This is a genomic window from Rhizobium sp. WW_1 (assembly GCF_003610155.1).
Lineage (GTDB): Bacteria > Pseudomonadota > Alphaproteobacteria > Rhizobiales > Rhizobiaceae > Rhizobium > Rhizobium tropici_A.
The window spans coordinates 1-221464 of sequence record NZ_RAIN01000007.1; the positions used below are offsets into that span (position 1 = coordinate 1).

The 221464-nt window shown below is 61.5% G+C and carries 239 protein-coding genes, 2 tRNA genes and 5 pseudogenes (1 of these 246 cut by a window edge); 107 read left to right on the forward strand and 139 right to left on the reverse strand.

Going from position 1 to position 221464, the window contains the following annotated elements; translation table 11 throughout:
- Window positions 1–749: 749 nt before the first annotated feature.
- Window positions 750–2690, forward strand: a complete 1941-nt coding sequence (locus tag BJ928_RS20575) for a M23 family metallopeptidase (protein ID WP_047630977.1) — start codon at window positions 750–752, stop codon at window positions 2688–2690.
- 45 nt (window positions 2691–2735) lie between these two features.
- Here BJ928_RS20575 and BJ928_RS20580 read toward each other — a convergent pair whose 3' ends face one another.
- From BJ928_RS20580 to BJ928_RS20620, 9 genes are all read right to left on the reverse strand, one after another.
- Window positions 2736–3242, reverse strand: a complete 507-nt coding sequence (locus BJ928_RS20580; RefSeq protein WP_047630975.1) for an AAA family ATPase — start codon at window positions 3240–3242, stop codon at window positions 2736–2738.
- Between the two features lie 123 nt (window positions 3243–3365).
- Window positions 3366–5966: an ATP-dependent chaperone ClpB gene (gene clpB, locus BJ928_RS20585; protein ID WP_047630973.1), complete on the reverse strand. Its 2601-nt coding sequence runs from the start codon at window positions 5964–5966 to the stop codon at window positions 3366–3368.
- Between the two features lie 233 nt (window positions 5967–6199).
- Window positions 6200–6577, reverse strand: a complete 378-nt coding sequence (locus BJ928_RS20590) for an HIT domain-containing protein (protein ID WP_052227633.1) — start codon at window positions 6575–6577, stop codon at window positions 6200–6202.
- Between the two features lie 187 nt (window positions 6578–6764).
- Window positions 6765–7472 (reverse strand): DUF4167 domain-containing protein, encoded by a 708-nt coding sequence (locus BJ928_RS20595; protein WP_047630971.1) that lies wholly within the window; start codon window positions 7470–7472, stop codon window positions 6765–6767.
- Between the two features lie 348 nt (window positions 7473–7820).
- Window positions 7821–8696 carry a peptide chain release factor N(5)-glutamine methyltransferase gene (gene prmC / locus BJ928_RS20600; RefSeq protein WP_047630970.1) on the reverse strand — a complete coding sequence of 292 codons (876 nt, stop codon included), beginning with the start codon at window positions 8694–8696 and terminating at the stop codon, window positions 7821–7823.
- Complete coding sequence (prfA, locus tag BJ928_RS20605) at window positions 8693–9772, reverse strand: peptide chain release factor 1 (RefSeq protein WP_047630968.1); 1080 nt, start codon at window positions 9770–9772, stop codon at window positions 8693–8695. Before prfA ends, prmC begins: the two co-directional genes overlap by 4 nt.
- A 90-nt stretch (window positions 9773–9862) precedes the next feature.
- On the reverse strand, window positions 9863–12130 hold the full coding sequence (gene ptsP / locus BJ928_RS20610; protein ID WP_047630966.1) for a phosphoenolpyruvate--protein phosphotransferase: 2268 nt from the start codon (window positions 12128–12130) through the stop codon (window positions 9863–9865).
- 100 nt (window positions 12131–12230) lie between these two features.
- Window positions 12231–13505 (reverse strand): aspartate kinase, encoded by a 1275-nt coding sequence (locus BJ928_RS20615; protein ID WP_047630965.1) that lies wholly within the window; start codon window positions 13503–13505, stop codon window positions 12231–12233.
- A gap of 172 nt (window positions 13506–13677) precedes the next feature.
- Window positions 13678–14304: a hypothetical protein gene (locus tag BJ928_RS20620; protein ID WP_047630964.1), complete on the reverse strand. Its 627-nt coding sequence runs from the start codon at window positions 14302–14304 to the stop codon at window positions 13678–13680.
- 260 nt (window positions 14305–14564) lie between these two features.
- Here BJ928_RS20620 and ubiG point away from each other — a divergent pair, with 260 nt between their 5' ends.
- Window positions 14565–15317 carry a bifunctional 2-polyprenyl-6-hydroxyphenol methylase/3-demethylubiquinol 3-O-methyltransferase UbiG gene (gene ubiG, locus BJ928_RS20625; protein WP_047630962.1) on the forward strand — a complete coding sequence of 251 codons (753 nt, stop codon included), beginning with the start codon at window positions 14565–14567 and terminating at the stop codon, window positions 15315–15317.
- A gap of 21 nt (window positions 15318–15338) precedes the next feature.
- Here the strand turns inward: ubiG and BJ928_RS20630 are convergent, their stop codons facing one another.
- The 5 genes from BJ928_RS20630 to BJ928_RS20650 are packed head-to-tail and all read right to left on the reverse strand — an operon-like array spanning window position 15339 to window position 18298.
- The gene (locus tag BJ928_RS20630) at window positions 15339–15926 is read right to left on the reverse strand and encodes a DUF3291 domain-containing protein (RefSeq protein ID WP_047630960.1); all 588 of its coding nucleotides are present in this window, start codon (window positions 15924–15926) and stop codon (window positions 15339–15341) included.
- Entirely contained in the window at window positions 15926–16354 is a 429-nt protein-coding gene (locus BJ928_RS20635) for a DUF1178 family protein (RefSeq protein WP_047630958.1), read from the reverse strand. The genes BJ928_RS20630 and BJ928_RS20635 overlap by 1 nt, the downstream gene beginning before the upstream one ends.
- The gene (locus BJ928_RS20640) at window positions 16351–17208 is read right to left on the reverse strand and encodes a carbon-nitrogen hydrolase family protein (RefSeq protein WP_047630956.1); all 858 of its coding nucleotides are present in this window, start codon (window positions 17206–17208) and stop codon (window positions 16351–16353) included. The genes BJ928_RS20635 and BJ928_RS20640 overlap by 4 nt, the downstream gene beginning before the upstream one ends.
- A 25-nt stretch (window positions 17209–17233) precedes the next feature.
- Entirely contained in the window at window positions 17234–17491 is a 258-nt protein-coding gene (gene grxC, locus BJ928_RS20645; RefSeq protein ID WP_047630954.1) for a glutaredoxin 3, read from the reverse strand.
- A 30-nt stretch (window positions 17492–17521) separates the two neighbouring features.
- Complete coding sequence (locus BJ928_RS20650; RefSeq protein WP_047630953.1) at window positions 17522–18298, reverse strand: ComF family protein; 777 nt, start codon at window positions 18296–18298, stop codon at window positions 17522–17524.
- A 119-nt stretch (window positions 18299–18417) separates the two neighbouring features.
- Between BJ928_RS20650 and BJ928_RS20655 the strand changes: the two genes are divergently transcribed.
- Window positions 18418–19302 carry a methyltransferase domain-containing protein gene (locus BJ928_RS20655; RefSeq protein WP_047630952.1) on the forward strand — a complete coding sequence of 295 codons (885 nt, stop codon included), beginning with the start codon at window positions 18418–18420 and terminating at the stop codon, window positions 19300–19302.
- Between the two features lie 36 nt (window positions 19303–19338).
- Here BJ928_RS20655 and BJ928_RS20660 read toward each other — a convergent pair whose 3' ends face one another.
- The 6 genes from BJ928_RS20660 to BJ928_RS20690 all read right to left on the reverse strand — a co-directional run bounded on the left by BJ928_RS20660 (window position 19339) and on the right by BJ928_RS20690 (window position 24173).
- Entirely contained in the window at window positions 19339–19521 is a 183-nt protein-coding gene (locus BJ928_RS20660) for a Flp family type IVb pilin (RefSeq protein WP_047630950.1), read from the reverse strand.
- 76 nt (window positions 19522–19597) lie between these two features.
- Complete coding sequence (locus BJ928_RS20665; RefSeq protein ID WP_047630948.1) at window positions 19598–19915, reverse strand: hypothetical protein; 318 nt, start codon at window positions 19913–19915, stop codon at window positions 19598–19600.
- Window positions 19916–20630: 715 nt separating this feature from the next.
- On the reverse strand, window positions 20631–21044 hold the full coding sequence (gene mutT / locus BJ928_RS20675) for an 8-oxo-dGTP diphosphatase MutT (RefSeq protein ID WP_047630944.1): 414 nt from the start codon (window positions 21042–21044) through the stop codon (window positions 20631–20633).
- Complete coding sequence (locus BJ928_RS20680; RefSeq protein WP_047630942.1) at window positions 21041–21850, reverse strand: GNAT family N-acetyltransferase; 810 nt, start codon at window positions 21848–21850, stop codon at window positions 21041–21043. The genes mutT and BJ928_RS20680 overlap by 4 nt, the downstream gene beginning before the upstream one ends.
- Window positions 21831–23072 carry a bifunctional glutamate N-acetyltransferase/amino-acid acetyltransferase ArgJ gene (gene argJ, locus BJ928_RS20685; RefSeq protein ID WP_047631134.1) on the reverse strand — a complete coding sequence of 414 codons (1242 nt, stop codon included), beginning with the start codon at window positions 23070–23072 and terminating at the stop codon, window positions 21831–21833. Before argJ ends, BJ928_RS20680 begins: the two co-directional genes overlap by 20 nt.
- Before the next feature lie 174 nt (window positions 23073–23246).
- Window positions 23247–24173, reverse strand: a complete 927-nt coding sequence (locus BJ928_RS20690) for a peptidylprolyl isomerase (RefSeq protein ID WP_047630940.1) — start codon at window positions 24171–24173, stop codon at window positions 23247–23249.
- A 244-nt stretch (window positions 24174–24417) separates the two neighbouring features.
- On the opposite strand from BJ928_RS20690, the gene secA reads away from it, so the two are divergent.
- Window positions 24418–27138: a preprotein translocase subunit SecA gene (gene secA, locus BJ928_RS20695; protein ID WP_047630939.1), complete on the forward strand. Its 2721-nt coding sequence runs from the start codon at window positions 24418–24420 to the stop codon at window positions 27136–27138.
- Between the two features lie 108 nt (window positions 27139–27246).
- Here the strand turns inward: secA and BJ928_RS20700 are convergent, their stop codons facing one another.
- Entirely contained in the window at window positions 27247–27876 is a 630-nt protein-coding gene (locus BJ928_RS20700; RefSeq protein ID WP_047630937.1) for a glutathione S-transferase family protein, read from the reverse strand.
- A gap of 250 nt (window positions 27877–28126) precedes the next feature.
- On the opposite strand from BJ928_RS20700, the gene BJ928_RS20705 reads away from it, so the two are divergent.
- Both BJ928_RS20705 and BJ928_RS20710 read left to right on the forward strand, forming a co-directional pair.
- Entirely contained in the window at window positions 28127–29542 is a 1416-nt protein-coding gene (locus BJ928_RS20705; RefSeq protein WP_047630936.1) for a polysaccharide biosynthesis C-terminal domain-containing protein, read from the forward strand.
- A gap of 2 nt (window positions 29543–29544) precedes the next feature.
- Window positions 29545–30806: pseudogene (locus BJ928_RS20710) on the forward strand (GNAT family N-acetyltransferase).
- An 82-nt stretch (window positions 30807–30888) separates the two neighbouring features.
- Here the strand turns inward: BJ928_RS20710 and BJ928_RS20715 are convergent.
- A complete protein-coding gene (locus BJ928_RS20715; protein WP_047630934.1) occupies window positions 30889–32535 on the reverse strand; it encodes an AMP-binding protein in 1647 nt (548 codons plus the stop codon).
- A 254-nt stretch (window positions 32536–32789) separates the two neighbouring features.
- On the opposite strand from BJ928_RS20715, the gene BJ928_RS20720 reads away from it, so the two are divergent.
- Together BJ928_RS20720 and BJ928_RS20725 are read left to right on the forward strand one after the other, a co-directional pair.
- Window positions 32790–33770 (forward strand): aldo/keto reductase, encoded by a 981-nt coding sequence (locus tag BJ928_RS20720; protein ID WP_047630932.1) that lies wholly within the window; start codon window positions 32790–32792, stop codon window positions 33768–33770.
- Window positions 33771–33993: 223 nt separating this feature from the next.
- Window positions 33994–34788, forward strand: a complete 795-nt coding sequence (locus tag BJ928_RS20725) for a class I SAM-dependent methyltransferase (RefSeq protein WP_047630929.1) — start codon at window positions 33994–33996, stop codon at window positions 34786–34788.
- A gap of 68 nt (window positions 34789–34856) precedes the next feature.
- Here the strand turns inward: BJ928_RS20725 and BJ928_RS20730 are convergent, their stop codons facing one another.
- Complete coding sequence (locus BJ928_RS20730; RefSeq protein ID WP_047630927.1) at window positions 34857–35444, reverse strand: TetR/AcrR family transcriptional regulator; 588 nt, start codon at window positions 35442–35444, stop codon at window positions 34857–34859.
- A 230-nt stretch (window positions 35445–35674) separates the two neighbouring features.
- Between BJ928_RS20730 and BJ928_RS20735 the strand changes: the two genes are divergently transcribed.
- Window positions 35675–36973, forward strand: coding sequence for an MFS transporter (locus tag BJ928_RS20735; protein WP_047630924.1), 1299 nt, complete (start codon window positions 35675–35677; stop codon window positions 36971–36973).
- Window positions 36974–37314: 341 nt separating this feature from the next.
- Window positions 37315–37399 (forward strand) — tRNA-Leu (locus BJ928_RS20740).
- 180 nt (window positions 37400–37579) lie between these two features.
- Here BJ928_RS20740 and BJ928_RS20745 read toward each other — a convergent pair.
- Window positions 37580–37804, reverse strand: a pseudogene (locus BJ928_RS20745) (hypothetical protein); the annotation flags it as partial.
- A 146-nt stretch (window positions 37805–37950) separates the two neighbouring features.
- Between BJ928_RS20745 and BJ928_RS20750 the strand changes: the two are divergent.
- Entirely contained in the window at window positions 37951–38670 is a 720-nt protein-coding gene (locus tag BJ928_RS20750) for a L,D-transpeptidase (RefSeq protein ID WP_047630922.1), read from the forward strand.
- A gap of 167 nt (window positions 38671–38837) precedes the next feature.
- Here the strand turns inward: BJ928_RS20750 and BJ928_RS20755 are convergent, their stop codons facing one another.
- From BJ928_RS20755 to BJ928_RS20770, 4 genes are all read right to left on the reverse strand, one after another.
- The gene (locus BJ928_RS20755; RefSeq protein ID WP_047630920.1) at window positions 38838–39497 is read right to left on the reverse strand and encodes a L,D-transpeptidase; all 660 of its coding nucleotides are present in this window, start codon (window positions 39495–39497) and stop codon (window positions 38838–38840) included.
- A 109-nt stretch (window positions 39498–39606) separates the two neighbouring features.
- Window positions 39607–40410, reverse strand: coding sequence for a TlpA disulfide reductase family protein (locus BJ928_RS20760; protein WP_047630919.1), 804 nt, complete (start codon window positions 40408–40410; stop codon window positions 39607–39609).
- A complete protein-coding gene (dsbD, locus tag BJ928_RS20765) occupies window positions 40407–42221 on the reverse strand; it encodes a protein-disulfide reductase DsbD (protein WP_047630918.1) in 1815 nt (604 codons plus the stop codon). Before dsbD ends, BJ928_RS20760 begins: the two co-directional genes overlap by 4 nt.
- A 155-nt stretch (window positions 42222–42376) precedes the next feature.
- Window positions 42377–42913, reverse strand: coding sequence for a DsbA family protein (locus BJ928_RS20770; RefSeq protein WP_348628238.1), 537 nt, complete (start codon window positions 42911–42913; stop codon window positions 42377–42379).
- 790 nt (window positions 42914–43703) lie between these two features.
- On the opposite strand from BJ928_RS20770, the gene BJ928_RS20775 reads away from it, so the two are divergent.
- The 7 genes from BJ928_RS20775 to BJ928_RS20805 all read left to right on the forward strand — a co-directional run bounded on the left by BJ928_RS20775 (window position 43704) and on the right by BJ928_RS20805 (window position 50680).
- Complete coding sequence (locus BJ928_RS20775) at window positions 43704–45740, forward strand: FUSC family protein (RefSeq protein WP_047630917.1); 2037 nt, start codon at window positions 43704–43706, stop codon at window positions 45738–45740.
- Entirely contained in the window at window positions 45737–45964 is a 228-nt protein-coding gene (locus BJ928_RS20780) for a DUF1656 domain-containing protein (protein ID WP_047630916.1), read from the forward strand. Before BJ928_RS20775 ends, BJ928_RS20780 begins: the two co-directional genes overlap by 4 nt.
- Window positions 45961–46965 (forward strand): HlyD family secretion protein, encoded by a 1005-nt coding sequence (locus BJ928_RS20785; protein WP_082011836.1) that lies wholly within the window; start codon window positions 45961–45963, stop codon window positions 46963–46965. Before BJ928_RS20780 ends, BJ928_RS20785 begins: the two co-directional genes overlap by 4 nt.
- Window positions 46962–48443, forward strand: a complete 1482-nt coding sequence (locus BJ928_RS20790; RefSeq protein WP_047630915.1) for an efflux transporter outer membrane subunit — start codon at window positions 46962–46964, stop codon at window positions 48441–48443. Before BJ928_RS20785 ends, BJ928_RS20790 begins: the two co-directional genes overlap by 4 nt.
- Before the next feature lie 34 nt (window positions 48444–48477).
- Window positions 48478–49116, forward strand: coding sequence for a carboxymuconolactone decarboxylase family protein (locus BJ928_RS20795; protein ID WP_047630913.1), 639 nt, complete (start codon window positions 48478–48480; stop codon window positions 49114–49116).
- Window positions 49117–49186: 70 nt separating this feature from the next.
- Window positions 49187–50140: a LysR family transcriptional regulator gene (locus BJ928_RS20800; protein WP_147413924.1), complete on the forward strand. Its 954-nt coding sequence runs from the start codon at window positions 49187–49189 to the stop codon at window positions 50138–50140.
- A gap of 48 nt (window positions 50141–50188) precedes the next feature.
- Window positions 50189–50680, forward strand: coding sequence for a DUF2938 domain-containing protein (locus BJ928_RS20805; RefSeq protein WP_047630909.1), 492 nt, complete (start codon window positions 50189–50191; stop codon window positions 50678–50680).
- A gap of 87 nt (window positions 50681–50767) precedes the next feature.
- Here BJ928_RS20805 and BJ928_RS20810 read toward each other — a convergent pair whose 3' ends face one another.
- From BJ928_RS20810 to BJ928_RS20855, 10 genes and pseudogenes are all read right to left on the reverse strand, one after another.
- Window positions 50768–51229, reverse strand: coding sequence for a DsrE family protein (locus BJ928_RS20810; protein ID WP_047630907.1), 462 nt, complete (start codon window positions 51227–51229; stop codon window positions 50768–50770).
- 26 nt (window positions 51230–51255) lie between these two features.
- Window positions 51256–52350 (reverse strand): c-type cytochrome, encoded by a 1095-nt coding sequence (locus tag BJ928_RS20815; RefSeq protein WP_052227631.1) that lies wholly within the window; start codon window positions 52348–52350, stop codon window positions 51256–51258.
- Window positions 52351–52393: 43 nt separating this feature from the next.
- The gene (locus BJ928_RS20820) at window positions 52394–53845 is read right to left on the reverse strand and encodes a bifunctional metallophosphatase/5'-nucleotidase (protein ID WP_245432442.1); all 1452 of its coding nucleotides are present in this window, start codon (window positions 53843–53845) and stop codon (window positions 52394–52396) included.
- A 108-nt stretch (window positions 53846–53953) separates the two neighbouring features.
- A complete protein-coding gene (locus tag BJ928_RS20825) occupies window positions 53954–54733 on the reverse strand; it encodes a sulfite exporter TauE/SafE family protein (protein ID WP_047630905.1) in 780 nt (259 codons plus the stop codon).
- Window positions 54730–55173 (reverse strand): YeeE/YedE family protein, encoded by a 444-nt coding sequence (locus BJ928_RS20830; RefSeq protein WP_047630903.1) that lies wholly within the window; start codon window positions 55171–55173, stop codon window positions 54730–54732. The genes BJ928_RS20825 and BJ928_RS20830 overlap by 4 nt, the downstream gene beginning before the upstream one ends.
- Window positions 55170–55616: a YeeE/YedE family protein gene (locus BJ928_RS20835; RefSeq protein WP_047630902.1), complete on the reverse strand. Its 447-nt coding sequence runs from the start codon at window positions 55614–55616 to the stop codon at window positions 55170–55172. Before BJ928_RS20835 ends, BJ928_RS20830 begins: the two co-directional genes overlap by 4 nt.
- Window positions 55617–55620: 4 nt before the next feature.
- Window positions 55621–56079 (reverse strand): metalloregulator ArsR/SmtB family transcription factor, encoded by a 459-nt coding sequence (locus tag BJ928_RS20840; RefSeq protein ID WP_047630900.1) that lies wholly within the window; start codon window positions 56077–56079, stop codon window positions 55621–55623.
- A gap of 5 nt (window positions 56080–56084) precedes the next feature.
- Window positions 56085–56984 (reverse strand): annotated as a pseudogene (locus BJ928_RS20845) (MBL fold metallo-hydrolase); the annotation flags it as partial.
- Window positions 56984–57652, reverse strand: coding sequence for a peroxiredoxin (locus BJ928_RS20850; protein WP_047630897.1), 669 nt, complete (start codon window positions 57650–57652; stop codon window positions 56984–56986). The pseudogene BJ928_RS20845 and the gene BJ928_RS20850, both read right to left, overlap by 1 nt.
- The gene (locus tag BJ928_RS20855; RefSeq protein WP_052227630.1) at window positions 57649–58095 is read right to left on the reverse strand and encodes a TIGR01244 family sulfur transferase; all 447 of its coding nucleotides are present in this window, start codon (window positions 58093–58095) and stop codon (window positions 57649–57651) included. Before BJ928_RS20855 ends, BJ928_RS20850 begins: the two co-directional genes overlap by 4 nt.
- Before the next feature lie 170 nt (window positions 58096–58265).
- On the opposite strand from BJ928_RS20855, the gene BJ928_RS20860 reads away from it, so the two are divergent.
- Window positions 58266–59531: an FAD/NAD(P)-binding oxidoreductase gene (locus BJ928_RS20860; RefSeq protein ID WP_052227640.1), complete on the forward strand. Its 1266-nt coding sequence runs from the start codon at window positions 58266–58268 to the stop codon at window positions 59529–59531.
- Window positions 59532–59598: 67 nt separating this feature from the next.
- Here the strand turns inward: BJ928_RS20860 and BJ928_RS20865 are convergent, their stop codons facing one another.
- Complete coding sequence (locus BJ928_RS20865; RefSeq protein WP_047631121.1) at window positions 59599–60246, reverse strand: DsbA family protein; 648 nt, start codon at window positions 60244–60246, stop codon at window positions 59599–59601.
- Window positions 60247–60380: 134 nt separating this feature from the next.
- On the opposite strand from BJ928_RS20865, the gene BJ928_RS20870 reads away from it, so the two are divergent.
- The 3 genes from BJ928_RS20870 to BJ928_RS20880 are packed head-to-tail and all read left to right on the forward strand — an operon-like array spanning window position 60381 to window position 63422.
- Window positions 60381–61046, forward strand: a complete 666-nt coding sequence (locus BJ928_RS20870; RefSeq protein ID WP_047630895.1) for a winged helix-turn-helix domain-containing protein — start codon at window positions 60381–60383, stop codon at window positions 61044–61046.
- A 56-nt stretch (window positions 61047–61102) separates the two neighbouring features.
- On the forward strand, window positions 61103–62431 hold the full coding sequence (locus tag BJ928_RS20875) for an ATP-binding protein (RefSeq protein WP_348628244.1): 1329 nt from the start codon (window positions 61103–61105) through the stop codon (window positions 62429–62431).
- Window positions 62376–63422: a LysR family transcriptional regulator gene (locus tag BJ928_RS20880; protein ID WP_082011835.1), complete on the forward strand. Its 1047-nt coding sequence runs from the start codon at window positions 62376–62378 to the stop codon at window positions 63420–63422. The genes BJ928_RS20875 and BJ928_RS20880 overlap by 56 nt, the downstream gene beginning before the upstream one ends.
- Before the next feature lie 180 nt (window positions 63423–63602).
- Here BJ928_RS20880 and BJ928_RS20885 read toward each other — a convergent pair whose 3' ends face one another.
- From BJ928_RS20885 to BJ928_RS20940, 12 genes are all read right to left on the reverse strand, one after another.
- Entirely contained in the window at window positions 63603–63833 is a 231-nt protein-coding gene (locus tag BJ928_RS20885) for a DUF2274 domain-containing protein (protein WP_047630892.1), read from the reverse strand.
- Window position 63834: 1 nt separating this feature from the next.
- Complete coding sequence (locus BJ928_RS20890) at window positions 63835–65061, reverse strand: TrbI/VirB10 family protein (RefSeq protein ID WP_047630890.1); 1227 nt, start codon at window positions 65059–65061, stop codon at window positions 63835–63837.
- The gene (trbG, locus tag BJ928_RS20895; protein WP_047630888.1) at window positions 65058–66107 is read right to left on the reverse strand and encodes a P-type conjugative transfer protein TrbG; all 1050 of its coding nucleotides are present in this window, start codon (window positions 66105–66107) and stop codon (window positions 65058–65060) included. The genes BJ928_RS20890 and trbG overlap by 4 nt, the downstream gene beginning before the upstream one ends.
- Window positions 66104–66787 (reverse strand): conjugal transfer protein TrbF, encoded by a 684-nt coding sequence (gene trbF / locus BJ928_RS20900; RefSeq protein ID WP_047630886.1) that lies wholly within the window; start codon window positions 66785–66787, stop codon window positions 66104–66106. The genes trbG and trbF overlap by 4 nt, the downstream gene beginning before the upstream one ends.
- Entirely contained in the window at window positions 66787–68151 is a 1365-nt protein-coding gene (gene trbL, locus BJ928_RS20905; RefSeq protein ID WP_047630884.1) for a P-type conjugative transfer protein TrbL, read from the reverse strand. Before trbL ends, trbF begins: the two co-directional genes overlap by 1 nt.
- A gap of 4 nt (window positions 68152–68155) precedes the next feature.
- On the reverse strand, window positions 68156–68518 hold the full coding sequence (gene trbK-alt, locus BJ928_RS20910) for a putative entry exclusion protein TrbK-alt (protein ID WP_047630883.1): 363 nt from the start codon (window positions 68516–68518) through the stop codon (window positions 68156–68158).
- A gap of 10 nt (window positions 68519–68528) precedes the next feature.
- Entirely contained in the window at window positions 68529–69290 is a 762-nt protein-coding gene (gene trbJ / locus BJ928_RS20915) for a P-type conjugative transfer protein TrbJ (RefSeq protein ID WP_047630881.1), read from the reverse strand.
- Entirely contained in the window at window positions 69287–71725 is a 2439-nt protein-coding gene (gene trbE, locus BJ928_RS20920; protein ID WP_047630880.1) for a conjugal transfer protein TrbE, read from the reverse strand. The genes trbJ and trbE overlap by 4 nt, the downstream gene beginning before the upstream one ends.
- Window positions 71726–71737: 12 nt before the next feature.
- The gene (locus BJ928_RS20925; RefSeq protein WP_047630878.1) at window positions 71738–72019 is read right to left on the reverse strand and encodes a VirB3 family type IV secretion system protein; all 282 of its coding nucleotides are present in this window, start codon (window positions 72017–72019) and stop codon (window positions 71738–71740) included.
- The gene (locus BJ928_RS20930) at window positions 72019–72351 is read right to left on the reverse strand and encodes a TrbC/VirB2 family protein (RefSeq protein ID WP_047630877.1); all 333 of its coding nucleotides are present in this window, start codon (window positions 72349–72351) and stop codon (window positions 72019–72021) included. Before BJ928_RS20930 ends, BJ928_RS20925 begins: the two co-directional genes overlap by 1 nt.
- Window positions 72348–73331, reverse strand: a complete 984-nt coding sequence (gene trbB, locus BJ928_RS20935) for a P-type conjugative transfer ATPase TrbB (RefSeq protein ID WP_047630876.1) — start codon at window positions 73329–73331, stop codon at window positions 72348–72350. Before trbB ends, BJ928_RS20930 begins: the two co-directional genes overlap by 4 nt.
- 278 nt (window positions 73332–73609) lie before the next feature.
- The gene (locus BJ928_RS20940) at window positions 73610–74515 is read right to left on the reverse strand and encodes a LysR family transcriptional regulator (protein WP_047630875.1); all 906 of its coding nucleotides are present in this window, start codon (window positions 74513–74515) and stop codon (window positions 73610–73612) included.
- A 112-nt stretch (window positions 74516–74627) separates the two neighbouring features.
- On the opposite strand from BJ928_RS20940, the gene BJ928_RS20945 reads away from it, so the two are divergent.
- A complete protein-coding gene (locus BJ928_RS20945) occupies window positions 74628–76016 on the forward strand; it encodes an MFS transporter (RefSeq protein WP_047630874.1) in 1389 nt (462 codons plus the stop codon).
- Between the two features lie 190 nt (window positions 76017–76206).
- On the opposite strand, the gene BJ928_RS20950 is transcribed toward BJ928_RS20945, so the two are convergent.
- Entirely contained in the window at window positions 76207–76887 is a 681-nt protein-coding gene (locus BJ928_RS20950) for a TetR family transcriptional regulator (RefSeq protein WP_047630872.1), read from the reverse strand.
- Between the two features lie 80 nt (window positions 76888–76967).
- Between BJ928_RS20950 and BJ928_RS20955 the strand changes: the two genes are divergently transcribed.
- Window positions 76968–78107, forward strand: coding sequence for an NAD(P)/FAD-dependent oxidoreductase (locus tag BJ928_RS20955; RefSeq protein ID WP_047630870.1), 1140 nt, complete (start codon window positions 76968–76970; stop codon window positions 78105–78107).
- Window positions 78108–78263: 156 nt separating this feature from the next.
- Here BJ928_RS20955 and BJ928_RS20960 read toward each other — a convergent pair whose 3' ends face one another.
- The 21 genes from BJ928_RS20960 to BJ928_RS21050 form a co-directional block, all read right to left on the reverse strand.
- Window positions 78264–78662 (reverse strand): hypothetical protein, encoded by a 399-nt coding sequence (locus tag BJ928_RS20960; protein WP_245432443.1) that lies wholly within the window; start codon window positions 78660–78662, stop codon window positions 78264–78266.
- Window positions 78663–78785: 123 nt separating this feature from the next.
- Window positions 78786–79220 (reverse strand): hypothetical protein, encoded by a 435-nt coding sequence (locus BJ928_RS20965; protein WP_047630866.1) that lies wholly within the window; start codon window positions 79218–79220, stop codon window positions 78786–78788.
- 9 nt (window positions 79221–79229) lie between these two features.
- On the reverse strand, window positions 79230–81215 hold the full coding sequence (locus BJ928_RS20970; RefSeq protein WP_047630864.1) for a conjugal transfer protein TraG: 1986 nt from the start codon (window positions 81213–81215) through the stop codon (window positions 79230–79232).
- A 24-nt stretch (window positions 81216–81239) separates the two neighbouring features.
- A complete protein-coding gene (locus BJ928_RS20975; protein WP_047630863.1) occupies window positions 81240–82979 on the reverse strand; it encodes a VirD2 family relaxase/mobilization nuclease in 1740 nt (579 codons plus the stop codon).
- A 244-nt stretch (window positions 82980–83223) separates the two neighbouring features.
- Window positions 83224–83988, reverse strand: a complete 765-nt coding sequence (locus BJ928_RS20980; RefSeq protein WP_047630862.1) for a lytic transglycosylase domain-containing protein — start codon at window positions 83986–83988, stop codon at window positions 83224–83226.
- 3 nt (window positions 83989–83991) lie between these two features.
- Complete coding sequence (locus BJ928_RS20985; RefSeq protein WP_047630860.1) at window positions 83992–84339, reverse strand: DUF736 domain-containing protein; 348 nt, start codon at window positions 84337–84339, stop codon at window positions 83992–83994.
- Window positions 84340–84384: 45 nt separating this feature from the next.
- Window positions 84385–84930, reverse strand: a complete 546-nt coding sequence (locus tag BJ928_RS20990) for a S26 family signal peptidase (RefSeq protein ID WP_047630858.1) — start codon at window positions 84928–84930, stop codon at window positions 84385–84387.
- Window positions 84927–85445, reverse strand: a complete 519-nt coding sequence (locus tag BJ928_RS20995) for a DUF2840 domain-containing protein (RefSeq protein ID WP_047630856.1) — start codon at window positions 85443–85445, stop codon at window positions 84927–84929. The genes BJ928_RS20990 and BJ928_RS20995 overlap by 4 nt, the downstream gene beginning before the upstream one ends.
- Window positions 85442–85696 (reverse strand): hypothetical protein, encoded by a 255-nt coding sequence (locus BJ928_RS21000; protein WP_047630855.1) that lies wholly within the window; start codon window positions 85694–85696, stop codon window positions 85442–85444. Before BJ928_RS21000 ends, BJ928_RS20995 begins: the two co-directional genes overlap by 4 nt.
- Window positions 85693–86331, reverse strand: a complete 639-nt coding sequence (parA, locus tag BJ928_RS21005) for a ParA family partition ATPase (protein ID WP_047630854.1) — start codon at window positions 86329–86331, stop codon at window positions 85693–85695. Before parA ends, BJ928_RS21000 begins: the two co-directional genes overlap by 4 nt.
- Window positions 86332–86542: 211 nt before the next feature.
- Window positions 86543–87430 carry a replication initiator protein A gene (locus BJ928_RS21010; protein ID WP_047630853.1) on the reverse strand — a complete coding sequence of 296 codons (888 nt, stop codon included), beginning with the start codon at window positions 87428–87430 and terminating at the stop codon, window positions 86543–86545.
- 11 nt (window positions 87431–87441) lie between these two features.
- Window positions 87442–87723 carry a helix-turn-helix domain-containing protein gene (locus tag BJ928_RS21015; RefSeq protein WP_047630852.1) on the reverse strand — a complete coding sequence of 94 codons (282 nt, stop codon included), beginning with the start codon at window positions 87721–87723 and terminating at the stop codon, window positions 87442–87444.
- Between the two features lie 127 nt (window positions 87724–87850).
- On the reverse strand, window positions 87851–88177 hold the full coding sequence (locus tag BJ928_RS39385; RefSeq protein ID WP_245432445.1) for a DUF2285 domain-containing protein: 327 nt from the start codon (window positions 88175–88177) through the stop codon (window positions 87851–87853).
- A 124-nt stretch (window positions 88178–88301) separates the two neighbouring features.
- Complete coding sequence (locus BJ928_RS21025) at window positions 88302–88616, reverse strand: DUF6499 domain-containing protein (protein WP_052227628.1); 315 nt, start codon at window positions 88614–88616, stop codon at window positions 88302–88304.
- A gap of 122 nt (window positions 88617–88738) precedes the next feature.
- The gene (locus BJ928_RS21030) at window positions 88739–89002 is read right to left on the reverse strand and encodes a DUF2285 domain-containing protein (protein ID WP_047630850.1); all 264 of its coding nucleotides are present in this window, start codon (window positions 89000–89002) and stop codon (window positions 88739–88741) included.
- Window positions 89003–89122: 120 nt separating this feature from the next.
- On the reverse strand, window positions 89123–89365 hold the full coding sequence (locus BJ928_RS21035) for a helix-turn-helix transcriptional regulator (RefSeq protein ID WP_047630849.1): 243 nt from the start codon (window positions 89363–89365) through the stop codon (window positions 89123–89125).
- Window positions 89366–89550: 185 nt separating this feature from the next.
- Window positions 89551–89877: a DUF736 domain-containing protein gene (locus BJ928_RS21040; protein ID WP_047630848.1), complete on the reverse strand. Its 327-nt coding sequence runs from the start codon at window positions 89875–89877 to the stop codon at window positions 89551–89553.
- A gap of 347 nt (window positions 89878–90224) precedes the next feature.
- Complete coding sequence (locus tag BJ928_RS38560) at window positions 90225–90449, reverse strand: hypothetical protein (protein ID WP_147413925.1); 225 nt, start codon at window positions 90447–90449, stop codon at window positions 90225–90227.
- Window positions 90449–90889, reverse strand: coding sequence for a hypothetical protein (locus tag BJ928_RS21045; RefSeq protein WP_047630847.1), 441 nt, complete (start codon window positions 90887–90889; stop codon window positions 90449–90451). The genes BJ928_RS38560 and BJ928_RS21045 overlap by 1 nt, the downstream gene beginning before the upstream one ends.
- Before the next feature lie 142 nt (window positions 90890–91031).
- Window positions 91032–91199 (reverse strand): hypothetical protein, encoded by a 168-nt coding sequence (locus BJ928_RS38850; protein WP_183079439.1) that lies wholly within the window; start codon window positions 91197–91199, stop codon window positions 91032–91034.
- A 165-nt stretch (window positions 91200–91364) separates the two neighbouring features.
- Entirely contained in the window at window positions 91365–91853 is a 489-nt protein-coding gene (locus BJ928_RS21050; RefSeq protein WP_047630846.1) for a hypothetical protein, read from the reverse strand.
- 175 nt (window positions 91854–92028) lie between these two features.
- Here BJ928_RS21050 and BJ928_RS21055 point away from each other — a divergent pair, with 175 nt between their 5' ends.
- Window positions 92029–92526 carry a MarR family winged helix-turn-helix transcriptional regulator gene (locus tag BJ928_RS21055; protein ID WP_047630845.1) on the forward strand — a complete coding sequence of 166 codons (498 nt, stop codon included), beginning with the start codon at window positions 92029–92031 and terminating at the stop codon, window positions 92524–92526.
- Between the two features lie 136 nt (window positions 92527–92662).
- Here the strand turns inward: BJ928_RS21055 and BJ928_RS21060 are convergent, their stop codons facing one another.
- From BJ928_RS21060 to BJ928_RS21070, 3 genes are all read right to left on the reverse strand, one after another.
- On the reverse strand, window positions 92663–93586 hold the full coding sequence (locus BJ928_RS21060; protein WP_047631114.1) for a DUF2493 domain-containing protein: 924 nt from the start codon (window positions 93584–93586) through the stop codon (window positions 92663–92665).
- A 312-nt stretch (window positions 93587–93898) separates the two neighbouring features.
- Window positions 93899–94936, reverse strand: coding sequence for a toprim domain-containing protein (locus BJ928_RS21065; protein ID WP_047630844.1), 1038 nt, complete (start codon window positions 94934–94936; stop codon window positions 93899–93901).
- Window positions 94936–99204, reverse strand: coding sequence for a strawberry notch family protein (locus BJ928_RS21070; RefSeq protein WP_245432447.1), 4269 nt, complete (start codon window positions 99202–99204; stop codon window positions 94936–94938). The genes BJ928_RS21065 and BJ928_RS21070 overlap by 1 nt, the downstream gene beginning before the upstream one ends.
- A gap of 172 nt (window positions 99205–99376) precedes the next feature.
- Between BJ928_RS21070 and BJ928_RS39390 the strand changes: the two genes are divergently transcribed.
- Window positions 99377–99841: a hypothetical protein gene (locus tag BJ928_RS39390; RefSeq protein ID WP_245432448.1), complete on the forward strand. Its 465-nt coding sequence runs from the start codon at window positions 99377–99379 to the stop codon at window positions 99839–99841.
- A complete protein-coding gene (locus BJ928_RS21080; RefSeq protein ID WP_047630842.1) occupies window positions 99820–100272 on the forward strand; it encodes a hypothetical protein in 453 nt (150 codons plus the stop codon). The genes BJ928_RS39390 and BJ928_RS21080 overlap by 22 nt, the downstream gene beginning before the upstream one ends.
- On the opposite strand, the gene BJ928_RS21085 is transcribed toward BJ928_RS21080, so the two are convergent.
- From BJ928_RS21085 to BJ928_RS21110, 6 genes and pseudogenes are all read right to left on the reverse strand, one after another.
- Window positions 100245–100466: a DUF6117 family protein gene (locus BJ928_RS21085; protein WP_047630841.1), complete on the reverse strand. Its 222-nt coding sequence runs from the start codon at window positions 100464–100466 to the stop codon at window positions 100245–100247. The two genes, BJ928_RS21080 and BJ928_RS21085, sit on opposite strands and share 28 nt — an antisense overlap.
- Entirely contained in the window at window positions 100463–100864 is a 402-nt protein-coding gene (locus tag BJ928_RS21090) for a hypothetical protein (RefSeq protein ID WP_047630840.1), read from the reverse strand. Before BJ928_RS21090 ends, BJ928_RS21085 begins: the two co-directional genes overlap by 4 nt.
- A 72-nt stretch (window positions 100865–100936) precedes the next feature.
- Window positions 100937–101158 (reverse strand): hypothetical protein, encoded by a 222-nt coding sequence (locus tag BJ928_RS21095; protein ID WP_047630839.1) that lies wholly within the window; start codon window positions 101156–101158, stop codon window positions 100937–100939.
- Between the two features lie 59 nt (window positions 101159–101217).
- A complete protein-coding gene (locus tag BJ928_RS21100; RefSeq protein WP_047630838.1) occupies window positions 101218–103347 on the reverse strand; it encodes a ParB/RepB/Spo0J family partition protein in 2130 nt (709 codons plus the stop codon).
- A gap of 280 nt (window positions 103348–103627) precedes the next feature.
- Window positions 103628–103997 (reverse strand): annotated as a pseudogene (locus BJ928_RS21105) (DUF2958 domain-containing protein).
- Window positions 103994–104956, reverse strand: coding sequence for a zincin-like metallopeptidase domain-containing protein (locus BJ928_RS21110; RefSeq protein WP_047630837.1), 963 nt, complete (start codon window positions 104954–104956; stop codon window positions 103994–103996). The pseudogene BJ928_RS21105 and the gene BJ928_RS21110 overlap by 4 nt, the downstream one beginning before the upstream one ends.
- Before the next feature lie 322 nt (window positions 104957–105278).
- On the opposite strand from BJ928_RS21110, the gene BJ928_RS21115 reads away from it, so the two are divergent.
- The gene (locus BJ928_RS21115; protein ID WP_245432449.1) at window positions 105279–107111 is read left to right on the forward strand and encodes an EAL domain-containing protein; all 1833 of its coding nucleotides are present in this window, start codon (window positions 105279–105281) and stop codon (window positions 107109–107111) included.
- Window positions 107112–107243: 132 nt separating this feature from the next.
- On the opposite strand, the gene BJ928_RS21120 is transcribed toward BJ928_RS21115, so the two are convergent.
- From BJ928_RS21120 to BJ928_RS21150, 7 genes are all read right to left on the reverse strand, one after another.
- Window positions 107244–107819 carry a helix-turn-helix domain-containing protein gene (locus BJ928_RS21120; RefSeq protein WP_281024148.1) on the reverse strand — a complete coding sequence of 192 codons (576 nt, stop codon included), beginning with the start codon at window positions 107817–107819 and terminating at the stop codon, window positions 107244–107246.
- Between the two features lie 134 nt (window positions 107820–107953).
- Complete coding sequence (locus BJ928_RS21125) at window positions 107954–108907, reverse strand: LysR family transcriptional regulator (RefSeq protein ID WP_063769452.1); 954 nt, start codon at window positions 108905–108907, stop codon at window positions 107954–107956.
- A complete protein-coding gene (locus BJ928_RS21130) occupies window positions 108888–110162 on the reverse strand; it encodes an MFS transporter (RefSeq protein ID WP_082011833.1) in 1275 nt (424 codons plus the stop codon). The genes BJ928_RS21125 and BJ928_RS21130 overlap by 20 nt, the downstream gene beginning before the upstream one ends.
- Window positions 110159–110794: a DsbA family protein gene (locus tag BJ928_RS21135; protein WP_052227627.1), complete on the reverse strand. Its 636-nt coding sequence runs from the start codon at window positions 110792–110794 to the stop codon at window positions 110159–110161. The genes BJ928_RS21130 and BJ928_RS21135 overlap by 4 nt, the downstream gene beginning before the upstream one ends.
- A gap of 76 nt (window positions 110795–110870) precedes the next feature.
- The gene (locus BJ928_RS21140; RefSeq protein ID WP_052227626.1) at window positions 110871–111785 is read right to left on the reverse strand and encodes an SDR family oxidoreductase; all 915 of its coding nucleotides are present in this window, start codon (window positions 111783–111785) and stop codon (window positions 110871–110873) included.
- A gap of 26 nt (window positions 111786–111811) precedes the next feature.
- Window positions 111812–112429, reverse strand: coding sequence for a DsbA family oxidoreductase (locus BJ928_RS21145; RefSeq protein WP_047630836.1), 618 nt, complete (start codon window positions 112427–112429; stop codon window positions 111812–111814).
- 21 nt (window positions 112430–112450) lie between these two features.
- Window positions 112451–113086, reverse strand: coding sequence for an NAD(P)H-dependent oxidoreductase (locus BJ928_RS21150; protein ID WP_348628239.1), 636 nt, complete (start codon window positions 113084–113086; stop codon window positions 112451–112453).
- 122 nt (window positions 113087–113208) lie between these two features.
- Here BJ928_RS21150 and BJ928_RS21155 point away from each other — a divergent pair, with 122 nt between their 5' ends.
- Both BJ928_RS21155 and BJ928_RS21160 read left to right on the forward strand, forming a co-directional pair.
- Window positions 113209–113595 (forward strand): helix-turn-helix domain-containing protein, encoded by a 387-nt coding sequence (locus BJ928_RS21155; protein WP_052227625.1) that lies wholly within the window; start codon window positions 113209–113211, stop codon window positions 113593–113595.
- Between the two features lie 143 nt (window positions 113596–113738).
- Entirely contained in the window at window positions 113739–114194 is a 456-nt protein-coding gene (locus tag BJ928_RS21160) for a VOC family protein (protein WP_047630834.1), read from the forward strand.
- A gap of 63 nt (window positions 114195–114257) precedes the next feature.
- Here the strand turns inward: BJ928_RS21160 and BJ928_RS21165 are convergent, their stop codons facing one another.
- The 10 genes and pseudogenes from BJ928_RS21165 to BJ928_RS21210 all read right to left on the reverse strand — a co-directional run bounded on the left by BJ928_RS21165 (window position 114258) and on the right by BJ928_RS21210 (window position 119628).
- Window positions 114258–114617: an XRE family transcriptional regulator gene (locus BJ928_RS21165; protein WP_082011832.1), complete on the reverse strand. Its 360-nt coding sequence runs from the start codon at window positions 114615–114617 to the stop codon at window positions 114258–114260.
- A 1-nt stretch (window position 114618) separates the two neighbouring features.
- Window positions 114619–114987, reverse strand: a complete 369-nt coding sequence (locus tag BJ928_RS21170) for a type II toxin-antitoxin system RelE/ParE family toxin (protein WP_047630833.1) — start codon at window positions 114985–114987, stop codon at window positions 114619–114621.
- 12 nt (window positions 114988–114999) lie between these two features.
- The gene (locus BJ928_RS21175; protein ID WP_052227624.1) at window positions 115000–115302 is read right to left on the reverse strand and encodes a helix-turn-helix domain-containing protein; all 303 of its coding nucleotides are present in this window, start codon (window positions 115300–115302) and stop codon (window positions 115000–115002) included.
- A gap of 277 nt (window positions 115303–115579) precedes the next feature.
- Window positions 115580–116716 (reverse strand): annotated as a pseudogene (locus BJ928_RS21180) (tyrosine-type recombinase/integrase); the annotation flags it as partial.
- A gap of 338 nt (window positions 116717–117054) precedes the next feature.
- Window positions 117055–118146 carry a tyrosine-type recombinase/integrase gene (locus BJ928_RS21185; protein ID WP_047630831.1) on the reverse strand — a complete coding sequence of 364 codons (1092 nt, stop codon included), beginning with the start codon at window positions 118144–118146 and terminating at the stop codon, window positions 117055–117057.
- Complete coding sequence (locus tag BJ928_RS21190; RefSeq protein WP_047630830.1) at window positions 118124–118411, reverse strand: hypothetical protein; 288 nt, start codon at window positions 118409–118411, stop codon at window positions 118124–118126. Before BJ928_RS21190 ends, BJ928_RS21185 begins: the two co-directional genes overlap by 23 nt.
- Window positions 118408–118911, reverse strand: a complete 504-nt coding sequence (locus tag BJ928_RS21195) for a hypothetical protein (RefSeq protein ID WP_047630829.1) — start codon at window positions 118909–118911, stop codon at window positions 118408–118410. Before BJ928_RS21195 ends, BJ928_RS21190 begins: the two co-directional genes overlap by 4 nt.
- Entirely contained in the window at window positions 118905–119255 is a 351-nt protein-coding gene (locus BJ928_RS21200; RefSeq protein ID WP_047630828.1) for a hypothetical protein, read from the reverse strand. The genes BJ928_RS21195 and BJ928_RS21200 overlap by 7 nt, the downstream gene beginning before the upstream one ends.
- Window position 119256: 1 nt before the next feature.
- A complete protein-coding gene (locus BJ928_RS21205; protein ID WP_047630827.1) occupies window positions 119257–119436 on the reverse strand; it encodes a hypothetical protein in 180 nt (59 codons plus the stop codon).
- 3 nt (window positions 119437–119439) lie between these two features.
- Window positions 119440–119628, reverse strand: coding sequence for a hypothetical protein (locus tag BJ928_RS21210; RefSeq protein ID WP_047630826.1), 189 nt, complete (start codon window positions 119626–119628; stop codon window positions 119440–119442).
- 93 nt (window positions 119629–119721) lie between these two features.
- Between BJ928_RS21210 and BJ928_RS21215 the strand changes: the two genes are divergently transcribed.
- Window positions 119722–120060, forward strand: coding sequence for a hypothetical protein (locus tag BJ928_RS21215; RefSeq protein WP_047630825.1), 339 nt, complete (start codon window positions 119722–119724; stop codon window positions 120058–120060).
- A 237-nt stretch (window positions 120061–120297) separates the two neighbouring features.
- Here BJ928_RS21215 and BJ928_RS21220 read toward each other — a convergent pair whose 3' ends face one another.
- Entirely contained in the window at window positions 120298–120912 is a 615-nt protein-coding gene (locus BJ928_RS21220; RefSeq protein ID WP_052227623.1) for a S24 family peptidase, read from the reverse strand.
- A gap of 493 nt (window positions 120913–121405) precedes the next feature.
- On the opposite strand from BJ928_RS21220, the gene BJ928_RS21230 reads away from it, so the two are divergent.
- The 26 genes from BJ928_RS21230 (at window position 121406) to BJ928_RS21350 (ending at window position 141903) form a co-directional block, all read left to right on the forward strand.
- On the forward strand, window positions 121406–121903 hold the full coding sequence (locus BJ928_RS21230; RefSeq protein WP_047630824.1) for a hypothetical protein: 498 nt from the start codon (window positions 121406–121408) through the stop codon (window positions 121901–121903).
- Window positions 121900–122133 (forward strand): hypothetical protein, encoded by a 234-nt coding sequence (locus BJ928_RS21235; protein ID WP_047630823.1) that lies wholly within the window; start codon window positions 121900–121902, stop codon window positions 122131–122133. Before BJ928_RS21230 ends, BJ928_RS21235 begins: the two co-directional genes overlap by 4 nt.
- Window positions 122133–123680, forward strand: coding sequence for an MT-A70 family methyltransferase (locus BJ928_RS21240; RefSeq protein WP_082011830.1), 1548 nt, complete (start codon window positions 122133–122135; stop codon window positions 123678–123680). Before BJ928_RS21235 ends, BJ928_RS21240 begins: the two co-directional genes overlap by 1 nt.
- Window positions 123677–124231 carry a hypothetical protein gene (locus BJ928_RS21245; RefSeq protein WP_047630821.1) on the forward strand — a complete coding sequence of 185 codons (555 nt, stop codon included), beginning with the start codon at window positions 123677–123679 and terminating at the stop codon, window positions 124229–124231. Before BJ928_RS21240 ends, BJ928_RS21245 begins: the two co-directional genes overlap by 4 nt.
- A complete protein-coding gene (locus BJ928_RS21250; protein ID WP_052227622.1) occupies window positions 124228–124605 on the forward strand; it encodes a hypothetical protein in 378 nt (125 codons plus the stop codon). The genes BJ928_RS21245 and BJ928_RS21250 overlap by 4 nt, the downstream gene beginning before the upstream one ends.
- Before the next feature lies 1 nt (window position 124606).
- The gene (locus BJ928_RS21255; protein ID WP_047630820.1) at window positions 124607–124879 is read left to right on the forward strand and encodes a hypothetical protein; all 273 of its coding nucleotides are present in this window, start codon (window positions 124607–124609) and stop codon (window positions 124877–124879) included.
- Window positions 124876–126657: a DNA cytosine methyltransferase gene (locus BJ928_RS21260; protein ID WP_052227621.1), complete on the forward strand. Its 1782-nt coding sequence runs from the start codon at window positions 124876–124878 to the stop codon at window positions 126655–126657. The genes BJ928_RS21255 and BJ928_RS21260 overlap by 4 nt, the downstream gene beginning before the upstream one ends.
- A complete protein-coding gene (locus BJ928_RS21265; RefSeq protein WP_052227620.1) occupies window positions 126654–127862 on the forward strand; it encodes a helix-turn-helix domain-containing protein in 1209 nt (402 codons plus the stop codon). The genes BJ928_RS21260 and BJ928_RS21265 overlap by 4 nt, the downstream gene beginning before the upstream one ends.
- Window positions 127849–128505 carry a transcription termination/antitermination NusG family protein gene (locus BJ928_RS21270; RefSeq protein WP_047630819.1) on the forward strand — a complete coding sequence of 219 codons (657 nt, stop codon included), beginning with the start codon at window positions 127849–127851 and terminating at the stop codon, window positions 128503–128505. Before BJ928_RS21265 ends, BJ928_RS21270 begins: the two co-directional genes overlap by 14 nt.
- A gap of 286 nt (window positions 128506–128791) precedes the next feature.
- Complete coding sequence (locus BJ928_RS21275) at window positions 128792–129010, forward strand: hypothetical protein (RefSeq protein WP_147413926.1); 219 nt, start codon at window positions 128792–128794, stop codon at window positions 129008–129010.
- A gap of 122 nt (window positions 129011–129132) precedes the next feature.
- Window positions 129133–129606 carry a P27 family phage terminase small subunit gene (locus BJ928_RS21280; protein WP_047630817.1) on the forward strand — a complete coding sequence of 158 codons (474 nt, stop codon included), beginning with the start codon at window positions 129133–129135 and terminating at the stop codon, window positions 129604–129606.
- Window positions 129578–131428: a terminase large subunit gene (locus BJ928_RS21285; protein WP_082011828.1), complete on the forward strand. Its 1851-nt coding sequence runs from the start codon at window positions 129578–129580 to the stop codon at window positions 131426–131428. The genes BJ928_RS21280 and BJ928_RS21285 overlap by 29 nt, the downstream gene beginning before the upstream one ends.
- Complete coding sequence (locus BJ928_RS21290) at window positions 131425–132693, forward strand: phage portal protein (RefSeq protein WP_052227619.1); 1269 nt, start codon at window positions 131425–131427, stop codon at window positions 132691–132693. The genes BJ928_RS21285 and BJ928_RS21290 overlap by 4 nt, the downstream gene beginning before the upstream one ends.
- Window positions 132674–133270 carry an HK97 family phage prohead protease gene (locus BJ928_RS21295; protein ID WP_047630816.1) on the forward strand — a complete coding sequence of 199 codons (597 nt, stop codon included), beginning with the start codon at window positions 132674–132676 and terminating at the stop codon, window positions 133268–133270. Before BJ928_RS21290 ends, BJ928_RS21295 begins: the two co-directional genes overlap by 20 nt.
- A 51-nt stretch (window positions 133271–133321) precedes the next feature.
- A complete protein-coding gene (locus BJ928_RS21300) occupies window positions 133322–134587 on the forward strand; it encodes a phage major capsid protein (RefSeq protein ID WP_047630815.1) in 1266 nt (421 codons plus the stop codon).
- 60 nt (window positions 134588–134647) lie between these two features.
- Window positions 134648–134851 carry a hypothetical protein gene (locus tag BJ928_RS21305; RefSeq protein WP_047630814.1) on the forward strand — a complete coding sequence of 68 codons (204 nt, stop codon included), beginning with the start codon at window positions 134648–134650 and terminating at the stop codon, window positions 134849–134851.
- Window positions 134851–135402 carry a phage gp6-like head-tail connector protein gene (locus BJ928_RS21310; RefSeq protein ID WP_047630813.1) on the forward strand — a complete coding sequence of 184 codons (552 nt, stop codon included), beginning with the start codon at window positions 134851–134853 and terminating at the stop codon, window positions 135400–135402. The genes BJ928_RS21305 and BJ928_RS21310 overlap by 1 nt, the downstream gene beginning before the upstream one ends.
- Entirely contained in the window at window positions 135402–135590 is a 189-nt protein-coding gene (locus tag BJ928_RS21315) for a hypothetical protein (RefSeq protein ID WP_047630812.1), read from the forward strand. The genes BJ928_RS21310 and BJ928_RS21315 overlap by 1 nt, the downstream gene beginning before the upstream one ends.
- Complete coding sequence (locus tag BJ928_RS21320; protein WP_047630811.1) at window positions 135565–135915, forward strand: head-tail adaptor protein; 351 nt, start codon at window positions 135565–135567, stop codon at window positions 135913–135915. Before BJ928_RS21315 ends, BJ928_RS21320 begins: the two co-directional genes overlap by 26 nt.
- Complete coding sequence (locus BJ928_RS21325) at window positions 135912–136358, forward strand: HK97-gp10 family putative phage morphogenesis protein (RefSeq protein WP_047630810.1); 447 nt, start codon at window positions 135912–135914, stop codon at window positions 136356–136358. The genes BJ928_RS21320 and BJ928_RS21325 overlap by 4 nt, the downstream gene beginning before the upstream one ends.
- A complete protein-coding gene (locus tag BJ928_RS21330) occupies window positions 136355–136783 on the forward strand; it encodes a DUF3168 domain-containing protein (RefSeq protein WP_047630809.1) in 429 nt (142 codons plus the stop codon). The genes BJ928_RS21325 and BJ928_RS21330 overlap by 4 nt, the downstream gene beginning before the upstream one ends.
- An 80-nt stretch (window positions 136784–136863) precedes the next feature.
- Window positions 136864–137313, forward strand: a complete 450-nt coding sequence (locus BJ928_RS21335) for a phage tail tube protein (protein ID WP_047630808.1) — start codon at window positions 136864–136866, stop codon at window positions 137311–137313.
- A gap of 2 nt (window positions 137314–137315) precedes the next feature.
- Window positions 137316–137699, forward strand: coding sequence for a gene transfer agent family protein (locus BJ928_RS21340; RefSeq protein ID WP_047630807.1), 384 nt, complete (start codon window positions 137316–137318; stop codon window positions 137697–137699).
- A 32-nt stretch (window positions 137700–137731) separates the two neighbouring features.
- Window positions 137732–137878: a hypothetical protein gene (locus BJ928_RS38855; protein WP_156151438.1), complete on the forward strand. Its 147-nt coding sequence runs from the start codon at window positions 137732–137734 to the stop codon at window positions 137876–137878.
- Window positions 137879–137931: 53 nt separating this feature from the next.
- Complete coding sequence (locus BJ928_RS21345) at window positions 137932–141273, forward strand: tape measure protein (protein WP_052227617.1); 3342 nt, start codon at window positions 137932–137934, stop codon at window positions 141271–141273.
- A 3-nt stretch (window positions 141274–141276) separates the two neighbouring features.
- Window positions 141277–141903 carry a hypothetical protein gene (locus tag BJ928_RS21350; RefSeq protein ID WP_047630806.1) on the forward strand — a complete coding sequence of 209 codons (627 nt, stop codon included), beginning with the start codon at window positions 141277–141279 and terminating at the stop codon, window positions 141901–141903.
- Here BJ928_RS21350 and BJ928_RS21355 read toward each other — a convergent pair.
- Window positions 141900–142232: a hypothetical protein gene (locus BJ928_RS21355; protein WP_147413927.1), complete on the reverse strand. Its 333-nt coding sequence runs from the start codon at window positions 142230–142232 to the stop codon at window positions 141900–141902. The two genes, BJ928_RS21350 and BJ928_RS21355, sit on opposite strands and share 4 nt — an antisense overlap.
- Before the next feature lie 44 nt (window positions 142233–142276).
- Between BJ928_RS21355 and BJ928_RS21360 the strand changes: the two genes are divergently transcribed.
- From BJ928_RS21360 to BJ928_RS21385, 6 genes are read left to right on the forward strand one after another with little or no spacing between them, the layout of a single operon-like run.
- Window positions 142277–142954, forward strand: coding sequence for a hypothetical protein (locus BJ928_RS21360; protein ID WP_047630804.1), 678 nt, complete (start codon window positions 142277–142279; stop codon window positions 142952–142954).
- Window positions 142951–143400, forward strand: a complete 450-nt coding sequence (locus BJ928_RS21365) for a GNAT family N-acetyltransferase (RefSeq protein WP_047630803.1) — start codon at window positions 142951–142953, stop codon at window positions 143398–143400. The genes BJ928_RS21360 and BJ928_RS21365 overlap by 4 nt, the downstream gene beginning before the upstream one ends.
- 28 nt (window positions 143401–143428) lie before the next feature.
- Window positions 143429–147787, forward strand: a complete 4359-nt coding sequence (locus BJ928_RS21370) for a phage tail protein (RefSeq protein ID WP_052227616.1) — start codon at window positions 143429–143431, stop codon at window positions 147785–147787.
- A gap of 8 nt (window positions 147788–147795) precedes the next feature.
- A complete protein-coding gene (locus tag BJ928_RS21375) occupies window positions 147796–147990 on the forward strand; it encodes a hypothetical protein (RefSeq protein ID WP_047630802.1) in 195 nt (64 codons plus the stop codon).
- Window positions 147990–149336: a hypothetical protein gene (locus BJ928_RS21380; protein WP_052227615.1), complete on the forward strand. Its 1347-nt coding sequence runs from the start codon at window positions 147990–147992 to the stop codon at window positions 149334–149336. The genes BJ928_RS21375 and BJ928_RS21380 overlap by 1 nt, the downstream gene beginning before the upstream one ends.
- A gap of 24 nt (window positions 149337–149360) precedes the next feature.
- A complete protein-coding gene (locus BJ928_RS21385; protein ID WP_047630801.1) occupies window positions 149361–149858 on the forward strand; it encodes a hypothetical protein in 498 nt (165 codons plus the stop codon).
- Between the two features lie 99 nt (window positions 149859–149957).
- Here the strand turns inward: BJ928_RS21385 and BJ928_RS21390 are convergent, their stop codons facing one another.
- Window positions 149958–150398, reverse strand: a complete 441-nt coding sequence (locus BJ928_RS21390) for a hypothetical protein (RefSeq protein ID WP_047630800.1) — start codon at window positions 150396–150398, stop codon at window positions 149958–149960.
- Window positions 150399–150480: 82 nt separating this feature from the next.
- On the opposite strand from BJ928_RS21390, the gene BJ928_RS21395 reads away from it, so the two are divergent.
- From BJ928_RS21395 to BJ928_RS21410, 4 genes are all read left to right on the forward strand, one after another.
- The gene (locus BJ928_RS21395; protein WP_047630799.1) at window positions 150481–151113 is read left to right on the forward strand and encodes a hypothetical protein; all 633 of its coding nucleotides are present in this window, start codon (window positions 150481–150483) and stop codon (window positions 151111–151113) included.
- Window positions 151114–151168: 55 nt separating this feature from the next.
- Complete coding sequence (locus BJ928_RS21400; protein WP_047630798.1) at window positions 151169–151486, forward strand: hypothetical protein; 318 nt, start codon at window positions 151169–151171, stop codon at window positions 151484–151486.
- Between the two features lie 29 nt (window positions 151487–151515).
- Complete coding sequence (locus BJ928_RS21405; RefSeq protein WP_047630797.1) at window positions 151516–151776, forward strand: hypothetical protein; 261 nt, start codon at window positions 151516–151518, stop codon at window positions 151774–151776.
- A 74-nt stretch (window positions 151777–151850) separates the two neighbouring features.
- The gene (locus BJ928_RS21410; protein WP_047630796.1) at window positions 151851–152177 is read left to right on the forward strand and encodes a hypothetical protein; all 327 of its coding nucleotides are present in this window, start codon (window positions 151851–151853) and stop codon (window positions 152175–152177) included.
- A gap of 214 nt (window positions 152178–152391) precedes the next feature.
- Here the strand turns inward: BJ928_RS21410 and BJ928_RS21420 are convergent, their stop codons facing one another.
- From BJ928_RS21420 to BJ928_RS21450, 7 genes are all read right to left on the reverse strand, one after another.
- Window positions 152392–152691 carry a hypothetical protein gene (locus tag BJ928_RS21420; protein WP_047630794.1) on the reverse strand — a complete coding sequence of 100 codons (300 nt, stop codon included), beginning with the start codon at window positions 152689–152691 and terminating at the stop codon, window positions 152392–152394.
- Between the two features lie 8 nt (window positions 152692–152699).
- Window positions 152700–153425, reverse strand: a complete 726-nt coding sequence (locus BJ928_RS21425; RefSeq protein WP_047630793.1) for an SOS response-associated peptidase — start codon at window positions 153423–153425, stop codon at window positions 152700–152702.
- Window positions 153426–153436: 11 nt separating this feature from the next.
- Window positions 153437–153919 (reverse strand): hypothetical protein, encoded by a 483-nt coding sequence (locus BJ928_RS21430; RefSeq protein ID WP_047630792.1) that lies wholly within the window; start codon window positions 153917–153919, stop codon window positions 153437–153439.
- A 4-nt stretch (window positions 153920–153923) separates the two neighbouring features.
- Entirely contained in the window at window positions 153924–154127 is a 204-nt protein-coding gene (locus BJ928_RS21435) for a hypothetical protein (protein WP_047630791.1), read from the reverse strand.
- A 63-nt stretch (window positions 154128–154190) separates the two neighbouring features.
- A complete protein-coding gene (locus tag BJ928_RS21440) occupies window positions 154191–154430 on the reverse strand; it encodes a hypothetical protein (protein WP_047630790.1) in 240 nt (79 codons plus the stop codon).
- Between the two features lie 129 nt (window positions 154431–154559).
- Window positions 154560–155204: a hypothetical protein gene (locus BJ928_RS21445; RefSeq protein WP_147413928.1), complete on the reverse strand. Its 645-nt coding sequence runs from the start codon at window positions 155202–155204 to the stop codon at window positions 154560–154562.
- 55 nt (window positions 155205–155259) lie between these two features.
- Window positions 155260–156252, reverse strand: coding sequence for a hypothetical protein (locus BJ928_RS21450; protein WP_047630788.1), 993 nt, complete (start codon window positions 156250–156252; stop codon window positions 155260–155262).
- A gap of 298 nt (window positions 156253–156550) precedes the next feature.
- Between BJ928_RS21450 and BJ928_RS21455 the strand changes: the two genes are divergently transcribed.
- The 6 genes from BJ928_RS21455 to BJ928_RS21485 all read left to right on the forward strand — a co-directional run bounded on the left by BJ928_RS21455 (window position 156551) and on the right by BJ928_RS21485 (window position 161757).
- On the forward strand, window positions 156551–156799 hold the full coding sequence (locus tag BJ928_RS21455; RefSeq protein ID WP_245432453.1) for a hypothetical protein: 249 nt from the start codon (window positions 156551–156553) through the stop codon (window positions 156797–156799).
- A 1359-nt stretch (window positions 156800–158158) separates the two neighbouring features.
- Window positions 158159–158515, forward strand: a complete 357-nt coding sequence (locus BJ928_RS21465; RefSeq protein ID WP_197070121.1) for a DUF6693 family protein — start codon at window positions 158159–158161, stop codon at window positions 158513–158515.
- 237 nt (window positions 158516–158752) lie between these two features.
- Window positions 158753–159748: an OmpA family protein gene (locus tag BJ928_RS21470; RefSeq protein WP_047630785.1), complete on the forward strand. Its 996-nt coding sequence runs from the start codon at window positions 158753–158755 to the stop codon at window positions 159746–159748.
- 288 nt (window positions 159749–160036) lie between these two features.
- Window positions 160037–160447, forward strand: coding sequence for a hypothetical protein (locus BJ928_RS21475; protein WP_052227614.1), 411 nt, complete (start codon window positions 160037–160039; stop codon window positions 160445–160447).
- A gap of 187 nt (window positions 160448–160634) precedes the next feature.
- Entirely contained in the window at window positions 160635–161228 is a 594-nt protein-coding gene (locus BJ928_RS21480; RefSeq protein ID WP_047630783.1) for a YqaA family protein, read from the forward strand.
- Window positions 161229–161244: 16 nt separating this feature from the next.
- Window positions 161245–161757: a disulfide bond formation protein B gene (locus BJ928_RS21485; RefSeq protein WP_047630782.1), complete on the forward strand. Its 513-nt coding sequence runs from the start codon at window positions 161245–161247 to the stop codon at window positions 161755–161757.
- A gap of 115 nt (window positions 161758–161872) precedes the next feature.
- On the opposite strand, the gene BJ928_RS21490 is transcribed toward BJ928_RS21485, so the two are convergent.
- From BJ928_RS21490 to BJ928_RS21500, 3 genes are all read right to left on the reverse strand, one after another.
- Entirely contained in the window at window positions 161873–163654 is a 1782-nt protein-coding gene (locus BJ928_RS21490; protein ID WP_052227613.1) for a PAS domain-containing methyl-accepting chemotaxis protein, read from the reverse strand.
- Window positions 163655–164008: 354 nt separating this feature from the next.
- Window positions 164009–164566 (reverse strand): HNH endonuclease, encoded by a 558-nt coding sequence (locus BJ928_RS21495; RefSeq protein WP_047630781.1) that lies wholly within the window; start codon window positions 164564–164566, stop codon window positions 164009–164011.
- Between the two features lie 111 nt (window positions 164567–164677).
- Window positions 164678–165322: a DNA-3-methyladenine glycosylase gene (locus tag BJ928_RS21500; protein ID WP_047630780.1), complete on the reverse strand. Its 645-nt coding sequence runs from the start codon at window positions 165320–165322 to the stop codon at window positions 164678–164680.
- Between the two features lie 43 nt (window positions 165323–165365).
- Between BJ928_RS21500 and gluQRS the strand changes: the two genes are divergently transcribed.
- Window positions 165366–166247 carry a tRNA glutamyl-Q(34) synthetase GluQRS gene (gene gluQRS / locus BJ928_RS21505; RefSeq protein ID WP_047630779.1) on the forward strand — a complete coding sequence of 294 codons (882 nt, stop codon included), beginning with the start codon at window positions 165366–165368 and terminating at the stop codon, window positions 166245–166247.
- Here the strand turns inward: gluQRS and BJ928_RS21510 are convergent.
- On the reverse strand, window positions 166212–167150 hold the full coding sequence (locus BJ928_RS21510; protein ID WP_047630778.1) for a YihY/virulence factor BrkB family protein: 939 nt from the start codon (window positions 167148–167150) through the stop codon (window positions 166212–166214). The genes gluQRS and BJ928_RS21510 overlap by 36 nt on opposite strands.
- Before the next feature lie 111 nt (window positions 167151–167261).
- On the opposite strand from BJ928_RS21510, the gene BJ928_RS21515 reads away from it, so the two are divergent.
- From BJ928_RS21515 to BJ928_RS21540, 6 genes are all read left to right on the forward strand, one after another.
- Complete coding sequence (locus BJ928_RS21515; RefSeq protein WP_047630777.1) at window positions 167262–168095, forward strand: SDR family oxidoreductase; 834 nt, start codon at window positions 167262–167264, stop codon at window positions 168093–168095.
- Window positions 168096–168215: 120 nt separating this feature from the next.
- Window positions 168216–168419: a twin transmembrane helix small protein gene (locus tag BJ928_RS21520; protein ID WP_047630776.1), complete on the forward strand. Its 204-nt coding sequence runs from the start codon at window positions 168216–168218 to the stop codon at window positions 168417–168419.
- Between the two features lie 226 nt (window positions 168420–168645).
- On the forward strand, window positions 168646–169224 hold the full coding sequence (locus tag BJ928_RS21525; protein WP_047630775.1) for a cob(I)yrinic acid a,c-diamide adenosyltransferase: 579 nt from the start codon (window positions 168646–168648) through the stop codon (window positions 169222–169224).
- A gap of 195 nt (window positions 169225–169419) precedes the next feature.
- Window positions 169420–170169: an electron transfer flavoprotein subunit beta/FixA family protein gene (locus BJ928_RS21530; protein WP_047630774.1), complete on the forward strand. Its 750-nt coding sequence runs from the start codon at window positions 169420–169422 to the stop codon at window positions 170167–170169.
- Between the two features lie 24 nt (window positions 170170–170193).
- A complete protein-coding gene (locus BJ928_RS21535) occupies window positions 170194–171123 on the forward strand; it encodes an electron transfer flavoprotein subunit alpha/FixB family protein (protein ID WP_047630773.1) in 930 nt (309 codons plus the stop codon).
- A gap of 145 nt (window positions 171124–171268) precedes the next feature.
- On the forward strand, window positions 171269–172147 hold the full coding sequence (locus tag BJ928_RS21540) for a 3-hydroxybutyryl-CoA dehydrogenase (RefSeq protein ID WP_047630772.1): 879 nt from the start codon (window positions 171269–171271) through the stop codon (window positions 172145–172147).
- Between the two features lie 46 nt (window positions 172148–172193).
- Here BJ928_RS21540 and BJ928_RS21545 read toward each other — a convergent pair whose 3' ends face one another.
- Window positions 172194–174011 carry a tetratricopeptide repeat protein gene (locus BJ928_RS21545; protein ID WP_183079440.1) on the reverse strand — a complete coding sequence of 606 codons (1818 nt, stop codon included), beginning with the start codon at window positions 174009–174011 and terminating at the stop codon, window positions 172194–172196.
- Between the two features lie 267 nt (window positions 174012–174278).
- Between BJ928_RS21545 and BJ928_RS21550 the strand changes: the two genes are divergently transcribed.
- Complete coding sequence (locus BJ928_RS21550) at window positions 174279–174878, forward strand: urea carboxylase-associated family protein (RefSeq protein WP_047630770.1); 600 nt, start codon at window positions 174279–174281, stop codon at window positions 174876–174878.
- Between the two features lie 54 nt (window positions 174879–174932).
- Here the strand turns inward: BJ928_RS21550 and BJ928_RS21555 are convergent, their stop codons facing one another.
- Window positions 174933–175598, reverse strand: a complete 666-nt coding sequence (locus tag BJ928_RS21555; RefSeq protein WP_047630769.1) for a TlpA disulfide reductase family protein — start codon at window positions 175596–175598, stop codon at window positions 174933–174935.
- 23 nt (window positions 175599–175621) lie between these two features.
- Here BJ928_RS21555 and argH point away from each other — a divergent pair, with 23 nt between their 5' ends.
- The 5 genes from argH to BJ928_RS21580 all read left to right on the forward strand — a co-directional run bounded on the left by argH (window position 175622) and on the right by BJ928_RS21580 (window position 182180).
- Entirely contained in the window at window positions 175622–177022 is a 1401-nt protein-coding gene (argH, locus tag BJ928_RS21560; RefSeq protein WP_047630768.1) for an argininosuccinate lyase, read from the forward strand.
- Between the two features lie 211 nt (window positions 177023–177233).
- Entirely contained in the window at window positions 177234–177428 is a 195-nt protein-coding gene (locus tag BJ928_RS21565) for a lipoprotein (RefSeq protein ID WP_015341316.1), read from the forward strand.
- Between the two features lie 13 nt (window positions 177429–177441).
- Window positions 177442–178713, forward strand: a complete 1272-nt coding sequence (gene lysA, locus BJ928_RS21570; protein ID WP_047630767.1) for a diaminopimelate decarboxylase — start codon at window positions 177442–177444, stop codon at window positions 178711–178713.
- Between the two features lie 245 nt (window positions 178714–178958).
- Window positions 178959–181700 (forward strand): TIGR02302 family protein, encoded by a 2742-nt coding sequence (locus BJ928_RS21575; RefSeq protein WP_047630766.1) that lies wholly within the window; start codon window positions 178959–178961, stop codon window positions 181698–181700.
- Between the two features lie 54 nt (window positions 181701–181754).
- Window positions 181755–182180: a cupin domain-containing protein gene (locus tag BJ928_RS21580; protein WP_052227612.1), complete on the forward strand. Its 426-nt coding sequence runs from the start codon at window positions 181755–181757 to the stop codon at window positions 182178–182180.
- A 45-nt stretch (window positions 182181–182225) separates the two neighbouring features.
- Here BJ928_RS21580 and BJ928_RS21585 read toward each other — a convergent pair whose 3' ends face one another.
- From BJ928_RS21585 to BJ928_RS21595, 3 genes are all read right to left on the reverse strand, one after another.
- The gene (locus BJ928_RS21585; protein WP_047630765.1) at window positions 182226–182585 is read right to left on the reverse strand and encodes a response regulator; all 360 of its coding nucleotides are present in this window, start codon (window positions 182583–182585) and stop codon (window positions 182226–182228) included.
- A gap of 159 nt (window positions 182586–182744) precedes the next feature.
- Complete coding sequence (gene hpt, locus BJ928_RS21590) at window positions 182745–183293, reverse strand: hypoxanthine phosphoribosyltransferase (RefSeq protein WP_047630764.1); 549 nt, start codon at window positions 183291–183293, stop codon at window positions 182745–182747.
- A 197-nt stretch (window positions 183294–183490) separates the two neighbouring features.
- Window positions 183491–184156, reverse strand: coding sequence for a hypothetical protein (locus BJ928_RS21595; RefSeq protein WP_047630763.1), 666 nt, complete (start codon window positions 184154–184156; stop codon window positions 183491–183493).
- Between the two features lie 210 nt (window positions 184157–184366).
- Here BJ928_RS21595 and ftsE point away from each other — a divergent pair, with 210 nt between their 5' ends.
- The 4 genes from ftsE (at window position 184367) to BJ928_RS21615 (ending at window position 187806) form a co-directional block, all read left to right on the forward strand.
- Window positions 184367–185026 (forward strand): cell division ATP-binding protein FtsE, encoded by a 660-nt coding sequence (ftsE, locus tag BJ928_RS21600; RefSeq protein ID WP_047630762.1) that lies wholly within the window; start codon window positions 184367–184369, stop codon window positions 185024–185026.
- A gap of 88 nt (window positions 185027–185114) precedes the next feature.
- The gene (locus BJ928_RS21605; RefSeq protein WP_047630761.1) at window positions 185115–186062 is read left to right on the forward strand and encodes an ABC transporter permease; all 948 of its coding nucleotides are present in this window, start codon (window positions 185115–185117) and stop codon (window positions 186060–186062) included.
- Window positions 186063–186130: 68 nt separating this feature from the next.
- Entirely contained in the window at window positions 186131–186853 is a 723-nt protein-coding gene (locus BJ928_RS21610; protein ID WP_047630760.1) for a YdcF family protein, read from the forward strand.
- Between the two features lie 149 nt (window positions 186854–187002).
- Window positions 187003–187806 carry a 1-acyl-sn-glycerol-3-phosphate acyltransferase gene (locus tag BJ928_RS21615; protein ID WP_047630759.1) on the forward strand — a complete coding sequence of 268 codons (804 nt, stop codon included), beginning with the start codon at window positions 187003–187005 and terminating at the stop codon, window positions 187804–187806.
- A 35-nt stretch (window positions 187807–187841) separates the two neighbouring features.
- Here the strand turns inward: BJ928_RS21615 and BJ928_RS21620 are convergent, their stop codons facing one another.
- Window positions 187842–188375 (reverse strand): gamma-glutamylcyclotransferase, encoded by a 534-nt coding sequence (locus BJ928_RS21620; protein ID WP_183079441.1) that lies wholly within the window; start codon window positions 188373–188375, stop codon window positions 187842–187844.
- 50 nt (window positions 188376–188425) lie between these two features.
- On the opposite strand from BJ928_RS21620, the gene BJ928_RS21625 reads away from it, so the two are divergent.
- Entirely contained in the window at window positions 188426–189439 is a 1014-nt protein-coding gene (locus tag BJ928_RS21625) for a DUF2125 domain-containing protein (RefSeq protein ID WP_047630757.1), read from the forward strand.
- Between the two features lie 5 nt (window positions 189440–189444).
- On the opposite strand, the gene BJ928_RS21630 is transcribed toward BJ928_RS21625, so the two are convergent.
- From BJ928_RS21630 to BJ928_RS21645, 4 genes are all read right to left on the reverse strand, one after another.
- Entirely contained in the window at window positions 189445–189873 is a 429-nt protein-coding gene (locus tag BJ928_RS21630; RefSeq protein ID WP_047630756.1) for a GNAT family N-acetyltransferase, read from the reverse strand.
- 27 nt (window positions 189874–189900) lie between these two features.
- A complete protein-coding gene (locus BJ928_RS21635) occupies window positions 189901–190830 on the reverse strand; it encodes a prephenate/arogenate dehydrogenase family protein (RefSeq protein WP_047630755.1) in 930 nt (309 codons plus the stop codon).
- Entirely contained in the window at window positions 190827–191936 is a 1110-nt protein-coding gene (gene hisC / locus BJ928_RS21640; protein ID WP_047631064.1) for a histidinol-phosphate transaminase, read from the reverse strand. Before hisC ends, BJ928_RS21635 begins: the two co-directional genes overlap by 4 nt.
- Before the next feature lie 102 nt (window positions 191937–192038).
- Complete coding sequence (locus BJ928_RS21645; RefSeq protein WP_047631061.1) at window positions 192039–192818, reverse strand: class I SAM-dependent methyltransferase; 780 nt, start codon at window positions 192816–192818, stop codon at window positions 192039–192041.
- 53 nt (window positions 192819–192871) lie between these two features.
- On the opposite strand from BJ928_RS21645, the gene gloB reads away from it, so the two are divergent.
- The 3 genes from gloB (at window position 192872) to BJ928_RS21660 (ending at window position 195359) form a co-directional block, all read left to right on the forward strand.
- Window positions 192872–193642, forward strand: coding sequence for a hydroxyacylglutathione hydrolase (gloB, locus tag BJ928_RS21650; RefSeq protein ID WP_047630754.1), 771 nt, complete (start codon window positions 192872–192874; stop codon window positions 193640–193642).
- Complete coding sequence (locus BJ928_RS21655; RefSeq protein ID WP_047630753.1) at window positions 193642–194067, forward strand: cupin domain-containing protein; 426 nt, start codon at window positions 193642–193644, stop codon at window positions 194065–194067. Before gloB ends, BJ928_RS21655 begins: the two co-directional genes overlap by 1 nt.
- A 134-nt stretch (window positions 194068–194201) precedes the next feature.
- The gene (locus BJ928_RS21660; protein ID WP_047630752.1) at window positions 194202–195359 is read left to right on the forward strand and encodes an alpha/beta hydrolase-fold protein; all 1158 of its coding nucleotides are present in this window, start codon (window positions 194202–194204) and stop codon (window positions 195357–195359) included.
- Between the two features lie 20 nt (window positions 195360–195379).
- Here the strand turns inward: BJ928_RS21660 and BJ928_RS21665 are convergent, their stop codons facing one another.
- Together BJ928_RS21665 and BJ928_RS21670 are read right to left on the reverse strand one after the other, a co-directional pair.
- Window positions 195380–196279 carry an EamA family transporter gene (locus BJ928_RS21665; RefSeq protein ID WP_047630751.1) on the reverse strand — a complete coding sequence of 300 codons (900 nt, stop codon included), beginning with the start codon at window positions 196277–196279 and terminating at the stop codon, window positions 195380–195382.
- 103 nt (window positions 196280–196382) lie between these two features.
- Entirely contained in the window at window positions 196383–197159 is a 777-nt protein-coding gene (locus BJ928_RS21670) for a DUF3108 domain-containing protein (protein WP_047630750.1), read from the reverse strand.
- 237 nt (window positions 197160–197396) lie between these two features.
- Between BJ928_RS21670 and rpmB the strand changes: the two genes are divergently transcribed.
- Window positions 197397–197696: a 50S ribosomal protein L28 gene (gene rpmB, locus BJ928_RS21675; RefSeq protein WP_004107717.1), complete on the forward strand. Its 300-nt coding sequence runs from the start codon at window positions 197397–197399 to the stop codon at window positions 197694–197696.
- A 116-nt stretch (window positions 197697–197812) separates the two neighbouring features.
- Window positions 197813–198448, forward strand: coding sequence for a queuosine precursor transporter (locus tag BJ928_RS21680; protein ID WP_047630749.1), 636 nt, complete (start codon window positions 197813–197815; stop codon window positions 198446–198448).
- 49 nt (window positions 198449–198497) lie between these two features.
- Here the strand turns inward: BJ928_RS21680 and BJ928_RS21685 are convergent, their stop codons facing one another.
- The 5 genes from BJ928_RS21685 to BJ928_RS21705 form a co-directional block, all read right to left on the reverse strand.
- Window positions 198498–199250 carry an alpha/beta hydrolase gene (locus tag BJ928_RS21685; protein WP_047630748.1) on the reverse strand — a complete coding sequence of 251 codons (753 nt, stop codon included), beginning with the start codon at window positions 199248–199250 and terminating at the stop codon, window positions 198498–198500.
- A gap of 95 nt (window positions 199251–199345) precedes the next feature.
- Window positions 199346–200332: an esterase-like activity of phytase family protein gene (locus tag BJ928_RS21690; RefSeq protein WP_052227611.1), complete on the reverse strand. Its 987-nt coding sequence runs from the start codon at window positions 200330–200332 to the stop codon at window positions 199346–199348.
- 122 nt (window positions 200333–200454) lie between these two features.
- Entirely contained in the window at window positions 200455–202356 is a 1902-nt protein-coding gene (gene cobT, locus BJ928_RS21695; RefSeq protein WP_047630747.1) for a cobaltochelatase subunit CobT, read from the reverse strand.
- Between the two features lie 17 nt (window positions 202357–202373).
- On the reverse strand, window positions 202374–203363 hold the full coding sequence (gene cobS / locus BJ928_RS21700) for a cobaltochelatase subunit CobS (RefSeq protein ID WP_047630746.1): 990 nt from the start codon (window positions 203361–203363) through the stop codon (window positions 202374–202376).
- Between the two features lie 310 nt (window positions 203364–203673).
- Window positions 203674–204294 carry a J domain-containing protein gene (locus BJ928_RS21705; RefSeq protein ID WP_047630745.1) on the reverse strand — a complete coding sequence of 207 codons (621 nt, stop codon included), beginning with the start codon at window positions 204292–204294 and terminating at the stop codon, window positions 203674–203676.
- A gap of 106 nt (window positions 204295–204400) precedes the next feature.
- Between BJ928_RS21705 and BJ928_RS21710 the strand changes: the two genes are divergently transcribed.
- Window positions 204401–204688 (forward strand): BolA family protein, encoded by a 288-nt coding sequence (locus BJ928_RS21710; protein ID WP_047630744.1) that lies wholly within the window; start codon window positions 204401–204403, stop codon window positions 204686–204688.
- A gap of 16 nt (window positions 204689–204704) precedes the next feature.
- Here the strand turns inward: BJ928_RS21710 and BJ928_RS21715 are convergent, their stop codons facing one another.
- Genes BJ928_RS21715 through BJ928_RS21725 form a run of 3 tightly spaced genes read right to left on the reverse strand, consistent with a single transcriptional unit; the run spans window position 204705 to window position 207735 of the window.
- Complete coding sequence (locus BJ928_RS21715) at window positions 204705–206015, reverse strand: HlyC/CorC family transporter (RefSeq protein ID WP_047630743.1); 1311 nt, start codon at window positions 206013–206015, stop codon at window positions 204705–204707.
- Window positions 206015–207145 carry a 3-dehydroquinate synthase gene (aroB, locus tag BJ928_RS21720; protein ID WP_047630742.1) on the reverse strand — a complete coding sequence of 377 codons (1131 nt, stop codon included), beginning with the start codon at window positions 207143–207145 and terminating at the stop codon, window positions 206015–206017. The genes BJ928_RS21715 and aroB overlap by 1 nt, the downstream gene beginning before the upstream one ends.
- Window positions 207142–207735: a shikimate kinase gene (locus BJ928_RS21725; protein WP_047630741.1), complete on the reverse strand. Its 594-nt coding sequence runs from the start codon at window positions 207733–207735 to the stop codon at window positions 207142–207144. The genes aroB and BJ928_RS21725 overlap by 4 nt, the downstream gene beginning before the upstream one ends.
- Window positions 207736–207896: 161 nt before the next feature.
- On the opposite strand from BJ928_RS21725, the gene BJ928_RS38860 reads away from it, so the two are divergent.
- The 5 genes from BJ928_RS38860 to BJ928_RS21745 all read left to right on the forward strand — a co-directional run bounded on the left by BJ928_RS38860 (window position 207897) and on the right by BJ928_RS21745 (window position 211836).
- The gene (locus BJ928_RS38860) at window positions 207897–208064 is read left to right on the forward strand and encodes a hypothetical protein (RefSeq protein WP_047630740.1); all 168 of its coding nucleotides are present in this window, start codon (window positions 207897–207899) and stop codon (window positions 208062–208064) included.
- Entirely contained in the window at window positions 208061–209050 is a 990-nt protein-coding gene (gene xerD / locus BJ928_RS21730; RefSeq protein WP_052227610.1) for a site-specific tyrosine recombinase XerD, read from the forward strand. The genes BJ928_RS38860 and xerD overlap by 4 nt, the downstream gene beginning before the upstream one ends.
- Before the next feature lie 63 nt (window positions 209051–209113).
- Window positions 209114–210067: an acetyl-CoA carboxylase carboxyltransferase subunit alpha gene (locus tag BJ928_RS21735; protein WP_047630739.1), complete on the forward strand. Its 954-nt coding sequence runs from the start codon at window positions 209114–209116 to the stop codon at window positions 210065–210067.
- Window positions 210068–210296: 229 nt separating this feature from the next.
- Window positions 210297–211610, forward strand: coding sequence for a L,D-transpeptidase family protein (locus tag BJ928_RS21740; RefSeq protein WP_047630738.1), 1314 nt, complete (start codon window positions 210297–210299; stop codon window positions 211608–211610).
- A complete protein-coding gene (locus tag BJ928_RS21745) occupies window positions 211603–211836 on the forward strand; it encodes a sulfurtransferase TusA family protein (RefSeq protein WP_047630737.1) in 234 nt (77 codons plus the stop codon). Before BJ928_RS21740 ends, BJ928_RS21745 begins: the two co-directional genes overlap by 8 nt.
- 230 nt (window positions 211837–212066) lie before the next feature.
- Here the strand turns inward: BJ928_RS21745 and BJ928_RS21750 are convergent, their stop codons facing one another.
- Together BJ928_RS21750 and BJ928_RS21755 are read right to left on the reverse strand one after the other, a co-directional pair.
- Window positions 212067–213266 (reverse strand): GTP-binding protein, encoded by a 1200-nt coding sequence (locus tag BJ928_RS21750; protein WP_047630736.1) that lies wholly within the window; start codon window positions 213264–213266, stop codon window positions 212067–212069.
- A gap of 15 nt (window positions 213267–213281) precedes the next feature.
- On the reverse strand, window positions 213282–214400 hold the full coding sequence (locus BJ928_RS21755) for a D-alanyl-D-alanine carboxypeptidase family protein (protein ID WP_183079445.1): 1119 nt from the start codon (window positions 214398–214400) through the stop codon (window positions 213282–213284).
- A gap of 240 nt (window positions 214401–214640) precedes the next feature.
- Here BJ928_RS21755 and BJ928_RS21760 point away from each other — a divergent pair, with 240 nt between their 5' ends.
- The 5 genes from BJ928_RS21760 to BJ928_RS21780 all read left to right on the forward strand — a co-directional run bounded on the left by BJ928_RS21760 (window position 214641) and on the right by BJ928_RS21780 (window position 219625).
- The gene (locus tag BJ928_RS21760; RefSeq protein WP_047630734.1) at window positions 214641–215801 is read left to right on the forward strand and encodes a M20 aminoacylase family protein; all 1161 of its coding nucleotides are present in this window, start codon (window positions 214641–214643) and stop codon (window positions 215799–215801) included.
- Window positions 215802–215926: 125 nt separating this feature from the next.
- Window positions 215927–216003: transfer RNA gene (locus tag BJ928_RS21765), tRNA-Arg, on the forward strand.
- A 420-nt stretch (window positions 216004–216423) separates the two neighbouring features.
- The gene (locus BJ928_RS21770; RefSeq protein ID WP_245432455.1) at window positions 216424–217848 is read left to right on the forward strand and encodes an AAA family ATPase; all 1425 of its coding nucleotides are present in this window, start codon (window positions 216424–216426) and stop codon (window positions 217846–217848) included.
- Complete coding sequence (locus tag BJ928_RS38565) at window positions 217845–218885, forward strand: hypothetical protein (RefSeq protein WP_047630732.1); 1041 nt, start codon at window positions 217845–217847, stop codon at window positions 218883–218885. Before BJ928_RS21770 ends, BJ928_RS38565 begins: the two co-directional genes overlap by 4 nt.
- A 341-nt stretch (window positions 218886–219226) precedes the next feature.
- Window positions 219227–219625 (forward strand): hypothetical protein, encoded by a 399-nt coding sequence (locus BJ928_RS21780; protein WP_047630731.1) that lies wholly within the window; start codon window positions 219227–219229, stop codon window positions 219623–219625.
- A 257-nt stretch (window positions 219626–219882) separates the two neighbouring features.
- Here BJ928_RS21780 and BJ928_RS21790 read toward each other — a convergent pair whose 3' ends face one another.
- From BJ928_RS21790 to BJ928_RS21805, 4 genes are all read right to left on the reverse strand, one after another.
- Window positions 219883–220212: a hypothetical protein gene (locus BJ928_RS21790; RefSeq protein WP_047630730.1), complete on the reverse strand. Its 330-nt coding sequence runs from the start codon at window positions 220210–220212 to the stop codon at window positions 219883–219885.
- A gap of 74 nt (window positions 220213–220286) precedes the next feature.
- The gene (locus BJ928_RS21795) at window positions 220287–220547 is read right to left on the reverse strand and encodes a hypothetical protein (RefSeq protein ID WP_047630729.1); all 261 of its coding nucleotides are present in this window, start codon (window positions 220545–220547) and stop codon (window positions 220287–220289) included.
- A 39-nt stretch (window positions 220548–220586) separates the two neighbouring features.
- Window positions 220587–220907 (reverse strand): hypothetical protein, encoded by a 321-nt coding sequence (locus tag BJ928_RS21800; protein ID WP_047630728.1) that lies wholly within the window; start codon window positions 220905–220907, stop codon window positions 220587–220589.
- A gap of 57 nt (window positions 220908–220964) precedes the next feature.
- A protein-coding gene (locus BJ928_RS21805) for a hypothetical protein (RefSeq protein ID WP_047630727.1) crosses the window boundary here: on the reverse strand, window positions 220965–221464 show its 3' portion. The gene runs 133 nt beyond the window's last position; the window shows 500 of its 633 coding nt (coding positions 134–633); its start codon lies beyond the right edge, outside the window — the gene reads right to left on this strand; it ends in the stop codon at window positions 220965–220967.

The following is a 221464-nucleotide window of genomic DNA, read 5'->3' on the forward strand; positions in this document are numbered from 1 at the left end:
CGCCAGCGTTCGTTCTGAGCCAGGATCAAACTCTCATGTTGAGAATTCAATCTCGACTAAATCACGTCATTCTGAATCGACGAGAACTCACACCCGCTTCAAAACGCATCACTGCGTCAAAACGAGGTGTATTCTCTTGTTCAAAACGTAACCGTCGAAGTCTATTCCAAGGATCCAAATCTCTTCAGATCCCACAAGCTTCGCCGCCCACGTTTCTCTTTCTTCTCATCTTCAATTGTCAAATAACAGACCGGTCAAACCAGTCAAAAACAGCGTCCCCTCAATCCCAAGCCTAAAGCCCAGAACCACCAATCAGCATCGCAGCCAATCAAGGAAACACCAGAGCGAAGGACTTCGTCGCCAGCAGCGCCGCCGCCCTCGTCAGTGATCGGGCTTATAGACCCCCCAACCCGACATAGTCAACAGGCGATTTTGAAAAAGTTCAAAAAACAAATAACTAATTGATTCTCATGTGGGTTTTGTGAAAAGCCTGCGAGTGCGGCAAATGGGCAGCAAGATCACCCACAGATATCCGCGAGAGAGCGCGACAGCGGGCCGCAAAGTAGCCCCATGGCCCATAAAGCCTGCATCTTTGCATACGAACCCCGGCCACCGCCCCCTGGTATTTATGGGAAACGACACGCGAAACGCGGCAAAAAACGGCCGGTTGATTTGACACCCCTGTCATAAATATGCACATCTTCGCCCCCAGCCTGCGGCTCGCATGAAGGAAGCGGATCACGATCGGCATGATGACGGACAAGATGACGCTTCGATCGCTCGGCAACGAGCCGCCTATCCTGGCCGATGGCCGGCGGGCGCCGGATCGACGCGAAGTTTCTCTCCGTTGGCTTTCCGGCACCTTCCTGACCGGCCTAACCTCGAGCATCCTGATGGGCGTGGCGCTATTTGCCGCCCTCGACGGCCGCCAGCAGCTGGCGATCCCGGCCGAAGCCTATGCGACGATCGATAGCCATAACACCACTGACGACCAGGTCACCCGCGGCGGCCGGCTGATTTCCACTGCGATCGCTTCGAAACCATCGGACCGCAATATTCTTGAGGTTTCCACTGTGATGCGCGATGGCGACAAGGAAGTGGTGCGCCGCCAGCCTTTCGCGCATGTGAAGATCGCGCTCGCCACCAACCGCATCGCCAATGAGAGCTATCCGCCGTTCGATCCGCTGGCGATCTTTTCCGCCGACGAAAACATACCGCAGCCGGCCAACAAGACCGGGGCCATCTACGGATCGGACGTGGAATCCGAAGTCAGCTTGAAAACCATTCCCTTTCCCGCCAAGGACATCCCCTTCCAGATTGCCGGCTCCATGTCGCTCGATGAGGTCGAGGAGAATGTCCGCTCCAACGGTTCGGTACTCGCCGACGGCAATACCCAGCTCTCGGCACTCTATTATGTCGACCCCCGCCGCTTCGCCAATGATGATTCCGATGTCGACCTGACGGCAGGTCTTGCCGCCCGTATCGTCGAGGAGAACATGTCCGTCTCTGCGCCGGAAGCCGTAACGGCGCAGACCGAAGAATTTGCCGACGACATCATTCCCGTCCGCCAGAACACGCCGATTGCCACGGCGCTGACCGGGTCCGGTTACCTCAAGGCGGATGCGGACGATATATCTGCGAAAATCCAGCCGCTTTTCGGCTCCTCCGACGTCTCCGCCGGCGACGTGCTGCGCATCGGCATCCTGCAGAAGGGCGAACAGGCCAAGATCATCCGCGCCAGCATCTATCGCGGCACGAAGCATCTGCTGACCGTCGCGCAGAACGATCATGGCGAATTCGTCGCCGGTAGCGCGCCGCCGATGCTCGACGCCATTTCGACGGCTTTCGACAACGACGCACCTGCCATCGCGGCCGGGCGCGATTTGCCGAGCGTCTATGACGGCATCTATCGCGCCGCCCTCTCCTACGGCATGACCAAGGAAATGGTGGCGCAGATCGTCAAGCTGCTCGCGAGCAACGTCGATTTCCAGGCGCAGCTGAAACCGACGGATTCGCTGGAAGCCTTCTTCTCTGTTACCGACGACAAGGGACAGGCGACGGCCGATTCCGAGCTGCTCTACGTCAATGCCAGGTTCGGCGATAACGTGACGCGGTTCTACCGTTTCGAGGACCCGACCGATCATTCGATCGATTATTTCGACGAGAACGGCAAGAGCATCCGGCAATTCCTGCTGCGCAATCCCGTTCCCACAGGCATTTTCAAATCCGGCTTCGGCATGCGGCGCCACCCCATCCTCGGCTTTGCCCGCATGCACACCGGCGTCGATTGGGCCGCTCCCCGCGGCACGCCGATTATTGCGGCCGGCAACGGCGTCGTCGAAAAGGCCGGCTGGGATTCCGGCGGCTTCGGCAACCAGACGCTGATCCGCCATGCCAACGGTTACGTTTCCTCCTACAATCACCAAAGCGCCATCGCCAAGGGAATCGTTCCGGGCGCGAAGGTCGTGCAGGGACAGGTCATCGGCTTTATCGGCTCGACGGGTCTCGCGACGGGCCCGCATCTTCATTACGAGTTGATCGTCAACGGCACCAAGGTCGACCCGCTGAGAATCCGCCTTCCCGGCGGCAAATCGCTGGAAGGCGATGCACTCGCAAAGTTCCAGGAAGAGCGCAAGCGCATCGATACGCTGCTGACCGACGACAAGTCGAAGCAGATCGCCAGCAAATAATCGCGGCTCCGAGCCTCGCCTTGCTCTTCGATCACAGGAGCGATCTCACGAAAGCGATTTTAACCGCTCGGCCAGTTTCGTAACAATCTCGTCCGTCTCCGCCCCGGCCGTATCGACGACGATGACGCTCGTATCCCAGGCGTCATAGGTCTGGGTGATGACCTCCTCCCATGTCGGGTTCGTTAGGCCTTCTATATCAGGCTGTCGCGTTTCCAAACGGCGGCGATGTTCGGCCTTGTCCGAGCAGAGGATCCCGACTTCGACCGCCAGGACACCTGCCCGCTCGGCGACATCACGCCAAGCCTCGCGCGTGATCTGGATAGGATTGACCGTATCGGCAATCACGATCCTGCCGAGCCGGAGATTATCCCCGGCGACTCCATAGGCGACGATGTAGCCGGCAGGCCCGACCTCGGACTTCAGCATGCCGGAATTGCGCAGGGCCTGCTCGATCGTATCGACGCGGACATGCACACCGTCCAGACGCCGCGCCAAAGCGCGTGCGATCGTGGTCTTTCCGCTGCCCGGCCGGCCACCCAGGATAATCAGCATGTTTCCTCCTCAAAGCTTCGTTCGGGCTCAATGAACTCGCCTGTCATCGACGAGACATGGCTTCAGCCGATAGCAAAATGGCGGCCCGAAGACCGCCATTTGTGTTTGTTCACTCAGTACCGCTTAGGCCGCTTCGTTCACCGCCTGCCGCGCGCGGAACAACAGCCGGTCGGAACCACTGGTGACCTTGACCACGGAGCCATCCGGAATCTGCCCCGAAAGAATCTGCTCGGCGAGCGGGTCCTGGACATATTTCTGGATCACCCGCTTCAGGGGTCTAGCGCCATAGACCGGATCGTAACCCTTGTTGGCCAGCCAATGGCGGGCGTCCTCGTCGAGCTCGAGCGTGATCTTGCGCTCCGACAGCAGCTTCAGCAGACGTTCCAGCTGGATATCGACGATCGCGCCCATCTCATCGCGCTTCAGGCGATGGAACAGGATGATCTCGTCGACACGGTTCAGGAACTCCGGCCGGAAATGCGCCCGGACCACGTCCATCACCTGCTCGCGCACCAGATCACTGTCATCGCCATCCTTCAGCTGGGTCAGATATTCGGCACCCAGGTTGGAGGTCATGATGATCATCGTGTTGCGGAAGTCGACCGTGCGGCCCTGTCCGTCCGTCAAGCGTCCGTCATCCAGAACCTGGAGGAGGATGTTGAAGACATCGGGATGCGCCTTTTCGATCTCGTCGAACAGCACGACCTGATAGGGCCGGCGGCGGACGGCTTCCGTCAGCGCACCGCCTTCCTCATAGCCGACATAGCCGGGAGGAGCACCGATCAGCCGGGCCACGGAATGCTTCTCCATGTATTCGGACATATCGATGCGCACCATCGCGGTATCGTCGTCGAAGAGGAAGCGGGCAAGCGCCTTCGTCAGCTCCGTCTTGCCGACACCGGTCGGGCCGAGGAAGATGAACGAGCCGATCGGGCGGTTCGGGTCCTGCAAGCCTGCGCGCGAACGGCGGACCGCACGGGAGACAGCCTGGACGGCATCACCCTGGCCGACGACCCACTTTGCCAGTTCGTCTTCCATCCGGAGCAGCTTGTCGCGCTCGCCTTCCAGCATCTTGTCCACGGGAATCCCGGTCCAGCGGGAAACGACCTGGGCGATATTGTCGGCGGTCACAACTTCCTGCACCATGGAATCGCGGGCACTGTCCTGCTCTTCCGCGCTATGAAGCTCTTTCTCCAGATTGGGGATCACGCCATAGGCAAGTTCGCCGGCACGCTGGAATTCACCCTTGCGCTGGGCAATGGCGAGTTCGTTGCGGGCATCATCGAGCTGCTTTTTCAGATCGGCGGCAAGACCGAGCTTCTGCTTTTCGGCCTGCCAGCGCGCGGTCAGCGCATCGGCTTCCTCTTCCAGAGACGTAAGATCGGTTTCCAGCCGCTTCAGCCGGTCGGCCGAGGCCTGGTCGGTTTCCTTCTTCAATGCTTCGCGCTCGATCTTCAGCTGAATGATGCGGCGATCGAGTTCGTCGAGCTCTTCCGGCTTGGAGTCCACCTGCATGCGCAGTCGCGCTGCGGCTTCGTCCATCAGGTCGATGGCCTTGTCCGGCAGGAAGCGGTCGGTGATGTAGCGGTTCGAAAGGGTCGCCGCAGCCACCAGCGCGGCATCGGCGATGCGCACCTTATGATGCTGTTCGTACTTTTCCTTCAGGCCGCGCAGGATCGAGATCGTGTCTTCGACCGTCGGCTCCTCGACCATGACAGGCTGGAAACGACGGGCAAGGGCCGGATCTTTCTCGACATGCTTGCGATATTCATCGAGCGTGGTCGCGCCGACGCAATGCAGCTCGCCGCGGGCAAGAGCCGGCTTCAGAAGGTTCGACGCATCCATGGCGCCATCGGCCTTGCCGGCGCCGACCAGCGTGTGCATCTCGTCGATGAACAGGATGATCTCGCCGTTTTCCGACTGCACTTCGTTCAGAACCGCCTTAAGACGTTCTTCGAACTCGCCGCGGAACTTTGCACCGGCAATCAGCGCGCCCATGTCGAGCGCCATCAGCTTCTTGTCCTTCAGCGATTCCGGCACGTCGCCATTGACGATGCGCAGCGCCAGGCCTTCGACGATCGCCGTCTTGCCGACGCCGGGCTCGCCGATCAGCACCGGATTGTTCTTGGTGCGGCGGGACAGGACCTGGATCGTACGACGGATTTCGTCGTCGCGACCGATCACCGGATCGAGCTTGCCTTCGCGAGCCTCGGCGGTGAGGTCACGCGCATATTTCTTCAAGGAATCGAAGCCCTGCTCCGCGTTGGCGGAGTCGGCCGTGCGGCCCTTGCGGATGTCGTTGATGACCTGATTGAGGGCAACGGGCGTGACGCCGGCCTTCTTCAAGCTCGCCGAAGTCGAAGCCGTGGGCTCGATCGCCAGCGCCTGCAGGAGACGTTCGACGGTTACAAAGCTGTCGCCGGCCTTCTTCGCGGCTTCTTCGGCGGCGGCAAAGACCTTGGCAAGCGGCTGTGAGAGATAGACCTGGCCGTCACCGCCGGAAACCTTCGGCAGCTTGGCGAGCGCGGCATCATTGGCGATGCGGGCGGCCTTGGCATCGCCACCGGCGCGCTCGATCAGCGAAGCAGCCATGCCCTGATCGTCGTCCAGCAGCACTTTCAGCACATGTTCGGGAGCAAATTGCTGGTTACCCTGCGCAAGCGCATAGGTTTGGGCGGATTGCAGGAAACCACGCACCCGCTCGGAGTATTTTTCAATATTCATGTAAGACCTCCATGAATCGCCCTGCCCAGAAAGGCGCAGACCGATGATTGAGATTGAGCCCCCTCAAGAGGCAGGCCCGCCTTTCCGCGATTGAGATTGCGGCAAGGCAACTGAGGAGAATATGGGAGGGTATTTGGAGAGTTTAAAGGGTGCAAAACGCGAAAAAAGCGCGAGATTTTGCCCGACAGGCCACATCGGCCGGATGAGCGAAAACCTGAAAGCCGCCACAACCATCAGCTCCGAATGACGGCCCGGATTCCCTTGCCTGCATTCCGCTCGCCGGCAAAGCGCGCGACCACATGCAGATGGACGTGGAACACGTGTTGTCCGGCGACCGCTCCGACGTTCCAACCGAGGGTAAATCCGTCGGGATTGCAGGATGCAAGATGAGCCTTGGCCTTGAGAAGCATCTCGCCAAGCTCCGCCCATTCCTCGGGCCATATGTCGAAAGGGTCTTCCGCGTGCCGGCGGAGGATGATCATCACGGCGTGCGGCATCTCCGGATCAATGCTTCCAAGCATGTAGAATGCACGATTCCCGCCCAGGGGCGCATCGGTGAGCAGATCATTCCCCTGGCAGAAACGGCAGCCGGCTTCACCCGTCGACGACATCGAATATTTCCCTCCCGGCAGCCCAATGACCTACGGATCGCCATCGGGAACACGAGCATGCGATCATCCCGCCCTTTACGAGGCGCCGCTTTACCACGCGCCCATGTCAAAACGGCAACGGCAGCGCATGTCGCGCTGCCGTTGCCGTTTTGATTTTCCGACACCTGCGCCCGAAGGCGCAACGGATTTATTCCGAAGCTGCGTCCGCCATGGCGGGAGCTTCGCTCGAACCGGCCTCGCCCTGGTCTTCGCCATCGGCTGCAGCAGCGCTGCGGCGCGGCTGGCGACGCGGGCGATTACCGCCAGTGCTGCGGCGGCGCGGCTGACGCTCGGCGGCGGCAACCGCCGGAGTTTCCTCCTCGATCGCCACTTCGGCCGGGATGCCTTCGATGACCGGCTGCGGACCGGTGCCGTTAATGACTTCGGGCTCGGGAGCGGGCGCCACGGCAACGGCCGGAGCGGCATGCTGCGGGCGAGCCGAGGGCTGCGCCACCTGCGGCTGATCGTCGATCTCCTGCGCATCCATATCGTCGATATCGCGCTCGGATGAATCGCGGTCGTTGTAATTGTGATGATCGTCGCGCTGGTAGCGCTCCTGCATCTGCGCCTGGGCGCTGGCGATGATCCGATTATAGTGCTCGGCATGCTGCAGGTAGTTTTCAGCCATGACGCGGTCGCCGGAGCTTTGAGCATCACGAGCCAAGGCCGAGTATTTCTCGGCGATATGCTGTGCGGTTCCGCGGATCTTCACGTCGGGACCGGAGCTGTCATAGGTCCTGGTCAGCGGGTTCGAGCCCTTGCGGTTGAAATTGTTGTTGTTATTTCCGCCGCCGCCACCGCCGTTGTTGTTATTACCACGCCCCCGACCGCGCTTGTTCTGCTGTCCTGGCCTCATAGATCCTTCACCTGAATTCTCTTCGTTGGGATAAAAATCATACACGACACCTGCCGCCGCGGTTCGGACAGTTCCGAACCAGGGCCTGCGTGCCGCAAGCAAACTGCGCTTTGGCGCCGGTCTGCCGCTCGACTACGTCAGATTAAACTGATCACGCATTGGGTTATCTTCAACCTTTGACACTCTTACCAAAGAGCGGTTCCCCGAGGCTGTCCAAGATAAGCGAATCGTCTCGCTCATTCCCAGCCGCCCAACGCGTGAGCGCAACCTATATTGCTTCCTCAGGAAATCCAAGCTTTTTCTTCGCGATAACAACAGGGTCCCACAAACCCGCTGCAAAACGTTGCGTTAATGTTGAAATTCAAACACAAGAACCCGGTCGTTCTGGCCGTAGTCACGAACCGCCTCGACAAGGGAAAATCCTGCTCCTTCAAAAATCGAAGTCACCGTTTCACGCTGATCGTAACCGATCTCCACACCGATCATACCTTGCGGATGTAGAAATCGAACCGCATCCTTTGCGATCGCTCTATATGCATCCAGCCCATCAAGGCCCCCGTCAAGGGCCGCGGGAGGATCGAAATCCTTTACTTCTGGAGCGAGAGTAGAAATGACACTAGACGCAATATAGGGCGGATTTGAGACAATCACATGAAAACATTCGTGGATGGCGTCAAACCAGCTTCCTTGCGCAGTATCAAATCGCGCCGCTAAGCCGTTTCGCTCCGCATTTCTGCGGGCAGTATCCAGCGCCTCGCCGGAAATGTCGGAACCGACGCCCGTCGCTTGCGGGCTTTCATGGAGCAGGGCCAAACAGATCGCCCCCGTTCCCGTTCCTAGATCCAGTATGTGGATATTACCGAGCTTCGATTCAAGGCGCCGCAGGTGCGGCAGCATCGTATCGACGAGAATTTCGGTATCGGGCCGCGGTTCGAGCGTTGCCGCCGACAGCTGGAGGGAGAGGCCATAGAATTCCCGTTCCCCCAGAATCCGATGAACCGGCTCATGATTGAGCCGACGGACAATCGCCGCGCGCACTGCCGCCGCATCGTCTGGAGAGACGGGCTCGGAGCCTCGCGTCACAAGCTCAGTGGACACAAGATGCAGAAGGCCGCCGAGAAGAATGCGCGCCTCCGTGGCGGGGTCGTCCAGATCGGCCTCGGCAAAGCGGACGCGGACCTCCTGCAGGAGCCCGGATATGGTCGGCTCCTGCCCGCCGGTCATGCCTGTTCGCCGAGCTGGGCGAGCTGGCTCGCCTGGTAATCCGCGAGCAGCGCATCCACCACTTCGTCGATCTCGCCGACCATCATCCGGTCGAGCTTGTAGAGCGTCAGGTTGATGCGGTGATCGGTAACGCGCCCCTGCGGAAAATTATAGGTACGGATGCGCTCAGAGCGGTCGCCCGAGCCGACCTGGCTCTTGCGGTCGGCAGAGCGCTCGCTGTCGGCGCGCTGGCGCTCCATGTCGAACAGGCGCGAGCGCAGCACCTGCATGGCCTTGGCGCGGTTCTGGTGCTGCGACTTTTCCGAACTGGTGACGACGATGCCCGAGGGAAGATGCGTGATACGAACGGCCGAGTCGGTCGTGTTGACGTGCTGGCCGCCGGCGCCGGACGAACGCATCGTGTCGATGCGGATATCCTCGGGCCGGATTTCTATATCGATTTCCTCGGCCTCAGGCAGCACGGCCACAGTCGCCGCCGACGTATGGATGCGGCCACTCGCCTCCGTTTCCGGCACGCGCTGGACACGGTGCACACCGGATTCGAACTTCAGGCGCGAGAACACGCCCTTGCCGCTGATGGTGGCGATGATTTCCTTGAAGCCGCCGGCTTCGCCGTCGCTGGCGGAAAGCACTTCCACCTTCCAGCCGTTGCTGGCCGCGAAACGCTCGTACATGCGGAAAAGGTCGCCGGCGAAGAGAGCCGCTTCGGAGCCGCCGGTGCCGGCGCGGATTTCCAGGATCGCGCTCTTCTCGTCGGCCGCATCCTTCGGGAGAAGCTCGATCTGGATATCCTTTTCCAGCGTCTCGATGCGCTCCTTGACCTCGGGCAATTCCATTTCGGCGAGATCGCGCATCTCGCGATCGACCGACTTGTCGGAGAGCATGGTCTCAAGATCGGCGGCCTCGGCAAGAACCCGTTCATAGTCGCGGATCTTGGTCACAACAGGCTGCAGCTCGGAATACTCGGAAGCAAGCTTCACATAGACGTCCGCGGCCGGGCCGGCGGACATGCGCGCCTCAATCTCGCCGAAACGGCGTTCCAACTCGCGCATTTTTTCAACGGGGAGCTTCGCCACCCTCTACTCCAATTCTTCTTATTATCTCTGCTTTGATGTTATGCGCATGATCCTGCCTGCAAACCGCTTCGTGTTTTTCAGGATCACGCGCTAAAGCGGAATATTGTGGCTCTCGGCGAAGCCCACAAGGATGTCCCGCATCGAAGCCGTCGGATGTCTGTCGTCCAACGCCTCCTCCATGACCGTTGACAGCGCCGCAAGATCGAGGCCGAGCAGCATCGCCTTCACCGGACCGATCGAGGCCGGCGACATGGAGACCGAGCGGAAGCCGATGCCGAGCAGCGCCATGGCCGAGATCGTCTTACCGGCCAGCTCGCCGCAAAGGGTCACAGGGGTCTTGTTACGCACGCCGGCGCGCACGATGTCGCGCAGGATGCGCAGGAACGGCCTCTCGAGCGGATCGAAGCGATCCGACACGCGAGCATTGCCGCGATCGACGGCCATCGAGAACTGGAACAGATCGTTGGAGCCTACCGAGACGAAATCGACCGCCGCCATCAGTTCGTCCAGCTGCCACAAGAGCGCCGGCACCTCCAGCATGGCGCCAAACTGCAGCTTGCGCGGCAATCCGTGCCCGAAGCGCGAGAGATGCTGAACTTCCTTCTGCAGCAGCTCGCGCACCGCCTTGATCTCGGAGACTTCGGTGACCATCGGCACCATCATCTTCAATTCGTTGTCGGCAGCGGCCTTCAGCATGGCCCGAAGCTGCGTGCGTAGCAGGCCCGGACGATCGAGCGACAGCCGGATCGCGCGCCAGCCGAGCGCTGGGTTCTCCTCTTCATGCGCGCGGAAATAGGGAACGACCTTGTCGCCGCCGATGTCGAGCGTCCGGAAGGTCACGACATGGCCGCCTGCCTGCTTCAGCACATTGCGATAGAAGGCCTCTTGTTCCTCGGCCTTCGGCATGGTCGAGGCGATCATGAACTGCAGCTCGGTGCGGAAAAGGCCGATACCCTCAGCACCGGATTCGGCAAGCTGCGGCAGGTCGACCAGCAGACCGGCATTCATCATCAGCGAGATGCGCTGGCCATCCTTGGTGACCGGCTCGACCGCCCGCAACGCGCGGAACTGCTCCTGCCGGCGAGCACGGAACCGCACCTTCTCTTCATAGGAGCGCTGGTGATCGGCCATTGGCCGCAGATGCACATGGCCGCCGTCGCCGTCGATGATGACCGGATCGCCATTTTCCGCCAGCGCCACGACGCCGACCGCCTGCCCGACCACCGGAATGCCCATGGCGCGCGCAACGATGACGACGTGGCTCGTGACCGCGCCTTCTTCGAGCACCAGGCCGCGAATGTTGGCGCGCGGATAATCGAGCAGTTCGGCCGCACCCATGGCACGCGCGAAGATGATCGCATCGCTCGGGAAACCTTCGGCGCTGGTGCGGCCGGAATAGCCGATGAGCTGCCGGAGCAGCCGGTTCGCCAGGTCCTCGAAATCGTGCATCCGCTCACGCAGATAGGGATCGGTCAGGCGCATCATGCGCGCCTTCGTGTCGCTCTGCACCTTTTCGACCGCGGCTTCGGCGGTCAGGCCGTTGCGGACGGCTTCCTCGAGCTTGCGCACCCAGCCCTGATCGTGCGCGAACATACGGTAGGTTTCGAGCACCTCGCGATGCTCGCCTTCCATGGAGACGTCGCGACGCGACAGCATGTCGTCGATCGAGATGCGCAGCGAGCCGAGCGCTTCGGCAAGACGGCCGATTTCCTTGTCGGCATCCTCGTTCAGGAGATTGGTGACGACGATACGCGGCTCATGCAGCACGACATAGCCGAGGCCGATGCCTTCATTATAAGTATCGCCATCGATGGTGACCGAGCGCGTGAGATCGAGTTCCAGGCCCGGCTTGGTGATCTTCTTGAGCTCGCCCGTGGCGATCATCTCGGCCAGCACCATGGCCGTCGTTTCGAGCGCCTCGAGTTCTTCCTCGCGATAGTTGCGGCTCGCCTTGTTCTGAACCACGAGAACGCCGAGCGATCGACCGGTGCGCAGGATCGGCACGCCGAGGAAGGAGTGATAAATTTCCTCGCCAGTTTCCGGCAGGTAGCGGAAAGCCGGATGCGATTGCGCATCGGAGAGGTTGAGGGGTTGGGCAGACGCCGCGATCGTGCCGACGAGGCCCTGGCCCATCTTCAATTGCGAGAGATGGACGGCCTCTTTTTTCAGGCCTTCGGTGGCGTAAAGTTCAAGGACGCCATCGGCGCGCAGCACATAGACCGAGCAAACCTCGGCAACCATGTTGCCGGCAATCTGGCGGACAATCCGGTCAAGGCGCTCCTGCGGCTCCAGCGGCTCCGCCATCAACTCGCGTAGCCGCTTGAGCAGAACGCGTGGACCGCCGGATAGGTCTCTCATTGCGCCACTAGCTCCCGAATCAAGATCTCATGCCTGTCTTGCCCACGTCAGGGCCGGCCGAAACTCACCTCCGTCACGGTCCGTCGTCAGCAGTCGTGAATCAACTCTTATCCAGACCGTAGCAGGAATGCAAAGTCCTGACTGCGAGTTCTGCGTAAGGACCGTCGATCAGGATGGAAATCTTGATTTCTGACGTCGTAATGGCCTTGATGTTGATGCCTTTTTCGGCAAGTGCCCGGAAAGCGGTCGCGGCCACGCCGGCATGCGAGCGCATGCCGATGCCGATGACCGATACCTTGACGAGACCTGATTCGCTCTGGACGACGTCGTAACCGATCTTTTCCTTGTTTTCGCCGAGAACGCGCAGCGCCTTGTCGACATCGCCGGAGGGGACCGTGAAGGTCATGTCGGTCTTGGAGCCGTCCTCGGAAATATTCTGGACGATCATGTCGACATTGATGTGGTTTTCGGCCAGCGGCCCGAAGATCGCCGCGGACACGCCCGGCCGGTCGGCAAGACGGCGCAGCGAGATCTGGGCCTCATCCTTGGCATAGGCAATGCCGGTGACTACTTCCTGTTCCACGATTTCATCCTCGTCACAAATCAGCGTTCCGGGCGGGTTAAGCAGATCGCCCATGCCCGGAGCATCGGGATCTTCGAAAGAAGAGCGCACAAAGGTGCGAACCTTAAAGACCATGGCCAGCTCGACCGAGCGCACCTGCAGCACCTTGGCGCCGAGAGATGCCATTTCGAGCATTTCCTCGAAGGCGATCTTTTTCAGGCGGCGCGCCTTCGGCACGATGCGCGGATCGGTGGTGTAAACACCGTCGACGTCGGTATAGATGTCGCAGCGATCGGCCTTCACGGCTGCAGCGATCGCCACCGCCGAGGTGTCGGAGCCGCCACGCCCAAGTGTCGCCAAACGATTGTCCGGGCCGAGACCCTGGAAGCCGGCCACGACCGCGACCTGACCTTCCTTCATGCGGCGGATCATGTCTTCGCCGTCGATATCGAGAATGCGGGCGGCACCATGCGCATTGTCGGTGCGGATCGGAATCTGCCAACCCTGCCAGGAGCGGGCGTTGATGCCCATGGCCTGCAGCGCGATCGCCAGCAGGCCCGACGTGACCTGCTCGCCCGAGGCGACGACGGCGTCATATTCGCGCGCATCATAGATCGAGTGATCGGCGCCGGCGACCTTGGGCATGTTCTGGACCCAGCCGACCAGCTCGTTGGTCTTGCCGGACATGGCGGAAACGACAACTGCCACCTCGTGACCGGCATCGACCTCGCGTTTCACATGGCGTGCGACGTTCTTGATACGGTCCAGATCCGCGACGGAGGTTCCGCCGAATTTCATCACGATGCGTGCCATTTGCCTCTACCAGTACCCTGCGCCGGGCGGCCGAAATGCGGAAAGCCCGACATGCAAAATCGCCCTCCCGGTTCGGTAGCCGGAAAAGCGTGATCTCAATGGGGCCGTCTCTTAGCGACTTTGTCGGGCGGGTGCAATAGCATCGAGCGCCGGATACGGTCAAAAGTTTACTTTAAAAGTCCACTTTTAAGGTCGACCAGAGCTTGTCGAGAATCACGCCTTCCTTGGGGATGTTTTCCTTGTTGAGGAAGGTCGCGATGAGCACGCCGCCTTCCGGCCGCCCGGTCGCAACGATCTCGTATTCCATGACGTCGTCGTCGGTAATCGTCTCGGCCTTCACGCCCTTCAGCACGCTGCCGCTCGGCAATGTGCGCTCGGTTGCGTGTTTGCTGATCTTCGCGCCGCCGGTGATGCTCTCCTGCACCATCTGCTGCAGCATGACATCGGTATTGCTGGAGGGATTGAGGCCCTTGTAGACCTGTATGATGATGCCGGTGCCCATCGGCGTCATCAAAGCATATTGCTGCACGCCGTCGCCGAGATCCGTCTTTGCGACCGTGAACTTGCCGTCATGATCGAAGGAAAACTTGGCCCCGGTAAACGTCACCGTATCGCTGCGCTGCAGCTCCACCTGAACCTTACGGCCGTCCTTCGTGGTGACTTCCAGCGTATCGCCAGGATTGATGCCGACCTGAACCCCATCGATTGTCAGGCGAAACCCCTTGCCGTCCCCAGCATTGGCATGGCTGGCCGCAAGCCAGCCGATGGCGATAGCCGTCGCGAGACGGAGTAGTCGCATGGGGAGCCCCTCTATAAGCCGGTCGATTGCAATCGATCCCGGTTCTGAAAGTCCATTTCACAGCCCGGCGATAGATCGGTCATAAGATACCTCCATGTCAACCTCCCTGCCGCGGTTCGAACGTCGCAATCGAGATGCCCCTCAGCTGATCGGAGGTCACGGCCCTTGACATCGCGCATCGATCGTCCGACTTCACACGGAGACATATTGTTGCCCGCGCCCACCCGAACCAGGGCACGGCCGAGATCACGGAGTGAACCATGAGCGAAACGGCAAAGAGCACGATCGACCAGAGCGAAGTGGACCGTTTCTCCGCCATGGCGGCCGAGTGGTGGAGCCCGACCGGCAAGTTCAAGCCGTTGCACAAATTCAATCCGGTTCGCCTTGCCTATATTCGCGACCGCGCCTGCGAAAATTTCGATCGCGATCCGAGGAGCAGCCGACCGCTTGAGGGACTGCGTGTGCTCGATATCGGCTGCGGCGGCGGCCTGCTATCCGAGCCGGTGGCGCGCATGGGCGCCAGCGTCGTCGGCGCCGATCCTTCCGAAAAGAACATCGGCATCGCCTCGACACATGCGAGCGCTTCCGGCGTTCCGGTCGACTATCGCGCGGTTACGGCCGAACAGCTGGCCGAAGCGGGCGAAACCTTCGATATCGTGCTGAACATGGAAGTCGTCGAGCATGTCGCCGACGTGGAATTCTTCCTGTCGACCTGCGCGAAAATGGTTCGCCCCGGCGGCCTGATGTTCGTTGCGACCATCAACCGCACCATGAAGGCGGCGGCACTTGCGATCTTCGCCGCCGAGAACGTGCTCCGCTGGCTGCCGCGCGGCACCCATCAATATGAAAAGCTGGTGCGTCCAGAGGAAATCGAAAAGCCGCTTGCGGGAAGCGGCCTCGACATCATCGCCCGCACCGGCGTCTTCTATTCGCCGTTGCAGGACCGTTGGAACCTCTCGAAGGATATGGACGTCAACTACATGCTCTTGGCGAAGCGAGCGAATTTGAGCTGATCGCCGCGAGGCGAATCGGCTTCAAACCTTCAGCGTCATGACATGCGCCAGCAACTCGCCTTGCGTGGCGGCGTTGAGTGCAACGATGTCCTTGATACGAGGGCGGTCGATCTCAAGTGGCTGGCCATCGGGTCCATAGGGCTGCTTGAAAGAAAATGCTCTCGGGCTAGCTCCATAGTCATTAAGGTGTTCGAGGCGCTCGACACCGTCCCTCCATATCGGAACAGCTCCAGCCTCCACCCACCACAAAACCAGCGGCGGCCAGCTCTGCCTGACATTCCAGTATCGCCCATATTTCAGGGCGTCGGCATGCACACCGCTATAGGTGAATGCCATCAGCGATTCGATATCGGCCCAGAGGGAGAGCGATGACGGCGCCGTCTGAAAGCCACTACCCTCGATGAAACGCGGAAAGACCTGTTCGCCCCAGCAGGCAGTGTCCGGTTCGCCGGCGTAGCCGGATCGGCCGACAAAGCCATGCGCGCGAGCAGCCGCCTCGAAATTCGCCGCTTCGCGCAGCCGAAAGCCCTCCACTTCAGGGCTTTCATAGGCTGCAACATGCAGCCCGAAATTGTACATGGCGAGATGCTTGCGGGCGTCCGCCGGCATCAGTTGATATCGTCGGGCAGTACGGGGATGGCGGCGATCTCGATGCCTTCCTCGACCAGAGCCTGTGCTTCGTCGGGCGTCGCCTTGCCGATGATCCCGCGCGCATCCGCCTCGCCGTAATGGATCTTGCGGGCCTCTTCGGGAAATTTTGCGCCGACGTCCTCGGCACTGGCCTTGATGGCGTCGACCGCTTCCTTGAGCTTGGCCATGGCTTCCTTGCGGGCCGCATCCATGGCGACTGTCTGCATCGCATCCTTCTTGCGCGCCGTGGAAACCGAAGGCGCCATCAGCAGCTTGGAAATCGCAGACGAATTGCAGACCGGGCACGTCAGGAAGCCGCTCGCGACCTGTCGGTCGAAATCGGCACTTTCGGAAAACCAGCCCTCGAACTCATGGGCATTGTCACAGCTAAGCGAATAACGGATCAAGCAGCGACGCCTCCAGCCGCCGGCGTCGCAATCTTCTCCAGCGAGAATTCACGCGCATTCTTCAGGTTCGGTATCTTGTCATGGGCGGATTTGACCGCGGCGACATCGATTTCGGCGATGATGACAGCTTCGCCCGTGCCGCCGGCCGACGCCAGCACCTTGCCCCAGGGATCGATAATCATCGAGTGACCGAAGGTTTCGCGGCCATCCTCGTGCTTGCCGGCCTGTGCGGCAGCGATGACGAACATGCCGTTTTCGATGGCGCGTGCGCGCAGCAGGATTTCCCAATGCGCCTCGCCCGTCTGCTTGGTGAAGGCGGCCGGCACCGTCATCACCTCGGCACCGGCGACAGCCTGGGCGCGGAAGAGCTGCGGAAAGCGCACGTCGTAGCAGATCGAAAAGCCGAGTTCGGCAAAGGGCAGCGAGGCGATGCGCGCTTCCGATCCGGGTCGGTAAACGGCGCTCTCGCGCCAGCTCTCGCCATTGTCGAGATCGACGTCGAACATGTGGATCTTGTCGTAGCGGTTGATGAGCTTGCCATCGGGACCAAAGAGAAAGCCGCGATTGGCGATCTTGTTGTCATCGAGCGCAATGGCGGTCGAGCCGATATGCAGATGGATGCCGAGCTCCTTCGCAAGCTCGGACGCCGTCTTGACGATGATGTCGTTCGGCTCGTCGCGCAGCACGGCGCGCATGGCTGGCCGATCCTTCTGCACCGCGCCGGTCATCTCCGGCGTCTGCACATAGATCGCACCCCTGGAGGCGGCATCGCGCACCAGGCGCGCCATGTCAGCCGCGTTCTTCACCGGATCGACGCCGGAACACATCTGGATGGCGGCAGCCTTGAAGCTCATCGGTTTCTCCCTCGTCAAGAACAGGTCAGGCGGCCAGCATTGGGTCGAGCTTGCCGGCCCGATCGAGCGCATGGATATCATCGCAGCCGCCGACATGCTGACCATTGATGAAGATCTGCGGGAAGGTCGAGGCGCCGTTTGCCTTGGCGATCATCTCCTGGCGCATTTCGGGCGAATAGGTCGCATTGTGCTCGACATACTCGACGCCCTTGGATTCGAGCAGGGATTTCGCCCGGGCGCAATAGCCGCAGAATTCACGCGTATAGATAACCACGGATGCCATGATCCACTCCGGAAAAACCTAGATTGACTGTCATATAAGATGGCCGACGACCCTTGCAAAGGTCAAAACAGTGACATCGGCGGCTCCAGCTTTCTTCAGGGCGCGCGTCGCTGCGGCGACCGTCGCGCCCGTGGTATAGACGTCGTCGACCAGAACGACACGGCGGCCGAAAACCTCGGCAGCTCGATGCTCGGAAACGGCGAAGGCGCCACGCACATTGTCCTGCCGCGCCTTGGCCCCCAGACCGACCTGCTGGCTCGTGCGCTTGACGCGCAGGAGCGTCGTGGCGAGCAGCGGCTTGCCCGAAAGACGGGCAATGTGGCGCGCAAGCTCGGCAGCCTGATTGTATTTGCGGGCAAACAGCCGCGCCCGATGCAGCGGCACCGGAATGATCGCATCGCAAGCCGCGACCGTGTCGTCGCTGGCACGCAGCATCCAGCCGGCCATCATCGGCGCCAGATCGGTGCGATCGCGATATTTCAGGCTGAGAACGAGATCGCGCACGATACCGTCATGCACGACGGCCGAGCGCAAGCGGTCGAAGACAGGCGGATCGGTGATCGCTTCGGCGCTCAGAATGCCGCCTCCCAGATCATGCGAGAACGGGCTGCCCATAACCTCGCAATAGGGACGCTCGATAAAGCGAACGCCAGACCAGCACGCCGGACAAAGACCTCGATGGGCCCCGACCGATACGCCGCAGCCCGGGCAGGCTGGCGGGTAGACGAGATCGGCAAGCGCCACCCAGGGCCTCTTCAGCCCGGCGCCCAGCATGGACAACGTGATTTCGCGCGCCATCATCCCCATATGATTGAGACTAGCAATTCCAGGAAAAGTGTATAGCGGTTTTCCGTCCGGAATTGCGCGAAGTAAAACCCGAGTGCCCGGAACGCCCCGCCGAATTGATGATATCGCAGGAAACCACCATGGAAATCGTGTTCGATCAATCGTTGCTCGCGGCCCGCAAGCGCCGGGCGTTGAGGCAAGGCGATCATAAAGCGGCCTTCCTGCTCGATATTGCCGCCGGTGAGCTGGCGGAACGGCTTGGCGTCACCGAGCGCCATTTCGACGAGGCCATTGAACTGCACGGCGCCACAGGCGTCGCCGCCCGCCTTGCATTGGCGACTGGCAAGATCGGCCATCTGAAGAGGATCGAAAACGAACGCGGCTTTGCCGCCGCCGGGGAAATTCTTATCGAAGCGCCTCTGGAAGAACTGCCGCTGGAACCGGAATCGGTCAATCTCGTGCTTTCGCCGCTCAGCCTGCATGTCACCAACGACACGCCCGGCGTCTTCATTCAGGTCCGCCGCGCGCTGAAAGCCGACGGCCTTTTCCTGGCGGCGATACCCGGCTCCGGCACCCTGCAGGAACTGCGCGACGTGCTGCTTGCAACCGAAATCGAGCTGACCGGCGGCGCCAGCCCCCGCGTTATCCCTTTTGCCGATGTCCGCGACGTCGGCGGCCTCCTTCAGCGCGCCGGCTTTACCCTGCCCGTCATCGACGCCGAGACCTATACGGTACGCTACGACAACCTGTTTGCCCTGATGCGTGACCTGCGCGCCATGGGCATGACCAACCCGCTCGTCGACCGCAGCCGCAAGCCGCTGACACGCGCCTTCTTCCTGCGCGCGGCCGAACTTTATGCCGAACGTTATGCCGATCCCGATGGGCGTATCAGGGCGACATTCTCGATCATCTACGTATCCGGCTGGACGCCGCACGAAAGCCAGCAAAAGCCATTGCAGCCGGGTTCGGCCAAGGCGCGATTGGCCGATGCGCTCAAGGTCGAAGAGCATAAGCTGAAGCAATAGACGAACGGATCAAGCCGAGCCTGATCGCCGGCCGCGTCAGTTCTGGGATGCGGCCGAATTCTGAACCGTATTGGACAGAATGTTGAACGTGCTTGAAAGGCTGCCGCCGAAGGCGCCGATGCCGCTAATGATCGCCGCCGACATCAGCGCGGCGATCAGGCCATATTCGATGACCGTGGCACCGGTCTTGTCAGTGAAGATACGTCTTACGGACCGCATAAGCTCAAAGCTCCCAGCATTGGACAACTGATGTTTCCGATGCTCGTCATGGCATCCGGCAGACTATGCTCATGCACTATTGGCAGCCGCTGTCGGTGCCATATCCCTGAACGATGCAGACCGAGCCCGGCTCTTGCTGCAACACGCTGCGGCGGATCGTATAACGCTTGCCGTTTTCGGTTTGCGGGATCGAACCGGTGGTAATATTGTCGATGTCCGGTGCGCTTGCAAGCACGCGCGACTTCGACTTGTCGGAGAGCATTGGCGTGAGAATAAGCGAAAGCGCAACCGCCGCCGTACCGAACAGCAAGGCGATATTCAACGCGCCCGTCCTGCGCGACGTGGAATAGGACTGCTCTTTCTCTTGAACAGCTTTCCAGAAATCGTCGTCCATTATGTCAAGCCTTCTTTAACGCACCCAACAACCCGCTTGATTGAGTGCATTGAATGCCAGAAGGTCATAAACGATCCCTTAATATCCACATGCAAATTAATGAGACGTAAAATTCTGGGACAGTAGTCGATTCGAGCTACAGACTTGATATCAAATGGCTAATTTTCGTTAACCATATTTGCCATGCACCGCCCTGTTACGCGCTGAGCGTACACTCGACAGATCTAAAAGAGATCCTGCGCATCGGCGGACGACAAATATCTTCAGCAATAGCACGCACCGGTATATGCAAATAAAAAAGCACCAATAGATTGATATTGGCGATTGCTCGTAGCAATGCGACGCATAAGGTAAATATTACCATTTAAAGTTGCGAAAGCTAATACGTGGCGGGACTGTTTAAAGCCGTCGGCGGCGTCGTAATAGCCCTCGCGATCCTGGCAGGCATCTCGGTGCTTGTTGCTGGAGGCATTGGCGGCTTTGTCCCAGGGCTGATCATAGCCCTCTCATACGCATTTTGCGGCGCCGGAATTTTTGCCTTTGGATTGATGCTCGAGCATCTGGAAGCAATTCGCCGGAATTCAGCCAGACAATCGGAAATGCTGACGGAGTTGCTGCGGAGAGCATCGAAAGCGGACCCAAACGGCAGAGATCCGACAGCAAACAGCCTCGATCAACTTGAGAAGTCGAAATTCCGCTTTAAGGATGTCTGACCTTAAAGCAAATCCTGCAGGAACGGGATCAGCGGCTCATCGGCCGGCGGCATCGGATAGTCGCGCAGGACCTGCGGCCGCACCCATTTGATCGCCTGCCCTTCCCGGCCATGCGGGATTCCTTCATAACGCCGGCAGATATAGAGCGGCATCAGCAGATGGAAGGTTTCGTAGGTGTGGCTGGCGAAAGTTAGCGGCGCCAGACAGGCAATTTTCGTCTGAATGCCGAGTTCTTCCTGAAGTTCGCGCACCAGCGTCTCCTCCGGCGTCTCGCCGGCCTCCACCTTGCCGCCGGGAAATTCCCAGAGACCGGCGAGCGATTTCCCCTCGGGACGCTGCGCCAGCAGAATACGACCATCCGTATCGATCAGGGCACAGGCGGCGACGAGTACGATCTTGCGGCCAGTGTCGCTCATGCAGCCCCCGATGGTTGCCAATAACAATAACGATAGGCCTCGCGGAAACCGAAACGAGCATAGAGCGTCAGAGCCGGCGCGTTGTCGGCACTCACCTGAAGCCAGGCGGTCTTGGCGCTACGCATCCGGGCCCAGCGCAAGGCGGAAGTCAGGATTTCAGCACCCAAGCCCTTGCGCCGATGCTGCGGCGAGACGGCGACCGACATGATGCCGGCAAGATCGTTGTCCTGCACGCAAAGCGTCGTTGCCAGGGGACCGGCTTCCATGTCCTCGATGACGAAGAGACCCGATGGCGGCTTGATGCCGCTCACCACCTCGGCCAGCGCCGGCTTCAGCGCCGGATCAGCCTCGTCGACGACGAGGCTGGCGTCGACAAACCGGCCGACATCGTGGCTCGGCAGATGATCCAGCATATCGGGCAATTCGAGATCGACGAGATCGGCAGTCATGACGATGGTTTCGTCGAAGCACCTCCAGCCGCGCTCTCGCAGCAGATCGATAAGCTTCGGCGAGGCGAGCGGCGTCTCGCGCACCACCATCGGCCTGCCATAGGCCTCGAACTTACGCTGCGCCTTCGTCAGCCGTATCTCGAGATCGCGATGATCGGAAGGATCAAGTGGCACGACGGAATTCAGCCGCTTCGACGGATGGCCCGCCGTCAGCCGGATCTGCCAGCTGCCATCATACTGCACGGACGACGCAGGCCATGCCCGAAAGCCAACGGCCTCGAGCCTGCGCACCAGGGGCAGCTTGTTTATCGTGGACTGCGCATGCATCAGTTGGATATCAGCTCCGGTAGTCGCCATTGATGGCAACATATTCCTTGGTGAGGTCGCAGGTCCAGACCGTTGCACGACCATTGCCGAGGCCGAGATCGACCTTCACGGGAATATCCTGCTGCTTCATGACATTCGAGGCGGCTTCCTCCGAATAGGAAGCGTCGCGCTCGCCGTTGACGGCAACGCGGACATCGCCGAACCAGATGGCGAGCTTGTCGCGATCCGCCATCTCGCCGGCCTTTCCGACAGCCATGACGACACGACCCCAATTGGCGTCTTCGCCGGCAGCGGCGGTCTTGACCAGCGGCGAATTGGCGATCGACAACGCGATGCGCTTGGCGGCGGCATCGCTTTCGGCGCCGGTCACGGTGATTTCGAGCATCTTAGTCGCGCCTTCGCCGTCGCGAACGACTTGAATGGCGAGATCCTTCAACAGCTCGTTGAGTGCTGCGCGGAAGCCGGCCAGCTTCGGATCGTCGGCGCGGTCGATATGCGCCTGCCCATCAGCCGCGGCGGCGCCCGTGGCAAACAGCATCAGCGTGTCCGAGGTCGAGGTATCGCTGTCGACGGTCATGGAATTGAAGCTCGGGCCGACGCCGTCGGACAGAAGCGACTGCAGCGCTGCAGATGAGATATCGGCATCCGTGACGACGAAGGAAAGCATCGTCGCCATGTCGGGCGCGATCATGCCGGCACCCTTGGCGATACCGTTGATGGTCACCTTGACGCCACCGATCTCGGCGGTACGGGTCGCGACCTTCGGATAGGTATCCGTAGTCATGATGGCCTTGGCGGCCTCGAACCAGAAATCGCTGACCGCATCCTTGGCCATCGTGTCGAGCACGCCGGCAAACTTGGTGGCGTCGAGCGGCTCGCCGATGACACCGGTGGAGGCGAGATAAACCTCGTTTTCACCGCAACCGACAGCGGCAGCGGCGGACTTGGCGGTGAGTTCCGTCGCCTGCCGGCCCTTCAGACCGGTGAAGGCATTGGCATTACCGGAATTGACGACGACGGCGCGGGCGCTGCCATGCGCCAGATTCTGCCGGCAGAAATCCACGGGAGCCGAGGGGCACTTCGAACGGGTGAACACGCCGGCCACAGCTGCGGGCTTGTCGAAAACCATCAACAGGACGTCGGTGCGGTTCTTGTACTTGATGCCGGCGGACGCCGTGGTCATGCGCACGCCGCGAAGGGCGGGCATGGCAGTAAAGGTTTTGGGAGCGAGCGGAGAAACGGAACCGGACATGAGACCCACCTAGACGCGCATGGTGCCGAAAAGTGTAGGCGGTTTTCGGATCACATCATGCTCTGCTTCTAATTCTGGAGCGGATTCAGATTTTAGGTCGTGTCGACCTAAAATCATCCGGCTCCAGTAAAGGGCCCGGAAAACCCGGGCCCTGATTTGCTTGACTGCTTTCAATTACTGCTGCGGCTGCGCGTCGGGCGCTGTCGCACCATCGGCAGGAGCAACGGCGTCATCGGCCGGTGCCGCGTCCTGCTGCTTCTGTGCATCGTCATAGGCCTTGCTGAGCGCCGGATCGTTGATGACGACCTTGGTGTCCGTCTTGGCCTTGTTCAGGAGTTCAAGATACTTGTCGCGCATGACGAGCTGACGAACCTGATCCTTGACCTGGTCGAACGGCGGAGGAGGTGCGTTGCGCTTGTCTTCGACCTTGATGACGTGCCAGCCGAAATCGGTCTTGACCGGGGTCTTCGTGTAGGTTCCCACAGGAAGAGCGAAAGCTGCGTCTTCGAATTCCTTGACCATACGGCCATGGCCGAAATAGCCGAGATCGCCGCCGTCAGCCTTGTTCGGGTCGGTGGACTTTTCCTTGGCGAGTTCGGCGAAATCCTTGCCGGCGTCGAGTTCCTTGATGATCGCCTTGGCTTCATCCTCGGTCTTTACGAGGATGTGGCGAGCATGAACTTCTTCCTGCTTCGGCAGTGCTGCGACTTCCTTGTCGTAGCGAGCCTTGACTTCATCATCCTTGATGGAGTCGGCGACGTGAGCCTTGAAGTAGGCATTGTGCAGCTCGCGGTCACGCAGATAGGCCATGTGGGCCTGGAAGTCCGGCGTCTGGTCGAGCTTCTCGGCAGCAGCCTTCTGCGACAGCAGCTTAACGTCGATCGAAGCGGAAAGCGCTGCGACCTTCTTCTGGTCGTCCGGAAGCTGGCCGAGTTGCGGATCGAGATTGGCAATTGCCAGATCGAGTTCGGACTGATGGATTTCGACATCGCCGACCTTGGCGACTACGGGGTCCTTGGCATCGGCCGCGAAGACCGGAGCCTGGAAGGTAACGATTGTTGCGAAAGCAACCGCAGCAGCAAGTTTGTTGTACTTCAACATAAAATAACCCTTCGGTGGTCTCGACCGGCTCGAAGACGTGAATCCGGCGTGAAAAAGCCTTCAGCAGGAGAATGTGGCCTTTCTGTATCGGCCAAATCCCGTTGACATCAATCGACCCCCCTCTTATCTGTCACGCAACCTCGCGTCCAGAACAGTTTCCGGCCGTTTTGTGCTATACTCCCGTTTTTTTGGGATTGGATAAAGCAGGAAACGGCAGGATGAAATCTCAGAAAGGACCAGTCACATGGTCAGCCTAGGTGGAATTGCCCGCAAGTTGTTCGGCTCGTCCAACGACCGCCGGGTCAAATCGTTCCAGCCGCAAGTAGCCGCAATCAATGCGCTCGAGCAGCAGATGCGCGCGCTGTCCGATGAAGCTCTGGCCGCCAAGACGGTTGAGTTCCGCCAGCAGCTCGCGGATGGCAAGACGCTCGACGATCTCCTTGTACCGGCCTTCGCCGTCGCCCGCGAAGCCTCGCGGCGCGTTCTCGGCATGCGACCTTTTGACGTGCAGCTCATCGGCGGCATGATCCTTCATTCCAACGCCATCGCCGAAATGAAGACCGGTGAAGGTAAGACCCTCGTCGCGACGTTGCCGGTCTACCTCAACGCGCTCGCCGGCAAGGGCGTGCATGTCGTCACCGTCAACGATTACCTGGCGCAGCGCGACAGCGGCACCATGGGCCGCCTGTACAGCTTCCTCGGTTTGACGACGGGCGTCATCGTCCACGGCCTGTCGGATGAGCAGCGGCATGACGCTTATGCCTGCGACATCACCTACGCCACCAACAACGAGCTCGGCTTCGACTATCTGCGCGACAATATGAAGTACGAGCGCGCCCAGATGGTTCAGCGCGGCCATAGCTTCGCGATCGTCGACGAAGTGGACTCGATCCTGGTCGACGAAGCCCGCACGCCGCTGATCATCTCCGGTCCGCTCGACGACCGCTCCGATCTCTACATCACCATCGACGCCTTCATTCCCCGACTGGCGAAGGAAGACTACGAAATCGATGAAAAGCAGCGCTCGGCCAACTTCTCCGAAGAAGGCACCGAGAAGCTGGAAAACATGCTGAACGAAGCCGGATTGTTGAAGGGTGAATCGCTCTACGACGTCGAAAACGTCGCGATTGTTCATCACATCAACAACGCGCTGAAGGCCCACAAGCTCTTCCAGCGCGACAAGGACTATATCGTCCGCAACGACGAAGTCGTCATCATCGACGAATTCACCGGCCGCATGATGCCGGGCCGCCGCTATTCGGATGGTCAGCACCAGGCGCTGGAAGCCAAGGAACGGGTACAGATCCAGCCGGAAAACCAGACGCTGGCGCAGATCACCTTCCAGAACTATTTCCGCATGTACGAGAAGCTGGCCGGCATGACCGGTACGGCTTCGACGGAAGCGGAGGAATTCGGCAACATCTACGGCCTCGACGTGATCGAGGTGCCGACCAACCTGCCGATCCAGCGTGTCGACGAGGACGACGAGGTCTATCGTACGCATGCCGAGAAGTATAACGCCATCATCAGCGAGATCCTCGACGCGCACAAGCGCGGCCAGCCTGTGCTGGTCGGCACGACGTCGATCGAGAAGTCGGAACTTCTCGCCGATCTCATGCGCAAGCGGGGCTTCACCAATTTCCAGGTTCTGAACGCCCGTTACCATGAACAGGAAGCCTATATCGTCGCTCAGGCCGGCGTGCCCGGCGCGGTAACGATCGCCACCAACATGGCCGGCCGCGGCACCGACATCCAGCTCGGCGGCAATCTGGAAATGCGGGTCGAGCGTGACCTGCACGAAATGGAGCCCGGTCCGGAGCGCGACGCGGCCATTGCCCGCATCGCCGAGGAGATCAAGGAACTCAAGCAGCAATCGATCGCGGCCGGCGGTCTCTACGTCATCGCCTCCGAGCGCCATGAAAGCCGCCGTATCGATAACCAGCTGCGTGGCCGTTCCGGCCGCCAGGGCGACCCGGGCCGCTCTAAATTCTACCTGTCGCTCCAGGACGACCTGATGCGCATCTTCGGCTCCGACCGCATGGACGGCATGCTGCAGAAGCTGGGTCTCAAGGAGGGCGAAGCCATCGTCCATCCCTGGATCAACAAGGCAGTCGAGCGCGCCCAGAAGAAGGTCGAGGCTCGCAACTTCGACATCCGCAAGAACGTTCTGAAATATGACGACGTGCTGAACGATCAGCGCAAGGTCATTTTCGACCAGCGCGTCGAGCTGATGGAATCGAAGGACCTTTCCGAATTCGTCGGCGACATGCGCCACGACGTCATCGAAGACCTCGTCGCCAGACATATTCCCGAGCGGGCCTATGCCGAGCAATGGGATGCCGATGGCCTGAAGACCGGTGTCGCCAACTTCTTCGATCTCGACATGCCCGTGCATGACTGGGTCAAGGAAGAAGGCATCGCTGAAGACGACATCCGCGCCCGCCTGATGGAAGCGGCCGAAAAGGCCGCAGCCGAGAAGGCCGAGCGCTTCGGCCCCGAGATCATGACCTATGTCGAGCGCTCTATCGTCCTGCAGACGCTGGACAATCTTTGGCGCGAGCACATCGTCAACCTCGACCACCTGCGCTCGGTTATCGGCTTCCGCGGCTACGCGCAGCGCGATCCGCTGCAGGAATACAAGGCCGAGGCTTTCGAGCTGTTCCAGTCGCTGCTGAACAATCTTCGCCAGGCCGTGACAGCCCAGCTTTCGCGTGTCGAACTCGTGCAGCAGCCGGCCGAGCCGGAAACGCCGCCGATGCAGGCTCGCCATATCGACGCAACAACGGGCGAAGACGAATTTGCGCCGCTCGCGATCGCGAACGAAAGCTTCGTATCGCCCGAGAATCGCGACCCGCGCAACCCGGCTACCTGGGGCCGCATCGGCCGCAATGAGGCCTGCCCCTGCGGCTCCGGCAAGAAGTACAAGCACTGCCACGGCGCCTTCGAAAGCAGCGAAGTCGTCTAAGCCTAGCAACCGATCGCACTGAACAGAATGCCGCCCTCGGGCGGCATTTTTTATGGAAAATCCTGGAATGGTGCCTGCCGCGGGCAAACATGCAAACTCCGGACACGCTCAAACGGCGGTATGCGGATCTTCGCTGTAGAGATGGATCGGATGGCCCGGCCCGATGATATCGAGCGCCCGATCGAACCAGGCGGTGAGCGCCGGGTAATCGGCAAGCGCAAAGCCGCAATCCGCCGCTCTGTGGGCATAGGCGTAAACGGCTATATCCGCGATCGAAAACTCCCCGCCGACCAGAAACGGCATGTCCTTCAGCCCACGCTCCATCGCGGCAAGCGCTCGAAGTCCGGCCGTGCGCTTGGCTTCGGTCATGGCGGCATTGAGCTCAAGCCGCCCCGTCAGCGTCCAGAAGCGCAGCGTGCCGATAACCGGCTCGACATGATACTGCTCGAAGAAGAGCCATTGCATGACCTTGGCGTGCAGATAGCGATCTCCCGGAAGGAACCGCGTGCCTTCAGCGATATAGGTGAGGATCGCGTTGGATTCAGCGATCGTTCGCCCATCCTCAAGCTCGAGCACGGGGATGCCGCCTGCCGGATTGAGCTCGAGGAAGGCATCCGTGCGCCCCTCGCCTTCGAAGATCGACACCAGGCGGGTCTGGTAGGGAATATCAAGCAACCCGAACAGAACCCGGGCCTTCCAGCCGTTCTGCGACGGCAAATAGTCGTAAAGCGTGAGCATGGAACCCTCCTCCGGCAGTTCACCTAATCTGCATCGTGGCTGCAGGCCCCGCCACCCGTTTCCTGCGCCGATTTCGTCCCTGGAGCAGCCATCGACTTATCGCACCCAACGGTTGCTTATACCCAAGTCGATAGACAACCTGCCGCATCTCAAATGTGACTTTTATGTATTGAAAGAACCGATTCTTAACTCTCCTCTGCCAAGACTATCGTGAGTTTGGGATCATACTTAAAAGTATTGCGTATCGATCATGGCGGTCTTTCAAACAGCGGAAAGAATGTTGCCGTCCGCATTGCGGGCCGCTCTATCGCCGTATCTGCGCAAGGTCGCCACCCTTCTTACCGGTCAGGATGAAAAAGCCGCCTCGCAGCGCATGGCACTTACGGCCTTCACGATCCGTGTCGCAGGCGCTGCTCTCGCCTTTCTCTCGCAGATCATCCTCGCCCGCCTGATGGGCCGGTTCGAATACGGCGTCTTCGTCTTCGTCTGGGTGCTGATGATCCTGTTCGGCAATCTCGCCTGCCTTGGCTTCCCGACCGCCATCATCCGCTTTCTGCCGCAGTACGACGCCAGCGGCAATCATGATGCCATTCGCGGCTTGAACGCCACCGCGCGCCTGTTCGTGGTTGCCGTCTCGGGCACGCTGGCGCTGATCGGGGCGCTGCTGCTTTTCGCATTGCGCGGCATGGTCGAGCACTATTATGTCGTGCCGATTTTCCTCGGCCTGATTGCCGTGCCGATGATCGCCCTTGGCGACGTTCTCGACGGGACGGCTCGTGCCAAGCACTGGCCGATCATGGCCTTGAGCCCGACCTTCCTCATCCGCCCGACGTTGATACTGCTCTTCATGGTGGCTGCGATCTTCGCTGGCGCGCCACGTGATGCCGTCACCGCCATGGCCGCGGCGCTCGCCGGCGCCTTCACCAGTGTCCTGCTGCAATATCTCGCGGTGACGCTCCGCCTGCGCCGCCATTATCCAAGCGGCCCGAAGGCCATGGAATTCAGCGCCTGGACGGCTGTCGCCCTGCCGATCTTCCTGGTGGAAGGCGTCGGTTACCTGCTCACCAACTCGGACGTCATCGTCGTCGGCCTTTTCCTTGATCCCGATGAGGTCGCCGTCTATTTCGCCGCCGCCAAGACGATGGCCTTGGTGCTCTTCGTTTCCTTCGCCGTGAGGGCAGCGATCGGGCCGCGCTTTGCCGCCATCCTCGCCGAAGGCGATCGCAGTAAGCTCGCGGCCTTTGCAACCGAAGCAACGCGCTGGTCCTTCTTTCCGGCGCTTGCCGTCGGCCTCCTGGTGCTGGCGGCCGGGCAACTCCTGCTCTCGCTCTTCGGCGCCGCCTTCACTGAAGGCCAGATCGTAATGGCGATCCTGCTTGCCGGCATTCTCGCAAGAGCGCTGGTCGGCCCCGCCGAAGTGCTCCTGACCATGGCCGACAAACAGATGCTCTGCGTTTATCTCTATGCTGCGGCCCTCGTCGCCAATGTCGGCCTGAACATCGTCCTCATTCCGCATCTCGGCATCGAAGGGGCAGCCATTGCCGGCGCGACCGCCATGATGATCGAGGCTCTGCTCCTGCACATCGCCGTCCGCCGCTCGCTCGGCATTACCCTATTCGCCCTTATGCGCCGCCCGACGGCGCCATCGGTAACGAGGGCTCTCTGATCATGGCACGTCCCCCCTACACCGAAACCACCGACAGCCAGGTGAACGCCCTGACCCATACGCTCGCGGCGCTGCACTTCGAAACGCCCAAAGCCGAAGCAAGGGTCGAGGTCGGTCGCGCCGGCCGCGAATTCTGCCTCTATCCCGGCAAGCTCGGCTACGAGCTGCAGGACGAGCTGGACTTCTTGTCCAATCGCGCCATGGAGCCGAACGTCTTCTTCTCCGGCCGCTTCCTGGCGCCCGCCATGCCTCGCCTCGAAGATCGGCAGGTGCGTCTGGCGCTGATGCGCGACATCAGCAGCACGCGCAGCCGTATCCGCCTGTTGATGCCCTTCACCGTCGACAAGCCGGGCTTCGCAATTGGTCCCTCGATCATCCGCGTCTGGTCGAATTCCTTCGGCCCGCTCGGTACGCCCCTGCTCGACGCCGAGGATGCCGGCGAAACGCTCGACAACCTCTTCGACGCCCTTTCTCGGCCGGAGCTGCGCCTGCCGACGACGCTCGTGCTGCCGGACGTGCGCCTCAACGGACGCTTCGTTCAGATGGCCAAGGTCATCGCCATCGGCCGGAACCTGCCGATCGCCGTCGCCAACCCGTTCCAGCGTCCGATGCTTCAGAGCAATGATGATGCGCTCGCCTATCTGAAGCGGACGATCTCCAACAGCCATTTGCGCGAAATGCGCCGGCAATGGCGCCTGCTGGAAAGCCAGGGCGAAGTCACCTACAGCGTCGCGCGTCAGCCTCGCGACATTCATATGCGCATGGAAGAATTCCTGGCGCTTGAAGCAAGCGGCTGGAAGGGCAAGAAGCGCTCGGCGACCGTCACCATGCCGCCTTCGCCCGCGAGGCGATTTCCAACCTTGCGGCCATCGACGCCGTGCGCATCCATTCCATCGATATCAACGGCAAGGCCATCGCCTCGATGATCGTGCTGATCATGGGCGGCGAAGCCTATACGTGGAAGACCGCCTATGACGAGGCCTATGCCCGCTATTCGCCGGGCAAGCTGCTGATGGGCGAATTGACGGAGTGGCATCTCGACGACGCCAACGTCGTCCGCTCCGATTCATGCGCGGTGCCGGATCATCCGATCATGAGCCGCTTCTGGCATGAGCGCGAGGATATGGGCACGCTCATCATCGGCCTGACGCCGAACGGCGACCGCGACGTGCGTCAGGTGACCACGCAGCTGCACATGTATCGCAGCACCCGCAACATGGCGAAGCTGCTGCGTGAAAAGATCCTGTCGCTCACGAAGCGCTAAAGCAAATCCAGCAGAGGTGCGCAGCGGTTCTGCGTCCGGAATTGCGTGAAAACAAAGAGATAGAGCATTTTCGTGACTTCGTTTAGGATGGAAATGCTCTATCTTCGGCGATGGCCCGCTCGCGCAGCAGGCGGCGGATCACCTTGCCCGAGGTGGTCAGCGGCAGGGCGTCGACGAATTCGATCTCGCGCGGGTATTCGTGCATGGAAAGCCGGGTCTTCACCCATTCGCGGATTTCCGCCGCAAGCGCCTCGCTCGGCTCACGGCCGGGCACGAGCACGACATAGGCCTTGACGATTTCCGTCCGCACCGAATCCGGTTTCCCCACTGCTGCGGCCAACTGCACGGCGGGATGGCCGCCAAGGCAATCCTCGATTTCGCTTGGGCCGATGCGATAGCCGGACGAGGTGATGACATCGTCGTCGCGGCCGACGAAGGAAATATAGCCATCGGCATCCTGCCGGCCGATATCCCCGGTCAGCAGCCAGTCATTGGCGAATTTGGCTTCCGTCGCCTTCTCGTTTTGCCAGTAGCCGAGAAACATCACCGGATCGGGCCGCTTGATCGCGATCTGCCCGCTCTCCCCGATCGGAACTTCGACGCCCTCGGCATCGACGATGGCGACACGATGGCCGGGTGCTGCCTTGCCGGTCGCCCCGCCATGGCTGACGCCGAAGGCCTCGCTGGAGGAAAGAACGAAATTGCACTCCGTCTGGCCGAAGAACTCGTTGACGCTGACGCCGAGCGCCGAGCGCGCCCATTCGAAGGTTTCGCGGCCGAGCGCCTCGCCGGCCGAACCGATGGTGCGCAGCTTGAGATCGTATTGGGCGCGCGGATTGTCCACGGCCTTCAGCAATCGCAGCGCCGTCGGCGGGATGAAGGCATTGCGCACCCCCATCTCGGCCATAATGCGGAAAGCCATGTGCGGATCGAATTTCTGCGCGGGAGAAGAGACGACGGGAACGCCAAGCATCAGGCTCGGTAGAAGCGCATTCAACAGGCCGCCGGCCCAGGCCCAGTCCGATGGCGTCCAGAGCCGGTCGCCGGCCTTCGGAAAGCCCTCATGGGCGAACTGCATGCCCGGAATATGCCCCGGCAGGACGCGATGACCATGCAGCGCCCCCTTCGGCGGCCCGGTCGTGCCCGACGTGAAGATCATCAGGGCCGGATCGTCCGGACCGGTATCGGCTACTTCGAACAGTGACGGGTATCTCGCTATGAGATCGGCAAAGCCGGCAACCCCGTCTTCCGCGCCATCGATGCTGATCACCTGCGCCAGCTCGGGCAACTGGTCCCGGATCGGATGCAGGCGCTCCAGGCCGAAGCGATTCGTCACGATTGCCGATGCACCTGAAGCCTTCAGCCGATATTCCAAAGCCTCGGCACCGAAAAGCAATGCCAGCGGCAGGGCGATCGCCCCCATCTTGTAGATCGCCACATGCGCCACGACGGTTTCAAAACTTTGTGGCAGGAGCAGCGCCACGCGATCTCCAGCCCGCACCCCAAGCGCAACGAGCGCATTGGCGAAGGAGGCGGAACGATCCCGCAACTCGCCATAGGTCATGAAAAAGTGATTGCCGTCAGGATTGAAATGCTGGAGGCAGATCCGATCCGGCTCGCGCTCGGCCCAGGCATCGCAGACAGCATGTCCCATGTTGAATTTCGCCGGAATCTCCCAGCGAAAGTCGCGATAGAGGGCTTCATAAGTATCATGCGGGGGCAATTTCATGCAGAATTCCAAAAATGGTGCGGTGCAGCTAACACCTGTCGCCCTTGAGGTTCAAGGAAACATTTGAAATTGCCGTCTTCCCCCGCGCGCAAATTGCCTTATTTATTGAAGAATACTTCGAAGCTCTACCCGAATTGATGCGTCGACCGGCTGCAACCTTGCTCGCCGATCTGCTTTTCGCGACGCACCCATCTCACTGCTCTTCCGGCGGCGGGCCTCCTTGTGCCGAATAATCGAATGGACGGAGAATCTCGATGGAATACGTAAAGCTCGGCAGGACCGGTCTTGAAGTCTCACGCATCTGCCTGGGCTGCATGACCTATGGTGATCCCAACAGGGGCACGCACGCCTGGTCTGTCAACGAAGAGGGCGCCCGCCCGCTGCTGCGGCAGGCGATCGAGGCCGGCATCAATTTCCTCGATACCGCCAACACCTATTCCAACGGCTCATCGGAGGAAATCGTCGGCCGCGCCATCAAGGATTTCGCCCGCCGCGACGATATCGTGCTCGCCACCAAGGTCTTCAACCGCATGCGCCCCGGCCCGAACGGCGCCGGCCTCTCGCGCAAGGCGATCTTCGACGAGATCGACAACAGCCTGCGCCGCCTCGGCACCGACTATGTCGATCTCTACCAGATCCATCGCTGGGACTATACGACGCCGATCGAGGAGACGCTGGAAGCGCTGCATGATGTCGTCAAGGCCGGCAAGGCCCGCTATATCGGCGCCTCTTCCATGTACGCCTGGCAATTCGCCAAGGCGATCTACACCTCCCGCCTCAATGTCTGGACCGAATTCGTCAGCATGCAGGATCACCTGAACCTGCTCTACCGCGAAGAAGAGCGCGAGATGCTGCCTTTCTGCGAGGATCAGAAGATCGCCGTCATCCCGTGGAGCCCGCTCGCCCGCGGTCGCCTGACCCGCGACTGGGACGAGACCACGGCCCGTTCGCAGTCCGACGAATTCGGCAAGACCCTCTATACCCAAGCGCTTGAGGCCGACCGCAAGATCGTCGATGCCGTCGGCGCCATCGCCAAGAAGCGCGGCATTGCGCGTGCGCAGGTGGCGACCGCCTGGATTCTGCAGAAGAGCGCCGTCACCGCGCCGATCGTCGGCGCCTCCAAGCCCGGCCACATCGCCGACGCCGTCGCATCGCTGGAGGTCAAGCTGACACCAGAGGAAATCACGGCGCTGGAGAGCCCCTATGTCCCGCATGGGATTGCCGGGTTCAAGTGACCGAGGATTTTCGGGCTGGTCAGGCAAGGCTGATGACGCTGCGCTTGCCTGCCTGGCCCCTCACCCCAGCCCTCTCCCCGCTTGCGGGAAGAGGGAGTTACCGAATTCCATAGCCCGTTGTAGGTGAATGGCAGAGCCGCAAATCGCGCAAAAGTGACTTCACGAACCGGTCACAGTTGAGGCTTAACAGGTCATGGTTCCTTACTCTCGAGGATGACACTCCATGATCACAGTTCCCTTCGAAGCGCGGCGCTTTCAATCGACCGCGGCCTATTACCTGCGCTATCGCATCCCCTACCCGGACAGGCTGATTGCCCGTGTGGCCGAACGCAGCGGTTTGAAATCAGGCGTTCATGTGCTTGATCTCGGCTGCGGCCCCGGCCAGCTCGGCATCGCCTTCGCGCGGCTGCAAGGTGCGGCCGTCACCGCCATGGACCCGGAGCCAGAAATGCTTGCCGAGGTCGAGGCCGGTGCGAAAGCGGCAGGTGTCAGCATCAATATTCGCCAGGGCTCCTCCTACGATCTCGGACCTGATCTCGGCAAGCTGCACCTCTGCATCATGGGTCGCTCCTTCCACTGGATGGACAGGCCGGCAACGCTCGAAGCGCTTGATAGACTGATCGAGCCTGGCGGCGCCGTCGTCCTCTTCCACGATAAAGGCGTTCTGGCCGAGCCGAATTGGCGCGGCATTCTGGAGCCGCTGATGGAAACCTATTCGCCCGAGCGCAGCGCGGAACGGCAGATGCGCAGGAGCAAGGAATGGGCACCGCACGAGGCCATGCTGCTTGCCTCTCCCTTCCGCAACCTGGAACGGATCGGCATCGTCTCGGAATATGAAAGGGATATCGAGGAGATCGTCGGTCGCATCTTCTCGATGTCGTCGACCTCGCCGCAGGCGCTGGGGGATAGGGCAGCCGATTTCGAAGCGGCTCTGCGCGCCGAGCTGCTGGCGGTTGCACCCGACGGCAAGTTCAGGGAAATCGTCGAGGCGAACGGACTGCTCGCCTTCCGCGATTGAGAGGCCACGGCTTAAGCGACGGGAACGGAGCGGTCGGGCGAATACCCGGCCGCGCTGCCCGCTTGGAGCTAGGCTTCGTCACTTTCCGGTCGGGGCGAAAGCTCCTGTCGGGTCGCAGACAGGAATTCCTGTGACAGTTCGGCATTGTCCATCGCTCGCGCCAGGATGACAGCCCCGACCATGGCCGAGAGGCTGGCAAAAGCCCTGCGCCGGCGGTCCTCCGACGTGTCGCCGGGAACGATCTCCTCAAGCACCTCGACCAGCCCCATCAGGCCGCCGGTGAAGGTGGACTGCATCTCCGGTCCGTGGCGGCTGACTTCCTGCGTCAGCGCCGCGAAGACGCAACCGGTCGCATGCTCCACAACATTGCGATGCGAGAGATAATGGGCAAGCAGAGCTTCCAGCGGCTGATCGGGCGAGCTTGACGCCACATGCTTCCAGCGCTCCAGCGAGCGCGCCACCAGTGCCTTGCTCGCCTCGCAGGCAAGTTCGTCCTTCGAATCGAAGTGACCGTAGAAGCCGCCATGCGTCAGCCCGGCCGCCTTCATGATATCGGCGACGCCGATGCCGTCGAAACCTTTCTCGCGGAAGAGCTCTCCTGCGACCGCAAGGATCTTCTCGCGATTCTCGGCGAATTTTTCGCGGCTCACTCTCATCAAAAAACTCCATAAGAGCTTCAATAAATCTGTATTGACAATTTATATGATGACCATCATCAATACGCAACAAATATGATAGCAATCATCTAAATACCTTTACACAAACGTTCAAGCCGGAAGAGCGGCGGAGCGCTAGAAGCGGAGCCCACATCCCGTCCGCGATCGAGCGTCTTTGCAAGCCACACGGTCCGAACGTGAAGACACGCAACCCTATCGGAACGCAGCTCATGGTTTCCACTGCTCTTGCTACGACGCTTGCCCGCCGCAACATCCATTACGGGTGGGTCGTCGTCGGCGCCACCTTCCTCACCATGCTGGTCACGGCCGGCGCCATGGGCGCGCCCGGCGTGCTCATCAAGCCGCTGGAGGATGAATTCGGCTGGAGCACCTCCTCCATCTCTTCGGCACTTGCCGTGCGCCTGATCCTGTTCGGCCTGATGGGGCCGTTTGCCGCCGCCTTCATGAACCATTTCGGCGTGCGCAAGGTCATCGTCTTTGCGCTCGGCACCATTGGCGTCGGCTTCATCGGCTCCCTCTTCATGACCAAGGTCTGGCAGCTGCTTTTGTGCTGGGGCATCATCGTCGGCTTCGGCACCGGCCTCACCGCCATGGTGCTGGCGGCGACCGTTTCGACGCGCTGGTTCACCAAGCATCGCGGCCTTGTCATCGGCATGCTGTCCGCCAGCTCCGCGACCGGCCAGCTCGTCTTCCTGCCGCTGATGGCGGAGCTGACGACCCGCTATGGCTGGCGCTCGACCGTCATCTTCGTCTGCGGCATGATCGTCGTTGCCGCCTTCGTCGTACTGCTCCTGATGCGCGACCGTCCCTCGGACGTCAATCTGCCACTGGTCGGCGAGATCCACATCACTCCGCCGCCGGCCGCCACCAAGAACCTGAAGGCCGCGCTCGCCTCGCCGATCGCGATCCTGCGCGAGGTATCCACGACCTCGACCTTCTGGATCCTGTTTGCCACCTTCTTCATCTGCGGCCTGTCGACCAACGGCCTCATCCAGACGCACTTCGTCACGCTTTGCGGCGATTTCGGCATCGTGCCTGTCGCAGCCGCCAGCGTGCTCGCCGTCATGGGCATCTTCGATTTCTTCGGCACGATCGGCTCCGGCTGGCTTTCCGACCGCTTCGACAATCGCTGGCTGCTCTTCTGGTATTACGGCCTGCGCGGCCTTTCGCTGGTCTACCTGCCCTTCAGCGATTTCACCTTCTACGGCCTGTCGATCTTCGCCGTCTTCTACGGCCTCGACTGGATCGCCACCGTGCCGCCGACGGTCAAGATCGCCGCCGATCGCTTCGGCCGCGAAAAGGCCGGCCTGGTCTTCGGCTGGGTCTTTGCCGGCCACCAGCTGGGTGCTGCCACCGCCGCCTATGGCGCCGGCCTCACCCGCACGGAACTCAACACCTACCTGCCCGCCTTCTTCGTCGCCGGCGCCTTCTGCCTGCTCGCCGCGATCCTGGCGCTCACGCTGCAGAAATCCGGCTCCGCGACCAAGGGGCCGGCGATGGCGCACTAAGCTCTTCGCGTCAAAAAGCCCATGGCGTCCGATCCACGCCATGGGCCAAACCGCAACCCTGCGGAAACACTCGCAATATCTGCCGCCCCCGGCTTGCGCCATCAGCCGATCACATGCTAGACAGCCGCCTCGTCAGTACCCCGTTGCCCCATTGGCGGAATTGGTAGACGCGCTCGACTCAAAAAGTGGTTTGTCTACCAATCCACAGGAAAACACGACGAGTTGAAAACGGCGTGATTTCAGGGGTTTATGAAGGAAGGAAAAAGGGCTGACGATCTTTGGTTTTCGCTCTAGGTGCAGTATAGGTGCAGAGAGCGTCGGCTAGAATCGGCGGCAAATGTGCGGGTGTGGTGGAACTGGTAGACGCGCCGGATTCAAAATCCGGTTCCGAAAGGAGTGTCGGTTCGATTCCGACCACCCGCACCAAATTTTCCTTCAATGACTTTGCGTCGGCCTTTCTGGCCCCGGGGAAGTCTCGGCTTAGCTAAAGATGCAAGCCAGCGATGATGTCGGTGCCAAACAGTCGCGCCATGATCGCGTGCGTAGTGGCGATTGGAAGCGGATAAATCTATCGTCCGCGCCGCGAACAGGACCTTCGTCACGTATTCAGGCTCGGACCTCGCGCTCGATCTCGGCCGCAAGCCCCCTATCGGGCGTGATCGGCAGCTCGCGGACCCGCTTTCCAGTCGCGTTGAAGACTGCATTGGCGATAGCCGCCGCAACGCCGGTGATACCGATTTCGCCGACGTCCTTGCCGCCCATAGGCGCAAGCGGATCCGGAATGTCGAGCCAAACAACGTCGATGTTCGGGATATCGGCGTGAAGCGGCAGCTGGGATCACCACCTTCATCGGAAGGGATGAGCGGGGCGTTCTGTTGCCTGGCCGCAACGGCGAGATTTGGCCTTTAAGCCAGGCTTAAGGTGGGAATGAATTTTCGGCCTTCTGAACCGAAGTCAATCAGAAGGCAGAGAGACAATTGTATAGAACGACGTTTCCCAAGCCGCTCGCCAGGCGTGCGTTTCTATTCGGCGCGAGCGCCTTTACACTAGCGGGCTGTGTTTCGACGCAGCGGCCTGTCCGGATGGGGACGGCCGTCCTGGCGGCTGAACCGCAGCCCGTGGTTCCGCTGATGTACGCCGCCATGCCGGACGAGCAGTTCCCAGTTCCAGCAGTGAATATCTCCCAGGTCGACCAGCGCTTCTGGCGAACGGAAGTCAATTATCCCACCGACGAGAAACCGGGAACGCTGATCGTCCATACGCCTGCAAAGTATCTCTACCACGTGAAGCCGCAGGGCCGTGCGACGCGTTATGGCATCGGCGTCGGCCGCGAAGGTTTCGCCTGGTCGGGACGGGCGATAGTCGCCTACAAGCGCAAATGGCCGCGTTGGACGCCGCCGGACAGCATGGTGGCGCGTCAACCCGAGTTGGAACCATACAGCATCGCGAATGGCGGAATGGCCCCGGGACTGAACAACCCGCTGGGCTCACGCGCGCTCTATATCCATGAAGGCGGGCGCGACACGCTCTATCGATTGCACGGTACGCCGGAGGCCTTCTCGATCGGCAAGGCCGTCTCGTCGGGCTGCATACGGCTGCTCAATCAGGACGTCATCCACCTCTATGAGGAGGTCGCCGATGGCAGCCCGATTGTCGTTATCCCGGATCCAACCATGTCGCATCTCGCGGTTGGATAGTCCATTGGCATGAAAGAGACGCCGTTCGTCGCGACCAGCGCCTACTACGTTGCATGCGAATTACTTCGGCCCTCGCCATAGTACAGCATTGCGAGGATATGAACGTGGCAATATGTGCTTGATCAGCCGCGCGGGAGCACGCGGTTTCCTGCATTGACTTCTCGTGGTTACAACACGACCACCTTGGTGCCAGGCGGCACGCGGCGATAAAGATCGATGACGTCCTGGTTCATCATTCGAATGCAGCCCGACGAGACGGCGTGACCAATGCTCTGCGGCTCATTGGTGCCGTGGATGCGGAACAGCGTGTCCTTGCCATTTTTGAACAGATAGAGCGCCCGCGCACCCAGGGGATTCTGCGGCCCGCCCTCCATTCCATCGGCCCAGCGCGCGTATCTCTGCGGGTCCCGCCTGATCATGTCCGGTGTCGGTGTCCACCGAGGCCACGCCTGTTTCCAGGCGATATTGGCGGTGCCGGTGAATTCGAGCCCTTCACGACCAACCCCGACGCCATACCTGATCGCCTTCCCGCCCTCCTGTACGAGGTAGACGAAGCGGTTCTTCGTATCGACGACGATCGTGCCCGGCGGATAGGGCGTGCGATAATTCACCTGTTTGCGCAGGTTTCTGGGATTGATCTCTGAGGCGTCGATCTCTGGAACGGGAAACTTCTCGTCCGTTTCTGCCGTGTAGCTCGCGCTTGCCGCCTGCGGCTGCTCGAGAGGCCGGGTAACGGCGGTAGACGGCATCGTGGTGGTGGTGCAGCCGGCAAGAGCGAGGCTGATCAGAAACGTGGAAGCCAGGCTGTTTTTGTTCGTAGATGTCATCGAAAGCTCATGCGGCGTTAGTCCGCGCTGCCGGTTGAGCAGAGCGGATGGTTCAGATTCGCGGTGAAGGAAAGCGGGAAGACCGCGCTTCGCGCGGGCGGTGCCCGCGTCATGTCGGACCCGCCAGTTTTTCGATATTGGCGTTGAGGGCTTCGCGCGAGATTTCGCCGATGTGCATGGCGGCGAGTGTTCCGTCGGCTCTCAGGAAGAGTGTGACAGGAAGCCCCATCGTCCCGTAATGCCGGGGGATCTGCATTGATTGGTCGAGCAGCACGCGATCGAGCTTGAGATTCTGCGAAGAGAGATAAGAGCGGATATTCTCCGATCCCTCGCCCTGGTTGACGAAGAGAAAGGTGACGTCGTGTCGGCTTGCGGCGACCTCGGCGAGCAGCGGCATCTCCCTCCGGCAGGGCGGGCACCAACTTGCCCAAAGATTGATGACGGCGGGCTTGCCGGCGACGTCGCTCACCGCCATCGCGGGGCCGTCCATTTGCTGAAGCGCGACGGTCGGCGCGGGCTGGCCAAGAGTAGCCTGGGTAAGCTGCGTGACACCGATCCAGATGACCAGTCCGAGGCCAAGCGCGCCGGCAGCCGCAAGGCCGCTCACGAGAGAGCGGATGAAGAAAATGCTGACGATCACGACACCGATGAGACCAGCAACCGGCTGAAAGCCGCCCTGCCAGATTGCGAGCACCCTCCACGGTTCGCCGGCGAAGCTCTCCCAGTGCAGCGCGACGTGGCCGAGGCGGGCCGCGATCAGTCCACCGGCGAGTGTCCAGGTCGACCATCTGCCGATCGCAGGCTCGACGCGACGAGCGAGGATCGTGGTGACGAGCAGGAAAGCAAGGATGCCGAGCACGGCGGCGAACCGGTCAGAGGCAAAGACCAGTGGTCCGATACTGACCGCGTTCATCGGGGCGCGCCCATCCGGTCGACCGAGGCCTGCAGGCTGGCCTTGGTCACGTCACCGACGAGGCGTGTGCCCGTGGTCTCGCGACCACTGGCATCGACAAAGATCATGGTTGGCGGGCCGACAACCTGAAGGCTTTCCATGATCTGCCGCTGTTCGGGTGTGTTGCTGCTGACGTCGAGCTTGATCAGGTTGAAGCGCGCCATGATGGATTGGATGGCAGGGTCTGGAAGGACGGTGCGATCGATGACCGCGCAGGTGACGCACCAATCGGCCGTGACATAGAGAAGGCTGGGTTTGCCGTTGCGGTCTGCGGTCGCCGTGCGAAACGCAGCCGCCGTACCGGCGGTCCGGAAGGCCGACGCCGACGACTGCATCGGCCCGGCGCCGCCGCCGGCTTGCGCGAGAAGGTTGCCGAGAGGCCGAAAGGGATCACCGCTGCCGCTCGCGGCGCCGACGGCCAGGATGACGCCATAGAGTGCTGCTGCAATTCCGGCGGCCTTGGCGGTTCGGCGTCGCCCTGGGGCATCTGCACTGAGCGAATCGAACGCCCCGAGCCAGACCGCCAGACCGATGGCGAACAGAGCCCAGAGCGCGAGACCGGCCTCGCCAGGAATGAGGCGCGAGATCATCCAGATGGCAGTCGCCACGAACACGAAGCCGAAGCCCTGCCGCACCGCAATCATCCACGCTCCGGCCTTGGGCAAAGCCTTTGGGCCGAGCGTGCCGAAGGCGATCAGCGGAATACCCTTGCCGAGGCCAAGTGCGAAAAGTGATGCCGCGCCGAGCGCGACGTTGCCGGTCTGGGCGATATAGATGAGTGCACCGGCAAGCGGCGCGGTGACGCACGGGCCAACGATCAGCGCGGAGGTGAAGCCGAGCAGTCCGGCCGAGGCCAGCGAACCGCGATTTCCCTGTCCGAGCCGGCCGATCACAGCGACCCAGCTCGATGGCAGTTGCAGCTCGAACAGGCCGAACATGGACAGGGCCAGTACGACAAACAGAACCGAGACGGCGCCGATCGCGAGAGGAGACTGAAGAGCCATCTGCAGGTTCTGGCCGGACCAGGCAGCAACGACGCCAAGCAGACCGAATGCGGTGGCCATGGCGACCACATAGGCAAGCGACAGGGTGAAGCCTTTGAGTGCGGTGACGGAATCACCCTGACGGGCGATTGCCCCCGCGAGGATCGGGTACATGGGAAAGACGCAAGGGGTGAAGGCCAGCAACACACCGAACAGCAGGAAGCTCGCCAGCACCATCGCGACGCCGCCGTCCTTCAACAGCGAGCCGATCATGCCACCATCGTCCGCAGCGATGGTGATGCCGTTCACCGGTGCTGCGGAGCTCGGCGCTGTCCATTCATTCGCTAGGGCTGTCGGGGTTCGCTCTTCAGGGGCGGCGACAGTCAGCGTCGCCGCATCGATGTGCCGGACAATTGGCGGATAGCAGATGCCGTTTTCCTGGCATCCCTGATAGCGAACCTCGAGGGGGCCGGGAGCGGAAGCGTCGAGGGGAAGCACGGCGGTGACGTGATCGTGGAAGACCGTGGAAGGGCCGAATGTCGGGTCGTCCTTGCTCTGCGCATTCCCCAGCAGCTCGCGAACCGCAAGGTCGGCCGCACCGCGCCTGACACCGAATTGGTCCCGATAAAGGTAGTAGCCTGGCGCGATCGTCCACTGGAGTCTGACATTTCCGTCGGCCTGCCGTGAAGCGGAAAGCTGAAACGCCTGATCGACAGGAAGCGGCATGGCTCCCGTCGATGTCACCTGGGCAGATGCCGGCATCGCGGAGACCGCTGCGAGTGCGGTCATTAAGGCAGCAATAAGGACAGACCAGACAGTTCTCGCAGACAATGGCACGCTCCCGCTCAATGAGATGACGGCGGGAGAGGTCTGATCGGCAGCTTAAGGCAGGCTTAAGGGGTGCTCGTCGGATCCATGTCGGAAGGTGATACCCGACGGCGGATTCATTTCGCCGCGGCCTGCTTTGCGCGTGCGTCGGCGACGACCTGTTTGAAGCCCTGATAGTCGAGGGTCGATGCCATGAACGAACCGATGAGATAGGTCGGCGTGCCCGACAGGCCCAGAGAATCTGCCTGTGCCATGTTGCGTTTGATCAGCGTCTCGATCTCCGCGGATTTCGATTGCACGTCCGCGTCCAGCCGCGGCATGTCGATGCCGGCAGTCTGCAGGCCTTCCCGCATTCTTTCTTTCGTGATTCCTATCTTGGGGACCGCGGGAATAGCCATCAGGGCGTGATGGGCAATGTCGTACTTGCCCTGGTACTTCGCCGCGAGAGCCATGATTGCGCCGTCGATCGACGTTGGTTTGATGACGGGCCAATCCTTGTAGACGAGGCGGATCTTGCCGTCCTCCTTGACGACGCGGTCGAGGTCGGGCGCCGCCTTTTTGCAGTAAGGGCAGTTGTAATCAGTGAAGTTGACGATCGTAAGGTCGCCCCGCGGATTTCCCGAAACTGGCGCCGCCGGATCGTTGAGGATCATTTCCTTGGACACGTCGGCGTATTGTCCAAGGGCTACGCTTTGCAAGGCAGGCACGGAAACGACCGCACTCCCGATAGCGATCATAGCGCCGCGACGTGTCAGAACTTGCATCCAGGACCTCCTTCGGTTGTACGGGAGGCAGGATGGCGTCTCCCCGCAAGCGAGACCCACGACGGCTACCTTAAGGCTGGCTTAAGGTGGATATCCGACTGCGATCACCTCGGCGGGAGAGAGTGAAGTTGGCACGGATACATGGGCATGGCCGGCCGGTGACAGCATGTGGCCGCGCGAGACCCACAGAACGATACCTTAAAAGTACCGCGCGCGACCAATTCGGTCTTAGACCTCTTGATAGGTCGAGGTTACCGTTAGCCCGCAGGTTATTTTCCGAAGTGCATCGAGGATTGCTGGGGCCCTTAGCTTCCGTGTCTCGCATGGTCGCTGTGCTCGAGCGGGAGTGCCTGCATTTTTTTGAAACTGAACTGCGGAAGTTCATGAGAACGCAGTGCAACCGGTTCGCGCCCGAAATTCGAAGATGGGGTGCCGAGCTGGCGCGCTGCCTGGCTCTCGCATCTGGAGCATCCGTTCACCCGTTGAGCCGCTAATCTATGTCCTACACTGCCAACTCGCTGCCGTGCTCGCCGAACGGCTCTTCAATGCGCCTCGTGCTTGCACTGTGGCATTGCGTCTCCGGACAATTCAATCTGATTAACGGGCTCCGGTGGCCGAACGGCCATTCGACGCAGGTCCGTCGAACCATGGATTGGCTCGAAACTGTCGGTCGAGTCAGATGATCGCGCGGCCTTCGCCTCGCGCGCTCCTGTTCGCAATCAGCGGTTACCTCGCGGTCATTCTCGCTCTCTATGTCGCCTTGGCGCTGGACCTGCCCAATCCGTGGTGGGCAATGGCGACGGTTTTCATCGTTCAGCCGACGAGGCCGCTCGTCGGCGCGATCTGGGCGAAAGCTTTTTACCGCGCGGCAGGCACGATTGTCGGCGCCATCGTTGCCGTAATCCTTGTGCCCAATCTGGTCAATTCGCCTGAACTGATGATTTTGGCGATCGCAGTCTGGATCGCGCTATGCGTGTTCTTCGGCCTGCTTGATCGTTCACCACGCTCGTATCTGTTTATGCTGCCGGGATATACCGCAGCGCTTGTCGGTCTTTCGACTGCGACCCACCCCGAAGCGATCTTCGATATCGCCGTCGCGCGGTCGGAGGAGATTATCATTGGCGTGCTTGCTCCAGCGGTCGTGCAGAGCATCCTCTTTCCGCGCAGCGTCTCGGTTGCAATTTTCGAGCGGCTCGACGGGATCATTGCCGACGCTCGCATCTGGATAGCTGAGGGTCTTCGCACATTGACGCCCGTGCCGGCGCCCAGCCAGGTCGCCGGCCGCCTGACCGAGATGAACCTCATGGCGGCCGACTGGCGGTTCGAAGGCACTTTTTCGCTCATACGGCGGCGTGCCCTGTGGGCGCTCGAAGAACGGCTGATAGTCCTGCTTCCGCAAGTCACCGCGGTGGAGGACACGCTCGAAGCAATGCGTCATTCCGAATCCTACACCGATGAATTGGCGGCTGCGGCGCGTCAGGTCGCGGACTGGGTAGCCACAGCCGGTGCGGAAAAGGACAAGGCTAGCGCCGCCGCTGAAAACAATATTGCAGCGAGTATTCCGACACTCAATCCCAGATCCGGCTGGGAAGATATGCTGGTCGTCAGCCTCGCCGATCGACTGACCGAACTGATGGGGACCTGGAAGGAATGTCTGGTGCTGGCAACGGCCGTCAAGGCATCGGTGCTCCAGCCAGACTCGGACATCACCCGTTTGCTTGGCAGCGCGAGACCGCGCGGGCTTCACACCGACAAAGGCATCGCACTTCTCTCGGCCGCTGTTGCCGGACTGACGGTCATCGGCATCGCGGCGTTCGCGACCGCAATCCAGTGGGAGGGCTCACCCTTCACCATCACTGTCGCCGCCATGTGCTGCTCGCTGTTCGCGGTGGCCGACGATCCCACGCCGCCTGTTCGAGCGTTTCTGACAGGCGCCGTTCTCATCCTTCCCGTAACGCTGTTTTATCAGTTTGCCATTCTTCCGGCGATCGATGGCTTCGTCATGCTGGCGGTCGTGCTGTTTCCGGTCGTGGGCATGCTCGGGCTGCTCTCCACCTATCCGAAGATCATGGTGAGCGCGTTGGGCGCGATCGTCGCCTTTTCCGCCATGCTCGCCCTGGGATCGACCTATGTCTCGGACATGCCAGGGGTATTGAATAACTATTTTTCCTTCCTCCTGGGGCCGGTCTTCGCGCTCGTGGGCCTGGGGCTGGCTCGCGTCGTCCCGACCCAGCGTGCCGTTCGTCGCATCCTGCGCGCAGGCTGGAGGGAATTGGCTGCGCTGACGAAGACGCGGTCGGTGCCCAGCGCCAATCTTTGGGCAGGCCGGATGCTTGATCGCGTCGGCCTCCTCCTGCCGCGCCTGTCGGCCATTCAGACGGGAGAAGAACCCGAACTGCGCGAGGTTCTGCGTGGTCTGAGGCTGGGAACCGGCATCGTCGAACTCCGCCGGCTCCACGATCTCGTCAGCGCCGGCGCCGAGCGGGAGATCGATACTGTCCTGACCGAGCTCGCAGCGCATTTCGACGCGCTCGCCGCCGGTCAGACTGCCCTAGTCCCTTCGGATATCGTCGATCACCTCGACGCGGCCATCAGAGGAATGCTGCAACTTCCCGATGCCGGCGATCGGCACGCCGGAGTCAGTGCCGCTATGCGGCTTCGCCTCACGCTGTCGCCCCATGCGTCAGCATATCGGCAGGAAGGCGCAACAGCATGATTGGCGAGGTCAATCTGGATGGCGTGTACGTCAGCAGCGCGCTCGTCGCCGCCTGCTTTGCGGGTCTGTTTCTGCTCGTTCTCAGGCGGGCTTTCCTGTGGTCGGGCTTTTATCGGCTTGTGTGGCACCACCGCCTGGTCGACCTGGCCATTTTTACGATTCTTTGGGCCGCGGCAGCACGAGTCCTGCCGGTGTTGGCCGATATCGTTGGGAGATATTTGTGAAATCGACCGCCGCGCTGCTGGCGCCGATCGGCCGTGTTGTGTTGACGCTCGCCCTCATTGTGGTGGCGGTCGTCGCAGCCCGCTGGCTCTGGAGCTATTACCAAGTCGACCCGTGGACAAGGGACGGTCGGATACGGATCGACGTGGCAAGCGTTGCACCGGACGTTTCAGGCATGGTCACGCAGGTTTTCGTCGTCGACAACATGTCGGTGCACAAGGGGCAGCCCCTGTTCGTCATCGACCGCGAGCGATACGAGGAATCTCTCCAGCAAGCCCAGGCGTCTCTCCAGGTTGCTGAGGCCGGATTGGAAAAGGCGCAAGCCGACGTTGTGGCGCAGACGACACTTCTTGCCCAGGCGCGTCGCGAGGACGCTCGCAACCGCAAGCTCGGCGGTCTGGTGCCGACCGAGACGGTCGAGCAAGGCACCGCGCGGGTCAGGCAACTTGAAGCGGCGTTGGCTCAGGCCAATGCGTCGGTGAGCCAAGCCCGAGCCGCGATCGCCCAGGCCACCGCCGCCCGCAACACGGACCGGCTCAACCTCGAGCGCACGACGGTCGTTGCGCCCGTCGATGGGATTGCAGCCAATGTCAGTCTCCGGCCTGGGGACTATCTGACGGCCGGTCATGCGGCTTTTGGTATAGCCGATGCTAGTTCGTTGCACATCGACGGCTATTTCGAGGAAACCAAGCTCGAGAAGATCCATGTCGGCGACCGCGTGAGCGTTCAGCTCATGGGAAGCGAGCGCCGCCTTGAAGGACATGTCCAGAGCATCTCTCCTGGTATCGACGATCGGGAGCGAAGCCAAAGCAGCAATCTGCTGGCGAATATCAATCCGACGTTCAACTGGGTGCGTCTCGCTCAGCGTATCCCTGTTCGCGTCCATATCGATCACGCGCCGCCTGACATGCGTCTGATCGCCGGACGCACTGCCACCGTCATCATCCATCCCAACTCCGGCGCCGTCGACGGGAGCGCGGGGCCGGGAGGGCAGCACCCATGAAGGCGCAACTCTCTCGCGCCGGCAGAATAGCGCCGCTTCTGGCGGCCGCTGTTTTGGCAGGATGCACCGTCGGTCCCGATTATCATCTACCCGCCAGAGCGACCTTCAACACCCCTGGCGCGCAAGTGCCGTTCGTCGGCACAAGCGGGGCGGCCGTGACAGGAGACGAACTGCCTTTCCAATGGTGGCATCTGTATCGCAGTTCCGATCTCGACCGGCTCGTTACCGCGGCGCTGGCCGAGAACACTGATCTGAGGGTGGCCGAAGCCAATCTGGAGCGCAGTCGCGCGATGGTGGACCTAGCGCGATATCAAGGCCAGCCGAAACTCGGGCTCGACGTTGGGTATAGCCGTTCGCAGACTTCGGCGGAGCAATATGTCTCCAGCGCTTATCTGACACCGTCTGACGTTTATAACCTCAAGCTGTCGGCATCCTATGAACTCGACCTTTTTGGGCGCATCAGGCGCGGGATCGAGGCAGCGAAGGCTGATGACGAAGCGGTCGAGGCGGCGCGTGACTGGGTCCGCGTCAGCGTCGCAGCCGATGTCACAGCCGCCTTTCTCGATGTCTGCTCCGCCGGCAACGAACTGTCGGCGGCCAATCGATCCCTCAACCTTCAACAGCAAAGCCTCGCGCTCACGCGGCAGCTTAAGGACGGAGGGCGCGCGACCCGGCTTGATCTGGCACGGTCGCAGACGCTGGTCGACCAGATTCAGTCCAACATTCCGGCCATCGAAGCCCGCCGGCGCAATGCGCTGTTCCGGCTGGCAACGCTCACCGGGAGGCCGCCCTCCGAATTCGAAGCAGACTTGACCCGATGCGTCGCTGCCCCGTTACTTGGTCACCCGATCCCGGTTGGTGATGGTGCAGCGCTCCTGAGGCGGCGGCCGGATATCCGCGTTGCTGAACGCCAACTGGCGGCGAGAACCGCCGAGATCGGCGTCGCGACGGCGGAGCTTTATCCGCGCATCGTGCTGGGCGCTTCGATCGGCTCGGTGGGTCTGGTCGATGATATGTTGAGCCACGCGACCAACTTCTGGAGCGTCGGTCCCGGCATTTCCTGGGAGTTCAACCAAAACGGACCGCGTGCGAGGATCGCTGCGGCCACGGCCACACAGAAGGGCCAGCTTGCCCGCTTCGACGGTATCGTCCTCGGCGCTCTGCGGGAGGTGGAGACCGCTCTCAACAATTACACACACGATCTTGATCGACAGAAGAGCCTGGTGGCCGCCCGCGACGAGGCCGCACGAGCCGTCGCCGACGCGCGGGCGTTGCAGGCTGGCGGCCGGAGCGGAGCCCTGGCGACGCTCGATGCCGAGCGCACCCTTGTCAGCGCCGAGGCTGTTCTCGCCAGCATGAGGACGCAGATTGCTCACGATCAGGTCGTCCTCTTTCTTGCGCTTGGCGGTGGTTGGGAAACCACGGCGAAGCCGGTCAAGGATGCATCACCGCGGTCCAATGTGAGTGCCCGGCAATGATCGATTTCCACGTCACAACCAAAGGAGAAGTGCCATGACCCCCAATCCCGACGATTTTCTGCAGACGCAATGCCCCGAAATCGTTGATGCGGTGAACCGCTACGCAACCGACATCCAACGCACTGCTGCGGAAAGCCTAACGCCCCGGCTGACTGCATTGGTCCGCCTCGCCATCGCCCTGTCGATCCCGAACCGTGATATGGCGAAGGAGGCCGTCGAGCACGCCCGGGCTGTCGCGTCCGACGGCGAGATCGCCGAGGCCGTGTTCGTGGCATGCGAACTCAAAGCCGGCGCGGCTACGGCCTATGGCCGGCTCGTTTTCAAATTCACCGACCCCAACGGATGCGATTCCGGCAGCCATGATCCGGCTGAGGACCGCGCCTATATGGACCATTTCAGGAAGGCTGACCCTGAGGCCTATAAAAGCCTGATCCACCGCATCGCCACGGCCCACGGTTCCGGTTCACGCCTGAGCACCCGGGATTATGAGCTGATCGCCGTCGCCTGCGCCACGATCTCGCGCTGTATCTACTGCATCGAAAAGCACAGCCGCGATGCCAAGCAGGCAGGCGCAAGCGATCGCGATCTGGCCGATGTCGTCCACCTCGCGATTGCCTCGCGAATAGGCGGCACCCTCGCGGAGTGGAACGCGCTCCAGATCGCCCACGTCTGAAGCTTAGAAACCTTCTCCCTTGCATATCGGGAGACCAATGTACGGTCTAAACGCTATGATAGATCTTTAATTGATCCCCGACACAATAAAGGAGGGCCGGACTGGCACATCCCCTATGGAACTCAGGCAGCTTCGCTATTTCCTCGCCTTCGCCAGAACCTTGAACTTCACCCGCGCCGCCGCGGAGGTGAATATCGCGCAGCCGCCGTTCAGCCGCCAGCTCCGGCAATTGGAAACGGAGATCGGGACGCCCCTGATCGACCGTCAGGCCCGGCCACCGGCCCTGACTCCTGCCGGGGAATTGTTCCGGCAGCGGGCGGAAGAGATCCTCGCCCGTGTTGAGTTGCTGGCGCGGGACACGCTGTCGCTCGGCAAGACGGGGCAGCCGCCGGTTCGGATTGGTGTGGAGACCACCGTTCTCTATAGCCGCTTTCCGGAGCTTCTGCGCGAGCTTCGCGCAGCCAATCCTCGGCTGCATATCGATCTCCTTGAGTTGGCTCCGGATGGTCTGATCGCCAGCCTCAGGGAGGGCAGGATCGATATAGCATTCGGCCGGATGCGAGTGGTTGAGCCGGACGTCGCTCAAATGCTCGTGCGGGAGGAATCGCTCTTTGTGGCGCTTCCGATCGGGCACGCGTTGGCCGGGGCCGCGCCCGCACCGCTTCAGCTGCAAGATCTTCTGGAGCAAACGTTCATCCAATATCCCGCCGGTGAACCGCCTCATTTGCCCAGCTCGCTGCAGGCGCTTTTCGCGACGCGCGGTTTTCGCCCCAAGGACGTGATCGAGGCGAGCGAGCTGCAGGTGGCGCTCGGTCTTGTGGCGGCCGAGTATGGCATCTGCATCGTGCCTGCCGTGGTTCAGCGGATGCGAAGCGATGTCTGTTATCGGCAACTGGGCGAACCCGGTTCAACTTCGCCGTTTCTCATAAGCTGGCGCAAGGATGACCGGCCCGAACTCGTCACGTCCATCATCGGCCTGCTCGGCAAGATTCTCGAGAAAGCGCCTCAACTCCTATCAACTTGATTTCGTCGGCCGGACAGGCGCGAGAAAAACCCGAGGACTTCTGAACTCATGAAAGAATATATTTATCGAAGCATTGTGATCGGCGTCGGCGCGACGGCGGTGTACGACATATGGGGACGCCTGTTGGTCGGGCTTTTCGGGCTGCCTGGATCGAACTGGACCATGGCCGGCCGCTGGTTCAGCCACATGATGATTGGGCAGTTCACGCATGACAACATCGCCGCGGCACAGGCGATGCCCTATGAGACGGTTGTCGGATGGACCGTCCATTATCTGATCGGCATCGTCTACGCTGGCGTGCTGCTTGCTATCTGGGGCTTGAATTGGGCGCGCCGCCCCACTCTGCTTCCGGCGCTCATCGTCGGTGTGGTCGCAATCGGCGCCGGATGGTTCATCATGGCGCCGGCAATGGGGTTCGGCATCGCCAGCGCGAAGGCGCCAAACGTGAATACCATCCGGATCGTGCAGCTTGTCGGCCATTGCATGTTCGGCTTTGGTTTGTACCTATCCGCCCGCTTGACGTCGAAAGTCTCATCATAAGTGGTTTCGCCGGGCTCGTTCGCCGCCAGCGACTCTTTGCGCGCGTGGCATATTTTGTCGAACGGCTCGGTCGGCTGCCGCCACCGTTCAAAGATGGATATAGACAAAGCCCATTTGCTCGAGGCGTGCCAGTTCGGCCACGCCGCTCGGAACGATATCGTCTTGCGAGACGCCGTAGAGCTGATGCCAATCGATTTTACGCTCCCTCAAGGTGTTGGCACAGATGAGGAAGCGTACGCCTTCGCCCCGTAGCACATCGACCTGTCTGGCGAGATCCTTGTCGTCATTGGCCAGCTGGAAGAGATCAAGACCACTGCCGTGATTGACCACGCGGATCTCGATATGATCCCGTCCAACTGCCGCGACATGGTTATTTATGCTGTTCAGCATCCGCTTGAAATAAGTGGCGTTGTCAGGTGCACCTCCATCGTTGTGATAGACAACCTTCTGGTCGGTATAATAGCCGGCCGGGGCAGCGTTCGCATTGAATGAGCTCCATGTCAGCAAGAGCATTCCTGCGATGAGCAGTGTCTTTAATGATCGATTCATCGGATTTCTCCCTAATACTGAAGTATCTACGGCTTTGACTTCTCGCCAGCAGGGGCGGGTTTCATGGCCTTCAGCTTGTCACGGATCGGTTGGAACGGACCGTATTTGTGTTGGTCCTGCGGCAGTCCGTCCGCATACGGGCCATACCCGGCATCGACGGCCTTCTCTGTGCGGACTGGATAATCCTTGTCGACATCCTTCTTTTGCGGCCGGTCCATCGATTCAACGTAAGCGGCGACATCCCAGGCTTGCTCCGGCGTCAGGAGCGGCTGGTCGTGCGTCGTGCCGTTCGGCATGTTTGAGCGGATAAAGTTCGCCGCCGAGATCAGACGGCCCATGCCGGCGCCATTGTTGAAGCTTCCTGATCCCCACAGCGGTGGGAACTCGTAGCCCTTGGCATCGCCGACAACGCCGATCCGCTTGCCCTGGCCATCAGCGCCGTGGCAGGCGGCGCAATTGTCGGCGAATACCTGCGCGCCGGCCTTCGGGTCGGCCGCGCGCGACAGTTCGGCCATCTCGCCCGAGCCGCGTCCCGGGGTCTTGCCGCCGATCGGACGGCCGGTCGAGAGAAACTTGATATAGGCGACGAAGGCTTTCATCTCGTCGGATTCAACCGGCAAGGGTCGACCGTTCAGACTGCGGGTCATGCAGCCATTGATGCGATCTTCAAGCGTGCCGACTTCGCCTTCGCGCGCACGATATTGTGGGAAATCGGCGAACACACCGACGAAAGGCAACGCATACGGCTTGGTTCCGGCCTCCAGGTGACAGCTCTGACAGGACATGTTGCTGCCGGCATACCGCTTCTGGGGATCGGCGGCCTCCGGGCCGATATGTTTGTAAGTTTCGACGGTGAGGTCTCGGCCCATCCGCACGGTACGGCCCCAAGGATCGTCGGGAAGCTTGTCGATGTCGGGAACGGACCAACTGTCAGAATTGGAGGCGGCCACTGTGGTCGTGCTTTGCGAAACGGCGGTCTTGGCGGTTTGTGAGGTGGTAGTTTGAGCTGCGGTCGGCCCCACTGCGCCGAAGCCATGTTTGCCTAAATAGCTCAAAGTCATCACGAATATGATCCCGGCCGCTGTCCCGGCGACGATCTTTGTTGCGTTTCGCCAGTTCATGGCACTTTCCTCCGTTTCTCGTTGTCTGCATCGGTGTACGAGGTCAAACGCAGATCACCCGCCCGGCGACAAAGTCAGGCTTGGGGCCTGTCGCGAGATGGGTTCGAAGCGCCTCGATCGCGGTCATCGGCAGCTGTTGGCGATTGCGGCCGTAGCGCGCGGGCACGCCCTGCGCCGTCACGAAGGCCGCCCGATACGTTGCCGTTGGATCGATTTTATTGTCCCCCACGAACAGGTGTTCGATACGCTGCCCCTTGGGGTTCTCGATTTTGGCAAAGACCGTCATGCCGCTGAAGCGCTTCACATAGCCGCTCATCTGTCCATACGGATCGGCGGAGAAGGTGCGTTCGAGGTTTTCCTCCATCATCGCGACGATCTCCGCACCGGTGAGATCGACGGTCGATACCGGAGGATTGACGGGTATGATGTTCCACAAATCGTTCTCGCGGATCGGGCCAGCCGGAATGGGGGCGCCGTAGCGCCAGCCGTTCGAGAAGCCGATGTCGAGACCCGCTGCTCGCGTGATTGCTGCCTGGAGAAGATCGTCCATCGGACAATCGAAAATGGTGTTGCGGTGAAGGTCGTCTGTGGAATGACCGACGCGCGCATTCAGCGTAGCGCGATACGGCGCCATCACCTCATCGACCATTTGCTGCATGTCCGGGTCGGCCACGATGCCATCGTCTACCGGAATAAGCTGGTGACTTTCGACTGTGACCTCGCCTTTCAACACCGAGAGATCGAGCCGCCCAATGAATGCGCCATGGCAGCCCGACTGGATAATCACTGTGCCGTTGACCGTGATCGGGGTTTCAAGCCGATCATGCGTATGCCCGCTGAGGAGGACATCGATGCCTCCGACTGTTCCGGCAAGCTTGATATCCTGCGGCAATCCAAGATGGGATAGGACGACGATCAGATCGACGCTGAGGTGATGGCGTAACCGATGGATTTCGGCTGGCAGCTCCTCATCTCCGATGGTGAACCTCAGGCCCGTGCTGAATTGCGGCGGCATGGTTTTGTCGAGGATCGTCGCCGCGATTCCGATCACCCCGATCCGCAATCCCCCATGTTCCACGATATGGGAGGAGGGAAAGGGACGCTTGCCGGTGTCCACCTGGTAACAATTGATCGCCAGCATCGGATAGTTCAGTCGGGTGACCAGATCCTGGAAATGAGCTGGTCCCCACGCGAATTCCCAGTGCGCGGTCATCGCATCGAGGCCAAGAGCGTTGGCGAGCGGCACGAGCGCCTCGCCTTTCGAGGAAACGGCGGGATATGTCCCGTGAAACGTATCGCCATTGTCGAGGACCAGCACGGCGTTGGGGCGATCGAGGCGAACGGCCTTGAAGAGGGAAGCAATGCGGGCGTAACCGCCGAGCGTGGGGAAGGACGGAGTACGGCCGTGCCAGACCAATTCCGGGTGCGGCTCGAGGTAGCCGTGCGTATCGTTGATCTGCAGGATCGTTAACCTGCGCGTCCTGTGAGACATCATACCCGCTCCTCCGGCCATACTCGGCAATGACCTGTCCGTTTACCGGGAAGCTTGGCCCGTGAGCTTAAGGCAGTCTTAAGGTACGGCGTAGGCTCGGGCCTGCCCGTATCACCCGATCAGCGTCATTCCGCTGCGATAGAGAACGTAGAGAGCGACGATGAAGATCAGGACGGCAAGGATGCGGTTCAACGTGTTCTTCTGCGTGGACAGGCGATTGGCGAGCGTCATGCCGATGAAACCGCCGATGATGCCTCCGCCGATAAATTCAGCAGCGACCGGCCAATCGACGAGACCCGAAAGCGAATAGTTGATGGCCGTCGCGAGTCCGAAGCAGGCTACGGCGAGCAGAGAGGACCCGACCGCCTTGATCATCGGCATACGGGTAGCGAGGAGCAGGCCAGGAACGATCAGAAAGCCGCCCCCGATGCCGAAAAAGCCAGACGCCAGACCGGCCGAGAACGACACCGCGGCTGTGATGAGGCAGGTCCTGAGATCGGCGGGGCGCTCGGGAGCCGCATTCTCCCGGCGTCGCCTCAACATCATCCCGGCGACCGACAACATAAGGAGCCCGAACACGAAGAGCAGGTGATCGCCATCGACGAGCTTGCCGAGAGTGGAGCCTGCGAGCGCACCTACGGTGCCGATCACGGCGAAGACAATTGCGCAGCGCCAGCGGACATTGCCGGCACGCGCATGCCCGGCGAAATTGGCGAACGCGTTGACCGAGACGGCGAGCGCGCCCGTGCCGATCGCGATATGCGGCTGCGAGACCCCAACGACATAGAGCAGCAACGGCGTCGCCAGGATCGATCCGCCGCCACCAACAAGACCGAGCGAGAAGCCCACAGCTGCGCCGGACGCAAGCGCGGCGCCCATATTGCCGATCATGAGTTGGCCTTCCCCACCCACTGGGCGATGAGACGATCGTGAAGGATCATTCCGATCAGCATGGCGATGACAAACAGGCCGGCCGGCACTAGCCCAAGCGCCAGCGAGGCGACCGCCGGTCCGGGGCAGAAGCCGGCAATACCCCAGCCGATCCCGAAAATCGCCGAGCCCAGGATTAGACGCCGGTCGATCGTGGTCTTCCGAGGCAGATGAAAACGATCGTCGAGGAGTGGGCGAACGACGAACTGGGAAACCTGGTAGGCGATGGCGGCGACGATCACCGCACCGCCGAGCACGAAGACGAGGCTCGGATCCCATTTCCCGGTGATATCCAGGAATCCGCGCACCCGGGCGGGATCGAGCATGCCCGAGAGCGACAATCCGAATCCGAAGATCGACCCGGAGAGAAGAGCGGTCAGTGCGCGCAACAGCGATGTCATGCGACACCGCCGATCCGCATCAGGAATACCGTCAACATTGCCATCGCGAGAAATGTCGCGACCGCGGCCATGGATCGCGGCGACAGGCGGGCGAGACCGACGACACCATGACCCGAAGTGCAGCCGGACCCCATGCGCGTCCCGAAGCCAACGAGCAGGCCTGCGAGGATGAGCAGCGCCGTCGATGTCTCGATTCGGACAGTCGGCCAGGCGCCGAACATGATGAGATATCCGATGGGTCCGAGAACCAGTCCGGCGACAAAGGCCAAATTGGTGAAGAACCGTGCATCGGGTTTCTGGAAGAGCGCGCCGACGATGCCGCTGATGCCCGCGATGCGGCCGTTGAGCAAAAGCAAAACGGCAGCGGACGCGCCTATCAGCGCGCCGCCAAGCAGTGAGGAAGAATAGGGGAACGAGATCGCGGAAAACACTGCGTCATCCATCCTCTTAGCCTGCTTTGGGCGAGGAGACGCGGGCGAAACGTGCGGCTTCCGGCGAGCGACGGAGTGAGGGTGCCGCCACCAACGGCGCCAGGTTCGCGGACTGCTTCGCAAGCGATGCGGCAGCTTTCGTCACGGACGACAAATCCAGTTCTTCCCCGCAGAAAATCTGATGCAGGGTCGCAATCAGCGCGACGGCGCGCGGATCTGCCAAGCGGTAGAAGACCTGCTTCACCTCGCGCCGGCTCTCGACGATGCCGGCATCGCGCAGCTCGGCGAGCTGCTGCGACAGCGCGGGCTGCTTGAGGCCAAGTGCCGTTTCCAGATCACCCACCGAGCGCTCTCCCTCGACGAGTGCGCAGGCGATCATCAGCCGCGTTGGATTGGCTAGCCGCTTCATGAACTCGGATGCAGCGGTTGCCTTCTCGCGTGTTACGTTTGTGGCGCAGTCATTAGGGGGCTTCATCGCCGTTACTCCCAGGCCGAGCCGGTCAGCGCATTGAGTGGAAATTTAAGGTAGCGGGTGCCGTTGGCTTCCGGCTCCGGGAGCCGCCCGCCGGCAATGTTCACCTGCAGAGCGTGCAGGATCAGCTTGGGCATTGGGAGCGTCCGGTCGCGCGCCCGGCGCAGCGCCACGAATTCTGCCTCTGTCTTGCCCGCCAGATGCGGATTGAGCCGTTTTTGCTCCCTGACCGTGCTTTCCCAGCGTGCTTCGCGTCCGTCCGGCTGATAATCATGGCCGGTAAAGAGGCGGGTTTCATCGGACAGCGACAGAATGGCCTGGATGGTCCGCCACAGAACAGCAGCGTCCCCGCCGGGGAAGTCTGCCCGCGCCGTGCCGCCATCCGGCATGAACATGGTGTCGTGGACGAAGGCCGCGTCACCGATCACGTAAGTGATCGAGGCCAATGTATGGCCTGGCGAGAACAGCACGCGGGCTTGCAGATGGCCGATGCTGAAGGTCTCGCCGTCCTTGAAGAGACGGTCCCATTGCGAGCCGTCAACCGGAAGGGACGGCAAGTTATAGATGTCTCTCCATAGCGCCTGAACGTCGGTGACATGTTCGCCGATTGCAGTCGGAGCGCCGGTCTTGTCCTTCAGATACTGAGCCGCGGAGAAATGATCGGCATGGGGATGCGTGTCGAGGATCCATGCGACGGTCAGGCCGGTGCCGCGGATGTACTCAAGGATCGCATCCGCGCTCCGTGTCGAGGTCGAGCCCGACTTCTCGTCGAAATCGAGCACAGGATCGATGATGGCGCATTGGCGCGTCACTGGATCGGAGACGACATACTGGATGCTGGAGGTCAGGTGCTCGTAGAATGCCTTGACGTCCGGTTTGATGAGGGCCTGTTGTTTCATAAAGTGGCTCACGATTTTCTCACGCGGTAATACCAGTCGGGCGCGTCCGCGCTTGGCGACGGCTCCTCCGCGCCTTCTATGGTCAGCGGTGCGGGTTCGATGAGGTCGTCGCCGGGGTGCCAACCTTCCGGCGTTGACGCGGCCTCCTTATCGGAGGTCTGGAGCGCCTGGACGAGGCGAAATATCTCCGCGACTGATCGGCCAATGGACATCGGATACCAGACCATGGCCCGGATGATGCCGTCCGGATCGATAACGAAGGTGGCGCGGACGGTTGACGCATCATGAGCGTCGGGATGGATCATCCCGTAGGCAGCCGCGATTGCCATTGATGGATCCTCGGTGATCGGAAACGGCACGGCGACGCCAAACCGCTCCTTGATCGAGCGCACCCAAGCGATGTGCGAGAATAGGCTGTCGACCGACAGCGCCAGCAGATCGCAGTCGAGTGCTCTGAACTCCGGATAGAGCTTGGAAAACGCGATGAACTCGCTCGTGCAGACTGGGGTGAAGTCGGCGGGGTGGGAGAAGAACACCAGCCAGCGGCCGCGATAATCATCGAGCGAGCGATCGCCCATGGTCGTGCGGGTCGAAAAGCGCGGCGCGGGGCTGCCGATCAGCAACGGCCCTGGATTCGAGACAGGCGCTGCAGGCCGGTCGAGGGTATCGTCGATCATGTATGTTCTCCGGCGGAAAGATGCCTGCGGGCTGCGATCTTTGCCGCGACAGCGTTGGGGTCGAGATGGAGCTCGTTGGCGAGCGCCAGCACTTCGTCGTCGCGCTTGCCTTCCAGTTCGCCCGTCATGATCCAGAGAAAGAAGGAGCGCGCACCCGAGCGGCAATGCGCGATGACCGGGCCTGGCGCGGCGTCAATTGCTTCTTGAAAGCGGCGGGCATCCGTTTGCGTCATGCCGGTGCTAGTGACCGGGAGATGCACATAACCGAGGCCGGCCTCATGAGCCGCGCGCTCTTCGGCCTCGGAGCCTGGCTGGGCCACATCTTCGCCGTCAGGCCTGTTGTTGATGACCGTCGTGAAGCCCCGGCCGGCAAGGTCGGCAAACTCCCACACGTCTGGCTGGCGCATGACCCAGAGCTTCCGGGTGACGGCGATGACGATCATAGACGCGCTCCTTGAAGCGAAGCTGGCTCTCACTTACATATTTAGACGATTCAAGATATATGTCATATGGTATTTTATGCAAGTGAACAGATTCAGTTCAGCCCTGGCTGCAACCCATGTCCGATCCGTCCGCCACGCGGGATGCCTCGGGCGCCTCGGAGGAAGCATCAATGAACGATCCCAGACAAAAGACAGCAGGCATCGAGCCAGCTGAACTCGCTCACTCTATTCTGATCGTTGGCGGCGGCGCGGCCGGCATTACCGTGGCGGCCGAATTGAAGCGGCTTCAGCCACAACTCGACATTGCGATCGTCGAGCCTTCCGAGTCGCATTCCTATCAGCCGGGCTGGACCCTGGTCGGCGCAGGCACCTTCACAAGAAAGCAAACCGAACGCCGCGAGGAGACACTGATCCCGAAGGGCGTCGCCTGGATCAAGGCAGCGGTGGCGCAGTTTCTGCCTGACGAGAACCATGTGCGCCTGAGCGATGGGCGAACGGTGCGCTATGCCTGGCTCCTCGCTTGCCCTGGGCTCAAGCTTGATTGGGCGAGAATTGAAGGACTGAACGATACGCTGGGCAAGAACGGCGTTTGCAGCAACTATCGGGCCGATACGGCCGAATACTCCTGGCGGCTCATTCAGGACTTCCGTGGCGGGACAGCGCTGTTCACTCAGCCGGCGATGCCGATCAAATGCGCAGGAGCCCCGCAGAAGATCCTCTATCTGATGGCCGACCACCTGCGCAGCAAAGGCAGGCTTTCCGAGTCGAAGTTAGAGTTTTGCCTTGCCGGCGAGGCGCTGTTCGGAGTGCCTTTTTTCGTGCCGCCGTTGCAGCGGGCGGTGGATGGCTACGGAATCAAGGTAAACTACCGTCACAATCTCAAGGCGATCGACGGACCGGCTAAGATCGCGATCTTCACCGCGACCGACGAACACGGGACTACAAGCGAAGTGACCAAGCGCTTCGATCTCATCCATGTCGTGCCGCCGCAGACCGGTCTCGACGTGGTGCGGGAAAGCCCGCTTGCCAATGCCGACGGATGGATTGATGTCGACCAGGCGACGTTGCGCCATGTCCGCTACGAGAATGTCTTCGCGCTTGGTGACGCGGCCTCGACAAGCAACGCCAAGACGGCCGCGGCCGTCCGGATCCAGGCGCCGATCGTCGTTCACAATCTGATCGCGGCGATGAAAGGGGAAGCGCTGACGCACGCCTATGATGGCTATGGATCATGCCCGCTGACCATCGCATATGGCAAGATCGTGCTCGCCGAGTTCGCCTACGGCGGTAAGGTCACGCCGAGCTTCCCGCTCGATCCGCGCGTGCCTCGGCGCAGCATGTGGTACCTGAAAACGAAGCTGCTGCCCTGGCTCTATTGGAGTCACATGTTCAAGGGGCGCACCTTCGACATCAAACATCGCGAGCGTGGCTGGTGAGGCCATGTCGAGCCTCCCGACGCTCCACCGCCAGACCAATGGCTCAAAGCCGCCGCCCCTCGACCCCTCATTTCTTGCCGGATTGCCGCGCTCGCGCGTCGGCAACGACTTGTTTGAACCCTTTGTAGTCAAGAGTGGATGTCTGAAACGGGCCGACCAGAAATGTCGGCGTGCCCGAGAATCCCATCGCATCCCCCTGCGCCATGTTACGCTTGATCAGCGCCTCGATATCGGCAGCGTGGGCCTTCATGTCCGCTTGAAGCCGTGTCATGTCGATGCCAGCCGCTTTGATTGCGGCCAGCATCGCCGTCTCGCTGATGCCGTGACCGGGAATACCCATCAAGGCATGGTGGGCGACCTCGTATTTTCCTTGATATTTGGCGGCGAGCGCAAGCTGCGCGCCGTAGATCGACGTCGGGAAGAGGATCGGCCAGTCCTTGTAGACCAGTCGAATCTTTCCATCCTCCTTGACGATGCGGTCCAGGTCGGGCGTCGACTTTTTGCAGAAGGGGCAATTGTAGTCGAGATAGGCGACGATGGTGACATCGCCCTTCGGATTGCCGCCGATCGGCGCATCGGGATCGTTGAGGATCATTTCCCTGGTGATACTCGCGGCACCGGCATCCTGGCCGATTGCAAGTCGCGCCGAAATGGGGACGAGGACTGCCGCTACTCCGAGCGCAGAAATCACGGTGCGGCGGTTAAGCAAAGGCATCATCAGGCTCCTGTTACGTCTTGGCGAGCATCGGGCCGCGCCCGGCGCATAACCGGCATCTTTGGTGCGCACCTTAAGGCTGCCTTAAGTCTGGAGCTCGACCCCTTCGTTCGGCCACCGTCGGAGGAGAGCCGATGAGAATATTGGTTGTCGAGGACGACGCCGTCTTGATGAACGGACTACAGGTCGGCCTCTCGCTCGCCGGCTTTACGGTCGACGCCGTGGCCGCCTGTGGTGATGCGGATGCAGCGCTTCGTTCAACGACGTTCGACGCGGTGGTTCTCGATCTCATGCTGCCGGACGGCTCCGGCCTCGACGTGCTCATGTCGTTGCGCAGACGAAACCAGATGACGCCAGTTCTTCTCCTAACGGCGCGCGACGCTGTCCACGATCGTATCACTGGCCTCGATGCTGGCGCCGATGACTATCTCGGGAAACCTTTCGATCTCGATGAAGTCGCAGCGAGGGTGCGTGCCCTGATCCGGCGTGCTGCGGGCCGGGCCTGCCCGATCCTGACCTGGCGCGGCATCACGCTCGAGCCTGGAACCATGATCGTGACACGTGCCGGCGAGCCGGTACGCCTCTCCCGGCGAGAGTTCACCATCCTTCACGCTCTCATGGACCGGCCAGGACAAATCCTTTCGAAAGCACAGCTCGAGGAGAAGCTGTACGGCTGGCAGGAGGATGTCGAGAGCAATACGGTCGAGGTTCACGTTCATCATCTACGGGCCAAACTTGGCAGCGCCACGATCCAGACGGTGCGCGGCATCGGATACCGGCTGGGCGAGGACAGCGCATGACGTCGATCCGCGCTCGCTTGTTCTTCATCCTGATGATCACGACGGGCGTTGTCTGGATGTCTGCGATCGTCTGGATCTATCTCAGCACGCGTGCGGAGGTGGAGCGCGTGCTTGACGCACGCCTGATCGAAGCGGCGCGCATGGTGAGTTCGCTCATCACGAGCCAGGAGATCGACCCAAGGCGTGCGGCGCAGATGCCGGCGCTCGGAACGACGACACACGCTTCATATGAACGCCAACTTTCGTGTCAGATTTGGGCGCTGGACGGCACGCTCGTCGGCCGATCCGATGCGGCACCCGCAGCACCGCTCACAGACAGCAGAGACGGTTTCTCCGAGACCGTGGTTGGAGGCGAGACCTGGCGCGTCTATGCTGTGATCAACCGCGATCTCGGCATGCGTGTGTTGGTCGGTGATAACATGCGCGTCCGCGATCAGCTGGTCGCAGATGTCATCCGTGGTCTTGCGCTTCCGGCGCTTCTCGTCTTACCGATCTTGGCCGGTCTGCTCTGGTTGAGCGTTAGGAAAGGCCTCGCGCCCTTGAACGCCATGGCAAGGGCGTTGGCGACACGGCCGGCATCGGATCTCAGCGCCTTGCCCGACGCGGACGCGCCTTCGGAAATCAAGCCGGTCATCCGTTCGCTTAATGGGCTCTTCGATCGGGTCAGCGCCGTTCGCGCGCATGAGCGCGACTTCACGGCGTTTGCCGCGCACGAATTGCGCACGCCGATCGCTGGGCTGAAAACCCAGGCACAGGTGGCGCTTGGCAGCGACGACAAAGCAATCCGCGAGAATGCTCTTCGGCAGATTGTTCTCGGCGTGGATCGGACTGCCCGATTGGTGCGACAACTCACGGACCTCACCAATGCAGAAAGCGGTGAACTCCGGCACGAGGAAGGCGGAGTGAGTATTGGCGGCGCGTTGCAGATTCTAGCTGATGATATCGAGCAGCATTATCCGAGAACTTCGCGTGTTCTGATCTGTGCGGAGCTAGAGCCTGTGAGGCTTAGCGTTAATCCTTCGCTATTCATGATGAGCGCACGCAATTTGCTCGAGAACGCGGTTTTGCATTCTCCACGCGATCTACCTGTTCGGTGCAGCCTGCAAAAAGACAAGAGATCTATCGTCATCATGATCGACGATTGCGGCCCAGGCATTCCGGAAGACGAGTTGCCAAGGGTACGCGATCGCTTTTTCCGCGGTCGCAACAAGGCGCTGATGGGAAGCGGTTTGGGTCTGGCGATCGCCGACCTGGCATTAGAACGGATTGGGGCCGAACTGAATCTGGAAAATCGCATTGAGGGAGGATTGCGGGCCGAACTGCGGTTTGATGAGAGCCTTCTCGCTGGAAGTGGGCGAATTTTCAACATGCAACAGCATCCATAATCGGACGATGCAAGTGTCGGATCTCTCTCTAGACCTGAGATATCTCAGGTACGCGATGCTTGTAGCGGAGCACGGCAGCCTGCGGCGGGCGGCAGATTATCTCGGTGTGCATCAGTCTGTTGTCGGACGCCGCATCGCGCTTTTAGAAAGCCGCCTAGGCATTCTACTCTTCGAGCGCGATCATTTCGGCAGCAAGCTCACAGATGTGGGCCGAAAGTTCTTGCTGGATGCCAGAGAAGGTACTGACCGAATCCTCCAGGCCGTCGAGCAGGTTACGGCGGTTCGTGAGGCACGAAATGGAAAGTTGCGGATTGGCACGACGACGCCGTTTGCATCCGCTTTTTATCAGGGCCTGCTGACCGTGTTCCGAGCGCGCTATCCCAGCCTCTGTGTGGGATTCGTGTGCCGGCCGCCTGAGCAATTGTTGATGGATATTCAGTCTGCGCAAATCGATGTCGCCATCATGGCGGGCGAGCCGATGCACCCTGGACTGGCGACCCTGAAACTATGGTCCGAGACAATTTCGCTGCTGTTGCCGAAGTCGCATACATTGTCTGCAGCGGACTCGATCTCGTGGTCGGTGCTGCGTGATGAGCGGTTTATCCTCTCCGCTGGAGGCACTGGTTCTGAGATGCGGGACCGTCTGCTTTGCCGCTTCTCTGAGCTGGGATGTCTCCCACGGCTTGATATTCAGGAGATCTGCCAGGAGGACGTTTTGCAGTTGGTCGCGTCTAACTACGGCGTTTCATTAGGACGGACGTCCGTGGCGGACAATAGCAATGCCGGGATTGCGGTTCGCGCCCTGGATACCGGCGATACTTTGCTGACCAGCGCGGTCTGGCTAAAGCGAAACTCCAATCCTGCCTTAAAGAAATTCTTGGCGATCGCGCGCACCAAGTTGGCTCTGACGGTGGCCTGCTCAACGGCCGGGTGTCCAATCGGGGAAGCCCGTGCTGCGAGAAGCGTGAACGCTAAATTATCGAAGGGCTGACATAGGCCTGCGGAGCGAGTGCCTCATTTTTCGACGGATCGCGCTACGCGGGCTTGGTCGGATCGCTGTCGAGATCGACCATGTTGCCGGCCTCGCGCGCCGCCTGCGTGCCGGTGTTCATCGCCACGCCGACATCGGCCATCACGGATCGGCGACGTCCCTCGCGTGGCGGCTTGTGCTCTAGCTGAGTCCTGAATGCGCCCGACGCGCGCGGGCGAAACCGCGATCGGTGGCGATGAAGCGCTGAACCATCGGTGCGATCAGCTTCGCCGGATCGGTAACCGGCTGCCCCGTTTCGCGGGCCAGAATCTCAGCATAGGCAACGAGATCCCGATGCACAGGCGCAGGCAGTTCCACTGTTACCTTGATGGGCTTGTCATCCACAATCGCCCCGAGCTTCAGCTTGGTCATGTTACCCTCCGTAAGGCTCGAGGACGAGGTCGCGGGTGACGATCACACGCACCGGAAAACCAGGCCGGATCGTCAGCGTCGGCGCGATGTTGAGCTGGCGACGGACGATCTGCTGACCAGCGTCATTGATCGTGTCCTGACCGCCGTTACGGATCGCCTCGATCAACCGGTCGTCGTCATTGGTGGCGAGCTCGGCGCCGACGCTGAGGAGCGTCGACAGGCCGGCGGCCTTGGCCAGATCCCACCAGTGATAGTCGACGCCATCTTGCAGGCCGGCATAGCCCTCGGCATCGGCACCGGGTTGGCGCTCCAGCACGATTGAACGACCGTTTGGGAAGATCAGCCGATTCCAGACGAGCAGCACGCGGCTCTGCCCAAACTGCACATTATTGTCGTATTGGCCGATGACGCGCGTGCCCTGCGGCACGAGCAGGATGCGGCCGGTCGGACTGTCATAGATGTTCTCCGTCACCTGCGCGGTGATCTGGCCAGGAAGATCGGACCGGATACCGGTGATCAGCGCGGCTGGGATGACGGCGCCAGCTTGAAGGATATTGGGCGATGCCGGCGCGGCGACGCGATCGGGCGCGACGGTGCGGCGATCAGCGGCCGCGTTGAGGAAAGCGTTCTGACGATCCTGGGCCGTGGGCGTCGCTGGCGCCGGTGCGAGCCCGAGGGTGGTGAGGTCCGGGATGGGCGACGGCGCCGTACCGGCTGGCGCCGCTGGCGCCACGTTGGCCGTATGGGTCTCGGTCGCGGCGAACAGACGCGCGGTTCGTGCCGATTCCAACTCCTGAAGCCTGCGCTGCTCCTCGGCACTGAGGCCGGGATTGGCGGCGGCGACGCCAGGCGCCGGCACGGGTTGACCGCGGTTTTGGGCGTCGAGCATCGGCCGGCCGAGATCGCCGGGCAGCGGCGGCCCGAGCTGGGGCACGCCGGAATAGTCACGCGGCAGGCCGGCGATGCCGTCCGCAGTCGGACGGTTCTCGGTCGAATAGAGTTCCTCGTTCGGCCGGCCGCCATCGCGGGTCTGAAGCGCGTAGACGAGGGCGCCGCCGATCCCGACGCTGGCGACCAGGCCGAGGCCTGCGAGAACCTTTCGCGACAGCCGCGTCACGCGCGGCGGCTCCGCGCGCAGCCGCATCGCCGCGGGGCTGACCGGCTCGCCGGTCAGCGGCCGGGCATCGTCATCCGGCTCTTCCTCTTTCCGAGGATCCGTCTCGCTCACGACGCCGGCCTCCCGTCGGTTCGCACGATGCGGACGCGCTTCTGGTGGTCACCGGAGCCGAAGCGCAGTTCGGCGGCGGCGAAGAGCCGGTCGACGACCATGTAGTTGCCGCGGACGCGGTAGTTGACGAGCTCCGAGGTGTTGCCCTCGGGCCCGACCACGAACAGCGGCGGCATCTCGCCTTGTGCGATCCCGCGCGGGAATTCGATGAACACCTGACGGCCGTCATCATAGGCGCGCAGTGGACGCCAGGGCGCGCGGTCGCCGGTCACCTCGTAGCGGAAGTTGATGTTGGCGAGATCAATCCCGGTGGCGACCGGTTGTGCGGCCTGGGCCTCCTGGTTTTGCCTGCGCAGCGCGATGAGCTGGTCCTGCGGATATTGCCAGGATACCGAAGCCATGTAGGTGCGCTCGGTCGAGCGCAGCTCCATGTGATAGGTGCGAAGATTGGTGTTGATGACGAGGTTGGTCATCAGCTCCGGGCGCGTCGGCTTGACCAGGATATGGACCTGTTGGGTGGCTCCCGCGCCGCTCTGCGTGTCGCCGATGATCCAGCGTACCGTGTCGCCGGCAGCAACCGGTCCGGAGCCGACAAGCTGCTCGCCCGGCTGCAGCGCGATGTCGGTGATCTGACCGACAGCGGTGTAGACCTGATAGAGCGCGCCTTGGACGAACGGATAGACCTGCATCGAGTTGATGAAGCCGTTGCGCACTGGCTGCATGCGGGCGGCGGCGTTGGCCTGGTTGATACGCGCGGTCGGATCGGTCGGCTCGGGTGTCGATCGGGAGCGCTCGACGCGCTGCATCTGTCCGGGTAGCGGCAGGGGTCGCGGCACCTCGACGACGGTGACCGGCGCCGGCGGGTCGACCGTCTGCACGGCAGGCGCGGCGTTGTCATAGGAGATTTCCGGCGGCGGATTGGTGGTGGCGCAGCCGGCGAGCGCCGTGGTCGCCAGCATCAGAATCGGCAACGCGCCTCTGCGCAATGTCGGGACGGCGGAATTGTGCGAAGCCGGATTTCCGGCTTTACGGAAAGACGGCTTCATTGCCCAAGCTCCCGTGACCAGTTGATGGCGTTGACGTAGATGCCGAGCGGATTCTTCCGCAGGGTGTCGGCATTGCGCGGCGTCAGGATCACGATCGTCAGGATCGCGGTCCAGCGCTCGGTGGTGGAGAGCTGGCCGTTCTCGTAACGGCGCTCAATCCAGGCGACGCGAAAGCTGTCCGGGGAGGCGCGGATGACGCTGGAGACCTCGACGGCGACCTGCTGGCGGCCGACTTTGGTGAAGGGATCGTTGGCGCGTGCATAGTCGTTGAGTGCCGCCGCCCCGCGGTCGGTGGTGAAGTCGTAGGCGCGCAGCCAGTTTTGCCGCACGATGATGGCATCGGCCGGGATCGAGCGGACCTGCTCAATGAAGCGCGCGAGATGGAAGGCGATTTGCGGATCGGTAGGGCGGTAGTCGGCGACAGCCGGAGCGATCGCCTGCGCCTGGCCGAGCCGGTCGACCTGCACCACCCAGGGCACGATCGTGCCGCGCGCCGATTGCCAGACCAGAGCGGCGGCGAAGCCCGCCGACAGGATCAGCGAGCCGAAGGCCATCAGCCGCCAGTTCTTCGCCTGGACGCGGGAGGCGCCGATACGCTCGTCCCAGACCTGTGCGGCGCGTTGATAGGGCGTCTCGGGTTCGGGGGCTTTGCCATAGTGGGTGGAGGGTCGTTTGAACATCAGCGGTCGCCTTCGGAGAGATTGACGGAGGAGCCGCCGCCGTGAGCGTCACCGGACCGGACAGCGTGCGCGGTGGCCTGGACGGCGTGGGTCATGCGTTGCGTGCGGCGCATGCGCTTCGCCCATTCGGGCGGTCCGCCGGCCGGCGCGGGATTGGGTGCGCCGGCGTCGTCTGCGGCCGCCTCGCCGCCGGCCGAGGCCATCGTCGAAGAGCCGCCCGTCGCTTCGAACGCGGCCTTGCCGCCGGCTTCGAAGCTCGATTGCATGCTCTCGGCAGCGCGCGAGGCGGCGCGACGGAGCGGCGAGATAGCAGCGCTACCGCCCGCGCGGGCGACGCCTCCAAGGCCCGACGCGACGCCAGCCGCGCCCGACTGCCCGGCTGCGCCGAGGCTGTATGCGGTGGAGGCTCCGCCCGCCATCGCCGCACCGCCGCGGGCAGCAGCGGCAGCGCCACCGGCAAGTGCGGCGCCGCCGGACGCGACCGCGCCAACGGCTCCGACGCCGGCGGCGACCATGCCGCCTGCCGCCATCCCCGTGCCGACGGCCGCGCCGGCGCTGAGCTGCGGGCCACCGGAGACGATGCCGTTGGCAATGCCGGGGCCGAAGATGCCGAGGCCGAGGAGGGAGAGAGCGGCGAGGACGATCGCCATGGCTTCATCGATCGACGGCGTCGCGCCACCGAAGCCGGCGGTGAATTCGGAGAACAGCGTCGAGCCGATGCCGATGATGACGGCGAGCACGAGCACCTTGATGCCGGACGAGATGACGTTGCCGAGTACGCGCTCGGCCATGAAGGCGGATTTGCCGAACAGCCCGAACGGGATCAGCACGAAGCCGGCGAGCGTCGTCAGCTTGAATTCGATGAGCGTGACGAAGAGCTGGATGGCGAGGATGAAGAAGGCGAGCAGCACCAGCGCCCAGGCGAAGAACATGCAGGCGATCTGGATGAAGTTCTCGAAGAACGACCAGTAGCCCATCAGGCCGGAGATCGAGTCCAGGAGCGGGCGGCCAGCGTCGAGGCCGGTCTGCGCCACCTTGCCGGGGCGAAGCAGGTCAGCCGTCGAGAAGCCGGTGCCGCTGGCCTTTAGACCGAGGCCGGCAAAGCTTTCGAAGACGATGCGGGCGAGATTGTTCCAGTTGCCGATGATGTAGGCGAACACCCCGACGAACAGCGTCTTCTTCACCAGCCGCGCGATGATGTCGTCGTCCGCGCCCCAAGACCAGAACAGCGCGGCCAGCGTCACATCGATCACGATCAGCGTTGTGGCGATGAACGCGACTTCGCCGCTCAGCAGGCCGAAGCCGGAATCGATGTAGCGGGTGAAGACCTCGAGGAAATGGTCGATGACGCCGGTGTTGCCCATGATGCTATCGCGTCCCGGTCGGTGGCGATACCGGAGCTGACTCCGCGGGGACCGCTGCTTCCGCTGGCGGATGCGGAGCCGGCGCGGGGTCCGGCAGGCGTTCGGCGGGGCGAGCGTCGGGGGCGAGGAAGCGGCGGCGGTTCTCCGCCCAAGCGCGCAGGCAGGCTGGATCGCGCGGTCCGGCCTCGCCGAGTGCCTGGCAGCGGAAGAGTTCATCGCGCAGCGGGTCGGGCGGGGTCGTGTTCGGCCGAGAGCTCGCCCAGCTTTCCGCAGGCTCCTCTTTCCGGGTCATCTCGATCGCGGTCGCGGTGATTGCAACCGCGACGAACACGACGGCCCCGAGACGGGCGAACATCTTGCCGTCCATCGCCGCGCCCTCAATTGCCGCTGTTCTGGAACATGCGGGCGTTGCCGGGCTGATAGCCGGAGCCCGGCGTTAGGAAGCGACGGCGCTGCTCACGCCCCTGTTCGGCGGCGGCGGAGCGTTCGGCGTCGGCGAGCGCCTGCGCGCGGCCGTTGGCGGCGACGACGGCGGTCAGATCGGCGAGCTGCTGTGCCTGCAGCGCGAGGAGTTGATTGCCAGCCTGTGTCGCCTGCAGCGCGCCGGTCGCGCCCTGGCTCTGGCCGACCAGCGCCGACATTTGGGCGCGATTGGTGTCGATGTTGCCAACGACGCCGGCCTGGACGCGCATCGCATCCTGAAGCCCGCCAACCGTGTTCTGCCAGCGCTCGCGCGCCTGCGAGACGAGCTGTTGTTCGGAGGCAGTCATCGAGGCGTTTCCGTAGGTCGTACGGAACGCCTGATCGATGTTCTGGACGTTGTAGGCGATGCCTTGCGCCTGGCTCAGAAGCTGCTGGGTGCGCTGTACCGATTGCTGGAGCTGCTGAAGCGAGGAGTAGGGCAGGCTTGCGAGGTTGCGCGCCTGGTTGATCAGCATCGTCGCCTGGTTCTGCAACGAGGTGATCTGGTTATTGATCTGCTGCAGCGCGCGGGCGGCCTGGAGGACGTTTTGCGCATAGTTCGTGGGGTCGTAGACGATGATCGCGTGAGCCGGTGTGGCCAGCATCGGAGCGAGCGCGATCGATGGAAGAAGAAGCGCGGCGGCGAGCCGCACGGCGCGTGAACGGGACCGATTCATAGTGTCTTCTCCAGATTGGTGAGGTTTGGAATGAGCTCGGCGGCCCAATCGACGCCGCGATGGCGCAGCCAGGCTGCCAGGAAATCCTCGCGCCCGTGCGCTGCAATTGTCTGCGCGATCGCAGCCTGATCGGTCTTTGAGGATGTTGCGCAGAGGGCGAGCGCCACATCCGACAGGCCGAGCTCGAACAAGCGATTGCCGCGGCGCGACTGGCAGTAATAGTCGCGCTTGGGCATCGCCCGGGCGAGGATCTCGATCTGGCGGTCGTTGAGGCCGAAGCGCCGATAGATCGCCGTGATCTGCGGCTCGATCGCGCGCTCGTTCGGCAACAGGATGCGCGTGAGGCAGCTCTCGATGATCGCCGGCGCGATCGCCGAGCCGTCGATGTCGGAGAGCGATTGAGTGGCGAAGATGACGCTGGCGTTCTTCTTGCGCAGCGTCTTCAGCCATTCGCGGAGCTGCCCCGCAAAGCCTTCATCGTCAAGGGCGAGCCACCCTTCATCGACGATCAGCAGCGTGGGCCGGCCGTCGAGCCGGTCCTCGATGCGGTGGAAGAGATAGGCGAGCACGGCCGCGGCGGCGCCGGTCCCGATCAGCCCCTCGGTCTCGAACGCCAGGACGGAGGCTGCGCCGAGATGCTCGGATTCGGCGTCGAGCAGGCGCCCATAGGGCCCGCCGACGCAATAGGGCCGCAGCGCCTGCTTCAGGTCGTTGGACTGGAGCAGGACCGATAGGCCCGTCAGCGTGCGCTCGCCGATCGGCGCGGACGCCAGTGAGGACAGTGTCGACCAGACATGCTCCTTCACTTCAGGGGTGATGGTGACGCTTTCACGCGCAAGCATCGCGGTCAGCCAGTCCGCTGCCCAGGCACGCTCGGCGACGTCGTCGATCCGGGCGAGCGGCTGGAGCGACACGCTGTCGTCGGCGCCTTCGGTTAGTCCGCCGCCGAGATCATGCCAGTCGCCGCGCATGGCGAGGGCCGCGGCCCGGATCGAGCCACCGAAATCGAAGGCGAACACTTGCGATCGTTCGTATCGGCGGAACTGCAGCGCCATCAGCGCCAGCAGCACCGACTTGCCCGCACCGGTCGGGCCGACGACCAGCGTGTGGCCGACGTCGCCGACATGGATGGAAAGCCGGAACGGGGTCGAGCCCTCGGTTTTACCGAAGAGCAGTGGGGGCCCTGCCAAATGCTCGTCCCGTTCCGGTCCCGCCCATACCGCCGACAGCGGGATCATGTGGGCGAGATTGAGCGTGTTGATGGGTGGTTGCCGTACATTGGCGTAGGCGTGGCCCGGTAGACTGCCGAGCCAGGCGTCCACGGCGTTGATGGTCTCCGGCATCGCGGTGAAGTCGCGACCCTGAATGACCTTTTCGACGAGGCGCAGCTTCTCGGCGGCAATGCGCGGATCGTCGTCCCAGACAGTGATCGTCGCCGTCACATAGGCCTGACCGGCATAGTCCGCGCCGAGCTCCTGCAGGGCCATGTCGGCGTCCGCGGCCTTATTGGCGGCGTCGGTATCGACCAGCACGCTGGCCTCGTTGGTCATCACCTCCTTCAGGATGGCGGCGATCGACTTGCGCTTGGCGAACCATTGCCGCCGGATCTTGGTCAGCAGCTTGGTGGCGTCGGTCTTATCGAGCAGAACGGCCCTGGTCGACCAGCGATAGGGAAAGGGGAGGCGATTGAGTTCGTCGAGAATGCCGGGCGTGGTCGCGGTCGGAAAGCCAACGACGCTGAGGATGCGTAGGTGCGTGTCGCCGAGGCGTGGCTCGAGGCCGCCGGTCAGCGGCTGGTCGGCGAGCAGCGCGTCGAGATAGATCGGCGTCTCGGGCACGCGGACGCGATGGCGTTTCGTCGAGACTGTCGAGTGCAGGAAGGTCAGCGTCTCGGCGTCATCGAGCCAGGCGCATTCCGGCATGAAGGCCTCGATAAGCTGGAGGATGCGATCGGTGCGATCGGTGAAGCCGCGCAGGATCTCGTGCGCATCGACGCCGGCGTGATCGCGGCCCTCGTAGAGCCAGGTCTCGGCGCGTGCGGCGTCCTCGGCCGGCGGCAGATAGAGGAAGGTCAGGAAGTAGCTGGACTCGAAATGAGCGCCGGCTTCCTCGAAATCCGCTTTGCGTTCGGCGTCGACAAGCGCGGAGGCGCTGTCGGCGAACATGCTGGCGGGATAGGTGGCGGCGCCGTGCCGCTGCGCCTCGACGAAGATCGCCCAGCCGGAGCCGAGACGGCGGAAGGCGTTGTTGAGCCGTCCGGCGACCGCGATCAACTCGGCCGGCACGGCGCTGTCGAGGTCCGGGCCGCGGAAGCGGGCGGTGCGCTGCAGGCTACCGTCCTTGTTGAGGACGACGCCTTCACCGACCAGCGCGACCCAAGGTAGGAAGTCGGCGAGCCGGGTGTTGCGGTTGCGATATTCGGCGAGGTTCATCATGGCCGCGCGCCCTCAGACCGAGAGATGGCCGGGAATGCGCAGATGCCTGCGTACGACGTCGACGAACTGCGGATCGCGCTTGGCGGCCCAGACGGCGGCGAAGTGCCCGATGGCCCAGAGCCCGAGGCCGACCAGCCAGAGGCGCAGGCCGAGGCCGAGAGCCGCCGCCAGCGTCCCGTTCAGGATGGCGATCGAGCGCGGCGCACCGCCGAGCAGGATGTGCTCGGTCAGTGCGCGATGGACCGGGACCGAGAAGCCCGGCACGTCGACTGCGGTCTCGGCCGACGTCGTCATCAGACCAGCGCTCCGCCGCCGAAGGAGAAGAACGACAGGAAGAAACTGGACGCGGCGAAGGCGATCGACAGACCGAAGACGATCTGAATGAGGCGCCGGAAGCCGCCCGACGTGTCGCCGAAGGCGAGCGTCAGGCCGGTGACGATGATTATGATCACGGCAATGATCTTGGCGACCGGCCCTTCGATGGACTGAAGGATCTGCTGCAGCGGCTGCTCCCAGGGCATCGACGAACCGGAAGCGTGGGCCGCCGGCGCTAGCGCCAGGCTGAGTAAGGTGATGGATGCCGCCGTCGCGATATGACGGCGGATAGGCATGGGGCGGTGGATCATGACGGATCTCCTGTGGGGGGCGGACAAGCGGGGATGACGCGGTAGTCGCCGTCGGGGCCGAGCCCCTCGACACGGGCGAGTTCGGCGAGTCGGCGCGAGGCGCCGCGGCCTGAGAGCACGGCAACGAGGTCGATCGTCTCGGCGATCAGGGCGCGCGGGACGGTGACGACGGCTTCCTGGATCAGCTGCTCGAGGCGGCGCAGCGCGCCGATGGCGGTGCCCGCATGAATGGTGCCGATGCCACCGGGGTGACCCGTGCCCCAGGCCTTGAGCAGATCGAGCGCTTCAGCGCCGCGTACCTCGCCGATTGGGATGCGATCAGGGCGCAGGCGCAGCGAGGACCGGACGAGATCAGAGAGCGAGACGACGCCGTCTTTCGTCCGCATGGCAACGAGGTTCGGCGCCGTGCATTGCAGCTCGCGGGTGTCCTCGATCAGCACCACGCGGTCGGCGGTTTTCGACACCTCGGCGAGCAGCGCGTTGGTGAGGGTGGTCTTGCCGGTCGAGGTGCCGCCGGCGACGAGGATGTTGCGACGGTCGGCAACGGCGATCTTCAGCGCCTCTGCCTGTTCGGCGGTCATGACGCCGGTCCACACGTAGTCGTCGAGCGTGAAGACGGCGACGGCCGGCTTTCGGATCGCGAAGGCCGGCGCGGCGACGACAGGAGGCAACAGCCCTTCGAACCGCTCTCCCGTTTCGGGCAGCTCGGCCGACACCCGTGGCGCGCCGGGATGAACCTCGGCGCCGACATGGTGAGCGACCAGGCGCACGATGCGCTCGCCGTCGGCCGGCGAGAGACGCTCACCGGTATCGGACAGTCCTTCCGAGAGTCGGTCGATCCAGAGCCGCCCATCCGGGTTGAGCATCACCTCGACGATCGCTGGGTCTTCCAGAAACTGGGCGATCGCAGGCCCGAGGGCGGTGCGCAGCATGCGCGCGCCGCGAAGGATCGCCTCCGATTTCTGGTGAGTGGCCGCCACGTCGTCCCCGTTCTCGTGCGGGCCCGCGAAGTGCGGCCCTGGATCGGGGTTGAGTAGAAGAGGCAGAAATCATGGCCTGACAACAACCAGAATGCGGTCGTCGTACTGTGGCGTACAAAGACAGGGAAACGGCGAAGTTTGCAATTACTTGCGTGGGCTCCAAGAGAGCATTCCACGTTGAGGGCGACCAGTGGGGAGATTAGCCGTCTCTGTCTGGCTGCAAGAGGGTGGCCGTTGATGCGCGACCGCGACAAGCTGCATTTGCTGGAGGCAAGTAATCAGCGGCGCGGAAGTCGGGTTTTCGCCATATCGATAAAGGCACGGAGTTTGGGCTGCGTCGCGCTGTGTTCCGGAAAATAGAGATAGAGCCTGTCGGGTGGCGGCGCGAAATTCTCCAAACATGGCGCGAGTTGCCCAGATTCGAGTTCCGCGGCCGCAGCCCGATCGGATGTATAGATCAGCCCCATTCCTTGAGCAGCGAGAGATCGGAGTAGGCTGCTGTCGTTTACAATTGTACCGCCTGATGGGCGAATGGAGACCGGCCGACCACTGCAGACGAACTCCCAGTCGTATAGCGATCGAGATCTGGGAAAGCGGAAGCGAATGCATTCGTGCCTTGTCAGATCGTCCGGCGTTTCCGGGCTGCCGTGGGTAGCAAAATAGGAAGGGGCGCCCAGGACCAACCAACGGAACGGTGGCGACACGCTGACCGCAATCATGTCCTTCTCGATATACTCGGCGATGCGGATTCCGGCGTCGAAGCCGCCCGAGATCACATCGATATCGGCGTCCTCCACGCCAATCTCGACATGCACTTCCGGATAGGTCCGGCGAAATGCCGGAAGAAGTGGCTCAATGACGAACGGCAAGGCGAGCCGATGAACGCATAGGCGAAGCAGGCCCGATGGCTGCGCGCGCAATCGGTCAAGGTCGGCAAGCGTTCGTTCGATCTCGCTGGCGGCCGGCCGCAGCTTGGCGAGCAGCATAGCGCCGGCCTCGGTCAGGCTCACCTTTCGCGTCGTGCGATGAAACAGGGGTAGCCCGAGACGGCGTTCCAGGGCCTGGATCGCCTGGCCGACCGCTGCGGGAGTCACGCCGAGTACTTCCGAGGCCGCGCGGAAATTACCTCGCTCGGCGACAGCGAGAAAAACGGATAGGCCATCGAAGGTGTCGCGACGTGGCATCGGGTCCGATTACAAAGTAAGGCTTTATAGGGCATATATGGATAACGGCGTTTAACTATTCAATCCTTTTTCCCATCTTCAAGCGATCTGGAGTTCGTTCGAAGGAAACAGAATGACTGGCCTTGCCCCTGAGACGGCGAGCCGGGGAGGTCGCCTCAAGGGACCGGTCGGCTGGACACTCATCACCACCAGCATTGGCTTCGTGATCGTACAACTCGACATCACCGTGGCCAATGTCGCATTGCCTCAGATCGCGCGGGAGTTTTCCGCGGGAACGTCGGCGCTACAGTGGATCATCGACGCCTATTCCCTCGCATTTGCGACGCTTCTGCTCACGGCCGGCGTGGCGGGAGATCGGTTTGGCAGCCGGCGGATATTCCTGATTGGTCTCGCGCTATTTGGGGGTGCGTCTCTCGCCTGCGGTCTCGCGTCTTCGGCAGCGATGCTGATCACCGCACGTGCGGTTCAGGGGATTGGTGCCGCGTTCATTCTGCCGAGCTCGCTCGCTCTTATCGCGCATGCGAGCGAGAATGACGAAAAGACGCGGATCAGCCTGATCGGGTGGTGGAGCGCATCCGGAGCGCTGGCGGTCGCAGCCGGACCAGTCATCGGAGGATTTCTCATTTCGTCGTTCGGTTGGCGTCCGATCTTCCTGTTGAACCTGCCACTATGTGCTCTCGGCCTTCTCTGGACCTACGCCAAGGTTTCGGAAACGAGCGCCGAGAATGATGGCCGGTTCGATTTCGTCGGGCTTCTCCTGGCCGCCATTTGCTTGTTCATCCTGACGGGCTCGGTCATCGAGGCGGGCAGGTTCGGGTGGACAGAGCCCTATGTGCTAGCCGGATTCGGTCTCGCCATCGCTGTTGGAGTGGCCTTCTTTAAATTCGAGGCGACGGTTTGCGAGCCAATGCTGCAACTCGACCTGTTCAGTGTCCCCGGCTTCGCATCCGCCGCCTATGTTGGGACGGTCATCAGCCTGACCTTCTTCGGGCTGGTGTTCGTGCTGAGCCTCTATTTCCAGGAAAGCCGGGGTTATTCCCCGGCCATGACGGGCCTGGCTTTCATGCCGCTGACCGCCGTCATCATGTTCGCGAATCTTGCAGGAGGCAAAATCGGGACGAGGTTCGGATTTCGCCCTCCAATGGTCGTGGGCATGACGGTCGCCGCCGCGGGCAACATCGTGTTGCTTGTAGCTGGTCTTGGGCCAGTCGCGTCGTTTCCGATCCTGGCCGTCGGACTCTGTCTGATTTCGATCGGGACGGGCATGGCCGCGCCAGCCATGATGTCGGCAGCACTGGCCAAGGTCGAGAGACGCCAATCCGGCACCGCTTCGGGGGTATTGACCACAGCGCGGCAGGTCGGCGGGGCTGTTGGCATTGCTCTTTTTGGTTCCCTTGTTGCTGGAGGCCCAGCAAATATCCAGGCCGGGGGCGTGGTCATCTTCGCGTTGTCTGCAGGCGTCCTATTGGTTGGTGCCGTTTTGATTCACGCGAGGGCTTGAAGAAGCGAACAAAGGGGCCATTGCGGGCGATAGAGGCATTATCTGCTGGTAAGGCGCGAGCGGCTCATTGCCATGTCACAGATCTCGCTGGGCAGAGTAGCGAAAAGCGAACAATGAAGACGGGCTCATTGTCGCCGCTACAGGCGACTGAAGCACTCAAGACATTCTGATCGCTGCTTGCCGGAGAAGCCTATCGGATGCTTTCCATGCCGGCCAGAATAAGATCGATGCCGGCAAGAAATTGCTCGCGGTCATCGTGCTCGGGCAGCACCTCGGCGACCTGTCGCACGAAAGGATGTGCTGCCGGATCGAGTTCCATCCATTTCGCTGCGACAGTTTGAAGGACCGCCTTGCGGACCTCCACTCTGTCTGTGCCGTGCGGAAAGCGGCGGGCGCCTGCAGCGTACTGGCCGGCAAGGCCGAGGACGAAACTCAGGAGGGCGGTGACGGAATTGAATTGCGCTTGCTCGGGGACGCCGAGCGCCTGAACCTGACCGCCGATGCCCTCCATCATTCTCAGGACCGCATGTTGCCACGGATTGCGGGAAAGCTGCCCCCCCACCCAGGGATGAGCGTGGATGGTGTCGAACACGCCGAGCGCCATCGTGCGGATCACGTCCTGCGGCGTCGATCCTCCCACCGCATCGGCCATGACGCGCGCGATCACATGGTCCGTGGCGGCCGCGAGCAGATCGTTCTTGTCGGTGACATGCCAGTAGATCGCTCCGCTGCCGGTGGCCAGATGCGCCGCGAGCGCGCGAAACGTGAGGCCGTCCTCACCCACGCGGTCGAGGATATCGATTGCGGCCTCAACGACCCGTGCCTTCGAGAGCGCGTCCCTACGCCGTTCGGTTCGAATCCTGCTCGCCATGACGCTGAGCTTGACACAATTGGAACAATGTTCCAATGGATAGGAATGGAACGTTGTTCCATTCGATTCAAGGGAGCCTCATGATAACCCCGGTGACTATTGTCGGTGCGGGCCTTGGCGGCCTTGTCCTCGCGCGTGTCCTGCATCTCCAAGGCATCCCCGCGACGATTTACGAGGCCGAACCCTCGGCGGAAGCGCGTACGCAAGGCGGCCAACTCGATATCCACGAACACGACGGGCAGGCCGCGCTCGCAGCGGCCGGGCTCATGGACGAGTTCCGCGCAATCATCCACGAGGGCGGTGAGGCTTCGCGTGTGCTGGACCGCCATGGCAGAGTTCTGCTTGAGGAGCCCGATGATGGAACGGGCGGGCGACCAGAGGTCCTTCGGGGCGACCTTCGGCGCATCCTCGTCGACTCCTTGCCGCCGGGTACGATCCGCTGGGGAAAGAAGCTCAACAGCGTCGCAGCACTGGGCGACGGCCAGCACGCACTGACCTTCACTGACGATTCGACCGTCACCAGCGATCTTCTGGTTGGTGCCGACGGGGCCTGGTCGAAGGTCAGGCCTCTGCTGTCCCGGGAAGAGCCCGAATATGTCGGCACGGCGTTCGTCGAGACCTATTTGTACGATGCCAACGTGCGTCACGCTGCGGCGGCCGAAGCGGTCGGCGCCGGCGGGATGTTCGCGCCTGCGCCAGGACAGGGGATTTTCGCCCACCGCGAGGCCGGAGACATTCTTCACGCGTACATCGCGCTGAGCCGCCCAGCCGCGTGGTTTTCTGCGATCGACTTTGGCGATGCTGCCGCCGCAACGACGAAGATCGCGGCCGAGTTCGAAGAATGGGCGCCGGCGCTCACCGCGCTCATCACCGACGGCGACACCCCGCCGGTCTTGCGCATGCTCCACATCCTCCCGCCCGAACATCAATGGGACCGCATACCGGGGGTGACGCTTCTCGGGGACGCTGCGCACCTTGCGCCGCCCGCCGGCGAAGGCGCCAATCTGGCGATGCTCGACGGCGCCGAATTAGCAGCAGCAATCGCGGCGCATCCTGATAATAGCGAGGCGGCGCTCGCCGCCTACGAAACGCCGATGTTCCCGCGCAGCCAATCGGCCGCGGCGGACGCGCACCAGATGCTTACACTCTTGCTTGGTGAGCGGGCACCTTTCGGCCTCGTCGACTTCTTCACCAGTGCGCTTCAAGGCAATCGCGAATGAGCTGTGCGACACTAACCGATTTCGCCGAGCGTGTCTGGGTGTCTCCCTCCGCTACGATCTCGGCGGCGGCCATCCGCTCGTTTGGGCCGCAGCGTTCCGGGTTCGAACGATCGGCCGGGCGGAGTGCTTGTTAAAACAAGCCGAACGATACCGGTCCTAACCGCAGGCGATCTCGGCGATTGTTCTGGTTTTCTCGTCGTACGTGACGTTCATCCGCGTCCAGCCCAGATCGGAGGTTGCCGCGCAGGTCGAACAGGTCAGCCGCCATGTCGCATCTGCTGGTTTCGCTGGAAGTCGATCGAGGGGCTTTCCGACGAAGCGTTGAAATTCCGACGCACGGCATTGGTCGCCGAAATAGTACTTGCGCCCGCCGCCGGGAGATTCCGCAATCCAGATACCGGGCTGCCGGGGGTGGTTGCGGATTGTCGAGTTCTCAGGCGCCCAATAGGTGAACGGCGGCGGCGGATCCGCCGCCATGACCACGTTCGGTCGGGCGAGCGCTGCCGCGCCGGTGGTAGCGTTCTCTGCTGACGCGCAACTGATCAGGCCCGGCATGAATGCAACTGCGAGGGCAAGGCCGTGGAGCAAAGACGGGGGGCGCATAAGATCCTCAGCAGCAGCTACTCGTCACGTGGTAGATCCTCAAGGCGGCAGCAACAAGGCTGGGGCTGCTAAGCTCTATTCCACGTCGCGAGAAGGGTCCACGTCCTCGGAAATCTCCTGCCGCAGCTTCGGCCCGTTTGCGAGCCGGCGGCCAAGCGCAGTGACGAACGCCTCGTAGCGTTCTGCAGCCTTCGCCCGAGCCGCTTGAGCCGCAGGCTCCGGCAAGGCCGGCGTCGTTTGAAGCCAAAAGCGCACGAAGATCGCTAGCGTTTCAACGGCGATGCCGACGTCGCGCTCCATGCGGGTCATGCGCCGATCGATCTGGTCGAGCCGCTTGGTGATGGCCGCCTCCTGACGCTCGGCCGCGTCGGGCGAGAGGAAGGAGGCGATGCCGGCTTCGGCAACCAGCGACAGCGAATGGCCGCGCCGCACGGCATGTGCCGAAAGGGCCTTCATGATCTCGGGCTCGAGATAGACGGAGAGCCGCTGCTTCTTCGGTGATTTCGTCATGACCGCCTCTTACAGCTCGATGCCGTCGCCGGGATCGAGCGAGGCCTGACGCGCGACCTGCCGCATGGTCTGGTTCATGCGGCTGAGGCGTGCGGCGTCGTCATCGGCATCGTCCGCCGGGTCGATCTCGAACTCGTTCTCGATAGGCGCCTTCTTCTCGATCGGCTGCACCCGGTTCAGCTCGGGCTGGCGGCGGCGCTCGGATTCGGTGGTGTCCTCATCATCGGGGCTGGCTGCCGGCGGCACGGTCAGAATCTCGGGCGTGGGCGGCAGGGCCAGATTGCTCCAGTCGTCGGTCGACGCTTGCTTCGGTTTGGCATGCGCAGGGGGCGGCAGGATCCGCTCCTGGAAACGGCGATCCTCATAGTAGCGCGCCTTCTTCGCGCGGATCGGCGGCGTGCCCGCGACCATGACGATCTCGTCGGACGGCGGAAGCTGCATGATCTCGCCGGGGGTGAGCAGCTGGCGGGCCGTCTCGGACCGCGACACCATCATGTGGCCGAGCCAGGGCGAGAGCCGGTGCCCGGCATAGTTCTTCATCGCCCGCATCTCGGTCGCGGTGCCCAGCGCGTCCGACACGCGCTTGGCCGTCCGCTCATCATTGGTGGCGAAGCTGACGCGGACATGGCAGTTGTCGAGGATCGAATTGTTGGGCCCATAGGCCTTCTCGATCTGGTTCAGCGACTGGGCGATCAGGAAGCTCTTGAGGCCATAGCCGGCCATGAACGCCAGGGCGCTCTCGAAGAAGTCGAGCCGGCCGAGCGCCGGGAACTCGTCGAGCATGAGCAGCAGCCGGTGCCGGCCGCCCTTCGCCTGCAGATCCTCGGTGAGGCGCCGGCCGATCTGGTTGAGGATCAGGCGGATCAGCGGCTTGGTGCGGTTGATGTCGGAGGGCGGCACGACGAGGTAGAGGGTCGTCGGATGCTTGGCGCCGACGATGTCGGCGATGCGCCAGTCGCAGCGCCGCGTCACTTCGGCTACGACGGGATCGCGATAGAGGCCGAGGAACGACATCGCAGTCGAGAGCACGCCGCTGCGCTCGTTGTCCGATTTGTTCAACAGCTCGCGCGCGGCGCTGGCGATGACGGGATGCGGCCCGGCTTCGCCGAGGTGCGCGGTCTTCATCATCGCCGCCAGCGTCGACTCGATCGGGCGCTTCGGATCAGAGAGGAAGGCGGCGACGCCGGCGAGCGTCTTGTCGGCCTCGGCATAAAGAACGTGCAGAATGGCGCCGACCAGCAGTGCGTGGCTCGTTTTCTCCCAGTGATTGCGTTTCTCGAGCGAGCCTTCCGGGTCGACCAGGATGTCGGCGATGTTTTGCACGTCGCGGACCTCCCATTCCCCTTTCCGGACCTCCAGCAGCGGATTGTAGGCGGCGGACTTCGGATTGGTCGGATCGAACAGCAGGACACGGCCATGCCGCGAGCGGAAGCCTGCCGTCAGCGTCCAGTTCTCGCCCTTGATGTCGTGGACGATTGCCGAGCCCGGCCAGGTCAGGAGCGAGGGCACGACGAGCCCCACGCCCTTGCCGGAGCGGGTCGGCGCGAAGCACAGCACATGCTCCGGACCGTCGTGGCGAAGATAGTCGCGATCGAGCTTGCCGAGCACGACGCCGTCGTCGCCGAGCAGGCCGGCGGCCTGCACTTCGTCAGGTCGCGCCCAGCGCGCCGAGCCATAGGTCTCGACGTTCTTCGCCTCGCGGGCCCGCCAGACCGACATGCCGATCGCGACTGCGATGGAGATGAAGCCGCCAGACGCGGCGATATAGGCGCCCTCAACGAAGATCGGCGGGGCATAGGCGTCGTAGAAGTACCACCACGGGAAGAAGGACCATGGATAGTAGATTGGCCAGCCAGCCAGATCGAACCATGGCGGCCCGAGCTGCGCCTGGAAGCCGAGACGCCACGCGGTCCATTGCGTCGCTGACCAGGTCGTCATCAGCACGATCATGAAGACGGTAAGGATTTGCCCCCAGAGGATTTTGGTCGCCGACATGGCGGTTCCTTTCTTGATTGCGGGCTACAGGCCGAGGCCGCGCTTGCGGCCAAAACTCCAGTCGACCCCGCCATCGCCGCGAGCGACGCCGGAGACATGCTGTCCAAGATGCTTTTCGAGAGACGGCGACCACGGCACGAGCTGGAAGCCGAGCCCGTCGTCGATCATGGCGAAGCGGCCCGAAGCGAGGGCGATGCGCTGCCGATAGGCGCCGGCCACATATTCGCCGGTGGCCGCCTTGGTGAAGGGACGCCCGGTCTCGGCTGCAAGCTTTTCGCCCAGCGCCTCGACCTCACGCTGCCGCAGCGTGTCGATGAGGTTGCGAGAGAAGATCACGCTGCGGCCGTGACGTTCGGCCAGGCGCTGTTCGATCAGATGCTCGGCGCGCCGGTCGATCGCGTCGCGCACCTCGGCGCCGAAGCCGCCGCCGCCAAGCGCCACAGGCTCGCGGGCGATCGCCTGCCGGTCGAGCCAAGTCGCGCCGGTGGCGGTGACCTGGGCAGAGATGTCGAGATCTGAGCGGACGGCAAGCGCGACGCGCCGCTGCCCGCGCGCATCGTCGAACCTGCGCAGCTCGACGATCGAACCGGGCGCGCTGTCACCGGCGGCATCGAGATCGGGCAGCTTGATGTGATGGGTGCGGCCGTCCACACCATCGACCACGGCGAAGGCCGTGCCCTTGAGTTCGTCGTCGAGGCCTCGTGTCACCAGCCGGCCGACGACGGGGTCGTTCAGGCTTTCGCTGGCGAGCACATAGCTCGCCGCGCCGCGCTCGATCCCGCGATCGGTCAGCGCGCGATGCATGCGCTTGATGATGTCGCCGCGCTCGCCGAGCTCGCGCAGCGTCGCCTCGGCCTTCTCGGAGATCTTCCATTGGCCGGGGCCGACCTGGTCGGCGAGTCCCATCGTTTCCAGCTTGCGCAGGCGCCCGACCTTCAGGGCGTGGAATTCGTCGGGCTGCCGATCGGGATGCGGCGCGAGGTCAACGACGCCGGTTCGGTAGGCATCGCGCGCGAGCTGGCGATCGAGATTGGTCCAGCGTTCGGATTCGACCTGGCGTTCGAGGGTGCGGCGGATCTCCTGATCGGTGCGCGGTCCCAGCTCCTGGGTGATGAGATGGCGTGCCCGGTCGCGCATGCCCTCCTTGATGTAGTCGCGGGAGATAACGAGGTTCTCGCCATCGTCGCGGGCGCCGCGCACGATCAGGTGGACGTGGGGATGCTCGGTGTTCCAGTGATCGACCGCGACCCAGTCGAGCCGGGTCCCGAGATCCTTCTCCATCTGCCCGACTAATTCGCGGGCGAATCCCTTGAGGTCGGACATCTCGACCGCGTCGTCGGGGGACACGATGAAGCGGAAATGGTGGCGGTCGTCCTCGCAACGCTCCGCGAACGCCTTGGGATCAACATCATCGCCGCCGGGGCCGAACAGCCGGGCCTTCTCTCCATCCCGGGTCACGCCCTCGCGCCGGAGATAATTGAGGTGCGTGCCGAGCGGCGCGTTGCGTCCGCCGTGGCGCACGACGCGCGCCTTGATCACCGCGCCACGCGAGCGGGCGGTCAGCAGCCGGTTGGCCTGCACCGCCGCGCGCTGCCCGCGACCAAAGCGTGAGCGGTTGCCGGGGCCGATCCTGCCTTGCCGGGAAACGGCGCCGCCGGCCTTCTGCGCGGCGGCGAGCGCCTGCGCAATGAAGGGCCTGACTTGCTGGGCGCGGGTCGAACGGATGCGCCCTGGTCGGATGCGGAAATCGTCCTCGGCGCTCATGGGGATGGCCTCGCACATCGCGCAAAGTCGAGGAAATTGTTGGGAAAGCGCCGCGGGCGCAGGCTGCGCCGATCAGGCGCACATCGCGCAAACGCGCCGTAACCCCTTGAAAAACCACAACCGAACAAGGCGGCACATCGCGGCCCTTTATCCTGCCATCGTGCGGTTGTGGTGCCTGCGCTTCTCCGCTCCCAGGCCAATCCTACGCCAGAGCCCGATATCACCGCATAAAGTGCGAAAGTCGTCATCGCGGCCCCGCACTCGCAGTTCGAGTGGCAAACAGGCCGCCGGTCTGGGGATCGGCGGGCGCAAAATCGCGCTCGGAAGGTCGCGAAGGCGGTGCCGTCGGCGCGTCGTCACTCGGCCGTCGATCTGCGCCCGCGCTGCTATCCGCCTGCGCGATGAACAGCGGCGCACGGACCCAGGCGAGCGGATTGGCGACCGCCACCGTGACGGGGGCAGCGAGATCGCCGCCGCCGATGATCGGCGCGAGAACGGCGACATAGGCGCGCGTTTCCGCCGGCAAGGGGCGGCCGGTCGCGCGGTTTTCTTCATAGCGGCCGGGACCGGCATTGTAGGCCGCCAGAAAGCCCGGCGAGCCATAGCGATCGTGCATCTCGCGCAGATAGGCGGCGCCCGCGAAGATGTTGTCGCGCGGGTCGTAGGGATCATTGCCGAGACTGTGTCGGGCGCGCAGGTTCGCCCAGGTCGCGGGCATGATCTGCATCAGGCCCATCGCGCCGGCCGACGAAATCGCGTGCACATTGCCGCGGCTCTCGACGCGCATGACGGCGCGTATCCAGGCTTCTGGAACGCCGAACCGCCGCGCGGCCTCGGCGATATAGCCGGCATAGGGATCAGCGGGAGATGCCCGCTCGGCCGGCGCGTCCTGCGCCTGGGCGAAGACCGCGACCGGCATCGCGAGAGTCAGGCCGGTAAGGAGGAAGAGGGCTGCATGCCGGACGGTGGTGAACCGTCCGGCGGCAGCACGATGGTGACGGGTCGGCATCGCTCAGTCCCGCTCGCCGCGCTTGGGCGGGCGGTTCCAGTGCAGGCCCCAGGTGGACTTGTCGTCGGCCGATTGGAACAGGTTGGCGCGGATCGGATGCGGAAAGCATGGGTCGTCGAGCTGCAGAGAGACGTAGTCGCCGGCCTTCTCGCCGGTGCGCTTCCAACCCGCGCCGATTTCGGCGCGGGGTTCGTTGTTCATACCGTCGAAGACGTGGACGCGGAAATCCGGCGCATTCTCGGCGTCGGACGGCTCGGCCGGAATGATGATGATATCCTGGTGCAGCAGAAGTGTTTCTAGATGGCCGATGAAGCCGCCATCGTCGCGGGTGAATTGACCGATCAGGGACATGATTTCCTCCTTGGGATTGCGGTGAGGGTAGGCACGGGCGCGTCGTCACCGCGTCGGCGCGCGCCAAACGAAGCGGCCATCGCCGTCCTCGTCGGTGTAGAGAGGGATGGCCCGGCCGATCACTGCGGAGGCCGGAAGCGGGCCGAAGTAGCGGCCGTCAAGGCTGTCGCGGACCTGCCAGTTCATCAGGAACAGCTCGCCCTCGGCGACGACGCGGCAGCCCTGCCAGATCGGCAGTGGATTGCCGCGGCGATCGCGATCGAGCGCCTCGCCCATTGGCACTGCGTCGACGGTGATCGCGAGGCCCGTCCGGCAAACCCGCTGGCCGGGAAGCGCCACGATGCGCTTCATCAGCGGTACGCCGCGCGGCAGGTAGCCGCCCTCGGCGAGGAAGCTCGCCAGCGGCTCGGGCGCGCGTACGGCGACCAGATCGGTGACCTCCGGGGACCGCTGGGGCTCGATCGCATAGAGGCCGATCGGCGTGCTGGCCGACGCATTCCAGATCAGCTTCGGCGTGAAGGAAGCGAGCGACAGAACGCCGAGCAGCGACACGGCGGCGGTCGTCGTGATGGCGTAGCCGAGCCGGGTCATGCGTCGATCTCGCGGCGCAGGAGGAAGGCGCGATGGCGCTGCATTGTGTAGGCGCGCGGCGTCTCGCCGGCGGCCAGGCGATTGTGGACGTGGCGCCAGTGATCGGGCGATACCTTCGCTGGATCGATGCCGATCGCCTCGATCGCATCGATGAGCTGGAGCGCGCGCTCCACCTTCGGCCAGCCGTCGACACGCAGCAGGATGTCGCCGCCGGGCGTCACCGTCGGGACCGTCTGGCATGGCGTGCCACGTTCGACGGCGCGCAGGATGTCGAGACGCGAGAGCACGGTGCCGTGCTCGTTCGCGGCCCAGCGCACCAGCGCGAAGACGCTGCCGGCAGGGAAGAAGAGGATGCGGCGGCGGCGGTCCAGCACCTGTTCGCGGACCTCGCGGCCAAAGCGGATCCAGTGCTCGATCTGCTTCTCGATCCAGACGAGCTCGACTTGGGTGAGATCGTCTGGCGGCGCGGCGGCGGCGCGGCCGACGCGCGCGGATGCGGCGGCAAGACCGGTCATGATCCTTCTCCTGACGGTGGTGGGAATTCGCGTTCGAACAGCGCGCGCAGCATGTCGGCGACGGTCTGGCCGCGCCGGAAGGCCGCGATCTTGATGCGGCCGCGCATGTCGGCGGTGACATCGATCGTCAGCCGAGCCGAGAATTCCTCGGCAGGCTGCACGCGCTGCGTCTGGTGATCTGGCGCCTTGATCCAGCTCTCCGGATCGGCAGGCCGGGATGCGAAGCTGCGCCTGGGGGACCGTTCGCTCATGCGCCGACCCTCGCCACTTCGGCCGCCAGCGCGACGATCTCGCGCGCGGCCGGACACTCCGCGTCCTGCTCGGCGGCGAGCCGGCCGGTCTGCACGACTTCAGCAAAGACGATGCGTTGGCCGATCGTGGTGGCGAGCAATGGCGGGTCGTGATCCGCCAGCGTCTCGGCGGTTTCGCGCGCGAGCACCGTGCGCGCGGCGCAGCGGTTCAGCACGAAGCGGGCGGCGAGCTGCGGCCGGTAGATGCGCGCCTCGCCCAGCAACGCGAGCATCTCGGCCGAGGCCCAGCCATCAAGGGGCGATGGCTGGACGGGGATCAGCACGAGATCGGCGGCGAGCAGCGCCGAACGCATCAGCCCGGCGACGCGCGGCGGCCCGTCGATGACGACGTGATCGGCGTCCCGGGCCAGCTCCGGCGCCTCGCGATGCAGCGTGTCGCGCGCCAGGCCGACGACACCGAACAGCCGCTCCAACCCCTCCCGGCTGCGCTGCTGGGACCAGTCGAGCGCCGAGCCTTGCGGGTCGGCGTCGATCAGCGTGACGCGTTGCCCGTGCCGAGCCCATTCACCGGCGAGATGCAGCGCCAGCGTCGTCTTGCCGACGCCGCCCTTTTGATTGAGCAGCGCGACGATCACGGCGCGCTCCTGTCGGCCAGCGGAGGGTTATCCGCAGGCGCTGAAAAGCGTACTTCCGTTAGAAAGATTCCGAAGGAATCTAAGTTAGATAAGTTAGTGGGCTCGCAAGCTGCTGATTCAGCGCGAGGAATCGGCGATTCCGGTCCCCGATAGCACGAGGGTTCGGTCCCCGATGGCACGATAGTGCCGGTCCCTGATAGCACGAGGCGATTCACAGCTTATCCACAGGCCGAGTTGCCGGACGGCGACGGCGGCGTGGGATGCCGAGCGCGTCCGGATCAGTGGGTGCGAAGGAAAGGATTTCCGGGCCGCCAAGGCATTGCTCGACGGTCAGCCGGTAGCCTGGCAGCGGCTGGCGGCGCACGATGTCGCGCAGGTCGTAGGCGAAGTGCTTGAGCGGCGAGAGGCTGCCCGACTTGGCGTGAAGGTGCGGAAAGTCGAAGCTCCAGCCGAACTCCTGTTTGCCGCCATGCTTGCGGACAAGGCGGTAGAGCCAGCGCTCCAGCCCGCCGGTGAGATCGAAATATTTGCGGTCGATCGTCAGCACGAGCGCGTCTTCGAGCACAGCGCCGTAGAACCAGTCGGGGACGATCAGTTCGAGGCCGAGCGGCCGGCCACGATGATCGGCGCGCTCCTTCCATTCGTTGATCCAGGAGAAGCGATGCATTCGCCGCTCGGTCGGCTGGCGGATCGAGGTCGCGACCGTGGTCGATTGCAACCGGTCGAGTGCCGCCTTCAGGCGGTCGTAGTCGCGCAGCGATACGCCTCGGCCGATGAAGTTCAAGATTTCATAGGGGGTGGTCGCCATCAGGCGTGATGGGCGCAGGCCGACGTCGCGGGCCTCGACGATCTGCGAGGCGGCCCAGATCAGGACGTCTGCATCCCAGATCGTGGCCATGCCATGCTCGGGCACGGCCTCGACGCGGATCTTCACCGAGCCCGCCTTGAAGTCGATCGGTGCCAGGCGCTTCGACTTGGCAAGCGAGAAGAACGGATAGGCCATGAGGTCCTGCGCATCGCGGGGCGCGAGATCGCCGGGCAGCGCCCGGAACAGATCGAGCTGCGCGCGCTCATCGTGATGATCGTGGCGAGACAACACGGCCGGCCACCTCAGCGCGGGAAGCGGCCGCCAGCGGCGGGCGAAGCTGTATGGCGCTTGGCTGGCAAAACGGTGCCGCCGCGCGGATCGGAGGTGGAGGTGACGAGGCCGCGATCCGCCCAGCTCTGCAGGTCATCGACGGAATAGACGACGCGGCCGCCGAGCTTGCGGTAGATCGGACCGGTCCCGTAGGTCCGGTGCTTCTCAAGGGTGCGTTCGGAAAGGCCGAGGAAGCGCGCCGCCTCCTGCGTTCTCAGGTAGCGTGGCGGTAAATTGGCGGCTTTTTCGGCCATGATCGAACCTCCGTGGTCTCGCGGGAGGCCGCTGCGAACGAGCGGCGGGTTGCGAGTACGGTGGCGCGAAGACGGCGCCTCGGACGATGTCGAAGTAAGGCGGTTAAGATCGACACGCCTGCGGGTGTCAGCGTTCGCGCCTTGGACGGCGCAACAGCGTTCGGTAGCCGCCGCGCACGAGCTTCATGCCGTCGCGGGCGAGACGGATGGTGATTTCCCGGATCGGGTCGCCGACCCAGGATGCTGCGTCGATTTTGTGCTGGGGAAAGAGGTGCTCGGCGACGACGCGGTATATGGCGCCACTTTCGCGCGCGTCGACAGTGCGCAGCATCTGGCGGGTGCGCTCACGTCTCTGCGGTGTCAGGCGCGGATCGGGCGGCACGCGTTTGCCGAACATCGCCTGCCAGAGACGCTCGACCGCGGTAAGTCGGTCGAGCGTCAACTCGTCGAACATGACGAACGCGCCGAGGGGAAGAGCATCATCGACGTTGGTCAGGGCGACATCGTAAGGCTCGCCGCGTAGGGCGAGCCGGATCAGATCGGGGTGATGCTGGAAGACGGCACGGGCGCGTAGATCGTCAGCGTTGACGCTGATATCGCCAGCCGGGCGTGGACCGTCGGTGAACGGGAGCGTCGCCGGATCGGTTTGCGGGGTCCAGAAGATCGGCTGGATCAGCGCGGACTTGCCAGGGTCGGCGACGAAATCGCAACCCCCATTGTTCGGCGAATGCGCGCGCGATGTCCTCGGTCAGCCGCCCGTGGGCCACCAATTCCTTATAGGATCGTCTGTATTCGGGGTTACGACGCAGGAACTCCCAGGCAAGATCACCGGGCGTCAACTTGTCGATATAGTCATAGGCGGCTTCAGACCGCCAATTTTCGTCCTCGGACATCCTCCGCCGCCCTCCGCGCAGATATGTTACGCAACGCGAGTTATGCGGTCGTCACGATTCCAAGTTGAATATGTCTTGGGAAGAACGAAGTCGGATCAACGTGATGCGGTTTCTGCATCACCTCAATGAAGACGGGGACCGAGGAGCTCGCGATAGCCGCTTGTCGTCATCCATTTTGCGCGGGCGAGATGAGCAGTGTGGACGCGGGCGGCTCGCTCTGGTTCTGTTTTGGCACAGATCCCGAACAGGACTTCGACCACCTCTTTCCAGTCCGCACCTTCAGCGTCCGCGTCGAGTAGGCGCAAATATAGCCTCAGGTGCGCCTGATCGTAGGCTGTGAGCACTGCGCCGCCAGGCGGCTGGTCGAGAAAGTCTTCTTTGGTCACCGCAACCCCCGGCGCCAGATGTATCCATTTTGAAGGAATTTGTTAACGCTGTTTTGAAGGCGTTGGCCATCTGCGATGTCGTCGCAGGACGCCCAGGCGGTGTGAGCCCGCGCTGAAGCGTCAGTTTTTCTTCTTCCTGTCGACAAGCATCACTCCCACGCCTTGGTCGGAGTTCAGGAAGACGATCCCGCCGCGCTCGAAGGCGCGCCGGACCTCATCGCGCGTGCTCTCAAACACCTCGAGACCGCTTGCGGATTCGAGGCGCTTGAGCGCGGTCAAGGATACCCGGGCCTTGTCAGCGAGCGTCTCCTGCGTCCAACCCAGCAACGCGCGTGCGGCCCGCGATTGTCGGGCGGTGATCATGCATGATCACCTCCCACTTGGACCTACGCGCACGCTAGAACTACGGCTATTATAGTCGTTCTTGAGTGCTGAAGCCAGCGCTAAGGCCCTTTCGGAGCTTCACTTCGTCGCTCACCACGGCGGCTGATTCGGTCGCCCGACGGAAGAAGGCCCCGGCCTGTTCGGCCGGGGCCTTGCGCGGGGCGTTAGTCGCCGCGCCGCCCGTTGGGGCGGGACCAGATGAGCGAGAAGGTCTCGCCTTCCTCGTCGTCGAAGAGGTTAGCGTAGATCGGGGCGTTGAAGCTCGGATCGTCGAGCTTGAGGCCCAGATAGTCGCGGCCTTCGTTGGAGCGCTTGGACCAGGCGGCGCCGATCTCGGCGCGGCCGACCAGGACCCGGTGGCTGGGGGCGTTCTCGCCGGTGGCGCGCTGGTCGGGGACGATGCGCACGTTCTTGGCCTGGACGCTGAGGGTGACGATTTCGCCGGTGAATTCGTTCGAGCCGGTCTTCTTGAAGGTACCGATGGTCGCCATTGTGAGTCTCCGTTTTCCGTTCCCGAGCCCGCACCATTGCGGCCTCGATGGCGATCGGCAGGCCGGAGGCGATCGACGGCGCACCCCGAAGGGGCCTGACAGCAAAGGAGGACTTTCTTGTCTCGCGAGGAATGGCGGCGCAGCCGGCAGGGGAAGAAAGTTCGACGCCGCTGTTGCGTCATAGGCGATCGAGGCGCAGCCGGCCTTCGGCCAGATCAGGCCATTGAAGAGGCCGTTTGGAGCGGTTGAGGCACGGTCAGACAACGGAGACAATGGCGACCCCTCGCAACCGGCACGGCCACACGATCGATGCTCACGGCTTCGTCTGCCCCCATCTCGGCCCGGCCCTACGTGGATCCATCCTCGCCATCGCCACGGGTGAGAACGCGCAGCGACCGGTCCGCCGCGCGCTGCGGGCGACGGCCTGCCGAATCCAGGCGCTCCACCGCGATGCCGCCAGTCGGGTCCCAGAGGCGATCCGCGCGAATCACGATCGATTGCAATTCGCTCGAAACGGGGTGCGTGGTGGTGGTCTCGCTATCCTGGTCTGCCCCCGGGGGGACTGTTGGCATTAAGCCTGTGCAAGGTTCCGGCTGGATGGGGCCGCAGCCGTCATGCCGGCGACCCGCACGAACGCGGTGATGCCGATCGCAATGGCGCCGATGATCGAGAAGGCCATCTGCCACGTCTCGGAGGGCATGAGGTGCTTCACGATGCCATGGGTGGCGTGGAAGCCGGCGATCCCGGCTGGCGCAACAAAGGCGATCGCGACAAGGAGCTTGAGCCATATTGGCCGGACGAACAGGAGCAGAAGCTGGCCGATGCCCAGCGTGACGCCGGCGGCCATGGCGCCGATGAGGATCGCGCCGAGGATGCCCGCGCCGGTGCCGTGAGCCCAGACGCCGACGGTGACGCCGACGAAGGCCGGCAGCGCGAAGATGGCCAAGATGAACAGCAGCCAGCAGAGCAGGCCGATGGCGGCGATCGATGCGAGGATGGCAAGGATGATCATGGTGGTGGCCTCCGTGAGAATAAGTCTGACGGTTGCGCCTTCCACCACCACCACGGCGCGACCGACAATATAGCTGAAAGCCGCCCGCGCAGGGAGCGGAAACCGCCTGCGATCTCCGCCCGGCGCCGCCGGTTCGCCCCGATCAGGGGGCGAAGGGATCGATCTCGTGGACGATCGCCGCGAGATCGCCGTCATATTCACTGGCGGGCGTCACCGATAGAGTGCCGTCGCCGGCCTGAAAGATGATGATGGCGGCCATCAGGGTGGTGGCGAGGCTGAAGGCGAAGGCGTGTGCGTCGTTGAGGGACATCGATCCGGCTCCTGTTCAGAGCGGAGGACCATCCCCCGCTGACAGGCGCCCGATGCGTCGGACTGAGCGCTGCAATCACCGCGCAGGCGCAGCCGCAGCGGCGGCATGCTCGCATAGCCGACCCTTTACGGGTTGATGGCGTCAGGCGATCAGTCTGACCAAGGATCAGCGCACAGAAGCGGGGGTGGTGCGCCGCCTCGAGGTCGCCGCCTCCGACGTCCTGCGCCGACACTGCGTGAGTTTCATGCCGTCACGCATGCTGAGCCCAAGAAGCACGATGTTGACGGCTCCCGCGGCGAGTTCGAGCGCCTGCACGCCGTAGAAGATCGCGTCGAATTCTCCGGCTTGCGCCTTCGCCGCCAGAAGCAGCGCCGCCGGAGCCAGGACCAGCAGCCCGTTCGCCGCGATGAAAGGCATGCGCTTCAGCTTCGCGCCGACCAGACCTTCGCGCCGTCCTTTCGAGAGCACGAACCCCGAACCGCCGACTGCCGCCATCGCCGGAATGAGAAGCAGAAGTCCCCACGGAATGGCGGACTTGACCGCCACGATCGTTGCCGGTGTGGCGAACAGCTCGGAAAGCGCCGTCGAAAGCCAAAAGGTCGAAATGGTGAGAAGGGCGATGACGCCCGCCAGTGGATGGACAATCCTGAGCATAGTTTTCTCTCTCGGTTTTGCGGCCATACGTCAGCGCCGAGGCGGCGATGGCGGGCGCGGACATCGTGGATCCCAACCATGGCGTTCCGTTCAGTTCGGTGTCATGGTGTCAATTGGTAATGATGCAGCACTACATAATTGACATGATGATGTCAATATAGGATTATGGTGACAAATGCCGGAAGCAAGCAGGGAAGCAAAGAGACATGAAGCGGGCGAGGCCCTGACCGAGTTCATCCTGAGCATGTTCCGGGCGAACAACGTGACGCTGACATGGGGCGACCGGCTTGTTGCGCCGTTCGGATTGACAAGTGCTCGCTGGCAAATCCTGGGAGCGATAGCGTTTGCCGATCGGGCGCAGCCCGTCGCCTGGCTTGCGCGCGACCTCGGGGCAAACCGCCAGAACGTCCAACGGATCGTGAACGATCTGGAGAAGGAAGGGCTGGTCGGGTTTGAAGCCAATCCGCATCACCGGCGCGCGCAGCTTGTCGTGCTGACCGAGAAGGGTCAGCGGACATACGATGCCGCGATCGCAGCGTACGAGCCGCAAGTAAATCGGTTGGCCGAAAGCCTGTCGCTGGATGACATCAAGGCCGCGCACCGCGTGATGGCGGTCCTGCGGGAAAAGCTCGAAGGTGAAAACGAACCTGATAAGCAAGGCATCGCGCGCTGAGCTCGGATCGACGCCTTTGTGGCGCGGTATGAACGCTCGCTACATTTGGGCTTTCACAATGAGCATCGTCGGGGTGAAGAATAGAATGGTTTACGGACTGTATGTGTACCCGGAGCATTGCATATAGAGGCGGCGCTCACGCGCCGCCGAACCTCCAGACCGGGATGCCGAGCTTTTTCGCCTTGTCGGCGAGGTTGTCCTGAATGCCGGTGCCCGGGAAGTGCATGACGCCCTTCGGCACGATCTCCAGCATCTGGTCGTTGCGCTTGAACGGTGCGGCCCGGCCGTGCTTGGTCCAGTCGGGGGCGAAGCCGATTTGCGGCACGTTGCGGTTATTGGCCCACAGCGAGGCGATCTTCTCGGCGCCCTTCGGCGACTTGCCGTGCATCAGCACCATGTCGGGGTGCTTCTCATGCACCTGGTCGAGCTTGGCCCAGATCAGCCGGTGGTCATTGAAGTCGAGCCCGCCGGTCACGACGATCTTCGGTCCAGGGGGAAGGAGCACCTCCTGTTCGGCGCGCTTCTTCGCCATGAGGAAGTCGCGGCTGTCGATCATCGCCGAGGTGAGATTGCGATGGTTGATCCGCGATCCGCTGCGCGGAAGCCAGGTCTTGCCGACGTGGCGTTCATAGTGCTCGGCGGCCTGGTCGCGCATCAGCTCGAAGGCGTTCTGGCGTTCGATCAGGGTCTGGCCCTCGGCGATCAGGCGTTCCAGTTCGACCGACTTCACCTCGCTGCCATCCTGTTCTCGCTGTCCCCGACGCTGGCCTTGCTCATTGTCGTCGAGTTCGCGGGCGATCCGTTCGGTGGCGCGGTGGAAGACGTTGACGGTCGACCAGAGGAGATCGTCGAGGTCGGGCTCGAGGCGGGTGTCCTCCAGCGTTCCGATCAGGGCGTCGAAGATGTTGGCGATGGCGCCCGCGACCGCGTTGCCGTCCGGCAGGAGCCGCTGGTCGGGTTCGTCCTCGAAGGGACGATAGCCGTGGAGTTGAAGCTCGGTCAGGACATGGTCGGTGGGTGAGGATTCGTGATGCGGTTCGAAGTCGTCGTGCTCGCTCATGGGATGCTCCGTCGGTTGGACCGCGACCGTCGCGGCCTTCATGGCGACGAAGCCGGCGGGCGGGCCGGCCCTGCACCCGGAGCGGAGCGCAGGGCCGCAGCGTTAGCGGAGGATGGCGAAGGCCGGCTATTTTGCCTCGCGATGGAAAGCGGCCGAAGGCCGCGCCGGAAAATAGTCGGCCGCAGCCATTGTCGGGCGGGCCCGTTTGCTGGCCGATCGCCCTCTCGAAGGCCGAGGCGCGGTCCCCTCCGATGGTTGGTGCATCCACGCGAGCATGACGACGCACCGCCATTCCCGCTCTCGCGTGCCGGGCTATGCCGCCAGCGCCATGAACCTTGCGACGTCCTGAGGCGCGATCTGCATCCGCGACTGCTGCCGGAGTTGCTCGATGCCCAGGGTGCGCAGATCCTCGTTGAAGTCGCCGAGCGCCGGCGAGACGACGATCGCCTCGATTCCGGCCGCGTTGGCCCGTTCGATGAGGCTATCACGCGCACCGTCGCCGGCCGGATCATTGTCGCGCACGATGTAGAGCCGTCGCAGCGTATCGGGGAAGAGGATGGCTGCGAGATGGGCTGCCGAGAGCGCCGCCAGCATCGGCATGTCGGGCAGGACCTGCCGGAGCGACAGCACGGTCTCGATACCTTCGCCAGCCGCCATCACCTCGCGGCCGATGCCGAAGCGCACCGCGTTGCCGAGAAGGTCACCCATCGCCCGTCGCGGCGTGTCGATCGGCGCCTTGTCACGCGATCGCGGATCGAGCCAGGTGCGATGCGCCCCGGTGATCCTGCCGCCGAGATCGGTGACGGCCGCGATCATCGCCGGCCACGTCTCGGTCGAAGAATGCTCGTCGGGCCGATAATAGCAGCGCGGGTGAAAGCGCAGGTTTCCGGCTCCGCGTAGATCCGTAATGCCGCGTTTGCGCAAATACGCTTCCACGAGGGTGCCCGTGATCGGTTGCGATATGGCGAGCAGGCGCCGTGCGGCTTCGGGAGAGCCATGGGGCGCTGGGCTTCGGCGTGCGCGCGCGTATGGTTCGGGCTCCGGAGGCGGCACGCTGAGGAAGGTCCGCGCCTCGTCGGCGACGTCCTTGAAGTCGATCAGGCCGCAGCTTTCCCGGATGACGTCGAGGAGATCGCCATGTTCGCCAGTGGCGGCGTCGGTCCATTTGCCCGCGACACCTTTCGGCGAATCCTTGAGCCGGACATACATCGAGCGGCCCGGCGTGTTGCGCACGTCGCCGACCAGCCAGTAGCGGCCCTCGCGATGACCGCTGGAGAGATAATGACGGCACACCGCCTCGGCCTGTTGGCCGAGACGATGCGCAAGATCGGACGCGTTCTGCCGTGTCATCACGCGGCCTCCCGCTCGGAGATGCGCATGATCGGAAAGGTGTCGAGCAGCCTGGCGAGCACGGTCGGTCCGTTGGCATCGACCGGCACGAAGAAGCGCAGCTTCCACGAGATGATCTCGCTGAAGAGGCCATAAGCCCGCAAGCGCTCGCGCATCGCCTCGGTGAAGCCGGATAGTTCGATGCGGTTGACGCCCATGACCCGGGCGCGGCGAAGCTGCATACCCTCGACGAGGTCGAGAATGGTGGCCCCGTCCATCAGCGCGCCGAAGGCGGCGTCCGGCGTGAGGCGGCTCGCGCCGGTGGTGCTGGCGTTAGCGGCCCAGGCGGGCGAGACGCGGCGGCCGATGATGCGCTGCCCGTCATCGGTCTGGAGCCGATAGACCCGGGTCGACTCGTCCGGCAGGCGCTTCCAGATCGGCAGCAAGAGCCCGGCGACGATATGGATGGTGCTGTCGGAAAACTCCGGCACGTCGTTCAGCTCCGCCCACCACGCTGCAGCGAAGGCGCCGCGATCGGCTTCCTCCCAATGGCTCTCGCCCATCATGCGCAGCGGCGCATAGTGCTGCTCCATCGGCCGGATCAGGCAAACACGCCGCTCGATCTCGCCATCGTCGAGCATCATTGACGGCGCTGGAACCTGTACGGCGGCGCGGCCGGAGCGGCCGTTGACCAAGAGCCGCCCCCGTGGATCGGAGAGATGGTCGAGCGCGTCGGCCAGGGTCGTCGGCCGATTGCGCTCGCGCCGGGTGATGGTGAGCAGCCGGGTCTCCGCGCCCGTGCCGGGATGGGTGTGGATCACGCGGGCGTCGGTGACGACGAAGCTCTCCGCCTGCAGCGTTTCCAGCCCGACATCATAGACACCGCTGCGGATCGCACCGTCGACCTTGGCGGTGAGGAGTTGCTCGAACGCCGTGAACAACACGCCCTGCAGATCGATGGTCAGCGCCAGCAGCCGGTTGAGGAAGGTGGTGATCGGCGGCAGCTCATCCTTGATGCCGTTGTCGTCCATCAGCTTGAGGCCGGTGGCGGACTCGAAGCGGTCGAGCGAGCAGCCTTCGACCTTGCCACGCACGAGCAGCAGATAGAGCTGCCGGAGCGCGTCCCGGGCATAGTGCGATTCCAGATTATCCTCGGGCCGGAACAGGCCCTGGCCGCCGGTCTGGCGCTGGCCGCGCGTGATCGCGCCCAGCGTGTCGAGGCGTCGGGCGATCGTCGAGAGAAAGCGCTTCTCGGCCTTCACGTCGGTCGCGATCGGCCGGAACAGCGGCGGCTGTGCCTGGTTCGTCCGATTGGTGCGGCCCAGGCCCTGGATGGCAGCATCGGCCTTCCAGCCGGGCTCGAGTAGATAGTGGACGCGCAGGCGCTGGTTCTTCACCGCGAGATCGGCATGGTAACTGCGCCCCGTACCGCCGGCGTCCGAGAACACCAGGAGGCGCTTCTGATCGTCCATGAAGGCAGCGGTCTCCGCCAGATTGGCGGACGCGGCGCGGGTTTCGACGGCGAGGCGCTCGCCCCTGCGCACCACACGCCGCGAGCGGCCGGTCACTTCGGCCACCATCTCGGTGCCGAAGCGCTGGACGATCTGGTCGAGCGCGCCGGGCACCGCCGGCAGGGATGCGAGATGCTCGATCAGTTCGTCGCGCCGGGCGACGGCCTCGCGGCTTTCGACCGGCTGGCCGTCCCGGTAGACCGGCCGCGACGACAGATTGCCCTCGCTGTCGGTGAACGGTTCGTAGAGCTGCACCGGGAAGGAATGGGCGAGGTAATCCAGGACATATTCCCTGGGCGTGATGTCTACGCGGACGTCGTTCCATTCATCGGTGGGGATCTCGGCGAGACGCCGTTCCATCAGCGCTTCGCCGGTCGAGACGATCTGGATCACGGCGGAATGGCCATCGGCCAGGTCCTGCTCGATCGACCGGATCAAGGTCGGCGTCTTCATCGACGTCAGGAGGTGGCCGAAGAAGCGCTGCTTGGCGGATTCGAAGGCCGAGCGCGCGGCCGACTTCGCTTGGCGATTCAGCGTACCGCTGTCGCCGGTGATGTTGGCGGCCTGCATCGCCGCGTCGAGATGATTGTGGATGACGGCGAAGGCGCCGGCATAGGCATCGTAGATGCGGGTCTGCTCGGGCGTGAGCTGGTGTTCGAGCAATTCATATTCGACGCCGTCATAGGACAGCGATCGTGATGTGTAGAGGCCGAGGGAGCGCAGATCGCGCGCCAGCACCTCCATCGCCGCGACGCCGCCATTCTCGACCGCCTCGACGAATTCGGCTCGGTTGGCGAAGGGGAAATCCTCGCCGCCCCACAGGCCAAGCCGCTGGGCGTAGGCGAGATTGTGGACGGTCGTGGCGCCGGTAGCGGAGACGTAGACGACGCGCGCGTTCGGCAGGGCGTGCTGGAGGCGCAAGCCCGCACGGCCCTGCTGCGAAGGGGCGACATCGCCCCGTTCTCCCTTGCCGCCACCGGCGTTCTGCATGGCGTGGCTTTCGTCGAAAATGATCACTCCGTCAAAGTCGGAGCCCAACCATTCGACGATCTGCTTGACGCGCGAAAGCTTACTCCCGCGGTCGTCGGACCGTAGCGTAGCGTAGGTGGTGAAAAGGATGCCTTCCGCGAGACGGATCGCCGTGCCTTGCGGGAAGCGCGAGAGCGGCGTGACCAGCAGCCGCTCCATGCCGAGCGCGGACCAGTCGCGCTGGGCGTCCTCCAGCAGCTTGTCGGATTTGGAGATCCAGACCGCCTTGCGCCGACCCTGGAGCCAGTTGTCGAGAATGATCCCGGCCGACTGGCGGCCTTTGCCGGCGCCTGTGCCGTCGCCAAGCATGAAGCCCCGGCGGAAGCGGACGGCATTTTCCGCATCGTCGGGCGCGGCCGAGACGAGATCGCAGGTCTCATCCACGGTCCAGGCGCCGGCGAGATAGTCGCCATGGGCCTCGCTGGCATAGATCACCGTCTCAAGCTGGGCGTCGGACAGTACGCCATCGCTGACGATGTGGGTCGGGAGCAGCGGGCGATAGCTGGGCTTCGGCGGCGCGACCGAAGCCATGGCGGCCGATTGCACCAGCTTTGTGGGATGTGGCTGCGCGTCGGGGATGCGGATCGACTGGAGCGCATAGGTCTCGTAGATCGAATCCGAGAGACGGCCGCCTTCGGGTGGCGTCCAGTCCGTCGTCTCGTACTGAAGGGGCACGCCGTCGGGCTGGGCGACGCGGCGCGCAGGCGCCGCGGAAGCGGCCCGGGCGAGATATCCGCGCACGGTGGGCGTGGCGACCGGCGCGTCGGCGATCGTCTTAGGGAGCGACACCGGCAGCCGGGCCGGAACCTGCTGGTCGATCCACGCGAGCAGCGTCGCAACATCGGGTGCGAGGCCGGTAGAATCCGGAAAGCGGGTGGTGTCCTCGGCCGGCGCCTTGTCGATGACGGTCAGGCGCGTCTCGACGGTCGTGCCATGCTTGGCATAGACCGAGCCCGCGACCGCGGCCGTGAACAAGACACGCCCGCGTTCCTGCAGCCGGATGAACGCGTCGCGCCAGGCAGGTGCATCGGGCGAGAAGTTCGCCCCGGTGATCGCGACGAGGCGGCCGCCATCGGCAAGGCGCGCCAGGGCCGAGGCGACATGGCGATAGGCCGCGTCGGCAATTCGTCCGGTGACGTTGGCCATCACCGAGAACGGCGGATTCATGATGATGACGCTGGGAACGGCCGCCGGAACGAGATGGTCATCGATCTGCGCGGCGTCAAAGCGCGTGACCGGGATGGCCGGAAAGAGGGAGGCGAGCAGATCGGCGCGGGTCTCGGCAAGCTCGTTGAGAATGAGCGCGGAGCCGGTGATCTCGACGAGGATGGCAAGCAGGCCGGTGCCGGCTGAGGGCTCCAGCACGCGGTCGGCCGGTGTCAGCGATGCCGCGGTCAGGGCGGCGAGACCGAGCGGGACCGGCGTCGAGAATTGGTGGAAAGCCTGCGCTTCCTCGGAGCGGCGCGTGTGGGTCGGCAGAAGGCTGACAATCTTGGCCAGAGCGGAAAGGCGTGAAGCCGGGGAAGCGGCTTTGCGGAAAAGCGCCTTTCCGTATTTGCGCAGGAACAGGACCGTCGCGACTTCGCAGGCGTCATAGGCCGTCTTCCAGTCCCAGGCGCCGGCAGCGTCGGACGCACCGAAGGCTGCTTCCATGGCCGCGCGCAGAATTGTCGCGTCGATCGGCCGACCACATTCGAGGTGGAGAAGGAGTTGCTCGGCCGCGGCGAGGATGGCGGACGCCGGCGGCATGTCGGGCGCGGGCGGCAGCGTCGCGGCCGGAGCGGCCGCGTGAAGCGAAGCATGGGGCATGGAGGAAACCTCGGAGAGCAGGACGGGACGAACCGGCCCGGGGCTCTCTCTCGACCGGACGGGCTCAAACCCGTCCCGGCCGTCCTCTCACTCTGGTGCGCGCATCACCCGATTGATCGCTTCGCCTTCCATCATGGCCGCCGCACCGCTAAGCTACCGCCAAAGCAAAACGAAGGTGTCGTCGCCGGCCGCGCGGTGGCAGACGAAGAAGGTTGGCGTGATGAAGGGAAGCGCGATCGGCATCATTGCAGCGGGATGCCTGGTGGTCGGCTTTGGCGCAGGGTTCGTGCTGCGGCCCGTTATTGCGCCTGTGGCGGCGTCACCAGCGGTGGCGGCCGGTGTCGCGCAGCCGACTGAGGAGCAGGCGACCGCCGCGGTTCGCCGGCACCGCCTGTTCACGGGTCCACTCACCAACGCGACGCTGAAGCTCGGTGATTGTTCGCCGGGCGATGTCGGCCCCGGCGTCACCTGCATGACTCAGCTCACCCTGGATCCCGCCAAACCGAATGCAACGCCTCAGAACCGGCCAATCGGCTTCGCGCGCGTCAACGGACAGTGGGAGGTCTCGGTCTGGTAGACGCGAGTACTGATGTTGAGGCGCGCGAGTTAGCCAAGGCGTTCTACCGCAACGGCCGAGGGTTTCTCCGTGCGGCCTCTGATCCTGTCGCGGACAATGCTCGCGACATCTGCTATTCGCTGGCGATCGCCAGCGAACTCGTGCTGAAATCGTTCCTGCTCACACGGGACTGGAACGACGATCGGTGTCGATGCGAAATCCGACATGATTTGGAACGTGGACTGGCCTGCGTGGCGGCAGCCGGGCTGGATGGACTTCCCGACGATTTCTCCTACGTGGTCGGAGTGCTGAATGCCTACTATCCGAAGCACGCGTTCATGGATTTTGCCGTTCCGCCCGGCGATCCGGCGTTTGTGGCGCGGGCGCGCTCGACCGTTGTCGATGTCTACAAGCTCGTGGGCCGTCACGTCCGCTCGACGGGCGGCGCATAGGCCTCATAGGGGTCGCCTTCTGCCAAATGGCCGAATGGCGTGAAGACGTAGCTGTCGCCGTCGCGGCCGACCGCGGCGATGACGTAGCGAGGCTCGCCCGTCATGGCATCGGTGCATTCCATCAGCGCCAAATCGCCACTTTCGGCGGCGCGCAGCAGTGTCTGGAAATTGGCGCGGGCGTGGTCGGGGATCATCGCGCACCGCCTTCGGCAAGCCAGCGGCCGGTGCTCATCCAGGCGAGGGTCCGGCCTGAGGCGAGGTCCAGGATATGCGCTCCGCCTGAGAAGCCGTCGATGACGGGGTCGGATGCAACGCCCGCCCACTGAAAGCCCCAGCGACCGGTCAGCTTGAAGGTTTCGGCGCAGCGCGTGACGAAGGTGATGAGGAGCTGCGGGTCGGCGGTGCCGGGATCGCAAAGACAGAGGCGGCTCGCGCCATGCTCCGGCGTCAGTGACAGCAGGAAGGGTTCGGCCGGCGGATCCTCGCGGCCGTTCTCGGCCATCAGCGCCGTGTAGATGTCGAATGCCCGCGCAACGTTAGCAGGCGTGCCGACGTCGAGCAGGCAGGAGAAGCGGGTGAGATAGTCGGTCATGTCGGGCTCCTGAAACGAAAAAAGCCCGGCGCAGGGGCCGGGCTCAGAAGGGTTGGATGGTGGAGGAAGCGGCTAGTAGCCGAACTGCCAGGACGGCCAAGACTGGCCGTCATCGGCGGCGCGGACGGCCTGGTCGAGATAGGCGGGATCGCTTTCGACCACGGTCGGGTTACGCACCGGCGTTTCGTCGATGACCGTCACGCGGCAGACGAGGCCGTCCTCGACCTCGACGTGAACGGGCACGAGATACTGGAAGACGACGCGCCGGGGCGTCGCAGCATCGGGTTGATCCATCGGATCGCTCCTTCGATTTGAGGAGGGTGCGGAGCGGCCGGAGCCGCCCCGCGAGCCGGTCACTCCGCGGCGACGAGGTGGGCTTCGTCGTCCTCGGCATCGGCCGGGACTTCTTCCTCGTCATCGGCGCTGAGGAATTCCGGCAGCGCTACGCCGTCCTCCTCGCCATCCGCGCCCGCTGCGCCGTCGACATCGGCAAGACGCAGCGGCTCGGGCAGCCAGCCGGTATCGGCCAGCAGCCGTTCGGCCTCCTTGGCCATGTCACCCTTCTTGAGGTGGTCGATGAGCTGCGCCGCCTGTTCGCCTGCGCCTTCCCGCACCGCCTCGAGGATGCGGGCCTTGGTGACGCGGCCGAGATAATTGCCGACGGTCGGACGCCAGCCGGCCTCGACCATGTCGAGCCCGGTCGCGCGCGCGAGCCGGTTGGCCTGGCGCAGACGCTGGTCGAGACCATGCTGCGAAACGCCGTTCCCGCCGTAGGGATTGGGCTTCTCGTAGAGCGCATTGACGCCGTAGCTCACGCAATGCGCCAGCAATGCTATGCGGCTGGTCTCGTCGAGGCCGGCGATCCAATCCCACAGGGCCTCGTCATCAGCCGGGATATCGCCGGCCCAGCCGTCATGCCGCTCGCTAACGGCGCGCGCCGACGGGCTGTCTTTCAGCGCCTCGTCCTGAATGGGAAAGAAGACATGCCGAACCGACGCCTCCAGCGCGCCGGTGGTGCTGCGGTGCTGGAAGGTGTCGGCGACCAGCTTGTGCAGCAGCGCCGTCATCGCGACGTGCGGATTGTTGGCCAGAGCGTCGCGAAGGGCCAGCGTGCGGTGCGCGGTCAACTCGGTGGCGAGTCGATCCGGCAGTGGCTTGATCGCGTCGTCCTCGTCCTCCTCGGGCTCGGACGGCTGGCCACCGATGGTGATGACGGCGCGCTGGATGACCGGCTCGGCCGGATCACTGGCCTGGCCGCTGGCATCGACGTCATCGTCGCCTTCGGTCGTCGCCCGGGCTTCGTCCTCGGGGCGGACATAGCCGCGATCGATGTCGAGGTTGCCGTCATGGGCGATGCTGACGAACACGCCGGCGCGGGCGATATCGTCAGGTTCGTAGCGGGCCGGACGTTCCTCGAAACTGGCAAGCGCGGTCTCGATCTCGCCGAGCCGCTGATCGACCTCGTCGGGCAGTTCATCGGCGCCTTCATAGTCCGCCTCGAGCTTTTGATACTCGGCGTTGAGGGCGTCGATCGCCGCCTGCTCCTCCGCGGTCAGATCGAGCGGCTCGCCCTGCAGCTCGCGCAGGCCGCGGGTCGCGTCGTAGGGGAAGCTGACGGCGACCTCGATCCACTTCCAGCCTTCGGCGGCGATCGCCTCGGCGGTGGTCTTCAGCTTTTCGGCCACCAGGCGATCCAGCAACGCCGGGTCCTGCAGCCAGCCGCCATCGTCGGACTGAAACAGGTCGCGCATGACGATGCCGCCGGCGGCCTGATAGGCGTCGAGGCCGATGAAGACGGCGCGCTTGTCGGAGGCGCGCACCGTGATCTCGGTGAGCATGCGCCGGATCTGGTATGGCTCCTTCGACCACGCATCCTTGACCGCGTCCCAGACCTGCTCCTGACGAACATGGTCGTCCGACACGGTGAAGGCCATGAGATGCTCCAGCGTCATGCCGTCCTCGGCATAGACGTCGAGCAATACGGGCGAGATGGACGCCAGCCGGAGCCGCTGCTTCACGACAGCGACCGGTACGAAGAAGGCCGCGGCGATCTCCTCCTCGGTCATGCCTTTGCCGCGCATGTCCTGGAAGGCGCGGAACTGATCCAGAGGATGGAGCGGAGCGCGCTCGATATTCTCGGCGAGGGAGACCTCCTCCGGGAGGATGGCGCTGTCGCGCTCGCGCACCACACAAGGCACGGGGGCGACCTTGGCGAGGCGCTTCTGCTTCACCAGCATTTCGAGCGCCCGGAAGCGGCGGCCGCCGGCCGGCACCTCGAACATGCCGGTCTCATTGCCCTCGGCGTCGACCACGGGGAAGACGCTGAGGCTCTGGATCAGGCCTCGCCGGGCGATCGAGGCCGCCAGGTCCTCGATCGAGACGCCGGCCTTCACGCGCCGGACGTTGGACTGGCTGAGCACCAGCTTGTTGAAGGGGATGTCGCGCGAGGACGACAGGGTGATCTTCTGAACGGCAGTAGCCATCGGGATGTACTCCGCGACGGGCGGCCGAGAGACTCTCTCAACCTCCAACCCGTCACGAAATCCCGTCACTCCTCTCACTCTCTTCCGGCTCTACCGCCCGGACGCCGGGAGAGATGCACGCATGTTCAGATCGGGATTCCTGTGGCATAGATCAGGACGACTATAATAGTCGTATCAGGAACAGGATCCGCGTCGGTCCCGGGCCCGATGTTTGGTGCGATCTCGCGTTTGCGCGGCGTCTCCTGATAGGCAGTGGGTCGTGGCCAGCGATGGAAGCGCATTACCTGGCTTCCCGGCGAGAGCTGGCGGCGGCGTGAAGGACGCGTTCCGCGGTCGTGAGGCTGCCGGTCCGGCGCGCCGCCTCGGCATAGACGGAGATCGGGAACGCGCCCTCGAACAGGATGTCGCGCTCGATGCCCAGGCCGAACGGCAGGCGCAGCGCTGCCATTTCCGAGAGGCTGAACGGGCCCAGCTCCGGTTCGCCGAGATCGGCTAGACCGAACAGGGTGTCGCCGTCGTCGTCGAGTTCGGTCGCTAGCCAGGTGCCGATGCCGAGCGGGTTGAAGAAACGCACGACGGGGACATGATCGCCGCCGCGCGCGGCCGTTGGCGAGCAGGCGCTCGCGGAGCTCCGGGGTGAGGAGGATCACGCCGCCCTCCGTTCATCGGAGGCGTCGTCCATGACCGAGGCCGGCTCCGCGTCCGGGAGGAAGCCGAGCAGCCAATCGGCCGCCTTGCTGGCCTGGCTGGCGGCGCGCACGATCGCGCGGTTGTCCTCGCGCAGCACCTCGAGCCACGATCCGAGATAGTCGGCGTGCCGCACCGTCGGGACGATGCCGAGCGAGGCGCAGCAGAAGGCCGCGTTCATCTCGGCGACAAGTTCCTCGAACGCGTATTTCTTGGTCCCGAAGGCGCCGGTGAGATCGCGGTTCAGCCGGCTATGATGGCCGCTGGCGTGCCCCAGCTCGTGCAGGGCCGTGCGGTGCCAGTTGATCGGCTCGAAGTAGGCCTGGGGCGGCGGGACCATCACATAGTCGAGACCCGGCGCGTAGCAGGCGCGGTTGCCGCCGATGCGAAAGTCGACGCCGGTGGCCGCGATCAGCGCCTCGACCCGGGGTTCGATCAGGCCGGGCAATGGCGGTGGCGCAACGATGGCGACGTCCTCCGGCAGGTTCTCGCATTGCTGCGCGTTGAACACCGTGAAGCGCTTCAGGAACGGAACGGCATGGGCGTCGTCGCCGGTCTCGCGGGCGCGCCTTTTCTCGTCGTCCGGCACGAAGCGGTCGGCATAGACGACGGTGGTGCCGTGTTCGCCCTTGCGGACATTGCCGCCGAGCGCGAGCGCCTGGCGAAACGTCAGCCAGCTCTGTCCGGCGAAGCCGTGCTGGATGACGCTGCCCCAGAGGATGAGGACATTGATCCCGGAATATTGCCGGCCGGTAGCGGCGTTTCTCGGCATGGTCAGCGGCGCCTTCGCCGCCGCCGTTCCCCAGGGCTGGACCCAGGGCACGCGGCCGGCCTCCAGCTCGGCGATGATCTTGCCGGTAATGTCGTCGTAGAGGCTCGTCCGGTCCTGGCCGGCGCGAGCGGGTGTGGTCTTTCTGGACATCGCGGATCTCCGCGACGGGCGCCGGAAGCCTCTCTCCCAGCCCTCAACCCGTCACGGCAAAGCCGGTCCGCACTCTCACTCTCAGGGGGCGTTGCGGGGCGCTCCCCGCAGAAGGGGTCGGTCGAGACGCAAGGCTCGGCCGCAGGGGAAGGCTTTCCCCTCCCAGGCCATGCTTAATTCGAAATTTAGCAATCAAGCTCACCCAGGATTTACCTATGACGACTATTATAGTCGCCGATGATATTGTTGCCGGGTAGGTGGCCCTCGTGATTTGCTTTGTTTCGAAAATCGGATTCTGCGCCTAATCGCAAACGGCGCCCCCGTGCAGGACACGGTTCACCAGCTCTGCCAGGAAGTCGAGGCATTGTTGCCCGGCGTCATCTGCACCGTGATGCGGATCGATCCCGCGGGCCTTCTCGATCCTCTTGCGGCGCCGAGTTTGCCCGCTGAACTCAGCGGCGCCATCGGGGGCCTGATGATGGGACCGGACGCGGGCTCTTGCGGAAGGGCCGCCTATCTGCGGCAGCCGGTTTTCGTGACCGATATCAGCGCGGATCCAAAATGGGCGAAGCTCAGAGATCTTGCACTCGCCGCGGGCCTCAAGGCGTGCTGGTCGGCTCCAATCACGGGGCAGGACGGCAAGCCGGTCGGAGCATTGGCCCTATATTTTCGCGAGCCGCGGTCTCCGCTCGAGCCCGAGAGGACCGTCATCGCCCAATGCGTGGAGCTCTGCGAGATCGCGCTTCGGCGTCACGAGCGTGTCGCCGACCGGGAGCGGCGCGCAAGCGTCGACGGACTGACGAGACTGCCAAATCGGGCCGCCTTCAACATGGCTCTCGCCAGCATGGCCTGCGACGCGCCGGGATCGTGGGCGCTGTTCATTGTTGACCTCGACAATCTCAAGACCGTGAATGACCTGTTCGGTCATCCGGCTGGGGACGGGTTGATCCGCGCCGCCGGCGAGCGGATCGCGGCGGCCATGTTGCCGGATGTCACCTTTCGGCTCGGCGGGGATGAGTTCGCGGTCATCGTGCAGTATCCGGAGGCCCTGACCGATCTGGAGGCGCGAGCTGGCAGGATTTTCGCGGCGCTGGAAGCGCCGGCGGATTGCGATGGCCATGTCGTCGTTCCGGCCGCCACGATCGGCGGCGCAGTGCTTGCGGGGAACGCGGCGGCGGACGTTTATCAGAATGCGGATTTCGCGCTGTACCATGCCAAGGAGACCGGCCGGGGCGGATTCGTTCGCTACTGGCCCGGCATCGGCAGCCGGATCACCCATCGGCTCGACGCGATTCGCGACGTTACGGCGGCGCTCGCAGAGGGGCGCATCGACGCCTATTATCAGCCGGTCGTTCGTCTCGACACGCGCGAGATCGTCGGTGTCGAGGCGCTATGCCGGCTTCGAACGGCGGCCGGCGAGGTGATCGCGGCCAGCGAATTCCAGGACGCGACATCGGACGTCAAGGTGGCGGCGGCGCTGACGGGCCGCATGCTCTCGATCGTCGCCAAGGATGTCCGCGGCTGGCTCGATGCCGGCATTCCATTCCAATATGTCGGCGTGAACGTCTCGACGGCCGACTTTTATGCGGGCGATCTCACACGCAAGCTTGAGCACAGCTTCGGTCGAGCTGGCGTCTCGCTCGACCACCTCATCCTCGAGGTGAGCGAGAATGTGTCGGTGGGTCGGCGTGACAAGGTCATCTCCGCGGAAATCAGCAGGCTCCGGCGCAGTGGCGTGCGCGTCTCGCTCGACGATTTTGGGACCGGCCATGCCTCGTTAACCCATCTCGTCAGCATGCCGGTGGACGCGATCAAGATCGACCGATCCTTCGTCGCCCAATTATGGCCCGACGATCCGGCGATGGTGATTGTCCAGGGGTTGATCGACATCGCGCGCCAGCTCGACATCCGTGTGGTGGCCGAGGGGATCGAGACTGAGGTTCAGGCCAGCCAGCTCTGGATGATGGGATGTGTCCTTGGTCAAGGCTTTGAGTTCTCGCGGGCGGTCGATCGCACGGCGATGACTGAGCTTTTGCGTCGGTACGCGGAAGGAATGGACGGGGCGATCTCGCTGATGTCGACCCATGCAATGACGCGATCGCTGCCCGAGCTCGCGACGGGCTTGCGCACTGGAACGTATGGCGCTCCAAGGTGAGGCTATGCTCTGGACAGGGTTTCCCGAAAGGCAGCGTTGATATGCTTCCCGAGCAAGGCAGCGGGTGCCGACGGTGTCAGTGAAGAACCGGAGACGTGGCTCCCAGCCTTGACGCTCGCCGGTAAGCTGAACTCAAGCCATCACGGCCAAGCCGGGCGAAGCGCGCAAGCGGGCGATGTCGCGCGCCGGCGGTTCTCCGAAGTGGCGGCGATACTCGCGACTGAACTGCGTCGGGCTTTCGTAACCGACGCGCAAAGCGGCAGTCGCGACATCGATGTCGTCGACCAGCATGAGGCTGCGCGCGTCCTGCAGCCTGAGCTGCTTCTGGAATTGTAGCGGCGTCATCGCCGTCACGGCGCGAAAATGCTCGTGCAGGCTCGACGGACTCATGCCCACTTCCGCCGCAAGTCGTTCGATGCTGAACCGTTCGCGGAAGTTCTGGCCGATCCAGGCGATGGCGCGGCCGATCTGGGCCACCCGACCCTGGCTGGAAGTGATGTGGCGCATCCTGGCGCCGTCCGGGCCGGCGAGCAGGTGATAGAGAATTTCCTGCTCGGCGAGCGGCCCGAGCACGGGCAGCGCGGCCGGATTGTCGAGCAGGCGGAGTAGGCGCAGCGCCGCGTCGAGCAGACCGGCGCCGGCGTCGGAGACCGTCTTGCCTATCGGCGGGGATGGCGCTTCCGGCGGCGGCGGCACGCGCGACGCCAGCTCCCCGAGGCGACCATCTCGATCTGCGCGAGATCGCCTGCCTCCACGTACGTTTCGCTGCGCAGCGCAAAGACAGGAAGGTCTGCAAGCGTTTTTCCAGACTCCAGGTCAGCGTCGATGCGCCTCGGCTCAGATCACGGCGTCAGCGTCGGCGGGGAACTGCTGCGGCGATATCCCACCGGCGCTGTCATCGCGGGACGGACTACGGCATCGCAAAGTTCCAGCAGCCGCTTCAGCGCGGGATTTGCATTGTTCCTGGGCCACACGACGCTCCAGGTGACAATTTCGGCCGGCTCGATCGGAATGAACCGAACTCCGGGATAGGTGGCGCCAAGGATCGAGCTCACCACAAGTGTCAAACCATAGCCCTTGCCGACCATGTTCATGAGGTTGTCGCGTCCGACCTGGTGGACGGCGATCTCGGGCCGGAAGCCCAGGCATGAAATATGGCGGGCAATGATGCCCTCCACCTCCGGGCCAGACCCGTCAGCCATCACCAGCAGCGTCTCATCGCGCAGGTCCTCCCAGGCCAGCCTCGTACGCGAGGCCAGGGCATGATCGGCGGGAATCGCGGCGAAGAGCGCTTCGTCGTAGAAGTGTCTGGTGTCGCAGCCGGGAAGATGCGGCTCGCCAACGATGAATGCCGCGTCGATCCTGCCGTTCAGCACCGCGAGGGCATGCGCATGCGACGTGCCCTCGCTGATCCTCACCTCGATCTTGGGAAACCGCTCGCGATAGGTCGCGAGCAGATCGGCAAGCGGCCCCTGTGCGAAGGAGCCCATGACGCCGATCCGCAGCCCGCCGACGAAGCCCTTCTTGATCAGAGCGATGTCACCGACGGCCCGACGCAGATGTTCCGCGCCGAACTCGGCGTTACGCAAGAAGCGCTCGCCCGCCAGCGTCGGTCGCGTACCAGTTTTGGTCCGCTCAAAGAGAACGATTCCCAGCCGACGTTCGAGTGACTGAACACGCCGGCTCAATGTCGACTGCGAGACATCCGTTGCCTCTGCAGCACGCCGGAGGCTGCCATATTGAATGACAAGCATCGCGTCTCGAAGGTGGCGTAGATCAAGCGCGAGGTCGGGCATCGGACGCAGGCTGCCGAAGATCGTTTGCCGCCCGCTCGCCCCTTGTGTCTCCAATTAGCTGGCCGCGTTTCACGGCGCGGCTGTCGTGGGCAAGGGCCAGCATCCAAAATACAAAGCCGCCCAGCGCCAGGCCGCAGCCCACCCATCCCGTCGATGCCCAGCCGTAGCCTGCGGCGATGGCGAGCCCGCCAAGCCAGGGTCCAAGAGCGTTTGCGGTATTGAAGGCGGCGTGATTGAGCGACGCAGCCAGCCCCTGTGCATCGCCGGCGACATCCATCAGACGCATCTGCAACAGGGTGCCGAGGCCGCCACCCCAGCCGATCGCGAACACGGCGATTCCGATCGACCACAGATGGTCGACAGTCAGCGGGTAGAGAGCAAGCGCCAGCGCGCTCCATGCCAGCAGGATGCCGATGGCGGGCATCGGGCCGCGCCTAGTGAGGTGAGGTGCGGCGAGGTTGCCGCAGGTCAGGCCGACTCCGAAGACGGCCAGGACGAAAGGGATCGCACTGGCCGAAGCCTTCGTCACCAGCTCGAGCGTCGATGTGAGATAGGTGTAGACGGCGAAAAGCCCTCCGAAGCCGACAGCGCCGATCCCGAGGCTCAGCCAGACTTGGCCGCGGCGCAGCGCGCCCAGCTCCTGCGACGCCGAGGCGCCCGCGATCCTCGCCTGGACCGGGATGACGAAGAGGATCAGAGCGGCGGCGACGAACGAAAGGAGGCCCAGCACTCCGAAACCCCAGCGCCAGCTGAGCCATTGCGAGATGACCGTCGCCACCGGCGCCCCGATCGTGGTGGCAAGCGTGAGGCCCAGCAGCACGCGTCCGATCGCGGCGCCCCGCTTCGCTTCGGTAACCATGCCGGACGCAACGAGAACCGCGATCCCGAAATACGCGCCATGCGGGATGGCCGTCAGGAACCGAAGCGCCACCGATGCGCCGAAGCTCGATGCCGTCGCGCTGAGGCAGTTTCCCACACCGAACCAAATCAGCAGCAGGATGAGGAAAAGACGGCGCTCGAGGCGCGCGCCGACCACGGCCAGCATCGGCGCGCCCAGGACAACGCCGAGCGCGTAGGCGCTGACGACGTACCCGCCGGTCGGTGCATCGACAGCAAGATCGGACGTGAAGGCCGGCAGGAAACTCATGGTCGCGAACTCGGTCGTCCCGATCATAAACCCGCCCAGGACCAGGACCGCATGGGCAAACCCCGGCTGCCTCGTGATTTCTGATGCCGCCATGCTCGTCCCAGTCATGTCGAGACCCAGTCGAGGGCTTTGATCGCGCGCACGAACTCCGCAGGACGCCCGTAGAAGGGTTCGTGCTCGACGCGGATGAGATCGGCGCCGCGTTCCAGCAGGAAACCGGGGAAGCCGCGCAGTCCCGCGCGCTGCATCAGGCGACGGGCGGCGGCAATGTGCTCGTCCACCGCTACGCTTTCGAGCGCCAGGCTAAAGGCATTTTCCGCCAGGCCGATGGTGCCCGCCACGGCGGTGAGCACCGCGACGTCCACCACACGACGCCCCTCGACGTAATGGGCGTGCTGGATGGCGCGCAGCATGCGCAGTTCGGCGCCCCGCTCGATAGTGCCGGCGGCGAGAACGGCTGCGATTGTCGGACGCGACCAGAACACAGAGTCTGCATCCACGAGTAGGCCGTCGAGGTAGGCAGCGCCGAACGTGACGCCGGTCAATTCCGCGATGTGCGCGTCACTGCGCCGGATATAAGCGCGCTTGTCAGGCGCCAGACGTGTCGGGGTCTCCATCAGTCCGCCCCCGTGCAGTGCGATCGGGATACCGGCGTTGGCAACCGCCTCGACCATCGGGCTGGCGGCGTAGCACCAGCCGCAAAGGGGATCATGGATGTAGTGCAGTATCGGTGTCGTCATGCATCACCTCTCGCGATCTGCAACGGCAGCAGCCGCTTCAGATTGGGGGTTAGTTTCGGGTTAAACGGAGAGCAGATTATGCGTGGCTAGGAGCCCCGCCGCCGGCCTGCTGGTGGCGCACGAATTCGGTAATCGTGGCCTGGAAAGGCGTGGTCGGCCGCCCGATCAACCGGGCAAGCGCGCCGCCATCATCGAACAGCGCGCCCTTCGCCACGCCCGCGTCGGTATCCGACAGGATCTTGCCAACGATCTCCGGCGCGCCGGCTTTCAGTACTGCTACCCTGAACGCGTCCGGCGTCATGTTCTGATAGGTCATCGGTTTGCCCGAGGCTTCGGCCACCACGGCGACCAGCTTGGCCAGCGTGAAGGACGCATCGCCCGCCAGCTCGTAGGTGCGGCCGGCGTGATCGCCGCCCGCCAGCACGGCCGCCGCCGCCCCGGCATAGTCGGCACGGGCCGCGGACGAGATGCGGCCTTCTCCCGCCGCGCCCATGAAGACACCATGCTTGAAGGCGAGCGGCAGCCGCCACGTATAGACCTCCGAATACCAGCCATTGCGCAGCAGCGCGAACGGCACGCCAGATTCCGCCAGGGCCGCTTCCGTGTCGCGATGCTCTTCCGCAAGGAACAGCGGCGAGGTGTCCGCGTGGAGAATGCTGGTGTAGGCGATCAGACCGACACCGGCGTCCTTCGCCGCATCGATGACGTTGCGGTGCTGCACCTTGCGCTTGCCGTTCTCGCTGCTGGAAATCAGGAGCAACCGATCGACACCCGCAAACGCGCTCGCCAGCGTTGCCGGCTGGGTATAATCGGCAGCACGGATTTCTATGCCCTTTTCGCGAAGCGCGTTTACGGCGCCCTCATTCTTGGCTGGATCACGCACGCCTGCGACGATCGCGCTGGCGGGCACCGTCTCAAGCAGCGTGTCGATGACGAGCCCGCCGAGCTGGCCGGTCGCACCAGTGACGAAGAGCTTCGGGGAGGCGGGCATTATCTTCTTCCTTGCAAGTGAGGCCATCAGCGGCGTGCCTGTGCAATGGCCGCCGCGATCTCGTCCTCCGAGCCGCCTCCCATGGCGGCTCCGCCGATAACGAAGGTGGGCACGGAGCGCACGCCCTTGGCTCTGGACGCAGCGGTTTGCCTTTCGGTTTCCGCCTGCTCCGCGGGATCGGCCAGGATGGCTCGCGCTTCCTCGGCCGTGAAACCATGCCGCGCTGCGATCTCCGCCAGGACATCCTTGTTGGAAATATTGCGGGCCTCATGGAAGTTCGCGTTCATCAGGGCCATCGAAAGATCGTGCTGCGTTCCGCGCTTGCGGGCATGCCTCAGCAGCGTATGGGCATCGACGGTCCGATAACCGAAGGCCTGTTTGCTGAGATCTAGATCGAGGCCGGAGGCGCGCGCTTCGGCTTCCGGGCGAGCGAAGGCGATCTTTGGGTCTGGAATGCCTTTCCGCCTGAAATAATCGGCGATGCGAAAGCCTTCCGCCGGAGCGTCGGGGTGCAGTTCGAATGGGATGTGTTCGATTTCGACATCGAGACCGGGAAAGCGTTCCCGCAGAACCTTGTCGAGCCGATACGCCCCGATGATGCACCATGGGCAGATGGGATCTGAATAGAGATCGATCTTAAGCATGTTACGCCTCCGATATCGGGATCAAGCCGCCAGCGCCTCGATGCTGCCCATGGCGCGCTCGACCGCGGCGGCACGCAGCTCTGGGCTGATGTCCACGCCATCGGCGACGATCACCTCAAGGTTTTCGACCCCGATCACCGAGAAGATGGACGTGAGGTACGTCTCCGCATGTTCATGGCGCGCGTTCGGCGATCCCTCGCCATAGAGTCCGCCCCGCGCGAGGAGAACGATCACGCGCTTACCGCCCGCCAATCCGACCACACCGCTTGCGGTGTAGCTGAACGTTTTTCCAGCGACTAAAATCCGGTCGAGCCAGGCCTTGAGGGAGCTTGGAACGCTGAAATTGTAGAAGCCCACGCCTATCACGATCACGTCGCTGGCCATGAACTCCTCAAGGACCCTCCCGCTTTCGGCGAGGTCGCTGCGTTCGGCGGGATCGAAATCGCTAACGTCCGCGCCCTTTGCGTGGGCAGCGAAAACGCGTCCGGTAATATCGCCGAGCGGATGTGCGGCGAGGTCGCGATAATGGACCGCAATATCCGGAGCTTCACGCTTCAGGCGCTCGACAGCCGCCGCTGACATTTCCCGGCTTAAGGATCCTGTCGCTTTGATGCTCGTGTCGATATGCAGCAGTTTCACGGCGTTCTTCTCGCTCATGGTCGCTCTTCCTTGTGGTTTGTAATGCGTACAAGGTATATAAATGAGACCATACGAAGCGTGAAGGAGGCAGGATTTTGGGACAGGGTGAGGTGAACGTAACCACTCCGGTATCGGGGGAAATGCCAGGCCATTCCTCCCTCAAACAACAGCCGAAAAAATGGCCGTTCGACCCGAATTGCCCGGTGAGGGACGTTCTCGACCGGATCGGTGACAAGTGGTCGACGTTGGTACTGGTGACGTTGGCGAACGGCCCGCATCGCTTCAGCGCTGTTCAGCGCGCGATCCCCGACATCTCCAAGCGGATGCTGACGCAAACCTTCCGCGATCTGGAACGTGACGGCATGATCGCTCGACAGGTATTCCCGACCAAGCCGCCCAGTGTCGAGTACCGCCTGACTCCCCTCGGTGAGACGATTTTAAAGCCGCTGGCTGCCCTTGTTCGATGGGCCGATCGCAGCCATGCAGCGATCAATCACGCCCGTTTGGCGTATGACGAAACGACGTAAGGGGATCAGCGCGTCAGCTTCTCGATCGTTCTCGGAAAAGTCGGTGACGCTCAACGACGGCCGATGCGCGTCGCAGAACTTTCTGGCGGCTGCAGGTCAAGAGGCTACCGTCCGGCAGCTACAACAAGGACACGAGGGAAATCATGACTAACAGTAAATTGCTACGAATGGACAACATTGGCATCGTGGTGGAATCTCTCGATGATGCCGTCTCTTTTTTTACCGAGCTTGGCCTGACTTTCGAGGGGCGAGGCACGATTGAAGGAGAATGGGCCGGGCGCGTCACTGGACTGGGTAATCAGCACGTCGAAGTCGCCATGATGGTCACGCCCGACGGCCACAGCCGCCTCGAGCTCTCGCGTTTCCTCACTCCGCCTGTGGTCGCCGATCACCGGAACGCCCCGGTGAACGCCCTCGGCTACCTGCGTGCTATGTTCACAGTGAGCGATATCGACGAAACACTCGCCAGACTCCGCAAACACGGTGCGCAGCTCGTCGGCGAAGTGGTTCAGTACGAGGAGGCGTATCGGCTCTGCTACATCCGCGGCCCCGAGGGACTTCTCATCGGACTGGCAGAGCCGCTCGGCAGCAATCGGTAAGGGTTCGGGGAGGCCGCCGAAACCGTGCGTTCGAATTGTGCCGGCGAAGTTTCTTCTGTGAGATCAACCACGAGCGCGCCGCGCGACAGTTGACTTGCTCGCGGACCCGGTAACATCGCCGAGATGGTGGATCGTAAGCATTGGGCGAGCTGGCAACTTCACTGTTAGCTCAAGCTTTCCACCGATTGCTTCGACATAACTGCGAAGCGTCGAGAGATACATATCCGCTTGGCTCTCGATCTTCGAAACCGAAGGCTGCTTGATGTTGAGCGCCGTTGCGATGTCAGCTTGAGCCTTGCCGGCGATCTGGCGCAGCTCGCGCAGGCCTTCAACTTCCTGCTTCAGTACCTGATAGCGGGCCTCGATCGCCGCCTGCTCATCCGCGGGGAGTTCGGCAATGATTTCGTCGATGGTCTTGCCCATCTCACTTTCCCTTCTGTGCGGATTTCAGGTTTTCCAGATGATCGGAAAACCGTAAATCCGCTTTTGCGATTAGGCCCCTGTAGAAGCGTTTCTGACTTCCTCCCGACTTGTCGCCGGCCACGAGCATGATCGCGTTTCTCTCCGGGTCGAAGGCGAAGGCTGCGCGCCATTCGCCATCGGCCGCCTCAAAGCGCAGCTCCTTCATATTGGCGTGTCTGGACCCCTTGAGCGTGTCTGCGTGGGGCCGGCCAAGCTGCGGGCCGAAATCGGCAAGCAGCTTGGTGGCGGCGAACATTGCGACACGGACATCGCGCTCAAAGCCCAGTACGTCGTCCTCAAAGGCCGAATGCAATCTGACTTCCCAAGTCATATAGCCTCCAAGCTATGCGAGGTCAATGGGAAGGATGCGCGGCGCGGCCGGCGACGCCGTGGTCACACGACGGCAACTCTCGGCCCAGGCATCAAGATCGTCGACTGCATAGCGGACCCATTTTCCGAACTTATGGAAAACGGGTCCGCCACCAAGCGAGCGATAGCATTCCAGAGTATGCGCTTCGAGGGCGAGGTAGCGGGCGGCGGCCTCCGTATCGACGAACCGGATCGGTCCAGCGTCGTCGACGAACCTAGCCCGACGCAGGATGTCCGGCGTAGGCCAACGACGCTGCGGGTTGGTGTCCTTACGCATGGCTCGCCTCCTGTGGCTCGTCGCGCTTGGTGCCAGGAGGGACGGCGCGATTTTCACCGGAGCGATGACGGAACGGCCGATAGTTTCCGAGCTTGGTACGGGAGGCATACTGGCCGTCCTCGTAGCCAAGCGGTTTGCCGGCCGCCGTCAGCACCGGCTCAATCGGCTCGACTTCAGGAGCCACCGAAGGCACGACCACAACTGGCGTCGGCATGGCGGTGTGAGGCGGGCTCGCCGGGGGACCGCCAAGCAACGCCTGACGCCGCTGGTTTACCGCCTCCGCCGCAGCGCGCACCGGGTCGTCCTCGGTGTGCACGTACTTCATGAACATGGTCACCGTCTTGTGAGCGGTGAGCGCCATGCCGACCTTCACCGGGACGCCGGAGTTGGCAATGTCGGTCGCCGAGCGATGGCGGATGCCATGCGTTCCGATATGCGGGAGCCCGGCACGTTCAAGGATGCGCCGCCAGCCCTGGTAATAGGTGTGCTTCGACATCGGCAGGCTGGGATCGAATACGGACGGGCAGACGAACGGTGACTCCTCAAGGAGCGGTGCGGTCTCGAAGAGCCGCTGCGCTTCGGCGCTCATGGGCTTGGACATGCCGCCGGTCTTGCTGTCAGGCCATACCACGCGCCGGTTGTCGTAATCGACCCACGACCATTCGAGTTGGAGGATCTCCGACATGCGCGCGGCGAATTCGAACTGCAGCCGGATCGCGAGGAGGATGAAGGGATGCTCAAGACCCTCCGCCTCGGCGCGCGCGAGGTACGCGAAGAGCCTCTTCATCTCGCTGTCGGTGATCAGACGGGTCTTTCCCCGTTCCGGGAACTTCGGGACGTGGCGGCAGGGGTTGGAGCCATCGGGGCGCATACCCCAGACCTCGGCCATGTTGAACATTTTCCGCACGGCCGCGAGGACGCGGTTTGCGTTAGTTGGCTTCTTCGCCATCTTCTTCATCAGGTCCGAGATGTCGGCGCGGGTGACGTCGGGCACCTTCAGTTGGCCGAGCACCGGGATGATGTAGCGTTTGCCGTAACCGCGGTTCGACTCGACGGTGGAAGGCTTGTTGCGGCTCTCCGAATAGTCGGTGATGAACCGGTCGAACAGTTCTTTGACCGTGGGCGCCTGCCGCGCTGTGGCTCGCTCGGCGCTGGGATCGACACCGCGGCGAACCTCGGCCAACCAGTCTTGCGCGATCCCGCGGGCCTGCTCGACGGTGATCTCCCCATAGCGGCCGATAGCGGGCTTTCGGCGCTGTCCGTTGTGGGCGACATAGGCCACCATGAAAATCTTGCGGCCGGCCGGGGTGACCTTGACAAGGAACCCCGGTATCGTCGTATCCCGGAGTTCGTAATCGCGCTCCTGCGGGCTTGCGGCGTCGACAGCGGTCTTGGTGAGTTTGATTTTGGGCATTCCTAACCTCCGATGAGGCCGGTTTTCAGGTGCAATATAGGTGCACCTAGAAAGCCAACCGTGGCGTACATCCGGTTAGGTATGGGTGACTCGATATCCGAAAAAAGCTAGTGCTGACAGTCGGTTATCGGGAAAACGGATACCCCCGGATACACAAAGGATAGGGCATCTGGGGTCTCTCAAAATCGAGTTTCGAAAGAAGTGCTGGTTCGACTCCGGCATGGGGCACCACTCATAAAATTCGCCGTTGATTTTCCTTGCGAATTTACCAATTTTTGCCCCACATTTAATTACCTCAAAAGGCGTGGGACAAAAATGAGCCACTTTTGTTCTTCGGCTCAGGTCGGCAGCAGCTTGTTTATTGCGCCTGCAGCGATCTTTTTCCGCCGTGCCTTCTTGGTGTAGCGCGTGGTCTGATTCTTCGTCGTCCAGCCGAAAATGGCCATCAGCTCTTCGTCAGTCGCGCCGTTCTCCGCTGCGATCGTAGCGCCGGCTTTACGTAGGCCGTGGGTTGTGCAGTGAAAGAGCTTCGCCTCGTTGCACCAGTCCCGCATCTTGTTTCCCAAGCCTTTAGTCGTGAAAGGCTTGCCGAACTCGTTGACGAGGAACGTCATGTTTCCGAGCGGGCTTTCGTCGATGGTCGTCTGCAGTACCGACAGCACCGGGATCTCGACCGTGACGTTGCTGGTTTTCTTCGTCTTCTCCGGGCGGATGGTGAGAACGCCGTCGCGGATATGCTGCCGGCCAAGAATGGCGAGGTTGTTCAGCCGCAGCCCGGTATAGAGCGCCAGGTGCAGCATCAGCCTTGCCTTGCTGCCGGCCGGGTGCGCTGCCTCATACTGCCGAACCTCCTCGACAGTCCATGTGTGGAAGCCGTCGCCGGAATAGAGCAGCTTGATTTTTGAAGCGGGATTGCTTTGCACGTCTTCGATATCGTTCTCGATCGCCCACGAGTACATTGCCGATATGGCGCGCACGATTTCATTCTGCGCGCCTGGCGTCTCCCGCAGCGCATCGCGCATTTCCAGGACATGACGGCGCATCATATCCTTGTAGGGCAACTCTCCGCAGCGCTTCTCGCCATACTTATAGTCGCAAACATCCTCAAGAATGGTCGACCGCCTCGCCAAAAGCGTGTCGTTGATCTTGCCTTTGATGCGCCGCTTATATTCTTCCAGTAGCCAATCGACGGTTCCGGCCGCATGTTTGCGGTTGAGGATCGGCGGCGCCGGCTTCGCGCCTTCCGGCTCGTAGGGGACGCCGAGACGCGCGCAAGCGACCTCTTTGTCAAAGGCTTCTGTGCCCGGCGTCTCGCGCAGGCGGACCTTGCTCTTTCCCGGCGCGCGAAAATAGTAACGCGCCTCGCGGCTGCGCCAGTCACGATCGAGGCTAACGCCTTTGGGCAGTTTATCGTTGAGCTTTTTTGGCATTGTCGAAAGCATTGCCCGCTACGAAGGTTGCGTCAAGCTCATCCTGCTCGCCGCCCTTGTGAGGAAGTTTCTTGAAAGCGTCGATCAGTTCGCCAACGTCATAGACCAGCCTTTCGCCAATCATACGAGGTTTGGGCATCGTTCCGATGTCGACGGCCTTGTCAAAGAGGCTTGTACCGATACCCACGAGGGCGGCCGCCTGTTCACGGCTGATACCGATCGGCGGCAGGGATGACGGCAGGATTTCAGCGCGGAGAGCTTTCATGAGACCCCCGCACAACGAACGAACTTCGGCTTGCCGTCCTCGACTTCGAAGCGGAACGGGATCGGATCGGACCAATACCAGATGTCGACACCGTAGCTTCCCGGCTCCAATGGCGTGTTCCTCGCCAAATCCTCCGGGCTACCTGCCTTCACCAACTCGTCGATGCTGTCGTGCATGTCCAAGTCGTCGCCGTCTGCCAGTCGAAAATGTGTGGCATCGGCCGGATACGGCTCCGGAAAATCATAGCCGCCATCGTCGCCAATCCACATTTCAAAGGTGCCGTAGACGCGGGTTGCGCCAAACTGGACGACCTGGCCGGGTTCGAGGGGTCGACGGCACGAAGCCTCTTCCTCGTCCTGCTCATGTTCGTCAGCCAACATCAGCCAGCCGGTCGGGCCACCGGCAAAGACGATGTCGGCGGGATCGTCGGCCAGCACCGGCACCACTTCATCGAGCCAATCAAAGGGGCAATATTTGGTTCCTTCGAATTCCTTCAGCATCGGCCGGCCTCCCGCAGATAGGCCGCGTGATAGGAGACTCGGGGTAGCGAGATGCTGCGCAGGATGGAGCCGCCCAATTCGCCGGCCGAATAGGCGCGCGTGATGACGATCCGGTCGGCCGCTATGCGCGTGCCTGGCCGCAACTGCGTTTCAGGCTTGGGTGCGGGTTTCCGGCTTAACATGATTTCGCGCTCGATTGCGATCATGTCGAGATTGGCGAAGCGCTGGCGAACTGTGCCGACCTGCACCTGGTAGCGCGCGGCAATGGTGTGGCGATCCATGCCGGCTAAGAGATGTTCGATAAGCTTTTCACGGTCGGGCAGCTTTTGATTGTGTCTGGCCATGTCAGTTCCCTCCGGCGACGACGGGCCGGCCGATGCTCGATGCGGCGTGCCACGTCTTGGCGATGTTGTTGGCGGCGACCAGCAGCGAGGCCGACGAAGCGGCCACGCAAGCAGCGATCAGGACGCGGCCGGCAAGCGAGCGGCGTCGATACGGGATGCGCAAGGGGGTGAAATGGTTCATGGCTTAGGCTGCGCAGTCGATGTTACGAGCGCGCAGCTCGGCAGCGATATGCGGAATATTCCGAACATAGCTTTCGCGGCTGATGCCAAGGGCCAGAATCTGATTTTCCGTCATCGATCCGCGCTCGACGGTGGCGTTGACGACAAGCTTGATATCGATCTGGTCGGCAGCTGAAATCTTGGACTTGGACATGTGAAGGCTCCGGTTTCTATCGGCCTGATACGAGTCCCTTGCCTCGGCGGCCGAATGTGCCAAGGTGCAAGGGTGGGTTGAGTGGGGGTACAAATGAAAAGACTGTTTTGTGCGGTCGCGATTTTCGTGTCGCTTGCCGGCGGTACGCATGCCGATGAAAGGCAGGACGCCATTGAGACGCTCGCGCGTGTGCTGGCGTTTCAGAAGTTGTGCCCGCGCATTGAACTCGACCTCTATGGGCCAGTGGTGCCGCTCGTAGCCAGCTACGGCATCAACCTTGACGTCGATCAAGATCGACGAGAGGTTTTTGCGGAGGCACGGCGGCAGGAAGCGCCATGGGCCGGAAAAACCGAGCAAGCCATCTGCTCGACCGCACTGACCTTGTATGGGCCGAACGGCAAAAATGAGCGCGGACTTCTCAAAGAGAAATAACAACTGACGTCTCCTTTTCCCTGCGACCGCGATGCCGCCACCCATGAGGAAGGGTGGCGGCACCTTTCGCGGTATCCGGGATGGGAGGAGGAGGTCACCGGATGCATTCAAGGCTAATGCGGGACATATCCCCTCGTCAAGTTAAAAAAAGGGATATGTCCCTCATTGGGGCGAAGAGCATCAAAAAGCCCGCGACGCGGCGGGCTGTTGAAGTGCGGGATATATGACCGAGTTTGGCTAAACTGGAATGATGATTCGCTCCACTCTTCCAACAACTGTCGTGTCGGGAGTGATGGGAAGAGCCTCGTATGAACGATCTGTCGAAACCGGTTCAAGCCTGTCGGGATTGGCCATGAACTGCTTAAAAGTCGCTTCTTCGTTCTGGCGAAATACATAGTATGCTCGCGACACTAGCTCTCTATCATCTGCGTTGACAATGATGGTCGAACCTTCAGGCGCAATGAGATTCATTGATTCGCCTCTAACCGTCAGAGCAAAGTGTGTTCCTGCGCGCAGTCCATCGGCAACGACTTTTTCATGGTCGCCGTTGTCCCAATGGGCCGGAGCTTCTGAGAAATGGCCTGCTGCCACCCATGATATGTGGGGGATTTCCTTGGCCTTTGGGAGTTCTGCGTTCTCGCCGAAGGCAAGCCAACCAGCAGACACTCTCAACGCTCGCGCGACCTGTTGTAATGTGTCGATACGTGGCAACGCTGCCTTCGGCCCCTTCCAGTCTCGTATAAGATCAGGGCCGAATCCAGCAGCAAGAGAAACCGCGCGAACTGACATTTTCAGCTCTTTCGCCCGCTTCTCTACTCGCGCAATGATGTCTTTTTTCACGACTTCGCTCATGAGGGAATTATCCCTTATTTAGAGCAATGAGCGCAGAGGGACATTTCCCGTTGACATATAGGGGATATGTCCCTCATATTCCGCGTCATGGAGCAGATCGCACATCTTTTAAAGCTCGTTGAGGGGTTTTGTTTCTCGACCAAGATCGCGGAAGCGACATTGTCGAACCGTATATTCATGGATGGGAAACGGCTAACCGCCATTCGTGCTGGGTCTGATGTCGGCGTTCGTCGCATCGGTCGGGCTATTACTTGGCTTAGCGACAATTGGCCGACGGATGTTGATTGGCCCGCAGAGGTGCCTCGCCCATCCCGCATTCCAGAGGCCGCTGAATGAACGGCGGCTCTCCACTGGCTCTTTCGCCCCTGCCCGACTGGTTGCCTCTCTCATGCGGTCCCCCGTGATCTGCTGACGGTCTGACTTTTCACATTTCGAACCCATTCCCACCACGGGAAAAGCCGCCCGGATTTCCCGGCGCGGGAAAGGATTTTGCATGTCTTCCGATGCCTGGTTCCACCGCGTCAAAGCCGCACAACGCGACCTTATCAAGCTGGTCGGCGGCATCGAGCGCGCGGCCGAAGTCTCTTCCGTGTCCGCAAGCCATATCGGCCGCATGAACAACGGACGCGACACCGATCTTATGCCGCTATCTGTCGTCTACGCGCTTGAATCGGAATGCGGCGTTCCCGTCGTCACGCAGGCCATGGCCGAGCTGAACGGCCGGCGTCTCTCCGACCCTGAGACCGACCGCGTGGCGAACGTCAACGTTCTCAGCTCCTATTCCGACGTTCTGCAGAAGGCGGCGGCGCTGATGGCAACCGGCGCGGCCGCGATGGCGGATGCCTATGTGACGCCGGCCGAAGCATACTCGATGGACCGGCACGCGGCCGATATCGAGCGCGGTCTTTCCGCCTTCCGCCAGGCGCTTGCCATCGTCATTGCAACCGGCGGCGCGAAAGCGGGCCTTCATGTCGTGGGCGGCTCCGAATGATGGCGGCTTTCACCTTCGATACTGATCCGCCCATTGGTGGAGTTGCACGCGCCCTTTTGCGGCGCGTTTTCCATTCCCGGCCTGAACCGGTCCAGATCAACGAACTAGACTTGCCGGCCGCATCGGCCTGCGTGCGAGCCGGAATGCTCTGCTTCGTCGGCGTTCCCGGCGGCTATGTCGTGACGTTCAAGGGCGAAGCCTACCTCGACCGACTTAGGAGGTGCGAGTGATGGCGCGCGCTCCAACATCTGGCGAAAGGGCGGTACGCATCATCACAACGGCGGTCGCCGAAGGTGTGTATGTCGAATCCGCAGTCGGCGACCGCAACGCATGCGCTCGCCTCAATGGCAAGGGACTGCTCCAGCGGGACAAGAAAGATGCGGCACGCTGGTATCCAACAGAGTTAGCAGTCAAGAAATATCGCACGTTGGAGACAGTCGTTGAGCCTGAGCTGGGGCCGTCGATAGGGCGCATTGCTGTCTGGCGTAGCATTGTAAGCATTGAGGTCGGAACACGTCTGCGTCTCGCAGATCAAGCCAAGGTCGATGCGCTCAAGCCATCCTTCCTCGAAATCGGTCAGCAAACGCCGATCACGGTTCAAGGGCAGGAAGGCGACGAGCGCGTCAATCTATCTGCGGGGCTGCATCGCCTGCAGACCGCAAAGCAGCTTGGATGGGACAAGGTGCTTTGCTTCCACCAGCCCTTTGACGACCTTGACCGTGAACTTTGGGAGATCGACGAAAACCTATGCCGTGCCGAACTGACGGCGGCTGATCGGGCGCTCTTCATCGCGCGGCGCAAGGAAATCTATCTCGAAAAGCACCCGGAGACGGCACAGCACGTTTCAGGTGGTCGCGCTCGCCAAAACGCAGCAAGCGACAAGTTGTCGTTTGCTGAATCGACCGCTCAAGCGACAGGTCAGGATAAGCGGACCATCCAGCGGGACGCATCGCGCGGCGAAAAGATCGTCGACATGGCATTGCACCGTGTGCGCGGTTCCCGCCTCGACAATGGCACGTTCCTCGACCGGCTCAAGCAGGTTCCGCAGGACAAGCAGGTGCTTTACGTCGATGCGGCACTTGCCGAAGAAAAACGCAAGGCTGCGGACGCGAAGGAAAACCGCACCAAACGCCTGCAGCATTCCCGCATGATCCGCACGGCGGTCATCAATCACATTGCCGAACAGGGCAAGCGGGTGGCCGGTGAAATGCCACGTGCCGCCTATGCCGTTGGGTATTGCGATGTGCCGTGGCAGCAGGAGGCATGGAGCGACGAGACAGGGCAGGACAAGGGGTTGCCTTATCCTGCAATGACGGTTGACGAGTTGATGGCGCTTTGCGCTGGCGACCGCAGCCCGTTCACGCAAGACGCCATACTCTATTTCTGGACGACGACGAACCGGCTCGACGATGCGCTGAGGATCATCAAGGCGTGGGGCTTCACCTACGTCAGCATGATCACGTGGGACAAGGTCAACATCGGCATGGGCCGATGGGTGCGCGACAGAACCGAACATCTGATCATCTGCAAGCGCGGCAACTTCCCCGGTATCGACCTCTACACGGCAAAGCCGGAAAGCCTGTATAGCGAGGTGAAGACCGAGCATAGCCGCAAGCCAGTCTGGTTCGCCGAAGAAATCGAGCGGCTATATCCCGACATGCGCAAGCTGGAGCTTTTCCAGCGCAAGGAGAGCCTGCAGCCGGGGGATATCCGGCTCAATGGCAAGTGGGAGTTTTGGGGCAACCAGGCGGGCGCCCCTGAAGGCGGTGCGGCATGAACGTTGCGGCACGAAGCGAACGCCAGCGCCAAAAGGATATCCTGAATAATTTATGGGATATCCACGTCCAACTCGAGGCCGATGTTTGGGAAATCGAGACGCGGGGCGATTTTACCGCACTCGTCGCGCGGCGCTCAAGCGGGCAAGAGGTCGAAATCTGCCGTTTCAGCCGGCGCGCACTCCCTGACGAAATCAGGCTGATTGCAGGCGGCGTGCGAAACCTTTGCGTGTCGCTCGACCTGATACAGCGAGCCGCCGCCCGCGTTCGCCAACTCGAAAGCGAGGTGCAGCAACTGCAAAAGCAGCTGGCCGACAAGCCGAAAGACTACGCAGCCAATGCGGCGATCCTCTGCCAAGGGGAACTGTTTCACCGGTTCCTCGAAGTCAAGAGCGATGGCGAAGTGATTGCCGACAAGCAGGCCGCCGATGCTCGCATGAAAGAGCTGCTGACGATCAAATCCAAGAAAGAAATCAACAACGACGAACGCGCGCGGGAGGCTTTCCTCTCGCTACGTGCCGAGTTCGAACTATGGAAACGAGGTGCGGAATGATGTCCGGGCTATTGCCAATCGTCGAGCAGCTTGCGGACTGCAAGACCCATGCGGAGCGGGCCGAGTGGCTGCTTTGCTCCCCCATGCAAGTGCTGGACCGCGAGAACGGCTCCATTCGGCTGATTCTGCGTGAGGCTGGCTTCCTTGCGGGTGTCGATTACCTCGATGCGGAAATGGCGGCCATGCGGTCGGTTCGCGTGGCGAACGGGAGCCGGACTGAAAGTGTCCGTTTCATGGTCGCCAAGGCAGCCATGCACATGCGCGAACATGCGGGGATGCCACTCGCAAGTGTGGCCTCGCTCCTTTTCGAAGAGCCGGCGATCATGCTCAATTCGCCTCCCTGCGTGCACTTCACGAAGCCGAAGGAGGTGTGACATGGCGACACCTGTCCACTTCCACGGCGCAAACATGCTGCTCGGCCCGCCGAAGGGTTCCGAAAATGTCGGCGAGCTTCACACCTATACGAACGGCCGCTGCTCTGTGTCCTGCTGGGAGTTTTCGCCGGAAGAGCTGGCCGAAATCGTCCGCACCGGCCGCGTCTTCGTCTCCATTTTCTCCGGCCAATCGCAGCCGCCGGTCCATGTCGGCAGCGAGGATGGCGTGCGCGATGTCGTCGTGGACTTCGGCGGTGTTTGGAGGCGCGCATGACGAAGCACTTCAAGCCGCCGGCAATCCCGCATTCCTTCGGCCTCGACAATCGGATGACCGTCGTTCTGTTCGCCGGCATGGGCGGCGGCTGTGACGGGCTGGAACAGGCCGGGTTTCATGTCCATCTCGCGATCAATCACGATCCCGTTGCGATCGCCGTACACGAAAAGCGCCATCCGCATACGAAGCACCTGCGTTGCGACGTGTTCGAGGTGGACCCACGGCATGCCACGCAGGGGCGCGGCGTTCGCGTCCTGCACGCCTCGCCGGACTGCACGCATTTCTCCGTCGCCAAGGGCGGAAAGCCGGTTTCGAAGCGGCGGCGCTCGCTGGCGTGGGTTGTGTGCCGTTGGGCCGGCACCGTGCGGCCTGAGACGATCACGCTCGAAAACGTGCCTGAAATCCAGACGTGGGGCGGGTTGATCGCCAAGCGCTGCCCCAAGACCGGTCGCGTGATGAGGCTCGACGGCTCGGTTGCAGCCAAGGGCGAGCGTGTGCCGGTGCAAGAGCAGTGGCTCATTCCGGACCCGAAGAAGAAGGGGCGCATCTGGCGCGCGTGGCTAAACCATATGCAGCGTCTCGGCTACAACTTCGAAGGCAAGGTGCTGGTATGCGCAGACTACGGCATACATACCATCCGCAAGCGCTATTTCGGCGTGGCGCAGTCGGATGGTTCGGCCATCATTTGGCCTGCCCGCACCCATGCGCCTCGAAAGCTCGCCAGAAAGCTCGGGCTTCGGCCTTGGCTTGGCATTCATGAAAAGATCGATTGGAGCATTCCGGTAAAGTCCATCTTCAACCGGAAGAAGCCGCTAGCCGATGCCACAATGCGGCGAACGGCGCGCGGCGTCATGCGGTATGTGATCGACGCTGCGAAGCCCTTTATCGTGCCAATCACCCACACCAAGGGTTGGGGCAACCCTCGAACCGTCAACGACCCCCTATGCGCCCTCACGACGGCCAAGGGCGGCGAACTCATGATTGCGGTCCCAAGCATCACGAAGTTTCGCACCGGCTCTGTCGGGGCGGATATCCTCGACCCGTTGCCCGCCTTCACAGCGAACGGCTTTCATATCCGACCGGGTTGCGCGGTTCCTCTTGGCATCATGTCAGCAAGTCTGCAGCGCCAATTCGGCGAAAGCGATGGCGTCGATATCGAGGAGCCGGCGCCAGCCTTCACGGCGGGCGGACAAGGACATACTGCCCTCGTCTCGGCTTTCCTTGCGCAGCACAATGACGGTCCACGCGTCGGCCTGAGTGCACGCTCTGCCGAGGAACCCGTTTCTGCGCTGACCACAAGCGGTTCGCAACAGGGCATCGTTGCAGCGTCTATGCTCTCCCTGCGCGGGACCAACAAACATGGCCGTGACGCAACGGAACCCGGCGCAACGGTGATGGCCGGCGGCAACCATGCCGGTCTTATCTTGGCGTTTCTGCAGGCCTACTACAGCGGCAATGGCGGCTACGAACAGGGACTGTCCGACCCTATCGGCGCGATGACGCAGAAGGCCCGTCATGGCCTTGTGACCGTCAATGTGCGGGGGCATGACTATGTCATCACCGATATAGGGATGCGTATGCTCGAACCGGAGGAAGGTGCAGGCTCGCACGGCTTCCCGACTGGTTGCTTCCCTGAAACCATTTTCGTCGACGGCAAAGAGCGCCGGCTGACGAAGACGGAAAAGTATCACCTGGTCGGCAATAGCGTGCCGCCGCGCATGGTGCAGTTGCTGGCCGAATGCAATGTCCGCCGCGAATTTGCGGAGGCGGCGGAATGAGCCATGACGCCACCAATTGGGCGATCAAGCAGCGTGGGATAAAACCCGCGTTGAAAATCGTCCTTTGGCATCTCTGCGATTGCTACAATCCTGAATATGGCGCGTTTCCGTCGCAAGAGTACCTGTCGGAAAACTGCGAGGTGCCGCGATCCACGCTGAATGTCTATCTCGGCGAACTTGAGAGGGCCGGTCTGATCGCGCGCGAACAGCGGCGGGAGGCGGGTTCGAAACGACAGGAACGGACGCGTTACTACTTCCCCTTCGAGGCCGTATTCGCTTCCAAGCAGGATAAAAACCCATGTCCAGAAACTGGACACGGCCTTGCGGAAGCCGAGTCCAGCCTTGAGCCGCAGCCGTGTCCAGAAATCACCGAAAGCCGAGTCCAGAATCTGGACAGTAACCTTGTAAAGGAACCAGTAAGAGAACCCGTAAATTTGAGAGAGGGCGTGCGCGAGCTTTCGAAGGAAGAGCGCAAGGCAATCGAGAACCGGTTCTGGCGGCTGGTGAAGGACTGGCCGCAAACTGAGGGCATGCCGAAGAACGGATGGCTGCGGGAATGGTTCGCTCTGACCGACGATGAGCGGGACACGGCCGAACGACGCAAGCCGGTCTGGCTGGCGAAGCTGAGAGAGCAACGCAAGTCGCATATCCCTGCCCCATCCACCTACTTTCGGGAAAAGCTCTTCAACGAGGTTAGCGACCCGCAGGCGGCGCCAAAGCCCACGCATGCGGCTGCTGCGCCCTATGGCAAGCTTTGGGGAGCTGCGCGCCTCGCCGACCTACTGAGAGCGCCTTACGGGCAGATTGCCGCACTTACGATTTCGGAACGTGGCCTGGTTGCGCAAGGCAAGGCAGACGAAGCCGAACTGATGCGCGACAAGGTGCGGAAGACTGGCTGGTCGGTCGTCAACCGCATGCACGAAAAGGCTCGCAGCGGTCAGCCGTCCGTCTGCCAGACGCTTTACGAAGACGTTGCCTCGGGCTTTGTCGCCGTGATGCGGGATGGCGATATCTGGCAGGCATGGGCACGCGAGCATGAGCGGCGCGGCTGGCCATGGATCGACGATACACGACCGGCGGAACGCGCTTACTTCCCTCCCCTCAACCTCGACCTTCCGTTTGACGAGGCGGTGCGTGCCGCACTCGACGACTTTGCAGGCGCCATCGCCGATATCCAGAAAGGCAAATCCCATGATGCAGCTTAACGGCAGTCCTTTTGCTGGTTTGGTTTCGGACAAGGGTATCCAGCAACTCGACCGCATCGCGCGCGAGGAAGCGAATCGCGTCGAGTGCATCGAGGCCGCGAGCCAGCGAACCGCCGATCTGTTTCCAAGGGATGCGACATGGCTGGTGCTGCAAGTACAGTCTGGACGTGAACAGGCTGTGGAAAAAGCTATGCTCGATTGCGGCATCGAAGCATGCGCACCCATGTGTTTGGGACCGAAGCGCAGACGTCATCACAAGGAACTGCCGCCATCCGAACAGGTCGTTTTCGTTTGTTACGTGTTCGTGCGTTGTGTTCCATCTGCCTATGCGCTGCAGGCGCTGGCCCGCTTTGAGCACGTTCGCGGCGTGGTCGGCGGCTGGCTCCATCCCTATCGTGTCGCGAATGAAACTCTAAGCTCATTCAAAGAGTTGGCAGCAAGCGGCGTCTATGATTGGGAGACGAAGGTTGACGCTATTCCTGTCGGTAGCAAGGTCCGCGTGAAAGAGGGACCATTCATAGACTTCGCTGGTGAGGTTGTGGCATTCGGTGGCAAAGGAAAGGGTACGCCAGTCGTCGAACTGGAATTGTTTGGACGCAAGACGCCGATGCTTATGCCTATTGCAATGCTGTCCCGTTTGTGACAGCTAATTGCACCAATGGTTGATCCGGTTCTTAGTGACCTTCGCTCTCGCGCCCGGACCCCGCCCTGACAGCCTCGCAAGTTGAGGCACCGATTCAGGGTCAATGCGTAAGCTATGACTTGATGACAGGCGACCGAAAGGTCGCCTTTGTTGTTTCTATCTTAGAGTAATGGCTGACCAACGATCATCGGATGCTGCCGCTTGGCGCGGCTGGTACTCTCTCGCGGCATGGCGGGGCAAGCACGGCCGGCGGGCCATGCAGCTAAAGGCAGAGCCGATCTGCCGCATGTGCAGACTGCAAGGCAGGATCACGGTCGCCACCGTCGCCGACCATGTCGAGCCTCATAAGGGTGACCCTGAGAAGTTCTGGCATGGCGAGCTGCAAAGCCTATGCAGCACCCACCACGACGCGACCAAGCAGGCCGAAGAGCATCGAGGCTTCTCGACCGCGACCGGCCTCGACGGATGGCCCATCGACCCCAACCACCCCGCCAACCGGCGATGACCGGAGGGGGTGGGTCGAAACCCCGCCCCCTCGACCCCTGCGACCGGCGTGGGTCATTTCTGTGTGCAAAGTTGGAATTGGAGGCAAAAAGCCACTCTGGTAGCAGGGTGGTTTGATCAGTCATGAAGGGTCGAAAGCCGAACAGCGAACAGGTCGTGCCGTTTACCGGCGGCAAGGATGCCGGCCGGTTCGACGCACAGGCAGCACAGCGCGCTCGCGAGCTTCGGCCCGATGAACTGCCTTTCGAGATCCGCAACATTTGGGATCGCCTCGCCTCGCCACTTTGCCATCCGCAGCGCAAGCGGCTGCATGAAGGCAACGTCTACATGTTCGAAACACTCTGCTGGACGATCGCCCGCTATGAGCGCCTGCGGCTCGACGTGTGGGAGAACGGCGAGAGCTACGACAGCAAGACGCGCAACGGCGATCAGCGGAAATCCCGGCCGGAGGTCGGGCAGCTCAATGAGACCTGGCGACAGGTTCGCGCCCTTGCCAGCGACTTCGGAATGACGCCGGCATCCGAGCGGGCGGTGCAGGCGTCGGGACAGACGAGTTTCAATTTCGACGATGACGACAGCGCCGACGATTTCGACTGAGTTGTTCCCGGCTGACCAGATCCCGGCGCCCGACTATAACGCCGATCCGGTGACCGCGTGGGCCGCTGATGTGTTGCTTGGCAACATCGTCGCCGGCCCACATGTCCGCAACCAGTGTGCTCGCCATCTGCGCGACCTGCGCGATGGACCGGAGCGCGGCCTTGTGTGGGATGTCGAGGCGGCGAACAAGGTCATCGGGTGGTTTCCGCGTAACCTGCGCTTGAAGGACGGACAGTTCCAAGGTCGCAAGTTCACGCTGCATCCTAGCCAGGCGTTCCGCGTCGGCTCGCTGTTCGGGTGGAAATGGGCAGCAACCGGCCTTCGCCGCTTCCGTCGTTTCTACGACGAGGAAGGCAAGGGAAACGGCAAGTCGCCGATGCTGGCCGGCATTGGCCTTTACATGCTGATGGCCGATGGCGAAGCCGCCGCCGAAGTCTATGCCGCCGCGTCGAAGAAGGACCAGGCGCAGGTTTTGTTCAAAGACGCTGTGTCGATGCGCAACCAGTCGCCGCGCCTCAGCAGCCGTACCACGACACAGGGCGAAAACCCGGTCTGGCAGATTACCTATGTCGGCAAGAAGGGCGATAGACGCTACTTCAAGCCGATATCCTCCGACGACGGGCAGTCAGGCCCTCGCCCGCATTGCGGCCTTTGCGACGAGGTTCACGAGCACAAGAACCGCAACGTCATCGATCTGCTGGAAGCGGGCTTCAAGTTCCGCCTGCAGCCTCTGATGCTGATGGCAACGAACAGCGGGACCGATCGCAAGTCGATCTGCTGGGAGGAACATCAGCACGCCATTAACGTCGCCGCTGGCATCACCGACGACGACACGACGATGACCTTCGTCTGCGCGCTCGACGAAGGCGACGATTGGGAAAACGATCCGTCCTGCTGGCCGAAGGTCAACCCTTTGCTGGACGTGACGATCACGACGGAATGGCTCGCCGGCCGCGTGGCACTGGCAAAGGCTATTCCCGGCAAGCGCAATGACATCGCTCGCCTCAATTTCTGTGAGTGGACGCAGTCTGTGAATGCCGCCATCAAGCGGGAGTCGTGGCTTGCCTGCCAAAAGAAGCTTGATATCGCGGCACTGGTCGAGGCCGGCTATCCCTGCTTTGGTGGCCTCGACCTTTCGCAGACACGAGATTTCACCGCTTACACGCTGACGTGGGTTCTCGATGCCACCAAGGATGCGGAAGTCCTCGCCTCGAAAACATGGTTCTGGACGCCAGAGGCGACATTGCTCGACAGAGCCGGGACCGACCAGGCGCCTTATGACCTTTGGGTCAGACAAGGTTTCATCGAGGCGGTTCCCGGCGAGCGCCTGAAATATGCATGGCTCGCCGATGCCATCGCCCGCATTCATGCCGAGTTCGCGCCGGCAGAGAGCGCCGCCGACCAATACGGACTTGAACGCCTGCGCGAGCATCTGACCGACGACATCGGGGCAAGCCTGCCCCTGACGATCCATCCGCAAGGTTTCCAGAAGCGGATTTTGGAGGTCGACAAAGACAAGCCTGATGGCGAACAGGAAATCTATCTCTGGATGCCTGACTCCATCAACAAGCTGGAAAACGCGATCTACGAGCAGCGCATCCAGATCGAGCCAAACCCGATGTTGGACCTTTGCGCCGCGTCGGTCGTCTATGCCGAAAACCGCACCGGCCACCGCATGTTCGACAAGGAACACGCATTTGGCCGCATCGACGGCATGGTCTCACAAGCAATGTCCATCGGCGTCGCGCTGTGCCGTGAGCGCTCCATTGTTCGCTCCCCTTGGGACGATCCCGAATTCTCATTGACGAAGGCAAGAGCATGAGCAAGCGCCGTGTGGAAAAGCGGGAGAGCATCGAGAACCCGACAGTGCCGGTCAGCTCGGAGAACTTCCTTTCATTCTTCGGGATGGGAACGACGAAGCTGCCGCGCGTCACCATCGACCGCGCGCTGACCGTTCCTGCCGTGCTATGCGCCGTCGCATTCCTGTCCCGCACGCTCGCCGCGTTGCCACTGCATGCCTATCGTCGCACAAACGACAGCTCGGTTAAGCTGACCGGCAAGCTGCAGACGATCATTCACGAGAATCCGAACGACCAGATGGATTCGTTCAAGTTCCGGCAATATTTCTGGCAGCAGGTGTTTACCGGTGGGCGCGGCCTGGCATGGATCGAGCGCAGCGGCGCAAGCTTCGAACATATCTGGCCGATGGACCCTGCCCGCACGTCGATCCGGCGCGTCGGCATTCGTGGCGAGCTGGTCTATAGCTGCGATGGCATCGACTACCACGCCAGCGACGTTATCGACGTGCCGTTCATGCTCCGGTCGAACATGACCGGACATTATGGGCCGATCGCACTCGCCGGAAAAGCAATTCAGCTTGCATTGGCAATGAACGACTACGCCGCCACCTTCTTTGCCGGTGGCGGCATTCCGCCTCTCGCATTGGAAGGCCCAATGCCAGCCGGCAAGGATGCAATGGCTCGCGCGATGGCGGATATTCACCGTTCGGTGGACGAAGCAAAAAACGCCGACAAGCCGGTATTTCCGATACCGCCGGGATACAAACTCAATCCGGTCGGCTTCGATCCCGCCAAGGGTCAGATGACGGAAGCGCGGCGCTTTCAGAATGAAGAGTTTGCCCGCGCCTGGCAGATGCCGCTGGCCTTCATGCAGGACCTGACGAAAGGCACGTTCAACAACGTCGAGCAACAGGACATCAACCTTGTCAAGCACCTGATCATGCATTGGGCGACGGCTTTGGAGGGAGAGCTTAATCTCAAGCTGTGGGGCCGCATGAACGACAAGCGTTATGTCGAGCATAATCTTGATGGCCTGCAACGTGGCGATTTCCTGTCGCGCCTCAATGGCCTGGCCCGCGCCATTCAGACAGCGCAGCTCACGCCAAATGAGGCACGCGGCATCGAGAACCGGCCGCGTCACGACAACCCGGCCGCTGATCAGCTTCTTGTGCAGGGCGCGACCGTCGTCCTCGGCACGTCGCCCGCACCGGGCACCTCGATCCCTTCCGAACCTTCCGCCGAGTCGGCGACCCCTACCGATGGAGCCAATGATGACAATCAAGACTGAAACCCGCTCGGTTACGCTTCCTGTCCAGTATCGCGCCGCTGACAACAAAAACACAGTTGCAGGCTATGCCGCCACGTTCGGAGATACGGCCGATATCGGCGGCCATTTCCGCGAGGTCATTGCGCCCGGTGCCTTCTCGCAAAGCCTCAAGACGGCTGATGTGCGCGCCTATTATGGTCATGATCGCCAGCGCCTGCTTGGCCGCACCAGCGCCGGCACCCTGCGGCTGAATGAAGATGCCAAGGGTCTCGCGGTCGAAATCGATCTTCCAGACACAACGGACGGCCGCGACGTGCGCGAGCTGATCGCACGCGGCGATATCACCGGCATGTCGTTCGGTTTCATCGTCACCCATGACGAATGGGACATGACCGGCAACATCGACACCCGCACCATTCACCAGGTCGAACTTTTGGAGGTCTCCGTTGTTTCGGAGCCGGCCTATGAGGGTACGTCGATTGCCCTGCGCTCCCGCGACGAAGCCCGCAAGGAAAAGCGTCAGCAGAATTTCAATGCCGCCGGTCTGCGGCTGCGCATGAAAGCCCACCTGGACTTGAGGGTCCGGAGTAAAGCGTAAGGCTCGCCTGCCTGCGCCCAACAACCCCGCCGAAAACTAGGAGTAGTTACGATGGCAAATCGCATCAAGGAATTGCGCGAAAAGCAGGCGAAGATTGTCGCCGAAGCTCGCGAACGTCTCGACCAGATCAGCGCCGCGACCGACGAGGCGCGCGCAAAGGAGCTGGAAACCCAGCATGACGCCGCCATGGCGGAACATGATCGTCTCGAAAAGCAGGTCGAGCGCGAAGAGCAGTATCTGAAGCTCGAGCAGCGCGACGAAGAGCGCCGCGCCCGCCAGCGTCCGATTCCCCGCGGCGAGGAAGGTCGCGGGCAAGAGGAAGGCGACAAGATCGAATACCGTCATGTCTTCGCCAAGGCGGTTTGCGGACCGCTCGACCAGCTTTCGCAGGAAGAGCGCGCCGTGCTCATGCAGGGTGCGACAAAGTTCGAAGAACGCGCGCAGACGGTCGGCACTGCCACGGCCGGCGGTTACACCGTTCCGACAGAACTGGAAGCGCAGATTATCAAGTCCATGAAGGCTTGGGGGCCGATGTATGATGAAGATATCTGCACGATCATTGCCACGTCGAGCGGCAACCCGATGAAGGTGCCGGCTGTCGACGATACCGACAAGGAAGCGGCTGAGCATGCGGAAGCGCAGGCGCTGCTTGACGACGGCAGCGGCGACGTGGCTTTCGGTCAAAAGTCGCTCGATGCTTTCTCGTACGCAACGCCGTTCATTCGCTGGTCGTGGGAACTGGACATGGATTCCATTTTCAACATGGAATCCCTTTTGGGTCAGCTTATCGGTGAACGCCTTGGCCGCATTGCCAATCGTCGCCTCACTGTCGGTTCTGGGCAATCCGCGCCGAATGGCATTGTCACCGCATCCTCGCTGGGCATCACCACTGCTTCCGGCGTCGCGATCACCTTCGACGAAATCATTGACCTCGAACATGCGGTTGACCCAGCATATCGCACCTCACCCAAGGCGCGATACATGATGAACGACAATACGTTCAAGGCCGTCCGCAAGCTCAAAGACGGCCAAGGCAACTATCTCTGGCAGAAGGGCGATGTGCAGAACGGTGCGCCGGCTCTGCTCAACAATCGCCCCTACAGCATCAACCAGGCCATGGATGATATCGGTGCCGGCAAGAAAGCTATGCTGTTCGGCGATTTCGGCAAGTACTTCGTCCGCAAGGTAGGATCGACCGTAATCGGTGTGCTGCGCGAACGCTTCTGGCCGGACATGGGCATCGCCGGCCTCGCCCGCTTCGATGGCGAGTTGGGCGATAGTGGCGCCGTCAAGCACCTCATCGGAAAAGGCGCGTAAGCACTCCATCCCCTCTGCCGTGGTCGCCAATGTGGCGGCCACCTTTTCCGGAGACCGATAATGACCATTAAAATGCTCGCCGGCATTGCCGGTGTCGATTTCGCTCTATCGCCCGGGGACGAAACCAGCCGCTTCTCGTTTGAGGATGAAGAGGATTTCATTGCCGCCGCTCTCGCGGTTCGCGTTGCTGGCCCGACGATCGAAGCCTCCCAAAAGCCCAAAGCCGAAAAGGCCGTCAAACCGAAGGCTCGGGAGACCCGCTAATGTGGTATCCGCCCGTAACCGTTGGCGACAAGCCGGCGTCTGCCATCGCCTTCGATGTGGCGAAACGGCAGTGCCGGGAGCTTCCCGAAAACACCGAGTTCGACGACGATATCAAGCGTATCGTCGCCGCTGCGCAGGATCATGCCGAACGCTATTGCGGGCAGTTCTTTTCGCCCCGCACGGTTAAGATGGAGTGTGACAGTTTCGATGATTTCCGGCGCCTTGATGTCGCTCCGGTACGCAATGTTGTCACCGTGTCCTATGTCGACACCGCAGGGGCGGAACAGACATTGCCTCAAAGCCTCTATATGTCGCGTCTATTCGGATTGGAGGCTTCGATCTTTCTCCGCACCGGCCGCGTCTGGCCGCAGATCCAGCCGGATAGCCGCATCACCGTAACGGCTGATATTGGCTATGACGAGCTGCCGGACTCGGTGGCGCACGCCATGCTTCTATGGATCGCTGCGGCCTTCATCAATCCTGACAATCAACCGGCCGGTGGCGAAACCGCCTTCGACGACCTGATGGTCAATCATCGGAGGTATGGATAATGCCCCGCGTCCGTTTCACCGACGATTTCGACTACAAGCCGGCGCGTGCCGTGACGATCGCCTATCGGGCGGGAATGACCTGCGTCGTGACGCGCGAATGCGCTCGCCAGGCGACGGCGGCAAAAAAGGCCATCTTGGCCGCAACCCCCAAGGGAACGACCGATGGCAAAGCCGAGAACGACGGGTGACCTTCTCCATCGCGTCGCCTTCGACGTTCGCGAGGAAATCGAGAACATCGACGGCAACACCGAAGGCAACTGGAGAGAGCAATTCCAGCTTCGTGCCGGCTATGTGCATCTGCGCGGCGGCGAAACGGTTCTGGCCGGCCGATTGCAAGGGCAGCATAGCCAGGTGATTTTTGTGCGCGCTTCCGCTCTCTCCCGGCGCGTGACGACCGATTGGCGGGTGCGGGACGTTCTAACCGGCCAGAGCTTCAATGTTCGCGATGTCACGCCGACCGACGATCGCCTTTGGCTCGACTTCCTGTGTCAGAGCGGGGTTGCCGACGGATGAGCAGCATTCTCAATCTCGCGCGCCTCGATCGCAAATTGAAGCGCCTGCCCGACGCCGTGGTTGCCAAGATCAGAGGCGAGATGGAAAAGGCTGCCGAAGAAATCGTCGGCCTTATGCGCCGGCTCGCCCCGGTGCTGAAGGATGAAGTTCGCGGCCGGCGCCGTGGCGCGCTCCGCGACAGCATTGCGTGGACATGGGGCAAGGCTCCGAAAGGCGCGGGCATCGTTTCGCAGGTCAAGGCCTCGATGGGCGGCGATCTCACGATCACGATTTATGCCGGCGACAAGGAAGCCTTTTACGCTCGTTGGCAGGAATTCGGCACGGTCGATATGCCGGCCAGTCCTTATTTTTACGTGAGTTGGCGCGCCGGCCGCAAGTCGGCCGTCCGGCAAATCCGCAAGGGCGTCCGCGACGCCGCAAAGTCGGTGGTTTCATCCTCATGAGCGAAGACCCTTCTTATGAAATCCAAGTTGCCTTAGTGGCGCTCTTCAAGAACAGCGCCCGCCTTGCGCCCTTGGTCCACGGCCGCATCTTTGATCGCGTGCCGCGAGACCAGGTCAGCGGCACGGTAAAGGCGGAATTTCCATTCATCTCGCTCGGGCAGGACAGCGAAATTCCGCTCGATGCTGACCGCGTACGTGCAACCGACTTCATTTTGCCTATCGACGTCTGGTCGCGTGCAGTTGGCTATGGTGAAGTGAAGCGCATCGCTCGCGCCATCGAAGACGAGCTTTTCGAACGTGAGTTGCCGCTGACCGACAATGCCTTCGTGGCTCTCGAATATCAGGGACGTGACGTCATGCGCGATCCTGATGGCCTGACATCGCGCGCGGCTCTTCGCTACGGCGTCGCCGTCGACAAGTTCTAGCGAATTCTCAAATCGGCGTCCTGCCGTAAGCCGCCCATATCGGGCGGTCCCTTCCTGCTGCCAACCTAGGAGTTACTGCCATGGCACAGCCTACCACTGTCAGGGGCGGAAAAATCCGCGTCCTGCTCGGCAATTCCGCCACGCCGATCGTCTATTCCGCACCGTGCGGCTTCACTCAGAAGACGATCACCCTCACCAAGGCGCTCGAAGAAGTGCAGTTGCCGGACTGCGAAGATCCGGACAAGGTCGATTGGCTCGGCCGTGACGCAACCTCGCTTTCCATGGGTATCAGCGGCGAAGGTGTCCTTGCGCTCGAAAGCACCGAAACGTGGCTCGATGCGTGGGAAAGCGTCGATTCTGTCCCGGCCAAGGTCGAATGGGAATTTCCGTCAAAGACGATCACATGGACCGGCCGCATGCATGTCGAGACGCTTGAAGTCGGGGCGCCAAACGGCCGGCGCGTCACGCAGAATGTGAACATGCAGAGCGACGGCGAAATGAAGCGCGTCGTCACGCCTGCCGGTCCCTGATCATGAGCCGCGACGCGAAAATAATCCTGGCCTGGGCGGATGGCGATCACGTCTTCCGCCTGGGCTGGGGCGAGCTTGAAGAGCTGCAGGAAGCTTGCGACGCCGGCCCTTATGTTCTGCTGGGTCGGCTCTACGATGAAAGCTGGCGTCTGGCGGATATCGCCGAAACAATCCGGCTTGGCCTTGTCGGTGGCGGCATGGCGCCGACTGATGCACTCAAGAAAGTTCGGTTCTACGTCAAGGGCCGTCCTCCCATGGAGAACCTGCAGTTCGCTCAAGCCATCCTCTCTGCAGGTGTCGTCGGCGTAGAGGACGAAAAGCCGGGGGAGGAAGGCGCGCCAAATCCAGCGGGGAACCTCTCGACGACCTCCCCGACGGAAAGCTGAGATTTGGCGCGATCTACGGCAATGGCGCGGCGATGGGCTACTCGCCGCAGCAGGTTCGACAAATGTCGATGTTCCAATATTTCTCGGCATTGGATGGCTACATCGCTGCAAACAGCGATGACGAGGGACTGACCGAGAAAGAAAAAGACGATCTCTGGCAATGGATTGATGGCGGCTAGAGACTAGGCATCCGGGTTCGCCAACTCGCACACTCTCGAAAAATGGATGGATCATGGCGACCGACGTTGAAAAGCTCGTCGTGCAGTTGAGCGCTGATATCAAGCAGTATCAGCGCGAGATGATGAAGGCACGCGATGTGACCAATTCACAGGCGCGCGCCATCGAAGCGCGCTTCCGCAAGATGAATGCCAACATCGATAATATCGGTCGTGGGGCGGCAAAATCTCTTATTGCGCCTCTCGCTGGCGTTGGTGCGCTTCTGTCGGTCAACGAGGTTATGAAATATGCCGATGCGTGGACTGCGGCCAAGAACAGCCTCGCGGTTGCCGGCGTCGTCGGCACAAAGCAGGTTAACGTCCTCGACCAGCTTTATGCCTCTGCGCAGAAAAACTCCGCCCCTATCGGTGCTTTGACGAGCCTATTCGGCAAGGCGGCGCAGGCAAGCGACAACCTTGGCGCTTCTCAGTCGGAATTGCTTCGCTTCTCCGATGGTGTTGCGACCGCGCTGCGTGTCGCGGGCACCAGTTCGACCGAAGCATCAGGCGCTTTGACCCAGCTTGGCCAGTTGCTCGGGCAAGCGCGCGTGCAGGCGGAAGAGTTCAATTCCGTCAACGAAGGCGCGCGCCCGATCCTGATGGCCGTCGCCAACGGCCTCGATGCGGCCGGCGGTTCCGTCAGCAAGCTGAAACAGCTTGTGAATGCCGGCTCGGTCACCGGCAAGGAATTCTTTCAGGCGTTCCTCAAAGGTCTGCCCTCGATTCAGGCTATGGCCGCCAATGCGACCGAGACGATTTCGCAGGGCTTTACCAAGGTCGACAATGCGCTGACGAAATATATCGGCCAGACGGACTCCAGCCTTGGCGCGTCGCAACGTCTGGTGCAGGGCTTGAATGCGCTTGCCGATAATTTCGACGTGATCGCCGATACGACATTGAAGGTTGCCGCCGTCATCGCAGGCGCTCTGGTGGGCCGCGCCATCGGCGGCATGGTGTTGAAGCTGGCAGAAGCGGGCGTTGCAGTCGGTCGCTTCGTGACTGCGATCAAGGCCGCGCGCACGGCGGCATCCGTTGGGACCGCGATTGCGGGCATAAGCGCTGCTGCCGGTCCGATTGGTGCCGTCATCGGCGTCGGCGCTACCGTCGCCCTCGGCTACTTTGCAGACTCTGCCATCGAAGCGAGCGCCCGCACCGATCGGCTCAAGCAGGAAATGCAGACCCTCGGCATCTATGCCGGCGAGATGAAGCCGAAGATTGATAACGCTGCGGAGGCTATCAAGAACCTGGCGCCGGAAGAGACGCGAAAGCGCCTTAAGGATATCGCTGATGAAATGGAGCGCATAAAGGGCCGGAGCTGGTCGGAATATTTTGGCTTTAGCGGCCCGCAGACGCTTGGCGATATTCAAAACCAGTTGGAACTGATCAGGGGAACGCCCTTCATCCATTCTGACGCTTCGGACGCTGATAAGAAGGCAGCCAAGGACTTGCAGGAGGTGATCCTGAAGGCGTTGGACGGCAAGAACACGCTTGAAGCTCTCAACTCGTTGCTCGACGATATCGCGAAGACGAAGCCGAGCCAGCCGATTGATGAGATGATTGCCAGCCTGCGCAAGCTTTTGCCGCAGATGGAATCGTTGAAGCGGTACACGGCGGTTCTCAAACGCGATCTGCCGAGCATGACGACGCAGGGACCCGAACAGACGGCAGGCCCGGCCGGCAGCTCGGCGCAGGATCGCGCCTATTACCAGCAGCAGCAGGCAACCCAAAAGGGTCTGGACAAACGCACGGCAGAATCGCAGAAGTCGCAGGCGGAAAAGGAATTGGACAAGCGCACGCTTGAGGTTGCGAAAGCCGTCAAGGATTTGGGCGGCGCGATTTCGGATGCGTCCGCCCGAATGCAGGCCAAGACCGAGCTTGCCAACGAAAAATCCGTGCAGGCGTATGACGGCCTCATTTCCGGTTTCTCGGATCGCGTCATCGGTGCGGAGTCGAGCGGCAACCCGACCATCAAGAACGATAAGTCGACCGCGATGGGTCTTGGCCAATTCATCGAAAAGACCTGGCTCAATCTGTTCAAGAAATACTTTCCCGATGAAGCCGCAACTCTGACCGATCCCGCCATTCTTGCCCTGCGTAGCAATGGAGAAAAGTCGAAAGTCCTGATCGATGCCTATGCGCGTGAGAACGCCAAGCTACTGCAGCAGGCGGGTATATCGGTCGTCGATGCTGCCGACGAATACAAGCTGCAGCTCGCCCATTTCCTCGGACCACAGGGCGCGGCCAATCTTCTCAAAGCCCCATCCGGCACGCTCGCGTCAAAGGTTCTGTCGGCTGATGCGGTACGCGCGAATCCGACCATCCTCGGTCGGGGCGCGACGGTCGACGACGTGATTGCCTATGGGCAGAAGCGGGCCGGTATGTCGACGGCCGGCACGAAACGCCTCGAAGATCGCGCGGACTACGACAACTCACTGAAACAGCAGCAACAGCAGCTTGACCAGTTGAAGGAGGAAACCGGCCTGCGTGCTGCCCTCAATCCCCTGCTCAACGACAATGGCAAAGCCCTGTCGACCCTGCAGAAGGCACAGGAGCTGCTGAACCTCGCGCAGGAGCATGGAACGGCTGCGGGTCGCGAACTGACCTCGGCGCAGCAGTTGCTGAATGGTGACCTGTCCAAGCTCACCCCTGCGGCGCAGGAACAGGCTCTGGCCATGCGTGCGCTCGCTGTCGGCTACGGCGAGGCTGATGCCGGCGCAAACCGCCTGGCTGAGAGCCAGGACAAGCTACGACAGAAGGTCGAGGATTGGCGCGATTTCAGCAAGGATGCCACCAAGGGGTTTATTCAAGACCTGATTGACGGCAAATCGGCGGCCGAAGCTCTCGGCAACGTTCTGGAAAAGATCGGCTCAAAATTGCTTGATCTCGCTCTTAATGATCTGTTCGGCTCATCTGGCAGCACGAACTGGTTTTCGAACCTCTTCCATGCTGATGGTGGTCCCATCAAGAAGTTGGCAAGCGGCGGTCATGTCATTGGTCCGGGCGGCCCGCGTTCCGACAAGGTGCCTGCAATGCTCTCGGACGGCGAATTCGTCGTCAATGCCGCCGCTACGCAAAAGAATAGAGCCTTGCTTGAGGCGATCAACGGGGGACGCCAGCTGATGCTTGCCAACGGCGGCATTGTTCGCGCCCCGCGCATGCCGAATGCAGCCGTTGTCGGCAGCGCTGCCCGAATGTCGGGACCACAGCTAACTTACGCGCCGCAGATTGACGCGCGGGGTGCCGACGCTGCAGCCGTCGCGCGGCTCGAAAAGATTGTCGAGGAGGACCGCCGGGATTTCAACGCCAAGGCGATTGCTGCCCTGCAGAAGGCAAACAAGAGCCGCGTGAAAGGCATCTAAGCCATGATTTTGACACCTTACGATATCCTGTCCGATTTCCCCGGCTGGAACACAGAGTTCGCTCCGCTGTGGCGTCAGGAACAAAGCCGTACCGCATCAGGCCGCACGACAGTCAAGGATTTCGGCTCGCCATTATGGCAGGCAACGTGGCAGTCCAAGACCATGAGCGCAAACGCGCTCGATGCCTGGCGCGCGCGGCTCGACCTGCTCGAAAACGGCGCGCAATCGTTCGTCGCGTCACCGATGAGCCGCCGTTACCCGATCGCATATCCTAATGGATCATGGGCCGCTCCATTCGCTGGCGTTTGTCAGGTGGCAGCGATTTCCAATGGGCGCCTTGTATCGCTGAAGGGGTTGCTTCCTAGCTTTCAGATCAGCGTAGGTGATTTTATTCGGATCGGTGCAGCCGACCTCCATCGTATAGCGGAGCCTACGGTCGCCGCAGCCAACGGCATCACGCCTCTATTTGAAGTTCGACCACATCTCTGGTCTGCCGCATTGGTCAACGTGCAGGTCAGTCTATTGAAACCGTATTGCCTGATGACGCTTGTTCCGGGCACGCTCGCGACGACGGCCGACAAGTCGACCGGTCGCGGTTCTATCACGTTTCAGGGAATTGAGGCTCGCTAGCGGGCATTGCACTTTGCCTGCACAAAGTAGGTCCGTGCCGGCGTTCCGATAGCATAGGTGCCGTTGTTTACCACAGTCTCGCCGATGATTTCTGCTCGCGGGCACTGTGTCCTCAGAAGCGCCAATGCGGTCGACTTCCTCGTATCGATGTTATCGGGATCGTAACCGATATCTCGCCTGTTTACGATTTTGACGGTGTAGTCGTAGGGCTTACCAGTCTCCGGCATCACGGCAAGTTCGCCGCTTCCCTCCTGCATGCGTAGCTTTGTCTGCGACCCCGCACATGAGGCAAGCGACAACGCGGCAATCAGTACAATCATTCGTTTCATTTGCGGTCCCCCAACTGACCGCTTTATATCGTCGGTGGTAAAGTATGCGCAACATCTCGGTCAACAATCTCGACGCTTTGAACCAACGCCGCCTTGTGGCGCGCGATTTCCTATGGCTCAAGGTCCGCACGATCGATACCGGTACGCCCTTCGAATATGGCTTCTGGTCAGATGTGCGCAACGCATCGGCCGCCGTGCTCGACCCCAACACGGGGTTGACCGTCACACGCAATTTCGAAGGTGCTGGCTCGCTGATTGAAATCAGTGATATCCCCCTCGTCTCGAACCTGACTGTACAGACGATCACCGTCACCCTTTCGCAGCTTCATGATGGCGTGGCTAATGTCGTTCGGGGCTACGACCTCAAACAGGCCGGTGTCGAAATTTACCGTGGTCTATTCGACCCGGCGACGCGACAGATGGTCGACGCCGCATTGAACCGCTTTATCGGATTCATCGACACCCTAATCATAACAACCCCCAAGGAGGGCGAAGAGGGTTCCATTGTGCTGACTTGCACGTCGCACACCCAGGAGATGACGCGGAAAAATCCAGACACGCGATCGCAGGATAGCCAGGCGCTGCGCTCTCCGACGGATACCTTCTTTCGTGACGTGACATCGGTACAGGATTGGGAATTCTTTTGGGGCAGGAAGGCCGGAAAGATCGCCACCAGCAGTCCACAGCGCATCGACATCAGTGTTCGGGCGGCAAACCAATGATACGTCAAGCCCATATCTCCGATCGCATGCGCGTACTGTCGATGGCGAAGGCGTTCCATGCCGCATCCGGGGTGCCCTTCCCTTTCTCGCCAGCGATGGCGGATGCTTTGTTTTGTGCCTCGCTCTCGGACGAAGACAGACTTTGCTTGATCTATGCTCCAGATGGCATCGCGCGCGGAGTTCTTGCCGCGCAGGCGAATATGCATCCCTTTGCGCCCCTCAAGTTCGCCACCGAAATTATGTGGTGGATCGATCCCGCATTTCGCGGGTACGCCGCCGTAAAAATGCTTGCAGCCTATGAGGCGTGGGCATTGCAGCGCGATTGTCAATATTCAAGCATCGTAGGGCTTGGATCGGAGCCGGCGCCGACGAATCTTTATTTGCGACGCGGCTATGAGCCGGTCGAAACGCATTTCCTCAAAGTCCTAAATCCGCGCGCCGACTGAACGCGCCGCACCTCGTTGGATAAATTGAATGGCTGTTTTTTCGACCGCTTTGGTAGCCGGATGGCTCGGCGTTGCCGAAACGTCCTTCCTCGCCTCTGTCAGCGCCTTCGCCCTGAATGCAGCGGTCGGTGTGGGCGTGAGCTTGCTTGCCAAAAAGCTGCAGGAGCCAAAGGACCAAAATCAGACGAACGGTGTGCAAGGCACGCTGCAGGCAGGTGGCGATGTGCCGCGTTCGATCATTTTCGGCCGTACCTGTACGGCGGGTTCGCTGGTTTATGCGAATACGTGGGGCAAGTCTGGCAAGGTTCCGAATGCCTATTTCACGCAGGTTATAGCGCTGGCGGATTTCCCCGTATCGCAGATGACCGGACTGTGGGTGAATGGCGCGCCCGTCACTGTCGACACCAATGATAATAGATATGGCGATTGGGGCTACCCGGTGAAGGAATACGACACCGGTAACAACAATCACATGTGGATCAAGTTCTACGATGGTAGGCAGACCGTCGCAGACCCGTTCCTTGTCAACACGGTATCCAGCAGCGCACGACCCTATCAGGCGTCGCGCGTTGGAGTCGGCGTCGCCTATGCCATCGTTACGTCGCAGGTCAATGATGAACTGTTTACGGGTTTTCCGACCTTCCGTTTTGAAATTCAGGGGGCCAAGCTTTACGACGCATCGCGTGATAGCTCCGTTGGTGGGGCCGGCCCGCACCGCTGGAATGATCCTTCCACATGGGGCGGTGATGGCGACGACCTGCCCGCTGTGCAGATATACAATGTGCTACGCGGTATGAGCTATAATGGCGCTTGGCTTTACGGCCTGCAGAGCCTGACACAGGCTCGCCTGCCTTCCGCAGACTGGATTGGACAAATAAACAAATGCCGTGCGGGGATCGCCGGCCCTGGCGGTCTTGAGCCGACCTATCTAACCAGTCTTGAAGTGAACGTGGATGCCGAGATCGGTACGACGATCGAAAGCTTCCTAACGGGTTGTCAAGGCCACCTCAATGAAGTCGGCGGTATCTATAAGCTTCGTGCCGGTGCCCCTAGCGCCCCTGTATTTGCTTTCTCCGATGGCGACATTCTGTCAACTGAAGAGCAGACTTATACGCCGTTTCCGGGCCTTGCTGATCTCGCCAACGGCGTTTCCGCCACCTATCCGGAGCCGGCAGAGGCGTGGAATACCAAAACCGCTCCACCTCTGTACTCACCTGATTTCGAGCGTCAGGACGGCAGTCGCCGGCTAATGACCGATGTTCAGCTTCCGATGGTCTATCGGTCAAGTCAGGTCCAGCGCATCATGAAATCAGCGCTTGAGGAAGCGCGTCGCGCCCGCCAGCTGACAATGGTACTTGAACCTCGCGCGGGGGTGCTTGAACCGGGAGATATTGTTGCCTTCACGTCCGATCGCAACGGCTTCGTAAATAAGCTGTTTCGCGTCGACGGGGTTGGAGACCGGGCCAATCTCGATGTCCTGCTGCAACTGACGGAAGTCGATCCTAGCGATTATGATTGGGATCACGAGCATGATTATACGCCGCCGATTTTTGGGCCGCTCGGACCGGTCATGCCGCCTGCCCAGATCATGGAGGGCTGGACCGTCCAGCCGGCGACAATCACCGACGCAAACGGCGTGCCTCGCCGGCCGGCCATCAAGATTGGATGCGCAGCCGACCTGCAGGATACTATGGCCGTATGGGTGCAGGTCCGGACCAAGGCAACCGGCATTGTCGTCTTCGACAGCAGCTCGACTGCATACGCGCCACCCTACAGCTGGCTTCTATCGGGCGACTGGTGCCTGCCGGCGGAAACATACGAAACACGCGGGCGATACCTTCCGTACTCTCGCCGTGCAACGGAATGGTCTGCCTGGATCGATGTCACCACACCCGACACTCGTCTTTCCTTCGTCGATCTTGCCGCCGATATCATCGCCTCGCTGCAGACGCTGCAGGACTGGATCAACGGTGATCTGCAGGGACAGGTTCTCGAAAACGCGCAAGCGATCCTCGACGAGGTGCAGGCGCGCGCCGATGCCATTGCCGCCGAGCAATCGGAGCGGGTTGCCGGAGCGCTGGAATCGTCCAGCCGTTATCGCGATCTCGTCAGGGAAATCGCCTCAATACGGGACTATGCGGCCGATCTTGCCAATGCGTCCTATACGCAGAAAGAGCAGCTTCGCCAGACGCTGAATGCGCGCATCGGTGATGTCGTCGCCAGCTTCAGCGATCAGATCACGGTTGCCGTGTCGGCCAATGCGGCGCTGGCGCTGCGCGTAACCTCGCTCGAAGTCGATACCGGCGATCTGCAGGCGGAAATCACGCAGGTCGACAAGGCGCGCGCCGATGGCGACCAGGCGCTCGCCGATCGCATGTCGCTGCTTTCTGCCGGAACGGATAATCAATTCGATCCGGCCGCGAATGCGCTCTGGACCTTTGATACCACAGTGCAGGGCTGGACAGGCAACGGCAACCCGACGATTGCCAGCGGCTACTTGCGGCCGGCAGACCATGCGACCGATCCCTATGTCATATCGCCGGCAGGGCTTGCCGTCGCCGGCAACGTGTCGCGTCAGGTCCGTGCCCGCATCCGCCGAACCGGCGTGCCAGCATGGGAGGGCATTGCCTGGTGGAAGTCGGCGAGCGATAGCGGCTGGGCCGTGGCGCGTCAGCAGGTGATTGCGGAGCCGGAATTCGATCTCGATGGCGTCGGCCTCATTACCTTCAACATGACGTGGTCGGGCACGGTCGACCAGATCCGGATCGACCTCTCGCCGGCACAGACCGCGACGGACTATTTCGAGTTCGACTGGATCGCCATCGGCTCGCCGTCGCCTGGTGCCTCGCGTGCCGAGCTGGCGGCCGAACAGCAGGCGCGCGCCTCTGGCGATAGCGCCAATGCACAACAGATCACGGCGCTGCAGGCGGCGTTGAACGCGACGAATGGCACGGTGCAGGCGACCTCGACGGCGCTCGGGACGCTGCAGGGCAGCGTTAGCGCGCTCGGCAATACAGTGACCGCGCAAGGCCAGTCGCTGACCGCTCTCAATCAGGCAGTCGCCGACAAGGCCAGCATTGCCAGTGTCGATCAGCTGTCGAACAAGATCGACAGCATGGGCGGTCCCGATGGCGTTTCCAGTATCGGGCAATCGGTACGGGCGATCCGGAACTCGTTGCTGCCGCCATCCATGGAAGGCGTCGAGCAGGACTTTGCCAACTTCCTCGACAAGATGAATGGTCAAGCGGCGCTCTCTCTTGTCTCGCAGACGCTGACATCGCAGATCACCCTGACCCAATCGAGCCTCGACATCCTGTCTCAGGCCGTGACGCAGGTACAGGCAACCTTGCCGGGGCTGGCGACATCGACGGCGCTAACGGCTTTGACAGCGCGCGTCACGGCTGCGGAAGGCTCGATCACCTTGCAGTCGCAGGCGATCACGTCGCTGCAGACCGCATTGCCCGGCAAGGCCGATGCCAGCGCCCTCAATTCGCTGACAGCGACCGTCAGCCAACAGGGAGATACGATTTCCTCGCAGGGACAGGCGATCACGTCGCTACAGAATTCATTGCCGGGAAAGGCCGACGCCTCGGCCGTCTCGACGCTGCAGACGACGGTCAATAACCAGGGCGGCCAGATCACGGCGATATCGTCGGCGCTGACGCAAGTCACGGCGTCAGCCGGCGAAGCGACGGCGGATGGAAACTGGCGCATCGAGGCGGTCGCCGGTCCATCCGGCTATGCAAGGTTCGGTGCGCAGGCGCGCGTGAACAATGGCCAGGGCTATCGCTCGGCCGGGTGGTACGTCGATGTTCCCGGCGACCCTAATGCGCCGTCTCGCTTTCTGGTCCAGGCCAATCAGTTCGGCTTCGTGGACAATGGTGCCGTGCCTTTCGCCGTATCGAACGGCATCACCTACCTTGTGAATGCCAATATCCAGTATGCGGATATCGGCACGCTGCAGGTCGGGCGCAGCAACATCCGCTCGGGCGCGATCTCACGTGTCGATTATTCAGGCCTTGACACGGCCGGCATCGGTACGAGCGACACGCCGATTACCGGCCTGACCGTGACGCATGGCACCGATACCTCGGCCGTGATCGTTCACAGCGCCTTCAGCCTCGCCGGCACAGGTCCGACCGGCCAGAACAACATCGAATTGCCTGTGAAGGTCGTCATATCGATCTGGGATAGCGCCAACGGCAGGTACACGGCTGTCATCGAGCAGAACTTCATGGGCCGAACGCACTTCGCCCATGAATACAATTTCACGCCGCCGGCCGGCTCTTCACAGACCACCTTCCGTTTCGATGTCCGCGTCACCGCGGGCAGCAATGTCACCGCGAACAACCGCACCATTCGCGTCCTCACCCTCTACGGCAGATAGGAGATACCATGTCGAACACGGTCCAGATTGCCGATGTCGTCGCCATGCGAGAGCAGACGGCGCTCGTCGAGCATTACCGCAACCGCAACCTTATCCTGGCGCAGGCGCTCGCCGATCTGCAGGCCGAAAACGCCGGCCTCAACGAGGAGCTGAAGCGCCTCAAGCCCGAGTCTGCGGCCGATATCGCGCAGGAGGCCGAATAATGGCGCTCCCGACCACCTACAACACCGGCACGGCCACAGTTAACGCGAATGACGTGGCAGTCGCCGGTCAGGGCACGACCTGGCAGACATCGGGCCTGCAGGCCGGCGATATGTTCATGGCGGCAGGCTTGAGCGTGCCGATCGCGGCCGTGAACAGCAACACCTCGATTACGCTTTCCGATCCTTGGCCGGGCGCGTCCCGAGCCGCCGCCAGCTATCGCGTCCAGTTTACGCCGGATGCGACCCGCGTACTGGCTTCGACGCGGGCCGTGCTCGATGCGCTGACGAATGGCGTTCTCTATGCTATTGCCGGTCTGCAAACCGCCGCCGACAAGATCGCATATTTCACCGGCCAGGGGACTGCGGCACTCACAAGCTTTACATCATATGCAAGGTCGTTGCTCGGGGCGGTCGACGCGACGTCGGCGCGCACAGTCTTGCAGCTCGGCACGGCAGCGGTCCAGAACATCGGCACCTCCGGCGCAACGGTACCGCTACTGAGCAATGGCAACACTTGGGGAGCTGGGCAAACTTTTCCCGGTGTAAATATCGATGCTCCTGCGGCGAATTACAGAAGCCTGACGTTTACCACATCCGGAAGTGCGCGCGTTCAAGTTGGCGTAGATGGCAACGCCGAAACCGGCCTTAACGTAGGCTCAAACTTCTTTGTGAATACCTTCACAGATGCCGGCGTTTATGCATCAACCGCTATTCTTGTCAATCGTAGCACTGGCGTGACGCAGATTGACAAGCTTAACCTCAATAATCCCCTCGCTGTAACTCAGGGCGGAACTGGCGGTAACTCTGCCGCAGCTGGCCGCGCAAACCTCGGCCTGGGCACCGCTGCCACTTTCAACGTTGGCACTACGGGATCGACCGTCGCCACCTACAGCACAAAGGGCACTTGGAACGGAGAGCAGATCCTTAGTCAGACGGGCCGCGCCTGGCATGCGATCCTGACGCTGATTGCCGACAGCGGTAGCAGCTACGCCAACTTGATTTATGGCGCGAGAGCAGACGGCACAGCAGAAGGCGCGAAGCGTTGGGCGGTCCAGCTCGGAAATGCTAGTCCAGAGACTGGCGGGAATGCCGGCGCGGATTTCGTCGTTTCCCGCTACGCTGATAACGGCAACTGGCTGGGAGATGCTTTCAAGATCAACCGCCAGACAGGCGTAGCATCATTCGGCGGCGCTGTGCAGCTTCCCTCTTTCACCGTCTCAACCCTTCCGTCTGCGGCTGCCAATCCGCAAGGGATTGCCTACGTTTCCAACGGCACCAGCAACAAGCGCCTAGCAATTTCGGATGGCGCCAGCTGGCGCTTTCCGGATGGCGCGATCGTCTCCTAACCCTCCCAAGAAAGGACTTCTCACATGGCTGAAATTCTGGATCAAACCATTCCCTACGAGCTGCTGGTGCGCTTCGGCCCTGACGGCACGCCAGCCGGCGCACATGTCCAGTATCTGCGGCGTATCACCCTCGACGGCGTGATCATCAAGGATGACGTGCAGCCGGCGCAGCCGGTCGACCTTGCCGGCTTTCCGACCAGCGACATCATGTCCGACGCCTGCCGCGATGCCCTTGCCAAGGTCACAGCGCAAGTCGCAGAGATCGCAACGCTGAATGGCAAGCTCGATCTGTCCGGCGCCGACCTGACCAAGGCCAGAGCTGATCTCGCCACTGTGACGGCGGATGCGGGCGACCTGCGGAAGCAGTTGACGGATACGCAGGCTGCAGCCGTTGTGCTGGAGAGCAGCCTGCGCGGGCAGCTGTTCAGCTTGAACGACCAGCTTTCACAGGCAAACGCCACCATCGCGCAGCTGCAGGACACCATCAAGCGGCTGCAGACGGCCGCAGGAGGTGGCCAATGACGGGCGAGTGCGATCACTACCGATTATCGGTCACGGCCGCGGCGGGAGGGCGGTTGCCGCAGCTTGCCTACCTTCAGAATGCTGAGGTCAGGAGTGCCTTTATCGGGGTGTACCCGTCGTTCTCCCTAGCAGGCGAAAATGCCCTGCTGCCGGCTCATATTCCAGGCGAAACGCGCTCAGAAACTGCCGCCCCAACACCGCCAAGTGCGGCCACCCCTTAGCCTGAGCATCTATCCCGCACACGGTAATAGGCGACGGCCCCAGTAGTGGCATCGCTCTTACGATGCAGTCATAGGTGGGGTGACGCTCATAATTGTTCACGGGAACATAGCCGTTGGGTGTGGCACCGTTGGCGACCATCAGTTCATTGTCGACGTAAATATGGTCAGCACCGGTATCGATTGCGCCGTAGACACTCATGAAGCGCGGCTCTGTCCCCGCTCGTACAATTCCAAGGTCGACCCTTATGCAAGGATGTCGCTTGAAGAAGACGCCATCATCGCCGTTTATCGGCAGTAAGTGCTCAATCTCAATCCACATAGTTTTTAACGCCCCAGCTCCCAGTTGCGAGAAACCTATCTCGCAATCGCTAGCGACAACTTAAGATTACAGGATCATCATTATGGATCACGCGAAATTCTTCGCGGCGGCGCGCTCTTCGCTGTTCAGCGGGCGCCTGTCGACAAACCAGGTCAACGGCATGGAAGCCATTCTCGACGAATGGCAGGCCAGGCCCTTCGATACCCGCTGGCTCGCCTATATGCTGGCGACGGCCTATCACGAGACGGACCAGACAATGTGCGCCATCTCGGAAAATCTGAACTACTCGGCCGATGGTCTGCGGGCCACCTTTCCGAAATACTTCACCGCCACGCAGGCCGCTGCCTATGCCCGCCAGCCGCAGCGCATTGCCAATCGCGCCTATGCGAACCGCATGGGCAATGGCAGCGAGGCGAGCGGCGACGGCTGGCGCTATCGCGGTCGCGGCCTGGTGCAGATCACCGGCCGGAACAATTACGACAGATACGGCATCGCCGATGATCCGGACAAGGCGCTCGATCCCGTCAAGGCCGTCGAGATCCTGTTTGACGGTATGACCAACGGCCGGCTCACCGGCAAGAAGCTGGCCGATTATTTCAGCGCCACGGCAACCGACTGGATCGGCGCCCGCAAGATCATCAATGGCACTGATCGGGCGGCGGATATCGCCGGCTACGCAAAGAAGTTCCTCGCGGCGCTCGAAGCGGCGCGTTGATGCCTGCCGCCGCTGGCGGCTTCTCCTCCCTCCCTGACATCGAAGGATATCCATCATGCGCGCATTGCTCATTGCAATGGCGGCCGGCATTGCTCTGTCCGGCTGCGTAACCAGTGAACAGGTCGACAAGACCAACTTGAAAATCCAGAGCGGTCTTGCCGACGCCTGCCCGAAGCTTGAAGCGGCACATAACGCCTTCCTGCTGTCGGGCATCTTCATCAACTATCCGCAGAAGGTCATCGAGACCGAGCGCCAGGCCTATGCCGGCGTTCGTTCCATCTGCGTCGACCCGGCTTCCGTCACCCTGCAGTCGTCCGTCACGAAAGTCCTGCGGGCGATCGAAGACATCAAGGCCGCCAAATCTGGCGGCTGATCCTCCCTCCCACAATCCGGAGCACTTCCATGTTCAATACGAACCTCGTGCATAACATCCTGAACCTGTTCGGCCTGGTTCTCGGCGCGTTGCTGACGGTCGATTGGTCTGGCCTTGGCATGTCCGACGTGACCGCCGCCAAGGTGGCGGCCAGCGTCCTGCTGCTGTCCAACGTCATCAAGGTAACGATCAACCTCACGCGCGACGGCGCGAAAGGCATCCTGCAGCCTCAGCCGCCCGTTGCGGCGAATGACTCGAGGGCTGCGGCTGATACGAAAGCCGCCGCCTAGCGCGGCATCTCCTGGCATGTCCCGGCCGACGTCGGGACATGCCCATCTCATCACATCAAGCATTCGAGGGGCGGATGTCTATTAATGATTTTCTGGAAGCGCTCGGCATCAAGGCGGGCGTTGCGGTTGCGGGGCTTATGGGCGGCGTCCTGCGTGGCCTGTCGCGTCGGCGCTACACGATGCGCGAGATATTCGCCTCGCCCATCTGCGGCGCGATTGCCGCCGCCTATCTGACCGAACCTGCGCTCTATTACCTGAAGGCGATCAACTGGCCGCTTCCGGAACGCGATGTCGCCGCCATGAACGCCACGGCCTTCGTCGTCGGCGTCTGTGCCATGTGGCTCGCGGACGTGATCTTCGACGAGTTGATGCGACGATTTAAGGGCGGGCCTCAGGGTTAGGTCGTCCAATTGCCCCGGATATCTTTAGGGGGTGTTTCCATACCTCGGCTGCCGGTAGTCCGTCCACTTATGTTCGAAGCACAGCCAGCGTGTTTCGCCCTTACCGATATCGTAGCCGAGTCCGCCCCATGCCTTGCAGCCGGGGTGCTCGCACCAATGCTCGAAAAGGATGGAGGTCGCGCGGCGCGGTGCGGCGGTCGTTTCATCGCTCATTCTAGTTCAGTTCGCCCTTGTGCGCTCGTTTCAGCGAGCTTTCCATCGACATCGCAAAGTTTGCGAAAGCTTCCAAGGCGAAGGCGCAACGTTCCTTGGCTGTGTCATCGGAAGCTCGCGCCGCGTTCTCCTGCAGGTCGTTGCCAATCATTGGCAGCACGCCATTGATAAAACCCTCGATGTCGCCGGAAACCGATCCGATGCGACCAAGCAGATGCGCAATGAAGACGTCGTGCATCATGGCGCGGCCTTCGATTTCCAGAATAGCGCTCTCAAGCTCTTCAACGCGTTCCTTCAACATATCTGACCTCATGCGGCTGGTTTTGGTGGCAGAAGCACCAGTTCGTCGTTCGGGAGCGGCCGTTGAAGCGCCTTCGCCTCTTGCCACGGCGCGGTGAGCCACGTCTCGATTTCGTCCTGATTTCGAAGGATGACAGGCATGGCCTTCTGGTGGATTGGCCCAACGATCGCATTTGGCTCGGTGGTCAGGAATCCGTAGAGATCGACCGTAATCTCGCCTTCCTTCACCTTCCGCACCGATCGCCATTGCGGCACCCATAGACCAGCGAAGCACATCAATGGCTCATCTATGCTGCCGGCGAACCAGGCGTTCGGTGTCCGGCCGCCCTCGACCTTGCTGGCGGGGTCCGGCTCGGCAAAGCGCGTGAACGGCACGACGCAGCGATTTTCAACCCCCAGCCATCTTGCCCAATGCCTGCTTGATGTGTTTCGGACATTCGTCGTGCCGCCGTCTGGCTCCATTCTCAGCAACTCGTCGAAGTTCACTTCCTTGCCCTTGGCGCGAAGCTTATCGGCGCGTTTCGTGGCGGCGTCCAATTGCGCCTTCTGCGAGGATGGCAATCCCCAGCGAACCTTAACCAGCTCGCGGCCGGCGGCCGTGTTCCGCACGATCGGTCCCATTTGATCCGGATAAAGATCCAACTCCGGTTCAAGATTGCCGATGCTGTCGATCATCGCCCGGCTGATCTGGCGGATCGCTTCCTGATTGCTCGTCAGATTGTAAAGATTGCACATGTTGGTTCCCCCTAATCCCGAGGTGGCGAACGGACGATGATCTTTGCCGTGCCTTTCATGCCGCACTTCTTGCAGACAAGCTTCCGAACCGCATCCGCGATCATGGCATCCTTCCCAACTGACCGCTCAAGCCGTTCTCGATCAGCCTCGCTTTTTCGTCCGCAATTGCAATGCACGTAGAGCCTATGCCATCGGCTCAAGTCGGAAAAGCGGAGTTCGTTCTCTTTCCGCTCTCGCGGGTTGATGTAGCCCATCATTTGGGCCCACTCCTGCGGCGAATGATGATAGTGCAGCCTGCAGCGGTCATAGAAGCTGTTTTCCGTGCGCTTGCACCCGAAAGACCTGGCGATCGGCATAAGGATGGAAGGCATTTCGACCTCGCCGTATTCGGCCAGCAGGGCGTCGCCATCCAAATTTTTCAGCAGCTCGCAATCCTCGCATATGACGGCGACCTTATCGCCTTTGTATTCCGCCAGCCTCGTGCGTACCGTCATCGGCTTAATCCGGTTCGTAGACGGGCCTGAAACCTCTGGTGAAGCCGTTACACATGGCTGCCTCGGTCAATGCAAGCTGCCCGCGAACGAACTGCAGCATGTCCAGCGCGGCGGCGATCGTCGCACGGGCATCGCCGCCATATAAGGCAAGCGCTGCATCCACCGGATCAAGTTCAGGTTCTTCAATGGCGATCGGCTCGGCAGTCATAGTCACACGTCCTCATTCCGCCACATCGCTGCAGCGGTTCAGCATCAAAAATATCGGTCTATCTCAGGCGGCGTTCAGGTCGGCGATTTCGCCGTGCTTCGCCAGAAGGCGAGGTGATGACATATCGCCGCTCTCCTCGTCGACCATGACGGCATAAGCCGCAACGCCGACGAAGCGGGAAGCCATGGAAGCCGCGATCTTCTCTGCCGACGCTACGCTCGAAGCTGGGCGCATCTCGCCCGGCACTAGGTTTCCGCGGTTCTTGCGATAAGGCAGGATAATGAATTTCTCGGCGGTACTCATGGCGTCTTCCTCAATTTGTTCTATAAATGTTCTCATTTTAAGGAAGAGTCAAGCGAGCGATTTACGCGGGCCGCGTCAACAATCAAGACGAGTGCGGGGAAAGTAACGAGGTTATCTTGCTTAGGGCGATCAAGGTGTGGACAGAATGAAAGGCGCTTTTTGCAGTCTATCTAATGCATTCTTCCCTGCAGGTTGATCTCTGTAACGGAGATATCCGTGAAGGTTGCCGATGGCGTCTTGCAGTCCATTTAAGCGCCTAACAACATCTCCGATTTCAGAAAGCTTCCAAAGATGGCAATAACGAAGCCATTTCTCTCCTGGTGGCTCCTTTGGCGCTTTTTGTTCGTGATAAGCATTTATCAGCCAGACCGCATAGTTCTCTGTTGAAAGCCAAATGACGGCATCGTCCACACCTTCCACCTGCCCCCAGATTCCATGCACGATATCATTTCTGAAGGAGTCAACTTCACTGTATTCTTTCATTATTGCCTTAAATAAAGGCTCGGTATTGCCGTCCAATACATGTCGTGCAGCGGCCTCAAGAGCCTCCCGTCTCGCCCTTGAATTCCTGATTGAACAAAAGACTGCGACAGAGGCGGCATTCTCAATTCCTAGCATGGACCCCATTAGTAACGAGAACTGCATTTCAACGTGAGCGCTGGCAGCCGCGCATGCTCCAATCAGCTCCTTAAGTTTAGGCGCTGTCCACCCCGTTGGATTTGCGATAGAGCGGGCTCTATTCAAGTATTTTTTGGGAAGAGGCTGACGTGCCACTTTGAATACTCCATTTATCAATTCTTCATCTTGGCACGCCTACATCTTCTCGCGCTTATCCCTCGCTTCCCGTGTCCCCATCTTCATATTGGCTCGAAACATTTCGAAATATCAGCAGGGGAGTGATGCCATAGGAGGATGACGGCCTACCCAACAACGTCCTGACAGGGCCGACTAGGTGCGGTGCTATCATATAGCCGGCGGCACCAAGTTTAGCACCCGCGATCATTTGCCTTGCCATTTCAAGCGACCCGTCCTCCGAAAGCGCGGCATCATTATCCGGTAGGGCGTCCAAAATTCCGACCATGGCCCACTGGCCGCTAATCGTTAGACCGTGCTTCATGAAAAGGTCTGACGGCGAAACAGTAATGCTGTCCTCTCGTAGGGTGCACCACGCGGAAAGGTCTTTCGTGCTAACCGCAGCTTGAACTGCATGCGGTAGAACCGTCAACAATTCCAGAGCTAGCTCCGCCTCCGAAATCCCGTTTGAGGTGGACTTTTTATTGGAAGCAGAGGCCTTGCGCCTCTCTTGGCGGTTGTGGTGCTGAGAGGCCTCTTCGGACTGGGATCTGGCACCCGCCAAGATCGTCTTCTTAATCGCGGAAAGCGACCACATTCGTTGCAAGATATTGAGATCGAATATGGTTAGATCACCCATCACGAGTACAATGCGCCCGATTCTGGCTGTCTCGATTTCTGGACTTAGCAACTCGTTTGCTTCAAGATAATCAAGGAATGCGAGAGCATTTTCCCAACGAGTATCATATACTTTGCTCGATTGATGGGTGGCCTCCTTTGAGACCTCCGAATTATCCTCCATTTTACCGCTCACAACTTTGGCGGTACCAGCTAACTCGCTGTGGAGCGTATCCTTTGAACTGCGGGTTGCACTTTCGCTTTTGGTAACTTGCGTAATGTGCCCGGATTCAAACTGTGCTAAAAACGAAGAAATTCTCGTGTAGTCGTAATAAAGAAAATCATAAACGGAAACGTTTTCCGTTGGGGCGTACGCGTCTTCCAATGGATTGTTCGGCTTCTTGGACTGCACGTTCAATTTCCTCCGCTTCGCGCTTAATCTCTTCTGACCTGCGCGCGAAGTCCGAGGGAAATTTGGACGCAAAGACCTCAAGTACGGCCGAAAGCCGTCGATCCCTAAAACGATCGTTGGAGTTTTTGCTAGCCACGTTTCCGTCCATTGCAGTTTAGAAAATCAATTTAACACTCATATGGAAATACTCAAGACGATAGCGCAGGTGAGCGAAGCAAGACTATCCAGCAATGGCGCGTATGTCTATATCAGAAATTCAATCAAAAGTTACGGAGGCGCCAGTTAAGGGCCGTTATCGGTGAACGCGCGCTGGTTGCCCAAAATTGCGCTTCTGGATTCGCCACGCGAAAGCGTGTTATCGTTAGGTATGAGAGAACGCTATGCCTTAGTCGAAGATGACGACGGCACTTTCGCCGTCGTCGACGCACGCACCTACAAGGTGATCGAGCGGTCTGGCTTGATATTTGAGAGCCTTTCTCCTGCGATGGCCGAAGGCCTCATCCCGTTGCTCAACGAGCTCGACAAGCACAAGGAAATGCCGAACTAGCAGTTTGGTGGAATCGGCGAAAAACAAAGGCATTTGCTCGCTATGCCAGGCCGCACCGTTCTACAGCGCCATTGATACTAAACCGCTTTTTCTTGCGCGAATGGCATAGTTTTACAGCTAAGTGCTTGCATTATAGGCCTTAAGTCGAGCTTCCCAAGCTGATGCCATGCGATTTTGTGATTGCATTAACGGCAAAATGGTTTCAACTATATCGAGTGATAGAAGATCCGTCCGCCGCCAGCAATGTCATCGTTGCGCCGACGCGATTTCCTAAACGCGTGCAGATCGTTGGCAAGATTATCCGCCGACCCGTAAACCTAAGATGCAGGCTCGCAATGACCCCTGAGGAAGAAAAGACTTTCGATATCAAGATTAGAGCAGCTGAACGTGCGCACGACGTTGCGCGAAAGGGAGCGGAAACGCATAATAGCCAAATCGAAGTATTCTCGTTGGCCGCCATGCGTGCACCAGCACTAGCAGCAGCGGGCGGTATAGCCGCAGCGCTAGGCTTTTATAGCGCAAATCATGTCCAAATATCAGGAAGCCCAATCGCAACCAGTGAATTCGGGCACATCTTAATTTGGCTCCTGATCGCGCTCTTGATGACGATAGCTGCACCCGGATTGGCATACTTTAGTCAACTGGCATATTTGCATGCGGCGTATGATAGAATTTACATTTGGGATCACCCATACGTTAAGGACGGAAGGCGCGCGAAACTAGCAGAGCGGATTGGAAACGTCTTTCGATGGGCATGTGTGTTCTCCGTGCTAGCTTCCATAATTTGCGCAGCGATGGGAGGCATAGCTTTGCTGCGCCTAATATCGGTAATGTCAGCTCCTTAACCTGGGGCGCGTTAGCTGGACACATTTCAAAAAAGCATAACGATTACGTGAAATGATTGTGTGTCCGCCTTTTTTCTAAGCGTTTGAAATAGCTAAATTGATGTATCTCGGCCCTGGATGAAACTACCAGTTCACGCAACGTTCACGCGCCCCAGCGAAATGTGGGGGAACGGTCCAGCGCTACCAATGAACTTTGCTCGACATTTCGCGGGACACGCGAGGCGAAAAGCATAACGTTTTGTCACCGCACCAGCCTGCCCCACAACACCTCAAAGTGTTGGAAAAGCTAACTTATTGCATTTCGGCATGGGGCACCACTAAATCTCGTGATTATTGTTTTTGCGCAGTTACCTGTGCTTTGACCTTACGCGCCACTTTTGCGCGATTTTTAATGATGATACATCCTCTTCGAATTGCTATTTGAGCGAGAACGAAACGCGGCAGTGGCAGGGACATCCTGATGCCGCCAGCTTTCCAAAGTCATTTGTCTCCGTAAAATTTGAGGGCGAAGAAATTGTCTGAGATTGCCACCACTCCCACCCGCATCGGCCGCCTCAAGTGCTCCTTCAGCGTGGCTGAATCGATCGGCAGCGTCGTCCTCTGGATCATATTGACGATTGTCACGCTCGGCCTCGCGCTGATCGTCTTTCCCTATTACCTCAACCGCGCGGTTCTAAACAAAACTGAGTTGCTGGATGGTTCGGGTCGAACGATCGGCCGGCTCAACTGCACCTTCAATATCGGCCACTCGATAGGACACGTCATTCTCTGGGTCCTTCTGATTATCGTAACCCTTGGCCTTGCCAGCTTCCTCTATGCCTATCGGGTGATCCGCGTCGTCCTCAACGAAACGCGCGTCGAGTATTATTGACGCGAGCACCCCTCGGAATGCTCCAGAGCCAGGGCAGAGATCGGCAACGGTGAACCCGAAGACGCCCCGCATAGTCAGCTCCGAAATAGTTTCAGCTCCCACTCGCAAAATTTGCAGAGCGCTCTATTTCGCGTAATGCGAAATGAATTTTAGCTTTTCATCAAGCAACCGCTGCATCGGCTGACCGGCGCTTTCAGGTCGTCGATGCGGCATCACATGTCATCTGTGGGGGTATCCATGACATCGAAATTCCTGGGCGGAGTCTTCGCGACGATCGCGTTGACGGCGCTATCCTTTTCGTCCGCTGTTTTTGCCGCCGACAAGCCCGGCTGCAAGGATCTTCCCGGCATCAAGCGCTTCGAGGGCTCGTCCATCGTGCTGTGCGATGGACGCAACTTCGCGGAATATACCTTGCCGACGGGAAAATGGACCAAGAACGAGGACGATCCGGACAAATCTGATTTTGCCAGCAAGGAAGCCCTGGAAGGCCGCCTGACGCAAAATGTCTATTCTGTCCCGGCCGGTCCGTCATCGGCCGAAGTGTTCCGCAACTATCTGAACGATCTGCAGTCCGCTGGCTACAAAATACTCTTCCAGGCAAAGCAGGAAGAGACAGACAGGCTGGAGCAGGTCTTTGGCGAGAAAGGCCCGGGCGGTCAGCTTTTCGGCTATAGCCCTGACGAAGCCCGCTATGTCGCCGCCGTGAAGGAAGACGGCGCCGCCAAGACCTACATCGCCCTCTACGTCATTGAATTCGAGGACGGCTACGTACCGGAATTCGAGGCGGTCAAGGGTCAGGTCTATGTTCGTCTCGACTCGCTGCAGGTCGGTGAGCTGAAGGACCAGATGGTTCTGGTCACAGCATCCGACATCAACAAGGCGCTCGACACCTCGGGCAAGGTGCTGCTTTACGGCATCCACTTCGACTTCAACAAGTCGGTGATCAAGCCGGATTCGCGGCCGAGCCTCGACGAGATCGGCAAGTTCCTCAAGGATCAGCCGAACGAGAAGCTCTCGGTGGTCGGCTATACCGACAATATCGGTGGCGCGGATTTCAACCTGAAACTGTCGAAGGCGCGCGCGGACGCGGTCGTTGCCGATCTGGTCGGCACCTACGGCGTTTCGCAGGATCGCCTCAAGGCAAGCGGCGAAGGCCTGCAATCGCCCGTCGCAGCGAACGACACCGAAGATGGGCGAGCCAAGAACCGTCGCGTGGAGCTTCATCGCCAGTAAACTGCGGCTCAAGGCACATGATAAAAGCAAAGGCGGCTTCGGCCGCCTTTTTCTTTGGCTTGCAGCGTCTGTCGCAACTAGGAACTCTGTATGAATGGATGGCCCGGAAGGCATCCGCAGCGCCATACTTTCCTTCGATGAAAGGCTGATCTATATCTGGCGCCTGCAGTCCTGGGGAGGCGTCGTGTGGTCGGAATAGTCAAGCGTATCTTCGTTTTTGGTCTCGTATTGGCCCTTTCAGCCTGGGGCTGTCTTGCAGATAGCATTCCCGCATTCCGGCGAAAAACGATGACCAATGACCCGTCGACGAATTGGTATCTGTCGGAGGCCATGAAACCTATGCCAGACGCAGACGCGGAGATCCTCAGAATCTATAAGTTAGGCGGTATCATCGGCACCATGTGTGACGGCGCCAAGGTTAATACCGCCGTCGGGAATCGATTCTTGAAAACTTCCGGTTATGGAAAGCTTACCGGCGACAAGTACAAGCAAGCCGCATTTCTGGCAGACGATCGTTTCAAGCTTTTCGATTATCGGGCTCTCGCGCATCTGTGCGCCGGAGGAGATTATATGTTCGGATCTCAAGGGCACCTGCTTCCGAATTTGATCACAGGAAACAGGGGGACACCCAAGGTTTCTTACGATCCCAGCAACCCCTACATCATGTTGCCGTCTATATCGACAGCGCCTCACTGGTGAAGTTCAGTTGCCGGCAATCCTTCGAGGCACGGCATCACACAGTCAGTCGGCGGCGCATGTCTCCCCGCCGCAAATCCAGCCAGCATCACGAAAAATTTTGATTTTGTGCGACTTCCTTCGGCCTGCGACCATTTACAGCCATAATCCTGCCCCCTAAAGGTTTGCGACGCAGCAAAAAGGGGCCCTCATGCTTCGTAGATTGTACGACTGGACCATGTCGCTTGCCGGCCGCAAATCGGCGGAAGTCTGGCTGGCCGTTATCGCCTTCGTCGAAAGCTCGGTCTTCCTCGTTCCGGCGGATGTGCTTTTCCTCCCAATGTCGCTTGCCAAGCCCGAGCGCGCCTGGCGCTATGCGCTGACGGCAACCGTCGCCTCCGTGCTCGGCGGCATTGCCGGCTGGGCCCTCGGCTACTACGCTTTCGAGACCATCGCCAAGCCTATCCTCGAATTCTATGGCAAGCTCGACGCCTTCAATCAGATGAGCGCCGGCATTACCTATGAATGGGTTCTGTTGCTGCTGGTGACGTCGGGCCTGGCGCATCTGCCGCCGATCAAGGTGGTGACGATCCTGTCCGGCGTCGCTCATATCGATCTCGGCCTGTTCATCGTCTCGGCCATCGTCGCGCGCGGCGCCCGCTTCTTCTTCCTGGCCTTCCTGCTGCGCCGCTATGGCGAATCCATTCGTCATTTCATCGAAAAGCGCCTCGGGCAGCTCACCATGGCCGCCGCCGCCATCCTCATTGCCCTATACGCCGTCTTCCATTTTGCCCTGGCGAGCTGACCAAGGAGCCCCCAGCATGTCCACGACTTCGCCTTCCTCCCGCGCCGGCCTCGGCTATGGCGCCCTGCTGACGATCGGCATGATCGTCGTCATCGGCTCGGCGCTCGGCTTCCAGTATATCGGCGGCTATATCCCCTGCGCGCTCTGCCTGGATCAGCGACAGCCCTATTATTACGGCATCCCCGTTGCCATTATCGCCGTCCTGACGGCGGTCGCCGGCCTGCCCTCCTGGATCACGCGCGGGCTCCTCATCATCGCCGGCCTGATGATGCTTGTCGGCGGCGGCATCGGCGTCTATCACGCCGGCGTCGAATGGCACTTCTGGGAAGGCCCGACCACCTGCTCGACGACGGCAAGCAGCGTTACGCAGAATGCCGGCGACCTGCTCGGCCAGCTGAACACCATCAAGGGTCCTTCCTGCACGGAAGCAGCCCTTCGCGTCGCCGGCCTGTCGATGGCCGGCTGGAATGTGATCGCCAGCATCATCCTCGCCGCAATCGCCTTTGTCGGTGCGAAGAAGGCTGCCTGATTCTCAGCAGGCTTCCCGCGCCGATCCCGCGTCGTTTTCACGGCATCTCCCCCCGCAGGGGGAGATCGATGGGAGCGCAGGGACTTTCAGTCCAAGTCAGAAATTGGATCGTGGATCACGCCGCAGCGTCGATGTCCCCGGTAGCCGCAGCATCGCCGCCCATGGACGCTGGCAGGTAGATCGCGTTCTTTCCGTAACCGCGAGCTTCAGCGCCGCGCCTTGCAGCATCGGAACCCGGCTCGCGAATCCATTTGCGGCGGTTCAGTTTGAAGCGCCTTACAAGTTTCTCCAGTTCCCCCGCACCGGCGGCAAGCGCCGCCGCGGTTGCGCTCATGCTGCTGACCATTCCGGCATTTTGCTGAGTCATCTGATCGAGCGAATTCACAGCCGCGTTGATTTCGCTGAGGCTGGTGGATTGCTCCGACGAGGCGAGGGCGATCGCTTCAACATTGACGTCAATCGATTTCACGAATCCCTCGATATGACGCAGCGCATCCCCGGTTTCGCCAACGAGGCGAACTCCTTCCTTCACTTCCCTGGTCGAATTGACGATCAGACCGGAGATCTCTTTGGCCGCCTTCGCTGAACGCTGCGCCAGCTCCCGAACTTCCTGAGCGACGACCGCAAAGCCCTTGCCGGCTTCACCCGCGCGCGCAGCTTCCACGCCAGCATTCAAGGCAAGGAGGTTCGTCTGGAACGCGATCTCATCGATAACCCCAATGATGCTGGAAATCTCCCGGGATGCCGCTTCGATGCGATCCATTGCCTCCACGGTCGAGGTGACAACGTTGACCGATTGGGATGCGGCGTTGCGCGCATCGCGCACCAGCTTGCGGGCATCCGTCGTGCGGAAGGTCGATTGCCGCACCGTGGCGGTAATCTGCTCCAATGCCGCCGATGTCTGCTCAAGCGCCGCCGCCTGCTGTTCGGAGCGATGGGCAATGGCTCCAGCGCTATCGGTCATCTCGCCGCTTTTCGTCGAAAGCATCGCCGTCTGTGCCAGCACCTGCTCCAGCGTCTCTTGAAACTTCGCGAGCGATTCGTTGAAGTCATGCCGGAGATGCTCGAATTCCGGGACGAACGGCTTGTCGATGGTGACGCGGATGTTGCAATCTGAAAGCCGCTCGAGACCTGCGCCGACCTCCTGCAGGGCACGCACCCGCCCGGTCACGTCAGTCGCGAATTTCACGACCTTCATGACCTTACCGTCAGCATCGAGGATGGGGTTGTAGGTCGCCTGGATATAAACAGCGCTGCCATCCTTCGCCAGACGCTTGAACTCGTCGCTGAAGAATTCGCCGGCCGCCAGTCGCGGCCAGAATTGTGCGTATTCCGAGGAAGCCGCATACTCCTTCTCGCAGAATATACGATGATGTTTTCCGACGATGTCCGTGAGTGAATAGCCGAGCGTGTCGAGAAAATTCTGGTTGGCGGCAACAATCTTGCCCTCGGGCGTAAACTCGATGATCGCCTGCGCGCGCGACAACGCGTTCAGCTTGCCTCTGCTGTCCAACGCCTCGCGTTTGCTGTTCGTGATATCAGTGGCGATCTTGACGATCTTCACCACCTTGCCGCCACGAACCACGGGATTGTAGGAAGCCTCGATCCAGATTTCGTCTCCGGATTTGGTCAGGCGTCTGTACTGGCGCTGGTCGTACTCGCCCTTTGCCAATCGCGCCCAGAAGGCCCGGTACTCGGCGGATGCCGCTTCCTTCGGGTCGACGAAGATCCGGTGATGCTTACCGACGATCTCCTCGCGATTATACCCCACCGCCTTGCAGAAGTTTTCGTTCGCTTCAACGATTGTTCCATCCGGCTTGAACGAGATGATGGCCTGCGAACGACTGAAGGCTTTCAAGACCGCTGAGTCGTCACCAAAAAGAGAACTGATGTGCATTCAAGGAGCCCCGGCTTGAGAAGGCCAGACATTGCTCAATCGGTCTTTAAATTGTCTTTAATTTCTCGCGCCATTTCCTGCACTGCAGCAAACTATTCTTCGATGAGAACCATCGTCGAAAACCAGCGGACATTGGAAATAGCGCAGAGCCAATCACCCTCGGGTCGCGGGTCGCGCCGAGGCGCACCAGAATTCTTGGCGGTTCTTGTCAGGCACCGGCTCTACGGGCGCGATATTGGCTGGCGATCATTGGGTACGCAGCTTGGCGACCCCTCTCCGTGGAGAGGATGTCCTGGAAGAGGCAGAAACGGGCGCCGCGCTTACGGCGAACCGTGACAGCAAGAAACCACTGCCTTAAGGCTGCAGTTCCGAATCCCAGTAGAGATAGTCGAGCCAGCTGTCGTGCAGATAGTTCGGCGGGAACAGACGGCCGTTGTTGTGCAGATCCTGGACGGTCGGCTGGTATGGCTTCTGCGCCGGGAACATGCCGGCCTGCTTCGGCAGCTTGCTGCCCTTGCGCAGATTGCATGGCGAACACGCGGCCACCACGTTCTCCCAGGTCGTCTCGCCGCCATGGGCGCGCGGGATAACGTGGTCGAAGGTCAGGTCGTCATGGGCGCCGCAATACTGGCATTCGAACTTGTCGCGTAGGAAGACGTTGAAGCGAGTGAAGGCGGGATTGCGGGACGGCTGCACATATGTCTTCAGGCATACGACACTCGGCAGCCGCATCGAGAAGCTCGGTGAGGACACGCACTGATCGTATTCCGCGATGATGTTCACACGGTCAAGAAAAACCGCCTTGATCGCGTCCTGCCAGGACCAGAGCGACAAGGGATAGTAACTCAGCGGTCTGTAGTCAGCGTTCAGCACGAGCGCCGGCAAGGACTGCGGTGAGACTGCAATCGTCAAGGAACCCTCCTGATCGATTCGGCATCTGTACCTGTATATTAGGCCGGTTGTTACAGGATTGTGAAGTCCAATAAATTCAGTGCATAAAGGCGTTTTCGGGGAGGCCGCCGATTAAACTATAGGCAGCGCATCGCGACGTGTTTTCACGGCATAATAAGCCCAGAAAAGCCGGGCCGCGACCGAGCGCCACGGCGCCCAAACCGCGGCTTCCCGGGCGACTGCCTTTGCCAAGGGTCTGACTTCATGGCCGAAAGCCATGCCGACGGCCGCCTGCAGCGCCACGTCGCCTGCCGGGAACACATCTGCGTGACCGCCGCAAAACATCAGGTAGACTTCCGCCGTCCAGGGGCCGATTCCCTTGATCCCAGTCAGTTCGGCAAGCGCCTTGTCGGGTGATTCGGCGCTGAGCGCATGGAGATCGAGGCTGCCGCCGGCAACGGCTTCGGCTACACGGTGGAGCGTCTCGTGCTTGATTCGCGACAGGCCGAAGATCCGCCAGGCCTCCGGTTCGAGGCCGACATAGCCCTCGGCTGTTATCTGCCCCATCCCGGCGAACATTTTTCCCCAGATCGCATCGGCGCTGGCGCGGGAGACGACCTGCGACACGATGATATGGGCGAGCCCCTCGAAGCCCGGCTCGCGAAGACGCAGGGGCAAAGTGCCGGCCTCTGCAGCAACCGGCCGCAGGCGTGGATCAATCTCCAGCAAGGCAGCCAGCCCTTGTTCGATATCGCGCTCGTCGCGAATGATCTGCATGGTGTCTCGTAGTCCCCGACTCGATTTCGTGTCAGAAGAAAGCATGATCGAAATTCCCCGTCAAAAGCCGACATTCCGCTTTGCCCCTAGCCCCAATGGCTCGCTGCATCTCGGCCATGCGCTGTCGGCGATCCTCAATCACGACATGGCGGCGGAAGTCGGCGGTAATTTCCTGCTGCGCATCGAAGACATAGATCAGGCGCGCTGCACACCCGATTTCGAAACGGGCATCTACACGGATCTTTCCTGGCTTGGCCTTTCCTGGCAGGAGCCGGTGCGCCGGCAGTCCGAGCATTTTCCGGCCTATCAGGAGGCGCTACAGACACTTATTGCTCGCGGCCTCGTCTATCCCGCATTCATGACGCGCGGCGAAGTGAAAGCGAAGGTCGCTGCCTTCGAGGCGGAGGGCAGGTCCTGGCCCCGCGACCCGGACGGCACGCCGCTCTACCCATCCGACGATCGCGATCGCAGCGATGCCGAGCGGCAACGCCTGCTGGCATCGGGCATGAAACATGCCTGGCGTCTCGACATGGAAAGGGCGCTGAAGGCCGCAGACGCGCCGCTCCACTGGCAGGAAGGCGGCGACGGCGATACCGGTGCTATCCCTGCCGACCCGGCCGCCTGGGGCGATGTCGTACTGTCGCGCTCCGATGCGCCCTCCAGCTACCATCTTTCCGTTGTCGTCGATGACGCTGTACAGGGCATCACCCATGTCGTGCGCGGCCTCGACCTCTTCCATGCGACCTCGATCCACCGCCTGCTGCAGACGCTGCTCGGCCTGCCTGAGCCGCTCTATCACCACCATCGGCTGCTCCTGGGCAACGATGGCAAGAAGCTATCCAAGAGCCTTGGCGATACCGGCATCGCCGAATGGCGCCGGCAGGACCTGTCACCGGCGGAGCTTCGCAGCCGTATCAGCCTCTGAACCGGATGGTGCCTTTTCCGCCGGCGCTTCAACGGCAGGACGGCTCGCCGCCTTGCCGAACAGCAGGCGCCGCACGCGAAACTTCATCAGCGCCGCATTGATCTCCGCTCCCATGATGAAGATCACGGCGAGCATATAGAGGAAGATCAGCACGATCATCACGGAGGCCAGACCGGCATAGGTGGCCGTGTAATTGGCGAAGGTCGAGAGATAGTAGGCGAAGAGCAGCGCGCCGATCGACCAGAAGACCAGCGTCAGGATCACGCCAGGGATGACATCGAACACCCGCCTGCGCCCGGCCGCGAGCCACAGATGCAGGATCATCAGGCCGGCCAGCAGCAGGAAGATCGTGCCGTAGATCCGCCAGCTGAAGACGATGTCGAAGACATCGGCAAGCTTCGGCAGCCATTGCCTTGTGTAGTTCAGCGCGAGCGGCACGGCAACGAGCAGGATGCTGAGAATGGCAAAGATCAGCACGGCGATCAGTACATAGCCGAGGCTGGCGAGGCGATTGAAATACCAGGGCCGGGTCTCGGGCACGCGATAGGCGCGGTTGAGCGATATGCGCAGCGCCTCGACGCCGTTCGAGGCGAAATAGGCCGCAGCCAGCACCGAGATCGTCAAAAGCCCACCGCGCGGGATGGTCAGCACCTGCACGACCTGATCGGCGAGCGGCTTGGCAATCGCTTCAGGCCAAGTGTCGAAGATCAGGTGCACGGCGGTCGACGAAAACTGGCTGGCGCCGAGAAAGCTCGCCAGCGCCGTGCCGAAGATCAGGAAGGGGAAAACCGCCAGCAGCGTTGAAAGCGCCACATGGCTTGCCATGGCGAACCCGTCATCCTCGACGAAGTGAAACACTGCGTCGTAGATCACCTTGTAAGTCGTCCGCAGGGCTGTCGGCATTCCATCTCCGCTTGACGTCGGTATTCATCCGGCTGATACCGCCGGTTGTCGATTGTATCGGGCCTCTGAATATGGGAAACGAGACCTGATTTGTACAGGAATCATCTTCCCATGACGGAACAACGCACGATCCTCGTCACTGGTTGCTCATCCGGTATCGGCGCTTATTGCGCCCGGGCGTTGAAGAACGACGGATGGCGCGTTTTTGCGACCGTGCGCAAAGAGGACGACCTCGCGCCGCTCGAAGCCGACGGTATCGAAGCGCTGCTCCTCGACTACACAAAGCCCGAGACGATTTCCGCCACCGTCGCGACGGTGCGCGAGCGCACGGGCGACCGTATCGACGCGCTCTTCAACAATGGCGCCTACGGCCAGACCGGCGCCGTCGAAGACCTGGCGACGGATGTGTTGCGCGAACAGTTCGAGACGAATTTCTTCGGCTGGCACGAGCTGACGCGCCAGATCATCCCGCTGATGCGCAAACAGGGTCACGGCCGCATCGTCAATTGCTCGTCCATTCTCGGGCTGGTCCCCTACCGCTTCCGTGGCGCCTACACGGCCTCGAAATTCGCGCTCGAAGGGCTGACGATCACGCTCCGGATGGAACTGCAGGATAGCGGCATCCATGTGAGCCTGATCGAGCCGGGTCCGATTGCGACGCGCTTCACGGCCAATGCGCTCGCCAAAGTTCATGAGCACATCGATCTCGAAGGCTCGGCCCATGCGGTGGAATATCGCAGGCAGCTGAGGCGGCTGGACGGTTCAGGCCCAATCAGTAAACATAAATTGGGTCCAGAAGCGGTCTATGATGTGCTAAAATTGGCTTTGAACGTTAAAAATCCGCGCCCGCATTATCTGGTAACGACGCCCGCCAAGCAGGGCGTGCTGTTGAAAAGGCTATTGCCGGCTAACCTTTTCTATCGTCTGATGCGCCGGCTGGACTAGAGCAACCTCGGGAGGGGCGCAAAGCGTCTTTTCCACTCGGGGCTGTATAAACGATGAGATAGAGTGGCTCAGAGCTTCCATGAAACGCCGAGCCATTCCGAGGACAAGGGTGGAGGAGCCATGTCTACCGTTACTTATGTTGCCGCCATCATTGTCATGGGCCTTGTCGCGATCGTTCTCGTTCGCGGCCTGCTGAACATGATGAAAGGCGACAATCCCAATCTTTCGAACCGGCTGATGCAGCTGCGCGTCCTGCTGCAGGCCGTCGCGGTTATCCTGATCATGCTGACGCTGTGGCTGACGGGCGGTGGCCGCCCGGCCTAGAGCCGGATGATTTTAGGTCGAATCGACCTAAAAATCTGAATCCGCTCTAGAATCAAAGAAGTAGAGCATGATGTCGTCCGAAAACCGCTCACACTTTTCGGCATCATGCTCTAAAGCAATTCCAGGAAAAGTGCGCAGCGGTTTTCCGTCCGGAATTGCGTAAAACAAAGGGATAGAGCGTTTCGCGATCCTAATAAAAGCGAAAGGCTCTATCCACAGGGACACGATGGTCAAGCTCAACAAGATCTATACCAAGACTGGCGATGACGGCACCACGGGCCTCGCCGCCGGCCCGAGGCGGCTGAAGCATGATCTGCGCGTCGAAAGCTATGGCACCGTTGACGAAACCAATTCCGCAGTCGGCGTCGCCCGGCTGCACACGTCAGATATGCCCGACCTCGATGCCATGCTGATGCGCATCCAGAACGATCTTTTCGATCTCGGCGCCGATCTTGCGACCCCTGAAACGGACGAGCCGCTGGCCTATGAGCCGTTGCGCATTGTCGAGCATCAGGTCGAACGCCTCGAGCATGATATCGATCTGCTGAATGCCGATCTCGAGCCGCTAAAGTCCTTCGTTCTCCCGGCCGGCAGCGCGGCCTCCGCCCATCTGCACCTCGCCCGCACCGTTGCCAGGCGTGCCGAGCGCCTGATGGTGGCGCTGTCGCGTGAGCAAGGCGAGCGGGTGAGCCCGGCGTCGCTGAAATACATCAACCGGCTCTCCGATTTCCTTTTCGTCGCCGCGCGCCATGCCAATGACCTCGGTCGCGCCGACGTGCTCTGGATTCCCGGCAAGAATCGCTAGCGGCAGGCGGCAATCGTCTCGGCATATGTATTGACGTTGACGTAAACGTTATTTATGCCTTTCGAGCAATTCGCATCTCGGCGGCCTGGAAGCGTTGTAATTGGGGAAAAAACGCGTATCCATGTCGCCATTCGACAAATGGAATGGCGCTAAGCAGCGCATGTTCTCGGGCGGTCATGTTGAAGGAAGGATTCCATGAAGATACTGGTTCCCGTTAAGCGGGTCGTTGACTACAACGTAAAGATCCGCGTGAAGCCGGATGGTTCTGGCGTTGAGCTTTCGAACGTGAAGATGTCGATGAACCCGTTCGACGAGATTTCGGTCGAGGAGGCGCTGCGTCTGAAGGAAGCCGGTAAGGCCGAGGAAGTCGTGGTCGTTTCGATCGGACCTGCCAAGGCTGAAGAAACGCTGCGCACGGCGCTTGCCATGGGCGCGGATCGCGCCATCCTCGTTGAAACCGACGATCAAGTCGAGCCGCTCGCCGTCGCCAAGATCCTGAAAGGTGTCGCGGACGCTGAACAGCCCGGCCTCATCATCGTCGGCAAGCAGGCGATCGATGACGATTCGAACCAGACCGGCCAGATGCTGGCAGCCCTGTTGGGTACGGCACAGGCAACCTTCGCCTCGAAGATCGAGATCGGTGAGGGAAGCGCCAAGGTCACCCGCGAAGTCGATGGCGGCCTGCAGACGATCGAAGTCAAGCTCCCGGCCGTCGTCACCTCGGACCTGCGCCTCAACGAGCCGCGTTACGCCTCGCTGCCGAACATCATGAAGGCCAAGAAGAAGCCGCTCGACAAGAAGTCGCCGGCCGATTTCGGCGTGTCGACCGAGCCGCGGCTGAAGGTCTTGAAGACGGAAGAGCCCGGTGGCCGCAAGGCGGGCGTCAAGGTCAAGTCGGTTGCCGAGCTGGTCGAAAAGCTCAAGACCGAAGCCGGCGTTCTCTAAGGTCCAGGAAAAGGAGACTTCATCATGGCCATTCTTCTTCTGGCTGATCACGACAATGCCCACCTCTCCGACCAGACTGCCAAGGCGCTGACGGCAGCCGCCAAGATCGGCGGGGACATTCATGTGTTGGTCGCTGGTTCCGGCGCCAAGGCAGCGGCCGAGCAGGCTGCCAAGCTTTCCGGCGTCGCAAAGGTATTGGTTGCCGAGGACGCCAGCCTTGCCAACAATCTGGCCGAGCCGCTGGCGGCGCTGATCGTGTCGCTGGCAGGTTCCTATGACGTGATCATCGGTGCCGCGACGTCGGTCGGCAAGAACGTGCTGCCGCGCGTCGCCGCCCTTCTCGACGTCGCCCAGGTCTCGGAGATCATCGAGGTCGTCTCGGCCGATACCTTCAAGCGGCCGATCTATGCCGGCAATGCCATTCAGACGGTGCAGTCGACCGACGCCAAGAAGGTCATCACCGTGCGCACGGCTTCGTTCGCCTCCGCCGCAGAAGGCGGCTCGGCCGCGATCGAGACTGTGTCGGCGGCTGCCGATCCGGCTCTCTCCACCTTCGTCGGCGATGCGCTGTCCTCTTCGGATCGTCCGGAGCTGACGTCGGCCAAGATCATCATCTCGGGCGGCCGCGCGCTGGGTTCGGCGGAAAAGTTCAAGGAAGTCATCCTGCCGGTTGCCGACAAGCTCGGCGCTGCCGTCGGTGCCTCGCGCGCCGCCGTCGATGCCGGCTATGCGCCGAACGACTGGCAGGTGGGGCAGACGGGCAAGGTGGTCGCACCGCAGCTCTACATCGCCTGCGGCATTTCCGGCGCGATCCAGCATCTGGCCGGCATGAAGGACAGTAAGGTCATCGTCGCGATCAACAAGGACGAAGAAGCCCCGATCTTCCAGATCGCCGACTATGGCCTCGTCGCTGACCTCTTCGAAGCCCTGCCCGAACTGCAAAAGGCGCTTTGATCGCACCATTGACCTTCTCGCAGTTGCGAGAGACTGGAAAATCGTCTCTTATAGGTCTATCAATCTTTGCCGGGCTAGAAATAGCCCGGCAAATTTGTGGTTAAGAGCATAAGCGCATCGCCAGGAGCGCGCCGGGGAGTTGGCAATGAGTTCGCTGAAGACGATCGGTATTATCGGCGCGGGCCAGATGGGCTGCGGCATCGCGCACGTATCCGCGATGGCCGGCTACAAGGTCCATATCTACGATCTGTCGCAGGATCGCATCGAAAGCGGACTTGCCACCATCAACGGCAACCTTGCCCGCCAGGTCGCTTCCGGCAAGACCAGCGACGAGGAGCGCAGGGCAGCTCTTTCCCGCATCACCGGCTCGGCCGATCTCAACGACCTCGCCCAGGTCGATCTCGCCATCGAGGCTGCGACCGAAGACGAAAGTGTCAAGCGCAAGATCTATGCACAGGTATGTCCGGTGCTGAAGCCCGAAGCGCTGCTTGCCACCAATACCTCGTCGCTCTCGATCACCCGGCTCGCCTCTGCCACCGACCGCCCCGAGCGCTTCATGGGCATCCACTTCATGAACCCGGTCCCGGTCATGAAGCTGGTGGAGCTGGTACGCGGCATCGCCACCGACGAATCGACCTTCTCGACCGCCAAGGACTATGTCAGCTCGCTGGAAAAGACGATCACCGTCGCGGAAGACTTCCCGGCCTTCATCGTCAACCGTATCCTGCTGCCGATGATCAACGAGGCGATCTATACGCTCTATGAAGGTGTCGGCACCGTCGATGCTATCGACACCGCCATGCGGCTCGGCGCCAACCATCCGATGGGCCCGCTGCAGCTTGCCGACTTCATCGGCCTCGATACCTGCCTGTCGATCATGCAGGTGCTGCATGACGGGCTTGCCGATTCCAAATACCGCCCCTGCCCGCTGCTGGTGAAATATGTCGAAGCCGGCTGGCTCGGCCGCAAATCCGGCCGTGGCTTCTACGACTATCGCGGCGAAGTGCCGGTCCCGACGCGCTGATCGTCAAGCGCTCCACCGCCGCAATTGAGGTTCTCGCCACCCGCGATCAGGCGCTCTTCGCCCAGAACGTGTCTGCTGCCGAAACCGAAGAACGATACTCCTTCGCCCGCCGCTCCAGAAGGCGCTCGAAGGCCTGCTTGATTCGGATCACATGCGGGTTCTTATATTCAAAGCCGGCATTGTGAAGGTGGACCAGCATCGACGCGTTGACCTCGAAGATCACCACCCTGCCCTCGGAATCGAGTGAGCAATCGATTCCGAAATAATCGAGACCGATCTGGCGGCGTATGGCATCGAGGACAGCCATGCCTTTCGCCCCGAAAACACGTTCGGGCTCATTGAGAAAGGCCTCTTCTTCCCTGCGCATCCATTCGATGCCGGCCATGCGCGTCGAGGCGTGATGCACCTTCCAGCCATCGCCTATCGCCAGATGATAGGGAAGTATCTGGTCCCCGACGAAAATGAAGCGATATTTGCGAAAGAAGCCATCGGGTGAACTGTAGTTGACGAAGTCAGTCAGATAGAGGGTCCGCTCGCCGGCCTCTTCGGCAAAGCGCGACAATGTATCGGCGTCCCCGGCCAGTTCCATCATGTCGCCGCCATGCTTGCCCGCATGGCGCACGATCAACGGAAAAGCATTCATATCCCCGTCGCGCACCCGCCGCCGCAGATCCTTGGCTTCGATCCTGGTCGTCGCCGGCATGACAGCATCCTCAACCCCGCTCAAACGCCGGGAAATGGACTCGCGATCCGTCGCCAGCATTAGCCGGGGATGATTGACGACCGGCCTGTGCAGGGAATCGGCGAGATCGATGGCGGAAGCCATGACATCGAGCCCGAAATCGGTCTCCGAAACGAGATTGACGACGACATCAACCTGATCGCTGCAGTCCTGCGGGTCGTTGCGATAGTGGCGCAAGGCAAAGAGCACGTCGGCATCGAAGCAACTGTCTCTGATCAGATCCTCATAGGGCGTGTTGCCGGCTTCGGGTGAGAAGAGCAGAAGTGCCCGGAATTTTGCAGGCTTCGTCGCCGCCGGGTGATTGCGGACCACCCCCATCTCGGCGACGGTTTGAAAGCACGCATGTGCAACTGCCGGATGTTCCAGCTTGAGTTCGAGCTTTCCGCAAAGAATGAGCGCTTCGCGATTGTCCGGTTCGACACGCAGCGCTCGTTGAGCCGTGACCAACGCATCGCCGAAACGTCCCAGCGCGTCGAGCGCCAGCGCCTTGTTGAAGAAACAGCTAAAATCCTCGGGACAACGCGACAGCCCCTTGTCATAGGCTGCGATTGCCTTGTCGAAATCGCGGTACTTCTGAAGAAGGTCCCCAAGCCGCGACCACGATGTCACGTCCTCGGGCGACATATGGCAGCTGCGCAACGCCGCCTGCATGGCCTCCGGCACTTTGCCCAGCGACTCGATGACCTCCGCACGCTTGCCGAAGGCCAGCTTATAGTCGCTCTTGAGAGAAATTGCCCGATCGAGACTTGCAAGCGCTTCGATCGACCGCCCCAACTCTAGGAGCACGAAACCTTGACGATACCAGGACACCGCATCATCAGGCTGTGCTGCAATCGCTCTTTCGCCGCACCGCAACGCCCTGCCAAAGTCGCCGCTGCCTTGATATGCCATACCGAGACCGGACACGGCTTGAATACAATCCGGCTCGAGAGCAAGCGCGGTCTCGAACCACACAATAGCATCCTGCGGCTTGCCGACATGCAGCAGCAAAGATCCGAGCGTGTTGCATATCGTTGGTTCGCGGCTAACAAGCTCGCGGGCCAATAGCAATGTTTTGATGGCGTCGTCATAACGACCGGCATCCATCAAGGTCTCGGCCTGCGCCAAGATAGAAGGAACCACCGATGCATCGGGTGAAGCATGCGCGGGAGACTGATTCATCTGGATCGATTTCAAAAAGGACCTGGGGGTGATTCCAGCCTCTCAGCTGAGGCTTACCCGAGGATGACCTTCGCGCTCGGTTCCGGATACTGTATCTAATGATGAAGCAGGAGCACGGGCAGCCTTTGAACAACGAAGGTGGGCGTTGGACCCGCGAAGCCGCTCAAACCGAGGAGCGGCCTCTACGACAGGTATGCTATCGCCGTCCCGCACGGTCAGGAGATCCAAATGCAGGAACAGAAACGATCGGTTATTCCACCGCAGTCAGGGCACTCGTTCCGGCTGAAAAAAGGCGAGCTTGCACGGGTGATCGATCCGGAAGGTCAGCAGGTTGCCGACATGTGGGCTTTCACGTCGAATGGCGACGGCCTGGATTGGCTCAGCGCGTCGCAGACCCGCGACATCACCGAACGCCTCTTCCCGCGGGCGGGAGAATGCTTCTACAGTGAGAAAGGGCACCCGCTTCTGACATTGGTGGAGGACAATTCGCCGGGTCCTCACGACATGCTGTTCCCGCCCTGCGACACCGCTCTTTACGCACGCGCCGGGCTGCACGACCATCCCAATTGCTACGACAATTTCCTCGGCGCTTTGCGCGAAGCGGGGATGACCGTGCCTTTCGTGCCCAACCCGGTGAACCTGTTCCAGAACTCGCCGCCGCAACCCGATGGCCGGCTTGAGGTGCTTGCCTCCAGGAATCCGCCCGGTGGCAACGTTCTGCTGCGCGCCGAAGCCGACATACTTCTTGTCGTGACGGCCTGCTCCGTCGATTACCATCCGACCAACGGCGAAAAGTGCACGGAAATTATCATCGAGATCGATGGGTGATCGGACGATGCCAGGCATCGCCCGACACGGATCTGGTGCCGTTGGTTTGGCGCATCAAATCCCGGCAGCCGCCTTCACCAGGTTCTTGGCATCCTCGCTGTCCCAGACGGCCGGACCGTTCATGGCCGACAGCAGGCAGCCCTTGTTGTCGATGAGCAGCGTCACCGGCAGGCCGAAGGCGAGGCCCTGCTTTTTCAGCACGTTGAACACGCCCATGGTGTTGTCGCGATAGTAGCCGAGCTTGTCGATGGCATATTCCGCGCGGAAGGCCTTTGTCTTTTCATCGTCGCCGGTATCGATGTTGACGGCAACCACCTCGAACTTGTCGTTGCCGACGCTCTTTTCAAGCGCATTCAGCGCTGGCATTTCCTCGCGGCATGGTACGCACCACGTTGCCCAGACATTCAAGAGCACGGTCTTGCCGGCGAAACTGCTGATCGACAGCGGCTGCCCCTCGGCACCCTTGAAGGAAACATCCTTGAGTGAAATCGGCGCCGGCGGCACGCTCATGGCAGCGACCTGACCCTTGGTGAAGGGCTTTAAGGCAGCAGCACGATCCCTGGCCGATCCGCATTGATCGGCTGCGGCGGTTTCACCAACGCCATTGCCATACCCCGCCTCCTTCACGTATACCGCTGCCGCGCCGGCAATAACCCCAGCTACGGCGGCGAGCATAACAAGTTTCATGGACGGCAGACCGAACGGCTTCTTTGCTGTCATTACATTCTCCAGGTGGGCATCTCATGACTGACGGCACGGACACCAAATCCTCCAACCAGATGTGGGGCGGGCGTTTCGCTTCCGGCCCCGCGGCGATCATGGAGGAGATAAATGCCTCGATCGGTTTCGACAAGAAGCTGTTTGCTCAGGATATCCGCGGCTCAATCGCGCATGCAAGCATGCTGGCGCATCAAGGCATCATTTCAACCGAGGATAAAGACAAGATCGTTCACGGCCTGAACACGATCCTGTCAGAGATCGAGAGCGGCAATTTCGAATTCTCGCGCCGTCTCGAAGACATCCATATGAACATCGAGGCGCGGCTTGCAACGCTCATCGGCCCCGCCGCCGGCCGCCTGCATACCGCCCGCTCGCGCAACGACCAGGTGGCGCTCGATTTCCGCCTGTGGGTCAAGGAAGAGCTGCAGAAGTGCGAGCAGGCGCTGACCGATCTCATCGCGGCCTTCCTTGAGCGCGCGGAAGAGCATGCGGAAACCGTCATGCCGGGCTTCACGCATCTGCAGACTGCGCAGCCGGTCACCTTCGGCCATCATTGCATGGCCTATGTCGAAATGTTCGGCCGCGATCGCTCGCGCGTGCGCCACGCCATCGAGCATATGGACGAATCGCCGATCGGCGCAGCGGCTCTCGCCGGCACCGGCTTCCCGATCGATCGCCATATGACCGCGAAGGCACTCGGCTTCCGCGAGCCGACCCGCAATTCGATCGACACCGTCTCCGACCGCGATTTCGCGCTGGAATTCCTGTCGATCGCCGCCATATCAGGCATGCACCTGTCGCGGCTCGCCGAAGAGATCGTCATCTGGTCGACGCCGCAATTCGGCTTCGTGCGCCTCTCCGACGCCTTCTCCACCGGCTCCTCCATTATGCCGCAGAAGAAGAACCCCGACGCTGCCGAGCTGGTGCGCGCCAAGACCGGCCGCATCAACGGCTCGCTGATCGCCCTTCTGACCATCATGAAGGGCCTGCCGCTCGCCTATTCCAAGGACATGCAGGAAGACAAGGAACAGGTCTTCGACGCCGCAGAAAGCCTTGAACTCGCCATCGCCGCAATGACCGGCATGGTACGCGACCTGACGATCAATACCGCCCGCATGAAGGCCGCCGCCGGCTCCGGCTATTCCACCGCCACAGATCTTGCCGATTGGCTGGTGCGCGAGGCGGGCCTGCCCTTCCGCGATGCCCATCACGTGACGGGACGCGCCGTGGCGCTCGCAGAAAGCAAATCCTGCGAACTGGCGGAACTGTCGCTCGCAGACCTGCAGGCGATCCATCCCGACATCACCGACAAGATTTTCGATGTTCTGACGGTCGAAGCCTCGGTTGCCAGCCGCAAGAGCTTCGGCGGCACGGCCCCTTCGGAAGTGCGCAAGCAGATCGCTTTCTGGCGCGCTCGCAACTGAAAAGACTGACGAAAACGGGACTCAAACAATCGGGGTGCACAAGCGCGGGAAACTTCGCTAAGAAGAGTGACTTTCGCGCTTGTGCCGGACGATTTTCGGTCGAAACGACTGGAAATCATCCGGCTCTAAAACCAAAGAAATAGAGCATGATGTTATCCGAAAGCCATTCAAACTTTTCGGCATCATGCTCTAGCCGCCCAAGAGGATTTCGATGCAGATCAACATGCCGCACATCATCCGCCTGACCGTCGTGCTTTCGGTCGTCGGCCTTGCCGTCGTCGGATGTGGCCGCAAAGGCCCTCTCGATCCTCCGAGTGCTCATGCGACCAAGGGCGGTGACGTCTCCAAGCCGACGAAGGAGCCGGGTACGGAGGACAAGAAATTCTTCCTCGACCCGCTTCTCTGATTAGGCAGCGACCGTGAACCATTTTGAGTATCGCGCCGGCATCCTCCACGCTGAGGATGTTCCGGTTCCAGAGATCGCCAAGGCGGTCGGCACGCCCTTCTATGTCTATTCAACGGCAACGCTGGAGCGCCACTATCGCGTCTTCGCGGAGGCCTTCGGCGACGTCGATGCCATGGTCTGTTACGCCATGAAGGCCAATTCCAACCAGGCGGTGCTAAAGACGCTCGGCCGTCTCGGCGCCGGCGTCGACGTCGTCTCGGTCGGCGAGTTGCGCCGCGCGCTGGCGGCAGGTATTCCGGCAAGCCGCATCATGTTCTCCGGCGTCGGCAAGACCGCGCAGGAAATGGATGTGGCGCTCGAAGCCGGCATCTATTGCTTCAACGTCGAGTCCGAACCGGAACTGGAAGTGCTGAACCAGCGCGCCGTCCGCGCCGGCAAGGTGGCGCCCGTCTCCTTCCGCATCAATCCGGATGTCGATGCCCGCACGCATGCGAAAATCTCGACGGGCAAGAAGGAAAACAAGTTCGGCATTTCCTGGCAGCGCGCCCGCGCCGTCTATGACCGTGCCGCCAGCCTGCCCGGTATCGAGGTCACCGGCATCGACATGCATATCGGCAGCCAGATCACCGAGCTGCAGCCGTTCGATGATGCCTTCAAGCTGCTGCGCGACCTCGTGGAAACGCTGCGTGGCGACGGCCATGATATCCATCACGTCGATATCGGCGGCGGCCTCGGCATCCCCTATCGCGACGACAACAATCCGCCGCCGCTCCCCGATGCCTATGCTGAGATCGTCAAGAACCAGCTGCGCGGGCTCAATTGCAGGATCGTCACGGAGCCCGGGCGCCTGATCGTCGGCAATGCCGGCATTCTGGTGACCGAAGTCATCTATGTGAAAGATGCCGGTAGCAAGAGCTTCATCATCGTCGATGGCGCCATGAACGACCTCATCCGCCCGACGCTCTACGAAGCCTATCACGAGATCCGCCCGGTCGTGACGAGTGCCGCCAGTACCACCCGCATCAAGGCCGATGTCGTCGGCCCCGTCTGCGAAACCGGCGATTATCTGGCGCTCGACCGCGAGATGGCACTGCCAAAGCCCGGCGATCTCCTCGCCGTTGGTTCGGCCGGCGCCTATGGCGCCGTGCAGGCCGGTACCTACAACAGTCGGCTCCTCGTTCCGGAAGTGCTGGTCAAGGGCAATGAGTTCCATGTCATCCGTCCGCGCGGGAGCTATGAGGATCTCATCGGCCTGGATTCGATCCCGGCCTGGCTTGAGGCGTGATCTGCTTGCCTTCATGAATTCGGACGGGACGGGAGGAATCTGCGCCCAGCCCGGCCGATCACGTTTCGGCGAAGTCTGATGAAAAAACAGCCTTTCAGGGTCGTTGCCCTCGTCTTCGCCACAAAGAATGTTATCTTTGAGGGAATGGCGTCTCGCCGGGCGCCGCGTGCGCAAGCGTGTGGGACGCCGCGCCATCCCCAACGGGCTATTAGCCATCAACGTCAGATCGGGAGAAGACCGGACCGATGACCAGCCCCAGCAACCCCAAGAAGGGCGCTTTCGCCACCCGTCCGGCGCTGGCGCGCATGGTTGCGGTCAAGCGTCTCTTTGCCCGGCTTGTGCTGGTTTCCGAACAGCTTCTGCCGCAGCTACTGCTGCCGGCCTCCATTCTGGCCCTGTTCCTGTCTGCCGCCTGGTTCGGCATTTTCCGCATTGCCCCGGATATGCTGCGCTTTCTGATGCTTGCCGTCTTCGCGGTCGGCTTCGTCGCTTCTCTCTATCCGCTGCGTCGCCTGTATTGGCCGGGCACCGCCGAGGCCGACCGGCTGCTGGAAGAGCGCAATGGCCTCGCGCACCAGCCCGTCGCCGTGCAGGAGGACGAGCCGGCGCTCGATACACCCTTTGCACGCGCACTCTGGCGCGAACATCAAACCCGCATGGCAGAACGCATCGCCGCTCTGGATGCCGGCCTGCCGAGACCGGATATCACCCGCTACGACCAGTTCGCACTGCGCGCGATCCCCGTGTTGCTGATGGTGACAGCCTTCAGCTTCTCCATGTCCAACAGCGGCGGCTCGCTGGGCGATGCCTTCACAGCGTCCACCTCGACGTCAACCAATCCCGATGTGCGCATCGACGCCTGGGTTACCCCACCCTATTACACCGGCGAAGCGCCGATCTATCTGACCGGCAATGTCGACAATGCCGGCAACAGCCTGAACGTGCCACAATTCTCCGAGCTTACCGTGCGGGTTTCGGGAACTGCCAGCGACGAGAAGGTGCTGTTTCAGGCGACCGGCGCCGAGAAGGGTATCGAAATCCCCGAGCAAACGGCCGATGCCGACAAACAAAGCCCCGCCGGCGCAAAGCCGGCAACGCCAGCCGCCATACCTGCCGCGGCAAGCGGCGGCAATGTCCCAGCAGCGGACGCGATGGTTGCCCACACCCACATCCTCAAGCTCGAGAAGGGAGGTGAGCTGACCGTCAACGGCAAGTCCTGGTCCTTCAACGTCGTCATCGACAAGCCGCCGGAGATCAGCTTCGACGGCATTCCGCATGCGACGGCAAGCGGCGCGCTGGAACTCGGCTTCAAGGTCAAGGATGACTATGGCGTCGAGGAGGCCCGTGCCGAAATCGTGCCGGTCGACTCCGATCCCACAGCGACCCCGCTCTATGGGCTGCCGGAATACAAGCTGGAAGTCCCGCGTCGCGACCGCCGCAACGGCAAGGGTCTGGCAAGCCATGATCTGACCCAGGACCCGCTTGCCGGCAAACGGGTCCGGATCACGCTCGTTGCCAAGGACGGTGCCGGCCAAACCGGTCGCAGCGCCCCTTATGAGATGGTGCTGCCATCCCGCAATTTCAGCCAGCCGCTTGCCGCTGCCGTGGCCGAGGAACGCCAGGTTTTCGCACTCGACACCCGCAAGATGCCGGAGGCGATAGAGCTCAACAAGTCGCTGACCATCCGCCCCGAAGAGACCATTCCCGATCTCGGCAATTTTCTCGCGATCAAGTCGGCTCTGTCGCGGATGAAGCTCGCGAGCAGCGAAGCCTCGCTGAAGGATACCGCCGATTATCTCTGGCAGATCGCGCTTGGCATGGAAGACGCGCAGCTCACCGATGCGGAAAAGGCGCTGCGCGATGCGCAACAGAAGCTCTCCGACGCCCTGCAGCGCAATGCTTCCGACGCGGAGATCAAGAAGCTCACGGACGAGCTGCGCAAGGCGATGGACGCCTATATGAAGGAGCTGGCCGAGCGCATGCGTAACATGCCCGCCCAGCCGAACCAGCGCGCCGCCAATATCCTGCGCCAGCAGGACCTGCAGCGCATGATGGACCAGATCGAAAATCTCGCCCGCTCCGGCAATCGCGAGGCCGCCCAACAGATGCTCTCCCAGCTGCAGCAGCTGATGAATAGCCTGCAGGCCGGCAAGCCGCAGCCCGGACAACAGCAGAACCAGGCGGCAAATGACAAGATGCGCGAGCAGATGGACAAGCTCGGCCGCATCATGCGCGACCAGCAGAAGCTGATGGATCAGACCTTCAAGCTCGATCAGGCCATGCGCGACCGTATGCAGCGCGGCGATTCCAACGAGGATGGCGACGGCCTGATGGACCAGCCGCTGCCTGGCCTCAACGACCCAGCGCGTCCGGATATGGGTCAGCGCAACCAGGGCCAGCAGGATCAGCAGCAGGGCCAGAATAAGCAGAGCCAAAAGGATGGCGACCCAACCGACAACATGACGGCGGATCAACTGCGCGATGCGCTGAAGCAGTTGCGGCAGCAGCAGGAGGATCTCGGCAAGCAGCTCGGCGAACTTCAAAAAAACCTGGGCTCGCTGGGCATGAAGCCGAACCAGAACTACGGCAAGGCGCAGCAGGAAATGAAGGGCGCCTCAGGCCAGCTTGCCGAGGGCAATGGCGAAGGCGCCGTGCAAGGCCAGGGACGCGCTCTCGATGCCCTGCGCAAGGGCACGCGCGAGATGATGAACCAGCTCATGGCGCAGATGCAGCAGGGGCAAGGCCAGGGTCAGGGTCAGATGCCCGGACAGATGGGCCAGGGCGGTCAGAACGGCCGCGATCCGCTCGGCAGGTCACGCAATGATGGCGGCCCCATGGACAATTCTGATGACAACATGGTGCCGGACGTCATTCAAGCAGAGCGCGCGCGCCAAATTCTCGATGCCATTCGCGAAAGGCTGAGCAACAACCCATCGCTGAGCGAGGAGCGGCGCTATCTGGAGCGACTGCTGAATCTCGGGCCGTAAGATAATCCCCCTGCGAAGTGACCGATGCTGTCATGCTCGCCGCAGAGGAATGAGATGGAAACCAAGCTTGCGAGTATTTCGGATCTGCCCGTCACCACCGGCTTGCCGGGCATTCCCCAGGCAGACGCGCGATTGAACGGCAAGCACGAGGTCAGGCTGGCCAAGGCAGTGGGAATCACGCAATTCGGCATCAATCTCGTCACCCTCGACCCCGGAGGCATGTCGTCGTCGCGCCACTGGCATATGGCGGAAGACGAATTTCTCTATGTGCTGGCGGGGACACCGACGCTGGTCGATGAAAACGGCCACCATATACTCGGAGCTGGCGACATCGTGGGATTTCCGGCAGGGCAGCCCAATGCCCATCATCTGCTCAACCACTCCGCCGAAGCGGTGATGATGATCGTCGTCGGCTCAAGAAAGCCGGGGGAGGAAACGATCCACTACCCCGATGACGACTTCGGACCCATTCACAAATGATGATGACGTCAGCACAGGCACAGCTGTGCTGACAACGGACGAACGTCAGGCAGCCAATGCGCGGGCAACGGCCTTGCGGATATCGGGCAGTGCAAACGGCTTGGCCACGACGTCGACGATCTTTTCCATGAGGTCGTCGGCGCGCTCGCGCTGCTCGGCATAGCCGGTCATGAGCAAGATCTTCATCCCCGGGCAGGTCGAATGCGCCTGATGGGCAAGCTCGATGCCGTCCATCACAGGCATGCGGATGTCCGAAAGCAGGAGGTCGTAGCCGCCCGCCTTCAATTTCTCCAAGCCCTCCGCGCCGTCAGCTGCCTCTTCGGTCTCGTGACCGTCCAAGCGCAGCGCGCGGGCGACGAAGCTGCGAAGCGAGTCTTCGTCTTCCGTGATCAGAATTTTTGCCATGGTCCGTGCTCCTGGTCCGTCATGTTCCGCGACCGAAATCACCAGAATTCCGTTTGCGATCGGTAAACGACGGGCAGGCGATCAGGCTCCGTGGTTAATGGTTCGTCATCACTGGAGCAGAATGGGACAGGCGGATGACCCGCCTGCATTAACTTAAGATCAGGCCTCCGCGTCACCCGTGACGACGCCGACGAAGGGCAGTTCGCGGAAGGCGTAGGCGACATCCATGCCATAGCCGACGACGAAATAATCGGGGCATTCGAAGCCGACATAATCAGCCTCCAGCTCTTCCTGGCGCTTGACACTCTTGTCGAGCAACACGGCAAGCGTGACATTGCGGGCGCCGCGCTCATAGAGCAGTTCCTTGGCGAAACGCAGCGTGCGGCCCGATTCCAGAATATCGTCGATCAACAGGACATCGCGATCCTTCACATCGCTGTCGATGTCCTTGACGATGCGCACGCCCTGCGAGGTCGTGCCGGCGCCGTAGCTCGAAAGGGTGATGAATTCGACCTCCGGGGCAAGCCCGGTCTCATGCAAGGCGCGCAGCAAATCCGCGGCGAAGATGAAAGAACCCTTGAGGATGGCGATGACGAGGAGATCTTTCGTCGGCCCGCTGGCGATTTCCTTCGCCAAGACATGATTGCGCTCGGCAATCTGCTCGGCAGTGAAAAGCGGCTCGATATTCTTCCCGCGTACGACAGGCATTGATTGGCATGCTCCATGGCTGCGCGGCCCCTGGCCGCCGATCAAGCCTTAGCCCGTAGCACAATCGGCAAGCCCGACACACCCCCAGAAGCGGATGATTTTAGGTCGATTCCACCTAAAATCCGAATCCGCTCTGGAATCAAACAGGTTGAGCATGATGTCGCCCGAAAGCCGCACGCGCTTTTCGGCATCATGCTTCAAGGCATGAAGGAAAGCCGAACATCCGGCGTTTTTCCACCGGGATGCTGCAATCGCGTCGAGAATCCGCGGCTCTCATGCGGCCCGAGACGATCGACCGGCGTATCGACGACGATGCTCCTGACCAACTGATCCCCAGCGAAAAGATCGGCGCGCACCTCCGGAACCGAAAGCGTGGCGCCGCTGACATTTTCGATGATTCCGTTCAATCTCAGGACGGGCAGACCATTCTCATCGCGTGGCGTCAGCGTCACATGCGAGAACTGCAGAGGCTCGGCCGCTGTCTCGGCTGGCGCGCCCGATAGGCCGGAGAAGCCACCGGAAAGACCGAAGATCAATACAGCGAGACAAACGATGAGCGCCACGAAGCTGCGCCGCGACGCCTGCTGCAAAACCTCTTCGGCGCCACGCAGAACGGACAGGATGCGCGCGAGGGCCGTTTTGCGCGCCGCCGGCTGTGGCTTTGATTGGATACGCCCGCCATAGCGCATGTTGACGCCCGATGCGGCCCGTCCGCGCGCACTGGAAACGGTCACGAATTCGGCATCGACGATATCGGGCTTCGGCATGACGTAATGCGCCTGGCCCGATCCCGCTCCGCGCTCGGGCGGAATGAGGTCATAAACCAGCCCCGTCTGCTGTTGACGGTGGCGAAAAGCGCCCATGATGGCCTCCCGTTGCGGTGATCCACATGGTTTCGACGCCCATTGCCAATCTGGGCATTGAAACGAATCCTGCCCAGTCGTAAATTTTATTGGTTAATGCTTCGCAAAGATCGCCATGAATGGGGCGCCTTTCCAGAAAAATTTACCGGCTGTTAATGCCATTGGTTAACAAGTCGCCTGATTGAACCCTGCGGAAGACTGGACTGCCCGTTGATTCATTTTGAGAACGTCGGTTTGCGCTACGGCATGGGTCCGGAAATCCTCCGTGACCTGAGCTTCGACATACCGAAAAAGTCGTTCCAGTTCCTGACCGGCCCTTCGGGCGCCGGCAAGACGACGCTGCTGCGCCTGCTCTTCATGTCGTTGCAGCCGACCCGCGGGCTGATCCGCATGTTCGACCGCGAGATATCCTCGATCCCCCGCAACGAGCTGCCGCTCTTGCGCCGCCGCGTCGGTATCGTCTTCCAGGATTTCCGGCTGCTCGAGCATCTGACGACCTACGAAAACGTCGCTCTCCCTTTGCGCGTGCGCGGCAAGGAGGAAAGCTCCTACCGCACCGACGTCCTCGAACTGCTGAAATGGGTGGGTCTCGGCGAACGCATCAATGTGCTGCCGCCGGTGCTTTCGGGCGGCGAGAAGCAGCGCGCCGCCATCGCCCGCGCGCTCATCGACCGCCCTGAAATCCTGCTTGCCGACGAGCCCACGGGCAATGTCGACCCGCCGATGGCCCGTCGCCTGCTCAATCTCTTTCTGGAACTCAATCGCCTCGGCACGGCCGTCGTCATCGCCACGCACGATCTCGCCCTGATGGATCAGATCGAAGCCAGGCGCATGATTCTGTCGGGGGGGCATCTCGATATCTATGACTGAGCCCACCCCCCGCAGGAACGCCCCGAATGCGAGGGCTCAGCAGGCGCGGCAAGCGCCCACCCCTCCGGCTGAACGTAAGCGCCCGGAGATGCGTGTCCGCCCGACGGGACCGATCGTGCCGTCCTCCAATATTCAGGGCAATGCGCTGATCGTCGTCATCGCCATCATGGCCTTTCTCGCCTGCCTGACGCTCGGCGCGGTCAGCATGGTGCGCTCGACGGCGGCAAGCTGGGAGAGCCAGATCTCCCGCGAGATTACCATCCAGATCAAGCCGGACGACAATCTCGACATGGAAAAGGCGCTCGCGAGCGCCCGCGACATCGCGCTCAGCTTCGTCGGCACCAAATCCGGACAGATCGTCGACGAGGCCGCGACGGCCCGCCTGTTGGAACCCTGGCTCGGAGCCGGCCTCGATCTCAAGGAACTCCCCGTCCCGCGCCTCGTCATCATCACCATCGACGAGACGCATCCGCCTGACTTCGAGGCAATGCGCAGCCTGCTGAAGGCACAGATCCCGCAGGCGACGCTGGACGACCACCGCACCTGGGTCGACCGGCTCGTCTCCATGGCCCACACCACCGTCTTGATCGGCACCGGCGTTCTGCTGCTTGTTTTCACCGCCATGGTGCTGACGGTGGTCTTCGCCACGCGCGGCGCGCTCTCAGGCAATCGCCACATCGTCGAAGTGCTGCATTTCGTCGGGGCCGAAAGCACCTTCGTCGCCAATGAATTCCAGAAGCACTTCCTGAAAATCAGCCTCAAGGGGTCGGCAGCCGGCAGCGCGCTTGCCGCCCTGTTCTTCGCCAGCGCCGGCTTCCTGCAGAGCCGCACGATCGCCACGCCGCAGACCGATCAAGCAACGGCATTGTTCGGGACTTTCTCCGTCGGTGCGCTCGGCTATGTCGGCATTCTCGCCACCATGATCATCATCGCGCTGCTGACGACGCTGACGGCGCGCTTCACCGTCATGCGCACGATCTACGAGATCGATCTGATCCGTTCCGATCCCGGACGGTCGGATAGTGTGCAGAATTGACGCCGCAACGATGTTTTTTACCGCTTGCAAGCCCGTTCCTTGCCGCAATTAGCGTATAGTACCGAATCATGAGCATGGATCTGACGACTCGCAAGACCGTGAGTTCGCAGTCGCTTCGGGCGCGATCCCGCGGCGATGGTCCCGTGCGACGCAGCCTGTTCCGGCGGTTTTTGCGATGGGGCGGCTTCGCCTTCATTTTCCTGGTCGCCATCGTTTTCGGCGGCTTCCTGCATTTTGCCGATTCGATCACCAGCCTGAAGCCGCCGCTCGACCCCAAGGCCGATGCCATCGTCGTGCTGACGGGCGGCTACCAGCGTATCGATCAGGCGGTGGAACTGCTGCGCAGCGGCGCGGGCAACCGCCTGCTGATCTCGGGCGTGCATCCGACCACGACGCCGACGCAGATCCGCAAGCTGACGCAGAGCTCCACAAGCCTCTTCAGCTGCTGCGTCGACTTCGGCTACGACGCGCTCGATACGATCGGCAATGCGCGCGAAGCGGCAAAATGGATTCACGCCAGGGGCTATAAAAGCGTTCTCGTCGTGACCAACAACTATCATATGCCCCGCAGCCTCGCGGAGCTGAAATACGTCGACCCCTCGACGGATTTCATTCCCTATCCGGTCGTCAACTCCGATCTGAAGACCAAGAACTGGTTCACGGACCCGAACGCGCTGCGCACAATGATCTCGGAATATGCCAAGGTGCTTCTCGCCGGCGCCCGCAATATCACGGGACTGGGACGCCCCACCGGCCTGCGCTCGCGCCAGCCGGTGGAGGATGACGACTGAGTCATCCCGCGCAAGCATCAGCTGCGGTTTTGCGCCGACGACACGCGTGAAGACGCGAAACCACGCATGCACCGACTTTTTATTGACGTCGTAATCGTGTAGGCAGACCTTCGAATGCCGGCGCAAGCCGGTGCATTGGGAAAGCCTCGATGATTATCTTGCGTTCGATCCTGTTCAACACAGCCTTCTATGCCAATCTGATCATTCGCATGATCGTGTTGACGCCGATCTATTTCCTGATGCCGCGCAAGGCGGCCTATGCGATCCCCAAGGCATGGGCGAAATCCAGCACGTGGCTGATGGAGAAGATCGTCGGCACGACCTTCGAGATCGAGGGTCTGGAGAATATCCCCAAGGGCAGTTTCATCTTCGCGCCCAAACACCAGTCCTTCTGGGATACCTTCGCGCTGCTGCCCTATCTCGACGATCCCGTCTACATCCTGAAGCGCGAGCTGATGTGGATTCCATTGTTCGGCTGGTACGCCGGCAAGCAGCGCATGATTCCGGTCGATCGCAGCGCGCGCGGCAAGGTCATGTTCGATGTCCTGAAGCGCACCCGCGAAGAACTCGCGACGGGCCGCCAGCTCATCATCTATCCCGAGGGCACCCGCCGCCCGCCGGGCGCCGAGCCCGTCTACAAATACGGCATCGCCCGCATGTATCGCGACCTCGGAATTCCCGTCGTCGCCGTCGCTATGCATCCCGGCCTCTTCTGGCCACGCCGCACCTTCCGCAAATATCCCGGCCATATCAAGGTGCGCATTCTGCCGCCGATCGAGCCCGGCATGGACCCGGATGCCTTCTTCGCGCGCCTGATCGAGGAAACGGAAAGGGCAAGCGACGAGCTGCTGGTCGAGACGATCGCCGAAAACCCAGATCTACCGATACCGCCGACCGCAGCCCGACGCCTGGCTGAAATCAAACAGGCAAAGCCGGTTCCCGCCGCAGTCTGAGCCCGCAAGAAGCCTGTCGCCGCCAGAAGAGAGGCTCAGGACGCCTTCCGCATCCGCTCCACTTCACCGGCAACCTGCTCGAGCCACTGATCGCGAATGCCCATGTCGCGCAGATGCGTCAGCGTATTGAAAAGATAGGCATCGTTCGGGCCGGAACGTCCGTTGGCGGCTTCCACCACATGGGCGGCCTCGATCGCGTCAAGCGAGCCGGCATATTGGCTGTGACTGCGGTCGACGACGTAGGCGACCGCAGTGACACGCCGCCCGTCGGCAAGCCGGATGGGCAACGTCTTTTCCAGATAGACGTTGGTGACGAGTTCGCGCTCGCGCAGATAGGTCAGCACCTCGTTCCAATCAGAACCCGGAACGCGAAACGCCATGCCGCGGCAAGAGCCGCCGCGATCGAGGCCAAGGACGAGGCCGGGGCTTTGCTCCGTGCCGCGATGGACCCAGGAACGGACGCAGAGCGAGCGGCGATAACCAAAAATAAGGGCCTCGGCCCGTTCGTCGTAACCAAAGCCCGGATTCCACATGAGCGATCCGTAGCCAAACACCCAAAATTCGTCCATATCCAACGCCAAATCACTGTGAAGCTTCAGTTCAACCATTGGAGAACAACATGGCAGCGTCAAGCCAGAGCGTAACGACCGGTCGAGGCAAACGTCTTTGGCTCATCCTGCTGGGGCTGATCGTGGTTCTGGCCGGTCTTTACACCGGCGGATGGTACTATGCGACCGGTTTCGTCAGGGCCAATATCCTGAAGGCGCTTGGCCAGCAGAACAGCGCCGGCGTTGCCGGCAAATGCGAGAACATGGCCTTCAACGGCTTCCCCTTCTCCATCGGGCTCACCTGCGACACGGTGACGGTCGACAACCAGACCCGCGGCGTGTCGGCCAATTTCGATACGCTGAGCGCCTCCGCGCCGGTCTTCCAGCCCAATCATGTCAGCTGGAGCCTGAAATCTCCGGCTGAGTTGCGGACGACAGCCGGCCTGACCGTGTCGGCGGAATGGGCCGACCTGCAATCGAACCTCGTCGCCAAGGGCCGCGGCGTCGGCCAGACCCAGACCGTCATCGATGGGCTGAAGGCAGCTATCACCTCCTCCGTCACCGGCCAGAGCGTCGATGTCACTGCCGCCCATACCGAGATGCACGCCAGCCAGAACGGCAGCGACCTCGATTTCGCCATCGGCGTCGAAAATGCCAATGCCGTCATCAAGGACTTTCCGCAGCCCCTGCCGACCGCCTCGACCAGCGCCAGCGTGACGCTGACGGGCAAGGCCGGCTTGCTCGACGGCAGCGATCGCGAGGGGCTTCGCGGCACAGCGGGCGTCCTGCACCAGGCCGTCATCGACATCGGCGACGGTCGCATCATGACGCTTTCCGGCCCCTTCAGTTTCGACGGCGATGGCTTCCTGTCCGGCCAGTTCAAGCTGGAGATCAATCAGATCGGCCCCTGGGGCGATAGCCTGACGACCACGCTACCCGCCGCCAAGAACATCATCAAGACAGCCACGAAGATGCTGAAAGCGCTTGCCAATGGCGGCGACAAGGTCTCCGTCGCACTGACGGCCGATCGCGGCCGCCTCTCGCTCAGCGGCTTCATCCCGCTCGGCAAGATCCCGCCGATCTGAGATCGCTATCCCTTGTCTGCACCGGAGATATTCTTGACAAAGAATATCTCCGGGCTCGGCTGGACGATACGGAGATCGATGCTGCCTGCAGCCTTGAAGCCGTTGCGGCGATGCCAGGCCTGCGGCTCGGCTTCGGCCCATTCGCTCGAGGTCATCAGGTGTTCGACGCCCTCTTCGATCATGGCGCTCTCCCAGGCGCGAAAAAGAGCCGACCCCGCACCGGCCCGCTGATGCGACGGCAACACGCGGATCATGTCCATATAGGGTATCTTGCCCCAGAAACGGCTGAAGCGGAGAAAACCGACGAGTTTGCCATCCTGCTCGGCGACAAAATACTCATCGAACTGGATGCAGCGCCTGATCCAGTCCTCGCTCGCATCGTCGTGATCGGCGAGCCAAGGCAAATCTTCCAAGCACCCGCGTCTGACGATCATCGACGCCGCTCCCTTGTGTCGGGATAACTATTCCTTCGCATCCAGGGCGTGGCGGCCGAAGTCGGGCACGTCGACATCCTGGCCGGCTTCGACGATCGAGCGGCGAATGGCGCGGGTGCGGGTGAAAAGTTCGAAGATCTTGTCGCCGTCACCCCAACGTATCGCGCGCTGCAACGATGCCAGGTCCTCGGAGAAGCGCGACAGCATCTCCAGGATGGCGTCGCGATTATGCAGGCAGACGTCGCGCCACATGGTGGGGTCGGAGGCGGCAAGGCGGGTGAAGTCGCGGAAGCCGGAGGCCGAATATTTGATGACTTCCGATTCCGTCACCGTCTCCAGATCGTCGGCGGTGCCGACGATATTGTAGGCGATCAGATGCGGCAGATGCGAAACGATCGCCAGCACCTTGTCGTGGTGCTCTGGATCCATCTCGTCGACACGCGAGCCGAGAGTCTCCCAGAAATTGCGAAGTGTCTTGATCGCGGCCTCGTCCGTGCCCGGAACCGGCGTGAAGATGCACCAGCGTCCCCTGAACAGCCCGGGAAAGCCGGCATCAGGGCCGGATTTCTCGGTGCCGGCCAGCGGATGGCCCGGAATGAAATGCACGGTGGGCGGCATATGCGGCTGCATCTGCGCGATGACCGAGGCCTTGGTCGAACCGACGTCGGTGACGATCGCACCCGGCTTCAGATGAGCAGCGATCTCCTTGGCAACGCTCTCCGAAGCACCGACTGGCACCGAGACGATGACGAGATCGGCATCCTTGACCGCGTCGGCCGAAGATGGCGTGTAACGGTCGCCAAGCTGCAGTTCTTCGGCGCGCTTCAGCGTTTCGGCGCTGCGCGTCGAGATCACCACTTCCTTGGCAATCCCGAGGCGCTTGATGTCATGGGCGATGGAGGAACCGATGAGGCCGATGCCGATCAGTGCGATGCGGTCGAACTGGATGCTGCTCATGACTTGCGCCCCATAAATTCGGTCAGCGTGTCGATGACGCCGAGATTGGCCTCCTCGGTGCCGATGCTGATGCGCAGCGAATTCGGGAAGCCATAGGCGCGCACGGCGCGGGTGATATAGCCGCGGCTCGTCAGGAAATCATCGGCCTCGACGGCGCGCTTGCCGTCGCTATCGGGGAAATGGATGAGAATGAAGTTCGTCACCGACGGCGTCACCTTGAGGCCGATGGCCTCGAGCGCAGCCGTCATCTTCTCGATCCAGATCAGATTGTAGGCGACGGTCTTTTCGGTGAAAGCCTGATCGCGAACGGCCGCCGCTCCGGCAGCGATGGCCGCATTGTTCAGGTTGAACGGGCTGCGCACGCGGTTCAGCGCATCGACGACATCGACCGGCGCATACATCCAGCCGATGCGAAGGGCGGCCAGGCCATAGACCTTCGAGAAGGTGCGGGTCATGACGACGTTCTGGTTCGCAGAAACGAGCTCCAGGCCAGCCTCGTAGTCGTTGCGGCGGACATATTCGGCATAGGCCGCGTCGAGCACGAGGATGACGTGCTTCGGCAGGCTCGCCTGCAGGCGGCGTATCTCGCTGACCGGCACATAGGTTCCGGTCGGATTGGCGGGGTTGGCGATGAAGACCATCTTGGTCTTCTCGGTCACCGCAGCGAGGATCGCGTCGACATCGACGGTGCAATCCGTTTCCTTGACCGTGACAGGCGTCGCGCCGGCGGCCATGATCTGGATCTTGTAGACCAGGAAGCCGTGCTCGGTGATGATGCCTTCGTCACCCTTATCGAGATAGGTGTGGCAGAGCAGGCCGAGCAGTTCGTCAGAGCCGTTGCCGCAAAGGATATTGGCGACATTCAGCCCATGCACATCGGCGATCGCCTGGCGCAATTCCTTGGCCTGCCCATCCGGATAGCGCTCGAGATTGCCGGCAGCGCCGCGGAAGGCCTCGATGGCCTTGGGGCTGGCGCCAAGCGGCGTCTCGTTCGACGAGAGCTTGAACACGCGCGCAACGCCCGGCGCATGCTCCTTGCCCGGCACATAGGCAGCGATATCGAGAATGCCGGGACGCGGGAGGGGCTTGCTCATTTCCATGCTCATGGGATCGACCTTGGGAAACACCGGAAAATTCCGGTTTATGACACCCCGTCGCATTAATGCGGAAACGCGGTTTTGTCGAGTGTCGGCGTTCGGTCTAAGGCATCAGGTGCCATCGCGCGTCGTCGGTATGCCGCGCGGCGCCAGAACGGGCACGAAGACGCGGCGCGATGCGCGCACGGCGACGGGCAAGCCCTGATAGAGCCGCTTCTGCGCCTCGACGATGATGACACCGGAGAACGCGGGCCAAAGGGTGCGACCCACCCGCTCGAAGGCGCGCCGAAGCCGCAGCACGGTGCGCAGCTTCGATGGCGGGAAGAACAGCGCTTCCGCCGTCGCGCCCGGCGTAAAATTGGTCTCTCGCAGCAGCGAGGTCAGCTGGCCGCGCGAATAAGGCCTGCCGGAGCCGAATGGCGTGTGCTCCATCCGCGCCCAGACGCCCCGGCGGTTGGGTACCGCAATGACGAGCCGCCCGCCCGGCGCCAACACACGCCAAAGCTCCTTCAGCGTCTCGCGCGGGCTTTCGGCGAACTCGAGCGAATGCACCATCAGCACACGGTCGATCGAGCTGTCGGGCAAGGGCAGCTCTTCATCGAAGATCAGAGCTGTCGACGAAGCCGAGTCCATCGGCCAGTTCACCGCGCCCTGCCCGGCCGGCATGAAGGCGAAGGTGCGTTCGGTGTCGGCGCGGAAACGGTCGAGATAGGGAACGGCATAGCCGAGGCCGACGAGCCGTTCCTCCGGCATGCGCGCCCAGATCGAGGAAAGCGCCATGGCGATCGACTGCTCCGCCAAGCGACCGAGCTCGGAATGATAAAACTGGCGGAGATCGACAATATCGGCGTGCATCGAAACAAATGTTATCAGCCGAGCGTTGGACTTCAAGGCCGAACGGCTTACATTCTCTACCAACGTAAAAGACGAGGACGATTTCCATCATGAAACCATTGGAATTAGAGATTTTTATCTGCCGTTCCGACAATTACGGCGTCTTGGTCCATGATCCCGAAACCGGGTTGACGGCATCGATTGACGCTCCGGAGGCGGATGCCATCCTGAAGGCTGCCGACCGTCGCGGCTGGACGCTCAGCCATATCCTGACGACCCATCATCACACCGACCATGTCGAGGGCAATCTGGCGCTGAAGGAGCAGTTCGGCTGCGAGATCATCGGCCCGATCAACGAGGCCGTCGCCATTCCCGGTCTCGACAAAGCCGTCGGCGATGGCGACACGTTCGAGTTCGCCGGCCATACCGTCAATGTCATCGAGACTCCCGGCCACACCGCCGGCCATGTCTGCTATCACTTCTCCGACGACAAGCTGCTCTTTGCCGCCGACACGCTGTTTGCGCTGGGTTGTGGCCGCCTGTTCGAGCGGACGCCGGCCGACATGTGGGCCTCGCTGCAGAAGCTGGCCGTCCTGCCCGATGAAACCGCGGTTTATTTCGGCCACGAATATACGCTCTCCAACGCCCGCTTCGCTCTGACCATCGATCCCGACAATGAGCGGCTGAAGTCGCGCGCCGCCGATATCGAAGCCTTGCGAGCCGCCGGCAAGTTCACCATTCCGACGACGCTTGCGCTCGAGAAGGAAACCAACCCGTTCCTGCGCGCCGCGGACCCTTCGATCCGCCGCCACCTGCTGATGGAAAGCCGCAGCAACGACGAGGTCTTCGCCGAAATCCGCAAGCGCAAGGACAATTTCTGATGCAGGCAAAAGAGATCATCGCAACGCTTGCCATGCAGCGGCATCCGGAAGGCGGCTGGTACGTGCAGACATTTCGCGACGAGAACGGCGGCGCGCGCGGCCATTCGACGGCGATCTACTATCTGCTCGAGGCCGGCGAACGCTCGCATTGGCACCGGGTGCGCGATGCGGCCGAGGTCTGGCACTATTATGCCGGCGCGCCACTCGCCCTGCATCGCTCCGCCGACGGCAGGGCCAGTGAAAGGCTCGTTCTCGGCATGGATCTGGCGAAGGGGGAGCGGCCGCAGGCGCTCATTCCGGCCAACTGGTGGCAATCGGCCGAAAGCCTCGGCGAATTTACCCTCGTCGGCTGCACGGTTTCTCCGGGCTTCGAATTTTCAAGCTTCGAGATGGCGCCACCGGATTGGACGCCTGCCTCGGCCTGATCCTCTTTTGCCAATCGTCCAGATCACCCAATATGCGTCCAGACCGCGCAGCGCGGCCGCCTTGAAAAAGCGTTGCGCTGCGTCAGCTTTAGAAGGGGAGAGAGAAGATTGATTCAACTGGAGGAGGCTTTTTCGTGCGTTTATTGTTTCCTTTGCTCGTCGTGGCGGGCTGTATCATGAGCGTACCTGCCCTTGCCCTCGATGCGCCGGCCTCGCCGCCGGCAGATCAGCCCTTTAAAAATTTCGTCACCTCGGTCGAAAAGGACGGCTCGATCACCTTCCGTCTTTATGCGCCGGCGGCAAAGGCGGTCTCGGTAGGCCTCGGCTCGCGCGATCCGATCGTCATGCAGAAGGGCGACGACGGCACATGGAGCGCCAAGACCGAGGTGCTGAAACCGGACCTCTACGAATATTATTTCAACATCGACGGCTTCCGCAGCATCGACACCGGCACGAATGCGCCGAAGCCGCAGCGGCACGTCAATACCAGCCTGATCCTCGTGCCCGGCAGCATTCTCGATATCCGAAACGTCCCGCATGGCGATCTGCGGCTGGTAACCCTGCATTCGAAGGCACTCAGCTCGGAACGGCAGATGTATGTCTACACGCCGCCAGGCTACACCGATTCCTCCAAACTGCTGCCGGTCCTCTATCTCTATCACGGCTTCGGCGACACTGTCGGTTCCTGGGTCGCACAAGGGCGCGCGCCGCAGATCCTCGACAATCTCCTTTCCGAGAAGAAGATCGAGCCGATGATCGTCGTCATCCCCGACACGGAAACCGACGTGCCAGATGCCATCGCCGAGAACATGCCCGCCTCGGACATCCGCAAGGTCTTCTTTCCGGCCAATGCCGAAGCCGCCGATCGCGAGCTTGTCGAAGACCTCATCCCCTATATGAAGCAACATTACCGCGTGCGGAGCGATGCGGACGGCCGCGCCGTCGCCGGTCTTTCACAAGGCGGATATCAGGCTCTCGTGTCGGGCCTTTCGCATCTCGGCACGTTCGGCTGGGTCGCGACCTTCAGCGGCGTCAGCACCATGAGCTCGCCGAACAAGGCCGTCGAGGCAGCATTGAACGAGCCGGAGAAGATCAACAAGGCGCTGCACAACTTCACGGTGACGGTCGGCAGCAAGGACGAAGTCGTCGGCAAGGATGTGGCAGCCCTGAAGGCGACGCTCGACGAGAAGAAGATCAAGCACGAATACCACGAATATCCGGATCTCCAGCATGAAATGGATGTCTGGCGGCCATCACTTGAGGCCTTCCTGCAGGAAATCTTCAAGAAGTAATGGCAGGGATTGCGGCGGAGCTATTCCGCCGCTTCCGCCTGCGGCCGCTCGGCATTGTCCCGCCGCAGGATCATGCGGTGAGCGGCAAGCACGGCCCCACCGGTCACGAGCAGGCAGGCAAGTGCAATGCCCCAACTCGGCTCGGCAAAACCGAACAGCGTCAGGATCAGCGTCGACAGCAAGGGTGCGGCATAGCTTGCCGCGCCGAGGATCTGGATATCGCCATTCTTGACGCCGTAATCCCAGGCATAGAAGGCAGCACCGACCGGAAACAGGCCCAATCCGAGTACGGCAATCCATTGCCCCGCGCTCTCCGGCCAAATGGTCTCCTCCAGGCCGAGATGGCAGACGAAGGAGAGAACCGATGTCACGAGGCAGAAGATCGTAACGACATCGGTGGAAACGGCCTCGAAGCGGCGCGTGACCAGCGAATAGCCGGACCAGGTGAAGGCGCAAAGAAAAGCCGCGCCATAGCCGACGGCATAGGCGCCTTCGAAATGAAAGCCGTTGCGGCCGACGATCAGAACCGTGCCCGCAAGCCCCATCAAGGCGCCGGCGATATGATACCAGCGCAGCCGTTCGCCGGGCAGCAACGCCGAGCCGACAACGATCAGCAGCGGCCAGAGATAGGCGATCAGCCCCGCCTCGACAGCCGGCGCGTGGCGCAGCGCGGTGAAATAGAGGAAATGGTAGCCGAACAGCCCGGCAATGCCTGTGATCCAGACCTTCGCCGGCTGGCGCAGCAGTTGCAGCCGCTCCGGGCGCAGTAAAAGCACGACGATGCCGGGAATGCTGCCGATCGCAAAGCACACGGCAAGCAGCTGAAAGGGCGGCATCTTGCCGGAAGCCACCGTCAAGAGCGCGAGAAACGACCACATCAGGATGGCCGAGAAGCCCGTCAATGTCGCACGAAATTTCACCCCTGCCCCCAGCCCTTTATCGCAGGCGTCCCCAGCCCGCTGAAGCAATCCCCGGAAGGCCGCGCCGCGGCTTTCCTCCGGAATTACATGAAAATTGACGGTCCTAGCCGCCGTATTTTACGGCAGTAATCGTCACCGTCCCGTACTGCGTCGGTATGCGGACATAGACCGGAGCATAGACGTTCATCGCGTCGGCCTTGGCAAACCAGATCTCCATATTATTGCTCTTGGCGAGATAGAGATAATCGGAACGCGTGCTCTTGTAGCCGCTCTTCGGTGTGAAGCGCACGCCGCAGGCGACCGTCTTGCCCTTGAAGCCTTCCGTCGAAAAGGGATGCGATCCCTTCGGCGACAGTTTCAGATCCATGCGCATCTCGCCGTCGAAGACGGCCAGCGTCTGATTGCAGAGGTTGAGGCTGGGCGTGATCGGAAAGATCATGCCCGATATCGGATCGAGCACGGACTTCAGATCCTCCCCCGTAAGCGGGACCCAGGTATCCGGACGCTTCGGTTCGGGCGTGATCGTATTCGACGTCACATTGCCGTTGGCATAGGCGACGTCATAGGTGCGCTCTCTCTTGCCGCTCTTGTAGAAGAGCGTGTAATGCGTCGCCTGCAGCTTGCTGTCGTTGACGACGCCGGTCACATCGGTCCGCGCATCGATGGAAGTGACGAGATCCGCAAGGCCCGCCGAGGTAATATCGCCGCGGATGGTGAACTGCTTGCCGGTGACCTCGGTCTTGAAATCCGCCCTGGCAATCGGTAGGCCGGCCAGCGAAACGCGATAGCGCGTTTCATGCCGCAGCACGTCGGCCAATGCCATCGCCGGCATCGACGCAACGATCGCTGAAATGAGAAGCCACTTCCGAATTTGAACCATAATCAGGGCCTTCAACGAGGATCAGGCAAGTTATATAGTCGCTTTGGTTGCCTGCTGCGAGCGCCAGACAACAGCAGCTTTTTGACGGAATTACGGGAAAACACAAGGTTTGGCTTGACGCGGCCGGGCTGTCTGACTATAGAACCGCAACTTTCCAATTATGGCCTGTTGGATTGCGTACCGGGTTTTGCCCGGGATGTTTATCCGATGGCCGAGAAAAACAAAAGTAGGTGTACCATGTCCCGCATGTGCGAATTGACTGGCAAGGCCGTCCTCGTGGGCAACAATGTCAGCCACGCCAACAACAAGACCAAGCGTCGGTTCCTGCCGAACCTCTGCCAGGTCACGCTGATCTCCGACGTTCTCGGCCAGCGCTACCGTCTGCGCGTTTCCGCAGCAGCGCTCCGCTCGGTTGAACATCGCGGTGGTCTGGACGCTTTCCTTATCAAGGCAAGCGAAAACGAACTCAGCATGCGCGCGCGCCTGCTGCGTCGTCAGATCGTCAAGAAGTCTGCCGAAGCTGCCGTCGCTGCTTAATCAGCGCTAGCACTTCGCGATATCATACGGACTGAAAGGCTTGCACGGATTAATTCCGGACAAGCCTTTTTCCATGTCCGGTTTCTTCAACTGGTGGCATCTCCCAGGATAAAAAAATGCTGACAGCACGTCATACCCTTATCTACGTTCTGCTGATGACGCTGGTCGTCGTCGCCTCCAATATCCTCGTGCAGTATCCGCTGCAGGCTACCCTCGCCGGCATCAATCTTGCGGATATCCTCACCTGGGGCGCCTTTACCTACCCGGTCGCCTTCCTCATCACCGATCTGACCAACCGCCAGTTCGGGCCCAAGGCTGCGCGCAAGGTTGTCTTTGCCGGCTTCGTCGTCGGCGTTGCGCTATCCTTCTATACGGCACAGCCGCGTATCGCCATTGCCTCCGGTTCGGCCTATCTCGCCGGCCAGCTCCTCGATATCTCGGTCTTCAACCGCCTGCGCCGCATGGCCTGGTGGCGCGCGCCGCTGTTCGGCTCGCTGATCGGCTCGATGCTGGATACGCTGATCTTCTTCTCCTTCGCCTTCGCGCCCTTCTTCGTGCTCTTTGGACCGAACGATCCCTTTGCCATCGACTGGGCGCCGATCCTCGGTGTTTTCTCCACGTCGGCACCGCGCTGGGTTTCCTGGGCAATCGGCGACTTCTCGGTCAAGGTGACCGTCGGCCTCGTCATGCTGCTGCCCTATGGCGCACTGATGAACACGCTGAAACCGATGTCGCGGGCCCCGACCGCCTGAGCGGCCAATGGTCGGCGCGGATCGCCATCGATGCGCGCCGAAGCATTTTTTACCGATAAGACAGACAGCCAAGAACAGTGGACGCGAATGCGGCCGGGTTTTCCGCCATCATCAGATGACCGGTATCGGCGATGTTGATCCGCGCCGTGCAGAGGGCATTCGCCCAATCGGGCACATCCCAACCCTCAGCAGAGCGCCGTCCGGCAATCAGGTAAACTGGAATAGCGGATTGCATGATGCTCCGGACCGCCTCCAGATAAGCGGGCTCTCGCGTCGCCGCAACGACTGCCTTTGCCTGCGCCTTGATCGTCGACGGCGGCTGGTTTGCAAGCCAGCCTCTGGCAAGCGCGGACGTCCATGCATCGATCTTCACGCCAGCGCCACCGATCCACGCCTCCGGATCGGCTTCATAGCCGGCAATGATGCTGGCCACTTCCTCGAGCGGCTTCACCGCTATCTGGCCGGACCAGAACGCATCCTTCAGGGTAAAATTACCTTCGACGCTCGTCAGCGATTCGATCAGCTCGGGGAAATGCTGGGCAACCAGCACGGAAACCGCGCCACCAACGGAATGCCCGACCAGATGCACCTTGCCTGCACCGAGGCCGGATATGAAATCGGCAACATGGCGTGCCTGATCGAGAAGTGACAGGCCGCCGGTCTCCGCCTCGCGGTTGCTGCCATAGCCGATCAGGTCCGGGGCGTGAACATCGGCATCGCCGAAGGCAGCCAGGATCTTCGAGTCGCTCAGGCTGCCGAAGAGCCCATGCACCAGCACGATAGGTTTGTCGGGAACGGACATGTCTGGGAATCCATTTGTTGGAGCAAGGGCGTCGCTTAGCCCAGCGTCAACGTTTCCTCAATGCCGGCGCAACGAAAAAATGGGCCGACGTGCTTCTAGCTCCGGCTGACGAGTTTGTCGTCATGCAGGCGAAACTCCAGCATCAGGCTGCGCTGCAGGATCGAATGATTGTCGTCAGAGACCAGAATGAGATGAAGGGAGCCATCCGCCGCGCGGAAGACATCTATCCCTTCCATATTGTCGATCTGCTCCCGCGAACTCGCCTCGAAGATCACCTTGCCGTCCACGACGGCGCCGGGCCTGATGTCCGAACCGGCGATCCGGCGGATGCGCACGCCGAGGCCGTGCATCAGCCCAAAGCGGCGCTCCAGCAGCAATAGATCCCCATCCGGCAGAAAGACGCCATCGCTGACGTCAAAGCCTCCGTAGTGCCGGACGGTGAAACGCCCCTGCAGCGGCCCATCCAGCACGGCGGCAAACATATTCCCCTGATCGTCCAGGCTGTCTTCCGTGACGAGGACGGCACCGCCGGCAAGGGGGCTCGACTGCGGCGCGATCATCAGCGCCTCGAGACTGCGATTGGCCCGCAGCTGCACTCTCGGAATCGGAAGCGGCAAGGTGCCGTCAGGAGGTGAAATCTCGAAGCCCGGATCGGGATAGACGTCGACTCGGTGATACTGCTCGTAGCTGACGAGGACATGGTCGCCACGCAGGGCCAGTCCCTCCGCATCCATTGACCCTTTGCCGGGATCGGTGCCACCCTGGCGATCGATCATCGGCATGATGCGGGCGTCGCTGATGCCCTTCAACCGACCCTCGCCGTCGCGCTCGATCGCTCCGGTCAGCCAGTGGCCCGTATCCAGCACGGAGATGAAATTCCGTTGGTCGGGACGAAATCGCATGGCGGAAATGGCGCCCAGAAGCGCATTGTCCGAGCTGAGCTCAAGGCCGCCGATGAATTCCAACGCGCCGAATCGCGTTTCGTTCGAACCTGGTCTGAACTTGGAAATGACGGTGGCGCGGATGGTGGCCACACCATCGTCCTTGCCATCGCCGCCGGCACTGCAGCCGGCAAGCAGCATTGCCAAAACGGCAGCGGTCAGAACGGTCCATGCTCGATATGCACGCCGGCCAGAGAAAGCAGCGCCTCCGGGCGAAAAAGGCACCGGCCACAGGGCCGATGCCGAAGGAGGCCTGAGCGCGCTCAGCTTGCGCGGCGCATGCGCGAGCGCGGCATGCTCGTCTGATCTTCGAACAGCGAGGCAAGCTGCTCGGTCATGGCGCCTGCGAGCTCATCGGCATCGACGATGGTGACCGCGCGGCGATAATACCGCGTGACGTCATGGCCGATACCGATCGCCAGCAGTTCCACAGGCGAGCGCGTCTCGATCTGGTCGATGACGGCGCGCAGATGCCGTTCCAGATAGTTGCCCGGATTGACCGACAGTGTGGAATCGTCGACCGGCGCACCATCCGAGATCATCATCAGGATGCGGCGCTGCTCGCGCCGTCCAAGCAGGCGGTTATGTGCCCAGATGAGCGCCTCGCCGTCGATATTCTCCTTGAGCAGTCCCTCGCGCATCATCAGGCCAAGATTGCTGCGCGACCGGCGGTAAGGCTCGTCCGCGGACTTGTAGATGATGTGGCGCAGGTCGTTCAGGCGCCCCGGTGTCTGCGGCTTGCCGCCGGCAAGCCATTTTTCACGCGCCTGCCCGCCCTTCCAGGCCTTGGTGGTGAAACCGAGGATCTCGACCTTGACGCCGCAGCGCTCCAGCGTGCGCGCCAGAATGTCCGCGCAGGAAGCGGCAACGGTGATCGGCCGTCCACGCATCGAGCCGGAATTGTCGATCAACAGCGTCACGACCGTATCGCGGAACTGCGTATCGCGCTCCATCTTGAAGGACAGCGCCTGCGTCGGGTCGATGATCAGACGCGGCAGGCGCGCCGGATCGAGATAGCCCTCTTCCAGGTCGAAATCCCAGGAGCGGTTCTGCTGCGCCATCAGGCGACGCTGCAGGCGGTTTGCCAATCGGCCGACGGCACCCTGCAGATGGGCAAGCTGCTTGTCGAGGAAGGCTCGCAGGCGTTCGAGTTCGGCGGTGTCACAGAGTTCCTGTGCCGTCGTGGTCTCGTCGAACTCCTCCGTGTAGACGTGGTAATCGACCTTCTCGTTGAAGTCGGCGAACGGCGTGTTCGGACGGCGGGTTTCGCCCGGCGTTTCCGAATCTTCCTCGCCCTCTTCGCTCATGTCGTCGTCCGAGATCTCGCCGCCGTCCTCGGTCGCGCCGTCCTCCATCTGCTCGTCGGAGGCCTCGCTGTCCTCGGCCGGCGCGGCATCGGAGCCTTCGTCTTCCTTGGCCTCGTCGTTATCCTGGTCTTCGCCGTTCGGCTTATCCTCTTCGCTCTGCTGATCGTCGCTGTCAGGCTCCGACTGTTCGTCGCCATATTCCTCGGCCATTTCCATGGCCGACAGCATGTTGCGGACGACGCGGGCAAAACTCTGCTGATCGTTGATGGCGGACAGCAGATTGTCGAGTTCGCCGCCGGTTTTTTCCTCGATGAAAGGACGCCAGAGGTCGAGCACCTTGCCGGCGCTCTCCGGCGGCTTCTGACCGGTCAGCTTCTCGCGCACGATCATCGCCATGGCTTCGCCGATCGGCGCATCTTCCTGCCGCTCGATGCCGGAGAAATTCGCCTTGGCGTATTTTTCCGTATTCATCGAGTTGATGTTGGCGGCAACGCCGCTCATGCGCAGCGAACCGATCGATTCGACGCGTGCCTGCTCAACGGCATCGAAGATGCTGCGGGCATCCGCACCCTGGGGCGCCATGACGGCATGGACGCGGGCGTCGTGACAGGCAAGACGCAACGCCATCGAATCGCCAAGCCCGCGGGTCACCGCGAGCTCGTGTGCTGTCGGCCGCTTCGAAAGTTCCGGCAAGCGGATACGCTCGCCGGTCATCCCCGGACGTTCGTTGGCGAACGCAACCTCGACCTCGGCATCGCCGGCGATCGAGCGCACGCAGCCTGTGATCGCCCGGCGCAACGGCTCCATGTCCACCGGGGCACCCGGCTTCGCTTTGGAATTATCTCCGCGACCTGACATGATGTGTCGGCTTTTCCTTAGGCTTCGAGCACGATGTTGGCGGCACTTTCCTTCAGCTCGACGCCGAAGGCGCGCTGATAGTGCTCGGCGACCAGCGGCCGCTCCAGCTCATCGCACTTGTTGAGGAAGGTGACGCGGAAGGCAAAGGCGACATCGCCGAAGATTTCCGCATTCTCGGCCCAGGTGATGACGGTACGCGGGCTCATGACGGTCGACAAATCGCCGTTCATGAAGGCCGCGCGCGTCAGATCGGCAACGCGGACCATCTTGGAAACGGTGTCGCGGCCCTTGTCGTTGCGGAAGGACTTCACCTTCGCCAGCACGATATCGACTTCGTTGTTGTGCGGCAGGTAGTTCAGCGTCGTCACGATCGACCAACGGTCCATCTGCGCCTGGTTGATCTGCTGCGTGCCGTGGTAGAGGCCCGTGGTGTCACCGAGACCAATGGTGTTGGCGGTCGCGAACAGGCGGAAAGCGGGGTGAGGACGGATGACGCGGCTCTGGTCGAGGAGCGTCAGGCGGCCCGAGGATTCCAGCACGCGCTGGATCACGAACATCACGTCCGGACGGCCGGCATCATATTCGTCAAAGACGAGCGCGACATTGTGCTGGTAGGCCCAGGGCAGGATGCCGTCCTTGAATTCGGTAACCTGCAGACCGTCCTTGACGACGATCGCATCCTTGCCGACGAGATCGATACGGCTGACATGGCTGTCGAGGTTGATGCGTACGCAAGGCCAGTTGAGGCGGGCGGCAACCTGCTCGATATGCGAGGACTTGCCGGTGCCGTGATAGCCAGAGATCATCACGCGGCGATTGTGGGCGAAGCCGGCGAGAATGGCGAGCGTGGTCTCGCGGTCGAAAAGGTAGTCCGTATCCAGATCGGGCACATAAGCGCCGCCCTGGCTATAGGCAGGGACGCGGATGTCGGAATCAATGCCGAAGACTTCACGGACCGAAACGGTGGTGTCGGGAACTTCGGAAATATCAAGGTCAATCTTGCTCATCATGTCTCCGGGGCGGGTGGCTCTCACCCTGCCATATCAAACTCAGCCGATTTTTCCGAAACGCCGCAGCTTTTTTGCCCGCATCCGTTCGGTCGGAACAGCGGCGATACTTCTCCGGGACTAAAGCAAAATCTCGGCGCGATTGCATGATCGCTTGCGAGCATCCTTGAACAGAGTCCCCGGACAAGAAACGCCGCGTCCGGAAAGTTGACCGAGGTGCAGCCAGCCAAATGCGCACCCTGCCGCGGTTGCCCGCAGCTTCAGCCGATTTGGACCATACCTGATTGAAGGCGGAGAGCAAGGACGGGAATTAACAAAAACCGTTCTGCTTCAATAATTGATAGGCCTGAATGACCGCGCGAAAACGTTCCTCCGATCCACGGTCGCCGCCATTGGCATCGGGATGGTGCATTTTCACCAGTTCCTTGTAGCGGCGCTTGATTTCCGGCGCCGTGGCCGTGGCGCCAAGCCCCATTGTGTCGAAGGCTTTCGCCTCCAGCGTTTTCAGCTTGCGCTGTTGCGGAAAACGCGGCCCACGCCCCTGCCCTTCGCCTTCCTTGACGAAGCCGAATGGATCACGGACGCGGGAATAGGAACCCGAGCGGATATCGGAATGAAGCGGGCTATTCTTGGCTGCCTTGTTCACCCCGACCGTCCAGGTCGGACGGTGGCCAGTGATGGCCTCTTTCTGGTAGCGCGCGATTTCGCCGTCCGAAAGGCCGGAGAAATAATTATAGCCCTTGTTGTATTCCTTGACGTGCTCGAAGCAGAACAAAAAGAACTGCCCTTCCGCATTGCGCCCGACCGGGGCGCGATGCGTGCCGTGCTTGTCGCAGCCGTCCCACTGGCACGTCGGCGGGCCCTGCTCGGGCTCCTGCGCGCGTTTGCGGCGGGTACGAATGCGATCGAAATATTTTGAATCAAGTCTCATGGCGTCCTAATTATGGGGCCTTGGATACCCCACAACAAGAATTGACAAACAGGAATGTTATAGGCTTTGTGGGAACCTTTTTCGTGAGCGAGGTCGACGCGGGAATATGGAAACGACATTGCAATCCCGCATTGAGCGGAAGCTCAACGACGCTTTCGCGCCCGAGCGCCTTGCCGTCATCAATGAAAGTCATCTGCATGCGGGTCATCAGCCCGACATGACCGGAACCGGCGAAACTCATATAAGAATTCGCATCGTTTCCGCCAAGTTCTCGGGCATGCCGCGCCTTGCGCGCCACCGGGCGATCAACGAGCTTTTGAAGCCCGAACTGGATGCCGGCCTGCATGCGCTGGCCGTGGAGCCCGCAGCCCCCGGCGAATCGGTCCGCTGGTAGCCGGGCCGATCGCGTCTTAGGACGGCTTCACCTCTTCCGTCTCGGCGGGTCGAATGCGCAGCTTGGTGATGCGATTCTTTTCCCGCTTCATGACGATGAAGCGCTTACCGTAGAAGGTGAAGGCCTGACGCTCTTCGGGGATGGTCATCGATTCGTGAATGACGAGACCGGCGATCGTCGTCGCCTCTTCGTCGGGCAGATCCCAGTCGAGCGCGCGGTTGAGATCGCGAATCGGCACGACGCCATCGACGACGATCGAGCCGTCGGCCTCCTGACGCACGCCCTGGATGTCGAGATCGTGCTCGTCGGCGATATCGCCGACAATTTCTTCCAGAATATCTTCCAGGGTGACGATGCCCTGCACCTCGCCATACTCGTCGACGACGACGGCGAAATGCTGCTTGCGGCGCAGGAAGGCATTGAGCTGGTCTTCGAGATTGGTGCTGTCGGGCACGAACCACGGCTTTTGAGCGATCTTGACGATATCGAGATTTTCCGGCTCGACATTGCGCTCAGCCAGCGCCCGCAACAGATCCTTGGCGTGCACGACGCCGATGATGTTGTCGATCGTGCCGCGCCAGAGCGGCATGCGCGTATAGGGGCTGTCGAGGATCGCGCGCACGACGACCTCGGGCGGATCGTCGGCATTGATGGCGCGCATCGCCGTGCGGTGCACCATGATGTCGGACAGTTCCAGCTCGCCGAGATCGAGCACGCCGCCCAGACGGTCGCGGTCGGCTTTGACCACCGATCCCTCGCGATGAAGCAGGTCGACTGCGCCGCGCAACTCCTCATGCGCCGAGAGCATCGAAACCTCCTTGGAGAGGTTGATGCCGAACAGGCCGAGAATCCAGCGGACGATGGCGTTGACGAAGCTCGATATCGGCCCGACGACGGCAACAAACAGACGCACTGGCGTAGCGACATTGAGCGCAAAGCGATCCGGCGTCGAAATCGCCCAGCTCTTCGGCAGCACCTCGGCGAAGATGACGAGGATAACGGTCATGGCTGCCGTCGCCAGCGCCACGCCGGAATTGCCGAACAGGCCGAGGAAGACGCTTGTCGCGAGCGAAGACGCCAGGATGTTGGCGAGATTGTTGCCGATGAGCAGCGTGCCGATCAGCCGATCCCGGCGTTCGATCAGCCGGCGCACGATCCCGGCATCCTCGTCGCCGTTCGCTTCCAGCGTATGAATGCGGGTGCGCGAGACTGCAGTGAGTGCGGTTTCCGAGCCGGAAAAAAATGCCGACAACAGCACGAGCACGACGATCGAGGCGATCTCGGGCCAATATTCGAACAATACAGCCAGCGTGCCCTCGACCGTCATCAGGGATGTTTTTCCTTCAGAAAACTCAGGACTTCTGAAGACGGCACGTCGTCGGCAACAAAGGATTGGCCGATGCCGTGCGTGAGGATGAAGGTGAGCTTACCGCTCTTGACCTTCTTGTCCTGGGCAATCGCATCCATCAGCGTTTCGGCTGGCGGCAGCTCGCCCGGAATATCGCGCATTCGGGTCGGCAGGCCAACGGCCTTCAGATGCGCCTCGACCCGCCTTGCATCATCCGGGCTTGCCAGGTTGAGGCGCGCGGAAAACTCGTGCGCCAGCACCATGCCGATTGCGACGCCCTCGCCATGCACCAGCCGGCGGCTGTCATAAGCGGTGGCCGCCTCCAGCGCGTGGCCGAAGGTATGGCCGAGATTGAGCAGGGCACGCGGCCCGTTCTCGCGTTCGTCGGCAACGACGACATCTGATTTCGCCTGGCAGCTTGCCGCGATCGCCTCGATACGGGCAGCGCCACCCGAGAAGACTTGCCTCCAGTTCGCCTCGAGCCAGGCGAAGAAATCCGGCTTGTCGATCAGGCCGTATTTGGCGACTTCGGCGTAACCCGCCCGAAATTCGCGCTCGCTCAGCGTATTCAACACATCGCTATCGGCAAGCACCAGATCAGGCTGATGGAAGACGCCGACGAGGTTCTTGCCGTGGTGGGTGTTGATGCCGGTCTTGCCGCCGACAGAGGAATCCACCTGCGCCAAAAGCGAGGTCGGAACCTGGACGAAACGGACGCCGCGGCGCACGATGCCTGCGGCAAAGCCCGAGAGATCGCCGATGACGCCGCCGCCGAGCGCGATCACCGCGTCGTTGCGCTCGACGCGGGCGGTCAGCACCGCATCGCAGACGGTGATCAGATGTTCGAAGCTCTTGGTCTTCTCGCCCGCCGGCAAAACGAGGCTGGATGCCTCGATGCCCGCAGCCTCGAGACTGGCGGTCAACGCGTCAAGATAGAGCGGCGCGACGTTTTCATCCGTGATGATAGCGGCCCTGCGGCCCTTCATCCGAGCCGCGATCTCGCGGCCCGCACGCGCGATCAGGCCCGGGCCGATCATGATGTCATAGGCACGCTCGCCGAGAGGCACGCGCACGAGACGCTCTGCGGAAGCCGGTGTGATCGCATTCATGGTATTTTGCTTTCTGCTGACTTTCCCTCGGCAATGGCGGCAAGAACCTCTTTGACCATGGTATCCTTGCCGACGTCGCGAGAGAGAACCGTGATATCGGCTTCCGCATAGATCGGATAGCGCGCATTCATCAGGTTCTCGAGGGTCTGTTTCGGGTTCTCGCTCTTGAGCAGCGGGCGCGTGTCACGCTTGTTGACCCGGTCCCAAAGCACGTCGAGATCGGCCTTGAGCCAAACCGAGAGGCTGCCGCGCTTCACATGCATGCGCGTGCTGTCGTTGATGAAGGCGCCGCCGCCGGTCGAGACGACACGGGGACCACCCTTGAGGAGGCGCTTGATGACGCGCATTTCCAGCGCCCGGAACTCCGGCTCGCCATAGGCGGCAAACAGCTCGGTGATCGTCATGCGCGAGACGCGCTCGATCTCGATATCCGTATCGACGAAGGGAATGCCGAGCTGTTGCGCCAACAGCCGGCCGATCGAGGATTTGCCCGCCCCCATCAGCCCGACAAGGACGAGGTTGCGCTGACCCAGCGCAGCGCGCGCCCTGTCTTTTAGGCTTTCGGCAAGGGTCAGGACTTGTTCACTCATCGGCCCATTCACAATTTCTTTGGAAACGGTATCGTCAAATGCACCGGTAGCGTCAAGACGCCGCTGTCGTAAACATGTCTGCAATATCCTTCAGCTAACCCTTGAAGGACATAATTGTTGCGTTTCGCCGCGCCAACGAACGGGCGAAGGAGAGTTTTCGGATGCCAACCCTGTTTCGCTTCCTTGTCATCTGCGCGGTCATCGCGGGATCGATCTATGGAACGATGTGGGCGCTGGTGCTCTTCGTCGATCCCCAGCCGCGCGATGTGACGATCCGCATTCCACCCGAGCGCCTCAATCCGCCGACGACAGGATCGCTGAAGCCATGAGCGCACAAGCCGCCGACAAACGGACTGGCAAGCGGGATCTCGGGCGCGCGCACCTGGAAGCCTTTCTGGAGATGATGAGTGCCGAGCGGGGTGCGGCCGTCAACACGCTGCAATCCTACGAGCGCGATCTCGAGGATCTCCATGCCTTCCTGTCCGGACAGGGCGTCCGCTTGACGGAGGCCAGCGCGAGCGAGCTCGGCGCCTATCTTTCCAGCCTTGCGGGCCAGGGTTTCAAGCCCTCCTCCCAGGCGCGCCGCCTCTCTGCCATGCGGCAGTTCTACAAATTCCTCTATGCGGAAGGCCTGCGCACGGACGACCCCACGGGAATCCTCGATGCACCGAAGAAGGGCCGCGCCCTGCCGAAGATCATGGGCGTGGACGAAGTGACGAGGCTGCTCACGCAAGCGGAGCAGGAAGCAGCACTCGAAGGACCCGACCGGCTACAGCGCCTGCGCATGCTGGTGCTTCTGGAAATGCTCTACGCTACCGGTATGCGCGTCAGCGAACTCGTCTCCCTGCCGGCGAAGGTGCTGGACCAGGAAGGCCGCTTCCTGATGATCCGCGGCAAGGGCAACAAGGAGCGGCTGGTGCCGCTGTCGCATTCGGCCATTTCGGCGCTGAAGACCTATGGGCGGCTGCAGGCCGAGATTGCGGCGCATGCCAAGACCCCTGCCCCTGAAAGCCCATGGCTTTTCCCCGCCGCCTCCAAGCAGGGTTATCTTCCGCGCCAGGTCTTTGCGCGCGACCTCAAGGATCTGGCAATTCGGGCCGGTCTCACGCCTTCGATGATCTCGCCGCACGTGATGCGCCATGCCTTCGCAAGCCATCTTCTGGCCAACGGCGCGGACCTGCGCGTGGTCCAGGAACTTCTCGGCCATTCGGACATTTCGACGACGCAAATCTATACACATGTGCTGGAAGAACGCCTTCATCAGCTGGTCCAAACGCATCACCCCCTTGCCAAACAGGCAAAAAAACAGGATTAGGACCGGCATACAGGCTGAAGCCGCCATCTCTCGTCACGGGCAAAAGGATCGGAAACGCACCTCATGCACAATTATCTGGACTTCGAAAAACCCATCTCGGATCTCGAAGGCAAGATTCACGAGCTCAAGAAACTGGCGAGCGAAGACGAAAGCATCGACACGTCCGAAGAAGTCGGCCGGCTGGAAATCCGCGTCCGCGAGGCGACGGCCGATATCTATTCCAAGCTGAACGCCTGGCAGAAGACACAGGTCGCCCGCCACCCGCAGCGTCCGCATTTCGTCGATTACGCCGGCTCGCTGTTTACGGAATTCACGCCGCTTGCCGGCGACCGCCAGTTTTCAGAGGATGCTGCCATCCAGGCCGGCTTTGCCCGCTTCCGCGGCCAGCCGGTCGCTCTCATCGGCCAGGAAAAAGGCAACGACACCAAGAGCCGCCTGAAGCACAATTTCGGCAGCGCCCGGCCTGAAGGCTATCGCAAGGCGATCCGTATCCTCGAAATGGCCGACCGCTTCCAGCTGCCGATCATCACCTTGGTCGACACCGCCGGCGCCTACCCCGGCGTTGGCGCCGAAGAGCGCGGCCAGGCAGAAGCGATTGCCCGCTCGACCGAGATGTGTCTTGGCGTGAAGGTGCCGATCATCTCCATCGTCATCGGCGAAGGCGGTTCGGGCGGCGCTATCGCGATTGCCGTCGGCAACCGCGTCTACATGCTCGAACATTCGATCTACAGCGTGATTTCACCCGAAGGTGCGGCCTCGATCCTGTGGCGTGATTCAACGCGCGCCAAGGAAGCCGCAACCAACATGAAGATCACGGCCGATGACCTGAAGGGTCTCGGCGTCATCGACGGCATCATCGCCGAGCCGGTTGGCGGCGCCCATCGCGATCCCAACGCAGTGATCGCCTCGGCCGGCGAGACGATTGCGAACGCGCTTGCGGAACTGTCCAGCCGTTCGGGCGAACAATTGCGCAACGACCGCCGGCAGAAATTCCTCAACATCGGTCGCAATCTCTAAGCCGCATTCGAAAAAAGTGATCGCTGAAAACGGGAATGGGGCCAAATCTTGGCCACATTTCCGTTATCGAAGCTTTTATGGCAAAGAAAAGCTTGCCGGCGCGCCGCGGGCACGTCATAGGCTGGTAAGGATTTTTCAAGTATAAGCCATCTATGATTCCGTTTCATGCTTCGAGGGGAGTGGCGAAACAGATCTGCTGCCACTCTTCGCATTTATGGGCTAAATCAGAATGCGCATCCGTCACCTTGCCTACATCTCTTTGATGGCGCTGACACTCGCCGGCTGCAACGATGCGCTGGATACGGCGTCGATCGACCTGTCGAAGGTAAAGAACAAGGTCGAGCAGCCGCTTCCGAGCCATATCCTCGCCGACATGTCCAAGAAGGGCATGGACCGCAATTCGCCGATCATGATCCGCATCTTCAAGGAAGAAGGCGTGATGGAGATCCTGAAGGCGAACCAGAGCAACCGGTTCGAAGTCATCGCGGATTACAAGATCTGCGCCTGGTCGGGCCGTCTCGGCCCGAAGGTCAAGGAAGGCGACCGGCAGGCTCCGGAAGGCTTCTACATGCTGACGCCGGCCAACCTGAACCCGAATTCGAAATATTATCTCGCCATCAACACCGGTTTCCCGAACCGCTACGATGCCGCCAACGGCCGCACCGGCGCCGATCTGATGATCCATGGCGCCTGTTCGTCGTCCGGCTGCTATTCGATGACCGACCAGCAGGTGCTGGAGATCTACGCTTTCGCGCGCGACGCCTTCAAGGGCGGTCAGAAGGCCGTTCAGCTGGAAGCCTTCCCCTTCCGCATGACCGCAGAGAACATGTGGAAGCATCGTCTCAGCCCGAATATCGAATTCTGGAAGATGCTGAAGGTCGGCTACGACAATTTCGAAGTCACCAAGCGCCCGCCTGATGTCGAGGTCTGCGAGAAGAAATACGTCTTCAATCAGCAGGCCAGCGGCCCGTTCAATGCCAGCGGCAAATGCCCGGTCATGACCACGCCGCCTGCCCTGCAGATGGCGCTCGCGACCTATGACAAGCAGTATCAGGCCGACTATGCGACAGCCACGAAGAAATTCGACGGCATGGCCTGGTACGACCCGACAGAAGCCGAACGCAAGGCCGTCGTCGCCAAACAGCGCAAGGGCCACGATATCGCCTATGCTCCCACCGGCACCGCACTTGCCGCCGGCAAGATGATGAAGGTTGCCGACCTGGAGTCGATGATGTCCAATCAGTCCGCGCAACAGGTCGCGCGCGGCGGCACGGCAATCAGCCCGACGGCCAATCCAACAACGGCAAGCATCCGCGTGGCAACGGCAAGCCCTGCTACAGCAGGCCCTGTCGCGACTGCGCAGCAGCCTGCGGCCGGCCCGGTCATTGCCGCGAATGTTCCGGCAAATGTGCCGATCCCGACAGCAAACCCGATGAACCCCGGGCTCAGCGCGCTTGCCTATGCGCCGGCGCCCACGGTCGAGACCGCGCAGACCGAGGCCAAGAAGCCGCCTTTCTGGAAATTCTGGGCCAAGAGTGAATAATCCGGATAGCGAGATCTACGATCTGCGTGGCCTGAAATGCCCCTATCCGGCGATCAAGACGGAAAAGCGCCTGCGCGCCATGGCAGGGGGCGCAACATTGATCGTGGAAACGACGGACCCGCTCGCCGTCATCGACATCCCCCACCTCTGCAATGAAAAGGGCCACACGCTTCTCGTGAGCGAGAAGACGGAAAGCGGCCATCGATTTGTCATCCGCAGGGGATAGCGGTTTCACCCGGCCATCCTCTTGGTTCGAGGGTCGCTACGCTCCCGCCTCACCATGAGGATGGAGCGCGCTGACCGTCCCGGGCATGCCGCTTTCTCTCCAATCATTGGCGGGAAGAAGGCGAGATCAGCCTCACCCTGAGGTGCGGAGGTGCAAGCCGGAGCCTCGAAGGACGAGGCGGGTTGCTTGGCCTAGCAGAGAAGCACTGCAGCCAAGCTAATATTATCCCCTCAGAACTTCATTCCCGGCACGGCGAGCGGATTGTCCTGCAGCGCAGCCCTGTCCGGCGCATCGACGCGAGGCTTGCTGAGGAAAGCATCGAACAGGCCCTTCACGAAATCCTCAGGCAGGTCCTTGGTGATGATGACCATGCGCGTGCGCCGGTCTTCCGGGTCGGGCCATGCTGGCAGGCGCTCCGGCGGATGAAAAATGTTCTGCACGCCATGCAGCACGATCGGGCGCTCCGGCCGGTCGGACACGGCGACGATCGCCTTCATCCGCAGCAGCTTTTCGCCATGCGCCGAACGCAGGAGATCGATGAACATTTCGAGCGCCATCGGATCGATGGGCTGCGTCTCGACAATCGAGAACGACCGGATCGATCCGTCATGGCGCGTGACGTCATGCGCGTGCTGATGCCGATGGCCGTGGTGATGCCCATGATGGTGGTGGTGTCCATGATCGCCGTGATGGTGGTCATGATCGTGGTGATCATGGTCATCATGATGATGGTGATGATGATCCTCGTCCGCCTCCAGCTCGTCCTGCAGCCAGCGGCCGACATCGGCGATCTTGGAGGCCGGATCATATAGACCATTGATGAGGATGCTGGCGCGACCGGCCTCCTCGCTATCGGCGTTCAGGATCTGTGCGCGCGGATTGAGCGATCTCAGCCGGCTTTCCAGCTGCGCTTCGGGGACGGCGCCGGCAATCCCGGTCTTGGACACGATCAGCCGGTCGGCAACCGCCACCTGCTTGCGCGCTTCTTCATGATTGTCGAGCGTCTGCAGGCCGTTGACCGCATCGACGACGGTCACGACGCCATCGAGATCGAAATTGTTGGCGATGATCGGATTGCCCATGATCGACTGCATGACCGGTGCCGGATCGGCAAGGCCGGTCGTCTCGATGACGACGCGCTTCAGCGGCCGGATGCGGCCGGTCTGCATGGCATCCATGAGGTTTGCCAGCGTATCCACCAGCTCGCCGCGCACCGTGCAGCACAGGCAGCCGTCGGAAAGCTCGATGATGGAATCGCCGGAGCTTTCCACCAGCAGGTGATCGATGCCGACATCGCCGAACTCGTTGATGATGACGGCGGCATCGCGCATGGCCTCGTCTTTGAGGATGCGGTTGAGCAGGGTCGATTTACCCGCACCGAGAAAGCCGGTCAGGATGGCAACCGGCACTCTTTGCTGCGAAACGCTCATGATTTCAATCCGATATTAGAAAGTGGGACGCGGCATCGGGATCGGCACATTCGATGCCCCGCCCGAAATCGCGATCTTGTTGTCCTTGGTCGCCTTGTCGCCCTTGGCGGTGGCATCGTCCTTGTCGCCCTTGGCGGCGGTCGCGATGTCCTGGCCGCCGATGAGACCGGCATAGATGAAATTGGGCTCGTGATCCATTTCGTGGATATAGGGCGACTGTACCTTGGTGCGGCCGAAGGGGTCGCGGGTTTCGCTGCGCGCCTGCGCGCCCTTGGTGCTACAAATGTCGGCGGTGACATCGGCGACATCGGCCGCAAGCGGCGCGTCGGGCCTAAGCGTCGAAAGCGTGTCGCGGGTGGAAAGCTGGTTCTGGAAGCCCTTTTCCAGAAGATTGGCGGAATCGTCGGCACGCGCCGCCAGGCTGTCGGTGCCGAGAACGACCGAGATCAGCGTGCGGCCGTTGCGGGTCGCCGAGGCGATCTGGTTGAAGCCGGCCGCGCAGATGAAGCCGGTCTTCATGCCGTCGGCGCCGTCGAAACGGCCGATGAGCATGTTGATATTCGGCACCTGCTTCACGCCGTTGGTGAAGCCTTCAAGCGAGAAATAGCCGGCATATTGCGGAAACTCGCGGCGCAGCGCGACGCTCAAAATGGCGAGATCACGCGCCGTCGAATATTGGCCCTTGCCGGGCAGGCCGTTCGGATTGATGAAATGCGAGTCGCGCATGCCGAGGCGGGCTGCCTCCGCATTCATCCGTGCCACGAAGCCCTGCTGCGAACCGCCGACAGTTTCGGCGACGGCCATGGCAAGATCGTTTGCCGATTTGACCAGCATCATCTTCAAGGCATTGTCGAGCGTCATCTTCTGGCCCGGCTTGAAATACATCTTTGCCGGCGGCTGCGCCGCTGCCAGCTTCGACATGACGACGGGCGTATCGAGCCTGATCTGGCCGGACTGGATGGCCCGGAACGTCACATAGGTCGTCATCAGCTTGGTGAGCGAAGCGGGATACCAGCGGCGGAACGCTTCCTGCTGATCAAGAACACGCCCGGTGCTGACATCGACGAGAATATGCGGATTGGCTCCGGCCGTCTGCGCGGTCGACAGGAAAAGCATGGATGCTGCCGCGGCCATAGGGACAAGCCGCAGGGCGGCATACAAACGATTCTGCTTCGTCGGCACGATCTATCCTTCAGAAGTCCGGAATTTTCTCGAAAGCTTCGTCTATTTAACCTATATGGCTAGGAGAAGGCAAAGGCGATTGACGACTTTATTTCCCGGCGGCACGCCGCAAGGGCTGCGACAAACCGGCCAGGCTGCGCGACGGATTTGTGAGTTGAACCAGAAGCGATATTGATCAGTAGGAAAATCAGCATGCCGATCTTGAACAGAGCCGCAGAACTCCAGGGCGAAGTGACCGAATGGCGCCGCCATATCCATGCGCATCCGGAGCTTCTCTACGCGGTGGAGAATACTGCCGCCTTCGTGGCGGAAAAGCTGCGCTCCTTCGGCGTCGACGAGGTCGTGACAGGTATCGGCCGCACCGGCGTCGTCGGCCTGATCCGCGGCAAGGGCGAAGGGCGCACCGTCGGCCTGCGCGCCGATATGGATGCCCTGCCGCTCACCGAGATCACCGGCAAGCCCTATGCTTCCGAGACGCCGGGCAAGATGCACGCCTGCGGCCATGACGGTCACACCGCCATGCTGCTGGGCGCTGCGAAATACCTTGCCGAGAACCGCAATTTCAACGGCAACATCGCCGTCATATTCCAGCCGGCCGAAGAAGGCGGCGCCGGCGGCGACGCCATGGTCAAGGACGGCATGATGGAGCGCTTCGAGATCGCCGAAGTCTACGGCATGCACAACATGCCGGGCCTGCCCGTCGGCCATTTCGCCATCCGCAAGGGCGCGATCATGGCGGCGACCGATGAGTTCACCGTCTCCATCAAGGGTGTCGGCGGCCATGCCGCCATGCCGCACATGACGATCGACCCGATCGCCATCGGCGCGCAGATCGTCTCCAACCTGCAGCTCATCGCTTCGCGCAGCGCCAATCCGCTGAAATCGGTCGTCGTTTCCGTCACTACCTTCAACGCCGGCAACGCCCATAACGTCATTCCGAACGATGCAAGCTTCGCCGGCACCGTGCGCACGCTCGATCCAGAAATGCGCGACCTTGCGGAACAGCGCTTCAAGCAGATCGTCACAGGCATCGCGACCAGCCACGGCGCCGAAGTCGAGATCGAATTCCAGCGCAACTACCCCGTCACCTTCAACCATGCCGACGAGACCGATCACGCGATCGCGGTCGCCGAAGAGATCGCCGGCGCAGGCAAAGTCATCCCGGATATCGACCCGATGATGGGCGGCGAGGATTTCTCCTACATGCTGCTTTCCCGCCCCGGCGCCTTCATCTTCGTCGGCAACGGCGATACGGCCGGACTGCACAACCCGGCCTACGACTTCAACGACGAAGCGATCGCCCACGGCATTTCCTACTGGGTGCGGCTTGCCGAACAGCGGCTCAACGCCTGAGGCTTGCAGCCAGCCCTGCCTCACGCTGCCTTTGAGGCCGCGTGGGGCACGTTCAAGACAGATTGTCTCCGCAACGCAAAAAGACTTGGCTTCGGGCCTTTGCTTTTGTATGGATCATGCCGAGTGGTCTCGTAGCTCAGCAGGATAGAGCACCAGATTCCTAATCTGGGGGTCACGCGTTCGAATCGCGTCGAGATCACCACTCTTTTCAATAACATAGCTTCAAAAATCGCATGATTTTCATGCGCCAGCAATTTACCGGAATTACCAGCTTTTACAGGCATTTTCGGACGTTAGCGGGGATTCTGTGGCGCATGAATGGCGCACGGAATCGGCAAGCCTGCGACCGAATTCGGTGTCTTCCCTAAGTAAACGGTGGAAAAATAAGGCGGACGCGAGTAGTGGTGATGACACTTCAACCCGCGTTCGCATTTTGATAAAATGATTGTGAGTAGCGATGCTAAAGTACGGTGTGGCAAACATCCGAAGATTGCATGATTTTCAACCGATCGAATTAAAGCGGATAACACTGCTTGTCGGAAAAAATAGCGGTGGGAAAAGTACGTTTCTGCGGACTTTCCCACTTATTCGGCAGTCTCTAATGACGCGAACGAGTTCGCCGATGCTTTGGTATGGCGATCTCGTCGACTTTGGTTCTTTTGAGACCGTTCTTTCTCGCGACTCGAAAAGCAAGGCGATATATTTTTCTTATGAGATTGACGAGCTCCAGCTAGAAGACCGAACCCTCTTTGTTGAAGCGTTCGGTTATTTCCGGCGCCAAGGCTTCCAGACAACTATCACCGGCATCAACTATAAGGTGGGTATCGAGCGGAGAGGCGAACGCACGCGAATATCATCGATTTCAATCGGTATTAAATCGCCGCCTCTGCAAATCGAACTTGAAGTTGACGACAACAACAATGTTAAGCGCATCGATGTCAACGGAAATGATTTGATCTCCGCAGTCACTCCGTTGCGAATAAACATTTCGGCGGGTACGTTGTTTCCGGAATTGCGTTTCGCTCGCGCAAAAGAAGATCTTAACAAAGATATATGGGGCGGCAATTCTGCTAACGCCGTCTTTCCGGCGCTTTCACGCTTATTGCGTAAGGTAATTGATCAAAGAACTCGCGATAAATCAATTGCTGATATCTCCTCAAGGCTGATCGTCAGTGGCTTAGCCGATCGAGCCAAATTCAGACAAATTGGAGCGGCGCAGGGAAAAACGGTCGGTCGCCTTTTTGATTCGCTAGCATCTTCTCCTCCGGGCAGTACCACATATGAACAAATTGCACTTCTGGTAAACGCAGCTGCTTTACCTAATCTGTTTCGTTCTATTTCCAGCCACCTTCGTAGCATCTTTAGCGCGACTCTCTATATAGGGCCAGCAAGAGCGCGAAGTGAGCGTTACTACCGCTACCAAGACCTAGCCGTGTCCGAAATCGACCCGGACGGCAAAAATTTTCCAATGTTTTTGAACTCGCTCCGCGTCTCGCAAGTTCAAGAATTCTCGGATTGGGTCCGAAAGTTATTTGGCTACGGCGTCTCTCTTTCGAGATCTACCGGACATATAAGCATCAACCTAACGAACGGCGGCGACGAAACGAATATTGTCGATGTCGGCTATGGAGTTTCTCAAATTCTGCCCGTACTCGGGCAAATCTGGTGGGCACGCAATAGGGTGATCAGCCGGGAGTCGAGATCCCCACTGTCGTTGCTCGTGATCGAACAACCCGAGCTGCATTTGCATCCAGCACACCAGGCTCTTTTGGCAGACGCCCTCGTTGGCGACGCTACTGCATCAATTGAACGAAATAATTCAGCTGGTCGAATGCATTATGTTGTCGAAACGCACAGCGAGACTTTGGTTAATCGCCTCGGTGAATTCATTGCAGCCAAACGTGTCGATCCTTCGGAAGTTCAGGTCATACTTTTCGAGCCCGATGATGATGGAACTACAACTAAGGTGCGGACAGTCGAATATAACAGTGATGGGGCGCTGATTGATTGGCCTTATGGTTTTTTTCAGGCGCCGTTTTTGACATGATTATCCGCTGGGAATTCGATGCTAAGTATAGCGCGATTGCAAATGACGCTCGTTTGCCGTTGGTGACTTCGGAGTTGTTGCGAGCACATCGTCTAGGTCACCATTTGCTTGTCATAGAGAGACCACTTATTTCGGAGTTGATAAAACTTGACTTATCATCAATAGATAGGGCAACACTGACGAGGTTGTCAGGAGAATTTACTCAAAACGGAGCTATTCATCGGCAATCAAAGAAGTATATCATCATTGAAAATAGTTTTGATAGCTACATTAATATTGGAGAAGATAGAATTCATCTTTCGCTTTTTCAATTGAATACATCAAGAATTCTTGAGCCATCAGTTTTGTTGGTCGAGAATTCGGCTACTGATGGATGGTTTCTTGAGACTGTTTTGAAGGTTCATGCGCTCAATACGTGGCGCGGAGGCATATGTTTTGACCTAGCGCACGGAGGGGGCGACGAGGTGCCAAATGTCTTAGAATCTTTGGTTCACCAGAAGAAACTTATCGTAACCCTGGTAGACTCCGACAAGAATTCTCCAACATCTACTGAGACCAAGAAAATAGATCGCTTGGAAAAAGTAGTAAAAGACAATAATTGGAAATTGAGTTTCGTTTATTCTAGTCCCTGCCGTGAGGTGGAAAACTTCATTCCGCTCAATACCTTGTTAAACTTACCCTGCGGCCACGCTTGCGGAGCAAACGAGGTATTTCTGAACCTAGAAAAACAAGAAGAGGGAACTCGCGAAACTCTGTATATGTTTTTCGATCTGAAGCTCGGATGGGATGGCGTAGGCGAAAAGATGACCGATGAGGAGCGCAAATGGATAAAGTCGAAGTTGGCCCTCGCAGGAAAACTCGATGGCATGCCCGTTCCAGGCTATGGCGAGAAGATCATAAAGCAAATCAAGGCTGACGGAGCGCATATCACAACGCTTAGACAACATCTCGTTCAGCGAAGCTGGTCTGATTTGTTTCTTTCCTTCTTTGAGGGATTGTGGTGGTATTTTATCGCAGCCCCTCAGATTCGAACCTGAGGCAAACGGAATCGGCCCAAGCGGCTTCCATGGCTTCCCGATACGTTGGCGTTGCCGCTTATGCGGTCATGGTCGACGAAGAGACAGGCGATATGTCATCGCCGGGCCTGCTGGCGAAAACACGGCGAAATCGCCGACCTGAACGCCGCCTGAGATCGGAGTTCGCGAAGCGGCCAAAATCAACGGCTCGCAGTCGCGTGGGACAAATTGAAGCTCTACAAAGTCATTATACTTTTTGCCCGACGTGTCTCACCAAATGACGGCATTTCCCGCCCTCTTGACCATTGCGCCTATAGAGAACATAAATAGAACAAATGTCGTCTCTGTAGGAGTTTTTGAGTATGAGCCGCCAGCCAATTTACACCAAGATCCCGCAGCTAAGCACTCAGAGCATTGTGCTCATAATTCGCGGATACTCCATGGGTGCGATCCGTGACGGGTGGATGGCCGTGATCGACAACAACAAGACGCGGCCCGGTAACCAGCACCAGGATCAGCTCTGCATCGCGCGAACGCGTGAAGGGAGAGTGATGCTGCGGTTTGTGAAGAGGGGCGCGCGTCATAACCGATGGGATCTGATTTCCGTCACCGGAGATCCTATGATCGATGTCGAACTGGAGTGGTGCGAACTGGTCAAAATGATCATTCCCCACAAGATGACGGCGGCAGAAATGAAATTCATCAATAGCCTCGAGGCGGGCGAGATCGTCGAGGATCAGCACGCATCGAAAGCAGCCTGACGATCGCGATGAGAAAGCGCCAATACACGGCCGCTTATCTTTCGGACTATGCCGGCCGCAAGATCTGCGTGATTTGCCCGAACTGCGGAATGACGCGGCGCTACGATGCTGATGCGATGCTGAAGCGGATCGAGGATCAGCCCATGCCATCCATACTACCGAAGATCGCGAGGGCTGAAGGATGCAAAAAAGTCGACAACGTCTATTCCGATCGCTGCCGACTCCATTTCGATATCGATGCTATGAGGGGTTGATTGCTACTGTCCTGCAGCGCCACCCCGAAACCGCCGCATCAGCTCGTCAAATATCACGTCAGCGAGCCACATGGCGCAGACGCCCACAACGAAAGCGGTCGCGTTCATGGCCGCGATATCGCGCTCTGGAAGAGGCCAGTTGATCGCCTTCAGGTAATAGAGCGCCGGCTCCGTCAGATAGGCGGCGGCGATGGCGCCGCAGACTGGCGAGGCGAAGATCTCGCGCGCAGTGTAGCGCCGACGCGACAGACCGCGCAGAACGCCACCCATAAGTCCCGCAACTGCAACGCCCGCCTTGATGCCAAGTGCTTCCAAAAAATCGTTGATAGACATCCGCCCCTCGAATGCTTGATGTGGTGGGAAGAGCACGCCCCGGCGCCGGCCGGGACATGCCGAGGAATGCCGCGCTATGCCGCTGCCTTCAGTTCGGCGGCAGGCTTGGAATCATTGGCCGCGACAGGCGGCTGCGGCTGCAGGATGCCTCGGGCGCCGTCGCGCGTCAGGTTGATCGTCACCTTGATCACGTTCGACAAAAGCAGGACGCTGGCGGCGACCTTGGCGGCGGTCGTGTCGGACATGCCGAGACCAGACCAATCGACCGTCAGCAGCGCGCCGAGGACAAGGCCGATCAGGTTGAGGATATTGTGCACCAGGTTGGTATTGAACATGGGATTGCTCCTGATTGGTGAGGGAGAGGAAAGAGAGGATTAGCCGGCCGCTTTGGCGGCTTTCGCCTGCCGCAACGCCTCCTTGATCTCGGCGTAGGCATTGGCGGCGAGCGTGATCGCATCGACGAGGGTGACTTCAGTCGGATTGTCGCAGATCGGCTGCGTGCTCTTATAGGCGGCCGCCTCGATACTGACGGCCGCGCCCTTGATAAGGCCGGTTTCGGCGATCGCGACAAAGGCCTTATGATCCTTTTCGATATTCTTGCAGATCGCCGAAACGTCCTGCGAACTCTGGCACGCGGTCAGGGAGGCGACGGACAGGGCGAGGCCGGCCGCCATCGTGAGATGGAGGATGCGCATGAGGGATATCCTTCGATGTCAGGGAGAGAGGAAAGAACCGCCTTGCGGCGGCATGCATCAACGCGCCGCTTCAAGCGCCGCGAGGAACTTCTTTGCGTAGCCGGCGATATCGGCGGCTCGATCAGTACCGTTGATGATCTTGCGGGCACCGACCCAATCGGTCGCCGTGCCGCTGAAATAATCGGCCAGCTTCCTGCCGGTGAAGCGGCCGTTGATCATGCCGTCAAACAGGATCTCGACAGCCTTGGTGGGATCGAGCGCCAGATCCGGATGATCGGCAATGCCGTATTTCAGATAGTTGTCATGGCCGGTGATCTGCACCAGGCCGCGACCACGATACCGCCAGCCGTCGCCGCTGGCTTCGCTTCCATTGCCCATGCGGTTCGCATAGGCCCGGTTTGCGATCCGCTGCGGCTGGCGGGCATAGGCGGCAGCTTGAGCTGCCGTGAAGTACTTGCCGAAGGTCGACAGCAGACCGGCTGCCGAATAGTTGAGGTTTTCCGAGATGGCGCACATCGTCTTGTCCGTCTCGTGGTAGGCCGTCGCCAGCATATAGG

Bases quoted from the DNA above. Each gene is read 5' to 3' on its own strand.
- BJ928_RS20980 (WP_047630862.1), bottom strand. From the start codon at position 83,988: ATGCCGACCCGTCACCATCGTGCTGCCGCCGGACGGTTCACCACCGTC.
- BJ928_RS21235 (WP_047630823.1), top strand. From the start codon at position 121,900: ATGATGGCGGCTTTCACCTTCGATACTGATCCGCCCATTGGTGGAGTT.
- BJ928_RS21430 (WP_047630792.1), bottom strand. From the start codon at position 153,919: ATGACGGTACGCACGAGGCTGGCGGAATACAAAGGCGATAAGGTCGCC.
- BJ928_RS20850 (WP_047630897.1), bottom strand. From the start codon at position 57,652: ATGATCGACGATACCCTCGACCGGCCTGCAGCGCCTGTCTCGAATCCA.
- BJ928_RS21165 (WP_082011832.1), bottom strand. From the start codon at position 114,617: ATGGGCAAGACCATCGACGAAATCATTGCCGAACTCCCCGCGGATGAG.
- BJ928_RS20925 (WP_047630878.1), bottom strand. From the start codon at position 72,019: ATGACGACGTCGGCCGAGACCGCAGTCGACGTGCCGGGCTTCTCGGTC.
- gloB (WP_047630754.1), top strand. From the start codon at position 192,872: ATGAAACCATTGGAATTAGAGATTTTTATCTGCCGTTCCGACAATTAC.
- BJ928_RS21150 (WP_348628239.1), bottom strand. From the start codon at position 113,086: ATGAGCGAGAAGAACGCCGTGAAACTGCTGCATATCGACACGAGCATC.
- BJ928_RS20865 (WP_047631121.1), bottom strand. From the start codon at position 60,246: ATGCCTTTGCTTAACCGCCGCACCGTGATTTCTGCGCTCGGAGTAGCG.
- BJ928_RS21605 (WP_047630761.1), top strand. From the start codon at position 185,115: ATGCGTGTCCGCCCGACGGGACCGATCGTGCCGTCCTCCAATATTCAG.
- BJ928_RS21155 (WP_052227625.1), top strand. From the start codon at position 113,209: ATGCCAGGCCATTCCTCCCTCAAACAACAGCCGAAAAAATGGCCGTTC.
- BJ928_RS38560 (WP_147413925.1), bottom strand. From the start codon at position 90,449: ATGCCAACAGTCCCCCCGGGGGCAGACCAGGATAGCGAGACCACCACC.
- BJ928_RS20990 (WP_047630858.1), bottom strand. From the start codon at position 84,930: ATGACCCGGCTCGGCTACGCCATCACGACGACCGCCGCCGTGTCGCTG.
- BJ928_RS21520 (WP_047630776.1), top strand. From the start codon at position 168,216: ATGTCTACCGTTACTTATGTTGCCGCCATCATTGTCATGGGCCTTGTC.
- BJ928_RS21655 (WP_047630753.1), top strand. From the start codon at position 193,642: ATGCAGGCAAAAGAGATCATCGCAACGCTTGCCATGCAGCGGCATCCG.
- BJ928_RS21310 (WP_047630813.1), top strand. From the start codon at position 134,851: ATGTGGTATCCGCCCGTAACCGTTGGCGACAAGCCGGCGTCTGCCATC.
- BJ928_RS21100 (WP_047630838.1), bottom strand. From the start codon at position 103,347: ATGGCTACTGCCGTTCAGAAGATCACCCTGTCGTCCTCGCGCGACATC.
- BJ928_RS21435 (WP_047630791.1), bottom strand. From the start codon at position 154,127: ATGACTGCCGAGCCGATCGCCATTGAAGAACCTGAACTTGATCCGGTG.
- BJ928_RS21515 (WP_047630777.1), top strand. From the start codon at position 167,262: ATGACGGAACAACGCACGATCCTCGTCACTGGTTGCTCATCCGGTATC.
- BJ928_RS20830 (WP_047630903.1), bottom strand. From the start codon at position 55,173: ATGACATCGCTGTTGCGCGCACTGACCGCTCTTCTCTCCGGGTCGATC.
- BJ928_RS20930 (WP_047630877.1), bottom strand. From the start codon at position 72,351: ATGATCCACCGCCCCATGCCTATCCGCCGTCATATCGCGACGGCGGCA.
- dsbD (WP_047630918.1), bottom strand. From the start codon at position 42,221: ATGACCGCACTCGCAGCGGTCTCCGCGATGCCGGCATCTGCCCAGGTG.
- BJ928_RS21795 (WP_047630729.1), bottom strand. From the start codon at position 220,547: ATGTTCAATACCAACCTGGTGCACAATATCCTCAACCTGATCGGCCTT.
- BJ928_RS21565 (WP_015341316.1), top strand. From the start codon at position 177,234: ATGCAGATCAACATGCCGCACATCATCCGCCTGACCGTCGTGCTTTCG.
- BJ928_RS21705 (WP_047630745.1), bottom strand. From the start codon at position 204,294: ATGAGACTTGATTCAAAATATTTCGATCGCATTCGTACCCGCCGCAAA.
- BJ928_RS21175 (WP_052227624.1), bottom strand. From the start codon at position 115,302: ATGCGTAAGGACACCAACCCGCAGCGTCGTTGGCCTACGCCGGACATC.
- BJ928_RS20855 (WP_052227630.1), bottom strand. From the start codon at position 58,095: ATGATCGTCATCGCCGTCACCCGGAAGCTCTGGGTCATGCGCCAGCCA.
- BJ928_RS21330 (WP_047630809.1), top strand. From the start codon at position 136,355: ATGAGCGAAGACCCTTCTTATGAAATCCAAGTTGCCTTAGTGGCGCTC.
- BJ928_RS21610 (WP_047630760.1), top strand. From the start codon at position 186,131: ATGAGCATGGATCTGACGACTCGCAAGACCGTGAGTTCGCAGTCGCTT.
- BJ928_RS21360 (WP_047630804.1), top strand. From the start codon at position 142,277: ATGCGCAACATCTCGGTCAACAATCTCGACGCTTTGAACCAACGCCGC.
- trbE (WP_047630880.1), bottom strand. From the start codon at position 71,725: ATGATGAACCTCGCCGAATATCGCAACCGCAACACCCGGCTCGCCGAC.
- BJ928_RS21530 (WP_047630774.1), top strand. From the start codon at position 169,420: ATGAAGATACTGGTTCCCGTTAAGCGGGTCGTTGACTACAACGTAAAG.
- BJ928_RS21440 (WP_047630790.1), bottom strand. From the start codon at position 154,430: ATGAGTACCGCCGAGAAATTCATTATCCTGCCTTATCGCAAGAACCGC.
- BJ928_RS21025 (WP_052227628.1), bottom strand. From the start codon at position 88,616: ATGTCCGAGGACGAAAATTGGCGGTCTGAAGCCGCCTATGACTATATC.
- BJ928_RS21740 (WP_047630738.1), top strand. From the start codon at position 210,297: ATGCGCATCCGTCACCTTGCCTACATCTCTTTGATGGCGCTGACACTC.
- BJ928_RS20660 (WP_047630950.1), bottom strand. From the start codon at position 19,521: ATGCGGTCCGTAAGACGTATCTTCACTGACAAGACCGGTGCCACGGTC.
- BJ928_RS21160 (WP_047630834.1), top strand. From the start codon at position 113,739: ATGACTAACAGTAAATTGCTACGAATGGACAACATTGGCATCGTGGTG.
- BJ928_RS21290 (WP_052227619.1), top strand. From the start codon at position 131,425: ATGAGCAAGCGCCGTGTGGAAAAGCGGGAGAGCATCGAGAACCCGACA.
- BJ928_RS21555 (WP_047630769.1), bottom strand. From the start codon at position 175,598: ATGACAGCAAAGAAGCCGTTCGGTCTGCCGTCCATGAAACTTGTTATG.
- BJ928_RS21095 (WP_047630839.1), bottom strand. From the start codon at position 101,158: ATGGATCAACCCGATGCTGCGACGCCCCGGCGCGTCGTCTTCCAGTAT.
- BJ928_RS21170 (WP_047630833.1), bottom strand. From the start codon at position 114,987: ATGACTTGGGAAGTCAGATTGCATTCGGCCTTTGAGGACGACGTACTG.
- BJ928_RS21040 (WP_047630848.1), bottom strand. From the start codon at position 89,877: ATGGCGACCATCGGTACCTTCAAGAAGACCGGCTCGAACGAATTCACC.
- BJ928_RS20770 (WP_348628238.1), bottom strand. From the start codon at position 42,913: ATGATCCTCAACGATCCGGCGGCGCCAGTTTCGGGAAATCCGCGGGGC.
- BJ928_RS21375 (WP_047630802.1), top strand. From the start codon at position 147,796: ATGTCGAACACGGTCCAGATTGCCGATGTCGTCGCCATGCGAGAGCAG.
- BJ928_RS21620 (WP_183079441.1), bottom strand. From the start codon at position 188,375: ATGGACGAATTTTGGGTGTTTGGCTACGGATCGCTCATGTGGAATCCG.
- BJ928_RS38565 (WP_047630732.1), top strand. From the start codon at position 217,845: ATGATTATCCGCTGGGAATTCGATGCTAAGTATAGCGCGATTGCAAAT.
- BJ928_RS20755 (WP_047630920.1), bottom strand. From the start codon at position 39,497: ATGACATCTACGAACAAAAACAGCCTGGCTTCCACGTTTCTGATCAGC.
- BJ928_RS21350 (WP_047630806.1), top strand. From the start codon at position 141,277: ATGATTTTGACACCTTACGATATCCTGTCCGATTTCCCCGGCTGGAAC.
- BJ928_RS21690 (WP_052227611.1), bottom strand. From the start codon at position 200,332: ATGCTGCTTGCCGGCTGCAGTGCCGGCGGCGATGGCAAGGACGATGGT.
- BJ928_RS20620 (WP_047630964.1), bottom strand. From the start codon at position 14,304: ATGCGACTACTCCGTCTCGCGACGGCTATCGCCATCGGCTGGCTTGCG.
- BJ928_RS21370 (WP_052227616.1), top strand. From the start codon at position 143,429: ATGGCTGTTTTTTCGACCGCTTTGGTAGCCGGATGGCTCGGCGTTGCC.
- BJ928_RS20975 (WP_047630863.1), bottom strand. From the start codon at position 82,979: ATGAGCGCCGAGGACGATTTCCGCATCCGACCAGGGCGCATCCGTTCG.
- BJ928_RS21265 (WP_052227620.1), top strand. From the start codon at position 126,654: ATGAGCCATGACGCCACCAATTGGGCGATCAAGCAGCGTGGGATAAAA.
- rpmB (WP_004107717.1), top strand. From the start codon at position 197,397: ATGTCCCGCATGTGCGAATTGACTGGCAAGGCCGTCCTCGTGGGCAAC.
- prmC (WP_047630970.1), bottom strand. From the start codon at position 8,696: ATGACCGGCGGGCAGGAGCCGACCATATCCGGGCTCCTGCAGGAGGTC.
- BJ928_RS21345 (WP_052227617.1), top strand. From the start codon at position 137,932: ATGGCGACCGACGTTGAAAAGCTCGTCGTGCAGTTGAGCGCTGATATC.
- BJ928_RS21090 (WP_047630840.1), bottom strand. From the start codon at position 100,864: ATGACCGACTATCTCACCCGCTTCTCCTGCCTGCTCGACGTCGGCACG.
- BJ928_RS21145 (WP_047630836.1), bottom strand. From the start codon at position 112,429: ATGCTTAAGATCGATCTCTATTCAGATCCCATCTGCCCATGGTGCATC.
- BJ928_RS21340 (WP_047630807.1), top strand. From the start codon at position 137,316: ATGAGCCGCGACGCGAAAATAATCCTGGCCTGGGCGGATGGCGATCAC.
- trbK-alt (WP_047630883.1), bottom strand. From the start codon at position 68,518: ATGGACGGCAAGATGTTCGCCCGTCTCGGGGCCGTCGTGTTCGTCGCG.
- BJ928_RS21280 (WP_047630817.1), top strand. From the start codon at position 129,133: ATGAAGGGTCGAAAGCCGAACAGCGAACAGGTCGTGCCGTTTACCGGC.
- BJ928_RS20875 (WP_348628244.1), top strand. From the start codon at position 61,103: ATGTCTGCGATCGTCTGGATCTATCTCAGCACGCGTGCGGAGGTGGAG.
- BJ928_RS21260 (WP_052227621.1), top strand. From the start codon at position 124,876: ATGACGAAGCACTTCAAGCCGCCGGCAATCCCGCATTCCTTCGGCCTC.
- BJ928_RS21400 (WP_047630798.1), top strand. From the start codon at position 151,169: ATGCGCGCATTGCTCATTGCAATGGCGGCCGGCATTGCTCTGTCCGGC.
- BJ928_RS21300 (WP_047630815.1), top strand. From the start codon at position 133,322: ATGGCAAATCGCATCAAGGAATTGCGCGAAAAGCAGGCGAAGATTGTC.
- argJ (WP_047631134.1), bottom strand. From the start codon at position 23,072: ATGTCCGGTTCCGTTTCTCCGCTCGCTCCCAAAACCTTTACTGCCATG.
- trbL (WP_047630884.1), bottom strand. From the start codon at position 68,151: ATGGGCAACACCGGCGTCATCGACCATTTCCTCGAGGTCTTCACCCGC.
- mutT (WP_047630944.1), bottom strand. From the start codon at position 21,044: ATGAGCGACACTGGCCGCAAGATCGTACTCGTCGCCGCCTGTGCCCTG.
- BJ928_RS21015 (WP_047630852.1), bottom strand. From the start codon at position 87,723: ATGGCCGAAAAAGCCGCCAATTTACCGCCACGCTACCTGAGAACGCAG.
- clpB (WP_047630973.1), bottom strand. From the start codon at position 5,966: ATGAATATTGAAAAATACTCCGAGCGGGTGCGTGGTTTCCTGCAATCC.
- BJ928_RS21580 (WP_052227612.1), top strand. From the start codon at position 181,755: ATGGAAACCAAGCTTGCGAGTATTTCGGATCTGCCCGTCACCACCGGC.
- BJ928_RS20595 (WP_047630971.1), bottom strand. From the start codon at position 7,472: ATGAGGCCAGGACAGCAGAACAAGCGCGGTCGGGGGCGTGGTAATAAC.
- BJ928_RS39385 (WP_245432445.1), bottom strand. From the start codon at position 88,177: ATGTTCGACGAGTTGACGCTCGACCGACTTACCGCGGTCGAGCGTCTC.
- BJ928_RS21210 (WP_047630826.1), bottom strand. From the start codon at position 119,628: ATGTCCAAGTCCAAGATTTCAGCTGCCGACCAGATCGATATCAAGCTT.
- argH (WP_047630768.1), top strand. From the start codon at position 175,622: ATGACTGACGGCACGGACACCAAATCCTCCAACCAGATGTGGGGCGGG.
- BJ928_RS21390 (WP_047630800.1), bottom strand. From the start codon at position 150,398: ATGTGGATTGAGATTGAGCACTTACTGCCGATAAACGGCGATGATGGC.
- BJ928_RS21800 (WP_047630728.1), bottom strand. From the start codon at position 220,907: ATGCGCATCCTCCATCTCACGATGGCGGCCGGCCTCGCCCTGTCCGTC.
- trbF (WP_047630886.1), bottom strand. From the start codon at position 66,787: ATGTTCAAACGACCCTCCACCCACTATGGCAAAGCCCCCGAACCCGAG.
- BJ928_RS20955 (WP_047630870.1), top strand. From the start codon at position 76,968: ATGATAACCCCGGTGACTATTGTCGGTGCGGGCCTTGGCGGCCTTGTC.
- BJ928_RS20735 (WP_047630924.1), top strand. From the start codon at position 35,675: ATGGTTTCCACTGCTCTTGCTACGACGCTTGCCCGCCGCAACATCCAT.
- BJ928_RS21275 (WP_147413926.1), top strand. From the start codon at position 128,792: ATGTGCAGACTGCAAGGCAGGATCACGGTCGCCACCGTCGCCGACCAT.
- BJ928_RS21355 (WP_147413927.1), bottom strand. From the start codon at position 142,232: ATGAAACGAATGATTGTACTGATTGCCGCGTTGTCGCTTGCCTCATGT.
- BJ928_RS21135 (WP_052227627.1), bottom strand. From the start codon at position 110,794: ATGACGACACCGATACTGCACTACATCCATGATCCCCTTTGCGGCTGG.
- BJ928_RS21125 (WP_063769452.1), bottom strand. From the start codon at position 108,907: ATGCCCGACCTCGCGCTTGATCTACGCCACCTTCGAGACGCGATGCTT.
- BJ928_RS21185 (WP_047630831.1), bottom strand. From the start codon at position 118,146: ATGCCAAAAAAGCTCAACGATAAACTGCCCAAAGGCGTTAGCCTCGAT.
- xerD (WP_052227610.1), top strand. From the start codon at position 208,061: ATGAGCGCACAAGCCGCCGACAAACGGACTGGCAAGCGGGATCTCGGG.
- BJ928_RS20810 (WP_047630907.1), bottom strand. From the start codon at position 51,229: ATGAATCGATCATTAAAGACACTGCTCATCGCAGGAATGCTCTTGCTG.
- BJ928_RS20885 (WP_047630892.1), bottom strand. From the start codon at position 63,833: ATGACCAAGCTGAAGCTCGGGGCGATTGTGGATGACAAGCCCATCAAG.
- BJ928_RS21715 (WP_047630743.1), bottom strand. From the start codon at position 206,015: ATGACGGTCGAGGGCACGCTGGCTGTATTGTTCGAATATTGGCCCGAG.
- BJ928_RS20820 (WP_245432442.1), bottom strand. From the start codon at position 53,845: ATGATGTCTCACAGGACGCGCAGGTTAACGATCCTGCAGATCAACGAT.
- BJ928_RS21305 (WP_047630814.1), top strand. From the start codon at position 134,648: ATGACCATTAAAATGCTCGCCGGCATTGCCGGTGTCGATTTCGCTCTA.
- BJ928_RS21195 (WP_047630829.1), bottom strand. From the start codon at position 118,911: ATGCTGAAGGAATTCGAAGGAACCAAATATTGCCCCTTTGATTGGCTC.
- BJ928_RS38860 (WP_047630740.1), top strand. From the start codon at position 207,897: ATGCCAACCCTGTTTCGCTTCCTTGTCATCTGCGCGGTCATCGCGGGA.
- aroB (WP_047630742.1), bottom strand. From the start codon at position 207,145: ATGAATGCGATCACACCGGCTTCCGCAGAGCGTCTCGTGCGCGTGCCT.
- cobS (WP_047630746.1), bottom strand. From the start codon at position 203,363: ATGAGCAAGATTGACCTTGATATTTCCGAAGTTCCCGACACCACCGTT.
- BJ928_RS21255 (WP_047630820.1), top strand. From the start codon at position 124,607: ATGGCGACACCTGTCCACTTCCACGGCGCAAACATGCTGCTCGGCCCG.
- BJ928_RS21725 (WP_047630741.1), bottom strand. From the start codon at position 207,735: ATGAGTGAACAAGTCCTGACCCTTGCCGAAAGCCTAAAAGACAGGGCG.
- BJ928_RS21410 (WP_047630796.1), top strand. From the start codon at position 151,851: ATGTCTATTAATGATTTTCTGGAAGCGCTCGGCATCAAGGCGGGCGTT.
- BJ928_RS20725 (WP_047630929.1), top strand. From the start codon at position 33,994: ATGATCACAGTTCCCTTCGAAGCGCGGCGCTTTCAATCGACCGCGGCC.
- BJ928_RS20985 (WP_047630860.1), bottom strand. From the start codon at position 84,339: ATGTCCCTGATCGGTCAATTCACCCGCGACGATGGCGGCTTCATCGGC.
- BJ928_RS21525 (WP_047630775.1), top strand. From the start codon at position 168,646: ATGGTCAAGCTCAACAAGATCTATACCAAGACTGGCGATGACGGCACC.
- BJ928_RS20825 (WP_047630905.1), bottom strand. From the start codon at position 54,733: ATGATCGGCAATATGGGCGCCGCGCTTGCGTCCGGCGCAGCTGTGGGC.
- BJ928_RS21140 (WP_052227626.1), bottom strand. From the start codon at position 111,785: ATGCCCGCCTCCCCGAAGCTCTTCGTCACTGGTGCGACCGGCCAGCTC.
- BJ928_RS21755 (WP_183079445.1), bottom strand. From the start codon at position 214,400: ATGGCCGCGGCAGCATCCATGCTTTTCCTGTCGACCGCGCAGACGGCC.
- BJ928_RS21680 (WP_047630749.1), top strand. From the start codon at position 197,813: ATGCTGACAGCACGTCATACCCTTATCTACGTTCTGCTGATGACGCTG.
- BJ928_RS20815 (WP_052227631.1), bottom strand. From the start codon at position 52,350: ATGAACTGGCGAAACGCAACAAAGATCGTCGCCGGGACAGCGGCCGGG.
- BJ928_RS21480 (WP_047630783.1), top strand. From the start codon at position 160,635: ATGCTTCGTAGATTGTACGACTGGACCATGTCGCTTGCCGGCCGCAAA.
- BJ928_RS21285 (WP_082011828.1), top strand. From the start codon at position 129,578: ATGACGACAGCGCCGACGATTTCGACTGAGTTGTTCCCGGCTGACCAG.
- BJ928_RS21315 (WP_047630812.1), top strand. From the start codon at position 135,402: ATGCCCCGCGTCCGTTTCACCGACGATTTCGACTACAAGCCGGCGCGT.
- BJ928_RS21220 (WP_052227623.1), bottom strand. From the start codon at position 120,912: ATGAGCGAAGTCGTGAAAAAAGACATCATTGCGCGAGTAGAGAAGCGG.
- secA (WP_047630939.1), top strand. From the start codon at position 24,418: ATGGTCAGCCTAGGTGGAATTGCCCGCAAGTTGTTCGGCTCGTCCAAC.
- BJ928_RS20945 (WP_047630874.1), top strand. From the start codon at position 74,628: ATGACTGGCCTTGCCCCTGAGACGGCGAGCCGGGGAGGTCGCCTCAAG.
- BJ928_RS21615 (WP_047630759.1), top strand. From the start codon at position 187,003: ATGATTATCTTGCGTTCGATCCTGTTCAACACAGCCTTCTATGCCAAT.
- trbJ (WP_047630881.1), bottom strand. From the start codon at position 69,290: ATGAATCGGTCCCGTTCACGCGCCGTGCGGCTCGCCGCCGCGCTTCTT.
- BJ928_RS20995 (WP_047630856.1), bottom strand. From the start codon at position 85,445: ATGACCGGTCTTGCCGCCGCATCCGCGCGCGTCGGCCGCGCCGCCGCC.
- BJ928_RS38850 (WP_183079439.1), bottom strand. From the start codon at position 91,199: ATGTCCCTCAACGACGCACACGCCTTCGCCTTCAGCCTCGCCACCACC.
- BJ928_RS21635 (WP_047630755.1), bottom strand. From the start codon at position 190,830: ATGAGCAGCATCCAGTTCGACCGCATCGCACTGATCGGCATCGGCCTC.
- BJ928_RS21035 (WP_047630849.1), bottom strand. From the start codon at position 89,365: ATGATCACCGCCCGACAATCGCGGGCCGCACGCGCGTTGCTGGGTTGG.
- BJ928_RS21190 (WP_047630830.1), bottom strand. From the start codon at position 118,411: ATGAAAGCTCTCCGCGCTGAAATCCTGCCGTCATCCCTGCCGCCGATC.
- BJ928_RS21045 (WP_047630847.1), bottom strand. From the start codon at position 90,889: ATGATCATCCTTGCCATCCTCGCATCGATCGCCGCCATCGGCCTGCTC.
- BJ928_RS21550 (WP_047630770.1), top strand. From the start codon at position 174,279: ATGCAGGAACAGAAACGATCGGTTATTCCACCGCAGTCAGGGCACTCG.
- hpt (WP_047630764.1), bottom strand. From the start codon at position 183,293: ATGCCTGTCGTACGCGGGAAGAATATCGAGCCGCTTTTCACTGCCGAG.
- BJ928_RS21685 (WP_047630748.1), bottom strand. From the start codon at position 199,250: ATGTCCGTTCCCGACAAACCTATCGTGCTGGTGCATGGGCTCTTCGGC.
- BJ928_RS20970 (WP_047630864.1), bottom strand. From the start codon at position 81,215: ATGTCGGCGACCAAAATCCTCTGGGGGCAAATCCTTACCGTCTTCATG.
- BJ928_RS21625 (WP_047630757.1), top strand. From the start codon at position 188,426: ATGGCAGCGTCAAGCCAGAGCGTAACGACCGGTCGAGGCAAACGTCTT.
- BJ928_RS21365 (WP_047630803.1), top strand. From the start codon at position 142,951: ATGATACGTCAAGCCCATATCTCCGATCGCATGCGCGTACTGTCGATG.
- BJ928_RS21250 (WP_052227622.1), top strand. From the start codon at position 124,228: ATGATGTCCGGGCTATTGCCAATCGTCGAGCAGCTTGCGGACTGCAAG.
- BJ928_RS20680 (WP_047630942.1), bottom strand. From the start codon at position 21,850: ATGGCGACTACCGGAGCTGATATCCAACTGATGCATGCGCAGTCCACG.
- BJ928_RS21670 (WP_047630750.1), bottom strand. From the start codon at position 197,159: ATGGTTCAAATTCGGAAGTGGCTTCTCATTTCAGCGATCGTTGCGTCG.
- BJ928_RS20880 (WP_082011835.1), top strand. From the start codon at position 62,376: ATGAGAGCCTTCTCGCTGGAAGTGGGCGAATTTTCAACATGCAACAGC.
- BJ928_RS20715 (WP_047630934.1), bottom strand. From the start codon at position 32,535: ATGAAATTGCCCCCGCATGATACTTATGAAGCCCTCTATCGCGACTTT.
- BJ928_RS21395 (WP_047630799.1), top strand. From the start codon at position 150,481: ATGGATCACGCGAAATTCTTCGCGGCGGCGCGCTCTTCGCTGTTCAGC.
- ptsP (WP_047630966.1), bottom strand. From the start codon at position 12,130: ATGAGAGACCTATCCGGCGGTCCACGCGTTCTGCTCAAGCGGCTACGC.
- BJ928_RS20760 (WP_047630919.1), bottom strand. From the start codon at position 40,410: ATGAACGCGGTCAGTATCGGACCACTGGTCTTTGCCTCTGACCGGTTC.
- BJ928_RS21050 (WP_047630846.1), bottom strand. From the start codon at position 91,853: ATGCTCAGGATTGTCCATCCACTGGCGGGCGTCATCGCCCTTCTCACC.
- BJ928_RS21320 (WP_047630811.1), top strand. From the start codon at position 135,565: ATGGCAAAGCCGAGAACGACGGGTGACCTTCTCCATCGCGTCGCCTTC.
- BJ928_RS20805 (WP_047630909.1), top strand. From the start codon at position 50,189: ATGAAAGAATATATTTATCGAAGCATTGTGATCGGCGTCGGCGCGACG.
- BJ928_RS21245 (WP_047630821.1), top strand. From the start codon at position 123,677: ATGAACGTTGCGGCACGAAGCGAACGCCAGCGCCAAAAGGATATCCTG.
- cobT (WP_047630747.1), bottom strand. From the start codon at position 202,356: ATGTCAGGTCGCGGAGATAATTCCAAAGCGAAGCCGGGTGCCCCGGTG.
- BJ928_RS21780 (WP_047630731.1), top strand. From the start codon at position 219,227: ATGAGCCGCCAGCCAATTTACACCAAGATCCCGCAGCTAAGCACTCAG.
- BJ928_RS21470 (WP_047630785.1), top strand. From the start codon at position 158,753: ATGACATCGAAATTCCTGGGCGGAGTCTTCGCGACGATCGCGTTGACG.
- BJ928_RS21585 (WP_047630765.1), bottom strand. From the start codon at position 182,585: ATGGCAAAAATTCTGATCACGGAAGACGAAGACTCGCTTCGCAGCTTC.
- BJ928_RS21710 (WP_047630744.1), top strand. From the start codon at position 204,401: ATGGAAACGACATTGCAATCCCGCATTGAGCGGAAGCTCAACGACGCT.
- BJ928_RS20775 (WP_047630917.1), top strand. From the start codon at position 43,704: ATGATCGCGCGGCCTTCGCCTCGCGCGCTCCTGTTCGCAATCAGCGGT.
- BJ928_RS21385 (WP_047630801.1), top strand. From the start codon at position 149,361: ATGGCTGAAATTCTGGATCAAACCATTCCCTACGAGCTGCTGGTGCGC.
- BJ928_RS21540 (WP_047630772.1), top strand. From the start codon at position 171,269: ATGAGTTCGCTGAAGACGATCGGTATTATCGGCGCGGGCCAGATGGGC.
- BJ928_RS20640 (WP_047630956.1), bottom strand. From the start codon at position 17,208: ATGAGCTTCAAGGCTGCCGCCATCCAGATGTGTTCCGGCGTCGATCCG.
- BJ928_RS21200 (WP_047630828.1), bottom strand. From the start codon at position 119,255: ATGGCCAGACACAATCAAAAGCTGCCCGACCGTGAAAAGCTTATCGAA.
- BJ928_RS20795 (WP_047630913.1), top strand. From the start codon at position 48,478: ATGACCCCCAATCCCGACGATTTTCTGCAGACGCAATGCCCCGAAATC.
- BJ928_RS21425 (WP_047630793.1), bottom strand. From the start codon at position 153,425: ATGTGCAATCTTTACAATCTGACGAGCAATCAGGAAGCGATCCGCCAG.
- trbG (WP_047630888.1), bottom strand. From the start codon at position 66,107: ATGAAGCCGTCTTTCCGTAAAGCCGGAAATCCGGCTTCGCACAATTCC.
- BJ928_RS20790 (WP_047630915.1), top strand. From the start codon at position 46,962: ATGAAGGCGCAACTCTCTCGCGCCGGCAGAATAGCGCCGCTTCTGGCG.
- BJ928_RS20965 (WP_047630866.1), bottom strand. From the start codon at position 79,220: ATGACGAAATCACCGAAGAAGCAGCGGCTCTCCGTCTATCTCGAGCCC.
- BJ928_RS20590 (WP_052227633.1), bottom strand. From the start codon at position 6,577: ATGTCGTCGACGGGTGAAGCCGGCTGCCGTTTCTGCCAGGGGAATGAT.
- BJ928_RS20650 (WP_047630953.1), bottom strand. From the start codon at position 18,298: ATGGGGATGATGGCGCGCGAAATCACGTTGTCCATGCTGGGCGCCGGG.
- BJ928_RS20940 (WP_047630875.1), bottom strand. From the start codon at position 74,515: ATGCCACGTCGCGACACCTTCGATGGCCTATCCGTTTTTCTCGCTGTC.
- BJ928_RS21750 (WP_047630736.1), bottom strand. From the start codon at position 213,266: ATGAGCGTTTCGCAGCAAAGAGTGCCGGTTGCCATCCTGACCGGCTTT.
- BJ928_RS20630 (WP_047630960.1), bottom strand. From the start codon at position 15,926: ATGCCGGCGGACGCCCGCAAGCATCTCGCCATGTACAATTTCGGGCTG.
- BJ928_RS20655 (WP_047630952.1), top strand. From the start codon at position 18,418: ATGGAAATCGTGTTCGATCAATCGTTGCTCGCGGCCCGCAAGCGCCGG.
- BJ928_RS21240 (WP_082011830.1), top strand. From the start codon at position 122,133: ATGGCGCGCGCTCCAACATCTGGCGAAAGGGCGGTACGCATCATCACA.
- BJ928_RS21085 (WP_047630841.1), bottom strand. From the start codon at position 100,466: ATGATCCCCGACCACGCCCGCGCCAATTTCCAGACACTGCTGCGCGCC.
- BJ928_RS21380 (WP_052227615.1), top strand. From the start codon at position 147,990: ATGGCGCTCCCGACCACCTACAACACCGGCACGGCCACAGTTAACGCG.
- BJ928_RS20720 (WP_047630932.1), top strand. From the start codon at position 32,790: ATGGAATACGTAAAGCTCGGCAGGACCGGTCTTGAAGTCTCACGCATC.
- BJ928_RS20580 (WP_047630975.1), bottom strand. From the start codon at position 3,242: ATGCTGATTATCCTGGGTGGCCGGCCGGGCAGCGGAAAGACCACGATC.
- ubiG (WP_047630962.1), top strand. From the start codon at position 14,565: ATGAGCGAAACGGCAAAGAGCACGATCGACCAGAGCGAAGTGGACCGT.
- BJ928_RS20690 (WP_047630940.1), bottom strand. From the start codon at position 24,173: ATGTTGAAGTACAACAAACTTGCTGCTGCGGTTGCTTTCGCAACAATC.
- BJ928_RS21065 (WP_047630844.1), bottom strand. From the start codon at position 94,936: ATGACACGGCAGAACGCGTCCGATCTTGCGCATCGTCTCGGCCAACAG.
- BJ928_RS21060 (WP_047631114.1), bottom strand. From the start codon at position 93,586: ATGAGCGAGCACGACGACTTCGAACCGCATCACGAATCCTCACCCACC.
- BJ928_RS20780 (WP_047630916.1), top strand. From the start codon at position 45,737: ATGATTGGCGAGGTCAATCTGGATGGCGTGTACGTCAGCAGCGCGCTC.
- BJ928_RS21535 (WP_047630773.1), top strand. From the start codon at position 170,194: ATGGCCATTCTTCTTCTGGCTGATCACGACAATGCCCACCTCTCCGAC.
- BJ928_RS21475 (WP_052227614.1), top strand. From the start codon at position 160,037: ATGACCAATGACCCGTCGACGAATTGGTATCTGTCGGAGGCCATGAAA.
- BJ928_RS21325 (WP_047630810.1), top strand. From the start codon at position 135,912: ATGAGCAGCATTCTCAATCTCGCGCGCCTCGATCGCAAATTGAAGCGC.
- BJ928_RS21575 (WP_047630766.1), top strand. From the start codon at position 178,959: ATGACCAGCCCCAGCAACCCCAAGAAGGGCGCTTTCGCCACCCGTCCG.
- BJ928_RS21735 (WP_047630739.1), top strand. From the start codon at position 209,114: ATGCACAATTATCTGGACTTCGAAAAACCCATCTCGGATCTCGAAGGC.
- BJ928_RS21335 (WP_047630808.1), top strand. From the start codon at position 136,864: ATGGCACAGCCTACCACTGTCAGGGGCGGAAAAATCCGCGTCCTGCTC.
- gluQRS (WP_047630779.1), top strand. From the start codon at position 165,366: ATGATCGAAATTCCCCGTCAAAAGCCGACATTCCGCTTTGCCCCTAGC.
- BJ928_RS20730 (WP_047630927.1), bottom strand. From the start codon at position 35,444: ATGAGAGTGAGCCGCGAAAAATTCGCCGAGAATCGCGAGAAGATCCTT.
- BJ928_RS20615 (WP_047630965.1), bottom strand. From the start codon at position 13,505: ATGGCACGCATCGTGATGAAATTCGGCGGAACCTCCGTCGCGGATCTG.
- BJ928_RS20840 (WP_047630900.1), bottom strand. From the start codon at position 56,079: ATGAAGCCCCCTAATGACTGCGCCACAAACGTAACACGCGAGAAGGCA.
- BJ928_RS21215 (WP_047630825.1), top strand. From the start codon at position 119,722: ATGAAAAGACTGTTTTGTGCGGTCGCGATTTTCGTGTCGCTTGCCGGC.
- BJ928_RS21760 (WP_047630734.1), top strand. From the start codon at position 214,641: ATGCCGATCTTGAACAGAGCCGCAGAACTCCAGGGCGAAGTGACCGAA.
- BJ928_RS38855 (WP_156151438.1), top strand. From the start codon at position 137,732: ATGGGCTACTCGCCGCAGCAGGTTCGACAAATGTCGATGTTCCAATAT.
- BJ928_RS21595 (WP_047630763.1), bottom strand. From the start codon at position 184,156: ATGGGCGCTTTTCGCCACCGTCAACAGCAGACGGGGCTGGTTTATGAC.
- BJ928_RS21110 (WP_047630837.1), bottom strand. From the start codon at position 104,956: ATGTCCAGAAAGACCACACCCGCTCGCGCCGGCCAGGACCGGACGAGC.
- BJ928_RS20860 (WP_052227640.1), top strand. From the start codon at position 58,266: ATGAACGATCCCAGACAAAAGACAGCAGGCATCGAGCCAGCTGAACTC.
- BJ928_RS21420 (WP_047630794.1), bottom strand. From the start codon at position 152,691: ATGTTGAAGGAACGCGTTGAAGAGCTTGAGAGCGCTATTCTGGAAATC.
- hisC (WP_047631064.1), bottom strand. From the start codon at position 191,936: ATGAGCATGGAAATGAGCAAGCCCCTCCCGCGTCCCGGCATTCTCGAT.
- BJ928_RS21070 (WP_245432447.1), bottom strand. From the start codon at position 99,204: ATGCCGCCGGCGTCCGCCATCCTCGCCGCGGCCGAGCAACTCCTTCTC.
- BJ928_RS21205 (WP_047630827.1), bottom strand. From the start codon at position 119,436: ATGAACCATTTCACCCCCTTGCGCATCCCGTATCGACGCCGCTCGCTT.
- BJ928_RS21130 (WP_082011833.1), bottom strand. From the start codon at position 110,162: ATGACTGGGACGAGCATGGCGGCATCAGAAATCACGAGGCAGCCGGGG.
- BJ928_RS21790 (WP_047630730.1), bottom strand. From the start codon at position 220,212: ATGTCTATCAACGATTTTTTGGAAGCACTTGGCATCAAGGCGGGCGTT.
- BJ928_RS21055 (WP_047630845.1), top strand. From the start codon at position 92,029: ATGCCGGAAGCAAGCAGGGAAGCAAAGAGACATGAAGCGGGCGAGGCC.
- BJ928_RS20835 (WP_047630902.1), bottom strand. From the start codon at position 55,616: ATGGATGACGCAGTGTTTTCCGCGATCTCGTTCCCCTATTCTTCCTCA.
- BJ928_RS20705 (WP_047630936.1), top strand. From the start codon at position 28,127: ATGGCGGTCTTTCAAACAGCGGAAAGAATGTTGCCGTCCGCATTGCGG.
- BJ928_RS21270 (WP_047630819.1), top strand. From the start codon at position 127,849: ATGATGCAGCTTAACGGCAGTCCTTTTGCTGGTTTGGTTTCGGACAAG.
- BJ928_RS20575 (WP_047630977.1), top strand. From the start codon at position 750: ATGATGACGGACAAGATGACGCTTCGATCGCTCGGCAACGAGCCGCCT.
- BJ928_RS20960 (WP_245432443.1), bottom strand. From the start codon at position 78,662: ATGCCGGGCCTGATCAGTTGCGCGTCAGCAGAGAACGCTACCACCGGC.
- BJ928_RS21230 (WP_047630824.1), top strand. From the start codon at position 121,406: ATGTCTTCCGATGCCTGGTTCCACCGCGTCAAAGCCGCACAACGCGAC.
- BJ928_RS21490 (WP_052227613.1), bottom strand. From the start codon at position 163,654: ATGCACATCAGTTCTCTTTTTGGTGACGACTCAGCGGTCTTGAAAGCC.
- BJ928_RS21295 (WP_047630816.1), top strand. From the start codon at position 132,674: ATGATGACAATCAAGACTGAAACCCGCTCGGTTACGCTTCCTGTCCAG.
- BJ928_RS21630 (WP_047630756.1), bottom strand. From the start codon at position 189,873: ATGATCGTCAGACGCGGGTGCTTGGAAGATTTGCCTTGGCTCGCCGAT.
- BJ928_RS21405 (WP_047630797.1), top strand. From the start codon at position 151,516: ATGTTCAATACGAACCTCGTGCATAACATCCTGAACCTGTTCGGCCTG.
- BJ928_RS20950 (WP_047630872.1), bottom strand. From the start codon at position 76,887: ATGGCGAGCAGGATTCGAACCGAACGGCGTAGGGACGCGCTCTCGAAG.
- BJ928_RS21510 (WP_047630778.1), bottom strand. From the start codon at position 167,150: ATGCCGACAGCCCTGCGGACGACTTACAAGGTGATCTACGACGCAGTG.
- BJ928_RS21485 (WP_047630782.1), top strand. From the start codon at position 161,245: ATGTCCACGACTTCGCCTTCCTCCCGCGCCGGCCTCGGCTATGGCGCC.
- BJ928_RS21770 (WP_245432455.1), top strand. From the start codon at position 216,424: ATGCTTTGGTATGGCGATCTCGTCGACTTTGGTTCTTTTGAGACCGTT.
- BJ928_RS21000 (WP_047630855.1), bottom strand. From the start codon at position 85,696: ATGAGCGAACGGTCCCCCAGGCGCAGCTTCGCATCCCGGCCTGCCGAT.
- BJ928_RS20870 (WP_047630895.1), top strand. From the start codon at position 60,381: ATGAGAATATTGGTTGTCGAGGACGACGCCGTCTTGATGAACGGACTA.
- BJ928_RS20665 (WP_047630948.1), bottom strand. From the start codon at position 19,915: ATGGACGACGATTTCTGGAAAGCTGTTCAAGAGAAAGAGCAGTCCTAT.
- BJ928_RS21500 (WP_047630780.1), bottom strand. From the start codon at position 165,322: ATGCAGATCATTCGCGACGAGCGCGATATCGAACAAGGGCTGGCTGCC.
- BJ928_RS20700 (WP_047630937.1), bottom strand. From the start codon at position 27,876: ATGCTCACGCTTTACGACTATTTGCCGTCGCAGAACGGCTGGAAGGCC.
- grxC (WP_047630954.1), bottom strand. From the start codon at position 17,491: ATGGCATCCGTGGTTATCTATACGCGTGAATTCTGCGGCTATTGCGCC.